Source organism: Bacillus sp. FSL K6-3149 (assembly GCF_038630515.1).
GTDB classification, from domain to species: domain Bacteria; phylum Bacillota; class Bacilli; order Bacillales; family Bacillaceae; genus Bacillus; species Bacillus pumilus.
Genome location: NZ_CP152034.1, coordinates 1,498,813 through 1,729,498, shown reverse-complemented (window position 1 = coordinate 1,729,498; position 230,686 = coordinate 1,498,813). Strand labels below are relative to the sequence as shown.

At 41.7% G+C, this 230,686-nt stretch carries 199 protein-coding genes, 4 tRNA genes, 3 rRNA genes, 2 pseudogenes, 2 riboswitches and 1 other annotated feature (1 of these 211 cut by a window edge); of the genes and pseudogenes, 67 read left to right on the top strand and 141 right to left on the bottom strand.

Annotated features, from left to right (window positions below; translation table 11 throughout):
- Window positions 1-540: 540 nt before the first annotated feature.
- Window positions 541-888 carry a general stress protein gene (locus MHB83_RS08650; RefSeq protein WP_003214326.1) on the bottom strand — a complete coding sequence of 116 codons (348 nt, stop codon included), beginning with the start codon at window positions 886-888 and terminating at the stop codon, window positions 541-543.
- A 221-nt stretch (window positions 889-1,109) separates the two neighbouring features.
- Between MHB83_RS08650 and MHB83_RS08645 the strand changes: the two genes are divergently transcribed.
- The gene (locus tag MHB83_RS08645; RefSeq protein WP_003214189.1) at window positions 1,110-1,499 is read left to right on the top strand and encodes a YfmB family protein; all 390 of its coding nucleotides are present in this window, start codon (window positions 1,110-1,112) and stop codon (window positions 1,497-1,499) included.
- Window positions 1,500-1,607: 108 nt separating this feature from the next.
- Complete coding sequence (locus tag MHB83_RS08640; protein ID WP_003214060.1) at window positions 1,608-2,612, top strand: NADP-dependent oxidoreductase; 1,005 nt, start codon at window positions 1,608-1,610, stop codon at window positions 2,610-2,612.
- 35 nt (window positions 2,613-2,647) lie between these two features.
- Here the strand turns inward: MHB83_RS08640 and MHB83_RS08635 are convergent, their stop codons facing one another.
- Window positions 2,648-3,790: a DEAD/DEAH box helicase gene (locus MHB83_RS08635; RefSeq protein ID WP_003214170.1), complete on the bottom strand. Its 1,143-nt coding sequence runs from the start codon at window positions 3,788-3,790 to the stop codon at window positions 2,648-2,650.
- 152 nt (window positions 3,791-3,942) lie between these two features.
- Between MHB83_RS08635 and MHB83_RS08630 the strand changes: the two genes are divergently transcribed.
- The gene (locus MHB83_RS08630; RefSeq protein ID WP_044141251.1) at window positions 3,943-5,496 is read left to right on the top strand and encodes an ABC-F family ATP-binding cassette domain-containing protein; all 1,554 of its coding nucleotides are present in this window, start codon (window positions 3,943-3,945) and stop codon (window positions 5,494-5,496) included.
- Between the two features lie 216 nt (window positions 5,497-5,712).
- Here the strand turns inward: MHB83_RS08630 and MHB83_RS08625 are convergent, their stop codons facing one another.
- From MHB83_RS08625 to MHB83_RS08615, 3 genes are all read right to left on the bottom strand, one after another.
- Entirely contained in the window at window positions 5,713-6,903 is a 1,191-nt protein-coding gene (locus MHB83_RS08625) for an MFS transporter (protein ID WP_342496818.1), read from the bottom strand.
- A 56-nt stretch (window positions 6,904-6,959) separates the two neighbouring features.
- Complete coding sequence (locus tag MHB83_RS08620) at window positions 6,960-7,385, bottom strand: MerR family transcriptional regulator (protein ID WP_003213966.1); 426 nt, start codon at window positions 7,383-7,385, stop codon at window positions 6,960-6,962.
- Window positions 7,386-7,532: 147 nt separating this feature from the next.
- Window positions 7,533-9,416: an ABC-F family ATP-binding cassette domain-containing protein gene (locus tag MHB83_RS08615; RefSeq protein WP_342496817.1), complete on the bottom strand. Its 1,884-nt coding sequence runs from the start codon at window positions 9,414-9,416 to the stop codon at window positions 7,533-7,535.
- A gap of 133 nt (window positions 9,417-9,549) precedes the next feature.
- Between MHB83_RS08615 and MHB83_RS08610 the strand changes: the two genes are divergently transcribed.
- A complete protein-coding gene (locus MHB83_RS08610) occupies window positions 9,550-10,617 on the top strand; it encodes a glycosyltransferase family 2 protein (RefSeq protein ID WP_003214241.1) in 1,068 nt (355 codons plus the stop codon).
- 186 nt (window positions 10,618-10,803) lie between these two features.
- Window positions 10,804-12,195: an amino acid permease gene (locus MHB83_RS08605; protein ID WP_050945768.1), complete on the top strand. Its 1,392-nt coding sequence runs from the start codon at window positions 10,804-10,806 to the stop codon at window positions 12,193-12,195.
- 36 nt (window positions 12,196-12,231) lie between these two features.
- Here the strand turns inward: MHB83_RS08605 and MHB83_RS08600 are convergent, their stop codons facing one another.
- Both MHB83_RS08600 and MHB83_RS08595 read right to left on the bottom strand, forming a co-directional pair.
- On the bottom strand, window positions 12,232-12,465 hold the full coding sequence (locus MHB83_RS08600; RefSeq protein WP_024424583.1) for a hypothetical protein: 234 nt from the start codon (window positions 12,463-12,465) through the stop codon (window positions 12,232-12,234).
- Window positions 12,466-12,471: 6 nt separating this feature from the next.
- The gene (locus tag MHB83_RS08595; protein WP_003213975.1) at window positions 12,472-12,729 is read right to left on the bottom strand and encodes a hypothetical protein; all 258 of its coding nucleotides are present in this window, start codon (window positions 12,727-12,729) and stop codon (window positions 12,472-12,474) included.
- Between the two features lie 65 nt (window positions 12,730-12,794).
- Here MHB83_RS08595 and MHB83_RS08590 point away from each other — a divergent pair, with 65 nt between their 5' ends.
- A complete protein-coding gene (locus MHB83_RS08590) occupies window positions 12,795-13,274 on the top strand; it encodes an Hsp20/alpha crystallin family protein (RefSeq protein WP_284907810.1) in 480 nt (159 codons plus the stop codon).
- On the opposite strand, the gene MHB83_RS08585 is transcribed toward MHB83_RS08590, so the two are convergent.
- A complete protein-coding gene (locus MHB83_RS08585; protein ID WP_226804756.1) occupies window positions 13,255-13,482 on the bottom strand; it encodes a hypothetical protein in 228 nt (75 codons plus the stop codon). The genes MHB83_RS08590 and MHB83_RS08585 overlap by 20 nt on opposite strands.
- An 83-nt stretch (window positions 13,483-13,565) precedes the next feature.
- On the opposite strand from MHB83_RS08585, the gene MHB83_RS08580 reads away from it, so the two are divergent.
- Window positions 13,566-13,919: a hypothetical protein gene (locus MHB83_RS08580; RefSeq protein ID WP_137055410.1), complete on the top strand. Its 354-nt coding sequence runs from the start codon at window positions 13,566-13,568 to the stop codon at window positions 13,917-13,919.
- Window positions 13,920-13,924: 5 nt separating this feature from the next.
- Here the strand turns inward: MHB83_RS08580 and MHB83_RS08575 are convergent, their stop codons facing one another.
- A complete protein-coding gene (locus MHB83_RS08575) occupies window positions 13,925-15,340 on the bottom strand; it encodes a DASS family sodium-coupled anion symporter (protein WP_106030044.1) in 1,416 nt (471 codons plus the stop codon).
- A gap of 260 nt (window positions 15,341-15,600) precedes the next feature.
- Here MHB83_RS08575 and MHB83_RS08570 point away from each other — a divergent pair, with 260 nt between their 5' ends.
- Window positions 15,601-17,640: a penicillin-binding transpeptidase domain-containing protein gene (locus tag MHB83_RS08570; protein ID WP_212046302.1), complete on the top strand. Its 2,040-nt coding sequence runs from the start codon at window positions 15,601-15,603 to the stop codon at window positions 17,638-17,640.
- A 134-nt stretch (window positions 17,641-17,774) separates the two neighbouring features.
- Complete coding sequence (locus MHB83_RS08565) at window positions 17,775-19,013, top strand: MFS transporter (RefSeq protein WP_342496816.1); 1,239 nt, start codon at window positions 17,775-17,777, stop codon at window positions 19,011-19,013.
- 35 nt (window positions 19,014-19,048) lie between these two features.
- On the opposite strand, the gene MHB83_RS08560 is transcribed toward MHB83_RS08565, so the two are convergent.
- Genes MHB83_RS08560 through rfbF form a run of 5 tightly spaced genes read right to left on the bottom strand, consistent with a single transcriptional unit; the run spans window position 19,049 to window position 23,830 of the window.
- Window positions 19,049-19,978, bottom strand: coding sequence for a putative nucleotide-diphospho-sugar transferase (locus MHB83_RS08560; RefSeq protein ID WP_342496815.1), 930 nt, complete (start codon window positions 19,976-19,978; stop codon window positions 19,049-19,051).
- Window positions 19,979-21,169 carry a glycosyltransferase family 2 protein gene (locus MHB83_RS08555; RefSeq protein WP_342496814.1) on the bottom strand — a complete coding sequence of 397 codons (1,191 nt, stop codon included), beginning with the start codon at window positions 21,167-21,169 and terminating at the stop codon, window positions 19,979-19,981.
- Window positions 21,166-22,077, bottom strand: coding sequence for a putative nucleotide-diphospho-sugar transferase (locus MHB83_RS08550; RefSeq protein WP_003214380.1), 912 nt, complete (start codon window positions 22,075-22,077; stop codon window positions 21,166-21,168). Before MHB83_RS08550 ends, MHB83_RS08555 begins: the two co-directional genes overlap by 4 nt.
- 12 nt (window positions 22,078-22,089) lie before the next feature.
- Complete coding sequence (locus tag MHB83_RS08545; RefSeq protein WP_041816148.1) at window positions 22,090-23,061, bottom strand: GDP-mannose 4,6-dehydratase; 972 nt, start codon at window positions 23,059-23,061, stop codon at window positions 22,090-22,092.
- Between the two features lie 4 nt (window positions 23,062-23,065).
- Entirely contained in the window at window positions 23,066-23,830 is a 765-nt protein-coding gene (rfbF, locus tag MHB83_RS08540; protein WP_050945759.1) for a glucose-1-phosphate cytidylyltransferase, read from the bottom strand.
- A gap of 356 nt (window positions 23,831-24,186) precedes the next feature.
- Between rfbF and MHB83_RS08535 the strand changes: the two genes are divergently transcribed.
- Window positions 24,187-24,336, top strand: a complete 150-nt coding sequence (locus tag MHB83_RS08535; RefSeq protein ID WP_003213883.1) for a DUF1540 domain-containing protein — start codon at window positions 24,187-24,189, stop codon at window positions 24,334-24,336.
- Between the two features lie 198 nt (window positions 24,337-24,534).
- Entirely contained in the window at window positions 24,535-25,614 is a 1,080-nt protein-coding gene (locus MHB83_RS08530) for a DUF3900 domain-containing protein (RefSeq protein WP_342496813.1), read from the top strand.
- Between the two features lie 64 nt (window positions 25,615-25,678).
- On the opposite strand, the gene MHB83_RS08525 is transcribed toward MHB83_RS08530, so the two are convergent.
- On the bottom strand, window positions 25,679-26,878 hold the full coding sequence (locus MHB83_RS08525) for an MFS transporter (RefSeq protein WP_003214222.1): 1,200 nt from the start codon (window positions 26,876-26,878) through the stop codon (window positions 25,679-25,681).
- A gap of 103 nt (window positions 26,879-26,981) precedes the next feature.
- Here MHB83_RS08525 and MHB83_RS08520 point away from each other — a divergent pair, with 103 nt between their 5' ends.
- The gene (locus tag MHB83_RS08520) at window positions 26,982-27,890 is read left to right on the top strand and encodes a LysR family transcriptional regulator (protein ID WP_212046308.1); all 909 of its coding nucleotides are present in this window, start codon (window positions 26,982-26,984) and stop codon (window positions 27,888-27,890) included.
- 33 nt (window positions 27,891-27,923) lie between these two features.
- Here MHB83_RS08520 and MHB83_RS08515 read toward each other — a convergent pair whose 3' ends face one another.
- On the bottom strand, window positions 27,924-28,403 hold the full coding sequence (locus tag MHB83_RS08515; RefSeq protein ID WP_106032782.1) for a YbaK/EbsC family protein: 480 nt from the start codon (window positions 28,401-28,403) through the stop codon (window positions 27,924-27,926).
- A 149-nt stretch (window positions 28,404-28,552) separates the two neighbouring features.
- On the opposite strand from MHB83_RS08515, the gene MHB83_RS08510 reads away from it, so the two are divergent.
- The gene (locus MHB83_RS08510) at window positions 28,553-29,752 is read left to right on the top strand and encodes an MFS transporter (RefSeq protein ID WP_342496812.1); all 1,200 of its coding nucleotides are present in this window, start codon (window positions 28,553-28,555) and stop codon (window positions 29,750-29,752) included.
- Window positions 29,753-29,769: 17 nt separating this feature from the next.
- Here the strand turns inward: MHB83_RS08510 and MHB83_RS08505 are convergent, their stop codons facing one another.
- Window positions 29,770-30,501, bottom strand: coding sequence for a MurR/RpiR family transcriptional regulator (locus MHB83_RS08505; RefSeq protein WP_137055419.1), 732 nt, complete (start codon window positions 30,499-30,501; stop codon window positions 29,770-29,772).
- 199 nt (window positions 30,502-30,700) lie between these two features.
- Here MHB83_RS08505 and MHB83_RS08500 point away from each other — a divergent pair, with 199 nt between their 5' ends.
- Window positions 30,701-32,029, top strand: a complete 1,329-nt coding sequence (locus tag MHB83_RS08500) for a 6-phospho-beta-glucosidase (protein ID WP_342496811.1) — start codon at window positions 30,701-30,703, stop codon at window positions 32,027-32,029.
- Between the two features lie 34 nt (window positions 32,030-32,063).
- Here the strand turns inward: MHB83_RS08500 and MHB83_RS08495 are convergent, their stop codons facing one another.
- On the bottom strand, window positions 32,064-32,312 hold the full coding sequence (locus tag MHB83_RS08495; protein ID WP_335365534.1) for a hypothetical protein: 249 nt from the start codon (window positions 32,310-32,312) through the stop codon (window positions 32,064-32,066).
- Between the two features lie 113 nt (window positions 32,313-32,425).
- Between MHB83_RS08495 and MHB83_RS08490 the strand changes: the two genes are divergently transcribed.
- Complete coding sequence (locus MHB83_RS08490; protein WP_137055420.1) at window positions 32,426-32,626, top strand: hypothetical protein; 201 nt, start codon at window positions 32,426-32,428, stop codon at window positions 32,624-32,626.
- Between the two features lie 10 nt (window positions 32,627-32,636).
- Here the strand turns inward: MHB83_RS08490 and MHB83_RS08485 are convergent, their stop codons facing one another.
- Window positions 32,637-33,551: an NAD(P)/FAD-dependent oxidoreductase gene (locus MHB83_RS08485; protein WP_226804749.1), complete on the bottom strand. Its 915-nt coding sequence runs from the start codon at window positions 33,549-33,551 to the stop codon at window positions 32,637-32,639.
- Between the two features lie 64 nt (window positions 33,552-33,615).
- The gene (locus MHB83_RS08480) at window positions 33,616-34,053 is read right to left on the bottom strand and encodes an Rrf2 family transcriptional regulator (protein ID WP_212046310.1); all 438 of its coding nucleotides are present in this window, start codon (window positions 34,051-34,053) and stop codon (window positions 33,616-33,618) included.
- Between the two features lie 172 nt (window positions 34,054-34,225).
- On the opposite strand from MHB83_RS08480, the gene MHB83_RS08475 reads away from it, so the two are divergent.
- Window positions 34,226-34,597, top strand: a complete 372-nt coding sequence (locus MHB83_RS08475; protein WP_003214092.1) for a hypothetical protein — start codon at window positions 34,226-34,228, stop codon at window positions 34,595-34,597.
- 54 nt (window positions 34,598-34,651) lie between these two features.
- Here MHB83_RS08475 and MHB83_RS08470 read toward each other — a convergent pair whose 3' ends face one another.
- Window positions 34,652-35,506: an SMI1/KNR4 family protein gene (locus MHB83_RS08470; RefSeq protein WP_322000409.1), complete on the bottom strand. Its 855-nt coding sequence runs from the start codon at window positions 35,504-35,506 to the stop codon at window positions 34,652-34,654.
- A 107-nt stretch (window positions 35,507-35,613) separates the two neighbouring features.
- Window positions 35,614-36,588, bottom strand: a complete 975-nt coding sequence (locus tag MHB83_RS08465) for a tRNA-dihydrouridine synthase (RefSeq protein WP_106032789.1) — start codon at window positions 36,586-36,588, stop codon at window positions 35,614-35,616.
- 744 nt (window positions 36,589-37,332) lie between these two features.
- Here MHB83_RS08465 and MHB83_RS08460 point away from each other — a divergent pair.
- Window positions 37,333-37,905, top strand: coding sequence for a hypothetical protein (locus tag MHB83_RS08460; protein WP_342496810.1), 573 nt, complete (start codon window positions 37,333-37,335; stop codon window positions 37,903-37,905).
- Window positions 37,906-38,069: 164 nt separating this feature from the next.
- On the opposite strand, the gene rlmD is transcribed toward MHB83_RS08460, so the two are convergent.
- Together rlmD and MHB83_RS08450 are read right to left on the bottom strand one after the other, a co-directional pair.
- The gene (rlmD, locus tag MHB83_RS08455) at window positions 38,070-39,449 is read right to left on the bottom strand and encodes a 23S rRNA (uracil(1939)-C(5))-methyltransferase RlmD (RefSeq protein WP_342496809.1); all 1,380 of its coding nucleotides are present in this window, start codon (window positions 39,447-39,449) and stop codon (window positions 38,070-38,072) included.
- 60 nt (window positions 39,450-39,509) lie between these two features.
- Entirely contained in the window at window positions 39,510-40,418 is a 909-nt protein-coding gene (locus MHB83_RS08450) for a diacylglycerol kinase (protein WP_003214384.1), read from the bottom strand.
- A gap of 181 nt (window positions 40,419-40,599) precedes the next feature.
- On the opposite strand from MHB83_RS08450, the gene MHB83_RS08445 reads away from it, so the two are divergent.
- The gene (locus MHB83_RS08445; protein WP_342496808.1) at window positions 40,600-41,553 is read left to right on the top strand and encodes a nucleoside hydrolase; all 954 of its coding nucleotides are present in this window, start codon (window positions 40,600-40,602) and stop codon (window positions 41,551-41,553) included.
- Window positions 41,554-41,584: 31 nt separating this feature from the next.
- Here MHB83_RS08445 and MHB83_RS08440 read toward each other — a convergent pair whose 3' ends face one another.
- Window positions 41,585-44,794: an efflux RND transporter permease subunit gene (locus tag MHB83_RS08440; protein WP_335343248.1), complete on the bottom strand. Its 3,210-nt coding sequence runs from the start codon at window positions 44,792-44,794 to the stop codon at window positions 41,585-41,587.
- 131 nt (window positions 44,795-44,925) lie between these two features.
- Here MHB83_RS08440 and MHB83_RS08435 point away from each other — a divergent pair, with 131 nt between their 5' ends.
- A complete protein-coding gene (locus MHB83_RS08435; RefSeq protein ID WP_340989017.1) occupies window positions 44,926-45,771 on the top strand; it encodes a TetR/AcrR family transcriptional regulator in 846 nt (281 codons plus the stop codon).
- 183 nt (window positions 45,772-45,954) lie between these two features.
- Here MHB83_RS08435 and gatB read toward each other — a convergent pair whose 3' ends face one another.
- Genes gatB through gatC form a run of 3 tightly spaced genes read right to left on the bottom strand, consistent with a single transcriptional unit; the run spans window position 45,955 to window position 49,161 of the window.
- Window positions 45,955-47,385, bottom strand: a complete 1,431-nt coding sequence (gatB, locus tag MHB83_RS08430) for an Asp-tRNA(Asn)/Glu-tRNA(Gln) amidotransferase subunit GatB (RefSeq protein WP_003214292.1) — start codon at window positions 47,383-47,385, stop codon at window positions 45,955-45,957.
- A 13-nt stretch (window positions 47,386-47,398) separates the two neighbouring features.
- Window positions 47,399-48,856 carry an Asp-tRNA(Asn)/Glu-tRNA(Gln) amidotransferase subunit GatA gene (gatA, locus tag MHB83_RS08425; RefSeq protein WP_342496807.1) on the bottom strand — a complete coding sequence of 486 codons (1,458 nt, stop codon included), beginning with the start codon at window positions 48,854-48,856 and terminating at the stop codon, window positions 47,399-47,401.
- Window positions 48,857-48,870: 14 nt separating this feature from the next.
- The gene (gene gatC / locus MHB83_RS08420; RefSeq protein ID WP_003213898.1) at window positions 48,871-49,161 is read right to left on the bottom strand and encodes an Asp-tRNA(Asn)/Glu-tRNA(Gln) amidotransferase subunit GatC; all 291 of its coding nucleotides are present in this window, start codon (window positions 49,159-49,161) and stop codon (window positions 48,871-48,873) included.
- A gap of 423 nt (window positions 49,162-49,584) precedes the next feature.
- On the opposite strand from gatC, the gene putP reads away from it, so the two are divergent.
- The 3 genes from putP to MHB83_RS08405 all read left to right on the top strand — a co-directional run bounded on the left by putP (window position 49,585) and on the right by MHB83_RS08405 (window position 53,445).
- On the top strand, window positions 49,585-51,066 hold the full coding sequence (gene putP, locus MHB83_RS08415; protein WP_126741168.1) for a sodium/proline symporter PutP: 1,482 nt from the start codon (window positions 49,585-49,587) through the stop codon (window positions 51,064-51,066).
- A gap of 161 nt (window positions 51,067-51,227) precedes the next feature.
- A complete protein-coding gene (locus tag MHB83_RS08410; protein WP_170966033.1) occupies window positions 51,228-51,926 on the top strand; it encodes an MgtC/SapB family protein in 699 nt (232 codons plus the stop codon).
- Window positions 51,927-52,038: 112 nt separating this feature from the next.
- The gene (locus MHB83_RS08405) at window positions 52,039-53,445 is read left to right on the top strand and encodes an alkaline phosphatase (RefSeq protein ID WP_339161428.1); all 1,407 of its coding nucleotides are present in this window, start codon (window positions 52,039-52,041) and stop codon (window positions 53,443-53,445) included.
- A gap of 42 nt (window positions 53,446-53,487) precedes the next feature.
- On the opposite strand, the gene MHB83_RS08400 is transcribed toward MHB83_RS08405, so the two are convergent.
- From MHB83_RS08400 to MHB83_RS08310, 19 genes are all read right to left on the bottom strand, one after another.
- Complete coding sequence (locus tag MHB83_RS08400; protein ID WP_342496806.1) at window positions 53,488-54,495, bottom strand: phosphotransferase enzyme family protein; 1,008 nt, start codon at window positions 54,493-54,495, stop codon at window positions 53,488-53,490.
- Entirely contained in the window at window positions 54,488-60,898 is a 6,411-nt protein-coding gene (locus MHB83_RS08395; RefSeq protein ID WP_342496805.1) for an HAD-IIIC family phosphatase, read from the bottom strand. Before MHB83_RS08395 ends, MHB83_RS08400 begins: the two co-directional genes overlap by 8 nt.
- Window positions 60,891-68,123 (bottom strand): SDR family NAD(P)-dependent oxidoreductase, encoded by a 7,233-nt coding sequence (locus MHB83_RS08390; RefSeq protein ID WP_342496804.1) that lies wholly within the window; start codon window positions 68,121-68,123, stop codon window positions 60,891-60,893. Before MHB83_RS08390 ends, MHB83_RS08395 begins: the two co-directional genes overlap by 8 nt.
- An 18-nt stretch (window positions 68,124-68,141) precedes the next feature.
- Window positions 68,142-72,647, bottom strand: coding sequence for a type I polyketide synthase (locus MHB83_RS08385; RefSeq protein ID WP_342496803.1), 4,506 nt, complete (start codon window positions 72,645-72,647; stop codon window positions 68,142-68,144).
- Window positions 72,640-75,309 carry a non-ribosomal peptide synthetase gene (locus MHB83_RS08380; RefSeq protein ID WP_322000428.1) on the bottom strand — a complete coding sequence of 890 codons (2,670 nt, stop codon included), beginning with the start codon at window positions 75,307-75,309 and terminating at the stop codon, window positions 72,640-72,642. Before MHB83_RS08380 ends, MHB83_RS08385 begins: the two co-directional genes overlap by 8 nt.
- 20 nt (window positions 75,310-75,329) lie before the next feature.
- Window positions 75,330-84,419, bottom strand: a complete 9,090-nt coding sequence (locus tag MHB83_RS08375) for an amino acid adenylation domain-containing protein (RefSeq protein ID WP_342496802.1) — start codon at window positions 84,417-84,419, stop codon at window positions 75,330-75,332.
- Between the two features lie 19 nt (window positions 84,420-84,438).
- Window positions 84,439-85,581 (bottom strand): acyl-CoA dehydrogenase family protein, encoded by a 1,143-nt coding sequence (locus MHB83_RS08370; protein WP_212046320.1) that lies wholly within the window; start codon window positions 85,579-85,581, stop codon window positions 84,439-84,441.
- Window positions 85,568-85,837 (bottom strand): acyl carrier protein, encoded by a 270-nt coding sequence (locus MHB83_RS08365; RefSeq protein ID WP_050945733.1) that lies wholly within the window; start codon window positions 85,835-85,837, stop codon window positions 85,568-85,570. The genes MHB83_RS08370 and MHB83_RS08365 overlap by 14 nt, the downstream gene beginning before the upstream one ends.
- A 27-nt stretch (window positions 85,838-85,864) precedes the next feature.
- Window positions 85,865-86,920: an HAD-IIIC family phosphatase gene (locus MHB83_RS08360; RefSeq protein ID WP_212046321.1), complete on the bottom strand. Its 1,056-nt coding sequence runs from the start codon at window positions 86,918-86,920 to the stop codon at window positions 85,865-85,867.
- Window positions 86,921-86,934: 14 nt separating this feature from the next.
- Window positions 86,935-87,792 (bottom strand): 3-hydroxyacyl-CoA dehydrogenase family protein, encoded by an 858-nt coding sequence (locus MHB83_RS08355; RefSeq protein ID WP_137055436.1) that lies wholly within the window; start codon window positions 87,790-87,792, stop codon window positions 86,935-86,937.
- A complete protein-coding gene (locus MHB83_RS08350; protein ID WP_050945731.1) occupies window positions 87,789-88,499 on the bottom strand; it encodes an alpha/beta fold hydrolase in 711 nt (236 codons plus the stop codon). Before MHB83_RS08350 ends, MHB83_RS08355 begins: the two co-directional genes overlap by 4 nt.
- Window positions 88,496-89,476: a C39 family peptidase gene (locus tag MHB83_RS08345; RefSeq protein ID WP_310026694.1), complete on the bottom strand. Its 981-nt coding sequence runs from the start codon at window positions 89,474-89,476 to the stop codon at window positions 88,496-88,498. The genes MHB83_RS08350 and MHB83_RS08345 overlap by 4 nt, the downstream gene beginning before the upstream one ends.
- Window positions 89,439-90,980, bottom strand: coding sequence for a serine hydrolase domain-containing protein (locus MHB83_RS08340; RefSeq protein ID WP_342496801.1), 1,542 nt, complete (start codon window positions 90,978-90,980; stop codon window positions 89,439-89,441). Before MHB83_RS08340 ends, MHB83_RS08345 begins: the two co-directional genes overlap by 38 nt.
- Window positions 90,977-95,449 (bottom strand): amino acid adenylation domain-containing protein, encoded by a 4,473-nt coding sequence (locus MHB83_RS08335; RefSeq protein ID WP_342496800.1) that lies wholly within the window; start codon window positions 95,447-95,449, stop codon window positions 90,977-90,979. The genes MHB83_RS08340 and MHB83_RS08335 overlap by 4 nt, the downstream gene beginning before the upstream one ends.
- A 91-nt stretch (window positions 95,450-95,540) precedes the next feature.
- The gene (locus MHB83_RS08330; protein WP_340900820.1) at window positions 95,541-96,740 is read right to left on the bottom strand and encodes an MFS transporter; all 1,200 of its coding nucleotides are present in this window, start codon (window positions 96,738-96,740) and stop codon (window positions 95,541-95,543) included.
- Between the two features lie 133 nt (window positions 96,741-96,873).
- A complete protein-coding gene (locus tag MHB83_RS08325; RefSeq protein ID WP_223251227.1) occupies window positions 96,874-98,034 on the bottom strand; it encodes a CamS family sex pheromone protein in 1,161 nt (386 codons plus the stop codon).
- Window positions 98,035-98,076: 42 nt separating this feature from the next.
- Window positions 98,077-100,083, bottom strand: coding sequence for an NAD-dependent DNA ligase LigA (gene ligA / locus MHB83_RS08320; RefSeq protein ID WP_340900823.1), 2,007 nt, complete (start codon window positions 100,081-100,083; stop codon window positions 98,077-98,079).
- 44 nt (window positions 100,084-100,127) lie between these two features.
- Entirely contained in the window at window positions 100,128-102,350 is a 2,223-nt protein-coding gene (gene pcrA / locus MHB83_RS08315; RefSeq protein WP_050945726.1) for a DNA helicase PcrA, read from the bottom strand.
- Between the two features lie 57 nt (window positions 102,351-102,407).
- Window positions 102,408-103,100, bottom strand: a complete 693-nt coding sequence (locus MHB83_RS08310) for a heptaprenylglyceryl phosphate synthase (RefSeq protein WP_041816135.1) — start codon at window positions 103,098-103,100, stop codon at window positions 102,408-102,410.
- Between the two features lie 272 nt (window positions 103,101-103,372).
- On the opposite strand from MHB83_RS08310, the gene MHB83_RS08305 reads away from it, so the two are divergent.
- A complete protein-coding gene (locus MHB83_RS08305; RefSeq protein WP_335356186.1) occupies window positions 103,373-103,786 on the top strand; it encodes a DUF2283 domain-containing protein in 414 nt (137 codons plus the stop codon).
- On the opposite strand, the gene MHB83_RS08300 is transcribed toward MHB83_RS08305, so the two are convergent.
- Entirely contained in the window at window positions 103,767-103,997 is a 231-nt protein-coding gene (locus MHB83_RS08300; protein WP_003214314.1) for a hypothetical protein, read from the bottom strand. The genes MHB83_RS08305 and MHB83_RS08300 overlap by 20 nt on opposite strands.
- 139 nt (window positions 103,998-104,136) lie before the next feature.
- On the opposite strand from MHB83_RS08300, the gene MHB83_RS08295 reads away from it, so the two are divergent.
- Window positions 104,137-105,720, top strand: a complete 1,584-nt coding sequence (locus tag MHB83_RS08295; protein WP_050945723.1) for an FMN-binding glutamate synthase family protein — start codon at window positions 104,137-104,139, stop codon at window positions 105,718-105,720.
- A gap of 102 nt (window positions 105,721-105,822) precedes the next feature.
- A complete protein-coding gene (locus MHB83_RS08290) occupies window positions 105,823-106,101 on the top strand; it encodes a DUF3916 domain-containing protein (protein ID WP_342496799.1) in 279 nt (92 codons plus the stop codon).
- 262 nt (window positions 106,102-106,363) lie between these two features.
- Here the strand turns inward: MHB83_RS08290 and MHB83_RS08285 are convergent, their stop codons facing one another.
- From MHB83_RS08285 to MHB83_RS08275, 3 genes are all read right to left on the bottom strand, one after another.
- Complete coding sequence (locus MHB83_RS08285) at window positions 106,364-106,768, bottom strand: VOC family protein (protein WP_309217375.1); 405 nt, start codon at window positions 106,766-106,768, stop codon at window positions 106,364-106,366.
- Between the two features lie 159 nt (window positions 106,769-106,927).
- A complete protein-coding gene (locus MHB83_RS08280; RefSeq protein WP_003214053.1) occupies window positions 106,928-107,242 on the bottom strand; it encodes a YerC/YecD family TrpR-related protein in 315 nt (104 codons plus the stop codon).
- A 549-nt stretch (window positions 107,243-107,791) separates the two neighbouring features.
- Window positions 107,792-109,534, bottom strand: a complete 1,743-nt coding sequence (locus MHB83_RS08275; protein ID WP_003214450.1) for an adenine deaminase C-terminal domain-containing protein — start codon at window positions 109,532-109,534, stop codon at window positions 107,792-107,794.
- A gap of 124 nt (window positions 109,535-109,658) precedes the next feature.
- On the opposite strand from MHB83_RS08275, the gene MHB83_RS08270 reads away from it, so the two are divergent.
- Window positions 109,659-109,880, top strand: coding sequence for a DUF2892 domain-containing protein (locus tag MHB83_RS08270; RefSeq protein ID WP_034320223.1), 222 nt, complete (start codon window positions 109,659-109,661; stop codon window positions 109,878-109,880).
- Window positions 109,881-109,912: 32 nt separating this feature from the next.
- Here MHB83_RS08270 and MHB83_RS08265 read toward each other — a convergent pair whose 3' ends face one another.
- Genes MHB83_RS08265 through MHB83_RS08250 form a run of 4 tightly spaced genes read right to left on the bottom strand, consistent with a single transcriptional unit; the run spans window position 109,913 to window position 113,897 of the window.
- Window positions 109,913-111,178 (bottom strand): peptidase, encoded by a 1,266-nt coding sequence (locus tag MHB83_RS08265; protein WP_342496798.1) that lies wholly within the window; start codon window positions 111,176-111,178, stop codon window positions 109,913-109,915.
- Between the two features lie 14 nt (window positions 111,179-111,192).
- On the bottom strand, window positions 111,193-111,858 hold the full coding sequence (locus MHB83_RS08260) for a 3-oxoacid CoA-transferase subunit B (RefSeq protein WP_342496797.1): 666 nt from the start codon (window positions 111,856-111,858) through the stop codon (window positions 111,193-111,195).
- Window positions 111,834-112,520: a CoA transferase subunit A gene (locus tag MHB83_RS08255; RefSeq protein ID WP_050945719.1), complete on the bottom strand. Its 687-nt coding sequence runs from the start codon at window positions 112,518-112,520 to the stop codon at window positions 111,834-111,836. The genes MHB83_RS08260 and MHB83_RS08255 overlap by 25 nt, the downstream gene beginning before the upstream one ends.
- A 12-nt stretch (window positions 112,521-112,532) precedes the next feature.
- A complete protein-coding gene (locus MHB83_RS08250; protein WP_212046328.1) occupies window positions 112,533-113,897 on the bottom strand; it encodes an aspartate aminotransferase family protein in 1,365 nt (454 codons plus the stop codon).
- 190 nt (window positions 113,898-114,087) lie between these two features.
- Between MHB83_RS08250 and MHB83_RS08245 the strand changes: the two genes are divergently transcribed.
- The gene (locus MHB83_RS08245; RefSeq protein ID WP_335350027.1) at window positions 114,088-115,746 is read left to right on the top strand and encodes a PucR family transcriptional regulator ligand-binding domain-containing protein; all 1,659 of its coding nucleotides are present in this window, start codon (window positions 114,088-114,090) and stop codon (window positions 115,744-115,746) included.
- Here MHB83_RS08245 and ablB read toward each other — a convergent pair.
- The 20 genes from ablB to MHB83_RS08145 form a co-directional block, all read right to left on the bottom strand.
- The gene (gene ablB / locus MHB83_RS08240) at window positions 115,741-116,586 is read right to left on the bottom strand and encodes a putative beta-lysine N-acetyltransferase (protein WP_342496796.1); all 846 of its coding nucleotides are present in this window, start codon (window positions 116,584-116,586) and stop codon (window positions 115,741-115,743) included. The genes MHB83_RS08245 and ablB overlap by 6 nt on opposite strands.
- Window positions 116,587-116,608: 22 nt before the next feature.
- A complete protein-coding gene (locus MHB83_RS08235; protein ID WP_253622892.1) occupies window positions 116,609-116,803 on the bottom strand; it encodes a hypothetical protein in 195 nt (64 codons plus the stop codon).
- A 113-nt stretch (window positions 116,804-116,916) separates the two neighbouring features.
- Window positions 116,917-118,191, bottom strand: coding sequence for a phosphoribosylamine--glycine ligase (gene purD / locus MHB83_RS08230; protein ID WP_342496795.1), 1,275 nt, complete (start codon window positions 118,189-118,191; stop codon window positions 116,917-116,919).
- A 12-nt stretch (window positions 118,192-118,203) separates the two neighbouring features.
- The gene (gene purH / locus MHB83_RS08225) at window positions 118,204-119,742 is read right to left on the bottom strand and encodes a bifunctional phosphoribosylaminoimidazolecarboxamide formyltransferase/IMP cyclohydrolase (RefSeq protein WP_251191438.1); all 1,539 of its coding nucleotides are present in this window, start codon (window positions 119,740-119,742) and stop codon (window positions 118,204-118,206) included.
- Between the two features lie 15 nt (window positions 119,743-119,757).
- Window positions 119,758-120,327 carry a phosphoribosylglycinamide formyltransferase gene (purN, locus tag MHB83_RS08220; RefSeq protein ID WP_050945713.1) on the bottom strand — a complete coding sequence of 190 codons (570 nt, stop codon included), beginning with the start codon at window positions 120,325-120,327 and terminating at the stop codon, window positions 119,758-119,760.
- The gene (purM, locus tag MHB83_RS08215; protein ID WP_050945712.1) at window positions 120,324-121,364 is read right to left on the bottom strand and encodes a phosphoribosylformylglycinamidine cyclo-ligase; all 1,041 of its coding nucleotides are present in this window, start codon (window positions 121,362-121,364) and stop codon (window positions 120,324-120,326) included. Before purM ends, purN begins: the two co-directional genes overlap by 4 nt.
- A gap of 95 nt (window positions 121,365-121,459) precedes the next feature.
- The gene (purF, locus tag MHB83_RS08210) at window positions 121,460-122,890 is read right to left on the bottom strand and encodes an amidophosphoribosyltransferase (RefSeq protein ID WP_003213939.1); all 1,431 of its coding nucleotides are present in this window, start codon (window positions 122,888-122,890) and stop codon (window positions 121,460-121,462) included.
- Entirely contained in the window at window positions 122,866-125,097 is a 2,232-nt protein-coding gene (gene purL / locus MHB83_RS08205) for a phosphoribosylformylglycinamidine synthase subunit PurL (protein WP_050945711.1), read from the bottom strand. Before purL ends, purF begins: the two co-directional genes overlap by 25 nt.
- A complete protein-coding gene (gene purQ, locus MHB83_RS08200; RefSeq protein ID WP_335356180.1) occupies window positions 125,081-125,764 on the bottom strand; it encodes a phosphoribosylformylglycinamidine synthase subunit PurQ in 684 nt (227 codons plus the stop codon). Before purQ ends, purL begins: the two co-directional genes overlap by 17 nt.
- Window positions 125,761-126,015 (bottom strand): phosphoribosylformylglycinamidine synthase subunit PurS, encoded by a 255-nt coding sequence (gene purS / locus MHB83_RS08195; RefSeq protein WP_003214349.1) that lies wholly within the window; start codon window positions 126,013-126,015, stop codon window positions 125,761-125,763. The genes purQ and purS overlap by 4 nt, the downstream gene beginning before the upstream one ends.
- Entirely contained in the window at window positions 126,008-126,730 is a 723-nt protein-coding gene (gene purC / locus MHB83_RS08190) for a phosphoribosylaminoimidazolesuccinocarboxamide synthase (protein WP_113386794.1), read from the bottom strand. The genes purS and purC overlap by 8 nt, the downstream gene beginning before the upstream one ends.
- A 72-nt stretch (window positions 126,731-126,802) precedes the next feature.
- A complete protein-coding gene (gene purB / locus MHB83_RS08185; protein ID WP_003213884.1) occupies window positions 126,803-128,098 on the bottom strand; it encodes an adenylosuccinate lyase in 1,296 nt (431 codons plus the stop codon).
- Entirely contained in the window at window positions 128,095-129,237 is a 1,143-nt protein-coding gene (gene purK, locus MHB83_RS08180; protein ID WP_113386793.1) for a 5-(carboxyamino)imidazole ribonucleotide synthase, read from the bottom strand. The genes purB and purK overlap by 4 nt, the downstream gene beginning before the upstream one ends.
- On the bottom strand, window positions 129,230-129,718 hold the full coding sequence (gene purE / locus MHB83_RS08175; RefSeq protein WP_230031543.1) for a 5-(carboxyamino)imidazole ribonucleotide mutase: 489 nt from the start codon (window positions 129,716-129,718) through the stop codon (window positions 129,230-129,232). Before purE ends, purK begins: the two co-directional genes overlap by 8 nt.
- Window positions 129,719-129,887: 169 nt before the next feature.
- Window positions 129,888-129,989: riboswitch (purine riboswitch) on the bottom strand.
- 79 nt (window positions 129,990-130,068) lie between these two features.
- A complete protein-coding gene (locus tag MHB83_RS08170; RefSeq protein ID WP_050945708.1) occupies window positions 130,069-130,269 on the bottom strand; it encodes an NETI motif-containing protein in 201 nt (66 codons plus the stop codon).
- Entirely contained in the window at window positions 130,266-130,820 is a 555-nt protein-coding gene (locus tag MHB83_RS08165; protein WP_024424505.1) for a DUF2179 domain-containing protein, read from the bottom strand. The genes MHB83_RS08170 and MHB83_RS08165 overlap by 4 nt, the downstream gene beginning before the upstream one ends.
- A 206-nt stretch (window positions 130,821-131,026) precedes the next feature.
- Window positions 131,027-131,827, bottom strand: a complete 801-nt coding sequence (locus MHB83_RS08160) for a hypothetical protein (RefSeq protein WP_268458142.1) — start codon at window positions 131,825-131,827, stop codon at window positions 131,027-131,029.
- 219 nt (window positions 131,828-132,046) lie between these two features.
- Window positions 132,047-133,372, bottom strand: coding sequence for an NCS2 family permease (locus tag MHB83_RS08155; protein WP_050945706.1), 1,326 nt, complete (start codon window positions 133,370-133,372; stop codon window positions 132,047-132,049).
- A 144-nt stretch (window positions 133,373-133,516) separates the two neighbouring features.
- A riboswitch (purine riboswitch) is annotated at window positions 133,517-133,618 on the bottom strand.
- A gap of 228 nt (window positions 133,619-133,846) precedes the next feature.
- Window positions 133,847-134,389, bottom strand: a complete 543-nt coding sequence (locus tag MHB83_RS08150) for a hypothetical protein (protein WP_111912132.1) — start codon at window positions 134,387-134,389, stop codon at window positions 133,847-133,849.
- A 597-nt stretch (window positions 134,390-134,986) separates the two neighbouring features.
- Window positions 134,987-135,883: a LysR family transcriptional regulator gene (locus MHB83_RS08145; RefSeq protein ID WP_226804736.1), complete on the bottom strand. Its 897-nt coding sequence runs from the start codon at window positions 135,881-135,883 to the stop codon at window positions 134,987-134,989.
- 101 nt (window positions 135,884-135,984) lie between these two features.
- Between MHB83_RS08145 and MHB83_RS08140 the strand changes: the two genes are divergently transcribed.
- Window positions 135,985-137,172 carry an MFS transporter gene (locus MHB83_RS08140; RefSeq protein WP_226804735.1) on the top strand — a complete coding sequence of 396 codons (1,188 nt, stop codon included), beginning with the start codon at window positions 135,985-135,987 and terminating at the stop codon, window positions 137,170-137,172.
- A gap of 18 nt (window positions 137,173-137,190) precedes the next feature.
- Here MHB83_RS08140 and MHB83_RS08135 read toward each other — a convergent pair whose 3' ends face one another.
- Together MHB83_RS08135 and MHB83_RS08130 are read right to left on the bottom strand one after the other, a co-directional pair.
- Complete coding sequence (locus MHB83_RS08135; protein ID WP_226804734.1) at window positions 137,191-138,636, bottom strand: DUF4179 domain-containing protein; 1,446 nt, start codon at window positions 138,634-138,636, stop codon at window positions 137,191-137,193.
- Window positions 138,605-139,150, bottom strand: a complete 546-nt coding sequence (locus tag MHB83_RS08130; protein WP_342496794.1) for a sigma-70 family RNA polymerase sigma factor — start codon at window positions 139,148-139,150, stop codon at window positions 138,605-138,607. Before MHB83_RS08130 ends, MHB83_RS08135 begins: the two co-directional genes overlap by 32 nt.
- 179 nt (window positions 139,151-139,329) lie before the next feature.
- On the opposite strand from MHB83_RS08130, the gene MHB83_RS08125 reads away from it, so the two are divergent.
- From MHB83_RS08125 to MHB83_RS08100, 6 genes are all read left to right on the top strand, one after another.
- Window positions 139,330-139,515: a Fe3+ hydroxamate ABC transporter substrate-binding protein gene (locus MHB83_RS08125; protein ID WP_335356310.1), complete on the top strand. Its 186-nt coding sequence runs from the start codon at window positions 139,330-139,332 to the stop codon at window positions 139,513-139,515.
- 4 nt (window positions 139,516-139,519) lie between these two features.
- Complete coding sequence (locus MHB83_RS08120; RefSeq protein ID WP_342496793.1) at window positions 139,520-140,086, top strand: GNAT family N-acetyltransferase; 567 nt, start codon at window positions 139,520-139,522, stop codon at window positions 140,084-140,086.
- A gap of 18 nt (window positions 140,087-140,104) precedes the next feature.
- Complete coding sequence (locus MHB83_RS08115) at window positions 140,105-140,557, top strand: LytTR family DNA-binding domain-containing protein (RefSeq protein ID WP_335356308.1); 453 nt, start codon at window positions 140,105-140,107, stop codon at window positions 140,555-140,557.
- Window positions 140,558-140,562: 5 nt separating this feature from the next.
- Window positions 140,563-140,973 (top strand): hypothetical protein, encoded by a 411-nt coding sequence (locus tag MHB83_RS08110; RefSeq protein ID WP_310427687.1) that lies wholly within the window; start codon window positions 140,563-140,565, stop codon window positions 140,971-140,973.
- 95 nt (window positions 140,974-141,068) lie between these two features.
- Complete coding sequence (locus tag MHB83_RS08105) at window positions 141,069-141,785, top strand: CPBP family intramembrane glutamic endopeptidase (protein ID WP_335356307.1); 717 nt, start codon at window positions 141,069-141,071, stop codon at window positions 141,783-141,785.
- A 45-nt stretch (window positions 141,786-141,830) separates the two neighbouring features.
- Window positions 141,831-142,658: a hypothetical protein gene (locus MHB83_RS08100; protein ID WP_335356306.1), complete on the top strand. Its 828-nt coding sequence runs from the start codon at window positions 141,831-141,833 to the stop codon at window positions 142,656-142,658.
- A 124-nt stretch (window positions 142,659-142,782) separates the two neighbouring features.
- On the opposite strand, the gene MHB83_RS08095 is transcribed toward MHB83_RS08100, so the two are convergent.
- Together MHB83_RS08095 and MHB83_RS08090 are read right to left on the bottom strand one after the other, a co-directional pair.
- A complete protein-coding gene (locus MHB83_RS08095; protein WP_335356305.1) occupies window positions 142,783-143,358 on the bottom strand; it encodes a GNAT family protein in 576 nt (191 codons plus the stop codon).
- 13 nt (window positions 143,359-143,371) lie between these two features.
- Window positions 143,372-143,599, bottom strand: a pseudogene (locus tag MHB83_RS08090) (effector binding domain-containing protein); the annotation flags it as partial.
- A 225-nt stretch (window positions 143,600-143,824) separates the two neighbouring features.
- Here MHB83_RS08090 and MHB83_RS08085 point away from each other — a divergent pair.
- From MHB83_RS08085 to MHB83_RS08070, 4 genes are all read left to right on the top strand, one after another.
- Complete coding sequence (locus MHB83_RS08085) at window positions 143,825-144,712, top strand: AraC family transcriptional regulator (RefSeq protein ID WP_335356304.1); 888 nt, start codon at window positions 143,825-143,827, stop codon at window positions 144,710-144,712.
- A gap of 259 nt (window positions 144,713-144,971) precedes the next feature.
- Window positions 144,972-145,236: a binding site (T-box leader), on the top strand.
- Window positions 145,237-145,292: 56 nt separating this feature from the next.
- Entirely contained in the window at window positions 145,293-146,954 is a 1,662-nt protein-coding gene (locus MHB83_RS08080) for a 2-isopropylmalate synthase (RefSeq protein ID WP_335356303.1), read from the top strand.
- Entirely contained in the window at window positions 146,955-148,034 is a 1,080-nt protein-coding gene (locus tag MHB83_RS08075; protein ID WP_339206742.1) for an AraC family transcriptional regulator, read from the top strand.
- A gap of 18 nt (window positions 148,035-148,052) precedes the next feature.
- On the top strand, window positions 148,053-148,538 hold the full coding sequence (locus MHB83_RS08070; RefSeq protein WP_310026611.1) for a YbaK/EbsC family protein: 486 nt from the start codon (window positions 148,053-148,055) through the stop codon (window positions 148,536-148,538).
- Between the two features lie 79 nt (window positions 148,539-148,617).
- On the opposite strand, the gene guaA is transcribed toward MHB83_RS08070, so the two are convergent.
- From guaA to MHB83_RS08045, 5 genes are all read right to left on the bottom strand, one after another.
- Window positions 148,618-150,159, bottom strand: coding sequence for a glutamine-hydrolyzing GMP synthase (gene guaA, locus MHB83_RS08065; protein ID WP_113386774.1), 1,542 nt, complete (start codon window positions 150,157-150,159; stop codon window positions 148,618-148,620).
- A 185-nt stretch (window positions 150,160-150,344) separates the two neighbouring features.
- Complete coding sequence (locus MHB83_RS08060; protein ID WP_342496792.1) at window positions 150,345-152,549, bottom strand: transglutaminaseTgpA domain-containing protein; 2,205 nt, start codon at window positions 152,547-152,549, stop codon at window positions 150,345-150,347.
- A 9-nt stretch (window positions 152,550-152,558) separates the two neighbouring features.
- On the bottom strand, window positions 152,559-153,644 hold the full coding sequence (locus tag MHB83_RS08055) for a DUF58 domain-containing protein (protein ID WP_327839992.1): 1,086 nt from the start codon (window positions 153,642-153,644) through the stop codon (window positions 152,559-152,561).
- Window positions 153,645-153,745: 101 nt separating this feature from the next.
- Window positions 153,746-154,708, bottom strand: a complete 963-nt coding sequence (locus MHB83_RS08050; protein ID WP_106029983.1) for a MoxR family ATPase — start codon at window positions 154,706-154,708, stop codon at window positions 153,746-153,748.
- 103 nt (window positions 154,709-154,811) lie between these two features.
- The gene (locus MHB83_RS08045) at window positions 154,812-155,711 is read right to left on the bottom strand and encodes a cation diffusion facilitator family transporter (protein ID WP_226804720.1); all 900 of its coding nucleotides are present in this window, start codon (window positions 155,709-155,711) and stop codon (window positions 154,812-154,814) included.
- A gap of 482 nt (window positions 155,712-156,193) precedes the next feature.
- Between MHB83_RS08045 and gabP the strand changes: the two genes are divergently transcribed.
- The 3 genes from gabP (at window position 156,194) to MHB83_RS08030 (ending at window position 159,872) form a co-directional block, all read left to right on the top strand.
- Window positions 156,194-157,582: a GABA permease gene (gabP, locus tag MHB83_RS08040; protein ID WP_310026589.1), complete on the top strand. Its 1,389-nt coding sequence runs from the start codon at window positions 156,194-156,196 to the stop codon at window positions 157,580-157,582.
- Between the two features lie 97 nt (window positions 157,583-157,679).
- A complete protein-coding gene (locus MHB83_RS08035; RefSeq protein WP_050945680.1) occupies window positions 157,680-159,212 on the top strand; it encodes a multicopper oxidase domain-containing protein in 1,533 nt (510 codons plus the stop codon).
- A 285-nt stretch (window positions 159,213-159,497) separates the two neighbouring features.
- Window positions 159,498-159,872 carry a carboxymuconolactone decarboxylase family protein gene (locus MHB83_RS08030; RefSeq protein WP_342496791.1) on the top strand — a complete coding sequence of 125 codons (375 nt, stop codon included), beginning with the start codon at window positions 159,498-159,500 and terminating at the stop codon, window positions 159,870-159,872.
- A 216-nt stretch (window positions 159,873-160,088) separates the two neighbouring features.
- Here MHB83_RS08030 and MHB83_RS08025 read toward each other — a convergent pair whose 3' ends face one another.
- Complete coding sequence (locus tag MHB83_RS08025; RefSeq protein WP_268458116.1) at window positions 160,089-161,138, bottom strand: hypothetical protein; 1,050 nt, start codon at window positions 161,136-161,138, stop codon at window positions 160,089-160,091.
- Window positions 161,139-161,211: 73 nt separating this feature from the next.
- Complete coding sequence (locus tag MHB83_RS08020; RefSeq protein WP_044141453.1) at window positions 161,212-161,580, bottom strand: septal ring lytic transglycosylase RlpA family protein; 369 nt, start codon at window positions 161,578-161,580, stop codon at window positions 161,212-161,214.
- Between the two features lie 209 nt (window positions 161,581-161,789).
- Here MHB83_RS08020 and MHB83_RS08015 point away from each other — a divergent pair, with 209 nt between their 5' ends.
- Both MHB83_RS08015 and MHB83_RS08010 read left to right on the top strand, forming a co-directional pair.
- The gene (locus MHB83_RS08015; RefSeq protein ID WP_339206736.1) at window positions 161,790-162,464 is read left to right on the top strand and encodes a hypothetical protein; all 675 of its coding nucleotides are present in this window, start codon (window positions 161,790-161,792) and stop codon (window positions 162,462-162,464) included.
- Window positions 162,465-162,783: 319 nt separating this feature from the next.
- Window positions 162,784-163,251 (top strand): hypothetical protein, encoded by a 468-nt coding sequence (locus MHB83_RS08010; RefSeq protein ID WP_050945677.1) that lies wholly within the window; start codon window positions 162,784-162,786, stop codon window positions 163,249-163,251.
- A gap of 45 nt (window positions 163,252-163,296) precedes the next feature.
- Here MHB83_RS08010 and MHB83_RS08005 read toward each other — a convergent pair whose 3' ends face one another.
- The 5 genes from MHB83_RS08005 to groES form a co-directional block, all read right to left on the bottom strand.
- Window positions 163,297-163,713 (bottom strand): hypothetical protein, encoded by a 417-nt coding sequence (locus MHB83_RS08005; RefSeq protein ID WP_050945676.1) that lies wholly within the window; start codon window positions 163,711-163,713, stop codon window positions 163,297-163,299.
- 183 nt (window positions 163,714-163,896) lie between these two features.
- Window positions 163,897-164,955: a DNA sulfur modification protein DndB gene (locus MHB83_RS08000; RefSeq protein ID WP_342496790.1), complete on the bottom strand. Its 1,059-nt coding sequence runs from the start codon at window positions 164,953-164,955 to the stop codon at window positions 163,897-163,899.
- A gap of 1 nt (window position 164,956) precedes the next feature.
- Window positions 164,957-166,027: a DNA sulfur modification protein DndB gene (locus MHB83_RS07995; RefSeq protein ID WP_342496789.1), complete on the bottom strand. Its 1,071-nt coding sequence runs from the start codon at window positions 166,025-166,027 to the stop codon at window positions 164,957-164,959.
- Between the two features lie 391 nt (window positions 166,028-166,418).
- On the bottom strand, window positions 166,419-168,053 hold the full coding sequence (groL, locus tag MHB83_RS07990; protein WP_003213977.1) for a chaperonin GroEL: 1,635 nt from the start codon (window positions 168,051-168,053) through the stop codon (window positions 166,419-166,421).
- Between the two features lie 55 nt (window positions 168,054-168,108).
- Window positions 168,109-168,393 (bottom strand): co-chaperone GroES, encoded by a 285-nt coding sequence (gene groES, locus MHB83_RS07985; RefSeq protein ID WP_003214120.1) that lies wholly within the window; start codon window positions 168,391-168,393, stop codon window positions 168,109-168,111.
- 230 nt (window positions 168,394-168,623) lie between these two features.
- On the opposite strand from groES, the gene MHB83_RS07980 reads away from it, so the two are divergent.
- From MHB83_RS07980 to MHB83_RS07970, 3 genes are all read left to right on the top strand, one after another.
- Window positions 168,624-169,358 (top strand): CPBP family intramembrane glutamic endopeptidase, encoded by a 735-nt coding sequence (locus MHB83_RS07980; protein WP_050945674.1) that lies wholly within the window; start codon window positions 168,624-168,626, stop codon window positions 169,356-169,358.
- The gene (locus tag MHB83_RS07975; RefSeq protein ID WP_003213897.1) at window positions 169,355-169,549 is read left to right on the top strand and encodes a YdiK family protein; all 195 of its coding nucleotides are present in this window, start codon (window positions 169,355-169,357) and stop codon (window positions 169,547-169,549) included. Before MHB83_RS07980 ends, MHB83_RS07975 begins: the two co-directional genes overlap by 4 nt.
- A gap of 125 nt (window positions 169,550-169,674) precedes the next feature.
- The gene (locus MHB83_RS07970; protein WP_342496838.1) at window positions 169,675-170,229 is read left to right on the top strand and encodes an NUDIX domain-containing protein; all 555 of its coding nucleotides are present in this window, start codon (window positions 169,675-169,677) and stop codon (window positions 170,227-170,229) included.
- A gap of 42 nt (window positions 170,230-170,271) precedes the next feature.
- Here the strand turns inward: MHB83_RS07970 and tatC are convergent, their stop codons facing one another.
- From tatC to moaC, 4 genes are read right to left on the bottom strand one after another with little or no spacing between them, the layout of a single operon-like run.
- Window positions 170,272-171,030, bottom strand: coding sequence for a twin-arginine translocase subunit TatC (gene tatC / locus MHB83_RS07965; RefSeq protein ID WP_095117754.1), 759 nt, complete (start codon window positions 171,028-171,030; stop codon window positions 170,272-170,274).
- A gap of 6 nt (window positions 171,031-171,036) precedes the next feature.
- Window positions 171,037-171,216: a twin-arginine translocase TatA/TatE family subunit gene (locus MHB83_RS07960; RefSeq protein WP_003214302.1), complete on the bottom strand. Its 180-nt coding sequence runs from the start codon at window positions 171,214-171,216 to the stop codon at window positions 171,037-171,039.
- Window positions 171,217-171,243: 27 nt separating this feature from the next.
- Window positions 171,244-171,897, bottom strand: a complete 654-nt coding sequence (locus MHB83_RS07955; RefSeq protein ID WP_003214118.1) for a redox-sensing transcriptional repressor Rex — start codon at window positions 171,895-171,897, stop codon at window positions 171,244-171,246.
- 15 nt (window positions 171,898-171,912) lie between these two features.
- On the bottom strand, window positions 171,913-172,404 hold the full coding sequence (gene moaC, locus MHB83_RS07950; protein ID WP_003214058.1) for a cyclic pyranopterin monophosphate synthase MoaC: 492 nt from the start codon (window positions 172,402-172,404) through the stop codon (window positions 171,913-171,915).
- A gap of 139 nt (window positions 172,405-172,543) precedes the next feature.
- Here moaC and abc-f point away from each other — a divergent pair, with 139 nt between their 5' ends.
- On the top strand, window positions 172,544-174,466 hold the full coding sequence (gene abc-f, locus MHB83_RS07945) for an ABC-F type ribosomal protection protein (RefSeq protein WP_335356069.1): 1,923 nt from the start codon (window positions 172,544-172,546) through the stop codon (window positions 174,464-174,466).
- A 271-nt stretch (window positions 174,467-174,737) separates the two neighbouring features.
- Here abc-f and tsaD read toward each other — a convergent pair whose 3' ends face one another.
- From tsaD to MHB83_RS07885, 12 genes are all read right to left on the bottom strand, one after another.
- Complete coding sequence (gene tsaD / locus MHB83_RS07940) at window positions 174,738-175,766, bottom strand: tRNA (adenosine(37)-N6)-threonylcarbamoyltransferase complex transferase subunit TsaD (RefSeq protein ID WP_050945670.1); 1,029 nt, start codon at window positions 175,764-175,766, stop codon at window positions 174,738-174,740.
- Window positions 175,759-176,187, bottom strand: a complete 429-nt coding sequence (rimI, locus tag MHB83_RS07935) for a ribosomal protein S18-alanine N-acetyltransferase (RefSeq protein ID WP_003214231.1) — start codon at window positions 176,185-176,187, stop codon at window positions 175,759-175,761. Before rimI ends, tsaD begins: the two co-directional genes overlap by 8 nt.
- A 25-nt stretch (window positions 176,188-176,212) precedes the next feature.
- Window positions 176,213-176,902 (bottom strand): tRNA (adenosine(37)-N6)-threonylcarbamoyltransferase complex dimerization subunit type 1 TsaB, encoded by a 690-nt coding sequence (tsaB, locus tag MHB83_RS07930; RefSeq protein ID WP_050945669.1) that lies wholly within the window; start codon window positions 176,900-176,902, stop codon window positions 176,213-176,215.
- Window positions 176,883-177,314, bottom strand: a complete 432-nt coding sequence (gene tsaE, locus MHB83_RS07925; RefSeq protein ID WP_231953228.1) for a tRNA (adenosine(37)-N6)-threonylcarbamoyltransferase complex ATPase subunit type 1 TsaE — start codon at window positions 177,312-177,314, stop codon at window positions 176,883-176,885. Before tsaE ends, tsaB begins: the two co-directional genes overlap by 20 nt.
- Before the next feature lie 58 nt (window positions 177,315-177,372).
- On the bottom strand, window positions 177,373-178,350 hold the full coding sequence (gene thiL, locus MHB83_RS07920) for a thiamine-phosphate kinase (protein WP_310026565.1): 978 nt from the start codon (window positions 178,348-178,350) through the stop codon (window positions 177,373-177,375).
- Between the two features lie 277 nt (window positions 178,351-178,627).
- Window positions 178,628-178,704: transfer RNA gene (locus tag MHB83_RS07915), tRNA-Asp, on the bottom strand.
- 4 nt (window positions 178,705-178,708) lie between these two features.
- A tRNA-Met gene (locus tag MHB83_RS07910) sits at window positions 178,709-178,785 on the bottom strand.
- 18 nt (window positions 178,786-178,803) lie between these two features.
- Window positions 178,804-178,919: ribosomal RNA gene (gene rrf, locus MHB83_RS07905) — 5S ribosomal RNA — on the bottom strand.
- Between the two features lie 61 nt (window positions 178,920-178,980).
- Window positions 178,981-181,911: ribosomal RNA gene (locus tag MHB83_RS07900) — 23S ribosomal RNA — on the bottom strand.
- A 182-nt stretch (window positions 181,912-182,093) separates the two neighbouring features.
- Window positions 182,094-183,642 (bottom strand): 16S ribosomal RNA (locus MHB83_RS07895).
- Together the 16S, 23S and 5S rRNA genes with 4 tRNA genes alongside form the textbook arrangement of a ribosomal RNA operon.
- 181 nt (window positions 183,643-183,823) lie before the next feature.
- Window positions 183,824-183,897: transfer RNA gene (locus MHB83_RS07890), tRNA-Gly, on the bottom strand.
- 11 nt (window positions 183,898-183,908) lie between these two features.
- Window positions 183,909-183,985 (bottom strand) — tRNA-Arg (locus MHB83_RS07885).
- A gap of 369 nt (window positions 183,986-184,354) precedes the next feature.
- Here MHB83_RS07885 and gltP point away from each other — a divergent pair.
- Entirely contained in the window at window positions 184,355-185,605 is a 1,251-nt protein-coding gene (gene gltP, locus MHB83_RS07880; protein ID WP_034620243.1) for a glutamate-aspartate/proton symporter GltP, read from the top strand.
- 192 nt (window positions 185,606-185,797) lie between these two features.
- Here gltP and MHB83_RS07875 read toward each other — a convergent pair whose 3' ends face one another.
- Entirely contained in the window at window positions 185,798-186,817 is a 1,020-nt protein-coding gene (locus MHB83_RS07875) for a S66 peptidase family protein (protein ID WP_226804703.1), read from the bottom strand.
- A 72-nt stretch (window positions 186,818-186,889) separates the two neighbouring features.
- Window positions 186,890-187,765 (bottom strand): DMT family transporter, encoded by an 876-nt coding sequence (locus tag MHB83_RS07870; protein WP_034620208.1) that lies wholly within the window; start codon window positions 187,763-187,765, stop codon window positions 186,890-186,892.
- Window positions 187,766-188,058: 293 nt separating this feature from the next.
- Here MHB83_RS07870 and MHB83_RS07865 point away from each other — a divergent pair, with 293 nt between their 5' ends.
- Window positions 188,059-188,784, top strand: a complete 726-nt coding sequence (locus MHB83_RS07865) for an AzlC family ABC transporter permease (protein ID WP_003214127.1) — start codon at window positions 188,059-188,061, stop codon at window positions 188,782-188,784.
- The gene (locus tag MHB83_RS07860) at window positions 188,781-189,101 is read left to right on the top strand and encodes an AzlD domain-containing protein (protein WP_106030211.1); all 321 of its coding nucleotides are present in this window, start codon (window positions 188,781-188,783) and stop codon (window positions 189,099-189,101) included. Before MHB83_RS07865 ends, MHB83_RS07860 begins: the two co-directional genes overlap by 4 nt.
- Window positions 189,102-189,137: 36 nt before the next feature.
- Here MHB83_RS07860 and MHB83_RS07855 read toward each other — a convergent pair whose 3' ends face one another.
- From MHB83_RS07855 to MHB83_RS07845, 3 genes are all read right to left on the bottom strand, one after another.
- Entirely contained in the window at window positions 189,138-189,800 is a 663-nt protein-coding gene (locus MHB83_RS07855) for an O-methyltransferase (RefSeq protein WP_106066398.1), read from the bottom strand.
- 148 nt (window positions 189,801-189,948) lie between these two features.
- On the bottom strand, window positions 189,949-190,134 hold the full coding sequence (locus tag MHB83_RS07850; protein ID WP_003213978.1) for a CsbD family protein: 186 nt from the start codon (window positions 190,132-190,134) through the stop codon (window positions 189,949-189,951).
- 152 nt (window positions 190,135-190,286) lie between these two features.
- On the bottom strand, window positions 190,287-191,276 hold the full coding sequence (locus MHB83_RS07845; RefSeq protein WP_050945658.1) for an aldo/keto reductase family protein: 990 nt from the start codon (window positions 191,274-191,276) through the stop codon (window positions 190,287-190,289).
- Between the two features lie 162 nt (window positions 191,277-191,438).
- Here MHB83_RS07845 and MHB83_RS07840 point away from each other — a divergent pair, with 162 nt between their 5' ends.
- Both MHB83_RS07840 and MHB83_RS07835 read left to right on the top strand, forming a co-directional pair.
- Window positions 191,439-192,332, top strand: coding sequence for a LysR substrate-binding domain-containing protein (locus tag MHB83_RS07840; protein WP_137055591.1), 894 nt, complete (start codon window positions 191,439-191,441; stop codon window positions 192,330-192,332).
- 122 nt (window positions 192,333-192,454) lie between these two features.
- Window positions 192,455-193,006 carry a GNAT family N-acetyltransferase gene (locus MHB83_RS07835; RefSeq protein WP_137055590.1) on the top strand — a complete coding sequence of 184 codons (552 nt, stop codon included), beginning with the start codon at window positions 192,455-192,457 and terminating at the stop codon, window positions 193,004-193,006.
- 4 nt (window positions 193,007-193,010) lie between these two features.
- Here MHB83_RS07835 and MHB83_RS07830 read toward each other — a convergent pair whose 3' ends face one another.
- Window positions 193,011-193,598: a LysE family transporter gene (locus tag MHB83_RS07830; RefSeq protein ID WP_003214091.1), complete on the bottom strand. Its 588-nt coding sequence runs from the start codon at window positions 193,596-193,598 to the stop codon at window positions 193,011-193,013.
- 111 nt (window positions 193,599-193,709) lie between these two features.
- On the opposite strand from MHB83_RS07830, the gene MHB83_RS07825 reads away from it, so the two are divergent.
- Window positions 193,710-194,273 (top strand): XRE family transcriptional regulator, encoded by a 564-nt coding sequence (locus MHB83_RS07825; protein WP_050945656.1) that lies wholly within the window; start codon window positions 193,710-193,712, stop codon window positions 194,271-194,273.
- 33 nt (window positions 194,274-194,306) lie between these two features.
- Here the strand turns inward: MHB83_RS07825 and MHB83_RS07820 are convergent, their stop codons facing one another.
- From MHB83_RS07820 to MHB83_RS07800, 5 genes are all read right to left on the bottom strand, one after another.
- On the bottom strand, window positions 194,307-194,600 hold the full coding sequence (locus tag MHB83_RS07820; protein WP_003214005.1) for a hypothetical protein: 294 nt from the start codon (window positions 194,598-194,600) through the stop codon (window positions 194,307-194,309).
- Window positions 194,601-194,948: 348 nt separating this feature from the next.
- A complete protein-coding gene (locus tag MHB83_RS07815) occupies window positions 194,949-196,001 on the bottom strand; it encodes an LLM class flavin-dependent oxidoreductase (protein ID WP_050945655.1) in 1,053 nt (350 codons plus the stop codon).
- A gap of 17 nt (window positions 196,002-196,018) precedes the next feature.
- On the bottom strand, window positions 196,019-196,642 hold the full coding sequence (locus tag MHB83_RS07810; protein WP_340988906.1) for a nitroreductase family protein: 624 nt from the start codon (window positions 196,640-196,642) through the stop codon (window positions 196,019-196,021).
- A complete protein-coding gene (locus tag MHB83_RS07805) occupies window positions 196,626-197,099 on the bottom strand; it encodes a MarR family transcriptional regulator (protein ID WP_003213943.1) in 474 nt (157 codons plus the stop codon). Before MHB83_RS07805 ends, MHB83_RS07810 begins: the two co-directional genes overlap by 17 nt.
- A gap of 108 nt (window positions 197,100-197,207) precedes the next feature.
- Complete coding sequence (locus tag MHB83_RS07800; RefSeq protein ID WP_003214351.1) at window positions 197,208-197,750, bottom strand: dihydrofolate reductase family protein; 543 nt, start codon at window positions 197,748-197,750, stop codon at window positions 197,208-197,210.
- Window positions 197,751-197,943: 193 nt separating this feature from the next.
- Here MHB83_RS07800 and MHB83_RS07795 point away from each other — a divergent pair, with 193 nt between their 5' ends.
- On the top strand, window positions 197,944-198,339 hold the full coding sequence (locus MHB83_RS07795; protein ID WP_003214262.1) for a VOC family protein: 396 nt from the start codon (window positions 197,944-197,946) through the stop codon (window positions 198,337-198,339).
- Window positions 198,336-198,875, top strand: coding sequence for a GNAT family protein (locus MHB83_RS07790; RefSeq protein WP_106030203.1), 540 nt, complete (start codon window positions 198,336-198,338; stop codon window positions 198,873-198,875). Before MHB83_RS07795 ends, MHB83_RS07790 begins: the two co-directional genes overlap by 4 nt.
- Here the strand turns inward: MHB83_RS07790 and MHB83_RS07785 are convergent.
- Window positions 198,872-199,141, bottom strand: a complete 270-nt coding sequence (locus MHB83_RS07785; protein ID WP_342496788.1) for a YesK-like family protein — start codon at window positions 199,139-199,141, stop codon at window positions 198,872-198,874. The genes MHB83_RS07790 and MHB83_RS07785 overlap by 4 nt on opposite strands.
- Before the next feature lie 54 nt (window positions 199,142-199,195).
- Between MHB83_RS07785 and MHB83_RS07780 the strand changes: the two genes are divergently transcribed.
- The gene (locus MHB83_RS07780) at window positions 199,196-199,669 is read left to right on the top strand and encodes a GNAT family N-acetyltransferase (RefSeq protein ID WP_137055586.1); all 474 of its coding nucleotides are present in this window, start codon (window positions 199,196-199,198) and stop codon (window positions 199,667-199,669) included.
- On the opposite strand, the gene MHB83_RS07775 is transcribed toward MHB83_RS07780, so the two are convergent.
- From MHB83_RS07775 to MHB83_RS07745, 7 genes are all read right to left on the bottom strand, one after another.
- A complete protein-coding gene (locus MHB83_RS07775) occupies window positions 199,664-200,449 on the bottom strand; it encodes a GNAT family N-acetyltransferase (protein ID WP_342496787.1) in 786 nt (261 codons plus the stop codon). The two genes, MHB83_RS07780 and MHB83_RS07775, sit on opposite strands and share 6 nt — an antisense overlap.
- A 553-nt stretch (window positions 200,450-201,002) precedes the next feature.
- Entirely contained in the window at window positions 201,003-201,653 is a 651-nt protein-coding gene (locus MHB83_RS07770; RefSeq protein WP_342496786.1) for a response regulator transcription factor, read from the bottom strand.
- 5 nt (window positions 201,654-201,658) lie between these two features.
- Window positions 201,659-202,843 (bottom strand): sensor histidine kinase, encoded by a 1,185-nt coding sequence (locus MHB83_RS07765; protein ID WP_050945649.1) that lies wholly within the window; start codon window positions 202,841-202,843, stop codon window positions 201,659-201,661.
- A gap of 103 nt (window positions 202,844-202,946) precedes the next feature.
- Entirely contained in the window at window positions 202,947-205,133 is a 2,187-nt protein-coding gene (locus MHB83_RS07760) for an MMPL family transporter (RefSeq protein ID WP_212046664.1), read from the bottom strand.
- Between the two features lie 149 nt (window positions 205,134-205,282).
- Window positions 205,283-206,314 carry an acyltransferase family protein gene (locus tag MHB83_RS07755; RefSeq protein ID WP_340900882.1) on the bottom strand — a complete coding sequence of 344 codons (1,032 nt, stop codon included), beginning with the start codon at window positions 206,312-206,314 and terminating at the stop codon, window positions 205,283-205,285.
- Between the two features lie 132 nt (window positions 206,315-206,446).
- Window positions 206,447-207,643, bottom strand: coding sequence for an MFS transporter (locus MHB83_RS07750; RefSeq protein ID WP_137055580.1), 1,197 nt, complete (start codon window positions 207,641-207,643; stop codon window positions 206,447-206,449).
- A 31-nt stretch (window positions 207,644-207,674) separates the two neighbouring features.
- A complete protein-coding gene (locus tag MHB83_RS07745) occupies window positions 207,675-208,280 on the bottom strand; it encodes a TetR/AcrR family transcriptional regulator (RefSeq protein WP_340900883.1) in 606 nt (201 codons plus the stop codon).
- 205 nt (window positions 208,281-208,485) lie between these two features.
- Between MHB83_RS07745 and MHB83_RS07740 the strand changes: the two genes are divergently transcribed.
- On the top strand, window positions 208,486-208,938 hold the full coding sequence (locus tag MHB83_RS07740) for a MarR family transcriptional regulator (RefSeq protein ID WP_050945644.1): 453 nt from the start codon (window positions 208,486-208,488) through the stop codon (window positions 208,936-208,938).
- A gap of 56 nt (window positions 208,939-208,994) precedes the next feature.
- The gene (locus tag MHB83_RS07735) at window positions 208,995-209,894 is read left to right on the top strand and encodes an alpha/beta hydrolase (RefSeq protein WP_340900884.1); all 900 of its coding nucleotides are present in this window, start codon (window positions 208,995-208,997) and stop codon (window positions 209,892-209,894) included.
- A gap of 32 nt (window positions 209,895-209,926) precedes the next feature.
- On the opposite strand, the gene MHB83_RS07730 is transcribed toward MHB83_RS07735, so the two are convergent.
- Complete coding sequence (locus MHB83_RS07730) at window positions 209,927-211,075, bottom strand: type II asparaginase (RefSeq protein WP_268459887.1); 1,149 nt, start codon at window positions 211,073-211,075, stop codon at window positions 209,927-209,929.
- A 272-nt stretch (window positions 211,076-211,347) separates the two neighbouring features.
- On the opposite strand from MHB83_RS07730, the gene MHB83_RS07725 reads away from it, so the two are divergent.
- Window positions 211,348-211,716, top strand: a complete 369-nt coding sequence (locus MHB83_RS07725) for a UPF0715 family protein (RefSeq protein ID WP_050945641.1) — start codon at window positions 211,348-211,350, stop codon at window positions 211,714-211,716.
- On the opposite strand, the gene MHB83_RS07720 is transcribed toward MHB83_RS07725, so the two are convergent.
- The 7 genes from MHB83_RS07720 to MHB83_RS07690 all read right to left on the bottom strand — a co-directional run bounded on the left by MHB83_RS07720 (window position 211,713) and on the right by MHB83_RS07690 (window position 218,130).
- Window positions 211,713-212,723, bottom strand: a complete 1,011-nt coding sequence (locus tag MHB83_RS07720) for an alpha/beta fold hydrolase (protein WP_342496785.1) — start codon at window positions 212,721-212,723, stop codon at window positions 211,713-211,715. The two genes, MHB83_RS07725 and MHB83_RS07720, sit on opposite strands and share 4 nt — an antisense overlap.
- The gene (locus MHB83_RS07715; RefSeq protein ID WP_342496784.1) at window positions 212,720-213,472 is read right to left on the bottom strand and encodes a MerR family transcriptional regulator; all 753 of its coding nucleotides are present in this window, start codon (window positions 213,470-213,472) and stop codon (window positions 212,720-212,722) included. The genes MHB83_RS07720 and MHB83_RS07715 overlap by 4 nt, the downstream gene beginning before the upstream one ends.
- Before the next feature lie 105 nt (window positions 213,473-213,577).
- Window positions 213,578-214,339 carry an SDR family NAD(P)-dependent oxidoreductase gene (locus MHB83_RS07710; RefSeq protein WP_050945638.1) on the bottom strand — a complete coding sequence of 254 codons (762 nt, stop codon included), beginning with the start codon at window positions 214,337-214,339 and terminating at the stop codon, window positions 213,578-213,580.
- Window positions 214,340-214,444: 105 nt separating this feature from the next.
- Window positions 214,445-214,810 (bottom strand): MmcQ/YjbR family DNA-binding protein, encoded by a 366-nt coding sequence (locus MHB83_RS07705; RefSeq protein ID WP_003213869.1) that lies wholly within the window; start codon window positions 214,808-214,810, stop codon window positions 214,445-214,447.
- Between the two features lie 140 nt (window positions 214,811-214,950).
- Window positions 214,951-215,844, bottom strand: coding sequence for an alpha/beta hydrolase (locus tag MHB83_RS07700; RefSeq protein ID WP_342496783.1), 894 nt, complete (start codon window positions 215,842-215,844; stop codon window positions 214,951-214,953).
- Window positions 215,845-216,039: 195 nt separating this feature from the next.
- On the bottom strand, window positions 216,040-217,479 hold the full coding sequence (locus MHB83_RS07695; protein ID WP_050945631.1) for a DHA2 family efflux MFS transporter permease subunit: 1,440 nt from the start codon (window positions 217,477-217,479) through the stop codon (window positions 216,040-216,042).
- Window positions 217,480-217,551: 72 nt separating this feature from the next.
- Window positions 217,552-218,130: a TetR/AcrR family transcriptional regulator gene (locus tag MHB83_RS07690; protein WP_050945624.1), complete on the bottom strand. Its 579-nt coding sequence runs from the start codon at window positions 218,128-218,130 to the stop codon at window positions 217,552-217,554.
- A gap of 305 nt (window positions 218,131-218,435) precedes the next feature.
- Here MHB83_RS07690 and MHB83_RS07685 point away from each other — a divergent pair, with 305 nt between their 5' ends.
- A complete protein-coding gene (locus MHB83_RS07685) occupies window positions 218,436-219,167 on the top strand; it encodes a glycoside hydrolase family 16 protein (protein ID WP_003214284.1) in 732 nt (243 codons plus the stop codon).
- Window positions 219,168-219,208: 41 nt separating this feature from the next.
- Here the strand turns inward: MHB83_RS07685 and MHB83_RS07680 are convergent, their stop codons facing one another.
- Window positions 219,209-219,610, bottom strand: coding sequence for a MerR family transcriptional regulator (locus MHB83_RS07680; RefSeq protein ID WP_137055575.1), 402 nt, complete (start codon window positions 219,608-219,610; stop codon window positions 219,209-219,211).
- A 217-nt stretch (window positions 219,611-219,827) separates the two neighbouring features.
- Between MHB83_RS07680 and MHB83_RS07675 the strand changes: the two genes are divergently transcribed.
- Window positions 219,828-220,877 (top strand): NAD(P)-dependent alcohol dehydrogenase, encoded by a 1,050-nt coding sequence (locus MHB83_RS07675; protein WP_253621820.1) that lies wholly within the window; start codon window positions 219,828-219,830, stop codon window positions 220,875-220,877.
- A gap of 248 nt (window positions 220,878-221,125) precedes the next feature.
- Window positions 221,126-221,587, top strand: coding sequence for a CarD family transcriptional regulator (locus MHB83_RS07670; RefSeq protein ID WP_003214090.1), 462 nt, complete (start codon window positions 221,126-221,128; stop codon window positions 221,585-221,587).
- Window positions 221,588-221,866: 279 nt separating this feature from the next.
- Here the strand turns inward: MHB83_RS07670 and MHB83_RS07665 are convergent, their stop codons facing one another.
- The 4 genes from MHB83_RS07665 to MHB83_RS07650 form a co-directional block, all read right to left on the bottom strand.
- On the bottom strand, window positions 221,867-222,070 hold the full coding sequence (locus MHB83_RS07665) for a cold-shock protein (protein ID WP_003214229.1): 204 nt from the start codon (window positions 222,068-222,070) through the stop codon (window positions 221,867-221,869).
- A 359-nt stretch (window positions 222,071-222,429) separates the two neighbouring features.
- On the bottom strand, window positions 222,430-222,807 hold the full coding sequence (locus tag MHB83_RS07660; RefSeq protein ID WP_113386744.1) for a hypothetical protein: 378 nt from the start codon (window positions 222,805-222,807) through the stop codon (window positions 222,430-222,432).
- Between the two features lie 369 nt (window positions 222,808-223,176).
- Window positions 223,177-223,977: an alpha/beta hydrolase gene (locus MHB83_RS07655; protein ID WP_050945601.1), complete on the bottom strand. Its 801-nt coding sequence runs from the start codon at window positions 223,975-223,977 to the stop codon at window positions 223,177-223,179.
- A gap of 145 nt (window positions 223,978-224,122) precedes the next feature.
- Window positions 224,123-224,458 (bottom strand): helix-turn-helix domain-containing protein, encoded by a 336-nt coding sequence (locus MHB83_RS07650; RefSeq protein ID WP_034620215.1) that lies wholly within the window; start codon window positions 224,456-224,458, stop codon window positions 224,123-224,125.
- 177 nt (window positions 224,459-224,635) lie between these two features.
- Between MHB83_RS07650 and MHB83_RS07645 the strand changes: the two genes are divergently transcribed.
- Window positions 224,636-225,628, top strand: coding sequence for an NAD(P)-dependent alcohol dehydrogenase (locus MHB83_RS07645; protein ID WP_050945598.1), 993 nt, complete (start codon window positions 224,636-224,638; stop codon window positions 225,626-225,628).
- Between the two features lie 130 nt (window positions 225,629-225,758).
- Here MHB83_RS07645 and MHB83_RS07640 read toward each other — a convergent pair whose 3' ends face one another.
- The gene (locus MHB83_RS07640) at window positions 225,759-226,100 is read right to left on the bottom strand and encodes a hypothetical protein (RefSeq protein WP_050945593.1); all 342 of its coding nucleotides are present in this window, start codon (window positions 226,098-226,100) and stop codon (window positions 225,759-225,761) included.
- A gap of 235 nt (window positions 226,101-226,335) precedes the next feature.
- Here MHB83_RS07640 and MHB83_RS07635 point away from each other — a divergent pair.
- A pseudogene (locus MHB83_RS07635) lies at window positions 226,336-226,479 on the top strand (site-specific integrase); the annotation flags it as partial.
- A 498-nt stretch (window positions 226,480-226,977) separates the two neighbouring features.
- The gene (locus tag MHB83_RS07630) at window positions 226,978-228,825 is read left to right on the top strand and encodes a DUF4365 domain-containing protein (RefSeq protein WP_050945585.1); all 1,848 of its coding nucleotides are present in this window, start codon (window positions 226,978-226,980) and stop codon (window positions 228,823-228,825) included.
- Window positions 228,826-229,070: 245 nt separating this feature from the next.
- Here the strand turns inward: MHB83_RS07630 and MHB83_RS07625 are convergent, their stop codons facing one another.
- The gene (locus MHB83_RS07625) at window positions 229,071-229,268 is read right to left on the bottom strand and encodes a hypothetical protein (RefSeq protein WP_199852795.1); all 198 of its coding nucleotides are present in this window, start codon (window positions 229,266-229,268) and stop codon (window positions 229,071-229,073) included.
- Between the two features lie 169 nt (window positions 229,269-229,437).
- Here MHB83_RS07625 and MHB83_RS07620 point away from each other — a divergent pair, with 169 nt between their 5' ends.
- Entirely contained in the window at window positions 229,438-229,782 is a 345-nt protein-coding gene (locus tag MHB83_RS07620; RefSeq protein WP_034620217.1) for a hypothetical protein, read from the top strand.
- 458 nt (window positions 229,783-230,240) lie between these two features.
- Window positions 230,241-230,686, top strand: the 5' portion of a protein-coding gene (locus MHB83_RS07615) for a YdeI/OmpD-associated family protein (protein ID WP_310427616.1). Its footprint extends 58 nt past the window's final position; only the first 446 of its 504 coding nucleotides appear in the window; it begins with the start codon at window positions 230,241-230,243; its stop codon lies off the right edge, out of view.

Genomic DNA, 230,686 nt, shown 5'->3' with positions numbered 1-230,686 from the left:
CCGAGTGCTTTTACCTTGGTTTTATGCCACCACCTATCACTAGAGTGTGCCTAGAATAAACCCATCAGAAATTTAACAACTACTTCCATAACAACTGGAATAAGCCAAATATATTGTTTTTAGATTATTTTGTCAACAAATTATTTCCTAAACATTAAAATGAATTTTCTAATTGAAAATACAGGTATTTTTCGTGGTTTTTTGACCTCAAAACACTTATTTCTACATAAAAACACAACATAAACCAATAGAACTAAGAAATTTATCTACTAAATTACACAAGATTCCCATTACATTTTGAAACAAAATTGAAAGATACAATAATTATTTCCCGAATAGATTTTTGTGATATTTTGACTATTCCTTTCTCATTTCCTATCATTTTCTTTGGTATATCTGCATTTTCAATTAGATGATTTACTGTTTATTCCAATCTGCTGTTTTTTCTTAATATAGGAAAAAAGATGCATCCTCTCCTTCAGAGATGAAGGCATGAAAAAAAGCCCCTTACGAAAGTAAGAGACTTTTTTCAGTTGGCGATTATGCCCAAGTTTTCACTTTTTCATGGTCTGTCACAAAGAGAAGGACTTTCCCTTCGTCTAAATGTTCTTCAAATGTTTCAGCTTCTTCTTTAGAGAAACCAATTTCATGGATTTTATTTCGGAGCTCATCGCCCTTTTTACTAAAGATGTTCCCAACAGCATGTTTCAGTCCAACTTCTCTTGGACCTATCGTATTGGCATCTGCGTTTCCAGCAATACGCTCTGTACGATCATCGTCATGGGACAGAACATAAATGTCCTCTCTTGCAACACCGAGTGATTTTAATTGCTCTACATCTCTTTGAAGTGTTTCATCATTTGAATACTCTCTTACAACAGGTTTCATTTTATATTCCTCCTTTAGCGTCTTACGAATCTTTTACCCGTCACTTTTATCATTAAACCTTCCTTGAGCACATCCATTTTACATTGTGTACTAGCCATGCCTATTGACTTATTTTTGACAAAAACCCTGTAAAAATGACTAAATTTTCAGAAATATTATGTTCATCCCTGCTATTTTGGTGTACAATTCTTGTACTGGAGGCTAGAAATGAGGTAGAGCTGATGTATTACTTTTCAGCGGAGCAGCAGTTTAATGCTTGGGTTGTCAGTGATTTGGTGAAACAGCTTTTTCAAAAGTGGAATCCTGAAGAAGCAAAAGCAAAGCCGCTTACATTGTTTGCTGAACAGCACTTTCGCATCTCCATTGATTATCTCTTTTCCATCATTATTAACATTGGAGATATCGAGTCAATTGAACAAGATCCACAAGACCTGTTGTCCTCATACTTGAATATCCTTTTTCCTTTTGTGACGCGCGATATGATGAAAGCCTCCATGCAAAATGCGAACGAATATTTATTAAAAGAACGTGATGCGGACGTGTATCAGCTGTTTGGCTGTCTGCCACCGCTCCTCTCTGTTGACTTCCAAAAAAGTAGTCCTCATCTCTGAGATGGCGGCTGCTTTTTTGTATGTGCTTGAAATAGACCGTATGTTTTGAATGAAAAGAAGCATCATGTTAATGTAAATCTAGGTTGCAAGTGAAAGGGAGGATTTGACATGAGTCAACAAAAGCAAATTCAATTAGCCAAACGTCCACAAGGATTACCTACAAAAGATGTTTTTCATTTTGAAACAGTCGATATACCTGTGCCGCAAGATGGTGAAGTCTTGATTCAAACGAAATATGTTTCTGTAGATCCTTATATGAGAGGACGAATGCAGGATACAAAATCCTATACACCTCCATTCAAGCTAAATGAAGTGATTCAGGGCGGTGTTGTCGGAGAAGTTGTCGAGTCTAAATCGTCTCAATTTGAAAAAGGTGATTTTGTTCTTGGATTCCTTGGCTGGCAAGAATATTCTACAGCCAAAGCTGAATCTCTGACTAAAATTGATCCATCCATTGCGCCATTGTCCTATTATTTAGGCATTTTAGGCATGCCAGGACAAACCGCTTATTTCGGTCTTCTTGCGATTGGTCAGCCAAAAGAAGGCGAGACCGTTGTCATTTCTGGGGCCGCAGGTGCTGTTGGTTCCGTTGTTGGGCAAATTGCTAAGATCAAAGGCGCTCACGTCGTTGGGATTGCGGGATCTGATGATAAGCTGGCTTATTTAAAAGAACTGGGTTTTGATGAAACGATTAATTATAAAACAACAAATGACTTAGATGATGCTATTGCAAAGGCATGCCCTAACGGCGTCGATGTGTATTTTGACAATGTAGGCGGCGAAATATCTGATGCTGTGATGAATCATTTGAACCGCTTCGCACGTATTCCAGTGTGCGGCGCGATTTCGTCTTATAATATTAGCGCAAGCGAGGACATCGGACCGCGTGTGCAAACAAAACTCATTAAAACAAGCGCATTGATGCAAGGCTTCATTGTTGCCAACTATTCAGATCGTTTTGAAGAAGCAGCAAGAGATCTCGCACAATGGGTAAAAGAAGACAAACTGACTTACAAAGAAACAATCATTGAAGGCTTTGACAACATTCCTGATGCATTCCTCGGACTATTCAAAGGGGAAAATGTCGGAAAACAGCTTGTCAAAATTTCATAAAAAGAAAGGACCCTCCATGTGGAAGGGTCCTTTTTCTATGCTTGCTTTGGCGCAAGATGCAGCTGGCCTTGCTTATAAACAATTTCCTGAAGCGAAAGATTCAGCTTTTTCGCCATTTTTTTCAGCATTGATTGCTCTTGAGGTGTGACAAGACTGATGACAGCCCCTTCTTTTCCTGCGCGACCGGTTCTGCCTGAACGGTGGATATAGCCTTCTTCGTTTGGCAGGTCGGCATGGATCACATACGGCAGATCGTCAATATCGATGCCTCTTGCTGCGATATCCGTTGCAAGAAGAAGCGGGAATTCACGCTGTTCAAATTCCTTTAAGATGATAGCACGCTCTGCTTTTTTCGCTTCACTATGAAGGACACCGAGGTCGACATGGTGATATGCTAATTTCTCTGCATAAATGCTTAAATTCGTAATATCACGCACAAAAACGAGCGCCTGCATGTCCTCAAGCCGTGATAGCTTTTGCAGTAGTTTCACTTTGTCACGCTGGTCACATAACAGATAATAGTGTCCTACTTTCTGCGCTTCTTCCTCGCTTCTGGCAATTTTCAATACTTCTGGTTCAGTTGTCATTTCTTTAATCAGTTGAACCGTTTCGTCTTTCAGGGTTGCAGAAAAACAAAGAATTTGTCTTTCTTTTAATGTGGATTTAATAATCGCTTGGATCGTTTTCATATGCTCTGGCACAAGAAGCTGATCTGCTTCATCTAGCACGATCGTTTTGACTTCGTGCATTTTCAGTTTCTTGATTTTGATTAATTCTTGTACACGGCCAGGTGTTGCGACAACGATGTTCGGGTGTTTCTTTAGTTTTTCCTGCTGCTTTTTAATGTTCGCTCCACCAATCAAGGAGATCGCTTTGATGTCTGATCCTTGTTTGAACTCTTGCACGACATCAAAAATTTGCATCACAAGCTCTCTTGAAGGTGCCAAGATTAAGACTTGCGGGTGCTTGATATTCACATCGATTTTATTTAAAAGCGGCAACACATACGCCAGTGTCTTCCCCGTTCCCGTAGGCGATTCTGCAATCACATCACGCTTCTCCGTAATCCATTCTGCTGTTTTTTCTTGTATAGCTGTTGGTTTTTCAAAGCCAGCCGCTTGGAAGTTCTCTTGTATAAATGGCTTTGCTTCTTTCAAAAATGCCCAATTTTCTATCATGTCGATCTCCTTTATCCTCATTCAATCTATCCTTTAGTATCTCAAAATCAGCTTTGAAACGCAATTTTTCTTTTGATGCTTTTATCGAGCCGGACAGTTCGATATAATCATGAGAGGCACTAGCCGTTTTGAATCTATTTGAGGTGTAAAAAATGATATTATCTGTTAAAGATTTAAGCCATGGCTTTGGCGACAGAGCCATTTTTCACGAAGTCTCCTTCCGTTTATTAAAAGGCGAGCATGTCGGCTTAATTGGCGCCAACGGTGAAGGGAAGTCAACGTTTATGAATATTATTACTGGCAAGCTGGAGCCAGATGCAGGAAAAGTCGAATGGGCAAAAAATGTCCGTGTTGGCTACCTTGATCAGCACACTGTGCTAGAAAAGGGCAGAACGATCCGCGAAGTCCTTCAGGATGCATTCCACTATTTATTTTCCATGGAAGCAGCGATGAATGACATTTACGGCAAAATGGGTGAAGCCGATCCTGATGAGCTGGAAAAGCTGTTAGAGGAAGTGGGTGTCATTCAAGATGCGCTCACAAACAATGATTTCTATATCATTGATTCCAAGGTTGAAGAAATAGCCAGAGGTCTTGGGTTAACGGATCTTGGGCTGGACCGTGATGTGACGGAGCTGAGCGGCGGGCAGCGTACAAAAGTATTGCTTGCGAAATTGCTGTTAGAGAAGCCAGAAATTCTCCTTCTCGATGAGCCGACCAACTATTTAGATGAGCAGCATATTGAGTGGCTGAAGCGCTATTTACAGGAATATGAAAATGCGTTTATCCTCATTTCACATGATATTCCGTTTTTAAACAGCGTCATTAACTTGATCTATCATGTTGAAAATCAAGAGCTCACGCGCTATGTTGGTGATTATGATCAATTTAAACAAGTGTATGAAGTCAAAAAGCAGCAGCTTGAAGCAGCTTATAAAAGGCAGCAGCAGGAAGTCGCTGAATTAAAGGACTTTGTTGCAAGAAACAAAGCACGTGTCAGCACAAGAAATATGGCCATGTCCCGTCAGAAGAAACTGGATAAAATGGATATGATTGAACTCGCAGCAGAAAAGCCAAAGCCTGAATTCCACTTTAAGACGGCACGGACTTCTGGGAAATTGATTTTTGAAACAAAAGATTTGGTCATTGGTTATGATGAACCGCTCTCTCGTCCATTAAATCTGAAAATGGAACGCGGGCAAAAAATTGCGTTATACGGCGCTAACGGGATCGGAAAAACGACATTGCTGCGAAGTCTCCTTGGAGAAATCTCGCCAATTTCGGGTGAGGTGGAACGCGGAGAATTCCTTCATATTGGCTACTTTGAGCAAGAAGTAAAAGAGCAAAACAGCAACACCTGTATTGAAGAGGTATGGGGCACCTTCCCTTCTTACACGCAATATGAAGTGAGAGCCGCTCTTGCAAAATGCGGATTAACGACAAAACATATTGAAAGCCGCGTGTCTGTATTAAGCGGAGGAGAAAAAGCAAAAGTCCGTCTTTGCAAGCTGATCAACGAAGAAACCAACTTACTTGTTCTCGATGAGCCGACCAATCACTTGGATGTGGATGCGAAAGAAGAACTAAAACGTGCATTAAAAGAATACAAAGGGAGCGTCTTATTGATCTCTCACGAACCTGAATTTTATCAAGATGTAGCCACTGAAACTTGGAATTGCGAATCTTGGACGACCAAAGTATTATAGGCTTCAGATTGTTGACAAAGGGCTAAAATGATCTTTATTTTAGCCCTTTGTCTTCTTTTCAGCATGATAGAAAACCTTTGAAGTCTAGGAAGGACGAGTACCGGAGTGGAGCGAATTGAACATTCGTGAGCACCGGAACGCAGTCCTGACAAAGAATGCGAGGGTTTGTCTACACGCTGAGCCATATATGTGATGCAGATATATGGCTTTTTCTATTTAATGACCTGCTTGAATATTGATGAGATGCTTACGACCAATAAGCAGGATGATCATGGCTAACAGAACGACAGCCGCCCCAACATAGTAAGGGGTGCTTGCTGTATAAGATTCAGCAAGTACGCCGGCAATCCAAGGAGCAATCGCGCCCCCAATAAACCGTACAGCACTGTAAGAGGATGAAGCAATGGAACGCTCAACCGGTGCTGATCCCATCACAGCGGTCGTGAGCACAGTATTGATCATGCCAAGAATACCCCCAGCAATGACAATTCCGCAGATGACGACGACTACATGTGAAGTCCAGATCCCAATACCGAATAAAATCACAGCAAACGAAGCAAACAGAACCACAAGAGAAGTCAATGTCCCAAGCTTGCGATGAATGACCGGCGCTGAGAAGACGGATGTCACAGCTAAAAATAGTCCCCATCCAAAAAAGACATAACCAAGACCATGCTCATCCAGATGAAGCACAAATGGCGAATACGCTAAAAGCACAAAGAAACCAAAATTGTATAAGAAAGCGGCAGATGCCATCGTTAAAAGCCCTTTATATTTTAACGCCCCGACAGCCTCGAATAATTTCACCTTTTTCTGAGGTTTTTGCATCGGTGGAAGCATAAACGTAATGGCTAAAAGAGCAACAAGCATTAATACCGCAACGCCAAAGAATGGTCCGCGCCAAGAGATCGTCCCAAGCTCTCCCCCAAGCAGTGGTCCAACCGAAATCCCAAGACCTAGTGCAGCCTCGTATAAAATAATGGCCTTCGCACTTCCTCCAACAGACACGCCAACAATGACAGAGAGAGCCGTTGAAATGAATAAGGCATTCCCGATGCCCCATCCGCCTCTAAAGCCGATTAATTCGTTAATCGTTGAAGAGGTACCGCCTAAAGCAGAAAAGACAATAATAAAAATAAGTCCGATTAATAACGTCCATTTCGCACCAATCCGGCTAGAGAGAAAGCCGGTAAAAAACATCACAAAGCCGGTCACAAGTAAGTAGCTCGTAAATAAAAGAGAGACCTGACTTGGAGATGCATCTAATTGTGATGCAATGGCCGGCAAAATCGGGTCCACAAGTCCTATCCCCATAAATGAAATCACACATGCAAAGGCAACAGCCCAGACGGCCTTCGGCTGTCTAAGCAGACTTGTACGCTGTTTTAACACTTCTTCTTCCTTCATTCCATCAGAACCTTTCCTTCAAATGTTGACAAAATAAAATAAACACACAGAGGTGTTTATTTTTGTAATTGCTCAATTGCATGAGCCGCTTTATCTTTCATCGTTTCAAGATCCTTTTTAAAGGATTGAATCGTTTCAAGCTTTTTTGTAATCAATTGATGCTGCACAGTCAGCTGCGCATCCATATCTAACAGCTTCTCTAATCGTTCCTTCGGATCAAGCGACAGCAAATAGCCTTCTTTATTTAGCTCTAGCTGTTTTCCTATTTCCATAAACGATTGAAGCTCTTGTAAAGAAAAGCCGAGTACCTCTTTTGCCTGCATTACTTTCTCTAGTTCTTCCATGTCGTCCTCTGAGTACAGTCTGACACCGCCCTCTGTCCGCTTTGGTGCTGATAATAAACCAATCTCTTCATAGAAACGAATCGTCCGTTTCGTCAGCCCGCTTCTTTTCGCCACTTGATCAATTTTCATCCATTCCATTGCCAGTGCCTCCTGCTCATCAATTCATGATTTATTATACACCTTTATAACCTTAACGTAAACGTAAATGTTTGAGTTCTTGATTCTCTCATGTTTTGATGTAAAGCAAAAAAACCTGTAGAATGTTCTACAGGTTTCATATTAGGATTAACCCTCTAATTCCTCAATCATGATCGACAGTTCTGTCCAGCGGTCCATTGCTTGTTCTAGTTCTTCAGCAACGGCTTTTTGTTCGTCCATCAGCTCTTGAATTTTCCCAAAATCACTGCCTGCTTCTGCAATGCTGGCTTCAAGCTGCTGATGTTTTTCCTCTAATGCCTGAATCCGGTCTTCAATTCCGTCCCATTCAAGCTGATCTTTATAAGAAAGTTTTTTTCTCTTTTTAGGCGCCGCTTCTACTTGTTTCTCAGCAGGCTTTGTCTCTGTCCGCTTCGCCTCTTTTTCTTGCTCCAGGTAATCGCTGTAAGCACCTTGGTAGTGTGAAATGCGGCCATTTCCTTCAAAGACAAGCAGACGGTGAACCACTCGGTCTAAGAAATAACGATCATGCGATACGGTCATGACAACGCCAGGGAACTGTTCTAAATAATCCTCTAAAATGCTAAGTGTCTCCGTATCAAGATCGTTCGTCGGCTCATCTAGAAAGAGAACATTCGGTTCTTCCATTAAGACTTTCAGTAAATACAGTCTGCGGCGTTCTCCCCCTGACAGTTTGCGAATAAACGTCCGCTGCATGGATCTTGGGAATAGGAACCGTTCCAGCATTTGCTCTGCTGTCACTATGGCGCCATCAGATGTCTTAACGATTTCAGCTGTTTCCTTGATGTATTCAATGATCGTCAGCTCTTCATCCATTTCCTTGTGATCCTGCGTGTAATAGCCAATACGAACGGTTTGTCCAATCGTCAATTGTCCTGAAGTCGGTTCAATTTTACCCGCTAGACAGTTGAGAAGCGTCGTTTTTCCGACTCCATTCGGTCCGATAAACCCAATCCGGTCGCCCGGTACGACTAAGTCTGTAAACCGCTCCACAAGGATCTGGCCAGCAAATGAAATCGATAAGTCTTCTGCCTCTATGACTTGTTTTCCTAGGCGATGGGAACCGATGGCGAAATCCAGCTCTCCCTTCGCATCAGGCCCTTTTTGATCCATCAGCTCTTCGGCTCTGCCGATGCGTGCTTTCTGCTTCGTCGTTCTTGCTTTTGCCCCTCTTCTCAGCCATGCAAGCTCGCGTCTGAGTAAGTTTTGACGCTTCGTTTCTTTTACCTGAGCCTCTGCTTCTCGTTCCGCTCTTTTTTCTAAAAAGACTTCATAATTTCCTTTATACGTATAAAGCTGTCCTTGATTCAATTCGTAAATCCGATTGGCCACCCGGTTGAGGAAATAACGATCATGCGTCACCAGAATGACAGCACCGCTGTATTGACTCAAATATCCTTCGAGCCATTCAATCGTTGCATTATCGAGATGGTTGGTTGGCTCATCTAAAATCAGCAATCCCGCAGGCTGAATTAAATTTTTAGCAATCGCGACACGCTTTTTCTGTCCGCCTGATAAGGCATGAACAGAACGGCTCACATCTTTGACGCCAAGCTTTGTCAAAATCGTTTTGGCTGACAGGTTCGCATCCCATGCGTCTTCCTGATCCATTCGATTTTGCATGCGCATGAGCGCCTCTTGTTTTGCTTCATTTTGCGGATCATGCTCTAAATCAGCGAGTGCCTGTTCATATGCCTTCATCGTTTGAATCATGGGTGCTGTTCCAGAAAAAATGTAATCGAGAATCGTTTCATCCCCGTTCATTTCAGGGTCCTGCTCAAGAAATTCGATATCAAGTGTCCCTGCCTTCGTGATGTCACCCTCCTCAAACGATTCAAGTCCTGCAATGACCTTTAGGAGCGTTGACTTTCCTGTTCCGTTTGGTCCAATCAATCCGATGCGTTCCTTTGGTTCTATATGAAAAGAAATATGATCAAACAGCGTTTTCTCGCCATAGGTTTTATATAATCCTTCAACATTCAATAAACTCATTTTTATCAGCCCTTACATAGATTCTTCCTTTATTCTAAATCAGCCAGTAGCAGAAAACTAGTTTTAAAAAACCTGCTGCTGAAAAGAATGTTTCCTTTTGCTGCTCGATACACTATGAAGAGGTGATCTAAAGATGGTAACCATTAGCTTATGTATGATCGTGAAAAATGAAGAGGAGGTGTTAGCGGACTGCCTCTCCTCTGTTCAAGACATTGTCGATGAGATGATCATCGTTGATACAGGTTCAACAGATCGTACGAAGGAGATTGCTCACTCCTTTTCAGCACAGGTACTTGATTTCGAATGGGTTCAGCATTTTGCCAAAGCCCGCAATTTCGCTTTCTCACGTGCAACGAAAGAGTATATTTTATGGCTTGATGCAGACGATGTTCTGCTAGAAGAAGACCGTCAAAAATTTCTTCAGCTCAAAGAGACACTCGATCCTTCGGTAGATGCCGTCTCGATGTTTTATCATGTGGGATTTGATGAAGACGGTCGGGTGAATTTTAAATATAGAAGAAATCGCCTAGTGAAGCGTGCCTTAAACTTTCAATGGTACGGAGCCGTTCATGAGTATCTTCAAGTGTATGGCAACATCTTTCCAGCCGATATCGCCGTCACACACCAAAAGCGTAAGAAAACAACCGCTGGTGAGCCTGGGCGCAACTTGCGAATTTATGAAGATATGCTGGCAAAGGGAGAGAACATGACACCCCGTGATCTCTTTTACTTTGCCAATGAATTAAGAGATAACAAGCAGCATGTCAGAGCGATTCGTTTTTATCATGAATTTTTAGCGACAAAACAGTGCTGGATTGAGGATGAAATTCGCGCATGCCAATATTTAGCCGACTGCTATTATGCGGTAGGTTTCGAGGAAGCGGCTTTATCCTCATTATTACGTTCTTTCTTATATGATCAGCCTCGGCCAGAATTTTGCTGCCGGATCGGGGATCATCTAAAAATTCAAAATAAACATCAGGCAGCGATCTTTTGGTATGAGCAGGCGCTGAAGGCTCCTGAAAACGAAGCAGCCTTCACACTCACACAGTATAAAACGTGGTATCCTCACCTTCAGCTTTGCTATTGTTATTATCAGCTCGGCAATTTGGAGAAAGCCAAAACACATCACCTTGCCTCCGCCGCCCATAACCCCACTCATCCAAGTGTGCTGTATAATGAAAAAATATTTACTAAATAGACATAGACTATCTATCGCCACATCCGCCTTCCATCTCTTGGCGGATGTCTCTTTTTAAGCACAAATTCGATTGTGGCGTTTAATACTTTAGTGATTTAAAGCGTTCTCCAACCAATTGACTAAATTATCATTTAAGCATATACTAACACTCGTCTTACGAAAAGATTTATCCATTAGGAGGTCAACATGAGTTCTTTATTTCGAAAAAAGTCTCTCGACCAGCTCATGCTTGAAAGTCAAACGAAGCGGCTCAGCCGATCGTTAAATACGTTTGATTTAATCTTGCTTGGCATTGGCTGCGTGGTCGGGACTGGTATCTTTGTGATTACGGGGGTTGCTGCTGCGAAAGATGCGGGACCTGCGATTATTATATCTTTTATTTTAGCTGCGATCGCATGCGCCCTTGCTGCTTTTTGCTACGCTGAATTCTCCTCGTCCATTCCTGTGTCAGGAAGCGTCTATACGTATTCCTACGCAACACTTGGGGAATTTCTCGCCTTCTTAATGGGCTGGGATCTCATGCTTGAATATGTCATTGCGCTCTCTGCTGTAGCAAGCGGATGGTCGTCCTATTTTCAATCACTGCTCAGTGGATTCGGTCTGCACATACCGAAGGCATTATCAGCTGCACCTGGAGCCGCTGATGGAGCCGTCTTTAACCTTCCAGGCGCACTCATTATTTTGCTCATCACCTTTATCGTCTCAAGAGGCGTCAAAGAAAGCACGAAGCTGAATAACATCATTGTGCTGATTAAAATTGCCATCGTCCTTCTCTTTATCATTTCTGGCTTTGCTTACGTCAAACCTGAAAACTGGACACCTTTTATGCCGATGGGCTTTCACGGCGTGATTGCTGGAGCGGCGACTGTCTTTTTTGCTTACCTTGGATTTGATGCAATCGCTAATGCGTCTGAAGAAGTCAAAAATCCTCAAAAGGCGATGCCAATCGGAATCATCGGTGCGCTCGGTGTTTGTACGATTTTATACATTGGTGTTTCATTCGTCTTAACAGGCATGGTTCACTATACGAAGCTGAATGTCAGTGACCCTGTCGCATTTGCTCTTCAAGTTGTTGGCCTGAATAGTGTGGCGGGCATTATATCCGCAGGTGCTATTATCGGGATTACGACAGTGTTAATTGCACTTGTTTATGCTCAAGTTCGCTTAACCTTTGCCATGAGCCGAGATGGACTCATGCCGAAAATCTTTTCAAACGTTCATCCAAAATCGAAAACACCGGTTGCCAACACTTGGCTCACAGGTGCTGTTGCGGCATGTATCGTTGGATTCGTTAACTTATCTACGCTAGCGAATTTAGTCAGCATCGGTACACTTGCAGCCTTTACGGTGATCTCTATCGCTGTGATCGTACTACGGAAAAAACATCCGAATATGAAGACAGCTTTTAAAGTACCTTTTGTACCTTACCTTCCCATTATTAGTGCGGTCATTTGTATGATATTGGCTGCTACACTGAAATGGGAGACATGGAGAGCCTTCCTGATCTGGGTGGCCATTGGTGTCGTTGTCTATTTCACCTATGCAAGACGAAAAAGCCATCTGAATGAAACAAATTAGAAAAGAGACACGGGATTCCCGGTCTCTTTTTTTTGCTTAAACCACGCTGTTTTTGACTGAATTTGAGTCCACCATATCTGGATCTAACACGCTTGAAATCGGTATGACAAGCGGTGAACAATCTCCATTGTCCTCTCCAAATCCTTGGTTCAATTTCATTGAGAGAAAATAATCGATCTGCTGATAAGGACCTAGCGTCAGTGATGCACCCCGATCCATTGCATTGATTTTAAAAGCACCGACATTGACGACTGAGGGTGAGAATAACATCACACGTCACTTCCTTTGAATGGGTTTAGCTGCTGGTGAAAAAGAGGCAGGTGAGTCCACTTGATCTCGATCATCTACATGGCTTTTTGTCCCGACAAAACCACTGGCATCTCCAAAATTTTGTCCGTACCCCTGATTTTTTTTATCTGAGTTTTGCCACTCTGCTAACAAATTTTGTCCGACATTCACCGCCGATGCATTTTCAAAGGAATTAATTTTTAACATGAAAATATTAATATTGATATACGGAGTTGGTTGAACCACAGATAAACCTCCTTTTTATAGGTATATGCAAGCACCCATCAAGTATGTTAACAGGAGGTCTTCACATGGACTTCGAAAAAATGAAGCAGTGGATGGATATTGCCCAGCAAATGCATGGGGATGATTTTTGGAAAATGATCTTCGATGATGAGCAAAGATCTCCCTTTATGGCAAATGGTCCATCTCCCTTTACATTCACTCAGCAGGATCAGCGCGGCCCAGACGCGTCGTTTCCACCAATCGACATGGTGGAAACCGCGACAGAAATTCAGTACTTATTTTATTTACCTGGCTACCGAAAGGAAGATGTACAAGTGTTATCATATGGTGAATATTTGGTTGTGAAAGGACAGCGTCTTTCCTTTTTTAATGAGCAGGATTTTCGCCAAAAGCAGGGGAAGTATGGTCCGTTTGAAAAGAAAATCCGGCTTCCAGAAATGATTCTTGGACAAATGAATGCGGCCTTTAAAGACGGTGTACTTTATATCAGGCTGCAAAAGGATGAAGGAAAAGCGACTGCTATTATCATAGATGACGAATATTGATACTCACGGCGTCGATTTGATCACGATCATCAATCGCTTCAATCGGAAGGATCGTGATCACGCCATCAGCATTCTGTTCCCCAAAGCCATTGTTCCTTTTGATCGTACTGCAATGATTGCGAACAAACGTCGAGCCAAACGTCATAGATGATCCTGTGCCAATCGAATTCGTTTTCATATGAGCAATGTGAATCTGAGTAGGCAGCATGTGCGTCTCCCCTTTCTTGTCATCTCTATAAGTATATATCTCACAGCTTTTCCATAGACTAGATCAAGGCAGAAGAAAAGGTTGTGGTCTACTTGAAACATTTCATTCTATCACTCTTTAAAAAAACTGAATCCAGTCCATCCCCCTCTGTCACCGAGCTGGAGAAAAGGCTCACCGCTCTCGAGCAAAAAATGTCCGCACCAGCTTCTCCTGTCTCAGAGGATACACACATTCATATCGAATCCCTGCATGTGGACAAAATTGATTACCATTTAGAGTTTGGGGAGCTTTCCATTGATCAGCTTCAAGGCAGGCTCAATATTGGGGCAACCTATTATACGCCAAAGGACACGCACATCAAAAAATCAGCACCTCCACCGAAGCCAAAAGAAACAAAAACACCGACAGTCTCGATTCGATCAAAGCCATCATCTTAACCCGCTCAGCTTTTAAGCACAATCGGGAGCCAGAAATACACCGCAAGGACAATCACCACAATACTCATGATATTTAACCAAAAGCCTGCCCTGACCATATCAGATATTTTCAGCACGTCCGCACTAAAGACAGCAGCATTTGGCGGTGTGGAAATCGGCAGCATAAACGCACATGAGGAAGCCAAAGCAGCCGCAGCCATTAACCCATAGGGCTCGATGCCAATCGCAAGCCCAAGCCCTACCGTAATCGGAATAATCATATTGGCAACAGCTGTATTTGACATAATTTCAGTCATAAACAAAATCGCTCCCGTTAAAATGATCAATAGCATGATATACGAAAGCCCATTTAAATGCTGTAGATTTTCCCCGATCCATCCTGTTAGATTGGTTTCTGCAAAGCCCGTAGCGAGTGAAAGCCCACCTCCAAACAAAAGCAACAGCCCCCATGGTAGCTGTTTCATATCCTGCCATTCTAATATTCTCTCTCCGTTTGTTGCTGGAATGAGAAATAACAGCATGGCACCGAAAATGGCGATAGATGTATCAGATACGGTGATCCCTCCAAACAAAAAGAGCTTAAAAATCCACAAAAACGCCGTCATAAGAAAAACACCAAACACCCATTTCTCCTCTTGTTTCATTTTCCCTAAATTCTCTAATCCTTTTCGAATGAACGTTACACTCATTTCACCTGTGTGCTCTACTTTGAACTGTACCTTGGTCAAATACAGAAATAAAAGAATGAGCAGAATCATCGCAACAGGAAAACCAAACAAAAACCACTCAAAAAACATAATTTCCCGATCTAATAGCTTTTTTGACATTGCAGCAAACACAGCATTTGGCACAGACCCAACAAGTGTTGCCAAACCACCAATTGACGCTGAATACGCAACCGACAATAAAATACTTTTACTGAATCGTTCAAGAGATGGACCAGCTAAGATGTCATTAGCCTTGACCTCTTTAATCACAGCCAGTGCCACCGGGAGCATCATCAGGGCTGTCGCTGCATTTGAAATCCACATAGATAAAAAAGCAGTCGCGATCATGACACCTAATACAATGCGGTCACTTCGTGTGCCAATCACCCTTAAAATGTGTAAGGCCATTCTTCTATGCAAATTCCATTTTTCAATGGCAATTGCAATCATAAATCCTCCCATGTACATAAAAACGATCGGATCTCCATAAGCTCTTGATGTCTGTTCCATAGAAAGCCCGCCAAGTGTCGGCAGTAGGATGATGGGCAATAAAGATGTTGCAGGTATGGGCAGTGCTTCTGTCACCCACCATGTAGCCGTCCAAGCGGTAATGCCCAAGACTACCCTCGCAGCATAGGTCAATTCATTTTCAGGTATGAGAAAAAGAATGAGCAAGAAGAGTGCCGGTCCAAGAACAAGTCCAATCACATTCACCTTTTTATAAACGATAACAATTCCCCCTATTGAAAGCGTTTGTATATTTTTCTATTTTTTCACATTCGATGATCTCTTAAGAAATCCTTTAAATCATAAGAAAAAATGAAGATATCTTTCATAGAAACAAGCTATCATTTTCGTCCCTTTCCCAAAACCATGACATCGTGCCTTGGTCTATTTTCATAGGAGAAACTATACAAATCACGACCAATCACTGTAAAATATAGAGGATCTAATCAAAAATTGAGGTGTTTTCATTGTATACGGATCAACGAAAATCATTTTGGAAACAGAAAAAAGTCATGATCCCCATTCTTAGTATCATCGTAGTTGCTGCTGCTTTCTTTTTCTTAAAAGATTCTCTTTTTTCAAAAGAAAAAGAAGCTTTAAAAGCGGCTCAATCCTTTACGAAACAAATGGAGAAGAAAGACTTTACAAGGCTGGCTGATGAGGTAACAAGTGCGTCTTTGAAAGCCAATGACTTCTCAAAAAAACAACTAGCCGAAAAATACGACAATATCTTTAACGGAATTGGTGCTTATGATCTGAACATATCAAAGCTCAATGTTGAAAAACAGGACAAAGGAAATGGGTATCAATTTTCCTATGATGTGACAATGAAAACGTCATTGGGCAAGCTGCACAAGCTTTCTTACAAGGGCGTTCTCTCAGAAGAAGATGACAAATGGAAAGTCGACTGGAAGCCAAATCTCATCTTCCCGCAAATGGAGAAGGGAGATACCATCAAGGTCAAATCAGACCCTGCTGTCCGTGGAAACATCGTCGATCGAAAAGGGCGTACCCTAGCAGAAACAACTGGTGGAAGCGCACTTGGCATCATCCCAGGAAAGCTTGGCACAGGGGAAGAAAAAGAACGCAATATCAAAAAAATCAGCAAGGCGTTTGATTTAGATGAAGAACTAATCGACAATCAGCTGAAACAAGCATGGGTCACAGACGACACGTTTGTCCCGCTCAAATCAATGTTAGAACAGAAGCCGATTCCAAAGGATATAAAAGGCGTCACCTATCAATCGAAGGAAATGCGTTACTATCCTTATAACGAAGCCGCCGCCCATCTCACCGGCTATGTCGGGAAAGCAAATGCAGATGATATCAAAAGAAATCCGGCATTAAAAGCAGATCAAATCATTGGCAAAACCGGTCTTGAATTCACATTTGACAAAAACTTGCGCGGACAAGATGGCGGAAGCATTTTGATCGTCCATGATGAAACAGGCATTGAAGAAACATTGCAAAAGTCAGATCGACAAGATGGAAAAACAGTGAAGCTGACCATTGATGCCTCTTTACAGAAAAAAGCCTATGAACAGCTGAAAGGTGAAAAAGGAGCCGTCACGATCATGAATCCATCATCGGGGGATCTATTAGCGCTTGTCAGCGCCCCTTCCTATGATGTCAATCTCATGACAAACGGGATCACACCTAAGCAATATCAGGCATACAGTGAAAACCCAGATCTCCCATTCCAAGCCCGGTATGCGAGCCGGTATGCACCAGGGTCTACATTCAAAACCATTACAGCAGCCATCGGGCTGGAAACAGGTGTCACAAAGCCTAATAAAGTACGCACCATCCATGGACTGAAATGGCAAAAGGATCAATCTTGGGGCAATTATCGAATTACACGGGTTCACGATAAAGAAAACGTAAATATGGTTGATGCCCTCGTGTACTCAGATAATATTTACTTCGGACAGGAAGCACTGGAAATTGGCAAAGACACCTATGAGAAAAAAGTGAAAGCATTTGGGTTTGGCGAAGATTTGCACATGCCATTTACAATGAAACCAGCACAAGTATCAAACGACGGCATTCAATCGGACATCTTACTTGCTGACTCAGCATATGGTCAAGGCGAATTACTCATGTCACCGATTGAACAAGTACATGCCTATTCTCCATTTGCAACAGGAGGCAAGCTTGTCTATCCTCGAGTCGTTCAAGATGAGAAAACAGCATCACCAAAACAAATCATCAAAGAAGACTCGGCAAATACAGTGAAAGACGCGCTCACTCAGGTCGTGACGAGTCCAAACGGTACAGCTCACTCCTTACAAATTGAAGGAGCTGACATTGCCGCTAAAACAGGAACAGCAGAGCTGAAAAGCAAACAAGGAGCGACAGACGGTTCTGAAAATGGATTTTTACTTGCATTTAATCCTAAAAAAGAAGATTACGTCCTCGTCGGCATGATTGAAGGTGTAAAAAATCGCGGTGGTAGTGGACTCGTCATTCAAAAAATGAAGCCTGTCATCGCAACTTTTTATAAGTAACCATTTAGAGACACAAGCGCTTGTGTCTCTTTTTTCTAAATCATGACAATTTGCTATTGTTTTATAGTTCACCTTATGAATAAAATGAGAAGAATGCAAAATAGAAAACAGTTGAATGAAAGGAGGAAGTCTCATTGGCTATTGCTGCTCGTACAAAGGATACACCTCAAAATTCTGTCACTGGATCAACGGTTTATCCCATTTTATTGATTATTGGCATTTGCCATATGCTCAATGACACTTTGCAAGCCGTTATTCCTGCCATGTTCCCTATTTTAGAACGCTCAATGGGGCTGACCTTTACACAATTAGGGCTGATTGCCTTTACATTAAATATGGTCTCCTCCGTGATGCAGCCCGCTATTGGGTGGTACACAGATAAAAGGCCGTTGCCTTATGCACTCCCGGTTGCTTTATTTTCTAGTGCTATCGGTATATTCGGGCTTGCGTTTGCGCCTTCCTTTGCCACCATTTTGCTTTGCGTTGTCTTTATCGGACTCGGCTCTGCCATTTTTCATCCAGAGGGCTCCCGCGTTGCCAATATGGCAGCTGGTCCAAGACGAGGACTTGCACAATCTATCTATCAAGTAGGCGGAAATACAGGTCAAGCCTTTGCTCCGCTAATCGCTGCATTCATGCTCGTCCCTCTCGGTCAGCCAGGCGTGGCTTGGTTTACGATTGTTGGAATGATGGCTGTCGTTTTCCTTCTTTATATTTCAAGATGGTACGCAGGAAGACTTCAAACCATTCGAGCTCAAGCGAAAAAAGCTCCACCAAAAGCTGCAAGATCTGAACTTCACCGTAAGTCAGCACTCACAGCACTTGGCATTATCGTCTTTCTCATCTTTGCCCGCTCTTGGTATGGAAATGCGATATCAAATTTCTATGCGTTTTATGCGATTGAACAATATGGATTGACGATTAAAGAATCACAGACTTATATTTTCTTATTTCTCATTCTAGGTGCAATAGGGACATTTTTAGGCGGGCCGCTTGCAGACCGCTTCGGCAAGAAAACCGTGATTTTAATTTCCTTATTGGCATCCTTTCCACTTGCCTTGCTGCTGCCATTTGCCGGACCTGTTTTTGCCTATGTTTTACTTGGACTGATTGGAGTCATTCTGACGTCAAGCTTCTCTGTCACAGTCGTTTATGCTCAAGAACTATTTCCCGGGAAAATTGGCACAATGTCTGGTTTAACGGTTGGACTTGCGTTTGGTATGGGTGCCATCGGATCGGTCGCTTTAGGCTCATTCATTGATGCCTTCGGTTTAACGCCTACCATGATCGGAGTCGCCTTTTTACCGATATTAGGGATCCTAGCCTTCTTACTACCTAGCGATCAAACCATCTCCAAATGGAATGAATCATAAAAAGGAGAAAACCGCTCAGTGATTGAGCGGTTTTTTCACATTTCATAAAAATGCGTATCAGGTACATGCTTCTTTGCAATAAACCCTTGCTGGAATTCTGGAAAGACCTTTTGCACCTGTTTGATTTTTTGATGAACCAAATCGGCATACGGAATATATAAATGATCCACAAGCTTTTGTTCTGTCATATAGTAATACCAATTCAGATTAAAGGTATTCTCATCAATGATCGTAAAGGCAGAAAAATGATAGAACAAGAGTGGACATTCGTCGAGATACATTTCCCCTTTCACAACTGAAAGCTTGTAGTTTTCAATATTCCAAATCGCGGCATTGGCTCCTTTAGATGTCACCACATGGACCTCTTCAAAATCATCGATCCATCTTTCAACATACCGCTGATCTCCATACGTCTTATTTTTTGTATCCATTTCGACTGTACAGTGTGCAAGACAGTTTTCCTTCCATTGTGTGACCGCCCGTTTGGCAACGTCTGTGTTGCGGCAGCCGACAAATCCAGTATTGAAGCGGCCAGATAACTCATAAAAGTGATAGAACCGCTTGGAATTCATATGATCCGTCAAAAATAAATGAGCGAGTGGATTCTCTGCAAATATCGCCTCTGGATCATGATAAAAATACAAATCCGTATCCAAATGGGCGAGATAATCCGCTTCTGAGGACTCAAGGATTTTGAGCAAAAAAACGGGCTTTAACGTCCAGCAATACTCATGGAACGTCCGATCATCCTTTGCCTTTCGCAGCGTCTCATCTTCAATATCTTCAAGCTGTTCATATTGAACGTGCGGATGAGGAAATTCACTTAACACCTTGTAAGCCAAAGGGTCTGCACATAGAACAGACAGCTTGAATGAATGAGCGGTTTGTTCAAGAGAATGAATCAGCGCCAAAAGCTTAAAAACATGTGTATTCGACACAATGGTTGTAAAATGATAAGATGCCATCTACAACACATCCACTTGAAACAAATCAACGCGTAATAGCTCTTTTGTCAGCCCTTGAATGGCTTCTACAAGCACTGTGCAGCCATATTCCTGCCGTGCAAGCTGCGCTGCCTCTGACAGCTTTTTCAAAGGGACATGTCTAGCGGTCAGCTGATCTTTATTATCGCGTTTGACGCCTACGTTCCGCTCTGTGATCAAATGAAGCAGCTCTAAAAAATAAGAGAGCAGACCATCGAATACCGGATTTTCACGCAGCTGCCGGACTTCTTTCACAATGTCATTTGTGACGGTGTGAGAAAATGGACCAGAGAAAGCCAAATGGACATCAATGGCATCAATATTGTTGTACTTCTCGCACATATACAAAATGTTATATTTGATGTCATCAAATGACGTTAAATTACTTGGATGCTCCTGATGCACGCTCATGATATCCTCTCGCAATTCAAAAGAGAGACCAAGCTGATGCAGACGAATTCCTAAATCATAATCCTCAAACCCGTACCGAACGATCTGTTCATCAAACATCCCGAGCGCGATGACATGCTTGCGTTTGACAGAGGAGTTATTCGTAATAAAAAATCGCCACGGCAGCTCATAAGAGCCTAAATCATAGTTGTACGTGCGCAAAATGTCTTTGAGGATATCAATAAACTCAGACTGCAAATCGAAGCTTTTCTCTAGAAATGCACCATTTTCAACTTCCTTCATTGATAAAAGAGGCGTTTTATCATTCATTTTCCGCTTATACAGGCCTTGCTTTTTCAACCGATTGATATGATCCTGATCAAATGCTTCGTAAAAATAACGATAAATCCGCTTCCAGCATACACCACAAATGACAAGGTCCTCATGATCAGCATGTGCCTCCGCATGCTTTTGAATAAATTGCGGCTCTGCCAGCATATCGCTGTCATGGAATATCAGCAAGTCTCCCTCCGCCTCGCGAATGGCATGATTGCGCCCCTTGGCTATCCCTTGATTGACAGGAATACGCACCTTTTTAAACGGGAAATTCACCTCAATGTTCTCGAGCATTTCCATCGTGCCGTCCGTTGACCCATTATCGGCGACAATGACCTCAAACGGAATATTCGTATCCTGAAGCGTTAAGGAAAAAAGACTCCCTTCTAAACGCTCCTTGGCATTATAGCTCGGAATAATGACGCTTACCTTTGGCTTCTCATTCATGCGTCATCCTCCTCCAATTTGGCATAGCCGTTAAACAGCGGATCGACCTGCTCAACAGATTCAATCACATGGCGCAGCACGTTTCGATAGGCTTCTTGGAAAAACGGCAGATCATCTCTCCCCTTTTCATGAATTTGCTGCATCTCATCCTTGCTCACGATGCGAAAGCCGCTGAAATGATAGCAAATGAGCGGATGCCCATCCTCCAGCAAAATCCGTCCATTTTCTTCCCGATAGGAATGCTGCCCATAGTTCCAATGACCAATATTCACGCCTTTTGTTTGGATATCCTCCACTTTTTCAAACAGCTTCGGCATATGATCGAGATATCCTTGATCTCCAAACTTGCCTTCGCCCGGTGCATTTTTGCATTCCTTCAAGCATTCTTCCTTCCACCAGCTGAGGCATTTTCGTCCGGCTTTATCTCCTTTAAAATGCAGGAAGCCAGAATTATAGCGACCTAAAAGCTTCTGAAGCATCTTCACTTCCTCAGGATCAAAGCTCGGAATCACAATATCCCCTCTCGAGAGTAAAACAGAGGCATCCGGCTGATGTTGAAAAATCACTTGCGGGCTCTCATAAAAAAATAAATCCGCATCAAGATAGGTTACTCCTTCTGCCTGCTCCTGTTCAAATAACCACTCAATCCACATCGGTTTTAATGTCCAGCAATATTCCGAGGCATCCCGTTCCTCTTTTTTCTCCAGCAGCTCCGGCGTTTCGAGCTCCCGTACATGAACAAGATCAACATGAGGAAAATTCATTTGATGAAGCAGATCAAATGCAGCATCATCCATACATAACGTCTTGATGACAGCATCATCTTCTACTTGCTTCAATGACAAGAAAAACGCAATGGCTTGATAAAGTCTTCCACTTGATAGAACCGTACAATATATGCTGTTCATCTACTTACACCTCTATTTTTGAAAGAATTCGCGGTACCATTCAATCGTCTTCTCTAAACCTTCATCAATCGAGTAGTCTGGCTTCCAATCAAGCAGCTTTCTCGCCTTTTCTGCCGACAAATATTGATGCTTTATCTCATGCGTTCCTTGGTTTAAAATACGAGGCTTCAGTTCACTGCCCATTGCCTTTAAAATCTTATCCACGAGCTCAAGAACCGTCAGCTGAATTTCATTACTAAAGTTAAAGGCTTCTCCAGCGAGCCCTTTTTCCTCCATCTTCTCAGCTAGCAACAAATAAGCCTTAACCGCATCTTCAATGTAGAAATAATCACGAATAAATGTCCCGTCACTTCTAATTTCCGGCGCTTCTCCTTCTAGCACAAGCTGGATGGTTTGCGGAATGATTCTGTTGAAATTTAAATCCCCGCCCCCGTATAAATTGCCGCAGCGCGTAATACAAACTGGAAGACCATATGTGTTGTAATACGTGTGAGAAATTAAATCTGCACAGCTCTTTGATACATCATACGGATGTTTCCCATTTAGCGGCATGTCTTCATCGTATGGAAGCTGCTCCTGATCGCCGTATGCTTTGTCACTTGATGCCACGATGACTCGTTTGATCAGCGGCTGTCTTCTGCACGCCTCGAGTACATTCCATGTCCCTAAAATATTGGCTTCAAATGTAGAAACAGGGTGTCTATTTGCGACCCCAACAATGGCCTGCGCCGCCAAATGGAAGACAGTATCAATTTCGTATTCTCCTAACGCACGTTCAATCGTTTGCATATCCTCCAATGCACCTTGCACCACATTCATCTTTTCAAATTGACTGCCTTGATATAAATTCGACCTTGGCACCTGATCACGCACAAGTCCCGTCACGTTTGCCCCTTGATCAATCAATTCCTTGACGAGATAGCTTCCCAATAGTCCTGTACATCCAGTCACAAATACGTTTTTCCCATTCCAAAATCCGCTCATGCCGTCACCAAACCTTCCATGGTTGTTTTCCATTTGTCCACATGCCATTGATTTCCTTCAGGTTCTTATACGTATCGATCGCTGTCCAAAATCCGTGGTGCTCATAAACCGCTAGCTCTCCATCATTCGCCAGATTTTGAAGAGGCTCCGCTTCAAACACGCATTGATCATCGTCTGTCAAATAGTCAAATACCTTTGGAGACAACACAAAAAATCCTCCATTGATCATCCCGATACTGTCTGTCTTCTCAGAGAAGGATTGTGCCATCCCGTTATATACCTTCAACGTCCCGTACTGTGACTTCTTTTCAATTCCTGTGACAGTCGCAGCTGCCCCAAGATCCTGATGACGCTTCAGCAAATGAAACATATTGACATTGGCAAGTCCATCACCATACGTCATCATGAATGTCTCATCCCCAATGTAGTCCTGTGCCTGCTTTAACCGTCCGCCTGTCATCGTATTCTCGCCTGTATCTAAAAAGGTGATTTTCCAGTTCTCTGACTTTCCTAAAAGCTTCATCTCCCCTGTCGCCATATCTAGCTTCATGCTATGATGCCGCCAGTCGTAGTTCAGGAAATACTCTTTGATCTTCTCTCCTTTATATCCAAGCAATAAGATAAACTCATCTACTCCGTAATACTGATAGATTTTCATAATATGCCATAGAATAGGCCGATCTCCGATCATAGCAAGTGGTTTAGGAAGCGCTTGTGTGACCTCACTCATTCTCGTTCCCTTTCCTCCGCAGAGAATGACTGCTTTCATCTTCTCCCCTCATCTCTCTATGAAAAATTTTTGATTGAAAACCTTATCTTTATGCGGAAAATCAGTACATGTACCCTCATACTTTGTCCGACATCAGGTTTTGAATCTACTCTATTCATATGTCGAAATGAGAGAGGGTGCCACCTAGCATTTAACTATTTTTACAAATAAAAAAAGAGCGAGATTTGTATTCTCGCTCTTTCAAAGTTTAAATTGTATATTATCAGGGTAGATGGTATGATAAACATGTGCATCAACAGCACAAACAGCCTCTTTTTATCAAGAGACTACTAGATGGAATGAATTCAAGTGGCAGCTTGCTTCATTCTCAATATGAATCACGGAGGTGAATTCCCATGGCACAAAACGTACTTTGTGAAGTGAACTCTTGCCGTTTTTGGGCGGATAACAGCTGTACAGCTTCTACCATTAAAATTGGTAAAAACACAATGACTGATGTGACTCGCAATGCTGAAACTGATTGCGAAACATTTGAAACAAAATAAGTGATTTTTCTGAGATGAAGGAACTAGCAGGTTCCTTCTTTTCTTTTATCATTCTATCAAGAATGATAATTATTATCAAGTGTTTTTCATTAAACATTTCTCGGGAAATAATGACACGATATTTCTCCATTCGTTGACGATTTTCACTCCTTTTTCTATACTCAACATATCCGAAGAAGAAAAAGTGGTGACCAATCAATGGATTTTACGATACGTTTTCTATCATTCTTTGTCGTAGAAATCGAAGGCAAAGATGAACAAGCAAATAAACGGTTCAAGCATTATCAAACATTAGATCAAGAGGAATTTGAACAAAGTGAGCTGAAGGACTTTTTAGATGGTGAGCTAAAAAAAATCGTCAAACGAAAAGTGGACAGACACCCTAAATCTGAACAAGTACCAACCAAAATTGGCCGGTTCATTGTCGAACCCGGTCATGAACTCGATTCAAATCCAAACTACAATTTATTTCATCAGACGAGGTTTGCCGATACAAAAGAAGTATTTAATGAATGCAGTGAACAGTTTGTTCGCACGTATTTAGATACAAGTGCTGTCAGAGGCGGCGTTTTTTTAGTTGCGTCTGCCGTTCCTAAAAAGTACTTCGATGACTCCTTTGTCTTTATTATGAAATGCGATTTTGAACAGAAAGTCGCTTCTATCGCTGATACATCTACCTTGATCAAAAAAGTAGAAATGGCGATTACGACAAAAAATATGAAATCGATTCAATACCCGTTTATGCCAGAAGAGGGCATGACAGAGGAAGCTGAAGTGAAAATTCACCAATCCTCACATGCTCGTTATTTTGAGGACTTTCTGAAATTCGTCGAATACGGAGAATCTATGCCTGAAATCATGAAATCACAGGTCATGAACATGGTGCAGGAACAAGTATTTGAAACATTACAGGATGAAAGTGAAGAATTAAAGCAGTTCGAAGAGGATCTTGAAGTATGGGAAGCGAGTGAAAAACGAGAAATTAGAGAAACACTCAATACAGAACAGGTCACACTAGCAGCTTCTCACATTGTGGAACAAACCCCTGATATCACAATGAAAATGCGTCTAGGTGAAACAGAAATCAAAGGGCTTCTAGCGGACTTTGGCCACTCGATCCATATTGCGAAGGTCAACAATCGATATGTCGTGCTCGTCGAAGCAGACCAAATTGTCTTCGAAAAAGGAAGCACACCTGTAGAATTCCATAAACCAAATGGATTAAAAGAGGTTGTCAGCCAGCTCACGCAAAAAGCCTACGATTCAGACTTAGAATAAGAGAATATGACTGCCTCCTGCGATCAGCTGCATGAGGCAGTTTTTTTATATGACGCTTTATTTTTTACACTGCACTAGAAGAAACATGCTGCCCGCCTCTTATCCACATGCTGACAAGCATTAAGCTTATGATGAGCATCAACCAAAAGACGCTGTTTGTTCCGAAAAACTGAATCAACGTATACCCGCACAAAGGCCCTAAAGCAGCCCCCATATCTTGAACAAAAGAATAGCTGGCGAGAAAGCGGTTCTTATCTGTTTGAGCAGAGGCTTTTTGAAAGGCAAGTGTATCGGTGAACGTTGTGACAATCGTTGCCAGCAGCTGAATCAAAAGCAGCATCAATAGGAACCAGCCGCTTACCTTCAGCATGACCCCAAGAAAACTGAGCCCTCCAAATGAAAGAAACATCCAGCATAGCATTCGTTCCTTCATCACAAGCCGATCAAACCATTTGCCCGTTCTCGGTGCTACAAATGGTTCCCATCCCCACCTAATTGCTTGAATCACACCGCTTAAAGCCGAAGCTCCGATGACAAAGCCAAACAGAGTCAATTGATCCTGGTCAATCTTTGCTTCAATGACATGACTCAGCGTGGATGCGAATAAACCTTGAATGATCAGTGCGATCAGCATGCCTGTTATCAGTACTTTTACAACATCTCGTGTAAACCACTTTTGTTTGATGCCATGATACACCTGCGTGCCTTCTCTCTTTTCAATTTCATCCAACGATACATAAAAAATGCATCCCATCAATGTAAGTAAACCAAAGACTAGCGTCATGGACTGGAAGCCGATCAAGCTAGCAAAGATTCCGCCAAATAACATGCCAAATAAACTACCAAGCCGGTAAAGCCCATTATAAAGCCCCGTCAAATGTCCTTGTGAGCCTTCGTCCATTTCAGCCAAAACCCTCATCCCGCTCATTCGGAGTAATGTCCAAGCGAGACCCCATGCGCAGCGGCAGATAAGCAGCAGCCAAAAGCCGCTCATCCCATATAATATCGTGGTCACTGACGCGATCAAAATCGCGATCAATACACCCGTCTTCATTGGGATATAGCGATAGAGCCACCATACGACAGGTGCTAGCGGGATACGAATGAATCGGTTGATGGACAGCAGTAACCCGACCTCCCAAATAGATGATAAACCAATCTCTTTCCAATAGACCGGGAGAACAATATAGAGCATTGAATCCCCAATAAGTGCAAATGCTGTGATAAGCGATATTGACACAACTTGCTTTTGACGACGATCCATTTTTTCTTCCCCCTTCGCTACCTTTACGATAAGGGATGCCTTATAATAAATCTAATGAATGTTTTTGATTGTTTTATCAAAATAATTGATAGGTGGTGCGAAGTTGAATTTACATGCCCTTCGGATTTTTGCAAAGGTCGCAGAGACAAAAAGCGTCACACAAACTGCCGACGCACTATCTTTGACACAGCCAGCTGTGACGGCTCAGCTTAGAAGCATTGAACGAGAGATCGGGTTTCGCCTTTTTAAACGAAACGGTCGGGGCATTGCGCTCACAGAAATGGGAAAGATGCTGTATCCTTATGCCCGGCAAGTGTTTGAGGCTGAAAAGGAAGTAGAATATCAGATCACGCTATTACAAAACGGGAAGAAGGGGCGCCTCCGCATCGGTTCTACCTATGTACCACTCAACTTTTTACTGCCTGATTGGCTGGCTGCTTTTAAAACGTCATCACCACAGACAGAAATCGAATTAAAAAGCGGAAATTCCGCTCAAGTGATAGAGAGCCTGCTTCAATATGAATCAGATGTCGCCATCGCTGTAATTGAAGATTTGCATCATGAGGAGATCGTTACCTCTCATTTGACGAATTTAAGCTATGATTTTATTGTGCCAGCAGACCATCTGTTGAACGGAAAAACCGTTCCGCTAGAGCACCTGAGTCAGGAGCCCTTTTTAATGCGTGAAGAAGGCAGCTCCACTAGAGATAAGCTCTTTTCCCTGTTCACCTCGAAAGGAATTAAAAAACCGACTGTTGATTTACAATTCAGCGGTGTTCATGAAGCGATTCAAATGATTAAAGCTGGCTATGGGATCACACTTGTTCCCCGTGATGCGGTTCAAGGCAGTCTCACGCGGAAAGAGATTGGACGTGTATATATCGAAGGCATAGAAATCGTCAGACCTGTTGTGATCTGCAAACGGGCGAATGACCTTGAAGAAAATAGAACCGTGGATGCCTTCCTGCAAATGAAAGATATCGGTCCATTTAAGGAGCCGGCTGCAAATTAAAAAGGTGCCTGCATGAGAAACAGGCACTTTTTTCTATTCTGCTGGCTGCACGATGTCATACGGTACAGCCTTTGAGGCTTTCACTAATTGTTCTGGTGTGATCAGTATTTCATTTCCCCATTCACCTGCTCCAACGCCTAATATTTCCTCCTCTAATAGCGAAGCTTCGATGATGGTGCGGAAGCCTTCTGGCTGCCAGCAAAACGGCGGTATTGAGCCAATTCGGTAGCCTGTCACTTCTAGAACCTTCTCTGGTGATGCCATTTTAATATTACGAGAGCCGGCCGCTTTCTTTAGTTTCCCTGACTTAATATGCTGGTCTGCGCCAACCATCACAAGCAGCTGCTCCCCTTCCCCTGTTTCAAAAATCAATGTTTTGATCATTTGTCTTTCGCGAAAACCAAGGGCTGCTGCTACATTTGCGGCTCCCTTCTCTGTTTCGGAAGAAAATGTTTTGATTTCATATGGGATGCTGTGCTGATTCAAGAATTCATGTGCTGGCAGTACTTTCATTGATTTGAACCCCTTTCCTTACGATGTCTTTCATTTAGCTTATCACAATCCTCTCATCCTTAAGATGTATTTTTCAATGAAAAGCCACTGTGTCCTTCTTCACCATGCTATACTGAACTTGTTTTTGGAAAAGAAGGAGTCGATTGGATATGGGAAACAAGTTTTGGTGTTATACAGGCAGTAAAAGCCTTCTCATGCTAAGTGATATTCTATTTGTCATGACGATCACATTTGTGATCTATCAAGATACACAATCTGTTGCGTATGCAGCTTTATTTCCGTTAATAAGAACGCTATGCCAGCTATTAGCTGGGCTCATCTCTCCTGTTTTGGCAGATCACTATCAAGCGGGCCGGCTGTTGAAATGGGTCCCGCTTTTACGTCTTGGGATGCTCATCGTGTTTACAGCTCAATTTCATTTCTTTCAGCAGCATATGATTTGGCTGTTTGGTGCGCTCATTCTCATTTCCATCACAGGCGGGTTCATTAGCCCTTTATTGCAGGCCATCATGCCGATGCTTGTGCCAGAAAATCAGCTTGTGAAAGCGAACAGTACAGCCTCCATTTTTCAACAAACGGTTCAAATTGCCGGCTATTCGTTTACTGGAATGCTCGTTCTGTTCATTGGTCCCTTTTATTTAATGTGGATCACTTGTTTGATGATTGTGTTGTCTTATTTATTTTTCATCCCTTTATTTCCTCTTCTTAAGCAAGAAGACACCGTTCGAAAAGCAAATAAGATGAACAGTTTCAAGGATGGCTGGACGATCATTTGGACAAATAAAACAATTCGCACCCTGACCTTTATGGATGTGTGTGAAAATATAGCAGGCGCTGTGTGGATTGGGGCAATTACGCTTGCCTTTGTCACACAAGATTTAAACGAAAGTGAGGATTGGTGGGGATTTATCAATGCCGCTTATTATACCGGCGCCATTCTAGGCGGGCTCTTGGCTGCGTGGATAAGCCGGTTCATTCAAAAGCAGCTTCTTCTCTTTATGGCAGCTGGTTCATTCATTTATGCAGTGCTGACCATTGTCTATTCACTGAACAGCCTGCCGTGGCTTGCTTTGCTGCTTTGTATTTTGATGGGGCCTGCCTATCAAATTCGTGATGTTTCACAGCAAACCATTCTTCAAACGGAAACGCCCGTCCGAGATTTATCTAAGGTGTACTCGGCTCATTACGTCCTTTCCTCTGTATCTGTCGGTTTATCTATTTTCTTTGTTGGATTGATTGCAGATGCATTTGGAGCGAGGACTGTGTATTTGCTGGGCGGCTTGTTTGTGCTCATCTGTTCCGGGATTGCCATCCTCGCTTTTATGAGGCAGAAAAAAAAGAGCGGCTGATTCATGCAGCGGCTCTTTTACTTTTCCTTTAACATCGCGAACATATCACGAGCCATCGCTTCTAAAATATACACAACGGGCGTCTGTGTCGTAATATTAGCTCTGTGAACCCGTTCGTCTGTCACGTAATAAGCAATATTTAAATCAGAAATGCGCGAAACCGTACAGTGCTGATTGTTTGTAATGCTAATGATTTTGCTGCCTTCTCTTTTTAACTTCGAAATATGGTCGATTGTAATACTGTTCTCCCCTGATACTGACAGCACAATGGTGACACTATTGTCTAAATACTGCATATTCATCGGGAAAAACGGATCATTGATGTAAAATGAAAATTTCTCAAGACTTGAAAAGTACCTTGCCCCATACTGCGCCAAAATACCAGAGCTGCCAGTGCCAATAAACAGCACATTTTTTGCATCGGCAATGAGTCTTGCTGCCTCTTTAATTTTCCCCTCAAAGTCCCCTTTTAGTGTTCGTTCAATAAATTCATACAGAAAGTGCTGGGTGCTTTTTAAAGTAGGTGTCTGCTCTGCTTCTAAATACATTTTAAGCTTCACTTTAAACTCTGAAAAGCCTTCACAATTTACTTTTCGGCAAAAGCGAAGGACAGACGAGGTGGATATATGGGCAGCATCTGCTAAGTCCCGAATTCTCATATACACGACCTTTTCACTGTTTTCCATGATGTATCGGTATAAAGCGCTTTCTAGTTCATTAAAGCTGGAAATAACCTCACTTGAAAACATCTGACTTCCCCTTTCTCCAACAGCATGTCACAATGTGTTTCTTTTATGTAACAAATCTCTAAATAGGGCACCCTTGCCTAAAGACGCTGAAGTCATTTACGCACGAGCTGCTCTCACGATAAGCTATAGATGTACAAACAAAAGAATTGGCTTTTCTCTATTATAACATTGCGCGTTACATTATTCGGAGGTGCAGAACATGGCAAAAGGATTAAAGGTTGTCACAATTGGCGGAGGATCAAGCTATACACCAGAGCTTGTAGAAGGATTTATTAAACGATACGATGAATTCCCGATTAGCGAACTTTGGCTTGTCGATATTGAAGCGGGAAAAGAAAAGCTTGAAATCGTCGGAGATCTTGCAAAACGAATGGTGAAAAAGGCAGGACTTCCAATCGAGGTCCATTTAACATTAGATCGCCGGAAAGCGCTTGTGGACGCTGATTTCGTCACAACACAATTCCGTGTCGGACTTCTTGAAGCACGTATGAAGGATGAACGCATTCCTTTAAAATATGATGTCATTGGTCAAGAAACGAATGGTCCAGGAGGTCTATTCAAAGGGCTTCGCACCATTCCAGTCATTCTTGATATTGTGAAAGATATTGAAGAACTGTGCCCAAACGCATGGCTTGTGAACTTCACAAATCCAGCGGGTATGGTTACAGAAGCCGTACTTCGCTATTCAAACCATCGCAAAGTCGTTGGACTATGCAACGTGCCAATCGGCATTCGCATGGGAATTGCCAAAGGGCTTGATGTCGACGCAAGCAGAGTCGAGGTCAGCTTTGCTGGATTGAACCATATGGTCTTTGGACTCAATGTATTCTTAGATGGCAAAAGTATCATGGATCAAGTCATCGAAGACATGGCAGATCCAAACTCCACGATGTCGATGAACAACATTCATGCCATTCCGTGGGATGCTGATTTCTTAAAAGGGCTTGGCGTGATTCCATGTCCATATCACCGCTACTACTACAAAACAAGTGATATGCTGGCTGAAGAAAAGAAAGCAGCAGAGAATGAGGGCACTCGTGCAGAAGTCGTTCGTGCACTAGAAAATGACCTGTTCGAGCTGTACAAAGACCCTGATCTTGATATCAAGCCACTACAGCTTGAAAAACGAGGCGGTGCCTACTACAGTGATGCGGCTTGTAACTTGATTGCATCCATTTATAACGACAAGCATGACATTCAGCCTGTGAACACGATCAACAATGGTGCCATCAGTGACATTCCAAATGATTCTGCTGTTGAACTGAACTGTGTCATCACAAAAGACGGCCCTAAACCAATCGCTGTTGGCGAAATGCCAGTCGCAGTCAAAGGACTTATTTCTCAAATTAAATCCTTTGAACGTGTTGCCGCTGAAGCAGCCGTGACAGGCGATTACAACACAGCACTTGTCGCAATGACGATCAACCCGCTCGTCCCATCAGATGCCATTGCAAAAAGCATCCTAGATGAAATGCTAGAAGCACACAAAGAATATTTACCACAGTTCTTCAATAAAGTAGAAGCATAAAACAGAACCGCACTTGTCGACAAGTGCGGTTTTCTTATTTCTCTGTAAACAACTGATCCATCTGAGAGCGGTCATAGTCTAATAGCCAGTACTGTAGATCAAAAGCATATCTGACAACTTTCAAAGCACGATCCCCTGCTTTTTCTAATACAACTGATTCTTCTCCTAATGACCAATCTGCCACTTCAAAGCGAAGCCCAAAAGGCCACCCATAAAAAAGAGGCGGCGTGAGGACAAGATCAGGAAAATGACTTTTTAAAAAACTATCGGTTTGATCGCTCATGTCATATCCTTCCATTGGTTTTATTTCTTATTTTACCGTTGAAACTGATGGAAACATAATTGGAAATAAACTGTCATTTCTTATATGATAGAAAGAGATGGAGGTGTGACCAATTGAAAAAATGGTTTTTACAGGTGTTCCTCACAGCATTGATCACCATGTGGATACAGGCTGGACTTGATCAGGCGAACATCATTCATATCACCAATGTATGGGTCGATGTCAGCAGCTGGATTCTGATCTTCTTTGTCATCTACGCACTTTTTGAATGGACAGCTCACGTCTTAGCAAAAAGGAAAACCGTTCATCGCTAAACATCTCTTTTCATAGAGATGTTTTTTGTTGAAATTCTTCCTGCACAAGTTCATGGATAACGCCCATTCCTGCCTGGCTTCCAGCTGCTGCTGCAAGGACAAGCTGAGCAGGGCCGCCTAAATTGTCACCGCATGCAAAGACACCGCTGACTGTTGTACGACCAAGAATATCTGTTTCGATACCGCCATTTTTCGTCATTTGACAGCCTAGTGTTTCAGCAAATGGAGCTGACTGCTTGAAGTCACTTGCGACAAATCCGCCTTCTCTATTCACCGTTTCCCCATTCGCAAGGTGAATAGAGTGCATTTGCCCATTCTCATGATGAATGGACATAATCGGTACATCAATGACTTGGATAGAATGTGCTGATAGCAATGCCTTCTCCTCTTCAGCAAACACTTGCTGCCCATTCGTAAACACAATCAAATCCTTTGTCCAATTGGAAAGAAGTTTAGCCATATGCAAGGCGCGTGGATTCTCAGCAATGAGAGCAAGTGGCTTATCCTTTAGCTCCCAGCCATCGCAGAAAGGACAGCTAAACAACGTCTTTCCATACACTTCATGCATCCCCTTGATCTCTGGCAGTATATCCTCTAGTCCTGTTGCCAATATGATTTTCTTCGCTTCGAATCTTTCTCCCTCTTGTGTCAGTAACGCAAAGTTGACCTCATTGTTTTGTATCTCAACAATTCTAGTTCGTTTGATTTGGATATTGGAGTAGTTTTGAAGATCTGCTTCACCCGCTTGTCTGATCTCAAACGGTGTCATCCCATCGTTTGTAATAAACCCATGTGATTCCTGGGTCACTCGATTTCTTGGCATCTTGTCATCGAATACAATGACCTGTTTTCTGCCTCGCCCCACAACAAGTGCTGCACTTAATCCGGCTGGCCCGCCTCCAATAATGGCACAATCTAATAACATGTCAATCTCTCCTTTTTATTCAAGACTTTAAAGACTCTTAATATCTATAATTGGTTCAAAAAAATCACATGTTGAAAAATGGATTTTTTTCTGTCTGCTCTATTTGACTTGCGATATCAACTAACCGCTTTTGACTTAGCGTTTCCTGCATTTTCGTTTCAACATCCTGCATGACCTGTTCAATCAAACAGCCATCATGAGGCATGAAAGAATCATGTTCTAAGGAACAACGAAATAAATTGGTTTGTCCTTCTACCGACTGAATCACATCTAAAAACGAAATGTCCTCCTTCTTTTTCAGAATGGTGTAACCACCTTTTGCGCCAGGTGTTGATTCAATCAATCCTGCCTTCACAAGCTTTGTTAAGATTTTGGATAAATAAGTGGGTGAAAGGTCTTGCATCTTGGCGAGAGCCTCAACGCCTATTGCTTTCCCCTTTGGTGCAAGAGTTAAAAACACCATCGTATGCAGCGCATAGTTGGTCGCTTTAGAATATTTCATAGGAACATCCCTTTCTATCTATTACAGACCTTTTATATCTGTAATTGATCATAAAAGATTCAAGAAGAAAAAGCAAGTGTCGTGCATCTCCTTCCTGAATTCATTCCACATTTCGCATTTTCTTCCGATAATAGAAGTGTAGCAATGATGAATAGTAGAAGGAGTGAAGAAAATGTCAGATCAACAGCACAATGCAGCACACGAAGAAGAAGAGGAATTTAACGTATACGACATGCTTCCGCCCGCAGGAACAATCATTGGAGAAGCAACAGAAGAAGAAATGGAAGCTGCGGCAGCATTAGAAGTGAGACATGTCGCGTTCATGCGCCTTCAAGATATGTTCATTCAATTTGATGGCTCGTCTTACAAAGACTTATTAAAAGACTTCCAAGAATTCGAATTGGATTCAACAAAATTCTGGAGAGCCATTGCTAGACGCCTGCAAGTTCCATACGAATGGCCAATCCGACTCGACCACGCAAACGGCCCTATTTATATAGGTGAAACAGAGGATAGCCGTGAGGTTGAGGAGAGTGCGGAGTAAGGAAATGGTGACCCCCTTTTTGGTGAGGGGGTCTATTTTAAAAATGATAAATACTTATTCCTCTAAATCAAATTCAAATGCGATTGATATATTAATGGCAATGTTATGCATCTCATCTATTTCTGATTGACTCAATTGTTTCGCAAAACGACGTGCATGCTCGACAACATCAGCATGCTGCTTAATCATTTCATCATTCATTATAAAGATCGTATTGATTGCCCAGCCAGCAGTCGTTAACATTTCTTCGTTCTGAAGGGTGTCCATATATGTTTCTACTTCAGAAAAAATCCACTTGATATCATCAATTTGTTCTACTTGGAAATTCGCGATTTTTGAAAGCTGCTCAGGGTCTTTGGTTAAGAAGATATCTTTCACTTCTTCTTTTGATAATGGTTTATTCTGCTTTTCATATTCAGCCAGCCACTCTTCATCTGACATTTCATCTTCTTCGCTATCTTCTGCGGTATAATGCCCCACAATCAATTCATCAAACGAATTCGCTAATTTAAAATCCGTCTCATATTCTAGATCAAAGTAATGAATTGGCGGATGTTCCTTTGTTTCTCTATAGTCCAATGCAATCCACGTATGACCATCCCCACAAATGAGCACAAGTCCCTCAGGCAATTCCCATTCTTCTATTAAATAATCACTATCCATGATGCCTTCATTTTTGGCAATTCCTCTTAAATGATCAAATGACACATGATCCTCTGCCCATCCATTCGGCTGGTCCGTTGGGAAAGCGTTATGCAGGGTATACCCGCCATTTTGTTCGAGGATAAGTTTCTTATATGTATCAGGCAGGATGACGCCTAGCTTCTTTTCCGCTTTTGCGATGCCTTTTTCATTGATTTTCTTAAATGTCTCTTCACTTTCTCTGTCTGTATCCCAAAATGGTTTCAAATAAAATACCTCCAATTGTTATTTCTATCTCATTTTACCATTTAAGCGAACTAGTTTAATAGTCCTATTTAATAAAAAAAGAGAAGGGTTCCCCCTCCTCTTGTTGGTCATGATTGTTCTTGATTTCTCGCTTCAAATTCATCCAGCATTGCACGCACTTCATCTGTTGATGATGTATTCATTAATTGATTTCTTAGGAAACTCGCTCCTCTGAACCCTTTTACATAAATCTTAAAGAAACGGTGCAGTGCCTTGAATGGACGCAAGCCTAGTGATGAGTATTGATCATGAAGATCAAGATGTAATCTTAAAAGACCAAGCAGTTCATCACTCGTATGCTCCTTCGGCTCTTTTTCAAAAGCAAATGGGTTATGGAAAATCCCGCGCCCAATCATCACACCGTCCACTCCATACTGCTCAGCGAGCTTCAAGCCCGTTTGACGATCAGGAATATCACCATTGATCGTCAAAAGCGTATCAGGTGCTACTTCATCACGAAGTTTTACAATCTCAGGAATGAGCTCCCAATGCGCATCCACCTGGCTCATTTCCTTTCTAGTACGAAGGTGGATCGATAAGTTCACAATGTCTTGCTCCAAAATGTGTCTGAGCCAATCGCGCCATTCATCGACCTCTGTAAAACCAAGTCTTGTTTTTACACTGACAGGCAGTCCCCCAGCTTTTGCAGCTTGAATCAGTTCTGCGGCAACGTCTGGACGAAGAATCAATCCACTGCCCTTCCCGTTTTGCGTGACATTCGGAACAGGACAGCCCATATTAATATCAAGCCCCTGAAACCCTAATTCCGCCATTCCAATGCTCATTTGTCTAAAGTTCTCAGGTTTGTCTCCCCAAATATGAGCAACAATTGGCTGCTCATCCTCTGTGAAAGTTAAACGCCCCTTCACACTTTGAATCCCATCAGGATGGCAATAGCTCTCACTGTTCGTAAACTCTGTGAAAAACACATCCGGTCTCGCCGCCTCACTCACAACATGACGAAACACAACATCTGTCACTTCTTCCATTGGTGCTAATATAAAAAATGGCCGCGGTAAATCACGCCAGAAATTTTTACTCATCTTTCATCCAATTCCTCTCATGACATAGCGCCTAAAGGGCATGTCCTTCTATAAAGTCTTTCAGCAATTTTTATCATTATATACTTTTGTAAGGATTCAACGCAAAAGGAGTATAAAATGAACAAAATACTATCAGCACTTTATAAAATATCAAAAATTTGAGGAGACGTAAACGCCGTTCAAAAGCTACTTCTGGGAAACGTGTCACGCGACGGGCAGCAGGTACAGCATCCGGCAAACTAATGAAAAGATATTCAAATAAAAAAGCCCTATGCAGGGACTTTTTAAATTGTAATTGCCTTTTCTGTTACATGATAAGTGTTAGAAGTAATAATTTTATCAAGTGACCAACCGGCAGCGAATAACACAGAAAAAATTGTTAAATTGATAAATAACTTCATCATCTTTAGATATTCTTTATTCAAAATATATCAGGTTATATAAAATACAGTACTAAGATACAATTTATTCTTAATATGGTTTTTGTTACAATTTTTGTGTATCGCATAGATAAAAGTGCTTTTCTTAAAAGCTGCCGCTTGGATCAGAAAACATTCTGCCAAAATCGCAAAAGTAATGGATAAAGGGGAAAAATGGACAGAAAAACAGTTCACAAATGCTTTTATTAAGATGGGTGCCCCTCGAGATGTTGCTAAAACATTGGCAAAATTCATCATTACTCTTATCTAAATATAAAAATAAGGGCTATTAGTTTCTAATAGTGCTTTTTTATGGAGGGTCTTCATGTCTTTTTCTTACGTGATTTCATTGACTTTTTTAATACTCCTTTTAGTGTCTATCATACTCTATACTTTTTTAAGAAAGAAAAACGTTGTAGATGAAGCCCCTGGCGCTATTGCTGCCGTTCTTCTTATTTTGCTTATATTTTTTTCCCTAAGTTTAGTTATTGCCCTTCCAACTGTCATGCTTTATCTAGTATCATTGGGAGTAAATTTTCTTTTCGGTGAATACATCACTTATGATTCATTTTTTTCTATGATTACCTTCTCGTTGTTAGTTAGCATCATTGTGATTTTTTGGTCATTTATCGTTTTATTTATAGGGAAAGGAATCACTTTTTTGTTGAAGGTCCCAAATTGGATAACTTATATTTTAGAATTTTTTGCTTCGTGGGCTCTTATTTACTTCACGATTAAATATGTACTAAATTTGAAGATAATTGAAGTTTCTATATGGGGAAATGGGGTATTGATTTTATCTTTCTTTGTTAGCTTTTTATACATCGGACTTGATATCATATCCTCTGCGCTTGATCAAAAGAATCAAAATATAGAAGAAGAACCCCCTATCCAATAATGGAGAAGGGGTTTATTCATTTCATAGCTTTTTCTATCTATATTCATATGTCTATAGAGTTTTATTTTAATAGCATTTCAAGCGAATTTTTCATTCTAACGGAGGGGAAGCAAAAATAAGAATATCCCGATATCGATATTTTTCACGAAATCGGGATATCTCAATTAATGATTGATTACAAGACTTGCCACGCACTCCACATGACTCGTATGCGGAAACATATCCACAGGCTGCACTTCCTCTGTCACATACCCACCATCTTCAAGAATGCGCAAATCACGAGCAAGCGTCCCTGGATTACAGGAAACATAAACAACTCGGTTTGGTTTCATCTTTAAAATGGTGTCAAGCAGTGCTTCGTCGCAGCCTTTTCTTGGTGGATCGACGACGAGGGTATCTGCTTTGATGCCTTCTTTGTACCAGTTTGGGATGACGGTTTCTGCTTCGCCGACTGCGAATTCGACGTTGTTGATCTCGTTTAAGGCAGCGTTGCGTTTTGCGTCTTCAATTGCTTCTGGCACAATTTCTACGCCATATACTCTGCCTGCTTTTTGTGCGAGAAATAAAGAGATCGTCCCGATTCCGCAATACGCATCAATAACAGTTTCTTCTCCTTGTAGCTCGGCATATTCAAGCGCTTTGTCGTAAAGCACTTTTGTTTGAGCTGGATTCACTTGGTAAAACGAGCGGGCTGAAATGGCAAATTTGATGTCGCCAATCGTGTCATAAATGTATTCTTCTCCCCATAAAACAGTCGTCTCGTCTCCGAAAATAACATTTGTTTTCTTTGAATTCACGTTTTGCACAATTGACCGAACGTGTGGGAAGCGTGCTATAATCTGCTCAATCACCTGCTGCTTTTGCGGAAAGTCAGCCGTTCTAGTAACAAACACAACCATCATTTCACCTGTTGCAATGCCGTAGCGAACCATCACATGACGCAGCCAGCCTTTGTGCCGCTCTTCGTTATATGCTTTGATGCCAAACGCATTACATATGTCTTTTACTGTCTGTACCACTTCGTCATTTTCTGACTGCTGGATCAAACATTTTTCCATATCGATGATTTCATGGGTACGCTGCTGATAAAATCCTGCAACTAGTCCGCCTTCGCGTTCGCCAATTGGAACTTGTGCTTTGTTTCTGTAATTCCAAGGGTCTTCCATGCCGAGTACAGGATGAACTTTTACACGGCTCATATCAAGCTTGCCGATCCGCTCTAAAACGTCCTTTACTTGTTTCTGTTTAAATAGCAGCTGGCCTTCATAGCTCATATGCTGAATTTGACAGCCGCCGCACTGCTTATAGATAGGACATGGCGCATCTTGCCTATGCTGACTTTCCTTTGTCAGCTCCATGAGTCGCCCAAAAGCAAATCCTTTTTTGACACGTGTGACTTTGATTTTCCCTTGTTCGTCAGGCAGTGCATTCGGTACAAAGACAGGGAATCCTTCAATTTTCGCTACACCTGCACCTTCGTGCGTTAAGTCTTCGAAGGTTACATTGTAGTATTCATTCTTTTCAACAGGCGGTTTCATTTTCACCAATTTTATCACCTCATTTGCAAAGAAAAACTTGGTGCCATAAGGAACCAAGTTCAATCTCTACCCTATTTTTTCAGCTGTTGCTTTTGGCACTATAAATTCAATATGACGATACAGGTTTTCAAATTCACCTGGCAGCATGCCGCCGAATTCGCCATCTAAATTTAATTGCATTTTATCTTTTACATCTACCTTCACGCGATTCGCTTTTGTGTAGATGACATTGTTATCATGAATATGCTCGCCTCGCAGTGCAAGGCTGACTACTCGAATGGCTTCTGCTAAATTGACCTTCTTTAAAATAATCAGGTCAAACATGCCATCATCCAAAACAGAATCTGGCGCTAGCTTTTCAAAGCCGCCTACTGAGTTTGTGAGTGAAACAAGAAACAGCATGATTTCTCCATGAAACAATTTGCCGTCATATTCAATTTCGACTTCTGTCGGGCGGATAGAAGGAAGCATCTCCATGCCTTTTAAATAATAAGCAAGCTGTCCAAGCATTGTCTTCAGCTTACTAGGCACTTCATAGGTGAGCTCTGTTAACCGGCCGCCGCCTGCAATATTAATAAAATAATGGCCATTGACTTTACCGATATCAAGCGGCTTCGCTACACCATCTATAATGGCATCTGTTGCTTTTAAAACACCTTCTCGTGGAATTCCAAGTGCTCTTGCGAAGTCATTTGTTGTTCCAACCGGAATAATTCCTAGTTTTGGTCTTTTTTCAAGCGGTGCTAGTCCATTGACGACTTCATTGATCGTGCCGTCTCCACCTGCTGCTACAATTAAATCAAAGTCTCTCTGTGCGGCATTCTCAGCTGCTTGTGTCGCATCTCCTGCACATGTCGTTGCATGACAAGATGTTTCATAGCCAGCTTGTTCAAATTTTTGCAAAACCTGCGGCAAATTCTTCTTGAAGAGTTCACGCCCAGATGTCGGATTGTATATAATTCGAGCACGTTTCATTCATCATCATCCTATATTCATTATGCAATCTATTTTCACCACTAACAACCTTTAATTATACTATGAGATTTGAAAATGGCAACAGAACAACACCCTAATATGACAAATCTCCTGCCACATTTCCCTCAGCAAGAAAGCATTCTGATAAGATAAAAGAAAACGCTGTAAAGGATGGTTTGCGATGAAAAAGCCTGTCTATTTTAATCATGATGGCGGTGTTGATGACCTCGTCTCGTTATTTCTTCTCCTTCAAATGGAACATCTGAAAGTGATTGGGACGTCTGTGATTCCTGCTGATTGTTATTTAGAGCCTGCTCTCAGTGCGTCTCAAAAAATCATTGATCGATTTAGCCCATATGAAATTGAAGTCGCTACTTCAAATTCTAGAGGCGTCAATCCCTTTCCAAAAGAGTGGCGCATGCATGCTTTTTATGTAGACGCCTTACCTATTTTAAACGAGAAAGGCACTGTTGATACAAAAGTGTCCAAGCTTCCAGCACATCTTCATTTAATCGAAACTGTTAAAAAGTCTGCAGAACCTGTCACGCTGCTCTTTACAGGTCCGCTCACAGACCTTGCACGCGCCTTAGAAGAAGATCCTTCAATCTCTAATAAAATTGAACAATTGGTATGGATGGGCGGTACGTTTCTTGAAAAAGGCAATGTTGAGGAACCCGAGCATGATGGGACAGCAGAATGGAATGCATTTTGGGACCCTTATGCTGTCAGCACTGTCTTCAAGGAACGCTTTCCTATTGAAATGGTCGCACTTGAGAGCACAAATCAAGTTCCGCTTACACCTGATATTCGTCAGCGGTGGGCTTCCCTTCGTTCTCATATCGGGATTGATTTTATTGGGCAGTGTTACGCCTTTTGCCCGCCTCTCATTCATCACGAAACCAACTCGACTTACTACTTATGGGACGTGCTGACAACGATCACTCTTGCTTCCTCATCATTTACTCGTTCAAAGGAAATGAATGCGATCGTTTACACCGAAACGCCAAAGCAAGGACGTACCGAAGAGCAAACAGATGGAAAATCAATTCAAGTGATTGACCATGTCGATCGTGACGCATTTTTCCAAGCATTTGAAGAGCTTATGAAAAGAGCTGTTTGTCAGATTTCAACATAAAAAAGCCCCGCCATCAAAGCGGGGCCCCATCTCAATCTTCTTCTACGTATTTCTTTTTGCGTTTAAATTTGCTTAACACTTCGTATACGATTGGTACGATAACCAGTGTTAACAATGTTGAACTTGCGAGACCACCAATGACTGTGACGCCAAGTCCTTTTGAAACAATTTGGCTTCCGCCTTCAAATCCTAATGCTAATGGAAGAAGTGCCCCAATTGTCGCAAGTGCCGTCATTAAGATTGGACGTACTCTTATTGTACCAGCTTCCAGTAATGCCTCTCTTGTTGAGAGTCCTTCTTTCTCTTTATGAATGACTCGGTCAATTAAGACGATCGCGTTTGTCACAACAATTCCGATCAGCATGAGCAATCCAATCATGGCGTTTAAGCTGATGGTTTCTTTTGCTAAAAATAATCCAACGAGCGCGCCAATAATTGTAAATGGAAGCGAGAAGAGAATTGCAAATGGTGCAAGACCTCCGCCAAATGTGATGACGAGAACGAGATACACAATGGCAATCGCTGCGAGCATTGCGAGCCCAAGCTGTGTAAAGGATTCCTCAATATCCGCACTTACGCCGCCTGTGTCAATCGTTACGCCAGATTTCAGATCAAGCTTGTCGACTTTTTTCTGAACATCCTGTGTCACACTTGAGACATCATCTGTTGTCATGTCTCCAGACACTTCTGCGTAGATTTTTCCATCACGTTTTGTCACCGTATTCGCTGTCGTACCATTTCTTACTTTTACGACATCACCAATTCGGACTTCTTGCCCTGTTGGTGTTGTGATCTTTTTATTTTCTAAATCTTTTTTGCTCTTATATTCATCTTTTTCCGTTTGAAGATTCACATCAAGTTCTTTGCCGTCCTCAGTTACTTTCGTCAGTGTTGTTTCACTATTTTGAGGAGCAATCGCTTGAGCGATTTGTGAAGCAGTTAGACCCAGTTTCGCCAGTTTTTCTTGATCTGCATTAAACGTATATTCGTCGTATTTCTCAGATAAGCTTGTGCTGACATTTTTCAGGTTTTTCTCATCTTTTAAGATGTTCTCGACATCTTTTACTGTGCCTTCAATATCGCTTACTTTGTCACCGTAGACATAGTACGTTACTGTATTGCTTGCGCCAGCAGATGAGAAGTCTTGTGATTTCCATTCCCCTTTAGACGTTTTGTCTTGCAGAGCTTTGACCACTTTATCTTTTTCTTTATCAAAGTTTGGTGTGTCTTCATCATATTGTACGAAGAATAACGCACCGTTAGAATTGCCGCCTACACTTGCTGTCAGGGCATTTGAAGAGCCTAGTGAATATTGAACAGTATTGACATGGTCACGTTTGATCAAATATTCTTCTGCTTTTTTCGTTTCATCGATAGCTTGTTCTCTCGTTTGTCCAGGTTCAGGTGTATAAGTCACCATCGCCGTCTTCTCTGCTTCCTGTGGTAAGAAGCTGACACCGACAAGTGGTGCTAAGAATAAGCTTCCGACAAGCATAAGAATGGCAATTCCTGATGTGATCCATTTGTGGTTCAATGTCCAATTGAGTACACGTCTATAACCGCCAGCAAGCTTGCTTGGTTTATGTTCTTTTACCTTTTTCGCTGTGCCGTACAGGTTCTTTTTAAATAGACTGTGTGCCATCATTGGAACAATCGTAATGGCGACAAGGAGTGAAGCCATTAAAGCAAACACAATCGTTAATGCAAATGGGATGAATAGTTCACCAATCATTCCACCCACAAGTGCTAGCGGTAAGAAGACCGCAATTGTGACGATCGTCGAAGACATGATTGGAATAAACATTTCTTTTGTGGCTTCTTTAACGAGTTCTTTTCCTTTTAATGGCTCATCCTTTAATGCCATTCGTCGATATATGTTTTCTATGACAACAATGGAGTCATCAACAACACGCCCAATGGCGACGGTCATGGCACCAAGTGTCATGATATTTAGTGTGATATCCAGCTGATTTAATATTAAAACAGCAATCAACAGAGATAACGGAATGGAGATGACCGAAATTAAGGTTGATTTGATATCTCGAAGGAACAACATAATGATAATGATCGCAAAAATCGCTCCGATGATAGCCTTATTCAGCATTGTGCTAACGGACTCTTTAATCGGTTCTGCTTGATCATATGTGGTACTTACTTTGATTCCTTTGTTATCTTTCTTAAACTTCTCAAGTTCTTTTGTGACTGCTTCTGCTACACTTACTGTGTTGGCATCAGAGCCTTTGACAATTTGCAGACCGATACTGTCTTTTCCATTTGTTCTAGAGATCGATTCTGCATTCTTGACGACTTTAATATCCGCAATCTCAGAAAGCTTAATTGTCGGCAGCTCTACAGATTGACCGCTCGCTGCACTTCCACTAGGTTGCTGCTGGGCTGCTGCTTGCTGCTGACTTGCATTTCCAGCCTGCTGCTCCGCACCTTGCGCACCTGGGTTTTCAGCGCCGCTAGATGGTGCTCCAGCTCCACTGCTTGCACTTGGTGTGACAGGAATTCGCATGTTTTTCAAATCTTTGACGCTTAAAATATTGCCGTCCACGACAACTGATTTTTGTTTGTTGCCAAATGTGTATAAACCTAATGGCACATTCACATCAGAGCCTTTGATCATGTTTTGGACGGTTTCTTCATCTAAACCGTATTCTTTCAATTTTTTTTGTTTAAACGAAAATTCTACTTCTTTGATTTGCTGTCCAGAAGCTTCGACGGAAGATACACCGTCTAATCCTTCAAGTGAAGGGACAAGGTCATCTTCCACTTTTTTCGTCAGGTTTTCTAATGATTCTTTATCACCAGATACACTGAGTGCTAATATTGGGACCGCATTGATACTAAAGCGTGCGATTTTTGGTTTTTCTGCATTTTCCGGAAAATTGATATTGTTAACCGCATCTTCAATTTCCTTTTTTGCTTCATCCATGTCTTTGTTGTAATCGTACTCGACTTGAATCGATGAAGCATTTTCAAAAGAATTGGATGTGACTACATTGACTCCGTTTAGGTTTTGAATAGACTTCTCAATTGGATCGGTCACCTTATCTGATACTTCGTCCGGCGTTGCGCCAGGATACGTTGTAGAAACCGTAATGACTGGAGTGTTGATATTCGGGATTGATTCTTGTTTCATATTCAATCCAGCATATAGACCAGCAACTGTTACGATAATTGTCATGAGCCATACAGCGAACTTATTCTTTAATACAAAATTGATAATCGAATTCATTATGTCCTCCATTTTCCTTTATGTATTGACTGACTGGTCATTCTATATCATAATAAACGGTGATATACAATGCCGTCAACCATTTCTCTTGCGTTTGACGTAACATTCTAAAGCTGAAGGGGCCTTATTTGATGAACGAAAAAAAAGAAAAAATCATTAAAGCAAGCATCCAGTTGTTTGCGAAAAAGGGTTTTTCTTCTACGACCATTCAGGAAATAGCAGATGAGTGCGGAATATCGAAAGGCGCGTTTTATTTGCATTTCAAATCAAAAGAACAGCTTTTCAACCGAGCGTTCGAATATTATATCGACACTTCTATGCAAAGTATTGAAACGATTCGAAAAGAGAATCAGCATCTCGCACCGAGAGAGATCTTCCAGAAGCAAATCGCTGAACAGTTTCAGCATTTTGCTGAGAACAAGGATTTTATCATTTTGATCCTCAGCGAGAACATTATTCCAGAAAACCAGCAAATTAAAAAGTATTCAAAAACTGTGAAAAAGCAAATGAATGATGAAATTCAAATTTCCATCTTGACCACTTATGGACAGGAGATCGAACCATTTATAACTGACCTGTCAGTCATGATTCAAGGAATCATCCAATCGTATGTGCAGGTGCTGCTTTTACAAGATCAGATGCAATTATCATTTGATGAGCTCTCTTCCTTTATACTCGAACGATTAGATGATTTGGTTCAAGGTATGCTTCGTTCTCAGACAAAACCAATCTTAAAGCCAACCATTTGGGACGATGAAGCGCCGAGTGCTGCATCCCTAGAAGAGGAGCTTCGTTTGTTAAAGCTTGAGCATTTACTTTCTGATGATACCCTTGTATCCATTGAAGTCATTGAGGAAGAACTGGCGAAAGCTGAGCCTCGTAAGCCAGTCATTCAAGGAATGCTGACGAATTTAGAAAAGTGTGAGGACCCTGCTGTCATAAGAGTAGTCGAACAATTGAAGCTGTTTCTTTCATAACTTTACGCGCTGTTTTTCCGATTCGTTCACCTTTATCCCCCTTCGAATGTGCACTTTCGCTTACGCTTCATTATAAGAAAAGAATCCCCGAATTGATATACGGCGGTGGTCTGAATCTATGATAAGACCCTGTCAGTTCAAATAAAAAAAACCGCCTCTTCTCATGAGGCGGTTTTTTGCTATTTAGCGTTTTTTGATTTCTTCTAGGAGAATCTTGTTGACCATCGGCGGGTTTGCTTGTCCCTTCGATGCTTTCATGATTTGTCCGACTAAGAAACCAATCGCGCGGTCTTTTCCGTTTTTAAAGTCTTCGATGGATTGCGGGTTGTTATCAAGTGCTTCTGTGACAAGTTTGAGCAGGGCACCTTCGTCAGAAATTTGGACAAGTCCTTTTTCTTTGACGATTGTTTCTGCGTCTCCCCCATTTTCAATCAGCTCTTTGAATACCTTTTTGGCAATCTTAGAAGAAATCGTTCCTTTTTCGATGAGATTGATCATGCCAGCCAGGCCTTGCGGCGTTAGCTTTGTATCTTCCAGCTCTTTTTGAGCTGAATTTAAGTAGGCAGATACTTCACCCATCAGCCAGTTTGAAGCTTGCTTTGCTTCTGCACCTTCTGAAATGGTTGCTTCAAAGAAATCAGACATTTCTTTTGTCAGCGTCAGCACCATCGCATCATATGCAGGAAGGCCAAGCTCATCGATGTAGCGTTTGCGGCGCTCGTCTGGAAGCTCTGGAATCGATGCTCTTACGCGTTCTTTCCACTCGTCATCAATGTACAGCTCCACCAAATCTGGTTCTGGGAAGTAGCGGTAATCATCTGAGCCCTCTTTGACACGCATGAGGATCGTCTTTTTAGACGCTTCGTCATAGCGGCGAGTTTCTTGTTCGATCAAGCCGCCAGAAAGCAATACTTGCTCTTGGCGTTTCTCTTCGAATTCAAGACCTTTTTGTACGAAAGCAAATGAGTTCAAGTTCTTGAGCTCTGTTTTCGTTCCAAACTCTTCACGGCCAATCGGACGAAGTGAAATATTGGCATCACAGCGAAGTGAGCCTTCTTCCATCTTACAGTCAGATACGCCTGTATATTGAATAATAGATTTTAGTTTTTCTAAGTACGCATACGCTTCTTCTGGTGTGCGAATGTCTGGCTCAGATACGATTTCAACAAGCGGTGTGCCTTGACGGTTGAAGTCAACAAGTGAATATCCGTCGCCTGTGTGTGTCAGTTTACCTGCATCCTCTTCCAAATGGAGACGCGTAATACCGATTCGTTTCGTTTTGCCTTCTACTTCAATTTCAATCCAGCCGTTTTCACCGATCGGTTTATCAAATTGAGAAATTTGATACGCCTTTGGGTTATCAGGATAGAAGTAGTTTTTACGGTCAAATTTTGTATCTGTTGCGATCTCGCAGTTTAGCGCCATTGCTGCTTTCATTGCAAAGTTCACCGCTTCTTTGTTCAATACAGGCAGTACGCCAGGATATCCAAGGTCGATGACACTTGTTTGCGTGTTGGCAGCTGCACCAAAAGGTGTCGGCGAGCTGGAGAAAATTTTTGATTGTGTTTTTAGCTCAACGTGGACTTCAAGTCCAATTACCGTTTCAAAGTTCATTCTGATTCACCCCTTACAGTTCAGGTTTTGCTTTATGATGATCTGTTGCTTGCTCGAAAGCGTGAGCCACGCGGTAAACCGTTCCTTCATCAAAGTGCTTACCAATGATTTGCAGTCCTAACGGAAGACCGTTTGCAAATCCACAAGGCACACTGATTCCTGGAACGCCTGCAAGGTTCACAGGGATCGTTAAAATATCGTTCGCATACATCGTCAGTGGATCGCTTGTCTTTTCACCAATCTTAAATGCAGGAGTTGGTGTGGTTGGTCCTACAATGACATCATACTTTTCAAAAACATCTTCGAAGTCTTTTTTGATCAATGTACGGACTTTTTGCGCCTTTTTATAGTATGCATCATAATATCCTGAGCTAAGAGCGAATGTGCCAAGCATGATGCGGCGTTTCACTTCGTTTCCAAAGCCTTCAGAACGAGTATTTTTATATAAGTCAATCAGGTTGTCGGCATTATCTGTACGGTAGCCATAACGGATGCCGTCAAAACGCGCAAGGTTTGCAGATGCCTCTGAAGAAGACAGTAAGTAGTAAGTCGCAAGCGCATATTTAGAATGCGGAAGAGACACTTCTTCCCATGTTGCACCAAGCCCTTCTAATACTTTTAATGCTTGAAGAACAGACTCTTTTGCTTCCTCGCCAACACCTTCTCCAAGGTATTCTTTTGGCACAGCAATTTTCATGCCTTTGATGTCTCCAGTTAATGAAGAAAGAAAATCTGGGACGTCGACATTTGCACTCGTTGCGTCCATTTGATCGACCCCAGCAATCGCTTGAAGAACATATGCGTTGTCCTCTACTTTACGCGTTATCGGTCCGATTTGATCTAATGAAGAAGCAAATGCGATTAAGCCGTATCTAGATACACGGCCATACGTCGGCTTCAGACCCACAACGCCGCAGAATGATGCCGGCTGGCGAATCGAACCGCCCGTATCTGATCCAAGTGAAAATGGTACTTCACCTGCTGCAACAGAAGCTGCTGAGCCACCACTTGATCCACCTGGAACAGTGTTTAAATTCCAAGGGTTTTTCGTTGCTTTGTAGCCTGAGTTCTCTGTAGAAGATCCCATTGCAAATTCGTCCATATTTAATTTACCGATTGTGACTGCTTCCGCATCTCTTAGACGATTGACAACCGTTGCATCATAAATAGGATCAAAGTTTTGCAGGATTTTACTAGATGCTGTTGTACGTAAATCCTTTGTGACGATGTTATCTTTCACACCGATTGGCATACCGAACAATAAACCAAGCTCGTCCTTTTCACCAACTGCCTCGTCCAATTCCTTTGCATACGCACGAGCTTTCTCTTCGTCCAGTGCAAGGAATGCTTGTACTTTCCCGTCTACTTCATTGATTCGTTTATAAGACTCGTCCACTAAATCAGAAACAGACAGTTCCTTTTTATGTAAAAGCTCTTTTAATTCAGAAATTTTGTGATCAAACAGTGACATGCCTCAGGCCTCCTTTAGTCCAAAATTGATGGCACACGAATATAGCCGTCTTTATGATCAGGCGCGTTTTTGATGACTGCCTCAATGGAAAGACCTTTATTCGGAACATCTTCTCTCATGACGTTTTTCATTTTTAATACGTGTGTTGTTGGTTCAACGTTTTCCGTATCTACCTCGTTTAACTGCTCTGCAAATGAAATGATGCTATCAAGCTGTTCAGTAAACATTTCAGCTTCTTCTTCTGTAATTGCAAGCCGTGCCAAATGCGCCACGTGCTTTACTTCTTCTATTGAAATTCTAGACATGCAGGTTCACCTCCAAAAATGATACGTGTTCGTGGTCATGATCATAAGTCATATACACTTTATCATATCAAATTTTACTGTTCTAAAGCAACTTTACACAGGCGCAGCAAGAGCCCTTTTCTCTCGAAGCATCATAGTGATCCAACAGATAAAGAAAATAGTCATGCAGACCACCTTTTATTTTCAGAAAATTTTTACTTTTATTTACTTTTGTAAGCGTATACAAACTGATTCGTATCACCGATCTGTCCATTTTTTCTTCAAAATGAGGAGGTTTAAGAAGGTTGATCACTTGGGAATACTCTGTTAGGTTAAGTAACCATAGCAGTGAGAAGGGCATTCAATCAAAAAACTAGCCCTGACACTTCTGGATATTTTGATTGAGGTGATGTCAAATTTATACGAAAAAGGTGAGAACACAAAATGAGTATTGAAGTTACAATTTCCTTATCTATTTATTTTATCGGGATGCTTGCCATCGGTTGGTATGCATTCAGGAAAACACATGATTTAAATGATTATATGCTTGGTGGACGCGGACTTGGTCCATTCGTTACAGCTCTTTCAGCAGGTGCTGCGGATATGAGCGGCTGGATGCTGATGGGTGTACCAGGTGAAATGTATAAAACAGGTTTATCGACTACCTGGCTTGCGATTGGTCTCATCGTCGGTGCTTACTTAAACTATCTCATTCTTGCACCCCGTTTACGTTCTTATACAGAAATTGCTGATGATGCCATTACAATTCCTGATTTCTTTGATAAACGATTCAAAGGATCATCTTCTTTATTAAAAGCTGTATCAGCTGTCATCATTTTAATTTTCTTTACGCTGTATACATCGTCTGGGATGGTATCAGGCGGACGTTTATTTGAGTCAGCATTTGGTGCACACTACATGTTTGGACTGATTTTGACGTCAAGTATTGTTATTTTGTATACATTGTTTGGTGGATTCCTGGCAGTGAGCTTAACGGACTTTGTCCAAGGAGCTATCATGTTTTTAGCATTAGTGCTCGTGCCGATCGTTGCCTTTACACAATTAGGTGGACCTGTTGCCACATTCCAAGATATTCAACAGATTGATCCTAAATTGCTTGATATTTTTAGAGGAACGAGCGTCATTGGCATTATATCCTTCCTCGCTTGGGGACTAGGTTACTTTGGACAGCCGCATATTATCGTGCGCTTTATGGCGATTACGTCCGTCAAAGACTTAAAACCAGCACGCCGCATCGGAATGAGCTGGATGATTATTTCAGTAATTGGTTCACTATCTGTCGGTTTAGTCGGTGTTGCCTATGTTCATGAAACGGGTATGAACCTTGCTGACCCTGAAACGATCTTTATCGTCTTTTCTAAGGTGCTGTTCCATCCATATATCACTGGATTTTTACTTTCTGCCATTTTAGCGGCGATTATGAGTTCAATTTCGTCTCAGCTGCTTGTCACAGCAAGTGCGATGACAGAGGATTTATACAGAACGTTCTTTAGAAAAAAAGCATCTGATAAAGAGCTCGTGATGATTGGCCGTATGTCTGTACTCGTTGTCGCTGTAATTGCCCTTTGCCTTTCACTTAATCCAAGTGATACCATTCTTGACCTTGTCGGTTATGCGTGGGCTGGATTTGGTTCTTCATTCGGTCCAGTCATCTTACTTTGCCTATACTGGAAGCGAATGAATCATCATGGTGCCCTTGTCGGGATGATTGTTGGGGCGATAGTCGTTCTCACATGGATCACGACAGGCCTTAACCATGCAACAGGTATTTATGAAATGATTCCTGGCTTTACGTTAAGTGGATTAGCTGCCATTATTGTGAGCTTATTGACAAGTAAGCCGTCAAAAGCATCAAAACAGCTATTTAACAAAATGGAAAATCATCTTGAAGAAGAAACAAAATAAAGAACATGAAGGGTCGTCTGCCTTATGCGGATGACTCTCTTTTTAAATTAAATAAAAAGCTTTTCTTTCTTCCGATTCTGAATAAAATAAGAGTTGTGCAGCCATATGGGCTGTGAGAAGATCATATACATGATGTGAAACGTACATGAAGTGAAGGAGCGATACGCATGTTTTGGACAATTGAATGGGATACAGTCTTAAAATTAGCCGTGGCCACCTTAATCGGTTTGATTATTGGGCTTGAACGCGAGCTGAAGAAAAAGCCACTCGGCTTAAAAACGTGTATTGTCATTGCTGTCAGCTCCTGCGTGTTAACCATCATCAGCATTGATGCAGCCTACAATTTCCCTCGAGTCTCTAGGCTTCAAATGGACCCACTCAGGTTACCGGCGCAAATTATATCTGGTGTTGGTTTTATTGGAGCAGGTGTGATTCTGCGAAAAAGCAATGATGTCATCTCAGGTCTTACGACTTCTGCGATGATCTGGGGAGCAGCAGGACTTGGGGTTGCAACAGGTGCAGGATTTTATAAAGAAGCCTTCCTCAGTCTTTTCTTTATTCTGGTTAGTGTCGAATTTCTACCATGGCTCTTCCAGCGGATCGGACCGATTCGCTTACAGGAAAAAGAAATCCGCATCAGAATGTCTCTTTCTGATCGAAACCGTATGACGGATATTTTAAAAGAAATGAAAGCCCTCAACATTCGCATTCATTCTGTTCGTATTGATGATTTAACAGAAAAGAACTATCCGATTATGGAAGTACGTGTACGCGTGCATAAAGATCGCTATACAACCGATGTGTATTTTGATATTAAAGATCTAGAAGGCGTCGTTGGCGTCAAGTGTGATACGGTATAAAAGGTGATGAGGCAAAAGTCTCATCCCTTTTTTTATGGGAAAAGGGGTTGAACCATTGCCCTCATTCAAATAAAATACAAATTATGAAATAAATGATAAAAGGGGATTTTTCATGGGCTCTATGGATCGTAAAAAACGTATTTTTCTTATGAGTGGGATTCTAGCGGTACTCGTATTCGCTGCTTTATTGACCTCACATTATGTCACTCCCGTCTCAACAAATGCAGCAGACAAGAAACAAACGAAAACACCAAAAAATGTTATTTTTATCGTTGGCGATGGAATGGGGATGCCCGTGATCAAAGCCTACCGCACATTCAAGCAGGAAAAGCTTGGTTCTCCAAAAGCACAAACCGTCTGGGACCCGTATTTAGTCGGGATGCAGACCACACACCCAGATGATCCTCGAGATAATATTACCGACTCAGCTGCCGCAGCCACGGCCATGGCGACTGGAAAAAAGACATACAATGATGCCATCGCCGTCAACCAAGAAAAAGAACCTCTTAGAAGTGTCGTTGAAGCAGCAAAGGAAGCACAAATGAAAACAGCCTTTGTTGTCTCATCTGACATCACCGATGCTACACCTGCCGCTTTTGGCACACATAACGTCTCCCGAAAAAACAAAGAACAAATTGCAGACCACTTTTATGATGAGAAAATAGGCGGAGAGCACAAAGTTGATATCCTTCTAGGTGGCGGCATGCAATATTTTGACCGAAAAGACCGTGATCTTGTGAAAGAATTTGAGAAGAGCGGTTATTCCATACTAAGGTCAAAAGATGATTTAACCTCCCAATCATCTTCGAAAATGCTCGGCTTATTCCAGGAGGACGAGCTGGATCGAGCCATCGATCGTCCAAAGCATGTGCCTACTTTAAAAGCCATGACGCAGTCAGCATTAGCCCAATTAAATCAAGACAATTCGCATGGGTTTTTCATGCTGCTTGAAGGTAGTACCATTGATTCTGCTGGACATGAAAATGATGTGGTCGGCGCAATGAGTGAGATGGAGGATTTTGAGGAAGCAGTCCAAGCGGCTCTTCAATTCGCTAAAAAGGATCAAGAAACACTCGTTGTCATCACAGCAGATCATGCGACTGGCGGCTTTTCGTTTGGTGCAGACGGCATGACAAGTGAAACTGGCTATAAATGGGACCCAGCACCTATTTTAGCTGCTAAGAAAACACCTGTGTATATGGCAAAGAAAATCGCAGGCGGACAATCGGTACGTGATGTCCTTCACACCCATATTGATTTCTCGCTCACAAATGAGGAAATCTCACAGGTGGAGAAAGCGGCACAATCAGGGAAGGCCAGTACAATTCAACTCAGCATTCAACACATCTTTGATCAGCGTTCTTTCTCAGGCTGGACAACCTTTGCTCATACAGGTGAGGATGTCCCTGTCTATGCATATGGACCTGGTAAAGCAGCATTTCAAGGCTGGATCGATAATACAAAGCAAGGAAAGAACCTGTTTCATATCATTGAATCACCGTCCACCTATCGCCCATAAAAAAACAATCCCCGCCTCATCACATAGGCGGGGATTTTGATTTTAAGATTGACTTAGCTTTGTAAAGTCAAACGTCGTAATCGGTGCTGCTTGCTCAATGTCGGAGCGGAAGCTAGCGAGCATGGCCTTCTCTTCTTCTCCGATGGTAGCCAAATCAAATGCTTGATGCAGCAAGCCATAGATTAGCACGTGACGTAAGCGAAGGAAGTCAGGAATGTGGGCAAGCCACTCATCCCCAAGCTCATTCTCTTCACGATAGCCTTTAAGGAACTGCTTCATAAAGTTTCCTGCAAAAGCTGCTTTGTCTTCGTATGGAATGACTGGGTACCACAACACATTGTATAGCAAAATGCTAATGTCATTCATAAACCAGTTGTACCCGATATCATCGAAATCAAAGGTCATAATTTTGCCTTGATCCCAGTGGAAGTTTCCGTGATGAAGATCCGCATGAACCAATCCGTACGTATCCTGATTTTTCGGAAGCTTTGCCAGCTTTTCCATCAACCGATCCGCTTGTTCGAATACAAGCGTCTGATCGGCTGGGACATACTTACGTAATTTAAGCTGCTCCTCTTCATCCCACTCTTGTCTTTTATATCGCGGATCTGACAGCTGATAGCTTTTTGTCAGTTTATGCATGCGGCCTGTGTACTGTCCAAGGGCATAAAATAATTCATCATTCCAGTCTGCCTCTTCGACTTTATGACCCGGTGCTTTTTCATAGACCCGCAGTAAAAATGAACCGCCTTGCCCATCGTCTACTTGCTCGATATCACGGCCATTTAATGAAGCAATTGGTTTTGCAACCGAAAGTCCGCCCTTCGCTAAGTGATGGAGCCATTCCATTTCACCTAAAATATAATCAGGTGATCTGCGGATGGTATGGGTAATTTTTAAAATGAAAAACTCTCCGTCTTTTTTAAGTTCATACACATAGTTTTCTGCATCTGCGATAAAGTGGATGTCACTTCGCTGGACTCCGTATAAATGAGTGGCCTCATCTAAAATTTTTGATTCTTCATATATGGCTTTTACATCTTTATGCATGCTGATTCTCCCTCTTCATATATTTTGCTAATTCTCGAATGGTGTGTTTTTCAGCAAAATTCAAATCATCAACATACCAACCCTTCTTTTCAATCTCTACTTCCATTTTGACAGCAAGTAAAGAATTTCCTCCTAAATCGAAAAAGTCGTTGTCAATTCCTACTTTTTCCACATGAAGAATGTCACACCAAATCTCAAGAAGCAATGCCTCGCGTTCATTGGTTGGCTGTGCGTAAAGTCCCTGATCCTGCGTTAGTTCCGTCTTTAATAATGAACGAAGACCTTCTTGATCATGTACCTTAAGGGCTTTTACATACCCGCTGTGCAGCGTTTGATCTGTTTGAACCGTTTCCCATGTGTAACCTTCAGAAGCTGAATGACTTGCTGTCTCCACCCTTTGACCCTCTATTTCTTCAGCCGGGTGCTGACGAGGTGACAGGTGGTCGACGATCTGAATGTGATCGCTCAGTGAACCGATTTCTTCCACTTGTATCCGGTATGTTTGCTGCTCCCCCATCTCCTGCATCTTGTTTTCTTTCATAAATGACTTGAATAGCTCATTACGTCCAGTCGATGCAAATGTGAATTCAATAGAAGAAAGCTGGTGCTGACGGCTATATTCAGCGAGCCATGTCAGACATTTTTGCTCAATCCCTTTCCCTAGAGCACGGCAGCTTAGCATCCATGCATCAATGATCAAGGTGTCGCCTGCATGATGAGCCAAGATCGCCCCTACAATTCCTTCATGACTGAAGCGATCCGCTGCCTCGATAATCCAGCCCTGAACATGCTCATTTTCCATCCGCTCTCTCAGCTGCTGTTCATCAAAGCGCTGATCATTTAAGCGGAATTGGTTAATGCGACTGCTCATTTGCGCCACGCGGGCAAGGTGCTTTTCTCCCCACTTTGTTACACTCATGTTCAAATTCAAATCTTGTAAAAATTGCTCCATTGACGGCGATTCTGCTTTCTCTTTTTGACGAGCTTTTTCAGCCTTGTAGCTCGTTGTTCGTCCTCTATCTTCATCTGTGACATCATAGCGGTCAAATGCCCAAGCATGCTGAGCGAATAATGGGATCGCTTTTTCATTGGCAGGTAGTAGCAGTGTCATCACTTCAGGTAGCTCTTCATTCATACGCAAGCACTGAGCAGGATCATCGTCTAAGAAAATAAACTGAGATAATGAAAGATTCAGTGAATCTGCCATCTCTTTGAGATGTGCCGGTTTACTTTCCCAATTGATCCGCCAGTCGACAATATCATCTTTTTGCAGGATCATATCTGGGTGGTTTTCAAACACGCGCCACACATCTTCTTCATTATTCCTGCTGCTTAAGACAAGCAGGAGACCTTCTTTTTGCTTTTGTTTTAAAAAGCGCTGAAGCATTTGATGTTCTGGCGTAATATCGATGCCTTCTATACCGTCTTCTGAAACGACACCTCTCCAAAGCGTGTGATCACAATCAATGGCCGCCACCTTAAATGGTGCACCTTGCCATGCAATGAACTCGCGTGCGACTTTTGTACCGATGGCTCCACAAAAGACTTCAGTGAATGGGAGATGTGCGGCTTGCTCTCCTTTTGCATCAAAGATGTCATCTATCTGATAGTGCTTCGCAAGCTGACGGCAGTCGATTAATTGAACACCGTCTATCTCAGATAATTGAGCAATCCACTCTCGTTCCACATCTTGCAGCGTGTCTTTAAGAGCAGCACTTATCGGCAGAATCCCAACAAAATATAGGTTATGTTTCGTTTTTGATTTCAGAACGTTTGCAAGTTCTTCAGCATGCTCTGCAGCCAGTTTTTTCTTTTCTTCCAGTGAAAGATGAGCTGGACCCGTGATATCCTCTAATCGAATGAGCAGAAGGTTCGCACCGTTTTTCTTCTGTGAGATAAGGCTGCGCTCATTTAGTAATTCCTGATATACCTGCCCATACGGTGCAAATTGAACATCAAGCTGCACATCAAACTGCTTGGTCCAGTACTGAATGTAAGGTGCGATTGGATCTGCTGTAAATGTCGAGCTAACTGTAAGTACGAGCGGTGCTTTTTCCTCTGCACGCTCCCTTTTCTCCTTTGCTGCCTGTTCTTCTTCCTCTGTAAGCACATCGAAATCCTTGAGCAGTTGATCAGGTGTTTGAACAGCCTGTTCGACCAAGTGCTCGAAGTGCTTGACGAACGCTTGCATTGTCTCATGTTTAAACAGCGCAAGATTGTATTGAAGGACGCACTTTAACTCCCCCGTTACTTCTCTGACAACATCCATTTTCATATCGAGTTTGGATATTCCCTTTGCAAACTCATGTGTTTCGAAGGTTAGTCCATCGGCTTCGATTTTAATATTCGGATCGTACTCATTATGGTAGATGAGCATTGTATCAAAGAATGGATTGCGATGCGGTCTTGTTTTTGGATTCAGATGCTCAACCATTTGGTCAAATGGGTACTCTTGATGGTCATACGCATCCAGCAATACTTGCTTTGTCTGCGCCAGTTGCTCTGTAAAGGTTGATTCTTGTACCATGTCTAGTTTAATTGGCAGGAAGTTTGTAAACATGCCAATTGTATGCTCGATATCTGCATGACGCCGTCCAGCCACAAGTGAACCGACAATCAGCTCCTCTTGATCTGCATAACGTGAGAGCAGTAGCCCATAGAGCTGGAACAAGATAACGTTATTTGTCAGCTGATACTGTTCAGCAAGCTGTTCAATTTTCTCAACGATGTGCGGTTCAATATTGAATTTGATCGCTCTTCCTAAGAAGGATTGTTCCTTCCGTTCAAAATCATATGGCATTGTCAAAGTTGGCACATTTGAGCCAATTTGCTGCTTCCAATAATCCTGCTGCTTTTGAAACATCTCGCTACGGAAATATTTTTCTTGCCATTCTGCATAATCTTTATATTGAACAGTGAGTTCCGGCAAAGTTTCCCCTCGATAGAGCTCAGTAAATTCTTTAATAAAGATGTTCATGCTCGCTCCATCCGCCACAATATTATGCATATCGACTAATAAGAGGTGATCGTTAGCTGCGATTTTCACAAAACGCACACGGATCAATGGTGCAGCCTTTAAATCAAATGGACGAATGAATTCATCGATTTGTGCTTCTAATCCTTCTTCATCAGCCTCTGTCAATTCAACAGCAAATTGGAAGTCATCATGGACACGCTGAACTGGTTCACCATCTTTTAATTCAAAGGTCGTTCGCAAGGTTTCATGACGATCAATTAATTGCTTGAAGGTCTGCTCAAAGCGCTCGACGACAATTTCCCCTTTACATCTCAGTGCCATCGGCATGTTGTAAGAGGTCACTTGACCAATACGCTGATGAATGAGGAATGTCCGTCTTTGAGCAGCAGATAATGGATATGTGTCTTTCTTTTCGACTGGTTCAATCTTGAAATATTGATGCTTCTCTGCCTTTTCGATGAATGCTTGGAGCTTTTCAATTGTCGGATTGTTAAACATGTCTGTGAGCGTTAGCTCTACACCAAACTCTTTGTGAATTTGAGAAATCAGACCGGTGGCATTTAACGAATGTCCGCCAAGCTCAAAGAAATGGTCGTCTCTTTCCACTTTTTCAATTCCTAAAATGTCTTTCCACATCCGCTGTAACGTTGCCTCAATGTCATTCGATGCGGCGGCATGGACTTGATTGTTTTCTTCTATTTCCTGCCCTTTGTTATCCTTTGGCACCACCATTTGCACACCTGAGGATGAAGATAATGCAGATGTATCTACCTTTTCAATCCAATATCGTTGTCGTTCAAACGGATAGGTCGGCAAGGATACTTTTTGATTTAATGTCTGATTTCGCAATTTTGTCCAGTCAACCGGCACCCCTTGAAGCCAGATGTCACCCAATCTTCCCAGCAGGTAGCGGTCGTCGGCTGCCTCTTCTTTTGGATGACGCATCAATGGAATCGGCTGCTGATGATGTTCCTTTGAAGCTTGGCGAATAAAGGCACTTAACGTATTCCCCGGCCCGACTTCAACGAAAATAGGATCAAGCTCCGTTAATAACATCTCTGCTCCATCACGGAAACGAACCGCTTGCCGCAAATGATTAGCCCAATATGCCGGGTCTTGCACTGCTTCATGGTCAATCCACGTACCTGTGACGTTAGAAATATACGGGATAGACGGCGCATTCAATTGATACTCGGCGACCTTTTCTTTAAATGATGGCAGGATGTCATCCATCATTTTAGAATGGAAGGCATGAGAGGTGTGAAGCTTCCTGCACCCATGTCCAGCAGCCTCCAGCTTCTCAGCAAGTGCATCAATGGCTACGGTCTCACCTGACACTACGCACAATTCAGGACCATTTACTGCTGCAAGTGAAAGATCATCTGTTAAATATGGCAGCACGTTCTGTTCACTCAAAGGAACACTCAGCATAGAGCCTTTTGGAAGCTGGCTAATGAGCTGTCCGCGATAAGCCACAAGATCTACAGCATCTTCAACAGATAGTAAACCAGATACCGCAGCAGCCGTATATTCTCCAATACTGTGACCGATCAGTGCCTGCGGTTTGACGCCAAAATGAATCAGCAATTTAGCCAAAGCATATTCCACACTAAACAGAAGCGGCTGCGTATATTCTGTTTGATTGATCAGCTGACGATCATCACTTGCTTCTGTTGAGAATAAAATACGAAATGGGTCAACTGAGACATGCTGTTTGAATTGATTCAAGCATTGATCCAGCGCTTCTTTAAAGACTGGATATTTGTCATAAAGCTGACGCCCCATGTCTACATACTGAGATCCTTGGCCTGGGAAAAGAAAGACGACTGGACGGCTCGATGTTTGGGAGCTGGCCGTCTTGACCACCTCTTTTGACCTTTGATTCAGCGCCTGTAACATATCCGCCGTGTTACTTCCAAGAATGACACGTTTATGCGGGAAATGATGGCGCCCTGTTTGCAGCGTATAGGCAACGTCACTTAGACGAACATGCTGCTGATGCTGAAGTAAGTAGTCCGCAAGGCGATCCGTCATTTTTTCAAGAGCTGCTGGTGTTTTGGCAGATAATAAAAGAAGTTCACTATCCTCAGGGCTATCAGCGGCAACACGTGTAGCAGGTGCTTCTTCTAAAATGACATGAGCATTTGTTCCACCTATCCCAAATGAGCTTACACCTGCTCGGCGAGGAGATTCCTGCGTGCTCCATGGCGTCAAGTCTGTGTTTACAACGAAAGGCGAATTGGCAAATTCAATTTTTTCATTTGGCGTTTCAAAATGAATGGTCGGCGGAATCACTTGATGCTTTAAGCTTAAAACGGTTTTAATAAAGCCCGCGACACCTGATGCATCATTCAGATGACCAACATTTGATTTGACAGAGCCAATGCGGCAAAAGCCTTTTTTATCTGTATCAAATGCTTGCTTGAGCGCTTCAATTTCGATCGGATCTCCGAGGGTTGTCCCAGTTCCATGTGCTTCAATGTACGAAATGGTTTCAGGTTCCACCTCAGCCATTCGAAGTGCTGTCTTAATCGCTGAAACTTGACCTTTCGTACTCGGCGCTGTATATCCTACTTTTCTATTTCCATCATTATTAATAGATGACCCTTTGATGACAGCATAAATGTGATCGCCGTCTTCAATGGCATCCTCTAAATTTTTTAAAATAACGGCTCCTGCACCATCACCAAAAACGGTTCCATCGGCTTTGTTATCAAAGACGCGGCAATGCCCGTCAGATGAATGGATCATGCCTTCTTGATACAGATAGCCCGATTTTTGCGGCAGACGAATGGACACGCCACCTGCAACAGCCATATGACAGTCGCCGCTTAATAAAGCCTGAACGGCTAAATGAATCGACACCATCGAGGTCGAGCAGGCGGTTTGCACCACCATACTCGGTCCCTTCAGATTTAATTTATATGAAATCATTGTCGCTAAATAATCACGCATATTCAGAACAGCAGCTTCCAGTGTTTTCGAATCCTCACCTTGAGCCGCCCCTTGAAGTGCTCTCATAACCCATTCTGTATTGATCCCTGCACCTGTATAAAGACCGATTTGCCCTTTATATTCAAACGGATCGTACCCAGCGTCTTCAAGCGCTGTCCACACACATTCATGAAACAGTCTAAACTGCGGGTCCATCATGGCCGCTTCCTTTGGTGTATAGTCAAAGAAATCTGCATCAAATAAATCAACATCATCTAGCATCCCTTTTGCTTTAACAAAACGGGGATTTTTTAATAAAGCTTCATCTGTACCTTCACGCCGTAATTCTTCTTCTGTAAAAAAGGAGATTGTTTCTTTTCCCTTTTTCAGATTCTCCCAGTACTCATCTACATTTTTGGCCCCTGGAAAACGACCTGCAAGACCGATAACAGCAATTTCTGCGCCATGATAGTGATTCGTTGTATCATTCATTCTCGATTCCGCCTCTCAATCTTTTATTCCGTTGCTGTTTAAAACGAGCTCTTCGATCACCTGAAGTGACGACGGCTAGTTCTTCTTCCATCGCTTCTTCCTTCGAGTCCTCAGAAGGCTGGATATATTTCGCAAGCTCTGCAACAGAAGGGTACGTAAACAACGTCACAACCGCTTCATTTGTTTGAAGTGCTTGATTTAACCGATTGGTGACTTGGACAATATCCAGTGAGCTTGCGCCGAGATCGAAGAAATTGTCGTGAATGCCCACTTGTTCCATGCCCATAAAATCCTGCCATACTTGGCAGATCGCTTTTTCAGTTTCATTTCGAGGCGCCACATATGGATTGCCCAGCTCTGGTCTTTCGTGCTTAGACACTTCATACGAATCCTCATCCGCTGCGCCCTTAGGCTCTAGTGACAGCCATTGATCTATCCGTTCATCAAGATTTCCTGTAGACACGAGCATGTGTCGATTCTGCCGGCTAGACAGAACATACTGGAACAGCTCAGCACCCTCTTCTGGTAAAATCGCAAGCTCATTGATCGATTCACCTATTGTGGATTCTAGCTCACCCCAGAAATTCCACGCATCCCAGTTCACACACATCCACGGGGTTTGACTATGTTGATTAAGTCTAGCTGCAAATGCATCCATATATAAGTTAGCCGCTGAGTAAGCAGAGAATCCTAAGCCCCCAAGCAATGCACTAATGGAAGAAAAGAGAAGACAAAAGTCTGCTTGTTCTTGTTCCAGCAGCTGCTCTAGCACATCGAGCCCTTTCACCTTTGATTGGAATTGATCCTCTCCCTGCGCCAGTGTAGAAGGGATATCTTTGATTGCACGGAAGGATGTACTTCCTGGTAATCCTGCTGCATGGAATACACCATGAACGCCGCCATGCTTTTTGCGAATGGCATCAAATACATGTTTCATCTGATCCAGATCTCCTGCATTCGCCTGCACCGCTTCTACTGTTGCACCTAATCGTTCGAGCTCAAGCACCTTCTCAATTCTCGTGCGCTGCGCTTCATCGGCATTTGCTTGTTGAACATATGACGCCCATTCATTTCTTGGCGGCAATGCCGTTCTGCCAGTTAAATAAAGATGTACATTTCCTTCCTTTGCCAGCATCTTTGATAGAACAAATCCAATACCGCCTAAACCTCCTGTGATCAAATAAACACCATTTGGCCTGATCATCTTCGGAAGTCCATCTTCTTTTTGCAGCGGCAAATGCTTGTAGCTTTGCACCCAGCGCTTTCGATGACGATACGCCACAAGCTGGTCCTTTCCAGGCTGCATGATTTCCTGCAAAATAAGATCGACAAGGACTTGTTCCTTCCAAGACATGACTTCTGGCACGTCTTCCACATCGATATTCCAGCACTTAATATGATGGTATTCCTGTGAAATGACTTTACATGGTCCAAGCATTGCACTTTTCTCTGCACATATCGTCTCATTGCCTGTAACTGGCTGAATTCCGCTAGTGATCGTAAACAGACGGCATTCTCGAATATTTTTTTGGGCAGCAATCGCTTGAGATAAGAAAATTAAGCTGTAATAGCCTTTTTCAATGTGCGCCTGAAAAGCGGCTTGACGATTCGAGTTGTCATTTTCTTTCGCAGCTTCCCATAAATGCAGAATCCGCTGAATATTGATGCCCCTATTAGACAATGAATCTAGCATGTTTCGGTAGTGCTGGCCTTCTGCCGGATTGATCGTAAACGACTGATCTTGCTCTTGATAAGCTTCACCCTTTGTGACAGAAATGACCTTGATACCTTGTTGCGTAAATGAATGGGTAAACAGTTCATGAAAAGCATCCTGTTCCTTGAAAATGAGCCACGTTTGTTCTTCTGTTTCTTTTTTGAAAACTGGTTTTAGCGGCTGCTGCTCCCATGAAGGCAGGTAGAACCATTCTTCCATCTCTTTTTTCTTCGTTTCCTTAGGCGCGGATAGCTGCGGAGACGCGGGCTTTCCTGCTTCAATCCAATATCGTTTCCGCTCAAATGGATAGGTCGGTAGCGATACGAGCTGACGTTCCTCTTGAGTTGGATGTTGCTGCGCTTTGACCTCGTAGCCCCCTGCCCATAGCTCTCCTATTCTCTTTAAGAAATATGCATGGTCATCCGCTTGTTCTCTCGTATGCCTCACCATATTCAGGACATCATGATGAGACTCTTTGTTTTCATGACGTTTCGCTAATGCCGTCAAGCTGTTTCCAGGTCCAACTTCAATGAGTGCTCGTACTTCATCGGTTAACAGCTGAGATAGACCTTCATGAAAACGAACGGTTCCACGCAGGTGGTTCGTCCAATAAGATGCTGTCATCACCTCTTCGCTTGTCGCCCAGGTGCCTGTCACATTCGATATAAACGGAATTGCCGGCTCGTGCAATTCTACTTTCTCTACGAATTGTTGAAACGCCTCAAGCATCGGCTCCATCATGTAGGAATGAAAGGCATGAGAAGTATGGAGCTGTCTTGTGATAATTCCTTTGTCTTGCAGTTTCTTTTCAAATGCAGCGATATGCTCTTCTCTTCCAGAAACGACACAAAGGTCTTTTGCATTGACAGCAGCAACAGAAAGCGATTCATCGATCATTGAGATGAGCTCCGCCTCGGGTAATTGCACACTAAGCATCGTGCCTTTTTCCATGTCTTGCATCAATCTTCCTCTTGCCATCACGAGTGTTAATGCAGACTCGAGAGAAAAGACCCCTGACAAACAAGCGGCAACGTATTCGCCGATACTGTGTCCAATCATTGATTCTGGCTCAACACCGCTATGCTGAAGCAATTTGGCTAATGCATACTCAAATATAAATAGAAGCGGCTGGGCATTTGACGTTTTTGTGATGTCTTCGTTCGTTTCATTCTCGGAAAAAACAATGCTCTTTAAATCCACTTGCTCCGTTTCCATTACATATTTAAAGCATCTATCTACTTCCCATTTGAACACTGGCTCTGCATCATATAATCCGCGCATCATACCAGCATACTGAGCGCCTTGACCCGAAAACATAAAGGTCGCTTTACGCCATTTTTTGCTTCGGAACACACTCGTTTCAAGCTGTTTCTGCTGCATCCATTCATCAGCAGACGCGAGTACGATCGCTTTTCGGTATGGAAATTGCTTTCTGCCATACCGTAATGTATAAGCAATATCTTCAAGCGGGACTTGAGGATGCTGGATCACATACTGCTTTAATCGCTCTGTCATTTCCGCCAAAGCAGTATCTGTTTTTGCAGATAAGACGAGCAGCTGCTTTTGGTTAGAAGCTGGCTTCTGCTTCGCCTGTATGCCCTCTTCTATGATCATATGGGCATTCGTTCCGCCGATACCGAAAGAGCTAACTCCCGCTCTTCTCGGACCATCTGCTTCCTTCCAATACAACGCCTTTTGATTCACATAAAACGGTGTATCTTTGAAAGGAATCTCCTGATTGGGTGATTCATAATGAATGGTTGGCGGAATCGTTTTATGCTGGAGAGCCAAAATGGCTTTAAACAGACCTGCAATCCCTGCCGCACTATTTAAGTGTCCGACATTACTTTTCACAGAACCGATCGGAATCGTCAGCGGATCTGTCCCTTTGAACACTTGACTAAGAGCAGATACCTCAATTGGATCTCCCATGTTTGTCCCCGTACCATGAGCTTCTACATAACCAATGGACGCGGGGTCGATACCTGATTTTTCATACGTTTCTTTTAAAACCTCTGCCTGTCCTTCCACACTCGGAGCGGTAAAACCAGCTTTTCGGCTGCCATCATTGTTCACACCAACCCCTTTGATGACCGCATGAATCGGGTTACCGTCTCTCATCGCATCTTCATAACGTTTTAGCAGAACAATCCCCGCTCCATCTCCGAAAATGGTTCCGCTCGCCTCTTGGTCAAACGGTCGGCAATGTCCATCCTTTGATTGAATCATCCCATCTTGATAGATGTAGCCGATATTTTCTGGAGAACTAACTGTCACACCGCCTGCCAGTGCTGCATCACATTCTTGATTCAATAATGCTTGACAGGCCATGCCAATATTGACAAGTGAGGTCGAACAAGCTGTTTGCATGGTCACACTAGGCCCGTGTAAATTCAATTTATAAGAAAGCTGTGTACTAAAGAACTCACGATCATTTAACAGCATGGCGCTGAATTGCTCAGTTGCTTCCATTTGATGGGCAAAGCGCGTCAGCCACTCATGATTTGGACTCGTTCCTGTATAAACGCCAATTTTCCCTGCCATTCGATCAGGGTCACAGCCAGCATCCTCCAGCGCTTCCCAAGCACATTCATGTAAGAGCCTGAACTGCGGATCCATTAGCTCTGCCTCTCTAGCAGAATAGTTGAAGAAGTCTGCATCAAAGCCTTCGATTTCTTGTAAACGACCTTTTGCTCCAATGAAATTCGGATGCTGGTAGACAGACGCATCCAGCCCTGCTTTCTTGAGCTCTTCTTCTGTGAAAAAGTGAATCATTTCCTCGCCATTCACAAGACGCTGCCAAAAGTCTTCTAGCGATGAAGCTCCCGGGAATCTTCCAGCCATTCCGACAATCGCAATATCCGTTTGCTCCTGGGACGTGTTTTTTACTTGGCGAGAAGCAGGCGTTTGAATCTGTTCTGACTGTTCTTCAAACAAATATTCAGCAAGACTTGCCACTGTCGCAAACCGATACAATTGCACAGTGTCAATTTGCTTGTCCACATGCTCAGATATTTTCGCTGCAAGCTGAGAAATATCAAGGGATGTCGCACCAAATTCAAAAAATGGCGATTCATCATCTATTTGATCAAACCCAAAATGAGTTTGCACAATGTCATGAATGTCTTTTTGTAAAGAAGCGAGTGAAGCAAAGACACGCTGTTCATTCTGCGGCTTTTGCGGTTCAATGGCTGCCATCGTATTTGTTTGTGCAGAGAAATCAGTTTTATGAAATGGGTACCCAGGTAGCGGAATACGCTGTCTGTTCTTCTCATCTGTTATTGGGAAAGCTAAGCCGACCCCCATTTCCCAAAGAACACCTGCGATTTGAAGCATGTCTCCATCAAGTGGTTCGGTTGTTTTTTCTGCTCCCTTTTCAACTACAATCCCTTGTTTCGTTGAAAGGTCAATGATCAAAGCTGGTGATTCTTGCTCAACTATTGGTGATTTTACAGGCTGATCCATAGTAAGAAGACCCTTTACAGACGATGGATCGAAAGTGGTTAGTTCCTCCCCAGTTTGCTGCAAGTAAACAGGCTCTTGGAGTGTCCTCTGAGGCAGGGAAGCCAGCCTTTGATTAACCGTCTCGGTATCATGAAGATGGTACACAATAGATGCCGCATCGTTTAGCTCAAGGCCGCCTGCTGCATATAAAGCTGTCCAGACGCCGCTACCTTCTCCACCCCATCCATCTAGTTCAATTCCGAGTGATCTTACCATGTTGGCAAAAGCCGATGTCATGATCAGCATCGCCACTTCTGATTGACTGCTTTGTTTAGGATGGAACAGCTCATCTTTTTTGATAGGTACCGCGGATTGGACGAGGCTTATGATTCGATCCACTTCTATTTTGAAAGAAGAATCTTTCTCATACAGCTCGATGTAATCACGTAAACCTGACTCATGATACCCCGTCAGCTTCATGCTGATCCGTTTATAAAAATGACTTTCTCTGCCTGCTGTCTCTTCATTCAGCAATTGCAGCTGCTCTAATAATTCATCCCGCGTGGAACAGACAAACGCCTTTCGATATTTGAAAGCCTTTCTTCCACTTTGTAAGGTATAAGCTGCTTCACCAAGTGAGAGATCAGGATGTGAGGAGACATATTCCTTTAAGTTTTTTGTCACGTTCTTCATGTCATGCGTTGATCTAGCTGACAGCACGATTAATTCTTTGGACGAGGCGTTGCTGTTTGCTTTTCTCGGCTTTGCCTCTTCTAAGATGACATGAGCATTTGCTCCCCCTATACCAAAGGCACTGACACCCGCTCTCCTTGGCAATTGAGATGTCTTCCACTCCTCTTTGTCTGTCCCAACATAAAATGGGGTTTGATCAAAAGAAATGCGGTGATTCGGTTTCTCAAAGTGCGGCATCGGGGCAAATTGACGATGATGTAGCATCATGACTGTTTTGATAAAACCAGCTACACCGCTTGCGGCATCTAAATGCCCAATATTGGCTTTGACTGATCCAATTCGGCAATAGCCTTGTTGATCTGTTTGAAAAGCACGGGTAAGCGCCTCAATCTCAATCGGATCTCCAACAGGCGTCCCCGTTCCATGCGCTTCGATATAAGAAATCGTCTCTGGTTCTGTCTCAGCCATTTCTAACGCAGATTCAATGACACTTGCCTGTCCACTCACACTTGGGGCTGTATAACCGACTTTATTGCTCCCATCATTGTTCGTTGCAGATCCTTTTACGACAGCATAAATAAAATCTCCATCTTCTATCGCATCTTTTAATCGTTTTAGCGCAACAACGCCTGCACCTTCACCAAAAATGGTTCCTTTTGCTTTTTCATCAAACGGACGGCAATGACCATCAGGAGAATAAATCATTCCTTCTTGGTATTGATAGCCTGTGATTTGCGGCTGATGGAGTGTGACACCTCCTGCTAACGCAAGGTCACATTCACCGCCGATTAATCCTTGGCAGGCCATATGGATAGCAACAAGCGATGTGGAGCAAGCCGTTTGCACCGATACGCTTGGACCTTTTAGATTTAATTTATAGGCAATCCGAGAAGCAAAGGATGGGTCATTGAGATGCATGATTTGAAACACATCTTCGTTCTTTGCAAGTGACGACATATGCTGCCCCATCCACGATAGATTGCTAGATGCGCCGGCATAAAGTCCAATTAATCCTTCGTATTGCTCGGGCTCATAGCCTGCATCCTCTAGCGCATGCCATGTGCATTCATGCATCAATCGAATTTGCGGGTCCATAATAGATGCCTCTCGCGGAGAGTAGCCAAAAAAGTCTGCATCAAATGATGATGCATGCTGTAAATATGGCTTTGCCTTGACATAATCAGAACGTTTTAGCAGCGTTTCATCTACACCCGCTGCCTTTAATTCTTCATCAGTGAAAAACGTAACGGATTCTTTCCCTTGCGATACATTTTCCCAAAACGCTTGCACATTCGGTGCCTCGGGAAACGTACCTGCTAATCCTACAACTGCAATTTCAAGTCCAGATTCGCTCCATTGCTCTTGATCAGACATACGCTGCATTTCTCCCATCTATTTTCGTTTTAATCTCTGTTTACGGCGGTTCTTCCCATCTGCCATCGCCTGTTTGCGGAGATTAGATGACTCAGTGACAGCTTGCTTTTCTTCCTTCACTCCATGTATCTTCTTCAGTTCTGCAGCCAATGACGCAATCGTTGGATGACTATACATCATGACCACTGGAACCTCTATACCATAAATTGATTTAATATGACCGCTCATCTGCAGTAAATCAAGGGATGTCGCACCCATTTCAAAGAAGTTCTCATTCACATCCGGTTCATGAGGAAAAAAGGAGCTGAGTACATCACACAATGATGCTTCTAGACGATCATCTATGACCTGCGATATTTGTTGAGTCGACTCTTCTTCCTGCTGCATAGGTGTTAATCGGTGTTTCATTCTCTCACCCATGTCTCGAACAGAAACAAGAATTTGCGGATAATCTAAACGCAGCACTTCCTGAAAGGCCTTGATTCCTTCATCTGGTGAAATTCCCGCCTGCTCCTCGAGCGTCATCATGTCATTGACTTTGGCCGCTAATGCTGAGTTGTGTGCCATACCGACTTTTTCCCATCGATCCCAGTTTAAAGAAATCACTGGCTTTCCTTCCTGCCTCTTCTCATGAGCAAAGCTGTCCATAAAAGCATTGGAAGCGGCATAAGCCACTTGTCCAGCCGCTCCAAGAAAGGACACTAGGGATGAACAAAGTAAAAAGAAGTCGAGCGTTTCATCCTGGAGTGCTTCATCCAGCACATAGGTCCCGTTGATTTTTGGCAGACACATGCGAATTTCATCGTCTGCTGTTCTTGCTTGGATGATCTTCCCATCTGCCTCTCCTGCCGCATGGATGACACCATGTAAATCACCAAATGATGTATGAGCCAGCTGGATCGCTTTCTGCACGGCGTCTTTATCTGACACATCACCGTGTACAGTTAGTACATCAGCTCCTAACTCTTCAAGAGTCATCAGCTTTTTCACGGTTTCAGCTTCTTTCCCATCCGCATCACGCAGTTCATGCCATGCAGAGCGTTCACGTATTTGTGATCGGCTGAGGAACACAAGTTTTGCTTGATACGTTTCTGCTAAATGTTGAGCTAGTGTGAAACCAATGCCTCCCATACCGCCGGTCAGGAGGTAAACACCATGAGTCCTGATAGGCTGTGTGGACGATTCCTCTTTGCTTAAAGGTGTACTTGAAGCTTTTCGAACCCACCTACTGTTCCCCCGATACGCCACGACTGCCTCTTGATCGTGCATTGCAACCTCATATGAAAGAAATAGCGGCCAGTCCGCCTTTGTTTCCTGACATAAATCAATGTGCTGACACGCAATATGCTGATATTCTTGAGGAATGGTCAGAGCTAATCCAGTACATGTTGCTTGAAGAGGATTGACCTTCTCCATCCCGATAACATCATGCGCTTGATTTGTCACAAGATGAAGACGGATGGTTGTGTTATGATGCTGACTGATCAGCCTGACGAGATCAAGTACAGATAAGTAGTTCGGCTGATCACCTGTATCTTCTGTTAGTTCATCATGCATCCAGATGATCTCTTCCGGTATAAATCCAGATTGCTGCAGTTCAGCCATCACCCACTCTAAGTGTGACAGCATATGAACGTCAGCCTTCATCACCTGGTCATTTTCTTTGATCGTATGATCACTTTGACAGACGCTGACAACCTCTGCATGCCGCTCTTTCAAATAAGCGGCAATATGACCATTTTTCTCAAAAATCAAGATACGCTTCCCTTGATGATGCTGCTCTTTTAGTACAGGTGCAGAGCGCTCCCATACCGGAATGTAAAACCAGTCTTGAAAATCAGCGGAGAGTGTCTCCCCCATTTCTGATGGTGCTAAATTGCTCATCAGCTGATCCGCTTTAAACTGCGGAGAGGGGAATATTTGATGCTCAAATGGATATGTTGGCAGTGACACTCGATATGGGGTCTTTTCTTTTCTGACAGCGCTCCAGTTCGGTTCCACTCCAAAACTCCACAGCTTCCCTATAGCCTTTTTCATATATTCATCATCAGCACCTTGTTCTTTTGGATGTCTCACCAATGAACAAGCCGCTGCTTTGTTCACATCATAGTCATCATGTCGTCTCACAAATTGAGTCAACGTATGACCTGGTCCCACTTCAATGAAAACCACTTCACCAAGTCCAAGTAACGTCTCTAATCCTTGACTAAATAAAACAGGCTGCCTGATATGAGATGCCCAGTAATCAGGCGATGAGGCTTGCTCATTTGTTAACCAGCTTCCTGTCACATTCGAAAGGATCGGAACCTCGCCCTGCTGATAGGTGATCTCTGAGAGAGCGTTCTTAAACTGTACGGACGCTTCAGCCATCATACTCGTATGAAAGGCGTGAGAGGTTTTCAATGTTTGGACAGAAGCTCCTCTTTTTTCAGCTTGTTCGAGATAGATCTGTAACCGTTCTGGAGGACCGGAAACAACAGATAATTGTGAGCTATTCACCGCAGAAAGCTCGACACCCTCAGGAAGATCATGTTCAATCTCTTCGGCAGAGAGTGACACTCCGGCCATTTCACCCCGAGGCATTTTTTGCATCAAACTGCCTCTTTTTAAAACGATACGGATTGCATCTTCAAGGTGAATAATACCGGCCACGCAGGCAGCTGTTATTTCTCCAATACTATGACCAATGAAATAATGCGGACGTATGCCTAGTCCCATCAGCTTCGATGCGAGCGCATACTCAAAACTAAACAAGATGATTTGTGTATATGATGTTTGCTGCATGAGCTGTTCTGCTTTTATGAACTCTTCTTCGGTTGTTGGGTATAACACGTTCTCGATCTCAACACCTGATAAAGATAAAATGATGGCAAAACATTTCTGAAGCGTTTGTTTAAATTCAGGATCTTTCTCATATAAATCCTTGCCCATATTCACATACTGAGCACCTTGTCCAGAAAACATCCAGACAACTGCCGGCTGTTGAAAGGCCTTTTGCGGCTGTCCGGCTGACTGGAATGTGCGGTCAGGCCCTGCAAGAAAAGCTTGTCGATAAGGAAAATGCTTTCTTCCCTCTTGCAGGGTAAAGGCAGCCTCGGATAATGTGACACGCTTTTGTTCTTTTAAATAAGATGTCATTTGTTCAGCAGATTTTTGAACCGCCTGCTTCGATCTTGCAGAAATCACCATTAGTTCATGATCTCTTTCTACTGACGGTTTGTCGGCGGCGGGTGCCTCTTCCATGATCAGGTGTACATTCGTTCCACCGACTCCAAACGAACTAACTCCGGCACGCAGCGGCTGCTCTGTTTTCATCCATGGTACGGGTGTTGTATTGACATAAAATGGACTTGATTCAAAATCAATTTTCGGATTCGGTTTTTTATAATGAAGGCTAGGCGGCAGCGTCTGATGGTACAGACTAAGCGTTGTCTTGATAAAACCTGCAATCCCTGCGGCTGAGTCAAGATGACCAATATTTGTTTTCACAGACCCAATCGCACAAAACTGCTTTTTATCCGTTTGAAAGGCTTTCTTTAGTGACTCAATTTCAACCGGATCCCCAAGAGTTGTACCGGTGCCGTGTGCTTCAATATAAGAAATACTCTCAGCTTCTACACGACTGATGTTGAGTGCCTTTTTAATCACTTCGCTTTGTCCTTCTATGCTTGGTGCTGTGTAGCCAACCTTCCGCCCGCCGTCATTGTTATAGGCTGACCCTTTAATCACGCCATAGATATGGTCCTTATCTTTTAGTGCCTGCTTTAATGATTTGAGCACAACAACACCGCAGCCCTCACCGCCAACAGTGCCTTCTGCCTGTTCATCAAAAGCCCGGCAGTGCCCATCTGGCGACATGATCATGCCTTCTTGATACATGTATCCTTTTTTGTGAGGGGTCGTAATGGTGACGCCGCCGGCGAGTGCCATTTTACATTCTCCAGTAATCAGGGCACGCGCCGCCATATGAATGGCAGTCAAAGAGGAAGAACAAGCTGTATCAACAGCTACGCTCGGCCCCTTCAAATTCAATTTATAAGATACCTTTGTGTTCATGAAATCTTTATCTGTTAACTGAACAGCCGCAAATTGTTCGGATGAGTGATTCGTTCTCATCAGCATGGAAGCAGCTTGCCAATATAAATTAGCAGAAGCGGCTCCAAATAAACCAATCGGTTCCTGATAGGTTTCAGGGTTATAGCCTGCATCTTCAAGAGATTCCCACGCCACCTCATGAAACATGCGGATTTGCGGATCCATTACTTCTGCTTCACGCTGTGAATAACCAAAGAAATCTGCATCAAAATGATCATGCTGATCAACTGCTCCTTTGGCACGTACATATTGCTCATGATCCAATGCTTCTTTCTCAACCCCTGCCTCAAGCAGCTCTTCCTTCGAAAAGAACGTAATGGACTCTCTTCCATTTGCAAGGTTGTCCCAAAAGTGATGAATATTCTTTGCTCCGGGAAAACGGCAGGCCATCCCAACCACTGCAACCTCTAATCCTGTGAACTTACTCATCTATCATCCCGCCTAACAGTTGAGCGGCACTTTCTAAGTCATCCGCTTCATTTTCTCCATCATCTTCGATCTGTTTCTCTTGCCCTGATGCTTTGTTTTTTAATTGCGTAGCTATTTGCGAAACAGTTGTATATTGGAACAGCTCCATCACTGTCAGTTCCTGCTGAAATTCCTCTTTCACTTTATTGGACAACTCAACGATATTAAAAGAGTTCCCGCCTAAGTCAAAAAACGGTTCATCTATACGAATCTGCGAAGCAGGGACTTGTAAAATAGAGGCGAAAATGCGAACAAGCTTCTGCTCTGTTTCATTATGTGCTTGAATGGTCACAGGCTCTTGATTGTTTGACAGCTGATCTTCTGGATTCGGTAGTGCTTGGATATCCAATTTCCCTGATAGATTCAAAGGAAATTGCTCTATTTGGATGACATGTCTCGGCACCATATAACCTGGTAATCTTTCACTTAAAGACTGACGAAGCGCACGCTGATCTATCACTTGTTTTGCCATCATGTATGCGCAAATGTATTGGTCCTGATCCTGCGTTTCCTTAGGAATGACAATGACATCTTGAATCAGTCCTTGCATATGCGGGTCATCAAGAATCGCTCTACGGATTTCCTCTAGCTCAATTCGATATCCCCTAATTTTCACTTGACCGTCGTTTCTCTTGGCAAATTCTAATAAACCATCAAACCGCCATCTTGCAAGATCTCCCGTACCGTATAACATCCCGCTGCTCAGCTCTGGTTTTTTGATAAATTTCTCCTTGCTCAGATCAGGGTGATTGATGTACCCACGACCTACACCATCGCCTGCTATATATAACTCTCCAAAGACGCCAATCGGAACTGGCTCTCCTTGCGCGTCACATATGAAAATATGCTCATTCGGCATCGGCTGCCCAATAGGAATGACTTGCTCATCCCAGTCTTGGGGAATCAAAAAGGATGATGACTGAACCGTACATTCAGTCGGCCCATACGCATTTATCATGATTGGTTTTTCACCTGATATATGCTGTAAAAATTGATCCATCAGCTCTTTTGTGAACACCTCTCCGCCCACCAGCATCATCTTCAACGCTGGCAAGTCTTGTTTTGATTGCGCTGCTGCCTTGTTCATCAGCTTTAAATGAGAGGGGGTCACATCAGACAGCTGGATGTGATGTTCTTGGTAAAACGACCATAACGCATGCCCATCCATACGGACTTCATCTTTGGCAATATGCAGCGTATGTCCGAGGAGCAATGCCGGAAACAATGTTTGAACAGACGCATCAAAAATGTGAGAAGCCAGCATCCCTACTTGCAAAGGATCAGGGAGCAGATCAAAAAAGCGCGTTTTCATTCCATATACCAAATTAATGACATGACGATGTTCGATAACGACACCTTTCGGATGCCCTGTCGTACCTGATGTATACAGGACATACGCCATATCCGAAGGCGAGATAGACCAAGTCATATTCTCTTTTATTGATGGTTCTTGAAGCATGTCTTGAATCACATGGACCTCGACATCCAATCCTTCGTGTCCTTCTGCATCCGAGACAATAGCTGTAGCGCCGCTGTTTTTGAGCATATACCGAATTCTTTCAATCGGCAGATGAACATCAATCGGTAAATAAGCATAGCCAGCCTTTAAGATGCCAAGAATGGCAATGACAAGTTCAGCAGATCGATACATTCTGAGTCCAACAGGAGCCTCACGTGTTATCTGACTTTGAGATAGTCTAAGCGCAATGCGATCTGATAAATGATCAACCTCTTCATATGTATAGGAGGTGGTGCCAAACACAACAGCCGTTCGCGCTGGATGCAATTGGACTTGTTGTTGAAATAACGACACAATATCACGATCCACTGGATAAGCGAGCGACTCCCCTTGAAACGAATCAAACAGCTGATTTTTCTCTATATCAGATAAAAATGAGTGTGTGCTCATCGTTTGCTCAGACGTTTCGAGACATTGCTCTGTGAATCCCATGAAATGATTGGAGAACTGCTCCATCATGTTGTCATCATAAATGGAAGCATCCCAGTGAACTTCAGCATGAAGGTGATCTTGTTCTTTCTTCCAAACAATAAGCACATCCGCATGCAGCTGCTCTCTGTCAACTTGCCCATGCAATGTCTCAAATGCACATGCCAGATTGACACGCTTCTTGTCTTCTCCTGCTGAATGCCAAAGCTCATCCATTAAAATATAAACAGGATAGTTTTGATGACGCACTGCCTCCTGAAACGATTGTTTCACTGCCTCTAGCCCTGCGCTAAAGCTCATATGAGGCTCAATCTCTGCCTTCAGCGGCAGCATATGATTGATGGCGGATTGATTAGCAGACTGTTCCATTGTAGGAACAGTCACCATCAACTCAGTTTTTCCGCTATAACGTTGAAGCAAGCCAAAAGCTGCTGTGGTTAGCACGATAAACAGGCGCAAATCAGAATCTCCACATAATTGCTTTAACGAATGATTCATAGCCACAGGGAAGGACGAATGAAGCGATCGGTTCATTGCAGCAGGCTTGGCATGTGAAACCGTATGAGGAATGCGGCCATCAAGCTGGACACCTGATAAGATCGATGTCCAGTAGGCTCTTTCTAACACCCTTTCCTTCGCCGCTGCTTTCAGTTGAAAATCATCATGTTCAATCACTCTTCCATTCACCTCTTTACTTATATTTTCAAGTCATCTAATTCGAAAAGAGATACGTCATCTAATTGCTTGAATGAAGAAGTCAGTTCGATCTCCTCTATTCTTACAGCATCTACTGAAACAGCCCTCATGATGTCTTTCAGCAAGCCCGCAATCTGCTCGATGGTTTCCTCTGTGAAAAGCTCAGTATTATATTCAATCGTTGAAGAAAGACCGTCTTCCTGCTCATACGCAATCCAGAGTAAATCAAAGCGTGACGTTCCTGTCTCATACGGATAATCACTAAAGGTTAAACCGCCTACCTTCAGTTCTGGCTGATTCATATTTTGCAAGGCGAACACAGCATCAAACAATAGATTCCGGCTGACACTCCGGCTTAACTGGAGGTCTTGAACCATTTGTTCATATTGATAGTCTTGATGTCCGAAATCATCGATGACATGTGCTTTCACATCCTGCAGGAATTGCTGGTACGTCAGCTCTGCTGTAGGATACAAACGAAGTGGCAGCATATTGACAAAAATACCGATCACTTGCTGCAGCTCTTCTTGTTTTCTCCCTGCTACCGGAACCCCGACCGTGATATCTGATTGTCCGCTTAATTTATGAAGTAAAATCTGATATACACTTAACAAGCCCATAAACAGTGTGGCGTCTTCCTGTAAAATCACCTGCTTAAACGCGTTCAGCTCCGCTTCTTCTATACGGAACGTATAATGTCCGCCGCGGAATTGTCTCACTTCTGGCCGATCGAAATCTGTTGGCAGATCAAGTAGCGGGGCACTTTCTAACCGGTTTTTCCAGTAATCACTCGATTCTTTCAGTGCTTCTGATGCAAGCAGGTCATTTTGCCATTCTGAAAAATCTTTATATTGCAGAGCAAGAGGCTCGAGCGTCCTGCCGTCATATAACTGCATAAAGTCATTGACCAAAATATCTTGAGAAAGACCGTCTGAGATAATGTGGTGCATGTCCAGCATGAGTACGAATTCCTCATCTGCCAGCTTCATCACACCGACTCTCATCAATGGAGCCTCACTTAACGTAAAGGCAGTCAAAAATTGTTCAATCACTTGTTTTTGATCTTCCTCAGATCCTTGTGTCGATCCGTTAGTGAGGTCAAATAATGTGACTGCAAATGGTACCTCTTCTTCAATCTTTTGATAAGGGACGCCATTCTCTAGTACAAACGCTGTCCGCAAACTTTCGTGTCTCTTAATGAGCTGCTGAAATGCCCATTCCAACCTGCTAATATCGAGTTTCCCTTTGATTCGTCCCGCTTTAAACTCGTTGTATCCTGTGCTGTTTACATCCATTTGCTGCATGAGATACAACCGTTTTTGCGCAGACGACAGAGGATAATGCTCCTTCACTTCGGCTTTTTCAATCGCATGATAAGCAGCAGTATCTGCTTGATCGATATATGCTGCCATTAATCGTATCGTAGGGATTTGGAAAAATTGTGGCAGCGTCAACTCTACACTAAATGCACGATGAATGATGCCAATGAAGGTGATCGCCTTTAGAGAATCTCCACCCATTTCAAAGAAATGATCATCTATGCCAATTTCATCAATCTTAAAGAATGCTTGCCAATGTTGACTTAATGCCTTCTCCAGCTCCGTTTCTGGTGCCGCATAATTCGTGGAAAGCGCTGGTCGAGAATACAGGTTGCCATCTTGTTCATGCTCTCCGCCGCTCTCTTCCTCAAGGGATAAACGGTCTACATATCGGTGAATACGATCATGTAAAGATGTTGTCGAAATAACCATTTGTTCCACTTGATCCAGCGAAAGCAATCGTTCAAAGATCATTCTTCCTTCTTTTTCTGTAATTAACGTTTCGGTGACATCATCTCCGATTGGAAGATCAAGCTGCTTCCCCTGCTCAAATTCCCAGCCGTCAAAGCTAATGACAGACCACTGTGTTTCTGAACGTAGATTGCGTTCATACACGTACGCATCGATGAAATGATTCACAGCTGTATAGGCTGTAAAACCGAGTCCGCCCAAGATCGGTGACAAAGATGACAGGACAAAACAGAAATCAAGGGATCGATCACTTAAGGCAGCATCAAGATGAAGCACACCATTCATCTTCGCTTCAAAATGCGGCTCCGAAAAAGTGACATCTGTTTGCTCCATCACCTGGAAAGATTGGTCGCCTGTCACTCCAGCTGCATAGATCACGCCATCGATCTGCCCATATGATGCATCCACTGTGTTGAACAATTGCTGGATATCTTCCTTGTGACGAACGTCTACTTTCTGAATGAGAACATCTGCACCTGTCTCTTCCAGCGCCATTACCCTTTGGATTTTTTTCTTTGTTGGATCCTGTTCATCATGCGCAGACAGCCATTCTTGCCACTTGCTTCTATCAGGGAGTCCAGATCTGCTCGTTAAGATCAATGTTCCCTTCGTTTGCTTGGCCAAAGTCTGGGCGATATTCAATCCAATAAACCCAAGTCCGCCAATTAAAATGTATACACCATCTTTTTTAGCCAAATGAGCCTGTCCTGTTTCAGGAACTGAACTATTCGCATACTTTTTCACATATCGCTTATTTCGTCGATAGACCGTGAGAAGCTGTCCATACGCTCGATCTAGCTCATCGCTTATTTGCTTTAGCAATCTCTTTTCTTGAACCCCATTTTCCACTGGGCGATCAATATCAAGAATGCGGTAACGTAAGTTCGGTGTTTCCTGTGAAATCACCATCGCAGGCCCTAGATGGATCGCTTTTTCAGGATAAAGTACAGGCTCACCGCCAACGGCATACGTCAATGAGGAAAGAACTGTAATCGATACCTTTTGGTCCAACACATATTTTTTCAGTGCCTGGCCGATATAAAGCAAGGAGTAATAAGCATCTTGCTGCGTTTGCTTCACCCATTCTTCTTCCGTGTGAGATAGCTGTCGTTCTGAAAGCCCCCATAGATGACAAACTTTCGACACGTTGATTTCATCATCTGCCAGATTTGACATGAGCCTTTCATAATCAGATGGCTCATGTGACCGAATGGTATAGCTTTTTTTGTCATGCTTCGTAAATTCATTTCCTTTACGAACCACTACGGACTCGTTCCGTTTCGTCAGGAGCTCAGCCGCAATCTTCTCTCCAAAAGCAGATGGATCTGCAAACAAAAGCAAGGCTCCGCCAGACGTATCTTCTGATGGCACGCAAGGTAAAAGATCCGCTTCCCAATGAGGGGTATAGAACCATTCATCCATTTGCTGCTTTCGTCCAGACTGCTTTGGTTTTTCTTGTTTCACACGATCTGCTGCATCATACCAATAGGAAGTTTGATCAAATGCATACGTTGGCAGCGGCATTTTCCGCGGCTGACGGTTTAGATGGAACCTGTCCCAATCAATGGATAATCCGTTTGTCCATAAACGTCCGATTTGACCAAGTAAAAATTCAGTATCCGTCACATCTTGTTTTGCATGTCTTAACACATGACATACATGCTGGTTCAGGCCGTTCAGCGACCGGTTGACCATCACGCTTAAATCTTGTCCTGGACCAATCTCAATTAATTGAATATTGTCCTCTTGTAAAATATTTGTGATGCCTTCAGCAAAGCGAACTGTATCGGTCATATGCCTTTTCCAATAAGACATATCCTTCGCACTCGTATCTGTCATCCAATCTCCTGACAGATTCGAAATGAATGGAATACGAAGCGACTTGGCGTTAATATGCGTTAATTTTTCTCCGAATTGCTCCGCTGCCTCCTTCATGACATGTGAGTGGGCGGCAATGGTTCCACCTAATCGCATACACATCAATCTGTTGCTTTTTAGCTCTTGTTCAAATTCACTTATCGCCTCTTCTAGACCTGACACGATACATGATGAATCATTGACAACCGCGAGAGAAATATCGTTTGGAAGCATCGGTTTTAGCTCTGCCTCAGGTAATGGAACACTCATCATGACGCCAGCTGGTGACGACTGCATCGCATTCGCACGATAGGCGACCATGGACATTGCGTCCTTTAAGCTGAATAGCCCTGATATGGCGGCTGCCGTTAATTCGCCAAAGCTATAGCCGATCATTGCATCAGGACGAACGCCCCATTCAATGAAAAGCATGGATAAGGCATATTCAATGGCAAAAATGGCTGGCTGTGCATATTGAGTACTTGCCAATTGTTCACGTGCCTTTTCTGTTTCAGCTGCTAATGGGTACAGAATACGGGCAAGACTTCGTCCCGTTGCTTCTTCATATGCTTGAAAACAAGCATCCATTTGCTTCTTAAAGTAAGGCTCTTCCCGGTACAAATCTAATCCCATATTGAGATATTGATTGCCTTGTCCAGAAAACATAAAAATAATCTTTTGCTTTTCCACATGCGAATGCATGAGCTTTCCAATGCCCTTGCCTTGCTTTTCTGTTAATACTCTTAGAGCATCTTCTCTGTTTGCCGCAACAAATGCCTGACGAAAACCAAAGGATTGTCTTCCTGTTTGCAGCGTATAAGCTGCGTCTGCCAAATTGATAGAAGGTGTGTTTTGTATTTGGCTTGCGAGTTTGTCTTTCATTCGTTCCAAGCTCGTTTTGCTCTTGGCTGAAAGAACAAGCAGCTCAGCAGAACGAGGCATTTGCTGACGATCTCTTTGTGGTGCTTCTTCTAAGATGACATGTGCATTCGTTCCACCCATTCCAAATGAGCTCACCCCCGCCCGCCGCAAATGGGAAACTGGCTGCTTCCAGTCGGTCAACTCAGTGTTTACAAAGAAAGGACTGTGCTCAAATGCAATGTTTTCATTGGCTTTTTTGAAGTGAAGACTAGGTACAAATGTGTGATGCTGAAGCGAAAGCACAGCTTTGATCAAGCCAGCTGCTCCTGCCGCTGCATCTAAATGTCCAATATTTGTTTTCACAGACCCAATGCGGCAAAATTGTTTTTTCTCTGTGTCGAAAGCCTTTGTGAGCGCCTCTATTTCAATCGGATCACCAAGTGATGTGCCAGTTCCATGTGTTTCCACATATTCAATCGTATCTGGTGAAACATCTGCTTGATGCAGGGCATCCTGAATGACACGTGTCTGTCCTTCGACGCTCGGAGCATTGAAACCAACTTTTTGATCACCATCATTGTTGATGGCAGAGCCCTTAATAACCGCATAAATATGGTCACCATCTTCTATGGCTTCACTAAGTGCTTTTAAAGCAACAAGACCAACACCATCTCCGCCAACAGTTCCATCTGCTTGATCATCAAAGGCGCGGCAGTGGCCATCGCTTGATTTCACCATATTCTGCTGATAAACGTAGCCTGATTTCACTGGGTGCAGGATCGACACACCTCCCGCAAGAGCTACATCTGAATCACCATTTGCAATGGATTGACAGGCCAAATGCAAGGCGACCAAGGAAGTTGAACAAGCGGTTTGCAGCGTAAGCGCCGGTCCTTTCAAATTCAATTTATGGGCAATTCTTGTACTTACGGTATACGTATCATTGAGTGAACCCACTTCAAACAGCTCTGACATGCTGCTATCAAGGGAAGCGGCAAAACGCTGAATCCATTGGAAGTTCGAAGTGGACCCAGTAAACAACCCGACCTTCCCCGTATAATCTTCTTGTACATACCCCGCATCTTCCAGCGCCTTATAGGCGTATTCATGCAGGAGACGTATTTGAGGATCCATCATTTCTGCCTGACCTGGCGAATAGCCGAAGAAGGATGCATCAAATAAATCAGGTCCATCAATGACACCCTTTGCCCTCACATAATCGGATCGCTCGAAGGTTTGGCGGTCAATACCAGCTTCAAGCAGTTCTTCATCGGAAAAGAAGGAAATTGATTCTTCTCCATTCTTCAAATTTCGCCAAAATGCCTCAACATTTTTCGCACCTGGGAATTTACCAGCCATTCCAATAATGGCAATCGGCTCATTGGCTTTTCTTATCTTTTGTTTTACAGGCTGCGTGTCTGCCGCTGTCTGCTCTGAATCGCCGCTTAAATATGCGGCAAGCTCTCTAATCGTTGGGCGGCGGAACATTTCGACCATTGGAATGCTTTGATTCAATTGCTTAGCGAGCTGTTGATTGACGTGGATCAAATTGAGTGAATGCCCGCCAATGTCAAAGAATTTGTCATGAACACTTACCTCATCTAAGCCGAGGACCTTTTTCCAAATGGCTTGAATGACTTTCTCCGTATCAGAAAGATAGTCAGAGCCCGCCTGTTTTTTCGTTTGCTGCGCTTGTTTTAAAGCAGGTAAAGCTCGTTTATCTAGTTTGCCATTGGCAGTCAGCGGCATATCGTCTAATTGAACAAAGTGAGTTGGGATCATATAATCCGGCAGTTGATCAGCCAACGCTTGTTTTATTGCCGCTTGATCAAGTATGGCTGTCGTGACAACATATGCGGCCAAACATGGTGTACCAGAAGCATCTGGCTTTACAACAACAGCTGCTGCTTTTATTCCTGGCTGTTCATTCAACCAAAATTCAATTTCACCAGTTTCAATCCGGTAGCCTCTCAGCTTCACTTGATCATCATTTCGACCTAAAAATTGAATGAGCCCATTAGGGAGAATGCGCGCTGCATCACCTGTTTTATAAATTTTTTCTCCTGGCTGGAAAGGGTGATCGACAAATCTTTCTTCGGTTAGTTCTGGGCGATTCAAATAGCCTTTTGCGACACCTTTTCCGCCAATATATAATTCACCGACGGCCCCTTCCGGCATGAGATTCATATGTCTGTCAAACAGAAGAATATCTGTATGCTGTGCTGGCTTTCCAATCGGTACATACACGTCTTGATCAAGATCCTGATCATATCGATGAATCATGCAGCCAACGACCGTTTCAGTTGGTCCATATTCATTCACAATTTCAATTGGCTGCGGAAAGGACTGCTGAATGGATTTCGCTAAAGATGTTTCCAGTTGCTCTCCGCCTAAAATGAAACATTTCATTTGGCTGTCTGGGAAAGACAAATGCTTAATAAACTGTAAATGAGATGGTGTCAGTTTCATTACATGTACACGGTTGTCTTTTATGATGTCTTCGACAAGTAGCTGCCGGTTTTCATGGTGATAAATCATGATGGTATTTCCTGAAATGAGCGGCGTGAAAATAGAAGTAACCGTCAAGTCAAAGGACAGTGAGGTATACAAAGCAAAATGCCTTGTTTCTCCTCGAACATATACTTGCTTCGCCCAATCAATATAGTTGGCTAAGCCAAGATGATGAATGAGTACTCCTTTTGGTCTTCCGGTCGTCCCTGATGTATAAATGCAGTAGGCTGTTTGGTCTGAGGTGATGGCTTGTGCCAAGTTGTCTGATGGTCCGGTGTATAGATCCGGCTGCGTGATATCAATTTTTTCTCCATGATAGGCATAGGTGAGCCCTTTCATTGGATGAGTTAAGAGCCATTCTACTCCGCTGTCTTCTAATAGATATTCTATTCGTTCCTGCGGATATTCAGGATCAATCGGCACGTATGCACCGCCAGCTTTTAAGATCGCTAAGCATGCTATCACCATTTCAATGGAATGCTCTGCTAAAATGCCGACACGCTGCTCCTGTTTGACCCCTTTGTTTTGTAAATAATGTGCGAGCTGGTTCACTCTCTTATTGAGTTGTTCATATGTAACCGTCGTATCGCCAAACTCAACTGCGACTGCCGCTGGCGTTCGCTCCACTTGTGCTTCAAATAGATCAATCACCGTTGGCTCATGGCTAGGTGTTGCTCCGCCGTATTGCTGAAAGACCGCTAACTGCTTTTCTTTCTCTTCTTCTGATAGCAGCTGTAGTTGAGCAGCAGATTTGTGCGGATGTGCACAGGCATCAGACAGGAGATGAAGAAAATGCTGACACCACTTTTCGATTTGCTCAGCTGAAAAGCTGACAGGGTTATACACCAATGAAAAGTGCAGCTGATCATCAAACGCCTGAACACTAAGCGTGAGATCGAATTCTGTCTGCTCAGTCATCTCAAATCCACGAATACGAATTGGCTGATCGTTTTTCGTGAGCATTTGATCTAGTGGATAGTTTTCAATGACGACGATTGAATCGAATAATGATTGCTCTGCAGTCATTCCTGCATATTTTTTTAAGTCAGATAGTGGGGTATGTTCATATTCATTTCTTACAGCGATCTCACGGCTCACCTCCTGCATCTGTTCAAGAATTGGCCGCTCCTGTTCGAATGAGACTCGCAGCGGTAAAGTGTTAATGAACAGCCCAGTCATCTTTTCAATATGAGGGACATCCGCATTTCTCCCTGATACTGTTGTCCCAAAGACAATATCATCTTGGTTCGCATACTTAGATAGTAAAACTCCCCACAGCGTATACATCACAGATGCCAGCGTCACGTCATATTGATTTGTGAATTTGCTCAAGCTCTCCGCAATGGAAGTATCCACTTGATGTTCATATTGATGAAACACTTCTGAAGGTTCATATGCGCCGCTTGACTTCGGAAGCAGTTCTGCATAACTCCATCCGTTGAAAACATTTTTCCAATAGGCGGCTTGTGCTTCTGTCTGTTGAAGGTTTTTCTGCTGCCATTTGACAAAGGATTGGTAGGACGGTCTTTGTTCCAGAAGAGGTTTGTCCCCATTCGATAAGCGCTCATATGCACTCATCCAATCGCTTAATACAATCCCAAGGCTCCATCCGTCCAATAAAATGTGATGGAAGCTAATGAGAACCCAGCTGACTTCATCATTCACTTCACATAACGTCAGGCGGAATGGGACTTCATGCAGATCAAAGCGTTCTTCTCGGTTCTGTGCCGTCACCTCTTCTTTCAGCACATGAAGAGGCTCCTTCGCTTGCGTGAAATCACGATATCGAATGTCTGGCTGATGCTCCTTCAGCACAATTTGTACTGACTTTGCCAGTTCCTGCCATCTGAACAATGTTCTAAGCATTTCATGCTGTTTGGTGACATTCGTCCATGATTGTTCAAAAATGTCTCGATCTATTGGTCCGTCTATTTCGATCAGCAGTTGTTCAAAATAAGCTGTTCCGTTCGGTTCCATTAAATGATGAAACAGCAGTCCTTCTTGGATCGTAGTGACACCTAACATATTTTCAATGTTCTGTTTATCCAGCTTCTGCGGCTGTAAAGCCATGGGATCATCTCCTTTCTCTCTAAGAATGTTTCACAAAATAATGGCGTAAACCATAGTTAGCAATAACCTGCTGCTGAATTTGCGAAGTTCCTTCAATAATTTCAAGCACCTTTGCTTCACGATATAGTCTTGAAGCTGAGTTTTCCCGGCTAAATCCACTTCCGCCATGAATTTGGACATTTGTATTTGTAATGTCAACGGCAATTTTAGAGGTGAAATATTTTGCAATGGATGTTTCTGTGATCGCATCAGGATGATTCGCTTCTCTCATTTCCCCAGCCTTTAGGCATAAGGCTCTCGCTGCATGGAGCTGGGTCACCGCATCTCCAATCATGCCTTTGATCATTTGATGCTTGTACAATTTTTCATTAAACTGTGTTCTTTTACGCGAATACGTGACAAGAGAATCAACGGCTTCTTGTGCGATGGCAAGTCCTGCCCAAGCGACACTGTATCTTCCATGGTCTAATGCGAGTGACACCACATGGTTAAACCCACCTCCAACTGGTCCTAAGACACAGTCTTCATGAACCTGAACATGATCGAGGGTGATTTCCGCTAAATATGACGCTCGGTTGGCCATCATTCCTGTAATCCTCTCAATCTCTACACCCGGCTGATTTCGATCGACAAGGAATGCCGTGACTTGTTCACCGTCTCTTGCAATCACAATAAAGAAATCGGCAATCGCTCCAAAGGAAATCCACTTTTTCTTCCCATTTAATACATAGGATTGCCCTTCCTTTTGATAGCTTGTTTCAACATGATTGGCATCTGAACCAATATTCGGCTCTGACAAAGCAAAGGCTCCGATTTTTTCTCCCTTGGCTAATTCAACGAGCCAGCCTTGTTTTTGGTCTTCTGTTCCATAACGAAGAATGGCTTCTCCTACAAGTGAATTCACTGTCAATAATGTGCGTACATTACAGCAAGCTTTTCCCACTTGTTCCGTGAACTGTCCATATGCGATTGGATCAAGCCCTAGCCCTTGATAGGAAGATGGGATACCTGCTGCCAAGTAGCCTCTTTTTGCCATATCTCGAATCAGTGACTCTGGCAAATGTTCCGTCTCATCGAATTCATTGGCAAACGGACGGATATGTTCATCGCAATACTGGCGAATTTCTTCAACGGCATTGATCGTTTGTTCAGCTGTTTTCATGAAGAGCCGCCCCCTGTTGTTTTCTCTCAATTAAGGCGACAATGCGATTGACCGTACTAAAATGAGCAATGTCGAGGTCTTCGTTATCTAATTGGAATTGAAAGTCTTGCTCGATATAGTTCACTAGTTTCATCGCAAATAGAGAATTCACAAAGCCTTGTTCAAAAATATGATCATCATTTCCAAGTTCAATTTCCTCATCAAATACCACTAGGTTTTGCTCGATATAGGCTCTTACTTGTTCGTGTAGGTTCATGATTTAATCTCCTCGCTTTTCGCTTTTTTATTGTTTGGCTGGGTCTTTCTGATTTAATTCAATATTGACATCTACGTATTCTGGGAAAGGCTGAATCATGCTTAAATCATTTTCAAACAAGATATAGCCGTCCTCCCCTTTCTCAATTTCTTTGAAATTCGCAAACTTATATGTGATGTACATCATGCGGTTTCGGTCGGTTTGTTTAAAGTCAGCGACAAGCCGCTTTCCTCGCTTTTTCGCTTCTTGCAAAATCGTTGTGAGTAAGATGGTCCCGACACCACGAGACATGACGCGGCAAGACATAAGCAGCAGTTTGACATGCCATGTGTCACCTGTTTCTTCTATTAATGAGAGTCCAATTTTTCCATAGGAACCGAATTTATCTTCAAGTTCACAGACAAGCAGGAAGTGAGAATCTGATTGACGGAAGAAATCAAGCTCTTCATAATCGTAGGTTTTCCCGCTCGCATTTAATTGATTGGTACGGACAGTCAATTCTTCAGCGCGCTGGAGGTCTTGTTCTCCTGCTTCTGATATCACGAATTTCATATGTAAAGACGCCAAGAATTTCTCAGGCGGCCCTTCATATTTCTCTTCTTCCTGCTGCCTTTTGTCCGCTTCTAAGTACATTCTTCTGCGTCGTCTAGCATCTTCTGTGATAAAGACTGGACGCAGCCGATCATCAGTGAGTAATGACAGATAATCCACTGCATCCCAGCACGTAATCTCTGGATGAACAGCCTTCACTTCTTCTCGTTCAAATGGCTGATCATCAATAAAGAGAATGGTATCTTTATGAATATTTAGGCGCTCACTAATTCTCTTTAATGAACTAGATTTGGCATTCCAATGAATCTCTGGATAGAGAAAGAAATGTTCGATTCCGAAGGCAGAAAGCTTTTCCTTCACGGCTGCTTCATCGTTCCGGCTTGCTATAGAAAGAAGGATGCCGCGCTCATCTAACTCTGTTAGTACTTCCTTCATCGATGGTTTTAACGTCACTTCATCTGACTCAAGTAAAATTCCATCCCATAATGTATGATCTAAATCCCAGACAACACACTTAATTTGCTTAGCCATTGGTTATTCTCCTCTCACATGTCATATTGGAAAAAGCCCTTGCCTGATTTTTTGCCGTACTCGCCTGCATCAACCATTTTGACAAGCAGAGGACATGGACGGAACTTCGGATCTTTGTAGCTCTCGTATAAAACAAGCAATGAATTCAAAATCGTATCAAGCCCAATTAAGTCTCCTGTCGCAAGTGGTCCCATTTTATGACCGAAACCTCCGCGGAAAATTTTATCGACATCCGCTGGCGTAGCGACTTGATCTTGCACCGCCCAAATCGCTTCGTTGATTGTCAGCATCAGCACACGATTGGAAACAAATCCCGGAAAATCATGCACCACAACTGGTGTTTTATCAAACGATTTCAAGAAATCTTTTGCCGTTTCCACTGTGTCATCAGAAGTTGCTTTACCTCTAATGACTTCAACTAGCGCTTTAAGAGGAACAGGGTTCATAAAGTGCGCCCCAATGACATTCTCAGGGTGATGCATAAGAGACCCTACCTTTGTGATGGAGATACAGCTTGTGTTTACAAAATAGATGGTTTCTTTCGCACAAATATCTCGTAGCTCTTCATAAATAGGTTTTTTAATCTCCCAATCTTCCGTCACATTTTCGATGACGATATGCGTGTCATGTAGTCCTTCAAGTGAAGTTGACAGCTGGATTTGAGACAATACATCTTCTAAAGACAATGAGATTTTCTTCTTTCTCACAAATTGAACCAATTGATAGGTCTTCTTAATTTTTTCTAGCGCTTCGTTTAACTTTTCTTCTGTGACATCAACTAATGTGACTTGATAGCCATTTGCTGAAAGGTCTAATGCCATATCAGCCCCCATGACACCTGCTCCAATCACGCCTACGTGCTTCGTGTTCATTTCTCCAACACTCCAATTCGCTTTAAAATGACATTGATTTTTTCAACGACTTCATTTGTGAATGAATGAATAAAAAAGTGATCTCCATCGAATTCGAAAAACGCACAATCTTCACTTGTATATTGATCCCAATCGTCTAAATCAAACAGCACAGAAGGCAAATCACGTGTACCATAAAAAATAGAAATTGGACAAGCAGCTGGAACGACTTCATCACATAAATAGGTCTCCAAAAGCTGAAAGTCTGCTCTTAAAATCGGCAGAAAGAAATCAAGCACTGCATGGTTATCAGCAAGTTCCTCAGGAACGCCTCCCATCGCAATGATCGCTTCTTTTAATTTGGAATCTGACAGCTGATGATAGACTTTCTTTTCTGGAATATGTGGCGGGAAGCGCCCAGAATAAAAGACATGAACAGGCTCTCTGTTTAACCTTGTTTTCATTCTTTTTTGTAATTCATATGCAAGGACGGCTCCCATACTATGACCGAAAATGGCATAGGGCTCTCCTTCTTTTAAGGAGGAGGACGCCTGTACATAAAGATCATCTGCGACCTGCTGTAAATCGGTTAGTACAGGCTCTGTCATTCTTGTCCCGTGCCCAGGGAGTTCAAGGGCATGAATTTCTATCGACCGGTCTATATAAGATTTCCACGTACTGAATACGGTACTGGCTCCACCTGCATACGGTAAGCAAAATAACTTCACGACACGCCACACTCCCTTTTGCATTTGATTGCCAACGCTTCCAGCCAGTGTTTTTCATCCTGGATGATCTGTTCTAAAGAAGCTTTGATATTGGCTTGGTACCTACTAGACATCTCACCTGAAAAAAGGAGTTTTGCTGCCTGATGCCTTGCTTTCTCCCATTCTGCTAAAATACGTTCCATCCATCCCACCAGCTCAGGTAGATCGCCTTTGATGAGATTCAGCCGATACAGCTCTACTTTCTTCGTATTGATGATCTGATTGAACGACGCCACGAGCTTCTCGATATCATCCCATTGCGGAAGCTGCTCATAAAATGTTTCAAGAGCTGCGATTCCTTTTTCTATTACGTCTATCTGACCATGCATATTTCTCAGGAAATAAGTCGTTTTTTGATCAAATAACTCAGTCGAGAGCTTGTTCGGATCAAAGTAGAAGGCCGCATAGGAATGAAATTGATCATTCGGCTGAAAATGATCATGAAAGGTGTCATACCCTTTCTGTACATCTTTAAATGACAGCACTTGATGCTCATAAGACAAATTATCTAAATGCCGATTCTCTAATACGTGAAAGATTTGCTGATTTTCATCGAATCCCGTAATTAAAATGGAATGACGGCTATGGGTTGTCAAATACTCTTTTCTACCTCGCTGAACGTAAGGGTCTACCCATACAATTACCGGGCGGTCACACGTCACATCTTGCTTGACCTTTTCAATGAGGTTGGGACAATACGTCATTTTTTCTACTTGAATGCCTTGTAAATTCATAATCTTTTCTGGATCGTGTGCCGACATCCAGTCAATCTGCAGCAAGCCTTGCTCTGTAAGCCCGTAGGCAAATTGATCATTTAATAAGTATGGAGAAACTTCTTGATCATGCAGCTTCACAATTGGAAAAAAACAATTGAAAAAACAGCTGCGATAAAACAAATCATTATAAGGATGAATGCCCGAAATCTGTTTGACGGTCATCTTTTTTTCCTCTCTTTCCAGCAGGAGATGTCACCATAAATCCTTTGATGAAACCAATCGTACAAAACCAAATGAAAAACAAATAATAAGAAATCGCTAATTCAATGAGAGAGGAAGGTCCCCATACAAAAGTCATTTTCCAAGGCAGCCCATTAAAGGCTAGCTGCGCAACAATGATTGGCAGGATCAATATCCCAATTAGCAGTAGCACCCAGCCGCTACTTTTCAGCCAGACGCGAAGTGACATGTCCCTGCGAACGAAAGCGCCGTTTCTTACACGCTTTTTCCACTTGATAAAACGAACGATAGACACTATTTGCAGCAAAATAAAAAGACATGTGGCACCAAGACTCAACTGATCAATGAGCTGAAAAGGGTCCATTGATGACTCTACTTCCTCATTTGTACCCGTGATCGTTTTGGCAATAAGACGTGCTGTTTGCTCTGTGTAGCTGCTATTCATATTTGCTAACACTCCGATCGCAACCTCTTCTTTTGGCTGGATCAGAAAAAATGATGAATAGTTAGGGTTAGAGCCCGCATGAAAAAGCGAGTCTACCTGCTCATGTGCCTTTTCTATATACCAGCCGGCATTGTAATAGACATGCTTCCCTTCTTCTGGGACATTCACAGTTAAGTGATCAGGATTTTTTACAAAGCGAGACCAAGTTGAATCGGTCAATTGATATTGCAGCCAAGTCCCCACATCCTGACTATTCATCACAATATAGCCTGCCGGAGTGTTGCCTCGATATTCTGGTGCTTTATAAGCATGCGGAGCAAGGAATTGCAATTTAAACCCTTCTGAGATAGCGCCGGATTTCATCCGTTTTAGCCCAGCCTCCGTTTGGTCAAGATGATGCCTTTTAAACAGTCCTTTCATATAAGCCTCATACGATGTTCCTGTTACATTTTCAATGATGAGACCAAGGACATCATAGTTTATGGTCGCATATTCAAAGGAACTGCCTGGCTTACGATTAAGCTCGATTGATTTCAGCTGATCAACTGTTTTTTTCAACGCATCCTTTGTAGTATCTGGCTGGATAAGCGCAATGGATTGAAAGGGAATGCCGCTTGTGTGATGCATTAATTGCTCCACCGTTAAACGCTGAGGCTTTCCATTGTATGTTGGAAAAAAACCTGGAATATAGCTACTCACCGGATCTTTTAAATGAAGTTTCCCTTGCTTCTCTAACTCCACAATCGCAAGAGCGGTAAACGCCTTTGATGTAGATCCAATTTCAAAGAAAGTGCTGGCTGTCACTTGCTTCTTTTTCTTTCGATCCGCATAACCAAAGCCTTTTTGGTACACCACTTCGTCCTTTTTCACAACCACAACGGACATGCCTGGAATGCGTCCAAGCTCCATCTGTTCCTCTATCACTTGATCAACGGCTTTAGATGAAATCACTGCTTTTGCATGTGTCCCCCCGGCAAAGCTGCTTATCCATAAGACCGCTAATAAAAATGAAATGTAGATAACATGCTGATTTTTCCTCATGTAAATAATGAATCCATTTCTTCAAGAGACATATCCACTGTTTCAAAATCAGACGGTGTAAATTCGATTCCTTCTTTCTCTAAGCAATGCTGTACAAGACGCTCAATTTGCTGCTCTACCGCTTGCAATAGCTGCATCATGTCTGTTTCACACAGCTGTTTTTCGCTGAAAGAAAGATGAAAAATCAGCTGACCGCCCTTGATGGTAGCGACCATATCGATGACGGTTGTTAATGAATTATCCAATGACGAATCCATCCCCGATGTAAAGTAAGACATCTCATAATCAGATGATTGTTTCAGCACTTGATCAATTTCACCTAGATAGTTAAAGCGTAATTGCGGCGCTGAATGAGGAGAAAGCTGCTTATTGATGAGTGACAACAGCCCATAGTCTGCACCTTTATTTGGCACTTCACGTATCGTTTCTTTGACAGTTCGTATGTGATCCGAGAGAGATTCAGACACATGAACATTCACAGGATACATGGTGGTGAACCAGCCAAACGTTCTAGATACATCGATCTCATCCTCTACTGCATCCCTGCCATGACCTTCTAATTCCAAAGAAATCTGCTCTTGATTCGTTTGCTGATAACAGGCTTGCGTCAAGGCTGAAATTAACAGTTCATGCGGCTGCGTTTGATACGCTTGATTCGCTTGATTGAGCAATTGATTCGTGAGTTCCACTGATAATGCGTTGGTTAATTTGATTTCGTCTCTGACATATCCCTCATTTGAGGAAACTGGATACAGAGGCTGTATATTTTGCACCGCTTTTTGCCAATAGCTGACCGACTCTTTTACACTCTCTGATACTGCATACTGATTCACCCGCTCGGCAAATGTTTGATAGGAATGGGTTTTAGACGGAAGTACTTCTGCTGTAACCTTCTCTGCATGCAATAATTGAATCAAGTCCTCCACAAAAATTTGCCAAGACATACCATCAGCTAATAGATGATGGGCGGCAAAGATGAGATGTGATTGAGAATCAGTTTGACAAAGCGCAGCCTGAATCAATGGTCCTTGATAAAGATGAGTCCTTTGCTTGATCTGATATCCTACTTCTTGTAACGCTTCTTCCACATTCTCTTCTGACAATGCCGTGAAATCGTGTATCATCAGCGGAATATCTTGAATGTCTTCATCATAATAGAGTGTGTTTGTTGCCTCATGTACTTTTAACCTTAGTCCATCATGGTGAATGACGAGCTCTTTGAGAACATCCTGCACGATGGTTTCATCCATCTTTTTCTTTGAATGAACAATGATGGATTGATGCCAGAAATGTTCATCTTTTAACCGCTGGGACCAGAACCATTCGATAATTGGAATCGATTTCACATCACCCACAGCTTGCTCTTGTGAGATATGTATGACAGGTTCCTGCTGAACGACTTGTGCCATTTCTCTAAAAATGGGGTAAGTAAAAAGATCCTTGGTTTTTAAATAGAGTCCTTTGTCTTTTAATTTCGCAATAAATTGAATCGCCTTAATGGAATCTCCGCCAAGCTGATAAAAATGATCAGCCGGTTCGATTGTTTCATGCCCTAAGATGCCTTTTGCTGTATCTACGATGATCTCTTCAATGTCCGCTGTTTCCTTGGACCACTCAACAGCTGTTTCTTGAGACAGCAATGGATCAGGCAGTGCCGTCCGATTGATTTTTCCGTTTTGAGTGAGCGGGAGCTCGTCTAGTACAACAAAATAGGCAGGTACCATGTAAGCTGGAAGCTGATCTGATAATTTCTTTCTAAGTAAAAAGGACGTCATCTGTTTTTCTTTCAATTCAATATAGGCAGCCAGCTGTTTTTCTCCAGATTCATCGGTTAGATCAATAACCGCTGCTTTATCTACTTCTTCAAGTGCCATCAGTGCAAGTTCAATTTCACCGAGCTCAATCCGGTAGCCTCGCAGCTTGATTTGATGATCAATTCTGCCAATGTAATCAATCTTTCCATCATTTGCTCGTTTGGCGATATCACCTGTTCGATACATGCGGCGACCATTTACAAATGGATTGGGCAGAAAGCGTGATTCCTGCAAATCAGGTCTTTGCCAATACCCTCTGCCAACACCTGCACCTGAAATATAGATTTCTCCTACTGTCCCAGGCAGCACGGCTTGCTGATGCTCATCTAAAAGGTAAATCTCTGTATTGGGCATTGGCACACCAATTGACACAGATGCCCCTTCCCCTTCATCATCTTGATGGAATTGATGAATCATACAGCCAACGGTTGCTTCAGTTGGTCCATATTCATTAAAGATAGATATCCTTCCATCACTTGCCTCTGTGATTCTTTTAGCCAAAGCGGTCGATAATTGTTCTCCGCCCACAATCATCCGTTTCACAACTGATTGAGAAAGTGCAGCATCTGTTAGCAGTGCCATATGAGCTGGTGTCAGCTTGATGACTTTCGCTTTTTGATCAAACAAAATATGTTCTAATAAAAAGCCTGGCTGATCCTCTTGACGATAGATCATCACGGTACTGCCAATGACCAATGGCGTATAAATGGATGTCACGGTTAAATCAAACGCAATGGATGAATACAAGGCAAAATGATCATCTGATGAATCAGTATAGTGTGTTTTGGCAGACATGATATAGTTCACTAAGCTTCGGTGCTCAATCATGACTCCCTTTGGCTGTCCTGTAGAGCCAGACGTATAAATCATATATGCGACATCTTCAGCATCTCCAATGAATGGATGTTCCGCATTATACTGAGCCAACTGATCCCACACGTTGTAGATATTGTACGTATCGCCATTAAAATGGTATGCAGATGCGTCATCTGTGAAAAACAGCTTTGCCTGGCTGTCATCCAAAATAAACTGAATACGTTCCTCTGGATACTCAGGATCAATCGGCACATATGCGCCTCCAGCCTTTAAAATCCCCAGCAGCAGCACAATAAGTTCTGGTGAATGATTCATACATACGGCAACAAAGTCATGTCTTTGTAAGCCATGTGTTTGTAGAAAATGCGCCATTTGATTGGTTTTTCTCTCAAGTTCACCGTATGTCATGCTATGAGATCCGTCCTGAAGTGCAATTCGATCAGGAGAAGACGTTGACATGTCTGTGATCAATTCATGGATTTTTTGTTTCTGTGGAAACAGCATGCCTGTGTCGTTCCAGTGATATAGCTCTCGATGTGTCTCGACTTCTGTCATGAGAAGTACGTCTTTTAACAGCTGCTTTGGCTGAGCGAGTATCGTTTCGACAAAGAGAATCATTCTTTCGTGTAGAAAGTCGATATCTTCATTGCTGTAATCTGAGATCTTGTAATCATATTGAAGCTCGATTTGCCCTTTTTCATCCCATTCTTTCACAGCAACTTGTAAGCCATATGGCTGGAAGCCATTGTAAAGCTCTATGTATTCAACCTTGTATCCTTCCATCTCCTGCACCATATTTGTGCTGTAGGAGTTGATATAGATTTGAAAAAGCTGATCATACCCTGCTTTTGCAAGCTCTAAATCTTTGACAAGTGCATCATAGGGATAACGCTGATGCAGGAAGTAAGCCTTATAGCTTTTTTGAACGTCTGTTAAGCTTTCTAACAAAGAGAGATGAGGATCGATCTTCATTCGATATGGCATTGTACTTACGGTCATACCGGACGTGGCTTTTTCCTTTTGTCCGGAACGATTGAGAACTGGCGTCCCAATAATAAAATCTTTTTGCTGGTATCTTTTATGCAAGTAGACGAAGAGTCCTAAAGTAAATAAAGAGTTGATTGAACAATGATGGACATCTATAAATTCATAGATTCGTTCTGAGAGTTGTCGATCAAGATAATGGCTTTGCCGATGGCCTTTGATTTGGTCAGTTCCCTGTACCAAATAACTATCAGACACATCAGATAATGCTTCTTTCCAAAATTGCTGATCTTTTTTAAATCTTGGGGAGTTCATATATTTTGATTCTTTATCAATAAATACAGAGTGATTGTCTGCTTCTTGTTCGATAGAGGAGCTGTGGGTAAGAGCAGTGTAAAGCTGGCTAATTTTATCGATGATTACTTTCATCGACCATCCATCTGCTACTGTATGATGGCATTTGATGAAATAACCGGATTGTTGTTCACTGATTTTTAGTACCGCAAATTCGGCGAGAGAGGTTTCTGTTAATTGAAATGGTGTTTTGAAGGCTTTTTCGGCCCATTCTAGCATGTCTTCATGTGTGGAAAACTCATAGGTAGGAATAGGGCTATCGGCGTTTGGATCAACGTATTGAAGCGTTTCACCATCTTTCTCTACTAGCTTGAGACGAAGAGATTCTGTCATCATGATACAAGATGCAATGGCCTGCTTCAGTTTATCGAGATGCAATGGCCCATTGACGAAAATGATACCGCCAATATGATTGATCGGTGTTCCTGGATAAAATGTTTCCATGTTCATCACGCGCCGCTGCGGATGTGTTAATGGCCAATATACTAAACTATTAGTCAATTACGCCACCTCTACTTTTCATATAGTTAACATTTCTACCAACATATTAAATCACATAATGGTATTTTTGTAAATAATTGAGATAAAATGTCTAAATTTGTTCATTTTTTAATCTAGACGCTAGGAAAGCCGACACAGTAAACAGGGCAACGTTTATAAAAAAGACGACTCTTGCCCCAAAGAGATCGGTCATGGTGCTCATAACGAGGATGGACATTCCGTATATAAAAGTTGATAGTGTATGTTGAGCTGATAGTATTTTGGGCAATTCAATTTCACTCAGTGTATCTTGTACATAGGTTCGAATGGAAATACTGCGAAGCTGAAAGGCTGGTCCTAATAAAAAGACAAACACCAAACTCATCCATGCAGAATGATTCAATCCTAAGCAAAGGGTTAGCACAGCTACGATCACCGAACTGTAAAAAATGTGATCAAACAAACGCTGTTCCACATGCTTTGCGAACCGCAACACAAGCAGGCCGCCTAGAATGGTTCCGCCAAAATAGCTTGCGTTAATAAAGCCCCACCATGTTTCAGGCTGATGTAAAACTTCTGTGACATACACAAGGATAATGGCACCAGTCCAAATACTTCTACCGCTCATGGATAGCATTTCTAAAATCGTTAATGTTCGAATAGTTGGTTTTTCATACATGAGCTTCCACCCTGAAAAGACCCTTGTAGCAAATGATTCAGACTGTTGCTCTTGTTTAGCTGCAGCCCCAGTATCAATGATAAAGAGCATAGATATGAGTGACAAACTGTATAAAACAAGTGTCGTCAATAGGAGAAACTGTGGTCCAAGAATGCCAATAAACAGCCCTCCTAAAAGCCAGCCTAGTAAAAGGACCATTTGATCAGAAGTTAAGATATAGCTATTTGCTTTTAGTAAAAAGTTCTTTTCTACTAGACGTGGGATCATCGAATTTCGAACTGGAATGGTTCCTCCATCTATCAAAGAAAGGAAAAATACAATGATAAAAAAGAGAGGAATAGTAAAAGTTGATAGTTGTAGAATATAAATGAAAATTAAGCAACCGAAGAAAGCAATTTGACACATTTGTAAATAGATAATGAGTCTTTTTAGCTTAAATTGATACATAAAGAAAGGAATGAGTACCGCTCCAAGTGCTTGTCCAACAAACTGTGAGACAGCCACCATTGAAGCGATCAGTGTAGAATTTGTTAATTGATATGTCAGGATGGTCAATACGAGGACATATAGCGAATCCCCAAAATTAGCTAGGGATTGTCCCCCTAATAAAAAGTAAAATGATTTATTTTTCATAGTGATCTCCATTTTCTCTTCATTATCACCCATAATAATACATTATTTTCTACACTTCTACTTTTTATAACAATATTTTCATAATTTGATACATTATGACTAATTTAAAAAACCGCCAAAAGGCGGTTTTTATTTAGTCATATATATGGACGGTTGGTTCTTTGTCTTCAGCATTTTTCGTGATCAAGGCTTCTTGTTGATCTGAAGATGTGATGTTAATTTCGATATTCGTACTCTTATAGTAATCCATGACTTCACCTGTTAAATATTGCGTGAAGGCTACGACTTCCGTTTTTCCGTAGAACTGCATTGGAATTTCGACTTTCATTTTTTGCAGGTTGCCGTCTTTGTAAAACCCTTTTCCTACGACACCAGTATAATTCGGAAAGTAGTCTTCGACTTTTGTTTTGAAGCGGTCAAATCGCTCGGAATCATCTTTGTAGTTGCCTTTCGCATTATCTGAAGGGAAGAAGACATTCTCCTCTTTGATCGTATCCCAATTGCCGATATCAGCTGAGCCCGCTTTCACATCCGTTTTGGCGATAAAGTTTCCTGGAACGATAGATGATTTTGGTGCTTGCTTATAAAGGGCAATCATGACAGGCACTTTTTGCAGCCCATCCATTTGACGAATTCGTTTGATCACTTGTTCAGCAATTTTTTCGCCTTCTGCCAAAAGTTTCTTTGAATTTTTCGAAGAATCGATCGTCACTTCTTGCTGCGGGTCACCGATATTTTCACGGTAATAATAAACAGAGTTCAGCGCAAGCCCAATGACAACTCCGCCAAGCTGTAAGCTGTTTTTATCTTTTCGAATTAAGTAATTATGCTCTAGCATCGAAGCTAAGTAAATTGGACTACTTTCATTTTTAGACTTTGTTGAACCTGAGTTCGGAAGAGCAGGGTTTAAGCCTAGATTCTTAAAGTCTTTATCTTCTTTTTCTGCCTTTTTCAGATCACTGCCTGTTTTTTTGCGCGCCAGCCAGCCTAGAACGGTGTCCTCATCAAAATGCTGTCCTTCTTGGAAAAGGTAGTCGTTTGTATTAAATGACTCTGTTGCAAGGCGCATGAGTCCTGTTTCAAATTCATCGATGTCCAAGCGTGTGTTGAGACGCTCTGCTGTTAATCCTCTCGCAGCCCCTTGTTTAAACGGCAGCACCATTTTGTAATAGGAGTCAGAGATATTGTACATCGGGATGATGGCTGTTTCCTTCGTTTCATCCGTTTTTTGTGTGACCTCTTCCTCTTCCTTTCCCCCAAAAGGTGCACACGCTGACAATATCAGTGTGAGCATTGTCAGCAGCAATAACAACTTTTTCAATAGAAAACACTCCTCTTATTTCTTTAGCTCCTCGAGCATTTTAGCTTCGTCCCAAATTTCTATATTGAGTTCTTCTGCCTTTGTCAGCTTACTTCCCGCTGCTTCTCCGGCTATGACTAAATCTGTTTTCTTACTCACACTACCTGCCAGTTTACCGCCTAGTGCTTCGATCGCTGCTTTTGCATCGTTTCGAGCCATTTCTTCTAATTTCCCTGTCAGCACAATGGTTTTGCCTGCAAAATAGGAATCACTTTCTTCAACCTTCACCGGTTTTGGTCCTGTGTAGGTCATATTAACCCCAAGCTCTTTTAGTTCATTTAGCAGATTGAGTATTTCTTCTTTCTCAAAGTACGTGACGACAGCATCAGCCATTTTTTCACCGATTTCATCGACTTCGAGTAATTGTTCTTTCGTCGCTTGCTTTAATTGATCGATATCACCGAAATGCATCGCCAAGGTCTTCGCCGCTTTAGAGCCAATAAATCGTATACCGAGTCCAAATAGTAAACGCTCTAGAGAGTTTTCTTTCGATTGCTCAATCGAACGCAGTAAATTGTCGACAGATTTTTCGCCCATTCGCTCAAGCTGAATGAGCTCTTCTTTCGTTAATCGGTAAAGATCAGACACACGAGAGACAAGCTGTTCTTGGAAAAACTGTGTAATGACCCGCTCGCCAAGCCCATCAATGTTCATTGCATTGCGGGAAACAAAGTGAATGAGTCCCTCACGTATTTGGGCAGGGCATTCTGGATTGATGCAACGCAAAGCCACTTCGCCTTCAATTCTCACCAGCTCACTATGACACTCTGGGCATTCAGTCGGCATGTGAAACGGCTTTTCTTCTCCTGTACGCTGATCGATCAGTACACCTGCGACTTCCGGAATAATATCGCCCGCTTTTTTCACAATCACTTGATCAAAAAGGCGAATATCCTTTTCTTTGATCAAATCTTCATTATGAAGGGAAGCTCGCTGCACTGTCGTTCCTGCTACTTTGACAGGCTCAAGGATCGCCGTTGGTGTGATGACACCTGTACGCCCGACACTTAGTTCAATATCAAGCAGCTTTGTCACCACCTCTTCAGCTGGAAACTTGTACGCAACAGCCCAGCGGGGACTTTTTGCTGTAAAGCCGAGCTCTTCTTGCTGAGCTAACGAATCGACTTTGATCACAATTCCATCGATTTCATATGAAAAGTCGGCACGCTTCGTTTTTAGTGTTTCAATGAGCTCGATCACTTCCTCAATCGTTTGGCACATCCGTCTTTCTTTGTTTGTTTTAAAGCCAAGTTCGTCGAGAAGATCAAGTCCTTCGCTTTGCGATTCAACACCAATTTCATCAAGCTCCGCTATACTGTAGACGAAGATATCAAGGTTTCGTTTCGCCGCAATTTTCGTATCAAGCTGACGAAGCGAGCCTGCCGCCGCATTACGCGGGTTCGCAAACGGCTCTTCTTCGTTTTGTAATCTTTTTTCGTTTAATGCTTCAAAAGAAGGTTTTGGCATAAATGCCTCGCCTCTCACTTCAATTGACAAAGGACGTTTGATTTTGAGCGGGATGGATCGAATGGTTTTGAGGTTTTCTGTAATATCCTCACCCGTTGTCCCATCTCCACGTGTGGCACCTCGGACAAACAGGCCATTTTCATAACGGAGAGAAACAGCGAGTCCGTCAATTTTCAGCTCGACATTGTATGCAATATCGTCACCGACTGCTTGACGAACCCTGCGGTCAAAATCAAGAAGGTCATGTTCATTAAACGCATTCCCGAGGCTGAGCATCGGTGTGCCGTGGCGCACTTTTTGGAAGGCGTCTAACACAGCGCCTCCGACTCTTTGTGAGGGAGAATCCGCTGCTTTTAAATCAGGGTGCTCTTCCTCTAAAGAGATCAGCTCACGCATCCGCGCATCATATTCAGCATCAGGAACACTTGGACGATCCAGTGTATGATATTCGTAGTTGTATTGGTTCAAAATCTGGTGCAGTTCCTCGATCCGGCGTTTCGCTGCTTCTTTATCCATCTGCTTCTTCCTTTCAATTCATCCGTTTTATATGTCCTATCGGTTTATTGCTTCTCAATTGGCGCAAATGCTGCGAGAAGACGCTTAATGCCTGTAGGGCTTGGGAAAGCAATATCAAGCTCCGTGCTGTCTCCACTGCCTTTTACGCTCACAACCGTTCCAACGCCCCATTTTTTATGAGCCGCTTTATCGCCCACAGCCCAGCCAATACTTCCGCCGCCTGTGTTTTGAATGGTTTGAGTTTGCGGACGTGAGACAGGTCCCCGTCTTTGTGGTCTTTCTCTAGTTTGGCCAAATGGTGTTTTCGTTTCTTTTTTCTCATTTAGGTTGTCCAATAAATCGGCTGGTATTTCTCGAATGAATCTTGATTCAAGGTTCATGTTTGTCCGGCCGAAGAGTGTTCTCATCTTGGCACTTGATAAATAAAGCTCTTCTTCCGCCCGTGTGATGCCTACATAAGCAAGGCGGCGCTCTTCTTCCATCTCTGCATCTTCCATTAATGAGCGGCTGTGCGGGAAGACACCTTCCTCCATGCCCATTAAGAAGACAACCGGGAATTCTAGACCTTTTGCGGCGTGAAGCGTCATTAAAATGACCGCATCTTGATCTTCTTCCTCATTCTCATCCAGCTTATCAATGTCTGCGACAAGAGCGAGATCTGTCAGGAAGGTCACAAGGGACTTGTCTTCATTTTGTTCTTCAAAGTTCTTAGTCACAGAGAGAAACTCGTCAATATTTTCTAGACGGCTCTGTGCCTCAATCGTTTTTTCAACCTTTAGTGCTTCACGATAGCCTGTTTTCTCTAAAATTTCTTCTGTTAGTTCTGTGACAGATAAATAATCCTGCATATTTGTCATTTGATCAATGAGCTGTTTGAATTCATCAAGTGCATTGGCTGCCCTTGCACTGAGTCCAATGAAATCTACCTGACCAAGCGCTTCAAACATAGACAGGTCATTCATCTCCGCGTATGCTGCGATTTTATCAACAGATGTCGCACCGATTCCGCGCTTTGGTACGTTCACAATTCGTGCAAAGCTAATGTCGTCATCTGGGTTAGCTACTAGGCGTAAGTACGCCAAAATGTCCTTGATCTCTTTTCTGTCATAGAACTTTGTGCCGCCGACAATGTTGTATTGAATGTTTGACTTCAATAATGTTTCCTCTATGACACGAGACTGGGCATTGGTCCGATAAAGAATCGCAAAATCGGATAATTTACGCTTACCGCTCTGATGAAGCTGATGAATCTTTCCAGCAACAAATTGACCCTCGCCGAATTCATTATCTGCACGGTAATAGGCAATCTTCGCCCCTTCATCATTTTCTGTCCAAAGGTTTTTCGGCTTACGGTTTGAATTGTTTTGAATCACCGTGTTTGCGGCATTCAGTATACGTTTCGTCGATCTGTAATTTTGCTCAAGCAGAATCACTTCACTGGATGGATAATCTTTTTCAAAGGAGAGAATGTTTGTAATATCCGCTCCGCGCCAGCGGTAGATGGACTGATCCGAGTCACCGACCACACATATATTTTGAAAACGCTGAGCAAGCAGTTTCACAAGCATGTACTGCGCTCTGTTCGTATCTTGATACTCATCGACATGAATGTATTGAAATTTTCGCTGATAGTGTTCTAATACTTCAGGGATGCGCTCAAACAGACGAATCGTCATCATAATAAGATCATCAAAATCGAGTGATTGGTTCTTAAGTAATCGCTTTTGGTAATCTGTGTAGACGTCGCTAACCACTTGATCATAGAAATCACTGGCTGTTTTGGCGTATTCCTCTGCGTCAATGAGTTCATTTTTTGCACTGCTGATTGATCCTAAAATGCTGCGAGGATCGAACTTTTTAGGATCGATATTTCGTTCTTTTAAAATGTTTTTAATGACTGAAAGCTGATCAGATGTGTCTAATATAGAGAAGTTGCGATTTACACCAATACGGTCAATATCGCGTCGTAAAATACGCACACACATGCTGTGGAACGTAGAGATCCAAATGTCATCCGCACCAGGTCCTAAAATGGCTTGGACACGCTCACGCATTTCACGTGCTGCTTTATTTGTAAACGTAATCGCTAAAATGTTCCACGGAGCCACATGCTTTTCTGCCATTAAGTAGGCAATTCGGTGTGTGAGCACCCGCGTTTTCCCGCTTCCTGCTCCTGCCATCAAGAGTAGCGGACCGTCTGTTGCTTTGACCGCTTCTTTTTGCGCGTCATTTAGCCCTTCTAATAGATGATTCGATATTTCATTCATTTCATTCACCGCCAATTCGAACTTATGTTCTATTTTAACCCTTTTCGTCTTGTTTGACTATGATGACTTTTTGACTGCGCTCACTGTCTTTAATGCTTCTTTGAAATTGTCATAAATGACGTTTCCTACAACAACCACGTCCGCATGCTGCGCAAAATCTTCCGCCTGCTTTGCGTTTTCAATGCCCCCGCCATAAAAAAGAACCGTATCAGAAAGCACTGCTTTCGTTTCTTTCACAAGCTCTATATCTCCAAGCGTTCCGCTGTATTCTAGATAAAAAATGGGCAGCTTCATCAAATGCTCTGCCACTCTTGCATATGCTCTTACGTCATCGATGTCCAGTGCTGTATTTGCCTCTGTGAGCTTGGCCGCTTTACACTCTTCATTTAAAATAACATAGCCTTCAGGCACGATCTCTTCCATCGACATCAAATCACCGAATTCCTTCATCGCATCCTTGTGAAGCCCAACAATCCAATCAGGATGAGAACTGTTTAAGACAGTCGGGATGAAATACAGATCGAAGCCCGGCACAATCATTTCATGTGTTGAGATTTCGAGTACACATGGCACAAGAAACCGGCGGACCTTTGACATCAATTGAAGCACGTTGTCCTCTGTCACATTGTCACTGCCGCCAATCAATATAGCATCCGTACCAGATTCGCAAATTGCCTCTAGCTGTTCATCGGATATTTCTTTATTTGGATCGAGTTTAAAGACATGCTTCCACTCGGTAACATCATACATGAAAAACGTTCCTCCATTCGTTTCATTCCATTTAAATATTATAACAAAATCAGTGACCGCAAAAAATGGGTAACCTCCTTCAGCTAAAAGTTTCATTCTTTTGAAAATGGGGTGCGTGACTTTCGGTTAGAATGCTGAAAACATCTAGGAGCTGAGAGGGATGATCTTTGACCGTTCACTGATAGAAGAGCTTTGTATCACCACATGTTATTATACAATAAAGGCACATTTTACTATTGATCAAAAAACCATACATAAAGTAGGTGACCCACATGAAAAGAACCATCACATATGATCAAACGATCAACATCGGATACATCTATCTCCTGCCTGTGGGAATCGGGACAATCAAAGAAACCATTGAATTAAATGTGAATGAATGTATGAACGCAGATATCGACAAAGAGGGACGAGTAGCTGGTCTGGAGTTATTTGCAGAAGAAGCCGAAGTTTTAAAGCATGCACCCGTGTATGAGGACGAGCTTTCTTTACGTTTTACAGATCAGGACGTTCTCTCAACCTATCATTTATCAGGCATTGAATTTCATTTCTCGACGCCTGATCACAAAGGGCTAATCGGTTTTACGATTGTCGATCCTCATCGATATAACGTCAAAAGAAAGACAAGAAAAAACCGTTTTGAATGGTCAAAACGGTTTTTCCAAGCTATTGTCTCACTTCATTGAAATAATGGACGGATGTCATGGCCCCTTCATCGACCATCTTGTTGTCTTGAATATCTAATGGATCAGGGTGTCCGGCTTTTTCAGGAATCTTTTCATCTGAGCGGAACATGCTTGCCCATTTTTTGAGATGCTGTTTATTTTTCACTGCTAATAACACTGCACCACCAACCCCTAATCCTGCAAGTACATACGCATTCGGACGCTTATTCATGTATGTTCCCTCCCCTTATGATCTTATTTGTAAGTTACCCCGCCTTTTTATTTCTAAACGTCACAATATGTTGAAGTGGTTTCTCTTTCAATGAAAAGTGGAATAACAACAACAATGATAGAGAAAAGAGGGGATCTTCGTGACAACAACTTTCATTGTCATTGTTGGCGCACTATTAGTGATTTGTTTCATCATACCAATCATTTTATTCATCTGGATTTGGATGAGAGATGAAAAACAGGAAGAGCATTCTGTCCTGCGAAATTATCCGGTCATTGGAAAGCTGCGGTTTATTTTTGAAAAAATAGGACCTGAGCTTCGTCAATATCTGTTTCTGAATGATCGCGAGGAGCTTCCTTTCTCAAGAAGAGAATACGAGCAAGCTGTCATGTCTGGAAAGTACAAAAGCCGGACGATGGGCTTTGGATCAAAACGTGATTTTGACAAGCCTGGTTACTACATTCGCAATGTTCTATTTCCAAAGCAGCGAGATGAGTTACGCATCGATCAATCTGAAAAAATCCAAACAAAAGTGTATCAGATTGATCAAGACAATTTACTACGAAGAAGTGAACATACCAAAGAGGTCGAAGCAAAACCTTACTATCTCCATCAAGACGATGTACAAGTGATTGGCGAGCACACATGTCAAAAGCCATTCCGTGTAAAAGGCCTGATTGGGCAGTCTGCCATGAGCTACGGCTCTTTAGGCGACAGGGCCATTACAGCACTATCCTCGGGATTAAAAATGGCTGGCGGTACGTGGATGAACACAGGTGAAGGCGGGCTTTCTCCCTATCATCTCAAAGGCGGAGCCGATATCATATGCCAGATTGGGCCCGGTCTATTCGGCGTGAGAACAGAAGATGGCGCTTTTTCCTTTGAAGAATTTAAGAAAAAAAGCGAGCATGAGGAAGTCAAAGCCTTTGAGCTGAAGCTGGCTCAAGGAGCTAAAACACGCGGCGGTCATATTGACGGCGAAAAGGTCACCGAAGAAATTGCGAACATCCGTAAATTGCCGCCCCATCAATCCATTGACAGCCCAAACCGATTTGAGATGTTCCACTCCATTCCGGATATGTTTGATTTCATTGAACAGCTGCGAAGTATAGGCGGAAAGCCTGTCGGCATCAAGCTTGTGGTCGGACATAAAGAAAACATTGAAGAGCTTGCAACGTACATGAAAAAAAGCGGAAAGCACCCTGATTTCATTACAGTGGATGGCGGAGAAGGCGGCACTGGCGCATCTTTTCATGAATTGGCAGATTCCGCAGGGCTGCCGATTTTCACGGCACTCCCAATGGTTCATCAAATATTGAAGGAATACGGTGTCAGAGATCAGGTCAAACTCTTTGCTTCTGGCAAACTTCTCTCACCAGATAAAATTGCAATTGCCCTTTCCATGGGTGCTGACTTTGTCAATATCGCACGGGGACTCATGTTTTCAGTCGGATGCATTCGCGCCCAAGTGTGCCACACGAATAAATGCCCAGTCGGGGTCGCCACAACTGATCCAAAACTGCAAAAGGGTTTATCAATTGAAGAAAAGAAATACCGAGTCTGCAATTATATCCTTTCTCTAAGAGAAGGCTTGTTTAACTTATCCGCAGCCGCTGGTATTGAATCTCCCATTCATTTTAATGAGAAACATATTGTCTATAGACAAGAAAATGGTCAGACAAGTGAAGTGCCTATTTTTACAGGGACACAGCCATCCGTCTAGTTTGAGAAAGGTGCGTTTTTGCACCTTTTTTTCAATTGCCATTTTGGCTCAATCGCGTATAAAGAACTTAGGGCAAATGACCAGGAAGTGGAGAGATGGAGGATGCGTGAGAAAAAGGTTCGCGGGATGAAACGGAAGACGAATGAGATGGTGACAAGAATTGAGGAAAGTACACGAGAGTTCCCGGCAGATATTGAACAAGGGTATTGGCATCTTCCTCTACCAGTTGCTTATGATTTTATTTGTACAAACAAAACACCTCAAAAAATCAAGCAATTGTCCATCCAGACACTGATAAATAGAGCTGAACATCTCATTGATTTGAAGCCAATTGATGGAGAAGTATATCGTGTCGTGGTTGTAGTAGATGCCACTGAATGATGGGGATCACAAAGGAGATTCCTATGTTAAAGACTTTTTCAATAGACATGATGATGATCAGAGTTGGCTGCCTCTTTCCGATGCGAGAAACATTCAAAGGGAATGGCAGTAACACAAATTTAAAAATAACCGTTGTCCTTTTCGGCAATAGTCAATTTTTTGTATCTGTACTCATGTATCTCAAAATAAAAAAGAGTAGCCGCAGCCACTCTTAATTTTACTTATTCAACAATAGCGCCCTATTCTGGAAGAGACTTTCATGTTAACCTGCCATTTCTTGCGAGAACCTAAGTAAATATCCATCAGGATCTTGAACAAGAAATTCCTTTTGTATAAACGTAGTATCATTACTTTTATATTTGCTAACAGTTGGCTCTCTGAATAGTGGAATGTTTTGCTTTCTTAAACGGTCAATGACAGGCTGTACGTCTTCAATGTCTATTTGAAAATTGATTCCCCGTCCAAATGGGTATTTTAACTCCCCAGTGTCCCAATGGCCATTGATTTCTTCTAACATCATTTGTGTTTCCTCTTCCAACGAAACAAATATAAATTTATCGTCTTCACGCTCATATTCCAATTTAAAACCAAGCAATTCTATATAGAACCATTTAGACTTTTCGATGTCTATTACAGATAACTCTGGTATCAAAGCATTGAATCTCATTTTTTCTTCTCCACAACCTTCTGATAAAGTTATTCGGTTAAATGACCCGTTTGTTGCTTCTTTCAAGCCAGTCCTTGCTTGTCTTTTCAGCGCTCTTCATAAAAAAACTGTAAACAACGCCATTCTTGTTGAATAGGATTGTTTACAGTGAAGTCTGCTTTATTTTGTTTCGTCATTTGCCTGCTGTTCTGCTACGCGGTCAAGTGCCATTGTGTAGGCATCATTTCCGTAGTTCAAGCAGCGTTTGACACGTGAGATGGTTGCAGTGCTCGCACCTGTTTCCGTCTCAATTTTATGATACGTGTTCCCCTCGCGAAGCATACGTGCTACTTCAAGACGCTGTGATAAAGATTGGATTTCATTGATGGTACACAAATCATCAAAGAATCGATAGCATTCTTCCAGGTCTTTAAGGGATAAGATGGAGTTGAATAACTGATCTAAGCTTTTGCCCCTTAATTTATCAATTTGCATCTTTATACATCTTCTCCTTTACTATTGGCACCGCTTCGCACGATATTCTGCGGAGAAAGCGGTATCTTTCCTGACTATTTTTTTTCAACCTCAGCAATGAGCTTTGAACGAATCATGACAGGTTTGGTTATACGCTGGAAATGCCGTCAGTTCTTTCGTAAGCCGAAGCTTCTTTATCGTATACAAAATCGACAAGTTCTGTCATTTTCCTTGTTCGACAATCTGACAAACTTGTTTGCTTCCGATATCAAGAACACTTCTGCTTGATTAGGTCTGCCCTAAAAATACAGGTTGTGCGGAAAGCTCGGCGAGACCACAAACATGCGCCCCGCCTCGCTCAATTATTCAAAATATGTTGGTCGGTCAGCGTAACCGACAGATTCATTTTTCAATCAGGCCATTTCACTCGTCATGTCAAAGCCCTCTGCTTCAACAACTCCACATAAGTATTTTCACTTACATGGCAGTGAAGAGATCCATTGCTCACGTCTGCCCTATAACAGTTGTCAGAAATGTGGCAAAGATGATACAGCTCCACTCTGTTATATTTTAACGCATTATAGACGGAAAGAGTACAGTTTTTTTCATGACATCAAATATTCCTCTTGGTGTCACTCGAATATACGGCAAATGGGTACTTTGGAAAAAGACAAGTGTATCAATTGGGCAATCAAATGGATAGCCTCGCTCAATGAGCAGCTCACGCAAGGTTTGTATTTGCTGAAGAACTGTCTCAAACGGTTCAGCAGAGGCACAGCCTGATAATTGCAGCGGGATTTCGTGCAAAATTTTCCCGTTCTCTGTGAGGACGATCCCCCCGCCGATTTCTTTCATTCGCTTATGTGCCAGCATCATATCTTCTTTATTTTTCCCGATCACTAAAATGTCACCCGTGAGCGAAAATGAGCTGACAAACCCTTGCACTTTGTTTGCAAAGCCTTTGAGCATCGTATTCACACGCCACTCGCCTTTTCGGTCAATCAGGCTAAAGAAACTTTGATCATGATCACATGACAGCTGGTTCACAGAGTTATCAATCTCCACTGTATAAGGCTCCATGATGACAGCATTTCTCATTTTGACACCTAGCGGCATGGAAAATTGCAAATCACTCGTCGTCAGATCATAGCCTAAATCTAATGGAACAAGCCCGCCATTTTCCCATTTAGTTTCTTGAAATTGATGCTGGTTCTCTCCATCTAATTTGAGGATAACCCCTTTAGATATCACCGTTTCCGGATTTGGATTCATTGGATCATCTAACACATTCAATGAAGCCAGACGTCCTGGACCGACAACACCTAATAGGTCATCAATTTGATAGTATTTCGCAATGTTAAAGGTCGCCATATTGTATGCATCGATGATAGGCACGCCTTCTTCAAGGGCAATTGAAATCAAACGATTAATCATACCCTCCTCATAAAAATGAGGCGCTGCTCCATCTGTTGTATAGAAGAAGTGATCATAGTGTCTAAAATCACGCTCGTGCAGCTCTCTTAAAATGTTCACTAAATCTGGGCGGATGGAAGAATGACGAAGTGAGACATGGTAGCCAAGGGACAAGCGTTTGAGCACATCGTCTGCATTCATCGCTTCATGATCGCTGTCCGCGCCAAACAGCTTCATTTTTGTTAGCGTTTTCTCAGAAGCTCCGGGGAAATGCCCTTCAATTCGTTTCCGCTGCTTCTTCGTTTCTTGCATGCAATATAAAATGAGATCATCACCGTCCATCAATCTTGGCCAGCTTGTTAATTCGCCGCCTTGAAGGACATCAGGATGATCAATCCATTCCTTCCGGTAGTTGATAGGAAGCATCTCATCTTCATATCTGACTTCAGTTTGAAGATCATATCTAGACCACCAGAAATACTGAAATGGCTGCTGTTTTAATTCACACAGAGTGGAAAGCGCTTTCTTTTCATTGCTCTGCAAAAGAAGAAATAAGTTATCACTGACCATCGTTGTTGTGCCAAATTGAGACACATATTCTGCAAGTGATTGGGGATTATAAATATGGAACGGGTGCGCGTGAGGCTCTATATACCCAGGCACAATGTATTTCCCTTCACAATCAATCACACGTTTAGCTGATTTATTTTGAGGAAGCTCTGCTCCGACATAAACAATTCGATCATCATGTATCCAAATATTTGCCTTCACCCATTGTTTTAAAAACGGGTTTAGCACGAGTCCATTCGTTAAAAGGAGTGTTGGAACTATTTTTGAGTCGACTACATCGATTTGTGTGCGGATGTCATTGTTTCTCCAATTAAAAGTACGTTCGGACATTCACATACTCTCCTTCATTTGTATTAGCCCTATCGTAACATAACGAACCACGTTACGCATTAATGAAACGTTACAATTTCTTGAAATCACACTTAAAATATTTTAAAAAGGAGATTTACCTTCAATGAAACCTAATCTCGGCTTAATGGAAGCGCTCATTCGAATTGCCTGTGGAATGACAATATGTACTGTAGCTGGTTCTTTATATGCTAGAAAACCATGGAGTAAAATGCTGCTTTTCAGCATCATGTTCGGCGGAATGAAACTGGCATCTGGCATTCTTCGTTTTTGTCCAGTGACGTATATGTGTGAGCAGCAAGACACACATAAAGAGAAGGCTGAGTGAGACAGCCTTCTTTTTTTGTGATCGTTTTCATATCACTCCGCTGCTTCACACCATTCCACCATCGTACCTGCGATAATTTCCGCTGCTTCAATCACATGCTCAATGTCGATGGATTCATTCGGGAAATGGGCAAGCTCCGTTGTTCCAGGTCCGAAGACGATGATCGGGATACCTGCCGCCTGTGACAGTAATCCGCCGTCTGTTCCCCAAGGAGCGGCTTCGATCTTTGGCGGCTCCTTCTTGACCGCTTCATATTGTTCCTTCAATAGACCTAAAAGTAGATGGTCCGTATCAATTGAGCCTGGAAGCCATCTTGCACCAAACCATTCGACCTCAACAGGATGCTCTTTGAACCATTCATCCTTTTCCCCAAGTCCCATCATCCAATTTTCTAGTTCCTTCTCTGCCTGCTCAACCGTCTCAACTGGCATCACACCAAGTCTTCCCTCCATTGTGACCAGATCTGCTACAGAGGACGGCCAATCACCGCCTTGAATTTTCCCTATGTTGATGGGGATTGGAATCGGGATATGCTGAAATAACGGCTCGGTGATGCGCTGATTTCGTTCTTCTTCAAGTGCTGCTATATGTGAAAGAACGATCATACCTTTTTCAATAGCGGAAACGCCGTGATATCTTGTTCCGCCATGAGCTGCCCTTCCTTTAATATGCAGTCTGAACCACTTAGATCCCTGCTGAATCGGAAAGATTTTCATATGACTTGGTTCTGGAATGATGGCCGCATCTGCTGTATACCCTCTCAGTATGGCTGCAAGGGTGCCGGCACCGCCGCTCTCTTCTTCGACGACACTATGAAACACGACATCTCCTTTCAGCGGAATCTGTAGTGCATGCAGTGCCTCTAGTGCAAAGAGTAAAGAAACGTTTCCGCCTTTCATATCTGTTGCCCCGCGTCCATAAAGTCTCCCGTTTATGATATGCCCGCTGTAGGGCGGATATGTCCATTGTTTCGTATCTCCTGCTGGCACAACATCGACGTGCCCATTTAATAAAATGGATTTGCCGCCCCCTTTTCCCTTCAATCGTCCGGCGACATTGGGACTTCCTTTAAAGGAACGTCTCGGGGAATAGAAATACGGGTGTTGTAGCAAGTCTTCTCCGCCAATGTCCCATACATCTACATCAAAACCAATGGCAGACAGCTTATTTGCTACGATTTGCTGCACACCTTGTTCATTCCCTTGGGTGCTCTCACATTGCACCATTTGCTGAAGAAGCGCAATCGCTTCATCTTGGTGCTCTCTCATCCAGCTTCTGATACGTGTGATTGGCTGCAAGTCATTCATCCTTTCTACACAACAGATTTGACATCAGGCGCTAAAATTAAAGGTGCCTCTGTCGCCCTTATGACATCTTCCGGCTGATACGGCGGCATGACTTCACGTAAAATGAGCAGCTGCGATTTTACCTCAATGACTGCCATATCCGTTATAATCAGATCCACACAAGACTTAGCAGTTAAGGGCAGTGTGCAGGCAGATTTCACCTTTGATTCACCGTGTTTATCGAGGTGGCTCATCACCACCACAACCTTTTTCGCCTTTTGCGCAAGCTCAATCGCTCCGCCCATCCCGGGTACTCGTTTGCCTGGCACAATCCAATTCGCAAGATCACCCTGACTGCTTACTTCAAGTGCACCTAAAATGGTCATATCCAGCATGCCTTTTCGAATGATGCCAAAAGCAGTCGTGCTGTCCATGTATGAGCCGCCTTTTGTTAACGTAATAGGAAAACCACCGGCATTGCACAAGTTCGAATCTTCTTCTCCTTGTGCTGGTGAGGCGCCTGCCCCCATAATGCCGTTTTCTGCATGAAGCCATACGTTGTAATGCGCTGGAATGTAATCAGCCGCAAGGGTTGGGATGCCGATCCCAAGATTGACGATCATGCCATCTTCAATTTCCTCCGCCGCCCGTTTGGCTATGCGGTGTCTTATATCGTTGTCTCCCATGCCCATGTCCAGTTCACTCCTTTTGATTGCACGATCTGGTTCACAAATACGCCTGGTGTCACGATTTCTTCTGGATGAAGACTACCTACAGGCACAATCTCTTCCACTTCCGCAATGGTCCAGTCTCCTGCCATCGCCACAATCGGGTTTGTATTCCGTGCACTTTTATCAAATATCAGATTTCCTGCTTCATCTGCTTTGAAGGCATTCACAATGGCAATATCCGCTGTCAGCGCAGGTTCAAGGATATATGTCTTTCCGTTTAGTGGCACGAGCTGCTTCTCATCAAGATTGAGGCTATCCATGCCGACATCTGTTACAATGCCTGCCAAGCCCATCCCGCCTGCTCGTATTTTTTCTGCTAGAATGCCCTGCGGGTAAAAATGAACATCTAGTGTACCTGATTGCATTTTCTGTCCGGCTATTGGATTTGAGCCAATATGAGAAGCAATGATCTTCTTGACTCTTCCTTCTGTGATCAGCCGGCCAACACCTATTTGCGGGAAGCCTGCATCGTTTCCGATCAATGTCAGATCTTTGATATTGGCTTCTAGGATGGCATCGATCAATGATGGCGGGGACCCTACGCCGCCAAATCCGCCAAACATGATGGTCATGCCGTCCCTAAAATGCGTGATCACTTCATCTACATTCACTGTTTTGTTCATCATCTTTCCTCCCTACATCGCAGATGGGAAAAACCCTCGGTTGATGACTTCTTGTTCGACCTGCGTGATTGTCTGCTCAAATAATTGAATGAGTTCATCCATCTCCTGCTGCGTGATAGAAAGCGGCGGAGCGATCATGACCGCTGCACCTCCCACTCCATCCTCTCCAGCGCTTGCTGGGTAAACGAGCAAGCCATTTTGCTTCGCTGTCTCAACGACTAAATGCGTCATTTGAGCATGGGCAGGAAATGGTGTTTTCGATAAACGGTCTGCGACAAACTCAATGCCGATGAGCAGTCCCTTTCCTCTCACATCTCCTATGATGAAATGGTTTGTTTGCACATCCTTTAAAGCATTCATTAAATAGCGGCCAGACAGATCCGCTCGTTCAGGAAGCTGATGTTTTTTCATATATCGAATGACAGCCAGTGAGACGGCTGCTGAAAGCGGGTTGCCGCTATAGGTGTGACCTGCCATCACAGAGCCGGAACCGCTCAGAATTGGTGCGATGACATGATCCGCTGAGACGGCTGCCGCAATCGGTGAATAGCCAGCACTCATCCCTTTGCCGAGAACCATAATATCTGGTACAACGCCCCAATGCTCCATCGCAAACATTTTCCCAGTTCGTCCAAAGCCTGTCATGACTTCGTCTGCAATCATTAAAATATCGTTTTCCTCACAGACACGCTTCATTGCATCAAAATATCCATCTGGCGGTACAAGCGCCGCTCCCGATGCTCCAACAATCGGCTCTGCAATAAAAGCGGCAATCCTCTCTTTTCCTATACGCTGAATGACGGTTTTAAATTCCTGGACATACCATTCGACTTGCTTGCCCTCTTCCTTCGGCAGCCATGAACGATAGCTATATGGCGGAGACAGCACTGGGTTCTTTTCGAGCAATGGTTCAAAGCGCTCTCTCCTTGCAATATGTCCGGACATCGACAGTGCACCGAGGGTGATGCCGTGATAACTCATCCATCGTGAGATAATGTGATTCTTCTCAGCCTTTCCTTGCTCCTGCCAATGCTGAATTGCAATTTTCATAGCCGTTTCCGTTGCCTCTGATCCGCTTCCGACAAAAAAAGACCAGTTCAGGTTACCTGGACAAAGCGTACTCAATTCATAAGCAAGTTCTTCTGCTGGTTCATTTGTGAATTGTGATCTGTACGTAAAGCTCACTTTTTCCGCTTGCTCGGTCATGGCATCAACGATTTCACGTATGCCATGTCCAATACTTGCCGTGACAGCCCCCGATGAGCCGTCTATATATTTTTTTCCGTCCCGATCATATAAATAAATTCCCTCTCCTTTCACAGCCACAGGATAATGCTGATTCAACATCGGTTTGATTAAGTAATCCCGGGTCTCCACTTTGCCATTCCTCCCTCTCTCGTCAGCAGCTGCCTCTTTCTTTTTCATGAATCGCAAGAAAATTTTGTATACTTGTTATAAGATTAGCTTAATCAAGAGGGCAGTCATCCTCCATTCGCCACATGCCCGAATTTCAGACGCATTTTTTATACATCGTGTATAAGAGTGTTCAAAAGGAGGTCATGAGTCTATGGCGATTCTCGTCAAAGATGCACTTTCGCTCGATATCATGAAGGGAACAAAGCTGCTCGCTGGAGAAAATGGACTGGACCGACTCATTCAATGGGTGACCATCGTGGAAATCATCGAAGACACGTCGAGGCTTTCCGAAGGAGAATTGCTCGTCACAACCGGATTTGGACTCGCAGACAATCAAGAAAGACGCGACCGGCTTGAAGAATTGATTCAATCTAAAAGGCTATCAGCCATCGCTATTTATAAAGGTGTATACTTAAGCGACATTCCAGCATCACTCATTCAAGCGGCGAAAAATAGCGGCATTCCGCTCATCGAGATTCCCCCGCACATCAATTTCTCGGACATTACAAAAGCCGTCTTAGAACAAATCGTGAGCAGCCAGCTTCATCAGCTTAAATATTCATCCGCGATTCATCAAAGACTGACCCAATTAAATGTAAGGAATAAAAATGTGACGCAAATTACAGAGGAACTGGCACATCTCACTGCAGCGAACATTGTCGTTCTTGATGTCTTTTTACATCAAACAGCGGCTCATCTCATAAAAGATGAAGTGACGTACTCTCCTGCTTTTGGCTTTCTGACAGATCATGAACCAATTGAAACCATGCCCCTTCTCAAGCAGGCAGAAGAAAAAGGGCGGCTCGTTTATGACACGTGCGGAGCATTTGTCCTCGCCGCATGTCCGGTGATTGCGATGGGTGATATTTTTGGATTTATTGTGTCTTTAAAGAAAAAGGATACGTGGCATCATCTCGACGCGATTGCGATCGAGCATGCCGGGGCCGTGTATGCGATTGAATGGCTGAAGCAAAAAGCCATTCAAGATACAGAAAACCAAATGCAGGGACATTTGTTAGATGATATTTTGCAGCAGCAATATACAGAAGAAAGCTACGTGGTCGAACAAGCAACAAAGCTGCAATATGATATGAGCGAGGAGCAGGTGGTGATCTACTTTCAATTTCAGCATCAGCACACACAGCTCGATCACCAAATGATGCAGCGTCTATCGCAATTACTCACCTCGATCTTTGAACGCAGACATATTCCTTTTTTACTAAAGACAAGGCTCGATTCCATTTTTGTCCTAACACCAGCAGGAAAAAAAGCGTTTCAAGAAGCGGAGTGGTATCGCGCAGCAGAGGAATGCCGGAGCACTTGGTCTTATTTTTTCCCCGTCCACCCGATTGTCATTGGTATCGGGAGAGCCTATGACCAAATCAGTCTCTTTGCAAAAAGCGCGAAGGAAGCGCAGTATGCAGCAAGGCTTCTTCCGCTTTTAAAAACAGACGAAAGCATCATTCATTATCAAAAGCTCGGCTTATATGGGATGCTTCTTGAAATGAATGAAGCCGGTATGAATTTGCATGATTTTTACGTGGAGCTGTTAAGTCCTTTGCTTTATACGAAAAAACAAGGGGCTGACCTGATCCATACACTCGAAGTGTATTTGGCGCACAATGAAAATATTCAAAAATCTGCGGGAGAATTATTTATTCACAGACATACGTTAAGCTACCGGCTGAAACAAATTGAAACGAGAACAGGCTGCAGCCTCAAATCCACTGATGATCGGATGAAGCTGCAGCTCAGTATCATGGCGTACCGCCTATCTGGTCTGCTTGATCAGATGAGAACCATTTCATGATTCATTTGGCGTTTTGACCCATAGATTCATATCTTCAATTTTGTCAAAAATATAGCAGTTGTTTTGAAAGCGACCGGTATACGTATAGCCAAGCTGATAAAACACTTGATTCATTCCATAGGACAAAGCACGGGCAAGAGAATAAAAGACATAGATATGCATCGACTGGAGTTCCTTTTCAAGGGCTAGAATCAAATGATGCATGAATCCTAGTTTTCTATATGAAGGAAGGGTCGCACAGTCTGTTAATTCTGCATGACCATACGGCGCATTGATCTCAGCGGATGCTGCACTCACAATGTGTCCGTCATGTTCAACAGCATAAAAAATTGTCCCTTCCTCCATTACCTTTTTGATATAATCAGCCTCGTTCATTGGCGTAGGGTACGTTTCAAAGACGGTATCATAGAGCTTTGCCAGCTTGTGAATATCCTTTGGATCGGCTTTTCTCATCACATACTCATCCTGCCATGTGCCCTGGTCTTTTTTGATTTCTTTTGCTTGAATGGATGCGACGATCTCATCTTCCTCCAGCCAATACGAACTGTTCATTCGATCCGCAGTGAGAAAAAGCGACATACCGTAAGCGTCACTTCCAAGAAAATAATGAGAAAACACCCCTTCAAGCCGAAAGCCTTTTTCTAAAAAAAGCGGCACATGCTCACGTCTTACTTTCACAATGATCTTAGAAGCCTTACAGTCCGCCGCTTCCTGAAGAACGGATGGAATGACATCCCGCACCCTCCCACTATAATCATCTAAACGGATTCGCTCATTAAATGAATCAATACAGATCAAGGCAGAAAAACGCTCGTTTGCAAGTTTCTTCAATTGCACCATACACTCATTCCTCTCTAATGAATCAGTTAATAAAGAATGTCCAAATAGAAAACGAAACAATGACAATGCCAGAAAAAATGGAAATGACCATATAACGAAGGGCTGAACCTTTTTTGACTTTGTTTTGCTTGATTGCTACCCGCATGATGTGATTTGAAGCGACTAAAAATAAAATGAGCATGACGATTGCAAAGATAATAAATGCTTTGATTTCCATGTTTCCTCCCTATATCTATTCGTGATCCCATACTACTTCTTCATTTTCAATCGGCATCCCTTCTCATGAACAAAAAACACCTTTCCATCTCATCAGATAGAAAGGTGTTTTGATTAAACGGATTTCCCCGCAGCCTTCAGCGCACGGGCACCGATGTCACGGCGATAAAATAGACCTGGCTGAATGATTTCTTCAACCGCTTCATACACTCTTGATCTTGCCGCTTCAAATGTGTCGTCAAATGCCGTCACATTTGCTACACGGCCACCATTTGTGACGAATTGGTCGTTTTCTTTTTTTGTTCCTGCGTGGAAGGTCACTACATCAGAGACCGTTGTTTGCAAAGCGCCGATTGGCGTGCCTTTTGCGTAGTCCTCCGGGTATCCTTCAGAAGCAAGAACGACACTGACAGCGGCAGTGTCTTTCCACTGCAAGTCCACATCTTTTCCATCTAGAATGTCGAGGAAGACTTGAACTAGATCTGATTCAAGACGAGGAAGAACCACCTGCGTTTCAGGATCGCCAAAGCGTGCATTGAACTCAATGACCTTTGAGCCTTCTGGTGTCAGCATTAAGCCAGCATATAAAATGCCTGTAAACGGACGCTCCTCCTGCACCATTGCGCGAGCCGCTGGTTTGACGACATCTTCCACCGCTTTTTGGACGACTTCATCTGAAATTTGCGGAACTGGTGAATAAGCGCCCATCCCGCCGGTGTTCGGTCCTTTGTCATCTTCAAATGCCCGTTTGTGATCTTGCGCGATCACCATTGGGTACACCTTTTCTCCATTGACAAAGGCCATCAATGAAAATTCCTCACCTGTTAAAAATTCCTCGATGACGACCGATGCACTTGCATCGCCAAACTTTTCATCCTCTAAAAAGTCGTGCAGACAGTTGATCGCCTCTTCAAGTGTCATCGCAACTGTCACGCCTTTTCCTGCTGCGAGACCATCTGCTTTAATGACAATCGGCGCACCCTTTTCTTCCACATATGCCTTCGCTTCTTCAAACGATGTAAAAGTGGCATAAGCGGCGGTCGGGATCTCATAATTTTTCATTAAGTCTTTTGCAAATTCCTTTGAGCCTTCAATGACTGCGGCTTTTGCATTTGGTCCAAATACCTTTAGACCTGCCTCTTCAAATGCATCGACGACACCTGCAATTAAAGGAACCTCTGGACCGACAATCGTTAAGCCGATTTCATTGTCTTTTGCAAAACGAATTAATGCCTCATGATCACCTTCGTCGATCGGTACAAGCTTCGCAGCGTCTGCCATTCCATCATTGCCAGGTGCGACAAATACTTGGCTGACAAGTTCACTTTGGTTCACTTTCCATGCGATGGTATGCTCTCTTCCGCCTCTGCCGATAATTAATACGTTCACACTGTCATCCCCTTAATGTTTGAAATGTCTAACGCCAGTGAAGACCATGGCGATGCCGTATTCATCTGCTTTTTGGATTGATTCTTCATCACGAATGGAACCACCTGGCTGGATGATTGCTGTGACGCCTGCCTTTGCAGCAGCTTCCACTGTATCGCCCATCGGGAAGAATGCATCAGAGCCTAGTGCGCTTCCTTTCGCTTTTTCACCTGCTTGCTCAATCGCAATATTTGCTGAGCCCACGCGGTTCATCTGACCAGCGCCGATCCCTGCTGTCATTTGATCTTTTGCAAGGACAATCGCATTTGATTTCACATGCTTGACGACTTTCCAAGCAAGCTTTAAGTCTTTCCATTCGTCTTCTGTTGGTTCTCTTTTCGTTGGAATAGAAATCGTTGCTTCCTCTAAGCCGTACGTATCAATATCCTGCACAAGCAGTCCACCATGAACACTTGTCAGCTGCTTTTCTTTTTTCTCAAGATCTACTTCTACATCTAATGTTAATAGACGAAGGTTCTTTTTCGCTGTTAACACGTCAAGCGCTTCTTGGCTAAACGATGGAGCGATGACGATTTCTAAGAAAATCGTATGCAGTACCTCAGCCGTTTGCTTGTCTACTTCACGGTTCAGCGCCACAATGCCGCCAAAAATAGAGGTTTCATCTGCTTTGAAGGCACGATCAAACGCTTCTGCAATCGTTTCTCCTGTACCAACGCCGCATGGGTTCATATGTTTTACAGCCACAGCCGCTGGCTCCGTAAATTCACGTACGATTTGAAGAGCTGCATCTGCATCTTTAATATTGTTGTAGGAAAGCTCTTTTCCATGTAACTGTGTAGCTGTTGCCAAAGAGCCTTTGCTTGGAAGAGCATTTTCATAGAAAGTCGCCGCTTGGTGCGGGTTTTCTCCATAACGAAGGGATTGTTTTTTCTCAAACGTGACGGTGAACTGCTCTGGCTCTGTTTCGCCAACAAAGTTCGTTAAATAATCTGCAATGAGGGCATCGTAAGCAGCTGTATGACGGAATACCTTCGCCGCAAGCTCACGTTTTTTCTCAAGTGACACGCCGCCTTCTTTGATTTGCTGAACGACTGTATCATAGTCACGAGGATCGACAATCACTGTGACGTCTTGGTGGTTTTTCGATGCCGCACGAAGCATTCCCGGTCCGCCAATATCAATGTTTTCAATTGCTTCTTCATACGTTACATCGTCTTTTGAGATCGTCTCTTTGAAAGGATAGAGATTCACGACAACAAGATCAATCGGCTGAATGCCATGCTTTTCAATCTGTGCCATATGCTCATCGTTTTCTCTCACTGCCAATAATCCACCATGAATGTTCGGGTGAAGCGTTTTGAGTCGTCCGTCCATGATTTCAGGGAATCCAGTGACTTCAGAAATCCCAATGACATCAATGCCATTTTCTTGAAGAAGCTTATGAGTACCTCCAGTTGAAATGACTTCAACACCAAGTTCTGTTAATTCTTTCACAAAAGGTACAAGATTCGTTTTATCAGAAACACTGATTAATGCGCGTTTGATCGTCATGCCTTCGTCACCTCATTAAGATAATTCTAAAAGTGATTTGATCACTTTTGGATATAGTGTGTGTTCTAGTTCATGCATTCTTTTTTCAATTGATTCAAGCTCTTCGCCTTGTTCAATATAGATCGCGGCTTGGTCAATAATCGGACCTGTATCCATCCCTTCATCAACAAAATGGACGGTGATGCCTGCCACTTTGACGCCTGCTTGATGCGCCTGTCCGATGGCATCAAGACCAGGGAAAGCTGGCAGCAAGGATGGGTGGATATTCACGATTTTCCCTTTGTATGCTTCAAGTAATGTCGGGCCGATTAGTCTCATATACCCCGCAAGGAAAACCCATTCTACTTCATGAAGCCTCAGTTGTTCGATGATTGTTTGTTCAAAAGCGGCTTTATTCGGAAAAGCCTTCGGGGTAAAAGCAAAGGAGGGAATGCCCTCTTTCTCAGCACGCTCCAGCACCTTTGCACCCGGTTTATCACAAATCACAATGGCGGCCTCTGCCTGCCACTTTTCTTCTTTTAACGTATCTATAATGGCTTGAAAGTTCGTCCCGCTTCCAGAGGCGAAGATCGCAAACTTCTTCATGAGAGGCTTCCACCGCCGAATGTGACACCTTCTCCTTTTTGAACACGTCCGATGAGAAATGCTTTCTCTCCATCCTGTTCAAGCTCGCTAATCACATCCACAAGATCGTCCTCTTTGACAGCTAGGACAAAGCCAATGCCCATATTAAACACGTTGAACATCTCTTCTGCCTTCAACTGACCCTTTTCTTGAATAAAGGAGAAAATAGGGGGAACTGGCCATGAGCCGTTATCTACCTCAACACCAAGACCTTCAGGCAGCATACGTGGTAAATTCTCAATAAAACCGCCGCCTGTCACATGTGCCATGCCGTCAACCTTGCCGGCTTTCACTTGTTTGAGTACGGGCTTCACATAAATTTTTGTCGGTTCAAGAAGCTCTTCTCCGAGCGGTCTTGTAAAAGGTTCATACGTTTGATGCAGGTCAAGACCAGCGTCTTCCAGCAAGACTTTACGAACGAGAGAGTATCCATTGCTATGAATTCCGCTTGAGCTGAGTCCAATAAGCAAATGCCCTTCCTTGATGCCCTCTCCCGTTACGATTTCATCCTTTTCAACTACACCTACTGAAAAACCAGCAATATCATATTCTTCTTCTGTGTAAAGACCTGGCATTTCGGCTGTCTCACCGCCGACAAGTGCTGAACCAGACTGCTCACATCCGTCAGCCACACCTTTGACAATGGATTCAATTTTTACCGGATCTGCTTTTCCAACGGCTAAGTAATCTAAGAAAAAGAGCGGTTCTGCCCCTTGTGCAAGCACATCGTTGACACACATGGCCACGGCATCGACGCCGATCGTATCGTGTTTATCCATTAAAAAGGCAAGCTTTAATTTCGTTCCGACACCATCTGTTCCTGAAACAAGAACGGGCTTTTTGTATGGCAGCTCAGATAGATCAAACATACCGCCAAATCCACCTAGAGCGCCCATGACACCTGCTCGTTTTGTACGTTCTACGTGTGTTTTCATTCGTTTGACGGCTTCGTACCCTGCTTCGATGTCGACACCGGCGTTTTTATATGCTTCTGACATCCCATTCACTCCTTTTAGCTGCTGCTTTCCATGTATTTTCGGCAGAATGAAAGAGCAGCATATCAACTCATCTTGACTGCTGCTCCTTTATTCGATTATTTCGTCAAGACCGTTTCCTTCACATGCGGAAGAACCGTATCTTCATATATTTCAGTCGGGTATTTCCCAGTAAAGCATGCTAAACACTGACCGCGCTGCGGATCATCATACTTCCTGCCAATCCCGTCCATTAAACCGTCTACAGATAAAAATGCAATGGTGTCCGCACCGATTTCCTGTCTAATTTCTTCCACTGAATGAGAAGAAGCAATCAGCTCTTCGTGTGTGGATGTATCAATTCCATAAAAACATGGGTGTGCGATTGGCGGTGAACTAATGCGTACATGGACTTCCGTCGCACCCGCTTCTCTTAGCATCGTGACAATTCTGCGGCTCGTTGTCCCGCGTACGATGGAATCATCCACCATCACAACACGCTTTCCTTCGACTACACCGCGCACAGCAGACAGCTTCATCCGTACGCCCTGCTCACGCAATGCTTGAGACGGCTGGATAAACGTCCGGCCAACATAACGGTTTTTAATCAAACCGAGCTCATACGGAATACCTGTTGCTTCGGCATATCCAATCGCTGCAGAAATACTGGAATCTGGTACACCTGTCACAACATCTGCTTCGACATGCGCTTCCTCAGCAAGCTTTTTGCCAAGACTCTTTCTCGCACTATGCACATTGATGCCGTTGATATTGCTGTCAGGTCTTGAGAAATAAATGTATTCCATGCTGCACATGCTGCGGTTAATATTCATCGAGAAGCGCTCAGATTTTAAGCCTTCATCATTAATGATCAGCATTTCGCCAGGCTCCACATCACGTAAATACGTGGCACCGACGACATCAAATGCACATGTTTCAGAAGCGACAACATAAGCATCCCCAAGCATACCAAGTGAAAGCGGGCGTAAGCCGTTTGGATCAAGCGCCACGATCATTTCTGTTTCCGTCATGATTAAGAAAGCATAGGCTCCCTTAAGCATGGACAGCGCATTTTTGATCTGTTCCTTCAATTCCATATGCCCGCTGCGCTTAATTAAATGTGCCAGCACTTCGGTATCAGAAGAGGTCTGGAAAATGCTCCCTTGGTTCTCTAGCTGCTGCTTTAACTGCGTTGCATTCACTAAGTTTCCATTATGAGCAAGGGCAAGACTGCCATTGTTTTGCGAACGGAAGAAGAGGGGCTGCACATTTTCAAAGCCGCCTCCGCCTGCTGTCGCATATCGAACGTGTCCGATCGCACCTTTTCCTTTCAAATCCTTTAGCTCACCGTTTTGAAAGACTTCCGTAATCAGTCCAAGGCCTTTGTGTGATGTGAGGTTCTCACCATCTGTTGCAATGATTCCCGCACCTTCTTGTCCTCGGTGCTGAAGGCTATGCAATCCGTAATATGTGATTTGCGGGGCTTCTTCGTGTCCCCAAACCCCAAAGACACCACACTCTTCATTTAAGCCTCTGATTTCAGCAAGCATGGGATCGCTCCTTTCCATGCACGTTCAAGCTCGTTGACCGCTGCATGAATCCATTGTTGTCCTTCTTGATTTTTGACAGTAAACACACCATCATTTGTAACCGTTCCGACTTCTTTCGCATCTTTGACAGCCGCAGCAAACGCTTCGCGGTGCTCCAGTTTAACTGTGACGACAAAACGTGACTGTGTTTCACTGAATAATGAAGCTTCGCTGTTTAAATCGATTTGGATATCTGCACCAAGCCCGTCAGTTCCAAATGTACTTTCAGCAAGTGCTACACCAAGTCCGCCTTCAGACACATCGTGTGCTGATTGAACGAGACCGTTTTGAATCGCGGCTAGCAGGGCTTCTTGACGCGAAAGCTCTACGTTCAAATCAATTTCCGGTGCTTTTCCGTAAATACGACCTTCTGTCATCTTTTGAAGCTCACTGCCTGCAAATTCTTCCTTCGTCTCACCAATGACGAAAATGACATCGCCAGCCTGCTGGAACGATTGAGTCGTAATATGAGCAGTATCTTCGACCAAACCAACCATCCCAATGACTGGTGTTGGGTAAATCGCTGTTCCATTTGATTCGTTATATAAAGAGACGTTCCCACCGATAACTGGTGTGCTTAGCGTGCGGCATGCTTCGCTAATCCCGTCAGCAGACTTTTCAATTTGCCAGAAAATTTCTGGTTTCTCTGGGTTACCGAAGTTCAGGTTATCTGTCACTGCAAGTGGACGAGCGCCTGAGCAGACAATGTTACGTGCTGCTTCTGCGACGGCGATTTTCCCGCCGACCTCTGGATCAAGGTAGAGATAACGTGCGTTACAATCTGTTGTCATCGCTAGGGCTTTTTTCGTTCCGCGGATTCTTAGTACACCTGCATCAGAGCCAGGTGCAACGACGGTATTTGTCCGAACCATGTAGTCATACTGATCATAGACCCATTCTTTACTTGCAATCGTTGGCTGCTGAAGGAGCTGCTTTAATGTCTCTGCTGCATCTGTGATCGCTGGAGCTTCCACTTTCGTTTCTAAAAACTCACGATAGTATGCAGGCTCGCTTGACGGCTTATGATAAACCGGTGCTTCTTCTGCAAGAGCATCAACAGGAAGCTCACACACCACTTCACCTTGATGGAGTAAACGAAGCATTTTATCGTCTGTCACATGACCGACTGATACCGCTTCAAGATCGTATTTTTCGAAAATATCAATGATTTCTTGCTCACGGCCTTTTTCAATGACTAGAAGCATTCTCTCTTGTGATTCAGACAGCATCATTTCGTATGCGGACATGCCTGTTTCACGCTGCGGAATGAGGTCTAAATTCATCTCAATCCCAGAACCTGCTTTACTCGCCATTTCCGCACTTGAGCTTGTTAAGCCAGCCGCTCCCATATCTTGAATTCCAACGAGCGCATCGTTTTTGATGACTTCAAGGCACGCTTCAAGCAAAAGTTTTTCCATGAATGGATCACCGACTTGAACCGCTGAACGTTTTTCTTCTGATTCATCAGAAAATTCTTCAGACGCAAATGTTGCACCGTGAATACCGTCACGTCCGGTTTTAGCACCAACATACATTACCGTGTTGCCAACACCTTTTGCCTGCCCTTTTTTGATGTCCTCATGATTGATTAATCCAACACACATCGCATTCACGAGCGGATTGCCTTCATAGCTTTGATCAAAATGAACTTCTCCGCCGACTGTAGGAATTCCGATACAGTTTCCATAGCCTGCGATCCCTGCCACTACTTCTTCAAACAAGTACTTCACGCGCGGTGAAGTCAGTTCACCAAAACGAAGAGAGTTTAGTACAGCAATTGGACGCGCACCCATGGAGAATACATCACGGATAATTCCGCCGACACCAGTAGCTGCTCCTTGATACGGTTCAATCGCAGATGGATGGTTATGTGATTCGATTTTAAATACAACCGCTTGGTTGTCTCCAATATCAACGATTCCAGCGCCTTCCCCAGGACCTTGAAGAACATGCTCTCCTTTTGTCGGGAATTTGCTTAAGACAGGCTTTGAGTTTTTATAACTGCAATGCTCTGACCACATGACAGAAAAAATGCCTATTTCTGTGTAGTTTGGCAGCCTGCCAATAATGGATTCGATTAAAGCGAATTCTTCATCACTCAATCCCATTTGCTGATACAATTTCTCTTCTTTAATTTGCTTGTGACTTGGTTCAAGCAGTAGTGACATGAGTGTCCCTCCAATTTTTCACGATAGATTGAAACAATTTAAGTCCGTCTGCGCTGCCTAGTAAACTATCAACCGCGCGCTCAGGGTGCGGCATCATGCCGAGTACATTGCCCTCTTCATTCGTTATACCTGCAATTCGATTGACACTGCCGTTAATATCGTCTCCGTAAGTGAAAGCGATTTGGTTATTTTCAATCAGTTTCGCTAAAGTGTCTTCATCACAGTAGAAGTTGCCTTCACCGTGCGCTACAGGAACCGAAATGGATTCGCCTTTTTGATAGCCGCTTGTAAATTGCGTTTCGTTGTTCTCTACAATGAGTTCAACTGGACGACAGATAAATTTTAAGTCTTTATTTCGTCTCATCGCACCTGGAAGAATACCAAGCTCCTGAAGAATTTGAAACCCGTTACAAACACCGAGAACAGGTTTTCCATCCGCAGCTGCTTTTTTCACCGCCGGCATGATGTTTGAAAAGCGAGCAATCGCACCGCATCTTAAGTAATCCCCATAAGAGAAACCGCCTGGTACGAGTACACCGTCAAATCGGTCTAGACTCGTTTCGTCGTGCCATACATATTCAACTTGTTCACCTAACTCATCTTGAATCGCATGGTACATATCGATATCACAGTTAGAGCCAGGCAAGACGATCACTGCAAACTTCACTGTGCGACAACCTCCTCCACCTCATAGCGGTAATCTTCAATCACCGTGTTGGCCAGTAATTTTTCACACATTTCTTTGACGACTGTATCTAAATCACGATCTGATTTTTCAATGACAAGCTCCATGTATTTCCCGATACGGACATCCTTTACTTCCTGATAAGACATGCTGTGCAAGGCGTGCTGCACGGCACTTCCTTGCGGATCAAGAACGCTCTCTTTTAAGCTGACAAAAATTTTCACTTTATACATGTTTATGGCCTCCAAGTCTTTTGAAAATTTCTTCGTATGCATTTGTTAAGCCGCCCAGGTTTCGTCTGAACACGTCTTTATCAAGCTTTTCGTTTGTATCTTTGTCCCAAAGCCTGCACGTATCAGGTGAAATCTCATCAGCTAGCAAAATACGATTCTCGTGATCTATTCCGAATTCAAGCTTGAAATCAATTAAATTCACGTGGCAGTCTGAGAAGATTTGCTTTAACTCTTCATTTACTTGTCTTGTGATCTGCTTCATTTCCTCGACCTGCTCTGGTGTCGCTGCATCTAAAATGCGAATATGATCTTCTGTAATGAGCGGATCGCCGAGTGCATCATCTTTGTAGTAAAACTCGATCAATGGTGTATCCAGTTTTGTTCCCTCTGGAATGCCAAGGCGCTTTGACATACTGCCAGCCACCACATTTCGTACAACGACTTCAAGCGGCACAATCTGCACCTTTTGAATGAGCTGCTTTGTTTCAGAAAGTCGTTTCACAAAGTGATTGTTGATTCCTTTCTCATGTAGCATTTGAAAGATTAAGCTTGAAATTTCGTTATTCAGTCTGCCCTTGCCTTCGATTTCAGCTTTCTTTTCGCCGTTAAATGCTGTCGCTGAGTCTTTATATTCGACATATAAAATTTGCTCGTCATCGGTCTGATAGATTTTTTTCGCTTTGCCTTCGTAGAGAAGTTCTTGTTTCACAGTCATTCAGGTTGGCCTCCTAATTTGAATGTTGGCAATTTTCAGGATTGGGCACCTGACGAGCAGGTGGCCCTTTTCTTACGCAAGACCTAGACGTTCGAAAATCATATCGACATTTTTCAAGTGATAGTTGTAATCGAAGCAGTCAGCGATTTGTTCAGGTGTTAAGCGTGATGTGATTTTTTCTTCCGCTTCTACTAATGAACGGAAATGCACTTGCTTTTCCCACGCTTCCATTGCCTTCGGCTGAACCGTATCATATGCCTCTTCACGTGCCATGCCTGTATCGATTAATGCAAGAAGTACGCGCTGTGAGTAAATCAAGCCAAGTGTGCGGTCCATGTTGCGTTTCATGTTCTCAGGGAAGACCGTCAAGTTTTTCACAATGTTTGAGAAACGGTTTAGCATATAGTTCAGTGCAATCGTTGCGTCTGGTAAAATGATGCGCTCAGCAGACGAATGAGAAATATCACGCTCATGCCAAAGTGGTACATTCTCATAAGCTGTCAGCATATATCCACGGATGACGCGGGCAATTCCCGTCATATTTTCAGAGCCGATTGGGTTGCGTTTATGCGGCATTGCTGATGATCCTTTTTGTCCTTTTGCAAAGAACTCTTCTACTTCACGTGTTTCACTCTTTTGAAGTCCACGAATTTCAACAGCAAATTTCTCAATGCTTGTTGCGACGAGTGCAAGAGTTGCCATGTAATCTGCATGACGATCACGCTGCAAGGTTTGGGTTGAGATTGGTGCAGCTTTGATACCAAGCTTCTCACATACATATTGCTCAACAAACGGGTCGATGTTCGCATATGTGCCAACAGCTCCAGAAATTTTACCGTATTCGATGCCAGCTTTTGCTTGTTTAAAACGTTCTAGGTTACGCTTCATTTCTTCGTACCAAAGACCAAGCTTCAGGCCAAATGTTGTCGGTTCAGCGTGTACACCGTGTGTACGGCCCATCATGACGGTATATTTGTGCTCTTTTGCTTTTTCTTTTAGGATGTCAACAAATCTCTCAATGTCCTTGAGCAAGATATCGTTCGCCTGCTTTAATAGATATGAAAGCGCCGTATCCACTACGTCTGTAGAGGTTAACCCGTAATGAACCCACTTTCTTTCTTCTCCTAGAGATTCAGATACAGCACGCGTAAAGGCAACCACGTCATGGCGCGTGTCTTGTTCAATCTCTAGAATACGATCAATATCAAAGCTTGCATTCTTGCGCATGGTCACAACGTCTTCTTTTGGAATAACGCCGAGCTCTGCCCAAGCTTCACAAGCGAGAATTTCTACTTCAAGCCATGCATTAAATTTGTTTTCCTCTGTCCAGATTGCTGACATTTCTGGTCGTGCGTAACGTTCGATCATTTCCCGTTTCCTCCATCTCTTTCAGTCCATATCTTTGTGATGTTTGTCATCCATTCATCATCAAGCTGTTTCATAAAAGTCATATGACCCATTTTGCGGCCGGTTTTTACTTCATGCTTTCCATATAGATAAAGCTTCGCTTCTTTGAGAAGCTCAGGATGCTCTTTTGGGATGTCTACTTCATCGCCTAATAAGTTCACCATCATGCCCTCTGATAAAAGGGCTGTACCGCCAAGCGGCAAACCGCATATCGCGCGAATATGCTGTTCAAACTGACTCGTCTCACATAAATCGAGCGTATAATGACCAGAATTATGCGGGCGAGGCGCCAGTTCATTGACGAGTAGCTCTCCTTCGTTTGTCAGGAACAGTTCTACAGCAAGTGTACCAACTAGCGCTAGCTTTTCAGCCAGTGTCGTTGCCAGCACTTTTGCCTTCTCCTGAATGCTTTCACCTACTCTTGCAGGCACAATGCTCTGGAACAAAATGTTGTGCTTATGAATGTTCTCAGCGACTGGAAATACCGCAATCTCCCCGTGAATAGAACGAGTGACGATCACCGAGAGCTCCATTTGAAATGGGACCCAGCTTTCTAAAATACATGCTCCATGTGTGAGCAATTCAGCTGCTTCGTGAAGCTGTCCCTTTTCCTTGATCACATACTGCCCTTTTCCGTCGTAGCCGCCTCTGCATGTTTTCAGCACGGCTGGCAAACCAAGTACGGTTACTGCGTCTTCCAGCTCTTTTTCATCATGAATGATGCGGTAAGGTGCGACTTCACAGCCTGCATCTACAATCCCTTTTTTCTCCGTTTCACGATTTTGAGTTAAAAGAAGAAGTTCACTTCCTTGCGGTAAATTGGCTTCTTCCTTCAATTGATTAAGTGCATCATAATCAATATTTTCAAATTCATATGTCACGACATCGCTGATTTCTGCCAGCTGTCGAATCCCATCGAGGTCACTATAAGCAGCTGTGATTTCTATATCAGCAACCTGTCCACAAGGAGATTGTGCGACTGGGTCTAAGACAGCTGCCCGGTATCCCATTTGCTTTGCGCTGACGGCCATATATCTGCCAAGCTGTCCTCCGCCGATAATACCGATGGTTGCGTTTGGAAAAATGGTCTGCTTAGCCAAGCTGATCACTGCTTTCTAGTACAGTCTGTTTTGTTTGCTCTCTTCTTTCCTCAAGGCGAGAAGCGATTGTTTCATCAAATGCTGAAATCATTTGTGCAGCTAGAAGCCCTGCATTTGTTGCACCGGCTTTGCCAATCGCCACTGTCGCAACTGGTACACCGCCTGGCATTTGAACGATGGATAATAAGGAATCCAGTCCATTTAGTGCTTTTGATTGTACGGGCACACCAATGACCGGCAGTGTCGTTTTCGCTGCGACCATCCCCGGTAAATGTGCTGCGCCTCCAGCACCGGCAATGATGACTTTTAGTCCTTTACCTCTTGCTTCTGTCGCATATTCAAACATCAAGTCAGGTGTCCGGTGTGCGGATACGACCTGTTTTTCATACGGAATGTCTAATTCCTCTAAGATATCGCACGCATTCTTCATTGTTTCCCAATCAGATGTACTTCCCATGATGACACCTACAAGCGGCTTCATTTTGTCCCCACCTTTAAGCTGATATTCGATTTTGTATCGTTTGACACGCTTCCCAAACCTAAGCAGCTTGTCAAACGCCGAACAAAAAGGCCCGATTTGCATTGCATTGTTAGGAAGCAACACAAACCGGGCCATGGTAAGCGCTGTTCGCTTTTGAAACGCCATGTCAGTTTTGTTCACTATCCTGCATAGTCCAGTCATTTACGGTAACTGGGTAGAAACTTATGGGCCATATTCCCAAGATTATATGAGGTTCGTGTTTTGAATTCATGTTTATCTTAACAACGGATGTTCATGATGTCAACGGATTTATCGAACAATCTATGAAGTCGTCGTTTTAATGTTCGGATTTAGACTGTTTTTCCTTCAAATACGATTTTTTTCCCAATCGGAATGATCTGAATCGACCCATTTTCCTTCTTTTCCTGAAAAATGGGCTCCTCCATTCGTCGGACAGGCGCGTAGCCTTCCGCTGCCATCTGGGACAACACTTGATCGATCGTCATGTCGTCTTCCACATAGAATTTCTTCTTCTTTGGTTTTGCGGTCATTCTTTAATTCTCCTTTTCTTCACAGCCTTCACCCAGAAGCCGCCGTGAATCGATTTGGGCTCATATGAAATGATAAATGCCTTTGAATCCAGCGTTTTAATCGTTTCATATAATTGCAGTTCATATTTTCTCGGTGTTAAAATTTGCAATGCTGTCCGGTCTCCTTCAAGACCGCCTGCTACCCAGCTGGTGACACCATATCCTTTTTCTCTCAATTGCCTTGGGAGATCGACATCTAATTCTTTTGTGATCACGTTAACAGTTGTGTAGCCAAGTGCCAGCTTCTCTTCAATTTTCATCCCGACAATGATCCCCATCCCATAGCCTAACGCATACGCAATGACATTTTGGATTTGATCTAAGTTATCAAGTACGATACTTAATCCAATCACATAAATCAGCATTTCAATCGTACCAGCAAAAGCTGCTGCGTACCGTCTGCCTTTCATTGTTAAAATCAAACGCATGGTGGAAAATGAAACATAGACAATATTAATCACTAAAATGATCAAAACCATGGTGAACGCATTGGATAAAAGTTGTTGAAGCACGATTCGAACCCCCTGCACTAAAAAATCAAATAAAGCACCCCATATTCTACTAGAGAACATACCTTGATACAATCAAATTTGCGCGAGAAAAACACATATATCTTTCGACAAGAACGGTGGTCTTTGTTACCAAGAGTTTACCCGTTTTTTCCTCTTCTCAACATGAAAACCTCCTTTTTTGAAAAAGGAGGTTTTCAGTGTGTGTATTATCCAAATCGAACAGGCACAAGTGAAGGAATCAAATACTCTCCGACAATGCCCCAGAGCAGTGCAATGATGACAAGCTCCACCAATAAAAAGATCCAGCCAGCATACATCAAATCACCGCGCACCGCTTCATGCTCCGATTGAATCGAGCGAAACAGCACGACCGCAATCAACTGGAGACCAAAAAACATCATCACAGATAAAATGACCGTCACATATGGAATATTCAGCATGGCAAATACAAGCCAAAGGATGGATAAAACCAAAACCGGTACAAGTGCGGCACCAAACTTCATGATCACTTCTTTCAGTGATATGTTTCCTTTTAGCATGTACTTACCGAGTAACCAGACGGTCAGCATCATCAATGTGAGCAGAATGAGTGTAAAGACCGCTACCCTCAAAAAGGCGTCACCAAAAGAGTAATGAATGCCAAAGCCTAATAAACGAGTCTTTGACGCCTTTAATTGAACATAGTTGCCTAAAGCAAAAAACACGCTGAATAACACAATCGAGATCCAGGCGTACTTCATCCGTAATGTTTCCGCTTGATTGATGGCCCGGCTCGGTGATTTTAACATCGCAAGTCCATATGAGCCATAGCGCTTAAACGCGCCTCCTACACCTTGCAGCATACGCTGAATGGCAGAACGCTCATCATCGGCTGCCACTTTGACTTTCGACGTTCTTCCACGTTTTGCAGCGCTTCTGCTAAGACGGGATTGTCTCGTTTCTTGATCTATTGATGGCTCTTCATTTTTTACGTCTGATGTACTTTGCTCTTCATCTTTTTCTAACATCTCATATCAACTCCTATCCAGCACAATCCTTACAGGCTCATACGAATGACCTGTAAGGATGACTCCTCTTAAAGTAGCGGAGTCTCTCTGTTCAGTCAAGATTCCTTGACGTTCATACGAATAGACGGATAAAAGACAGCAGAGGTTTTAAAATGGCAAGAAAATTAGGGCAAAACAAAAAAACAGCAGCTTCCATGAGCTGCTGTTTCAGGTGAACTATTAATGATTTAAGAAAGCAAAGTAGAGAATAAAGATCACAAACAATCCGTACATAATTGGATGTACTTCTTTGGCTTTCCCTTTAAAGATCATCGTAATCGGGTAGAAAATAAAGCCAACCGCAATCCCTGTTGCAATACTGTATGTGAGTGGCATCATAATCATCGTTAAGAACGCTGGTACGGCAATTTCAAAACGATCCCATGCAATCTTCGCAAGCGGAGCGACCATCAGTGCACCAACAATGATTAAAGCAGGTGCTGTCACATTCGAAGTAACGATGGATAAAAGCGGCGAGAAGAACATCGCAAGCAAGAAGAAAATACCTGTCACGACAGCTGCAAATCCAGAACGTGCACCAGCAGCAACACCTGAGCTAGATTCAACATAAGATGTTGTCGTCGATGTTCCAAGAATAGAACCTACAACGATTGAAGATGAATCCGCTAGAAGTGCTCTTCCTGCACGCGGCAGCTCATTATTTTTCATTAAACCAGCTTGGGTTGCAACAGCCACAAGCGTTCCTGCTGTATCAAAGAACCCAACGAATAAGAACGTTAAAATCACGACAAGCATTTGAATCGAGAAAATGTCTGGCAAGTGAATCAAGGCTTGTCCAAAGGTTGGAGATAAGCTTGGAATACTTCCCACAATTTGCGTCGGTACTGGGACAAGACCAACAATCATTCCAGCAATAGCTGTCACAAGCATCCCAATGAAGACACCTGCATTCACTCGAAGAACCATTAAAATGACAGTCACCACGATACCAAACACCGTTAATAAGACAGGACCACTATGAATGTTTCCAATCGAAACGAGCGTATTATCATTATTAGCGATAATGCCAGATCCTTGCAGACCGACAAATGTAATGAATAGACCAATACCTGCACCAACCGCAAGCTTTAGCTCAGCCGGAATGGCATTGATGATTTTTTCACGGAAACCTGTTAAAGAAAGGGCAACGAAAATCAATCCTGAAACAAATACACCAGAAAGTGCTGCTTCCCATGTGATGCCCATGCCAAGAACAACCGAGAAGGCGAAAAAGGCATTCAAGCCCATACCTGGAGCAATCGCAATCGGATACCTAGCAATCAGCCCCATCAGAATACACCCTGCGGCAGAGGCTAACGCCGTCGCAGTAAAGACAGCGCCCTGATCAATTCGTAATTTATCTGGAAAATCCGGTACCGACACTAAAGCAAGTGTGATCGGATTGACAAACAAAATGTAAGCCATCGACAAAAATGTGGTTAAACCACCGATGATTTCTCTGCGGTAATTCGTTCCTAACTCATCAAACTGAAAAAACTGTTTCAAGCCAACTGACTCCCTTCATGTCCTTTTGCTTTAGTCTGCCCCATTCACAAGTCAAATAAAAAACGCCCCAACAATTTTGGGACGCTTGACTACATATGTGAATTCAGACGGTGACATAAAACAAGAACAATGCATGATTTATATCAAACGAGTGTGAATTGACGTAGTCAAGCTATTTACGGTAGCTTGGTAGAAACTTGCGGGCCATATCCCCGCTATTATACGACTTCTATCTATTTGATTTCTGTGTCTATTGTACCAACTTCATTTTTAAAACACAATACGAAAAGCGAACATTTTTCAAAGAAATGTCCGCTTCATTCGTCTTATTACACGAATTTGGAAAATCACATCTAGTTCTTGTTACTTCTTATCTAAATATTCGAAATTGCTAAGAAACATAGAGAAAGCAAGAAAATATAAACTTTCTAACAGGAAAAAAATCAAGCTATACTATTTCAAAAATTTAGCGCATCACTTTTTAATTAATTCAATACGGTACAATTTATCTTCATTAAAGAAAAATTCTAGGAGAAGCTGTTCATCTTTATCTTGATACTGAATACCTGTTTCATACCCTTCTACAAACCAAAGATTTTTGTATTCTTTCCCATACGCCTTTACTACATCTTGAAACGTATCGTTAACCTTAATACCTTTTGATGTCTTAATATTTCCATTTTGTGATTCATTAATAATAGAGATAATTTGTTGCTTATTATTAGATGTTACTAAAAAATCTTCATTTCCTTTTTTGGAATATACCACTTCATTTTCAAACGAAAACTGATCATTTTTTTCGAGTTCATTGTTATCTATCTCTTCACCAATTTTAAAACTGCCTAAAGATTCATTTTCAAGTGAAACTGAATGGAAATTCACAAAAATTAATATAGAAAAAACAATTATTATTATTAAAAAAGGAATACCTATTATAATGATTAATTTCAAATCTATAATCTTCTTTAAAAGCAAAAAAATTAAAAAAAACATTGATAATATTAATAATACACCCATAATTAGCGTAACTCCCAAAATTCTAATACCCCCCCTTCTTTACTTACTAGGTGAGAACCATCCTGTATGTTTATGATAGAGCCTTGAATGCTTAGCAATGTTAGGAGAACATTTGCCGGCTGTACTTTTATTTTTAGTTGAGCAGTAACGGTTATTGGTATAATCTTTTAAACATTTAAAACTTCTAGCTAATGCTACATCACAATCACTTTGAAAAAAATTAATACCTGGTTGTACAAGGAATTCGTTAATTACGACTTTCAATGATTCTAAAATACTAACCTCTGATATTCACATCAACCATTTTGAAAAATTAGCTAATATTGGGAATTTCATCGTATTACCACATTAGTTGAATTCGGGCCGTTATTTATTTTCTCAAAGTTTATTGGGATGTTACGACTTGAATTCTTTCAATCATTAGGCTGCTGGAAACAGTTCGTTGAACAATATTTCCTTCATCTTTTTGATTCCTTTGTCTATTGTACCAAATACCAACTTCATTTTTAAAACACAATACGAAAAGCGAACATTTTTCAAAGAAATGTCCGCTTCATTCGTCTTATTACACGAATTTGGAAAATCACATCTAGTTCTTTATACACCCTTCTCCAAATCCTTCTCTTTTGCAAAAACTGCCTCGGCTACATGAAAAAACTCTTTCACTGCCGGAGAAGCTTGGGAGAGAGACGGACAGGCGAGCGCAACCTCACGATGATGAGAGACATTCAACTGACGAATGTGCACAAGCTGCTGCGTTTTTAAAAACAGCTCAGGACCTATCGTGACACCAAGCCCTTCCCCAACCATACGAGCAATGGTCGTACAATCGTGTACTTCAAATAAAGTAGCTGGCTTCAATTGAGCGTCAGAAAAAATATCCTCTACATGTGATTGATACATGCCAGTCGGCATAATAAATGGTTCATCCGCCAAATCTGTGATGTCTACAATGGACTGCTGGTGAAAACGATGATTTGGATGATAGGCGACCACCATCTCATCTTTGATCAGCGGCAGCAAGTCAAAAGCTTCATCTGCATGGCCTTTCACAACAAAACCAACATCAATGATGCCAGAGTCCAGCCACTCCAATATTTCTTCATACGTTCCCTCATAAAATTTAAATTCGATTTTCGGATGCTTTTTCTGATAGCTCACAAGCAGCTTAGGTAATAAACAAGCTGATGCACTGGCAAAAGTTCCGATACGAATCAAGCCCGTTTCGATATTTTTCGTTAACGCAATTTCCTGCTGGATCTTCTCGACCCTATTTAACACTTCTCTAATATGCGGGAGAAGCGTTTGACCGATATCTGTCAGCATGATGCCCTTTTTTCGATCACGAATGAATAAGGACACCCCCCACTCCGTTTCTAAACTCGCCACCGCATGACTCACCGCGGACTGCGTCATATTTAATGCTTCAGCTGCTGCGGTAAAACTGCCAAGCTCGACCACTTTTGCAATAATATCAAAGCGAACAAAGCTCATGAGTATTCACTCATCTCCTTCATGAAAAACATCAATTTTACTTATGTTAGCACGGAATTTAAACTAAAAACAACGTATCAAATTGAAGGAAGGGTTCAAAAATGAAAAACACATCACATCAGCTATTGATTATTCTTTTAGCTGTCGGTTCATTCGTCACAGGCACGTCAGAATTCGTCGTGTCAGGCATTCTAGATATGATTGCTGTTGATTTAAATATCTCTATTCCTGCTGCCGGACAGCTTATCACCGTGTACTCTCTCTTTTATGCAGTAGGTGCTCTCTTTTTAGTCATGGCAACATCGAGATTGAACCGAAAAAAGGTTCTGTTAGCTGGTATTTTTGTGTTTATTTTAGGCAATGTGGTCGCCTTTTTTAGCCATCACTTTGTGCTGCTCCTGCTATCCCGAGTCATCATGGCGATGAGTGGCGGCTTATATATTGTCGTCGCCACGAATTATGCAGCGCAGATCGCCCCTCCAGAAAAAAAGGGAAGTGCGATGGCAACGGTCATTACTGGTTTTACCGTTTCACTCGTACTTGGTGTCCCTATTGGCACATTTCTATCAGGTCATGTGGATTGGCACTATATTTTTCTCATCATTGCACTAGGTACTGCTTGTCTTTTACTACTGCTTTATCAATTACTTCCACGCATGGAAGGACATTCACATCTGCCATTGAAGCAGCAATTACATCTCCTTCAAGATCGCAGGGTGATCAGCGGATTAGCCACGACCGTCTTTTGGATCTTAGGCTACACAATGGTATTCGCCTATATCTCGCCTTTATTACGACAGACCGCTGGCTTTTCTCTTGAAATGACAAGTATCGCCTTACTCATTTTAGGAATCGCTGCTTTTATAGGCTCACGATTTGGCGGCTTCGCCGTTGATCAATGGGGACCAAACCGAACCATCTCGATCAGCATCATGATCCAGATGCTAGCTCTCTTTGCTTTATTTTTTACGCAATTCTCTACAATAAGTATCTTGATTACGCTTGCCATATGGGGCATCGCTACATGGACGACAACTCCGGCGAAGCAGTTTTACCTCATCTCTCTAAAACCCCAAGCATCAGAAACCGTGCTGAGCTTTAATACAGCGATAATGAACATCGGCATGATGCTCGGATCGTCAATGGGCGGTGTGATTATACAATATACAAATGTCACGAACTTAAGCTGGATTGGCGGTTTAGCCAGTTTTGTCGCATTCATGTTGATTCGGTACTCGTTCCATCGTAATCGGCTGGTCCAAAAGCAGACAAAAAGCGAACATGTGTAATCATGTTCGCTCTCTTATTTATCGACTAGCTTTTGATGTTTCTTTTTTGACTGGAATGGTTACAAGTATATCTTTGTGTGGTGCCAACGTATTCAGAACTGACAAATCAAGATAAAGCCCATAATCCTTAAATGAAAAATGGTTTAATGATAATGTGTCTAACTCCTTCACATCTAAATCAAAGGTGGATTGCATAGAAGCTGTCTTTAAATTCGTCATCTTCGCATGGTTCCCCTTCAAGTAATATCCGCTTTCATAGTCTGCTTGTGGATCGGGCCATGATTTCATCTTTTCAACATCGCCTAATCCAATGAATTCACCTATATTCTCCATCACATCCTGATCTAATTCTTTTTGATCTACTCCAGTAAATTGATAATCAACAATCACAGAACGGTCTTTTTGCTCTATCTTATTGATTTTGATTCCGATGCCATGGTGTTTTGTTTTGAACTGAACAGGCAGCTTTGTCTGAAGAGGAATAATGTGGCTGTATTCTCGTTCGTTTCTCACATCCGTGTAAAATGTCAATTCAGTCGCCTTTGGATTAATCGGTTGATTCAAAATCGTCAAATGATCTTTTCTAGTTTTGTCAGAAGTCAGTTGTTTTTTTCTTAAAACGGTTCCAATCTCAAGCTCATACTCATTCCCTAAATTATCCTTCATTCCATCAATACTAACTCTATCATCTTTGGCAAAACCATTGTAATCAATGGCATATTGAATAGCAGAGCCCTTCACTCCATTTTCTACCTTTACGTTTCTTATTTGATAACGTCCATTTAAAATAGACACGTCTTTTTGCCCCGCTAATAAAGTGGTTTTTTGCTTGACCACAGGTAACTTGAAGCGCCAATTTCCTACAATATCCCCAATCTTCGAAATAACAAGCGGTACTTGCTGACCTTGTTTGATCGTTTGTCCATTTGTATAGACTTCCGTCTGCCCAACATAGCGGCCATCTTTTAATTTTTTCAACTCTGTTTTATCAAAATTCAGTTGAAAGTTTCCATCGATTTTTTCTGGATTCACTCTAAACGATACAACATCTTCTTTTGTATAGAAATTCTCCACAGTAAACGTATAAACAAGCCGCCCGGCATCATAGTACACACTGTTTACTTTCACAGTAACCCCTCTTGATTCAGCCCCCTCATTGACATGCTTCACCAAATCACTCTGAAAAAGAGACATTCCTACTTTATCGTGAAACATCATATAAAACTGTCCAATAATCGGGACACGTGCCATCGCTGTATTAAGAGAAGGAAAAAGGAAGCCTGATGACAAATAAAGGACGATCAGTACGATGACAGAGTATATTGGTGTTCTCCAATTCCATGTGAACCAACGTCTTTTCTTTTCCGCTTTCACATCTCCTATTGCTTGGCAAATTGCAGAGGTTACTTCAACCTTTGGTACTTCAATCTCATCATAAAGCTTTTTCATTTCTTTTCGTTCCATCGACACTCTCCTCCTTTTCCAACGTTTGCTTTAATAACTTTCTTGCTCGATACAAATGAGTTTTGACCGTTCCTTCAGGCATGCCCATCTGCTGAGAAATCATTGAAATCGAATAATCTTGAAAATAAAATAGCTGAATCACAATCTGGTATTGCTCGTCTAACACATCAAGTGCATGTTTTAAATCTAACTTGTCTTCCAAAAAATCATTCCGCTGAACGCTTTCGTGCTGCTGTTCAAACGGCACAACATCTTGCTGCTTTTTCTTCATCGCAAAAATCGTATTGATCAAAATCCGAGTCAGCCAGCTAGAAAAATAAGCTGGTTCTTTCAAGCCAGATAGATGCTTAAACGCTTTAAATACCGTCTCCTGAACAGCATCTAACGAATCCTCTTTATTTCTTGTGTAGAGAAAAGCCGTTTTATATAAACGCTCCTGATACATCAGCATTAATTTCTCAAATGCCGGGACATTCCCTTTTTGTGCTTTTTTAATTAGACGCACTTGCTTCATCTCACTCACACCTCCTACACCTGTTAGAGCACGCTTTCTCTCAAACGGTTTCAACAAACGGAAATTTCTTTTACTTAGCATATGTCGGATAAAAATAGAGAAAGTGAAGACTAGAGTCGAAAGAACAAGTTGGATATTTGATATAATGGAAGAAATATCTACAAAAAGGAGGATATTGATTGTTTCAATTCGAAGAACCCACTTGTGCTAGCTGTCAGAAAAAAATAGAAGGAAACGAAGAAGTGTACGTCAAGCTGATCTACCCAAAAAGACGAGGAATGACAGAAGTGAAGGCTTGGCTAAGGAATGAAGGGGTTTTTTATTGTCAGGCATGTACAGAACAAAAGTCATCGCATGGAGGATAATCAAATGAAAAAAATCAACTTTCCACAATCATTTCCAACTATACATACCGAAAGACTAATCTTAAAACAAGCAACGATCGAAGTCGCTGAGGATATGCATATCTATTTATCCAATGAAACCGTGTGCCGCTATATGAGCATTGATGCTCATGAATCCATCGAAGACACAAAAGGAGAAATCAAGTGGTATGACAATATCTTCAAAGAACAAACAGGCATCCGGTGGGGCATTTCTTTAAAAGAAGATCCTGCGATCATCGGCAGCTGCGGCTTTCTCAATCTAGAAAAACAGCACTACCGTACCGAAATTGGCTATGAATTACACCACGATCATTGGAGAAAAGGCATCATGAGCGAAGCGATTGCTGCGGTGTTACGGTATGGATTTCAGGAGATGAATCTGAATCGAATTGAAGCAATTATTGATCCTAAAAATACGTCGTCTGTTCAATTATTGGAGAAGGTTGATTTTGTGAGAGAGGGATTATTGAGAGAGTATGAATTGGGACAAAAGGGGTTTGATGATGTGTATATGTATTCGATTTTAAAGAGAGATTACGAAAAATCCTAATAGACAGAGGAGAAACAAATGAAAACGGATATTCATTTCATCCAAAAGCCGCAATCAGAGTATGTTTCTTTTCACATTTATGAACTAAATCCTACTATTGAAAAGCTAGTTCAACAAGTGGAGCAATCATCACCCTATTTCCTAGCGCAAGAGCCCACGAAAGAAAGAGTGAAGAAGGTCTATTATCACGAGGTTTTATATATAGAAAGCGTCGATAAAAGATCGTTTTTGTATACGACAGATGGGGTGTTTCTCATAAAAGAAAAGTTATTTGAACTCGAAGAGCAACTTGAGGCGCATGATTATTTGAGGGTATCTAAATCGATGATTCTTAATATTGATCAGATCGCCGCTATTTCTCCTAAAACGAGTGGCCGTTTTGAAGCAAGCCTTATGAATGGAGAAAAGGTAATGATTTCACGCTTTTATATTCAAAAATTAAAAGAGAAGCTTGGATTACGGAGGAAGTGAACAGGATGAGACGTTACATCATAAACCTTTTGATCACATTTTGTATGATCTTTACTGCCCTCGTGTTGATTTACTGTTTCACTTTTGGATCGATGCCCATCTACATTTTACAAGCGATCATTGGCAGTTCCTTTATTTCAAGCGCACTTACCTTTTTGTTGTACCCAAAACAAACGTACAGCCACAAACGGATTCTTTTTCAACAAATCTTATATATCGTCCTTGTGATGTGTATGATTATGACAACCATCATCATCGTCAGCGGTGAAATCAGTCTCCTTTCGTTCATCGTGAATTTCCTTGTGGTCATGGCTTTATTCTTTTTGATCAAGTATCTATTGTATAAAAAAGATCAAGCTACCGCTGCGGAAATTAATGAGATGTTACATCAAAGAAAGAACCCAACATCATCATAATGTGCATCTTAGGGTCGAAAATCTACATGTTAGGGAGATTTATTTGAAGCTCCTCATTGATTCCACTACTCTGACGTTAGAGGAGGAATCAATCAATGAAACCTATTACAATCATTCGAAACGTCATTTTTTTACTGCTGTTTTCTTTAATCATCCCAACGAGTGCAGGTGTTTATATATCCATCAAAGAAGTAACTGATCCAACGAGCATTTATATCATCAATGGCTGTGCCATGCTAGCTGGCTGTCTTTTTCTTCTATTGATCATTCAAAAAAGCCGCTTTCACTTCAAAGAGATCGGGTTTCGAAAAGGGACTCTTGGCTTGTGGATATTTCCACTTCTTTTCATAGAAGCTGTCCCATTTATCGCAGGACTAAACAAGGACATCTCCCTGTCATCCTTTATGGCACTTTGTTTCTTCATGGTGTGTGTCGGTATTTTTGAAGAAGGTATTTTTCGCGGCATTCTGTTCCAATATTTAAAACGGATCAACTTGAGCACCGCCATTTGGGGCTCCGCCATATTATTCGGTCTCGGTCATTCTGCTAATCTATTAAGCGGAAAAAGCATGACCTTAACAGTGGCACAAATCCTATTCGCCTTTTTATTTGGATTTGTTGCGGCTGAAATCGTGGCGCTCACTGGCAGCCTGCAATGGGTGATCATATGGCATGCGGTGCATAATATCGTGGATCAAATGACAAGTGGGCAAACGCCTGTGGCAATGCAAATGCTTTTACTTTCGATTCAATGTATCATCTTGCTTGTTATTTCGGTGGTGTTGTGGAGAAAATTAAGAATGCTAAATTGAATTTTCAATCATGGTAGATGGGTAGAACAGGAGGAAAGAAAAGAAATGAAGGAGCACACTTGGATAATAGAATGGTTTCAAAAGTGCGAAGGACTTGAAATAAAGCCTTGGGAATGGGATTTTAAACAAAGTTATATCAAAGAACCGATACCAAAAGATAAATCATCTATTGAGTTAATATTAGATTATAAAAGTCGTAAACTCAAAGAAATTGGAATTTGTAATGTCACCAAAAAAGCTGGTCGCAAAGCTGACTGTGATAAAGAACCTTTTTATATTTATCAATTACTTTGGAGTACTGATTATGAGCCAAAGCCTAAATCACAGCTTTCTTTAGATCGTCACAATTTGCTCCGTGGAGAAACAATGAATTCGTTCATTACGACTTTCAATCATTCTAAAAAACTAACTTCTGATAATCATCTCAACCATGATTTTGAAAAATTCGCTACTGCCACCCACTACATTGGAAATTTCACCGTATTACCACATTGGATGAATTCGGGCCGTTATTTATTTTCTCAAGATTATTGGGATGTGACGATGTATTCACTTTTTGAATTCTTTCAACCATTAGGATGTTGGAAACAGTTCGTCGAACGATATTTTCTTCAACCTTATGTGAATAATGATGAAGAATGGACAGTGAGTGAATTTTGGAAAGGTCATTTTGATAGCATAGGAAATTACAATCATTTAAAACCTCAAAATGAACAAGAATTAAGTGAGTACCTACATAAAGTAAATCTTAGGATTGAAGAACGAGGCAAATGGATCATCAAAAAAGTCTGTGAAGAATTAGAGTTACAACACTTCACATTTTATGATGAACTAAAAGATAGACAAATTCGATTTTCAAACGAAATGAAATAAACCTTAAGGAGCGAGCTCAGTGTTCGCTTTTTTATTTTCTAAAAGGAATTCCGAAATACAGAAAAATGAGATCGTAACAAAAAGCCGATATCCTAAACGCCATATCAGCATCATGTGATCTAGCTTATTCATCATGCATATAATCCTCTTTCAGCATGCTGTATATTTCTAAATCAACAACTCCTTTGCCTGACCATAAAACAGCTTGTCTAAGCAGTCCTTCTTTGATAAAACCATTTTTCAAAAGGACTTTTTTTGATACCTCATTTGCCGGCATCACCTCCGCTTGAATTCTATTGGCATCAATCTCTTCAAACAGAAATTTCAATAGTGTAGAGACAGCTTCTGTTGCGATGCCTTTGCCCCAATGTTCCTCCGCAAAGAAATAGCCAATCGTCACCGCATTCACTTTTTGATTGAGGTCCATTGTTTCGATGATACCAACTAGCGTATGAGGATTATCCTTTTGAAAGATTCCCCATTTCACTCTGCTTTTCTTCGTATAATCCCGTTCGAAATGTCCAATCATTTTTTTTACCGTTTGGAGATTATGTTTGGGAATGATCCCACAATACTGAAAGACTGTGTCATTGTCGTAAATTGAAAATAACTCTGGCAAATGACGCTCTTCCACCTTTTTTAACAATACATTCTTTGACGCAACTACAGGAAAAGTGCCAAAAAGACTTTCTATTATCATCTCTTAATCCCCCTTATTCCTCGATAGGAATATAGATTTTCATTTTGATATCGTTCGGGCCATTCGAATGTAAGACATCTGTTATTTCAAAATCTGGTCCACTCGTTCTTTCATAATTAGAATTTGGAAGCCAGCTACCATAGATATATCTTCTAGTGTTTTGCGCCATTTCATGAGAGCCACTCACTTTAAATTCTGCATATTTCCCTTCAGGAATCACTATTTTTACAAACCCTTCATTTTATTTTATTACTTCCCTTACCTTTTTTTGATCATTTATGCTAATTGTTTATTTATTAATAGCCTTCCACAAATAATCATTAAATTTCTCTAACAGAAAGTTTCCTTATTTATTTCTTAAAATGCTTGTCCCTCTGTTCTTTGATATTGCAACATAGCACAAAAAGTCAAGTTTCTAAAAGATGATTTCCGCTATACTAAACTCGTAAGGCAAGGAGGTGCTCGGTTGTCCTATCAAGAACATGAAAAAACGATTCAAGAAACATTACATTATATTGAACAACATCTGAAAGACGATTTACCGCTTCAAACTCTAGCGAAACACGCTGGTTATTCTAGGTTTCACTTTCACCGTATGTTCAAAAAAGTGATTAAGAAGTCAGTGGTTGATTATATAAGGGAACGACGGATGACCCAAGCGGCGAAGGATTTAATTCATACAGACCAAAGGGCGATTGACATCGCATTGCAGTATCGATTTAGTTCACAGGAATCCTTCACTAGAGCCTTTAAAAAGACATATGACATGTCACCCGCACGTTATCGGAAATTATTAAGGAATGTGATTAATGAGGAGGAAACAAATATGGCTAAGAATCAGAACACACCTACTGGCTGGATTATGACGGGGGATACCCCATCTGACTATGAAACAGGTTTGGATAACAGAATTGTACACAGTGGGACTAACTCCGCTTATTTGAAATCAAAAGATGAAAAAGCTGGAGGTTTCGCAACATTGATGCAGCAAATTAAATCTGAGCGTTACAGAGGGGAACGTCTTCAATTTTCTGCTTTTGTTAAAAGCGAAGATGTGAAAGGCTCCGCTGGTTTATGGATGAGGATAGACCATTCTTCAGGTGAAATTCTTGCGTTTGACAATATGATGAACCGTCCTATTACAGGAACAAATGGATGGAATCATTTTAGTGTCGTACTAGATGTTCCAGTAAAAAGTGAAGTCATTGCGTTTGGCATATTACTACAAGGTCCAGGTCAAATTTGGATGGACGAACTTAGTTTTAAAATTGCAGATGAAAGTGTGCCAGTGACAGAACAAAATACTGTGGATCATTTAGAGGATGAACCAGTGAATTTAAATTTCGAAGGCTAGCAGACTGAATTTAAGAGGAGGTTGATTGCCATGAAAAAAATTGGTACGATTTTATTGTTCGCTATTAATTCACTCACCTTTATTTGTGGCCTCGGATTTTTATTTGTTGAAGAGGCTACCACATTAAAACAGAAGTAAAATAAATAAAATTGAAAATGAAGATAAGACACCAATAGGACAAAAAAAATCAATTGAAAAAGATATCCCTACCACTATCTCTTTTTTGTCATCTTGGTATAATAGAAAAAATCAAAAAAATTAGAATGCGATGATAAGGAATAGTACTTGCCGAAATGTTTTCAGAAAGTTGCTGGTTGATGAGAAGCAATAACAAGAAGGCAGGGAACTCGCCTTAGAGTAGCCTTAGTGAAGTGAAAAGGATTGATGTAGTTAAGGTCGGCACCCCACCGTTATATGGGAAGGATATAAGATATAACAATCTGTATCCGAATAAGGGCATGATAATGTATGGTTATCATGAAACAGGGGTGGTACCGCGTAAGATGAAGTCTTTCGTCTCCAAGTTAAATCTTGGAGATGATAGGCTTTTTTTATATTCCAATTACAGGAGGAACCGATGATGTTTAACCACAAAAAATACGAAAAGAAATACTTTTTGCCACCGAACCTTACTTATGATTGGGTGAAGAAAGAAACATTAGAAAGTGCTCCGATATGGTGCAGTGTGGATTTACGGGATGGAAATCAAGCATTACCTATTCCTATGAACTTAGAAGAAAAATTGGAAATGTTTCAGTTACTAGTAGAGATAGGTTTTAAAGAAATTGAAATCGCATTTCCAGCTGCTTCCGATACGGAGTTTAGGCTATTACGGACACTGATTGATCATCATATGATTCCAGACGATGTAACGATTATGGTGATCACGCAAGCGAGAGAGCATATTATCCGCCGAACCTTCGAAGCCATTAAGGGGGTACCGAAAGCGATTGTTCATTTATATAATTCGACTTCAGAAGCGCAGCGCAGACAGGTATTTAAGAAAACAAAAGATGAAATTAAACAAATTGCCATTGATGGAGCTATTTTAGTAAAAGAACTTGCCGAAAAAACAAATAGTGATATTTATTTTCAATATAGTCCAGAAAGCTTTCCAGGAACTGAAGTTGATTATGCGTTAGATATTTGTAATAGTGTTTTAGATATTTGGAAACCGACACCAACTCATAAAGCAATCATCAATATTCCGACAACAGTTGAATATTCAATGCCTCATATCTTTGCAAGTCAGATTGAGTATATACACAAAAATCTGTCTTACCGAGACAGTGTGACATTATCTGTTCATCCTCATAATGACCGCGGCTCTGGGGTGAGTGATGCAGAATTTGGTGTTCTGGCTGGCGCAGAAAGAGTCGAAGGTACATTATTTGGTATCGGTGAACGTACAGGGAACGTAGACTTGATTACCTTGGCAATGAATATGTATTCACAAGGTTATAATCCAAAATTGAATTTCAATAACCTAGAAGCGATTCGGAAAAAATATGAAAAACTAACCAAAATTACTGTTCATGAGAGACAGCCATATTCTGGCGAGATGGTTTTCACCGCATTCTCTGGGTCACATCAAGATGCTATATCTAAAGGTATGAAATATAGAAAGGAAAATCATGTTGATAAATGGGACGTTCCGTATATCCCAGTAGATCCAGTTGACTTGGGGAGGAATTATCAAACGGATGTGATTCGAATCAATAGCCAGTCTGGAAAAGGCGGCATAGGCTATATACTAGAAACAAATTATGGCATTCAACTTCCTTATCAAATGAATGAAGCCATGGGATATGAAGCGAAGAAAGTATCTGATCAGACAAATAGGGAATTGTCTGTCGAAGAAATATATCATGTATTTGAAGAACAGTATGTTGATTTTCACCCTCATTTCCAGGTGCTTGATTATCAATTTCATAAAGGAGAGAAGCAGGAAGTCACCTTAACTTTGCTGAGAGATCATCAACAAATTGAAATACAAGGAACTGGCACTGGAAGTTTAGATGCAATCAGTCATGCGTTAAAAGCTTACTTTAATCTCGAGTATGTTTTGGAAGTCTATGAGCAGAATTCTTTGGGCAAGGATTCTCAAGCAAAAGCCTGTGCACAGATTGGTATTTCATATCAAGGAAAAATGCATTGGGGTGCTGGAATTGATCAAGATATTATTGAAGCAACAGTGAAAGCCCTGGTGGTTGCAGTAAATAGACTAGAGGTTTGGATGTAGATGGAAAAAGATAAACTTGAAAAACATGAAGCGATGCAATATTTAAGAGAATATAACGAGCAAGAAATCTTTTATCAACAATACCAACAGAAAAAGCATGACAATCAATCATTGCAATTATTTTTGAAGGATTATGATCAAAACACTTTCATGCATAAGCAAATATATATAGAAGAATTTTTGCTTAAAGGGCAGAACGAATTTGAAAAAGAGGATACCATGTGGTTAGGTCAGGAGAAAGATATCGAAGTGAGAAAGTATAGCCGTTTTATGCCTCCATTGTCGGCTATCCATGATTTCTTTGAGATGATCTATGTTCTGGAAAATGAGATGTATTTAGAAGTGGAAGATAAAAAAATGACTTTAAAATCAGGAGATATTGCCTTTATTCCACCTGATACAATACACAAGCCAATTGTCATGGAGAATACAATCGCAATCCAAATCATGATCCGTAAAAGTACTTTTCAAAAAGTGTTTTTTAAAATGTTAAAAGGCAATCATGTCATTTCAGAGTTCTTTTTGAATGCATTGTATATAAAAGAAAATAAAAATATTCTTATTTTCCATAGTCGCTTGGATAAAAATTTGCTAGACTGCTCTCTTCAACTATTTACAGAAAATTATAATCGGTTTCCTAGTTACCAATTGATTATGAATAATTTGTTTGAGATATTATTATGCCTCTTATTAAGATTCAAACCAAGTCATATGAACGTAAATCAGGTCAAACAATATAGTGATATACGTATTATTCAAATGCTCCAATATATTCAGCAATGTTGTGAGCATATAACAATCCAGGAGATGGCAGAGGAATTTAACCTTTCACAATCTTATCTGTCTAAATATATAGCTCATAAACTTGGCAAATCATTTAGTGAAATTCGACAAGAAATAAGATTGGAAAAAGCCTGCGAAATGATCACTGGTAGTGATTTAAAAATAGATGATATTGCGACAGCTGTTGGTTATCAAAATGTAGAGCATTTCATTCGTTTATTTAAGAGAAAGTTTCACCTAACACCACATCAATATCGTTTAAATAATAAAGTCGAGCAAACTTCAAATCAATACTAATAAAAAGGAGAAATCATCATGTCGATCAAGAAAGTAAAAGATTATTTTAAACAATATGATATGGATACTCGAATTCAGGAATTTTCAGTATCTAGTGCAACCGTAGACTTGGCTGCTTCTGCATTAGGCTGCGAACCTGAAAGAATCGCAAAAACACTCTCCTTTCTAGTAAATGGACAAGCTATTTTAGTTGTGACCTCTGGCGATGCAAAAGTTGATAACAAAAAATTCAAGGAATATTTTAAAACAAAAGCTAAAATGCTGCCTCCTCATGAGGTCGTTGACTTGGTCGGTCATGAAATTGGCGGAGTATGTCCTTTTGCTATAAAGAATGGCGTTTCTGTTTATTTAGATATTTCACTAAAACGTTTTGAGACAGTTTATCCAGCCTGCGGGAGCAGTAACAGTGCGATTGAACTAACAATAAAACAATTAGAAAAATACTCCGGTTATTCACAATGGATTGATGTGTGTAAGGGATGGAATGATTCATTAACACATTAAAAAGGAAGGAAAAAGTGCAATTAAAAATAAAGAAGAGCTAAAAACCCTTGATACACAAAGGTTTCTAGCTCTTTTATAACTATTCCCACTCAATCGTAGCAGGCGGCTTACTCGTAATATCATACACCACGCGGTTAACATGCTTCACTTCATTCACGATACGAGTAGAGATCTTTTCAAGGACATCCCAAGGGATTCTTGCCCAGTCACTCGTCATCCCATCAATCGAAGTAACAGCACGGATACCGATTGTGTAGTCGTATGTTCTTGCGTCACCCATAACACCTACACTGCGGATGTCTGGGAGTACCGTGAAGTATTGCCAGATGTCGCGATCAAGGCCGAAGTTGGCAATTTCTTCGCGTAGAATCGCATCCGATTCGCGGACAATTTCTAGTTTTTCTTCAGAAATTTCACCTAGTACACGGATACCTAGTCCTGGACCTGGGAATGGCTGTCTCCAGACGATGTCGTCAGGAATACCCAGCTCTGAACCTAGGGCACGGACTTCATCCTTGAATAGCGTATTGAGTGGCTCAATCAATTCGAACTGCATGTCTTCTGGAAGACCACCTACGTTGTGGTGAGATTTGATTGTTTGTGCCGTTGCTGTTCCGCTCTCAATGATATCTGTGTAAAGTGTTCCTTGTGCTAAGTAGTCGATTCCTTTTAGCTTGTCCGATTCATCATCGAATACATAGATGAATTCGTTACCGATGATTTTACGTTTTTGCTCAGGATCAGACACACCTTTTAGCTTGTTTAAGAAACGATCTTTCGCATCTACTTTAATCACGTTCATGTTGAAACCTTCGCTAAATGTCTTCATAACCCCTTCTGCTTCGCCTTTGCGAAGAAGACCGTGGTCAACGAAAATACATGTCAGCTGATCGCCGATTGCTTTGTGGATCAATACCGCCACAACAGATGAATCTACACCGCCGCTTAGTGCGCACAATACTTGTTTGTCGCCTACTGTTTCACGGATTTTCTGCATTTCGATTTCAATGAAGTTCTCCATTGACCATTTGCCATCGCAGTCACACACGCCGAAGACAAAGTTTTTCAATAGGTCATTTCCGTACTCAGAGTGACGAACCTCTGGGTGGAACTGAACGCCATAGAAATTCTTCTCAGCTAAGCTCATCGCTGAGTTTGGACAATGTGCACTTGTTGCATCAACAGTAAAGCCTTCTGGTACTTCAACAACAAGGTCACCATGGCTCATCCATACGACTTGATCAGTCGGAAGGTCTTTGAATAAAGCAGGCGTTCCATTAATGTGGATATCTGCTTTTCCGTATTCACGCTGGCTTGCCGCTTCTACTTTCCCGCCTAAATAGTGAGTCATGAGCTGCATGCCGTAGCAAATGCCTAGAACCGGAATGTCTAGATCAAAAATCTTTTCATCACAGCGGAAAGATCCTTCATCATAAACACTGTTTGGTCCGCCAGAAAGGATGATTCCTTTAGGCGCCATTTCTTTAATTTCTTCAGCAGTTAAAGTGTGCGGATGAAGCTCACTGTACACACCAAATTCACGAATACGGCGTGTGATCAGCTGATTGTACTGACTGCCGAAATCTAGAACCAAAATCATTTCATTTACTAAATTTGTCATGGTGTCACCTCTATGTCCAATATAGTTTTTATAAACGCACAGAAAAAATGAGAGGAGAAAACCTGCTCTCAGTGTGAATCACGCTTTTGAAGCGCCCAGACTCACATCCGAACGCTTCAATTTCATGTATTTTAGAAGGTTTTAATATTCACCTATTCTAACAACAGGAAGGTACGCGGTCAAGACTATCTCCTGTTTATTAAATTTTCCCATAACTTCGCCGACTGCCGCCAAAGCGCCGATGCATCTTCTCGTCGATAGAGCGCCCGCTCATAGAGCTGCGTCAGCTCTGACATGCGATGATCTCCATCCTTGTCATCGATTAAAGAAGCAAATTCTCTTAGCGTCATGCCAGGTTTTTTCTCAATTCCCCTGCGCTTCAGCTGCTTTAATAGAGCAGCATACGCATAAAAGAATGCTTCCTCCTCTGGCAGACGTTTCACCTTTCTCACAATAAAGAATGGCAGCCATCTTGCTCTGAATCGATAAAGCAGCCAGCTTATCAAGCCTAGAAGGATCATAGCTCCTGCCGCGAAACCCAAGATTGAACCAACATGTACCATATTAGGCTTCGCTTGCGCTGTTTGTTTCTTTGGTTCTACCGGTCGCTCTGTCTCCTGCTGCTGTGGCTGTTCTGCCTGCTGATCTTCGTTTGTATTAGAGCTAGGCTGATCTTCTTCCTTTTGATTATCATCTGTCTGATCGCTAGAAACCGATTCATTTGTAAAGGTCTCTGGGTTCGTAAACCCTTTTGTCGGTTCGAAGGTCACCCAGCCTCTATTTGGAAAATACACCTCTACCCATGAATGCGCATTGTTATTGGTTACTTCATACACATTGTTTCCATCCATCTGTGTTTCATATAATTGACCTGACGTGTACCCTTTCACCCATCTCGCCGGAATCCCGATCGAACGGAGCATCACAATCATAGAGGATGAAAAATTATCACAGTAGCCGATCATCGTATCAAATAAAAATTGATCCACATAATCTTCATTACGACTAGGCACAGCGACATTTTGCGTTTCATATGAAAATTTCGCTGACCCTAAGTAGTCCTCAATCGCTTTGGTCTTATCGTACATATTATCCTTCGTTTCCGTTAAGCTGTTTGCCAATGTTTTCACTCGCTCTGGCAATGAGGAAGGAAGCTGCAAGTATTCACGGCCAACCTCCTGATTGACCTTCTGCTTCGTCGGTACTTTGATGCTCTGCAAATCCTCAAGGATAAATGTAGGCGATAAGAAGCTGACTTGGTAGTTCCCTAAATTTTTCGGCGGATTTTGAATGGATGGGACAATTTTCTCCGTTTTCCCCATCATTTGCAGCGGAATGTTTTCCATTGGCATCAGCATGATCGTCCCAATCGGATAGACGGCATGATTAAATCGATAGTTTGATTCCATATCGACTCTCGTTTCGTGCACCTCTGTTTTTACACGCTCGGTAAACCAACGATTCCGCACACTGTTCTCTTTTAGCCGCGTAGGCTTCGTATCATTTGAGGCATCCTCCCAGCCCTTTCCGGTATAGATACTTTTTGTTTCAACACGAAAGTAAGACGGCTCTTTTCCGCTCCATTTAAAGACCGGTGTGCGGTCCTCACTAAACGGTCCGCCAAGCGACGAATCATCTGTACTATATCCCACCTTATTCTGTCCGGCAGAGCTATCTTGATTCGTCACCGCCTTAAAAAATGGGACAGGATCAGGCCATTTCGGATCAGACTTTGGTAAAGAAGCACCAAGTGTCGCTGACAGAAGAACGAGCGCCAGCATGGGCAAAAACCACTTTAGGCGCGCCTTCTGCGTCACCCGAATGCCTTCAGCCGAACGCAGTCGATCGAAATACAGCAACCCAAGCAGACAAAAACCAAATACCATAATACGAACGATCGCAAAGGTTGCATCATATGGCGTAAACGTATCCAGAATCGTGACATACACAATCGTCATGAGTAAAAAGAAAAAGATACGCTGCTGATAGACCACCCAATAATGAAGCAAGTAGACAAGCAGCCATAACAAAATATAAAACAATAATGTGCGGAAGGAGGGGTACATGTCACTCCACATGCCTGTGCTCATCAAGGTGATATTATCTTTAATATCACCTAATAATGCAGCCGGATAGCTTGGCTCTGCTTGATAAAAGATCAAATATAAAGCGAGCAAAATCAAGCCAGTACAAATAGGAAACGTCACATACCATTTCAAACGAAAGAATGTAAACAAACATGTAAGCCCTATAAAAATGATGAAATAAGACGTATGACTCGTCTCTGTAAAATCTTGAAGCGGTCGAAGCCACTCCCAAAGCAGCAGAAATGCTACAGCATAATAGATGAACAACTCAAAACGGCTTTGCCGCTGATGCGTATGCAGCATAAATGTTTGTCACCTCACAGTTCTTTCGTACAGCCGGTCTTCAAATAAAACGGTCATGCGTATTCCAGATGCCCTAAGCCGGTCTACAAGCTGTTTTTCTTTTGTCGTGAATCGATCCACGGCTCTCTTCACTAAAAGAACAGTGATGTTCTTTCTGTTTCGATTTCCAAAGAGGCTCGCAGCAAGCTCCTCCTGCAGCTGACCCGTGATGACATATTTTCCAGAATGCTGATACTCACTCGCTGCTAACGCCTTATACTCTTGTACGCGAGAAGGGTGATGCTGCACTCTTGTTAAATAATAAAGCATGTCCTGCAAATGAAGTTCTCCTTGATCCACTCGAAAGGCATGCTGATCTCCTAGAGGTACAAGACCTGACGGCACCCCTTTTTTCACTGCCGATTGTAGGACAGATGCTACAATAGACACGACGGTCTCAAAAACTGCTTCATCGGTAAAATCAGCAAACACGACAAGATCCTTTGTTTGATTCTGTTCAAATTCCTTCGTCATCAGCTGACCCCTTCTAGCCGTCGTCTTCCAGTCCACCCAAGCAAAACGATCTCCTTGCTGATATTCCCTTACGCCTGTTGTCACATGGGTCGGTTCATTTAACCACGAGTGAACCGCTTTGCCTCCATTTTCATTCAATGACTCAGCAGACTCCACCTGAAGATCGAGCATTTTCGGATAAACAAGCAGCTTTTTTTCTAACGGAATGATGACTTCTTTCTCCACAAAACCAAACATATCACCCGTTTTGATTCGAACTGCTGACAAATGATGTTCTCCGCGCATGACATCATTCAATTGATAGGAAAAACGCCACGTTTTCCGAAACCAAGGAAACAGCATTTGCTTCATTTCAATTTGTTCCTGTAAACGAAAGGTGTCCGGCGGATCATCCTCAATCAAGACGTAAACGTATGGAAATAGATTTGTCCGCTTAATTTCAAGATCAACAGGCAGCACGTCTCCCGCCTTCAAGCGGGTTTGTTGTAAAGTCCTTTTCGCTGTCACTCTCAGCGGAACGAGCGCAAACAGCAAAGCATACAAAGTATATGGTAAAAATGCATAAAAAAGGAACCAGCTCACAAACCCTCCCTGAAACATGGCATAACAAAAGACTGCCGCAGTGAGGATGATGAGCATCATCACCCGTAACCATAATGAAAAAGCGAAACGATGACCTAATTTCATTGAGTCATCGACTTTTGAACTGGCACGCCAATTTGCTCAAGCATTTGTCGCAGCAGTGTCTCCGCCTTCTTCCCTTCATACGTCGCTTCTGAAGTCAAAATCATACGATGCGGTAATGTATATGGCGCTAAATACTGTACATCATCAGGAATCACATAATCGCGCCGATTCAACAGGGCATACGCCTGAGCCGCTTTCATGAGGGCGATCGATCCCCTTGGACTCACACCTAAATAAACAGATGGATGCTGCCGCGTCGCTTGTGCAATTTCAACAATATATTCTTTAATGGATACATCCACATGAATAGTCTGAACCGCTTGCTGCAACGCATGGATATGATCCTTTGTCATGACTGCTTGGAGCGTATCAATCGGGGACTGCTTTTCCTGCAAGTTGAGTACCTCCAGCTCCTCCAGCATGGTCGGATACCCCATTTGCAGCTTGAATAAAAACCGGTCCATTTGTGCTTCTGGCAGTGGATAGGTCCCTTCATATTCAACTGGATTCTGCGTAGCCATGACGAAAAAAGGATCAGCAAGCAGCATTGTTTCTCCGTCCACTGTAACACTGCCTTCCTCCATCGCTTCGAGCAATGCCGACTGTGTTTTGGGAGAGGTCCGGTTGATCTCATCAGCCAAAATAATCTGCCCCATAATCGGTCCTTGCCTAAATTCAAATTCATTTGTCTTTTTATTATAAATCGACACGCCTGTTACATCTGAAGGCAAAAGGTCAGGAGTAAATTGGATTCGCTTAAACTCACAGCCAATGGATTTTGCCAAAGCACGAACCATCATCGTCTTCCCAACACCAGGCACATCCTCTAGCAGCACATGCCCCTTCGCCAAAATCGCAACAAGGCTTAATATCGCAATGTCTTTCTTCCCAACCATGACTTTATTGATGTTATCTACGATTTTTTGTAAATCTGAATGCATCGGTTCATCAAATGCCATCCTGATCCTCCTATCACGTTTCCGTTAAATTTCATATAGTCTAACTTTACCATACAACGTGCAATAGCATAAAACATCAACACGTAGAAAAAAAGAAGCCTTCTCACGATGGATAAGACTTCTTCTCTTCTTTTGGCTCACCTGCTGGCTCCATATGAACATGAGAGTGTAAAATATCATGTTCCTTCTTCATTCTACGTTCGATCTCATCTGCAATATCATGGCTTTCTGCAATGTTCAAGTGCGGCTCGACCTCCACTACTACATCCACATGGACCGTACTTCCGAGATACCGTGCCTTAATATCTTTCAAATCGCCCACCCCAGGTGTTGCTTCAATGGTCTCTTTATATTTGGACATATCTTTTATATGAAAACCGTCCGTTAACGAATGAGAGGCATCTCTGAAAATCTCCCACGCCGTTTTACAAATAATGAGGCCAATCACAAACGCTGCAAGCGTATCAATCCATGCCAGTTGAAATTGAGAGGCGATAATCCCTACAAATGTTCCGATACTCACATACGCATCTGATTTATTATCAGCTGCTGCTGCATGAAGAGCTTGGCTATTGATCCGTTTGGACAGATTGCGGTTGTAAATATACACACCATACATCACCGCAGCACTTCCTGCTGCCGTCCAAGCTGCGATCATATCGGGCGTTTGATGCTTAGATGAGAAGAGCGACTGGCCTGCACTCAGCAGAACCTGAAGTCCAACAAGCATCATAATAAAGGACGCCACAAGTGACGCAATATTCTCTGCTCTAAAATGACCGTATGGATGATCTTCATCAGGCGGCTTTTGAGAAATACGCAATCCAATCAACACTGCAAGGGATGCAATAATATCCGTCGTATTATTCAATCCATCTGCCGAAAGAGCCTCTGAATGAAACGTATACCCAATCAGAAGTTTCACCGCAGATAAGATCACATAGGCAATGATGCTGACCCAAGCACCTGTTTCACCTTGTCTTAATTCGTTATAGCGCTCCATGTCGAACCGCGCCTCCTCACACATCACTTTTCTATTATTTATCTTACAAAGCAAAGCCCGTGTGGGTCTACAGCAACATGATTCGCTTGTGTCAGCAAAATAGGATACATAGAAATGTGTTGACCTAAGTAAACTTATTTTTATAAGGTCAATTGACCTCAAGACCTACTCCCATCAACCTTTTTCCAATTCACTCTGTGATGATCATATTGGCAATATCACTCTTTCTGAGAAATTATCAGAATAATTTTATTTTGAGACACAACTTCTCCCCATCCGATCTTATGCTATTTTTAAGAATGAACAGAGGAAAAAGAGGGAACATAATCTCTCAAATCCTTTATACTTTTTAACATCATGTTAAGAGGTTTGAAATGTCAGTTTGATAACCTGTCCAATGCTGAATGACAATTCAGTATGATAAAATTTAAAATATTCTAAAAACAAATTCTCTATAAGGAGAAATGTTTGGAGGTAAAGACATGTCCAACATGACAAACGGTCTTCAAAAAAATCTGAAAACAAGACATATTTCAATGATCTCCATTGCTGGGGTTATTGGCGCAGGGCTATTTGTTGGTAGCGGCGCTGTCATTCATTCTGCAGGGCCTGGGTCCATTCTTTCCTATTCTTTTGCAGGACTTCTCGTGATCTTTATTATGAGAATGCTTGGAGAAATGGCATGCGCCTATCCGACAAGCGGATCCTTCTCACAATATGCGAGCGATGCCATCGGTCCATGGGCCGGTTTTACAATTGGCTGGCTTTATTGGTTCTTCTGGGTGATTGTCATCGCGATCGAAGCCATTGCCGGTGCTGCCATTATTCAGTATTGGTATGGAGATGCACCTGTTTGGCTCACAAGTCTTATCCTCACTATCCTCTTAACATTAACAAATATCTTTTCTGTTAAATCTTTTGGCGAATTTGAATATTGGTTCTCATTAATAAAAGTCGTCAGCATTATTCTCTTTCTACTCATCGGTTTTGCATTTATCTTTGGTTTTGGTGGTCATCATACTGTAGGTCTTGCCAATTTAACGGGGAACGGCGGTTTCCTTCCAAATGGATTCAGCTCTGTTTTACTCGGAATTGTCGTCGTCATCTTTTCCTTCATGGGAACCGAGATTGTGGCAATAGCTGCCGGAGAATCAGCAGACCCCGTCAAGTCTGTGACAACAGCTACCCGCTCTGTTGTATGGCGTATCATCGTGTTCTACGTCGGTTCCATCGCTGTCGTTGTGACCTTGCTTCCATGGAATTCAGCGAGTATTTTAACAAGCCCGTTCGTTGCGGTATTAGAATACATCGGTGTCCCATCGGCTGCTCAAGTGATGAACGTCATTGTTTTAACAGCTGTTCTATCTTGCTTAAACTCTGGGTTGTACACAACGTCCAGAATGCTTTATTCATTGGCAGAAAGAGGCGAAGCACCGAAACGCTTTATGAAAATCAGCAAACGTGGTGTTCCTGTAGCGGCTACAGTCGCAGGCACCTTCTTTTCCTACATTGCCGTCATGATGAACTACTTTTATCCTGAAACCATCTTTTTGTTCTTAGTCAACGCATCCGGCGCGATTGCCCTTCTTGTCTACTTGGTCATTGCTGTTTCACAATTAAGAATGCGCCGTAAAATCGAAAAAGACAATCCAGAACAGCTCAAAATCAAAATGTGGCTGTTCCCATACCTCACGTATTTTACCATTTTGGTCATTTGCGCCATCTTGGCATCAATGCTGTTTATCGAATCAATGAGACCGCAGCTCATTTTGACGAGTATCATTACCTTCGGTGTGCTTGCCGCTTATTTCTTCTTTAAACCGAATAAAAAAGTGCCTGCAAATGCAGCGCTTGAAAATAAACATCCGTAATGCTCCCGCTGAAAAGCGGGTTTTTTATTTTATTCACCTATTTTGATGTCCGCACTTATACTGTATCAAATTGGATTTTAAGTGAGGATTAGATAACATGAACCTAGAAAAATTTGTTGACGAGCTGCCAATTCCAGAAGTTGCGAAGCCCGTCAAAAAGAACCCAAGACAAACGTATTATGAAATCGCTATGGAGGAGGTATTTCTAAAAGTTCATAGAGACCTGCCCCCAACCAAGCTATGGACCTATAATGGCAGTTTGCCTGGTCCAACCATTCATGCGAATCGAAATGAAAAAGTCAAAGTGAAATGGATGAACAAATTGCCACTTAAGCATTTTCTACCGGTCGATCATACCATTCACGAAGGCCATCATGATGAACCAGAAGTCAAAACCGTCGTTCATTTACATGGCGGCGTCACACCAGCAAGCAGTGACGGCTATCCAGAGGCTTGGTTTTCACGAGACTTTGAAGCAACCGGCCCCTTCTTTGAACGAGAGGTGTACGAATACCCAAATCATCAGCAAGCCTGCACATTGTGGTATCACGATCATGCGATGGCATTGACACGATTAAATGTGTACGCCGGATTAGCTGGATTTTATTTGATTTCAGATGCGTTTGAAAAATCGCTAGAATTACCGAAGGGTGAGTATGATATTCCGCTAATGATCATGGACCGTACGTTTCAGGAGGATGGCGCGCTGTTTTATCCAAGCAGACCAAACAACACGCCAGAAGACAGTGACATACCAGATCCGTCTATCGTGCCCTTCTTTTGCGGAGAAACCATTTTGGTCAATGGAAAAGTATGGCCGTATTTAGAAGTAGAGCCGCGAAAATACCGTTTTCGTATTTTAAATGCGTCCAATACAAGAACTTACGAGCTGCATCTAGACAACGATGCGACGATTTTGCAAATTGGATCTGATGGCGGCTTTTTACCAAGACCTGTTCACCATCAATCCTTTAGCATTGCTCCTGCTGAGCGATTTGATGTCATCATCGATTTTTCAGCTTATGAAAACAAAACGATCATCCTTAAAAATAAAGCCGGCTGCGGACAGGAAGTGAATCCTGAAACAGATGCGAACATCATGCAATTTAAAGTCACACGTCCGCTAAAAGGGAGAGCACCTAAAACATTACGGCCTATTTTCAAACCGCTTCCACCGCTTCGTCCTAGTCGAGCTGATAAAGAACGTACGCTCACACTTAGCGGCACACAGGATAAATACGGCCGCCCCATTTTATTGCTAGATAACCAATTTTGGAATGACCCTGTCACGGAAAATCCTCGTCTTGGCAGTGTGGAGGTTTGGTCTATCGTCAATCCAACAAGAGTCACACATCCTATTCATTTACACCTTGTTCAATTCAGAGTGATAGACAGAAGACCATTTGATACTGAGGTCTATCAATCGACAGGGGACATTGTATATACAGGACCAAACGAAGCACCTCCCTTACATGAACAAGGCTACAAGGACACCATTCAAGCGCATGCCGGTGAAGTCATTCGGATCATCGCTCGCTTTGTTCCATACAGCGGCAGGTATGTGTGGCATTGTCATATATTAGAGCACGAGGATTATGACATGATGCGGCCGATGGATATTATTAAGTAACATGAAACCGATCTCCCGTCACATGCGTAAACACATATATTGACTACATCATTGCGAAGGGCTAACAGACAGCGTTATATTAGCCCTTTCCTTTCTTTTCATTGAATCATTCTAAAATAAAACAATGCATGACTTGAAATGGCATTTATTTGTACATTCAACACTTAAAAAATTGACGCAGCAAACCGATAATACTACTATATACCCATTGCATCTATCAAAAGGCACATTTGCCACACTGAACGAACAAATGGAAAATTGCGATAAAAAACGGAGGAGTTCAATTTGAATGAAGAAAAAGAGACTTGCCAGATCACACAAAAAACAACGGCAGGTAACATAGAGAAGCTTTCAATTCAGAAAAACGAGAGCATTCGGTCAAATATTGAACAGCTAACAATTGAACTCGGTGAACAAAAAGAATTCAACCACTTCATTTTAGATGAAAAACAAAAGGCCATCAGTACATTATCTGCCCTCATTACAAAAGGCGATTGTGATGAAGAATTAAAGACTCATTTTGAACAAGCATTACATATCGGACTTTCTGTCATAGAGATTATGGAGATTATTAAGCACTGTACAAAAGTTGCTGGATTCCCTCACTCCATTAATGCCCTGTTTATCTTTCAAAACTTATTAGACAATAACACCAAATAAATCAGAGAAAACGAGAAGCATCTGTCCTCTCGTTTTTTTATGTCCACTCATATTACTCTCTTTCCTTTCCTCTGTCACTTAAGCAAAATATGAAAATACCACACGTTTCCCACCTTAAAAACTGATTTTCCTTACATAAATTCCTTAATTTCTGTAACATGTCAAATAGCAAAATAAAAAAACGTCCAGTTATATAAAAATAACTGAACGTACCTTTTATCGATTGACAGTGAAATTGTTAACAATCCCGCCATCCTTCTCCCAAACGGCTTCCACTGTTTTCTTCTTGATATTGTATTCAAATATCGTTCTTACCTTTGCTTTTCGTCCGGTGTCATCCTTTAATTCCTTTGCGCTTTTAGCAACACCTAAGAAATAAACAGAAGACCCATCCGTAGAAAATTGCGGCTGTGCTGCACTTAAAATATGCACATCCTTACTGTTCTTAACGAGTGTCGCCTGTTTTCCTGTTTCTACATCAAGCATTTTAATAGAGGCTACTTCTTTTTCGTTTCGCACCTTCACTTCTGTATAAATCAATGTCTTATGATCTGGTGAAAATGAAATATCATTGATCGTTTGCGAGATACGTGCAATTCGCTTCCCCTTCACGCCTGTTTGAAGGGTGATCTTCATGGTCGTTGGTTCAGGGTCTCTTCCCTTTTCATTCGCTTCATCGGTTTTCTTGTAATCTTCTTTTAAGGAATAATGCTGGATTGCCAGAAGGTTTGACGCAGGATCATATGCAAAAGAACTTACCGTGTCATCCTTGCTTTTTTCTGGATATAATACCTTCACTTTGTGTGTGTTTACATCAAACATAGCGACATAAAATTGTTCCCCAGAATCCTTATTATACCTAAGATATAACTGTTTCCCGTCTCCAGACAGCCTCATACTGTCGATGGAATCTTCACTCGTAAATAGCGTTTTTTCTTCATCCGTTTTTACATTCAGTTCTCGAATACTCACTTTTTGCGTGTCTTCATCCGTATACGTGTAATATAAAAGCTGTTTCGTAGAATCATAAGCAATCGAAGGATAGGCTGTCAGTTTCTCCGTATGAAGCGCCCGGTCATGCAAGTAATACGTATTGTTTAACTGTTGATCTGTAAATGAAACGAGTAATTCGTCTTTTGCATCCTGATTTGTTTTCACTTTTACCGCATGCTTCGGCTCTTGCCCCGGCTTCATCATAAAGAAAATGATGGCCGCAATCACTGCGACTCCGATGACCGTGATGATCCACCATGTTGATTTTTTCATTGCCTTTCAGACCCTCTCTACAAGAAAAGAAGCCAGAAAATGAACTTTTCCCGCTTCTTTGCAAGCCTATGTATTAATAAGTGTAATGTCCTTTTACGACACCTTTACTTGTTTTAAACCCTAGTGCTTTGAATGCTTTTGGGCTGACGTCTAATACAGCGTTTGGCATTCTACCTACATCATATTTATATACTGTAATCACTTTATGTGGTTTCGCTTTTGTTGTCACTCTTAGTTTTGTACCTTTTTTTGGCACGTCAAATCCCATTTTAGTTGCTGCATCCCAATGACCGAGTTTTTTTCCATCTGCGCCTTTTTTACCGACACCATTATACCAAGTAATATTGCCGCTTACTTTTTTTGCACTTGCTCCATGTGAGAAACTAAACGCCAAAAATAAACTAGCTACTGTTACGATTGTCGCGATAAGCTTTTTATTCATTAAAAAATCCTCCGTATTTGGTTTCTGCACTTATTATACATGAAGATGCCCCCAGTTATTTTACAGTCACATTACAATTCGAATACAAATTGACCACTTTAAGACCGATTTTGTTCATAAAAATTACCAAAATCAGCCAGAACAATGTAAGCAACTCCTCTCTTTCATTTTATATAATAAAAATGAATCAAATATAAGGAGGGATTTTTATGAAAAAGTGGTTCATCGTTTTAAGTGTGAGTTTAGCGTTGGTTTTGATGCTTTCAAGTCTACCTGCCTCAGCAGCTAGTCCTCGTCACGGTGCGATTGTGACACAAACGGATGAGGCCAAATGGTCAGGTATCTCGGCTGATATTGTGCTGCCGAAAACAGCTACCATTAAAAATGGCTATGCGGACTGGTACCTCGGTCTCGGCTCTGCCGTTATAGAGAGCGGTATTTCAAAAACGTCTTCTGGCTATAAGGTCTTTCTTGGCAGCGGCTCACAAGGTGGCAGTCAATATTGGAACAGCGAATATGATAAGAGCATTAAGGATGGTGCACGTGTCAATTTAAAGCTCATCAACAATGGTGATGGCACAGTCTCACTATACGTCAATGGGAAATTGCGCTATAAACAGCCTGTTTACAAACCTAGCCGTCTGAAAAACCTCGATGTCGTCAAAATGGTACACGGTGTTCAGGATAATGGGGCAAACAGCTACACACAAGCAAGCTTCTCGAATGTACAGCTTCGTGCAGATACATCAGGAAGCGTCTATAAAAAATGGGATGGGTCCATCAAATCATCGCTTTTACGTAAAAATTTAGAATCAGGTGCTGCAGCTCCTAAATTCACCGTCATTTCTTCTGTTCCATTAAGTACAAGCCTTTCCGCACAATAAGAAAAAAGCGCCCTTTTTGGGTGCTTCAGATTGTTGACAAAGGGCTAAAATGATCTTTATTTTAGCCCTTTGTCTTCTTTTCAGCGTGATAGAAAACCTTTGAAGTCTAGGAAGGACGAGCATCGGAGCGGAGCGAATTTGACATTCGTGAGCACCGGAGCGCAGACCTGACAACGAATGCGAAGGTTTGTCTACACGCTGAAGCGCCCTTTTTGGGTGCTTTTTATTGTTCACAGCTTATCAACACTTCTCTTTTAATCAAAACAAGGATTCGTGGTAACATAAACATACATACTTCGAAGAAAAAAGGAGAACGAACGTGAAAAAAAGTCTACTTGTTTTCATGAGCCTAGTAGCAAGTCTCTTCATGCTAGCAGCTTGCTCAAATACAACAAACGAACAAAAAACAGAAACGAAGGCACTTCCAACGATCAATGAACGCATTCAAAAAGAAACGAAAGAAGTCATGGAACAGTCTAAACTCATAAAAGACACAGCGATTACCGTTGATCAAAAGAAAAAAGTCATTTCATTAAACGTGATCGCTTCCTCTGACACCAATAGTGATTACGCTGAAGTCATCGGTTTAAACTTTGCCAAGACACTGGCCATTGGAGCTTCAACTGAAAAAGAAAACAACCTGCACAAACCGGAAAATGACAGCCTTGGTGCTCTCTATTCCTTTTACGACCTAAACATCACCGTGAAACAAGAAAACGGCAAAGTGCTGGCAAAGGGAAAGAAAAAAACAAATGAAACAAAGATCACTTGGGAAAGAGCCCAATAATTTAGAAAAGCTTGTAGAGGATCGCTCTACAAGCTTTTTTCAAGTTTATACAAACAAATCGTCTCTCATCGCATCGACCAGTGTGTGAATATCTGAGTGAGTCCATGATGCTAATCGTACCAACAAATCATCTATACACTCATACAAATGATGTTCCCTCAAAATATACTCCTTATAAAATGGAATGACAAAGAAATAGAGCAAATCAACCAATTCAAGCGCAACGATATCGTTATCCTCAACTTCTAACGCCTGTCCAACACGTTGAATCAGCCAATGCAAATCTGCTTTCTTTTCAATCGGAACATACATCAGTTGATGAATATGATCCGTATCCTTCATTTGTAAAATCCGCTCAGCCGCTTCCTTTGACAGCGCCCCAATTTCTGTAGAAGATATATTCACAACCGCTAATTCATCCTCTGATCTCACTTGATTCATTTGCAGCAAGTTTTGGTCCATCTCGACTCACTCCCCATTTCTCAGATACTTTTATTATAAGGAATGAATCTGATTTTTTATGGGAAAAGTGGATTTTTTTATGTAATTTTAAACAAACGAAAAATCGAATTGAGAATATAAGATTTTAATGACAATAGAATCTTTATATAAGGTTTCTAGGTCAATTAAATGATTATTAAAAAATTAAGAATCAATTTCTTTTTTTAATATATTAAATAAATGATTAGATTGATATTCTTCAATTGTTAAATATTCAAGTGAAGTATTTTTTCTGGTTGTAACAAGGAACTTTCTCCACAATGGATTCGTTATTTCCCAACTAATAAGAGAAAGGAATTCAATTTCCTCTTCCCAATTAGTTATCCATTCGATCTTTATCCCCTCAATAATTATTTTATCATGTATATAATAACCAATAGCCTGTTGTGTTGCATAGTGACCTAGGATACTTTTTAAAACATTTCCTGGATTAGATGGTAAATTAATAAAAAGTTCCGAGAATAATTTATCTAAAAAAACAATAATATCATCATATTGCTGTGTTAAAGTTATTGTTTCTTTCTTATTAGGAGATTTTTTACCAAATAAAATTAAACTAATAAATTCTTTGAGTCGAGAACTGGTTGAAAAATAATCGTTTACTGGTCGAGCCAATCTATTTTTATTAAATTCTATTTTTGCAGTTTGAAGGGCATCACAAACTTGAAAAAGCTCAGTTACTAACACATTCAAAACATCTCTTGTATCAAATTTTGTAATTAAAGACATTGAAACTTTTTTTACATTTGAATTAATATCAGCAAACAAATTTTTTTCGTCGATAGTTTGCAAACCAAAATATATTTGAACTGTAAGTAAAGAATTTAATATTTTTTCCTTCTGATTTAAATCTTTTATTTCTTCTAAGAATCGCTCTACTGCTTTTATTCGATGTTGACCATCAATTACAATCAACTTTTTATCACACGGTAATTTCAACTCAAAATCTTTACTGTAATAATTAACTGGATTTCCCCTAAATGAAAAAACTAATGCAGGAAAATATATACCTAGCTCGTTATCCTGATTCTCAAGATATTTAACAATTTTAGGGATTCTACCATAAGAAATATCCCTATTAATTTCTTTATCAATTTTATATAGCTTTAAAACATCTTTTAATTTCATTTGAGAAGATAGTATTCCTTTTTCTTTGTTACTATTTATAATATCTATAGTTCCATATATACTAACTGTTGACATTTTATCGTCCCCTTGAATTTCGGTATAGATTTAATAAATACTCAGAAATATTAATTGTTGACTTTCCTCTTGAACCAAATTTATATTTTTTAGTTTGTGTAATGTAATGAGAAGCTAATTGATCAAACTCCCTATTTTTGTGAGACCAGTTAATCTTCCCTACTACATTTTCAAAAAGACTCTCCATAGTTTCATCAGGATATTCTTTAAATGCTGTATTAACAAATTTAGCTATTCCCAATATTACATTAGGATAATAAATCACATATTTATCTCTATCTAAAGCATCAATTGGAGCGTGTTTTCTCATAAGAGTAAGAAACTTTTCAGTTTTTAATTTATATTGCTTAAAATTCTTATCATTTATAGTTTTACGCGAATTTTGTTTGAAACCACCATCATTTAAGGCTACAGAAACTACATATAATGTTGCTGCCGTTAATAGTTTAGATCGTGTGGCTTTTAATCTGATTTCAAAGAGATTCTCTGGTATAGTTGGATGATTATAAACAATTTCTTTTACTAATTGACCATAAAGATCATTTTCTTTATACATAATTAATAAGGTATTGTTAACAGGCGATGAGTTAGAATTTATATCTGTAAAAAGTTGACGTTCTTGTTGTATAGATAAATTAACAAAAACTTGAATAGTAAGCGGAAATTCATTAACTTTTTCCAAATTCAATAGATCTTTTTGTGATTGAAGCTGCCTTATTAAAATTTCAAAAGCCTTTATACGATGTTGTCCATCTAAGATTACTAATTTCTCTCCAAAAGGTAATTTATATTGAAAGTGCTCTTGATCAAAAAACCCTTGTCCTCTAGCAGAAAATATAAGAGGTGGAAAATATATGTTATTGCCTTCTAATCCATACTGAATATATTTTTTTATGCTTGAAATTTTTCTTTCGTCTGCCTCTCTTTGAACACTTCTATCTATGTCTAGGAATTTCAGAACCTCATTTGCAGTGCATTGAATAGAGATAACCTCGTTGTTAAATTGTTTTCCACTTACACCTTTTAAAGTTATAAAGTTACCACTTTTTCTTGAAATTTCCGTTAAATCCAACTCAAACGCCTCCTTCTCTCTAGGTCTATAATAATAATATAATATATTTATCTAAATTTGTATACTTATTCATATTTTTCCATCATTGTACTGAAATAATGTTCTAATTAACCCTTTAAATTTTCTAATTCACAAAATGAATTTAAACTCTATTAGACAATCCCATCAAATTCTAAGAAGCTTTTTGCTAACTTTATGCATATTTTCAAAAGTTCACTTTAATAGCATGTTAATTATTTTCCATTTTACCCTCATATCATAATAGAATTTAAAAAAAGAAGCTTCTCAAAAGTTCAATGAACTAATGAAAAGCTCCTATTATTTTTAATTAGCATCAAAATCAATGTGACTTACGGTTAAACCCTTATTAATCAAGGGTTTAAAACCGTTTTTACATCATTCCACCCATACCGCCCATGCCGCCCATATCTGGCATTCCGCCGCCTGAGCCGCCTTCTTCTGGTTTGTCAGCAACGACTGCTTCAGTTGTTAGAAGCATTGCTGCAACAGAAGCTGCGTTTTGAAGTGCAGAGCGAGTTACTTTTGTTGGGTCGACGATTCCTTTTTCGATCATGTTTACCCATTCGTTTGTTGCTGCGTTGAAGCCTACGCCAATTTCTTCGTTTTTCAAGCGCTCAACGATGACTGATCCTTCAAGACCTGCGTTGTGAGCGATTTGGCGGATTGGCTCTTCAAGAGAACGTAGAACGATGTTTACACCTGTTTGAACGTCACCATCAGCTTCGATTGAAGCGACTTTTTTGTATACATTCACAAGTGCTGTACCACCACCGGATACGATACCTTCTTCAACTGCTGCACGAGTTGAGTTGAGTGCATCCTCGATGCGTAGTTTACGCTCTTTTAGTTCTGTTTCAGTTGCAGCACCAACTTTGATGACAGCGACGCCACCAGCTAGTTTTGCAAGACGTTCTTGTAATTTTTCTTTATCGAATTCAGAAGTTGTTTCTTCTACTTGTGCACGGATTTGGTTCACACGTGCTGAGATTTGAGCAGAATCTCCTGAACCTTCTACGATGGTTGTGTTTTCTTTTGTCACAACGACTTTAGAAGCGCGGCCAAGCTGACCGATTTCAGTTGATTTTAGGTCAAGTCCTAGATCTTCTGTGATTAACTCTCCGCCAGTTAGAACAGAGATATCTTCAAGCATTGCTTTACGACGATCACCGAATCCAGGTGCTTTTACTGCCACTGCGTTGAATGTTCCACGAAGTTTGTTCACAACAAGTGTTGCAAGTGCTTCGCCTTCTACATCTTCAGCAATGAGCAATAATGGTTTTCCTTGTTGTACAACTTGCTCAAGTACAGGAAGGATTTCTTGAATGTTTGTGATTTTTTTATCAGTGATTAAGATGTAAGGATTTTCAAGAACCGCTTCCATCTTATCAGAATCCGTCACCATGTATGGTGAAGCATATCCGCGGTCAAACTGCATTCCTTCAACCACTTCAAGCTCAGTTGTGAACCCTTTAGATTCTTCGATTGTGATCACGCCGTCGTTACCTACACGCTCCATTGCTTCAGCGATCAGGCTTCCAACTTCTTCATCTGCTGCAGAAATAGACGCAACTTGAGCAATTGATTCTTTGCCTTCGATTGGTTTAGAAATCTCGTGCAAGCCTTCAAGTGCTACTTTCACTGCTTCTTCGATCCCTTTACGAACGCCAACAGGGTTTGCACCAGCTGTTACGTTTTTAAGACCTTCACGGATCATCGCTTGAGCTAGAACTGTTGCAGTCGTTGTACCGTCACCAGCTACGTCGTTTGTTTTGCTTGCAACTTCAGCCACAAGTTTTGCACCCATGTTTTCAAATGCATCTTCTAATTCGATTTCTTTTGCGATCGTTACACCATCATTTGTGATAAGTGGAGAACCGAATTTTTTCTCAAGAACCACGTTACGTCCTTTAGGTCCTAAAGTTACTTTTACAGCATCTGCAAGTGCATCTACACCACGTAGCATCGCGCGACGTGCTTCTTCACTGAACTTAATATCTTTTGCCATAATAACGAAACCTCCTCAGTCTTTTTAAAAATGTATCTCAATGTTTTTTATGTGATTAACCAATAACAGCTAAAATGTCGCTCTCACGAAGAATTAAATATTCTTTGCCTTCATATTTCACTTCAGTGCCTGCATATTTTGAGAAGATAATGCGGTCGCCTGTGTTTACTTCTAACGCAACGCGCTCACCACTTTCAAGTACACGACCTGAACCTGCTGCAACAATTTTACCTTCTTGCGGTTTTTCTTTTGCAGAATCCGGTAACACAATACCGCTAGCGGTTTTTTCCTCAGATTCAACGAGTTCAATGATTACGCGATCGCCTAATGGCTTTAACATAAGAAACAACCTCCTCAAGTTTTATATGTAGTCTTTTTTTAGCACTCATCACCAGTGAGTGCTAACACATTTATTATAATAAAGAATGTCTTCTGCAATTTCAAGTAAAAACCTTTAAAAATTTTTACGCTTTCATGATCTTTTTTCATCTCAGATTCTTTCCTTTTCATCGAAAAAGAAGACTTGTGTTACAATAAATCTAGTTCTTTTAGTAAAGGGGTTTTCGTTACTTGAAAAAACAATATTGGTACATCATCTTAACGTATATATTGGTGCAGTTTTCTGCGTTTCCGTATGTATTCATCATGAAGTGGTTAGGTTACATTCAGACACCGATGACACAAGCAGAGCTCTCTAAATTGTCAGGTACATGGACAATTATCAGCTTCTGTGTCGGATTAATCATTATTCTGCTCATTCTTCGGACTGTGCCAAAAGCTTCACTTCGAAATGAGGCACCGGCTTCAGTCGGCGCGGCAATCGCTTGGATCATTGGTGGTTTCTTTCTTTCCCTCTTTGCACAATCGATTGCAGGAGCGATTGAACAATATGCATTTGGCATTGGCCGTGAATCCGAAAATACTCAAAACATTTTAGCCATAATGGATGCAGTTCCATGGCTTGTGATCGTCATCGCCCTGATTGGACCGATATTAGAGGAAATCATTTTTCGAAAAATCATTTTTGGTGTGATTTATGAAAAAACAAATTTCTTCATTGGAGCGCTTGTCAGTTCAGTCGTATTCGCAGCTGTACACAACGATTTTGCTCATATCTTACTTTATACCGCAATGGGCTTTACCTTTGCCTTTTTATATGCGAAAACAAAACGAATCATTGTTCCAATCGTTGCTCATATGCTGATGAACTCACTCGTTATTCTTGTGCAGATTGAGCCAGTAAGAAAAATGATTGAAGAACAATCTCAAACAATGCAAATGATTATTGGAGGCTTTTTCTCATGAGAAACCCTGTTGTATGGGGCATCATTTATTTTGCCGTAGGTGTGGCTTTCACCTATATGGCCATTCAAAATCCAGGTGACATGTGGTCATTTTACAGCATTTTGCTGATGGTGTTTGCGGCCTATAATATTAATATCGCGCTTAAAATGTTTGCCTTCTCAGTCAAACTCAAAAAACAGCAGCAAAAATAAATCAAAAACCATTTTCCGTACTTGGAAAATGGTTTTTTTATGGAGGACAAGTTTTCATGGAACAAGAAAAACTGAACATCTTAAATGAGCAGCATGAAACGATTGGAGTCGCTGCCTGATCAGATATCCACGCCCAAGGCCTTTGGCATGAAACCTTTCATTTTTGGCTTCTCAAAAAGGAACATGACACCATCTATCTCTATTTTCAGCTAAGAAGTCCCGCAAAAAAGGATTTCCCTTCTCTTTTTGATATCACCGCAGCAGGTCATCTTCTTGCAAATGAACAGCCTTCTGACGGTGTGAGAGAGGTAGAAGAAGAGCTTGGTCTCACTGTCCCTTTTGAAGATCTAGCCTTTGCAGGTGTTATACAGGATGAAATCCATCTACCCGGTTTTACTGATCGTGAATGTTGCCATGTCTATCTTTACGTCCATCAAGAAGAGCAGATGAACATTCAATTACAAAAGGAAGAAGTCGCTGGACTTTACAGAGCAAAGCTAATGGATGCACAGCAGCTTTTCACAAGAAAATGTGAAAACATGCAGCTTGATGGCTTTGAAGTTGATGAATTCGGAGAACGACGTGAGAAAAGCCGAGTAGTCTGTATACAAGATTTTGTCCCGCATGAGACTGCCTATTATCAGCATCTATTTCAAGCGATCAATCAATTCCTTTCATAATAGAAAAAGCATCGTGACCCTTATTTGGATCACGATGCTTTTTTATGTGACATCATAACTTTCTTTCTCCTCTGTTTGCTGCATTTTGCGATAGGTCACTCTCGAAATGACGATACTCACTTCGTATAAAACGAGCATCGGCAAGGTAACCATGAGGTGAGAAACAAGCTCTGGTGGTGTAATGAGTGCGGCAATGACAAGGAGGACAAAATAGGCATACTTCCGTATTTTTGATAAAAACATCGGTGTGATGATGCCAAGTCTTGTGAGAAACATCAACACAACGGGCATCTGAAACAAAAAGCCAAATGGAAGTGTTAACTGCATCAGAAATGTAAAATACTCATGAATCCCAATGACTTGCTCTACATTTAAATCATTCGACATTCGCATCATAAAATCAACGACAAACGGAAACAAAATAAAATAAGAGAAAGCCACACCGCTCAAAAATAAAAGCAGTGCAATCGGAATATAAGCAAGTGTCACCTTTCTTTCTTTTTCATATAAGCCCGGGCTCACAAACGCCCAAAGCTGATATAAAATCACGGGACACGTCAAAACCAAAGCGATGACAAATGCGAACTGCATAAACACGTACAGCGGATCTGTGAGCTTAAATGCATTCAGTGTCAGTGTGGCCGCTTCATCGGTATTTTGTAAATACACAATGACCGGCTTAGCAAGAAAAAAACCAGCCACCATAAAGGCGACAAAAAACATCGCAATGATCACTAAACGTTTTCGCAGTTCCACAATATGCTCCATAAGCGGCATATCTTTGACATTCATGAAGCTCATCCTATTCTACTGATCTTCTTTTTTCTTTTTTTCTTCCTGATCATCAGCTAAACCTTTTGTGGCATTTTTGAATTCACGTAATGTATCTCCTGCTGCTCTTCCTAATTCAGGAAGCTTTTTCGGCCCAAAAATAATGAGCGCAACAATCGCAATCAGAACCAAACTTCCAGGACCGATCGGACCCATTTGCTCCACCCCCTTTACCCCTTTTCGTCAATCCTCCTGTGTAACAGAGTAATGCTTTAAGAAATACACAAGTGACTGAAGTTCAACCGCCAAATCTATATGATGAATTCGAATGTGTTCCGGCACATTCAATCGAGCCGGCGTAAAATTAAGGATTCCTTTGATGCCAAGGGCAATCAAACGATCTGTAATGGGTTGAGCTGCTACGGCAGGTACTGTCAAAATGGCAACAGGAATATCTCCTACCTCTTGAACATGCTCTTCAAGCTTATCCAAATCATAGACAGGCACGCCGCCTATCTCACTTCCTATTTTACTCTCATTGACGTCAAAAGCCATTGAAATTTTTGTATTATTGTTTTTGATGAAATTATAGTGTAAAAAAGCAGTCCCTAAATTCCCGACACCGATGAGCATGACATTGGTCATTTCATCTTGGTCAAGGGTCTTTCTGAAGAAGGTCAAAAGGTAATCGACATTATAGCCATAGCCCTTCTTCCCAAGTGCACCAAAGTACGAAAAATCTCGGCGAATGGTAGCAGAATCCACTTTGACTGCATCACTAAGCTCTGCTGATGACACCCTTTGTTTTCCTGATGCATGCAGATTTTTTAAAAAACGGTAATATAGCGGCAAACGTTTGGCTGTCGCTTGTGGAATTTTTGACTGATCTATATTCATATAAGGTCCTCCAACTTAAATATCAGATGCTCTGTGAAAATCACCGTTTTTCCCGCCTGTCTTTTCAATTAAATAGGTAGGACCGATGATCATGCCTTTATCAATCGCTTTGCACATGTCGTAAACAGTCAGTGCACATACTGAAGCAGAAGTGAGCGCTTCCATCTCCACACCCGTACTTCCTTTTGTTTTCACTTGTACTTGTATGTTCAGAATGTGCGCATTTCCGTCTTCCTCCCAATCAAAGGAGATATCCACACCTTTTAGTGCAAGCGGATGACACATTGGAATGATGGTAGATGTTTGCTTTGCTGCCATAATGCCAGCAACCTGTGCAACAGACAGGACATCCCCTTTTCCAATTTCACGCTGCTCTATTTTATGAAACACTTCTTTTATCATACGAACGCTAGAAGCAGCAACGGCGGTTCTCACGGTAGACGATTTGTCACTAATGTCGACCATCTTTGCTCTTCCCTGTTCGTTAAAGTGGCTAAATTGACTCATCTTTTCAACGCTCCCTCACTCAAATGATACACTATTTTTTCCTATCTGTCTTTCATTTGAATATGGCGATTGTATGTAACATTTGCTGGTTTACTGCTGATAAGCTACACTTAACATATTATAGCAGAGGTGAAGTTACATGATGATTCTACAAGTGAATCAGCTGTCCAAATCGTTTGGTGCTGATACCGTTTTAACGAATATAAAATTGGAAGTCAAAGCAAGGGATCGGATTGCCATTGTAGGTCGTAACGGCGCAGGCAAATCCACCCTTTTGAAAATCATTGCCGGTCAATTGTCTTACGAGCAAGGTGAGATCATCAAACCGAAAGACCTATCGATCGGCTATTTAGCACAGCATACCGATGTGACGTCTACACGTACGTTAAAAGACGAATTATTATCGGTTTTTGATCATTTGAAAAAGATGGAACAAGAGATGAGAACCATCGAGGAGAAAATGGCTTCCTCTACAGGTTCTGAGCTAGATTCCCTCATGAAAACCTATGACAGGCTACAGCAGGAATTTAAAGACCAAGGCGGCTATCAATACGAAGCAGACGTCCGCTCCATTCTTCATGGACTCGGCTTTAGTCACTTTGAAGATGAGACAACCGTTCAATCCTTAAGCGGCGGCCAGAAAACCCGTCTAGCGCTTGGAAAGCTCTTATTAATGAAACCAGAACTCTTAATTCTGGACGAGCCGACCAACCATTTAGATATTGATACCTTATCATGGCTGGAGCAGTATTTGCAAAATTATACAGGCGCCATTCTGATCGTGTCCCATGACCGCTACTTCTTAGACAAAGTGGTGAACCATGTTTATGAAGTCTCAAGAACTGCCATGAAAAAGTTTGCAGGCAACTATAGTAAGTATCTTGATCTGAAAGCTGAGCAGCTAGAGCGCGATATGAAGCTTTACGAAAAGCAGCAAGAAGAAATCTCAAAGCTTCAGGATTTCGTAGATCGCAACCTAGCAAGAGCCTCAACTACAAAGCGCGCTCAGAGCAGACGCAAGCAGCTGGAACGGATGGATCGTATAGATAAGCCATTAGGTGATGAAAAATCTGCAAACTTTCATTTTGATATTACGAGACAAAGCGGCAATGATGTGCTGAAGGTACATGATCTCGACATTCGTTATGATGAAAAAACACCGCTCCTATCCTCTCTTTCTTTTCAGATCAAACGAGAGGATAGCGTGGCACTCATTGGTCCTAATGGGATCGGGAAATCAACCCTTTTAAAAACGTTAACGAACACAATAAAGCCTGTAAAAGGCGACATCACCTTTGGATCTCATGTCACAATCGGCTACTATGACCAAGAACAAGCCAAACTGACATCCTCCAAAAAAGTGCTGAATGAGCTTTGGGATGACTATCCTCATATGAATGAAAAAGAAATTCGAACATGTTTAGGGAACTTCCTCTTTTCCGGTGACGACGTCTTAAAGCCCGTTCATGCATTAAGCGGTGGAGAAAAAGCGCGCCTTGCCCTGGCAAAGCTGATGCTCCAAAAAGCCAATTTCCTGATACTTGATGAGCCTACGAACCATTTAGACTTAGATAGTAAGGAAATTTTAGAAAATGCACTGATTGATTACCCAGGAACCATCTTATTTGTGTCTCATGACCGTTATTTTATCAACCGTCTGGCAACGAAAGTATTCGAACTGTCGCCTACAGAAACAAAAGAGTATCTCGGTGATTATGACTACTACCTTGAAAAGAAAAATGAACAATTAGAGCTTGAAGCGATTCAAGAAAATGAAGCGCTGAAAAAACAAGCAGCCAAGCCAGTTGAAACGGCAAAGCTTTCTTATGCGGAAGAAAAAGAACTGAAAAAGAAAGAGAGACAAAAGCAGCGCAGAATCGAGGAAATTGAAGAACGGATTGCTGTCATTGAAGCGAAGCTTGGTGAAAATGAAGAGCTTCTATGTGATCCTGCTATTTTTCAAGATCACGAGAAGGTCCAAAACATTCAAACAGAAAACGATACACTTCATCAAGAGCTGGAATCCCTTTTCGCAGAGTGGGAAGAGCTATCCGAATCGTAAAGAGTGCCCTAATGGGTGCTCTTTTTTCTTTTAGTGAAAATTTCTTATCCACATTAATATCCACAATAACTTCTTTATTATTCTTTTAAAAATCGGACTTATCCACTTTATCCACAGAGATTTAATCACATATCCACATAAAAGAACGTATTTGTGCACATCCACTTCATTTTAAAACGAAATTTTCTAACAATTGTGGATATATCACGTTTACTTGTGAATAAATCGCTTTCATTAAAAATGAAAAAAACCTGTGTATCCACAGGAGTTTTCATTCATATGAGACAAGCGGTAAGCCCGGCTGGCCATTCATCGCCATATCGCCTCTTATACCTTTTTCAAACGCAATGGTTCCAGCAGCAGCGATCATGGCTGCATTGTCTGTACAAAGAGATAATGGTGGAATAATGACCTTCACGTCAGGAAGCTTCGTGAATGCTATCGTTAAGGCTTCTCTCAGTCCTTTATTGGCAGCGACTCCACCAGCTAGGACAACCTGCTTGACGCCATAGGCCTCAGCCGCTTTTAATGTTTTCCCAACAAGCACCTCAATGACACTTGCTTGAAAACTTGCTGCCAAATTCTCTGGAGCAATTGTTTCTCCCTTTTGAGATGCATTGTGTAGTGTGTTAATAACAGCTGATTTTAATCCACTAAAGCTAAAGTGATAAGAACCTTCTTCAAGCCATGCACGTGGAAGCTTAATCGTTGGCTCTCCTTCATGTGCTAACCGATCAATATGAGGTCCGCCTGGATACGGGAGCCCCATCGTCCGGGCCACTTTATCGTATGCTTCTCCAGCCGCATCATCTAATGTTTCTCCGATAACCTCAAAAGACCCGTGCTCTTTCATTAGTACAAGCTCAGTATGTCCACCAGAGACGACAAGAGCCAAACATGGAAACTGCAATTCATCTACAAGTTGGTTTGCATAAATATGCCCCGCGATATGATGTACACCAACAAGAGGAATTTGATGAGCAAAGCTCAGTGCCTTGGCTGCATTGACACCGATCAGAAGAGCACCAACTAAGCCCGGTCCTTCTGTGACAGCAATGGCATCTAAATCCTGAAAGCTCATATTGGCCTGTGCCATCACTTCTTCTAACACGATGGTGACTTGCTCCACGTGATGCCTTGAAGCAATTTCTGGGACAACTCCGCCAAATCGTTTATGGCTTTCTATTTGCGATGCGACAACATTCGCTACAATTTCTTTCCCATTTTTCACAATAGATGCAGCTGTTTCATCACAGCTTGTCTCTATACCTAATATAAATCGATCTGTTTGTTCACTCATTTATATTCACCCACATGACCAATGCATCTTCCCCATTATCCGTATAATAATTCTTTCGAATAGAAGCTGGTCTGAAACCAAGCTTTTCATAAAGGGATTGTGCAGGTGTATTCGACACCCGCACCTCTAAAGAAAGATGATCTGTCTTTTTTTCTTTACAAAATTCCATGACATATCGCAGCAACGCTTCCCCGTAACCCTTTCCTCTATGCTCAGGGAGAATCGCAATGTTCGTAATTTGTGCATCGTCCATGACGATCCAGACCCCGCAATAGCCAACAGGCTGCTCATCTTCTTCAATGAGGAAATAATGGCTGTACTGGTTATGGAGAATCTCATAGACAAATGATTCTTTTTTCCAAGGCGCAGTAAACGAATGCACTTCAATCGTATATACCTCTGGAATGTCCGCTACCGTCATTTTTCGAATCTCGGTTATGTTGAGATTATTTTTGTCCTTCAAGCCATTTCACTTCCGCTTCTGCCAAACGAATATAGTTAGGAACAAGCTGATGGACATCTTCAGCAGGACGATCTGCCCCTAAAAACGCAAGCATTGAAGGTCTTGGGTTATGAAAAGCTCCCTCCGCTATCACAGCCGTTTCTCCTAAAATGGAGCCAATGCTTTCTTCATGAAGATGCACATCCTGTCCAAGGAATAGGACAGGCTTTCCTGTCTGCTTCAGCTCATGAAGCCAATCCGTGAGCAAGATATTTTGGTCTGGTTTGATCTCTTTGATTTTTCCTTCTTTAAACGTATATAGCCCAGTATATACTTGTCCTCTTCTCGCATCGAATAGTGGCGAGATCCATCCATCAAAGTATTGACCATTTGCCGCAAGTGTTTCTAAACTCGAAACAGCCGATATCGGGATAGACAGCGTCCATGCGAGTGTTTTGGCAATGGTCACACCAATTCGGACGCCAGTGTAGGAACCAGGTCCTTTTGCTACAACAATTTTACTTAGTTCACTCGGGGCTACACCACATTCTTTCATCAATGCCTCAACAGTCGGCATCGCTCGGACGGAATGGTTCTTTTTTAAATACGTAATGCTCTCACCAATCACTGTGGAATCTTTGACAAGGGCAATTCCTAGTGTATGGTTTGACGTATCAATTGCCAGTATGGTCAAATTCTTTCATCTCCTTACAAAGGGTCTCATAGCGTTCCCCTTTTGCACTAAACGTGAGATGACGTTCTTCTTCACGTTCTGTTCTTAGCATTTCTATTTTCAAGTAGGAGGAAGGCAATTGAGGTCCAATGAGATGTGCCCACTCAACCAAGCATACACCTTCGCCCTCAAAATATTCTTCGAGCCCGATATCTTCTTCCGCATCTTCCATGCGGTACACATCCATATGATAAAGTGGCAGTCTGCCATCGGTATATTCTTTAATAATCGTAAAGGTAGGGCTGTTGACGATACGGGTAATCCCTAAGCCTCCTGCAAAACCTTTTGAAAAAGTCGTTTTGCCTGCGCCTAAATCTCCTTCTAATGTCAAAACATCGCCTGGCATCACAAGTTTGGCCAATGCAGCGGCAATTCGTTTCGTCTCATCCGCACCTTTTGTCGTCCACGTTAATTTCACAGTGGATGTCACCTCATTTCTTAAAATGATTATATCCTTTTTTCATTAACATTGTTTGCTGTTCATTGTCTTTTAATAGTACGCTTGCTGCTTGATCACCTTTGACTTGTCCAATGCGTTTGACTTGAATGTCTTTTTTTCTACATTGCATTTCAAAGCTATCCCAATCAGCCTCTGAAATTGTACCAGTTAATACAAAGTCTTCCCCGCCAAATAACACCCATTCCAGCCAGTCTTTACGCAGCACTGGTAAATTTGGATGTACTGGGAGCTTGTTTGCTTCTATCTCTATCGTCACACGACTCGCTTCAGCTATCTCATTCAGCTCACTCGCTAATCCATCACTCACATCATTCAAGGTGACCCGCGGGAAGCTTGAGCAAATGAGGCCAGCAGCAATGTGGGGCTGAGGCTTTTTATGACGCTCAAGAAAAAAGGCTGTGTCGACTGCCTTGGGAGGGGCTACTTCGTTCATTAAAAGTGATAAGCCAGCAGCTGATGAACCAAGCTCACCTGTGACAAAGACGACGTCTCCTGTCTGAGCACTGTGACGATAACAAGCTTTTCCATTTGGTACCTCGCCAATGACCGTCACTGTAATGACAAAGTCACTGCGAGTGGCAACCGTATCTCCACCAATCAAATCCATATGATAATTATCAGCCAATGCTCTCATTCCCTCGTAAAGAGCTGAAACGATCGTCTCATCACCATGAGGCGGGATCGCAATTGATACAAGATAATACTTTGGGGTTCCTCCCATTGCGGCGATATCACTGACATTGACCGCTAGTGCTTTAAAGCCAATCTCAAACGGTGTGGAAAAATCAAAGCGAAAATGAACATGCTCCACCATTGTATCAACACAAACGACCTCTTCACAATGTGAATGAGGTTGATAAACACTTGCATCATCTCCGATACCCATAACCAAAGAACGCTGATGTGTTTCTTTTGGTGTAATTCGGCGAATAAGATCAAATTCATCCATAAAAAGACAGCCCCTTCATGCAATCAATTGATTGAATAGACACGATGTCAGACATAATTAGTATTAGTGTAAGCCAATATGAGTTTCAGTTTCAATTAAAAATGATATAAAGAAAGCCTGGTATGAAAAAACCAGGCTGGGTTGAAGTGATCTATCTTTTCTTTTTACATAACGTGTAACCAAACACAAAGCCATTCAATGTATATTGGATACGTATGAAAAGAAAAAGACATAAAAAAAAACGAAACTATACGTTTTCGTTTACAAGTCATAAAAATGGCGGTCCGGACGGGACTCGAACCCGCGACCTCCTGCGTGACAGGCAGGCATTCTAACCAACTGAACTACCGGACCATTTTGGTTGCGGGGGCAGGATTTGAACCTGCGACCTTCGGGTTATGAGCCCGACGAGCTACCGAACTGCTCCACCCCGCGACGATATAAATATAACAAGCTTGGCGGCGTCCTACTCTCACAGGGGGAGACCCCCAACTACCATCGGCGCTGAAGAGCTTAACTTCCGTGTTCGGTATGGGAACGGGTGTGACCTCTTCGCTATCGCCACCAAACCTGATGGAGAGAATGTTCTCTCAAAACTAGATAACAATGTTCAAACTTCACATTAGAATATAGGTTAAGTCCTCGATCTATTAGTATCTGTCAGCTCCACGTGTCACCACGCTTCCACCTCAGACCTATCAACCTGATCATCTTTCAGGGATCTTACTTCCTTGCGGAATGGGAAATCTCATCTTGAGGGGGGCTTCATGCTTAGATGCTTTCAGCACTTATCCCGTCCGCACATAGCTACCCAGCGATGCCCTTGGCAGAACAACTGGTACACCAGCGGTGCGTCCATCCCGGTCCTCTCGTACTAAGGACAGCTCCTCTCAAATTTCCTGCGCCCGCGACGGATAGGGACCGAACTGTCTCACGACGTTCTGAACCCAGCTCGCGTACCGCTTTAATGGGCGAACAGCCCAACCCTTGGGACCGACTACAGCCCCAGGATGCGATGAGCCGACATCGAGGTGCCAAACCTCCCCGTCGATGTGGACTCTTGGGGGAGATAAGCCTGTTATCCCCGGGGTAGCTTTTATCCGTTGAGCGATGGCCCTTCCATGCGGAACCACCGGATCACTAAGCCCGACTTTCGTCCCTGCTCGACTTGTAGGTCTCGCAGTCAAGCTCCCTTGTGCCTTTACACTCTGCGAATGATTTCCAACCATTCTGAGGGAACCTTTGGGCGCCTCCGTTACATTTTAGGAGGCGACCGCCCCAGTCAAACTGCCCACCTGACACTGTCTCCCTGCCCGATAAGGGCAGCGGGTTAGAAGGTCAATACAGCCAGGGTAGTATCCCACCGATGCCTCCACCGAAGCTAGCGCTCCGGTTTCCAAGGCTCCTACCTATCCTGTACAAGCTGTACCAACATTCAATATCAGGCTGCAGTAAAGCTCCACGGGGTCTTTCCGTCCTGTCGCGGGTAACCTGCATCTTCACAGGTACTATAATTTCACCGAGTCTCTCGTTGAGACAGTGCCCAGATCGTTGCGCCTTTCGTGCGGGTCGGAACTTACCCGACAAGGAATTTCGCTACCTTAGGACCGTTATAGTTACGGCCGCCGTTTACTGGGGCTTCAATTCGCACCTTCGCTTACGCTAAGCGCTCCTCTTAACCTTCCAGCACCGGGCAGGCGTCAGCCCCTATACTTCGCCTTACGGCTTCGCAGAGACCTGTGTTTTTGCTAAACAGTCGCCTGGGCCTATTCACTGCGGCTTCTCGGGGCTTTAACACCCTAAGAAGCACCCCTTCTCCCGAAGTTACGGGGTCATTTTGCCGAGTTCCTTAACGAGAGTTCTCTCGATCACCTTAGGATTCTCTCCTCGCCTACCTGTGTCGGTTTGCGGTACGGGCACCTCTCACCTCGCTAGAGGCTTTTCTTGGCAGTGTGGAATCAGGAACTTCGCTACTAAATTTCGCTCGCCATCACAGCTCAGCCTTTACGGGAAACGGATTTGCCTATTTCCCAGCCTAACTGCTTGGACGCGGATATCCAATACCGCGCTTACCCTATCCTCCTGCGTCCCCCCATTGCTCAAATGGTGAGGAGGTGGTACAGGAATATCAACCTGTTGTCCATCGCCTACGCCTTTCGGCCTCGGCTTAGGTCCCGACTAACCCTGAGCGGACGAGCCTTCCTCAGGAAACCTTAGGCATTCGGTGGACGGGATTCTCACCCGTCTTTCGCTACTCATACCGGCATTCTCACTTCTAAGCGCTCCACCAGTCCTTCCGGTCTGACTTCACAGCACTTAGAACGCTCTCCTACCACTGTTCGTAAGAACAGTCCGCAGCTTCGGTGATACGTTTAGCCCCGGTACATTTTCGGCGCAGAGTCACTCGACCAGTGAGCTATTACGCACTCTTTAAATGGTGGCTGCTTCTAAGCCAACATCCTGGTTGTCTAAGCAACTCCACATCCTTTTCCACTTAACGTATACTTTGGGACCTTAGCTGGCGGTCTGGGCTGTTTCCCTTTCGACTACGGATCTTATCACTCGCAGTCTGACTCCCAAGGATAAGTCATCGGCATTCGGAGTTTGACTGAATTCGGTAACCCGGTAGGGGCCCCTAGTCCAATCAGTGCTCTACCTCCGAGACTCTTACCTTGAGGCTAGCCCTAAAGCTATTTCGGAGAGAACCAGCTATCTCCAGGTTCGATTGGCATTTCACCCCTACCCACACCTCATCCCCGCACTTTTCAACGTGCGTGGGTTCGGGCCTCCATTCAGTGTTACCTGAACTTCACCCTGGACATGGGTAGATCACCTGGTTTCGGGTCTACGACCACGTACTCATGCGCCCTATTCAGACTCGCTTTCGCTGCGGCTCCGCATCTTCTGCTTAACCTTGCACGGGATCGTAACTCGCCGGTTCATTCTACAAAAGGCACGCCATCACCCTTTAACGGGCTCTGACTACTTGTAGGCACACGGTTTCAGGATCTATTTCACTCCCCTTCCGGGGTGCTTTTCACCTTTCCCTCACGGTACTGGTTCACTATCGGTCACTAGGGAGTATTTAGCCTTGGGAGATGGTCCTCCCGGATTCCGACGGAATTTCACGTGTTCCGCCGTACTCAGGATCCACTCTGGAGAGAACAACATTTCAGTTACAGGGCTGTTACCTTCTTTGGCGGGCCTTTCCAGACCTCTTCGCTTATATCGTTCCTTTGTAACTCCGTATAGAGTGTCCTACAACCCCAAGAGGCAAGCCTCTTGGTTTGGGCTGTTCCCGTTTCGCTCGCCGCTACTCAGGGAATCGCATTTGCTTTCTCTTCCTCCGGGTACTTAGATGTTTCAGTTCCCCGGGTATGCCTTCTCATACTCTATGTATTCAAGTATGGATACTACTCCATTACGAGCAGTGGGTTTCCCCATTCGGAAATCTCCGGATCAAAGCTTGCTTACAGCTCCCCGAAGCATATCGGTGTTCGTCCCGTCCTTCATCGGCTCCTAGTGCCAAGGCATCCACCGTGCGCCCTTTCTAACTTAACCATTTCTTACTTTAGAAAGAATCACTATGTGTGATGAACTTTGCATTGCATTCAATGTGAATGTATTACTTATTGTTATCTAGTTTTCAAAGAACAATCCTGTCTCGCTAGAGACATGTCTTGAAGGAATGATCCTTCAAAACTAAACAAGACGAAAACGCACGCTGCTCCATATATCCTTAGAAAGGAGGTGATCCAGCCGCACCTTCCGATACGGCTACCTTGTTACGACTTCACCCCAATCATCTGCCCCACCTTCGGCGGCTGGCTCCATAAAGGTTACCTCACCGACTTCGGGTGTTGCAAACTCTCGTGGTGTGACGGGCGGTGTGTACAAGGCCCGGGAACGTATTCACCGCGGCATGCTGATCCGCGATTACTAGCGATTCCAGCTTCACGCAGTCGAGTTGCAGACTGCGATCCGAACTGAGAACAGATTTATGGGATTGGCTAAACCTTGCGGTCTCGCAGCCCTTTGTTCTGTCCATTGTAGCACGTGTGTAGCCCAGGTCATAAGGGGCATGATGATTTGACGTCATCCCCACCTTCCTCCGGTTTGTCACCGGCAGTCACCTTAGAGTGCCCAACTAAATGCTGGCAACTAAGATCAAGGGTTGCGCTCGTTGCGGGACTTAACCCAACATCTCACGACACGAGCTGACGACAACCATGCACCACCTGTCACTCTGTCCCCGAAGGGAAAGCCCTATCTCTAGGGTTGTCAGAGGATGTCAAGACCTGGTAAGGTTCTTCGCGTTGCTTCGAATTAAACCACATGCTCCACCGCTTGTGCGGGCCCCCGTCAATTCCTTTGAGTTTCAGTCTTGCGACCGTACTCCCCAGGCGGAGTGCTTAATGCGTTAGCTGCAGCACTAAGGGGCGGAAACCCCCTAACACTTAGCACTCATCGTTTACGGCGTGGACTACCAGGGTATCTAATCCTGTTCGCTCCCCACGCTTTCGCTCCTCAGCGTCAGTTACAGACCAGAGAGTCGCCTTCGCCACTGGTGTTCCTCCACATCTCTACGCATTTCACCGCTACACGTGGAATTCCACTCTCCTCTTCTGCACTCAAGTTTCCCAGTTTCCAATGACCCTCCCCGGTTGAGCCGGGGGCTTTCACATCAGACTTAAGAAACCGCCTGCGAGCCCTTTACGCCCAATAATTCCGGACAACGCTTGCCACCTACGTATTACCGCGGCTGCTGGCACGTAGTTAGCCGTGGCTTTCTGGTTAGGTACCGTCAAGGTGCGAGCAGTTACTCTCGCACTTGTTCTTCCCTAACAACAGAGCTTTACGATCCGAAAACCTTCATCACTCACGCGGCGTTGCTCCGTCAGACTTTCGTCCATTGCGGAAGATTCCCTACTGCTGCCTCCCGTAGGAGTCTGGGCCGTGTCTCAGTCCCAGTGTGGCCGATCACCCTCTCAGGTCGGCTACGCATCGTCGCCTTGGTGAGCCATTACCCCACCAACTAGCTAATGCGCCGCGGGTCCATCTGTAAGTGACAGCCGAAACCGTCTTTCATCCTTGAACCATGCGGTTCAAGGAACTATCCGGTATTAGCTCCGGTTTCCCGGAGTTATCCCAGTCTTACAGGCAGGTTACCCACGTGTTACTCACCCGTCCGCCGCTAACATCTGGGAGCAAGCTCCCTTCTGTTCGCTCGACTTGCATGTATTAGGCACGCCGCCAGCGTTCGTCCTGAGCCAGGATCAAACTCTCCGAGGTATGCAGGATGCATATCACACATGCGTTGCTACACGATGTAGCGAACTTAGCATGTGATCATTTCCTGCCTCGTCAGTGTTTGACTGACTACCTATGATATAACATAGGATTTTTTTATAAAAACTCGAATTAACAGGTACGTTTTGTCTTGTTTAGTTTTCAAAGATCATATTTCAAAAAATGGAGCGGGTGATGAGAATCGAACTCACGACATCAGCTTGGAAGGCTGAGGTTTTACCACTAAACTACACCCGCGTGGTTTGTATTGGCGCGCCCGAGAGGAGTCGAACCCCTAACCTTTTGATCCGTAGTCAAACGCTCTATCCAATTGAGCTACGGGCGCTTAATCAGGCGACTTAATTATCTTAACATATCGTTTTTATCAAGTCAATATCTTTTTGAGATTTATTTGTCGCATGTGTTTGAATGTCTTTGTTTCAAATACGTCATCAGCGACGAATAAAAATATACCATGGATCACATAAAAGGGTCAATACATTTTTCTAAAAAAGTTTCATGTTTTTTAAGAAGTCGTTTTTTCTTAGATAAATAGAAATGCAATAGCCCTATTTTCTTCCCTTTCTTCATAATTCCAATGATTCTTAAATAAAATCTTTCTAAATCCAAAGGAGGACAAAACATGGTCACATAGAATTTTTATTTATTGGAAAATTCTTAAAATTTTCCAAGCATTTAAAGGGGGTAGGAGATGATGAAAAAGTTCGTCGCTTTTCAAATCATGATCGCTTTGGTGATAGGAGCTCTTATCGGCCATTTCTTTCCTGACTTCGGGATGGCTCTCAGGCCAATTGGAGATGGATTCATCAGGTTGATTAAAATGATTGTTGTTCCTATCGTTTTCTCTACCATTGTTATTGGTGCAGCCGGCAGTGGTGGTATGAAGAAAATGGGAAGCCTAGGATTAAAGACGATCATTTGGTTTGAGGTCATCACAACCATCGTTCTAGGAATTGGTCTATTGCTGGCTAATGTTCTAAAGCCTGGCGTTGGCCTTGATTTCTCTAAATTAGCTAAGAAAGATATTGGTGAATTAGACGGCTATACGCAGAAAGTCGTCGACTTTAAACAAATGGTACTCGATATCATTCCAACGAATATCGTCGATGTCATGGCTCAAAATGATTTACTAGCTGTCATTTTCTTCGCCATATTATTTGGTGTAGCGGCTAGCGGTATCGGTAAGGCATCCGCTCCTGTTCTCAACTTCTTTGAATCAGTGGCACAAATTATGTTTAAGCTAACGCAGATGGTCATGGTGACAGCACCTATTGGAGTGCTTGCATTAATGGCTGCTTCCGTTGGTCAATATGGCATTGTGTTATTAATTCCAATGATGAAGCTTGTTGGGACTGTATTTTTAGGTTTATTCATTATTCTCTTTGCTTTGTTCCCTCTGGTCGCACTGATCTTCCGTTTTAACTACTTCGAAGTTTTAAAAATGATTTGGGATTTGTTCTTGGTTGCCTTCTCTACTACAAGTACAGAAACCGTCCTTCCTCAGCTTATGTCACGAATGGAGAAATACGGCTGTCCGAAAAGAATTGTCTCCTTTGTCATTCCATCTGGTCTTTCTCTCAATTGTGATGGGTCCAGTTTATATTTATCGGTTTCCTGTGTGTTTCTTGCACAAGCGTTTGGTGTCGACATGAGTTTGTCACAGCAGCTTTTGATGATGCTTGTTCTTGTGTTAACGAGTAAAGGGATTGCAGCGGTGCCATCCGGTTCACTCGTCGTCCTTTTGGCGACCGCCCATGCAGTAGGTCTTCCAGCAGAAGGCGTCGCCATTATCGCCGGTGTCGATCGAATTATGGATATGGCACGAACAGGTGTGAATGTTCCAGGTCATGCCGTTGCATGTATTGTCGTATCGAAATGGGAGAAAGTATTCCGCGAGTCTGCTTGGGAAGTTCCAAAAGCAGGTGAAGAAACAAAAGGAATGTAGTGTTATATGAAGGAAAGGGCTTCCCCTTTCCTTCAGCGTGTAGACAAACCCTCGCATTCGTTGTCAGTCCTGCGCTCCGGTGCTCACGAATGTCAAATTCGCTCCGCTCCGGTACTCGTCCTTCCTAGACTTCAAAGGTTTTCTATCACGCTGAAAAGAAAACAAAAGGAAAGGGCTTCCCCTTTCCTTTTCTTATGATAAAAATGCTTGCTTTAGGACTGCTTTGCCTTGAGGTTGCAGCTGCACTTCTGCATATGCGCCATTAATTAGCGTCATTTGCGGCGGGACATGCCCACAATCTATATCGTAAAAAATGGGGATTTGTAATTCCTTTTGTAATTCTTCATATACATCATGATACTGATACCCTTCCACAGGCACATCTACTGCACTTCGCCCAAACATAATACCTGAACAATGGTCAAACCATCCTGCTAGTTTCAATTGAACAAGCGATCTCTTCACGCTTACAGCATTTAATTCACAGTTTTCAAAGTACCAAAGAATTGGTTCATCTTTTAAGAATGTTTTTTGAAAAGCTTTGACATCTCCAAAAGGCGTCCCAGCTAAGTGGCGTATGACATCAATACAGCCGCCCATTAGCCTCCCCTTTACCATCTTTTCTTGTCGATCAACCGTATGCCATGCGGTCGGTTCTGTTAAATGAAAAACATGTTCAATCGGATTGTCATACTGCCATTCCTTTTGATACATTGATGAAGAATATTGGCTGATGTCCATTTCCCCTTTTGTTGAAAGTACTTCTTCCCACATGACAGTCGTTTGATCAAGCTCTTCTCCCTGAAGATCTACTAGGTTCGGTCCATGCGCAGTGGCAATGCCTGTTTTTAAAGTTAACGCCAGCAGAAGTGCACTCGTATCCGAGTAACCAAGAATCCACTTTTTTTGCATCGATGAGAAATCAAGGTGCTCTAACACCTCCATCAGAAGCTGCCCTCCCCATGGCGGGATGATGTGATCAATCTCATCACAGGTCATCATGTACTGAAGCTCCTTTGCTCGTTCTACGGCAGGAGCTGATTTTGCCTTTTCCTGGTGCCATACCGTATCTCCACATATGACATCATAGCCTCTTTTTTTCATTCGCTCGCATGAGAGCTGAAACATGTCATGCAAAGATGGCTGTACACCTGAGGAAGGTGCTGTGACGCCAATTGTTTGTCCTTTTTGTAATTGTGGAAATTGTATCATCCTATTTCCCTCCATCCTCTCTCAATCTCTCATTTATAAAGAAGATGCCCCTATTACAAGGGACATCTTCTTTTATTCCTTTTGACGCAGCACAGTATAGACACCTGCAAAGATACATAGAATGCCAATGAATGAGCGTAATCCCATTTCTTCTCCCAAAAGCAGCCAGCCAAGAACGGCACCTACGATCGGTTGAAAGAAAAAGAACAAACCGCCGCTTGAGGCATCCATTAATTGAAGCCCTCTATTCCATAAAAAGAATGCTAGAGCTGTTGAGATGATGCCTAGATAAAGAATACCGCCCCAAATCTCCGGCCTTGCCATCTGTTCCACATCTAGGTGAGGTAAACGAAATAATACAGGCGGTGTTAAAACAATGAATGCAATGATGATCGCATATGTGGTTGTCACCACCTGAGGATACTTTCCTGGAACACGTTTGAGCAAAACAGACATCAGCGCCCATGTTAAAGCAGCGAAGACCAATGAAAGACCACCGACAAATTCATCTGTCTGTACTGCAACTGGTCCAATCATGAGCCATACACCTGCTGTAGCAAGCAGGATGGATGCGCACTTTCGAACAGTCATGGCTTCTTTTAATAGAAAGAAAGCAAACAGCACCATAAACGCAGGAGTTGCAGATGTAATAACAGCCCCCATTTGTGCAGAGGTATACATCGTCCCAATTTCTTGGGTCACGATTGAAAGGAAATTTCCGATCAGCCCAATCAACACCATAAGGGGGATATCTTTTTTATCTAATCGAAAGGAATAGCCCAAGCGCCAAATGGTGATCACCAACACGACTCCTGCTACAGCATATCTCATCCAGACGAGCTCAAGTGGCGGGACAACCGCTACTGTTACTTTGACAACAACGTACATGCCACCCCAAATACTTGCTGCGATTGCTAGGTAAAGGGCGCCTATATATTTTTCATTCATCATTTTCCCTCCGTTATTGGATATTTTGAATACCATATCCACAAACGGAGATCACTCTCCGTTATGGACGGAGGGCATTTGGAACATCATGTTCAAACAAAGGTTTGCACAGCATTGTCGTCACTCCATTTTTTTTATTTTCTGATACTTTATAACATATTCTGGATGACTTCAATCCTTTTTACACCTTTTTTCTTTATATAATAGAAGATAAGGGGATATTGACATGCTAAATTCGTTTTCATATAGTAAGTAAAACTATAGGTCGTCACGCAGAAAAGGAGTAGAGGTCGTTGGATATTGAAGCTAGAAAACATATTCCCAGCACGGAACATGAACCATTTCTCGAGGGAATAAAAGATTGTGTGCCAACCCTGCTTGGTTATATGAGTATCGGGTTTGCCTTTGGAATTGTTGGAATTAGCGCACAGTTGAGCCTATGGGACATTGCGCTTCTAGCAATCTTTATTTACGCAGGTGCTTCACAGTTTATTATCTGTGCACTGCTTGTCACGGGAAGCCCCCTTTCCGCTATTATTCTCACTACATTTATTGTGAATCTGCGTCATTTATTACTAAGCCTGACGCTGGCTCCTCATTTTACACGCTACTCTTTAAAACAAAATATTGGATTCGGTCTATTGCTGACTGATGAATCCTTTGGCGTAGCCATGAATAAATTAGCTCAGCATGGAAAGCTGAATAACCGGTGGATGCACGGGCTGAACATAACGGCTTATTTGTGCTGGATTGCTGCCTGTATACTTGGCGGCATTTTTGGACACTGGATCTCAAATCCTGAAGCACTTGGTCTTGATTTTGCTCTTTCCGCTATGTTTGCTGCACTGCTGGTTCTTTCTTTGCAAACTGTGCCTAAAAGTAAATTAACCCATCGCCTGTCACTTGTTTTGTATATGGTCGTTGCGATGTTTGTCCTGCTTCATTTTGTTCCATCACACGTGGCTGTTCTATTAGCCACCATAATTGTCGCAACCATTGGGGTGGTGACAGATAAATGATCAGCAGTTTTATGATGTGGCTCATTCTCGGCTGTATGATTGTCACTGTGATTCCAAGGGTCGTTCCCTTTATATTTGTACGAAGTATCGAGCTTCCTGAAGTGGTGCTCAAGTGGTTATCGTTTATTCCCATTTGTATCTTTACGGCTTTGATTGCAGAGCATTTGTTTATTCATACCACAACAGGTGTCACCATTCACTGGATGTACCTTGCTGTCTTGGTTCCGACCGTCGTGATCGCTGTTTGGACAAAGAGCTTATCACTTACTGTTCTTGTAGGCGTCCTGCTGATGGGGACTGCCAGATGGTTTTTTTAAAAGAAAAAGCTTAACCGCATGCGGTTAAGCTTTGTTTCATTTTACGATTCCGTATACAAATCCATCGTAACCCTTTTCACCAACAGTTTGAATGGCTGTAGCCTCTATTCTTGACTCTTGTTTGAGTAAATTGAAAAATTCACGAGTTCCTTGCACTCGTTCATCCCCATCAGAGTCATGAAGGACTGCTCCATTTCTCACGACATTGTCTGCAATAATGACTGTTCCCTTTTTTGAGAAGTGTAACGCCCACTTTAGATATTTCGGGTTGTTCGGTTTATCTGCATCAATGAAAATCAAATCGAATGGAAGCACATCCCTCTCTTTTAACTGAGATAGCGTATCCAATGCCTTTCCTTGCAAAATGCTCACCCGTTCCGATAAGCCCGCTCTACTAATGTTTTGCTGCGCAATCTGTACATGGTGGCTGACAGCCTCTAATGTGATGAGTTCTCCATCCTCTTCAAGAGCACGCGCCAACCAAATGGTACTGTATCCACCAAGTGTCCCGATCTCTAAAATGCGCTTTGCATTCTTGGTTTTTGCTAATAAATAAAGCATTTTCCCTTGAGCTGGTGACACATCAATTTCTGGCAGGCCTGCTTGCTTATTATGAGTAAGAGCTTGCTCCAAAACATCATCTTTAGGAATCAACTTGTCTGTGATATACTCGTCAACTTTCTCCCACACTTGCTTCATCTCAACCATCTCCCTTGATCATGTCTTCTGTCTCAAGTCTACATGATGATAGCGAGCGCGTATAATCAATTCTTTTCACACATCTATTCATTTTATTGATGAAAGACATGTCATGATGGAGACATGAAGCAGTGCCATGTTTTCGGATTTACTGGTTCAGGTGATTTTTCAAATCCCCTTTTTTATCTTGAAGCTTTCCTTTGGCTTGATCCTTTTTCCCTTCTGCTTTCAGGTTTTGATGATCTGTTGCTTCGCCAAGCTTCTCTTTCAATTGACCTTTGGCTTGATTTGTTTTTCCTTTCGCTTTATCCATATGTCCTTTTTCTTCACTCATTTGTTCCACCTCCACGTTTGATACTATTCATTTAGCCTTTTTCACAGATACAAAACATCTGAGTGTGCGATCCAAGAAACTACAGCAACAAGAAAATCCAGCCAAGGTCGGCTGGATTAAAAATAATGATCTATAAGATAGACTTAAAAGCTTTAACCTGTTTTACTCTGATCGTACTCAACAAGATCACCTAGAATTTCGTCAATCTGATTCATCATCTCAGTTTCAATTTTCACCTCAGATGCTAAAGCATTCTCCCTCACCTGTTCTGGACTAGATGCACCGATAATTGCTGCAGAAACGTTCTGATTTTGCAGTACCCATGCTATTGCAAGCTGAGCGAGAGTAAGATCAACCTCTTGTGCGATGGGCTTAAGCTTTTGGATCGCCTCTAAGGTATTATTATTCATCCAGCGTTGAGCAAGGTTTTTAAAAAAGGGTTTTCCAGCAGGTGAGTTAGCACGCGAATTAGTCGGAAGTGATTTTCCTGGGAGGTACTTTCCAGTAAGGATTCCCTGGGCCAAAGGCGACCATACTACCTGGCCAAGTCCTTCGCGCTGACAGGTCGGTATTACATCACTTTCAATGATTCTCCATAACATGGAGTATTGAGGTTGGCTGGCAATTAGGGGGACTTTTAGCTCTCGTGCAAGCGCTGCCCCTCGAGTAATTTGTTCTGCTGTCCACTCACTTACACCAATATAGTTCACTTTCCCCTGTCTTACTAAATCTGCGAAAGCTAACATCGTTTCTTCCAGAGGTGTAGTTGGATCAAACCTGTGTGCATAGTAAATATCAATATAATCCGTTTGTAAACGTCGCAAAGAGGCATGACAGTTTTCCAAAATATGCTTGCGTGATAATCCTCTATCGTTTTTCCCAGTACCGGTTGGATGACATACTTTTGTACATAGTTCAATGCTCTCCCGCCGGATCCCTTTTAAAGACCTGCCTAGTATCTCTTCAGCCTTGGTGTCTGAATAAACATCAGCAGTATCAAACGTCGTAATACCAACATCAAGAGCAGCTTTCACACAATCATGGGCAGTTTCTTCATTTATCTTACCACCATGATTAATCCAGTTTCCGTATGCAAGTTTACTAATTGTTAATCCACTATTTCCAAGTTTACTATACTCCATAATAATGCCCTCCTTTTGAAAGAATACTTTCATTATAAAAAGAGGCCGTTAATATGTATAATATATATATTAAGATAAATATATATATATATTATATAACTAAAAATATTTCCATTAAAAAAACACAATAAGCAATGTTGAAATTTATAGGGGGCATAAAAAATGGATCTGAGACAAATACGTTATTTTATCATGGTTGCTGAAGAACTAAATTTTAGCCGGGCAGCTGAACGTCTTAAAATGGCACAGCCTCCATTAAGTCAGGAAATTCGCAAATTAGAAGAAGAGTTAGGTGTTACGCTTTTTCATAGAACGAGAAGACAGGTTGAACTTTCAGATTCGGGGAGAGTATTTTTAGAAGAAGCCCGCCGTACGCTTCTTCAAGTAGATAGAACGATTAAAGCAACACAGCTTGCAGATGACGGAAGAATAGGTCATTTGACGATCGGCTTCGTTGATTCTACTGATATTGTGATTGATATTATTAAAAGGTTTCGAGAAAGTTTCCCTAACATCCAACTTGTCTTATGTGAAATGGCTACAGAACAGCAGTTAAAAGCACTATATAAGAAAGAAATTCAAATAGGATTTATTCGTTCTAACCAAAATAATAAGATACTTACCTCAGAAATTTGTTGTGAGGAATCATTAAGCTTGGTTTTGCCAGAAAATCATCCTTTAGCTTCATTTCCCAAAGTTCCAATTCATTTATTAGCCAATGAACCATTTATCATGTTCCCACGTCATCTAGGTGCAGCATTTTATGATTTAATTATCAGCTACTTTTGGGAAAATAGCATAAGTTTAAACGTAGTTCAGGAAGCTATTCAAATGCATACGATTGTGAATTTAGTTGCTGCAGGAATGGGAATCTCTGTGGTTCCATCCTCAGTAGAAAGCGTAAAACGTTCAGGGGTTGTTTATAGAAAAATCCAAGAAACTACACCAAAAGTAAATTTATATGTTTCATGGAGACAAGATGAAACATCAACCGTCGCTGACCACTTTTTAACAGTTGTGAGAGAAGCCTATTTAAGTTCTCAGTCTAAATCATGAAAATCCAGCCAGGGTCAGCTGGATTAAAAAATAATGATCTATAAGACAGACTTAAAAGCTTTCACCTGCTATGTACACGTTTCAGGTATGATAGACATAATGGAAAGAAAGGTTGGTGTTCTATGATTATCTCTGAAAACATATTCACCGTTCGTGACTTGACCTATCGTATTCGGTCTGCTGCAATTGGCGATGCCAAGCAGTTATCAGCGCTCAGACTGAAAATTGATGGTGAAACAGAATATTTAGACCGTGAACCAGGCGAAGCCTTTCTTCATGAAAAAGATTTTGAGGTGTTGATTCAAGATGATACCAAAAAAAGCAGGCATTTATTTTTGGTCGCTGATATTGAAGGAGAAATTGTTGGTTTCTCCAGATGTGAGGGACATTCACTCAAGCGCTCTGCTCACAAAGTGACTTTTGGGGTCGCCATTCAAAAGGATGTTTGGGGCTATCACATTGGCAAAGAGCTTTTAGCCGCTTCTATTGACTGGGCTGATCAGCAAGGCATCCAGAAGATGTCACTTCAAGTGCTAGAAACGAACCAAAAAGCCATTCGGTTATATGAGCACCATGGCTTTCTGATTGAAGGGGTATTAAAAAAGGATAAACGTCTGGCAGATGGACTTTATTACAATACTGTTGTGATGGGCAGGCAGCGGCCAAGCTTCTGACTACTTACATCACATAACCCCATACCATTGAAATCGCACTGTATATTAGAAGCAGCCCCATGACATACTGGAACGGTCTTTCATAAGCAGTCAAAAAGCGCTTATACAAAGAGCCAAATAGGCTCCAGCTAAATGTACCGAGAAATCCAATAAGTGCGAGAATCAGCGTCCATATGACATACTGCATATTCGATTGTCCATATGGCAAAACAAATGTTGAAATCACAGTCAATCCATACAAGATCGCTTTTGGGTTGATAAATTGCAGCATCATACCTGGGACAAAATGATTGTAACGATCAAGTGTTTCGTCATCCCCGCCTTTACTTTTCATGATTTTGACCGCTAAATAAATCATGTATGCAGCTCCGATGAACGCCATGACCCAGCCTATTTTCGGCATCACTTGATAAAGAATGATATTAAAGAAGCAACTCAAACACAAAATAACGAGAAATCCGATACCCACACCTAAACAAAATCGAAATGTTTGCTTGACCCCATATTTATTCGTAAAGACCATGGCCATGATGTTGTTTGGCCCTGGGGTAAAGCTGCTCACAAAAGCATAGATCAACATAGAAAGAATCATAGTTGCCGCCTCCCTTGTACGTTATTAAGACTTTAATTACTTTATTACGTATGTTACGTTTTATTGTAACGTTCGGTCTTTATAAAGTAAATAGAGAAAGGAGTTTTTTTCATGGAAGATGTACAATCGATTATTTCTAAAAATGTGAGGCTTCTTAGAGACCAAAAGAAATTAAGCCTCGAAAAGATGGCAGAATTAACAGGTGTCAGCAAAACCATGATTGGACAAATTGAAAGAGGAGAATCAACCCCTACCATCACGACTTTATGGAAAATCGCCAACGGATTAAAGGTATCTTTTAGTGAGCTCATTCACGCACCACAGCCTGAAATCAAAGTAGTTCGCAATGAAGATGCACAGATTTTAACGGAAGATGATGGGCGATATCGCGTATATACGACTTTTCCTTTTGATGACCGGGGGAAATTTGAAGTGTACCGAGTAGAAATTGATCCTGGCGGGTCGCTGCATGCAAATGAACACATTGGCGGGACAGAGGAATTGATTACCGTTTTTGAGGGAGCGCTTGATATATCCATTGGAGATGAGCAATACAGCTTAAACGCCGGCGACTCCATTCGTTTTAAAGCGGACCGTACGCATGCATATAAACAAACCGGAGAACAAATGGTCCGGCTGCAAATGATTCTTTATTATCCTCATGAAAAAAGCTGACAGGCTTGTCCACCTGTCAGCTTTGCATTTTATTTAATTAAATCCTGGATCGCGTACCACTGTTCCAGTAAATGTGACACTATATTTTCCTAATCCCAATTCTTTAATAGAGGTTTGTTTTAAAATACCGACCCAGCCATCCTCTGCATATACAATACTTTCTGGGATGTTTGATGTCGTATATGTTCTTGTTACTGAAACAGTTCGACTGGCCTGAGCCGTTATTTCACTGTTTGTTTGCTCCTTTGCTTCCACTGGAGCAGTTGTGACCCCAGCACCCGTTAAGACAATTGCTCCAACTAAAACAGAAGACATGACCTTTTTCATAAAAAAATCCCTCCCTTTTTTTGTAGAACATAATAACCATACCATAATTCAGTACTTATATAAGATATTTTTTCATTTTTTTGAAAATTATGATATGATTGTCTTATGTTGGATAGAGAGTGTTTTATACTTCTGTGCTTTTATCCTCATCTCATTCCGTCAAACAATTGTGAACGGAGGTGATTTCATGAAAAAATGGCTCATCTGTTTTCAACTTGTTTTTCTCTTCACCTTGACGACCACACCACTTGCTTCTGCTGCTTCATGCCCTACAGTGAAACCTTGTGTCATTGATCCTTAAGCATCAAAAAGGTCGATCAAGCCTATTCACTTGATCGACCTTTTTCGTTATGCTTGCTCTGCTTCCCAGCGGGCAACCTCTTCTCTTACTTTAGGAGCGACTTCTTTTCCAAATAACTCAATGGCTTTTAATACTTGATCATGCGGCATTGAACCAACTGGTACATGAAGCATAAAACGCGTGATTCCTACATTTTTTCTTAGGTGAATCACTTTCTCTGCCACTGCATCTGAATCTCCTACATACAGCGCGCCTTCTAACGTTCTCGCTGCATCAAATGTAGAACGAGTATATGGTCCCCAGCCTCGCTCTCTTGCTAACGTATTCATCACATGCTGTGTGGAAGGGAAGAATTGGTCTGCTGCCAGTTCTGTTTCTTCCGCAACAAATCCATGCGAATGTGACGCCACGGTTAATTTCTCAGGGTCATGTCCAGCGTGCACTGCCGCTTGCTTGTACAGCTGAACGAGCGGTGCGAACTGTCTAGGACTTCCGCCAATGATGGCAAGTACTAAAGGCAGTCCCAATAATCCAGCACGTACGACAGATTCACGGTTTCCTCCACTGCCGATCCAGATTGGAAGCGGATCTTGAACAGGTCTTGGGTACACCCCAACATCCTGAATAGCTGGGCGATGCTTTCCGCTCCATGTGACACGCTCAGACTGCTGTAATTTGAGCAACAAATCAAGCTTTTCTTCAAATAATTCTTCATAGTCATCAAGGTCATAGCCAAAGAGCGGGAATGATTCAATAAATGAACCACGGCCTGCCATAATTTCTGCACGCCCGTTTGATAGTCCATCTAGCGTTGCAAAATCCTGAAAGACACGAACAGGATCTGCTGATGAAAGGACTGTCACTGCACTTGTCAGGCGGATATTCTTTGTTTGTGTTGCCGCAGCCGCTAAGACAACAGCGGGATTCGATGCTGCGAAATCCTCACGGTGATGCTCACCTACGCCAAATACATCAAGGCCAACTTGATCTGCTAAAATAATTTCTTCGACTACTTCTCGAATACGCTGTGCGTGACTGACTGTTTTTCCTGTTTGAAAATCAGGTGTTGTTTCTACAAATGTACTAATTCCTAGTTCCATGAGTGGAACCCCCTATCTTATAAGTATGTTACGAATTCAGAGACTGGCTTTCGGTAGCCTCTCGGTTGTCTGCTCTCTACTTTTTCTTTTCCTAGTGTGATCATTAACACGGGAACCAAATCCGACTCGATGTTGAGCACCTTTTTCATGACATCAGGGTCAAAGCCGATCATTGGGCACGTGTCCCAGCCCTTGTTTTTGGCGGCGAGCATAAACAGCATCGCAGATAATGAAGCATTGCGGATTGCCTCTTCTTTCTGAAAATCCGATCCTCTCTGTTCATAAAAGCTCATCGTCTCTCTGACCATTTCTTCGTATTGCTGCGTGTTTAAAATGCCAAGCATTTTCAGACCTTCATAAATGTTCGCCGCTTGCTGATAAGCCTTTGTGTCTCCCAGTACAATGATCGCTGCTGAGGCGGAATGCACTTTATATTGTCCAAATGCAGCTTCTCTTACTTGTTCTTTAAGACCTTCTGTTTGGACGACGACATATTGTGTGTGCTGTAAGTTAAAAGCAGATGGTGCCATTTTGACCTCTTCAAAAATGCTGTTAAGCTCTTCTCTCGAAATCGAGATATTTGGCAAAAAATTTGATGCGGATCGTCTTTCACGTACCAATGTATCAAAGCTGAGAGTCATCTTGTTTCCCCTTTTCGTGAAGTTGTTTTGCACCTAAACCGACTTTTTTTAATAATTCAATGAGCTGTTCTTTTTCTTCTTTTTCAATAAAGGATAGGTTTTGTGAAATGACATCTGTGTGTTTAGGAAAAATGTCGTCAAACAATTGCTTTCCTTTTTCCGTCAGTAATACATGAAATACACGTTTATCAGAGGGCGCACATTGCCTTTTCACGAGCTCTTGTTTTTCTAGTTTGTTCACGACATATGTCATACTTCCACTTGGGATTGACAGGATGTCGCTGATTTTTTGGACGGGATGTGGCCCCTTACTATAAAGCAATTCAAGGATCTGAAAGTTTTCAAATCCGATATCATAACGTTCAATGTCTGTTTGAATATTTGTAAAAAGAGCTTGATAGGCTTTCATCCACACGCGGAATAGCCTTAAGTCTAATTCATGTTCATGCTGCACCATGGCAACTACTCCCTTTTTAAGAAATCCTAAAACTAGGATAAATTTATCCTAACACTAGGATATATGATTGTCAACGAGTTTGTTTCATAAAAAAAAGACCACCTCAAATCAGTGATCTTCTTCTTTTAAGACAAAATGCAATTCAGCTATCTGCTTGTATTGTTTGACTTCTTTTAAAGAAAACCTGGATTCTATATCCGCTGGGGAAAACAGGGGAATGCCTCTCCCAATCATGACAGGAGCAATTTGAAGATAAAGCTCATCAACCAATCCTGCTTTTATGAAAAACTGAAGCAGTTCCCCGCCGCCGACAATCCAGATATGCTGACCTTCTTCATGTTTTAATTTTTTCATAAAAGATAAGATATCTTCACGAATGATATGGGTTCCTTTCAAACTGTCTTGTAAAGTACGTGACATGATATAACATGTCTTTCCTTCATAAGGAAACTCATCTGGTGACAGCTGTAGAACCTGCTCATATGTATTTCGCCCCATGATCAGCGTATCAACTGACGCATAAAAGTCATCATACCTCGTTTCTTCTTCGCCCTCTGTTCCTATTAACCAATCGAGCCTGTGATCCTCTCTCGCTAAATAGCCATCGATACTCATTGCCCCATAAAAAAGCAGCTTCCTTTTCTGACTCAATTCCATCACTCCCTTATCTTAAATGGGAACATACATTCTATTTCGATTGTATCAGAAAGAAAAGACAAAGTATATATGGATTTTTCATCATCCGTTTTCATGCCTTCAACACCGTGATTCACTAAGGTATCCTCTTCAAGTAATGATATAATAAAATCAGTTCAATCAATGATCATACTTGGAGGAGAAACTGATGATACGACGACTTGATCATATCGTGTTGACTGTACAACATATGGAGGACACCATTCGCTTTTATACAAACGTATTAGGAATGAAGGAAGAAACCTTTGGAGAAGGCCGTAAAGCGCTTCGTTTTGGTTTACAGAAGATCAATCTTCATGAAGCTGGTCATGAATATGAGCCGGCAGCGGCTCACCCACTTCCAGGCTCTAGTGATTTGTGCTTTATCACCGATTTAGATATGGACAGTTTGCTGCTGCACCTTCGCAAGCAAGTAGTTCCTATTGAAGAGGGACCCGTCAGGCGCACAGGTACATTAGGTCCGGTTGAATCTGTTTATATCCGTGATCCTGATCTGAATTTAATTGAAATATCTCGATATATAGAGGAGGGTGATCCGTCATGACCCGCTTATTTTTGAGACCGATTGAAGAACAGGATTATCCGGGTATTCAAAGAGGATGCCAGCATGAAGAAACACTTTACATGACTGGCACACGAAAAACGTTCACACTAGAAGAAATTCGTTCAGCCTACACCCGATTTTTACAAGATGACAGCAGACGAGATTTCGCCATTTGTCTGTTAGACACGAAAGAAATGATTGGGGATGCGGCGATTGTGGATATTGATCCAATCAATCATACGGCAAGCTTCCGCATTGCGCTTCATGGACCAGAACATTTCCAAAAGGGCTATGGCACTGAAGCTGTCCGAATGGTTCAAGCATTCGCCTTTGAGACATTAGAACTCAATCGCCTTGAGCTCGAAGTCTTTTCCCACAATCCGAGAGCCTTCAGAAGCTATGAGAAAGCCGGATTTCAATATGAAGGAAAAAGGCGCCAAGCGCTTTATTTCAATGGTACCTACTCAGATGTGATCATCATGGGCATCCTTCGTGAAGAATACAATCAGATGAACAGTGGAGATGCCCCTGCTTAAGAAGGGACATCTTTTTTTAAAATTTGAATCGCTGTGACGATGATCAAACAAATCATGGAAGAGAGAACGATAGAGACGCTTGATATACTAAGCGCCATGCCTTCCCATCTGCCAATGAAGAAACTGGCTAGCAATAAAACCAATCCAAATAGAATAAAGCATATAGGGAGGATCAGACCCGCATGACGGTTTCTGCCTTTTTTCCCTGCCCACCATGAGAGACACAATACAACGATTGTAAAAATAGCGGTTTGCAGCCAAAACATGTTGTTTCAACTCACTTTCTCTTTTTTTATTTTATGACGATGGAGGTACTTCCAATGAACATGAGACCCATTGAGCAAAAAGACAACCCGTATATCGCAGCGATTATCCGCCAGTCACTAGAATCGGCGAATCTGGCGATTGAAGGAACCGCCTACACTGATCCCCACCTTGACCAGCTGTTCGAATACTATCAATCATTGACTCATGCAGCCTATTGGATTGCTGAAGAGAATGGCGATATTCTGGGCGGCGTAGGCATTGCTCCATTTACTAACGGAATATGTGAATTACAAAAGCTTTATCTGAGTCCAAATGCTCAAGGAAAAGGTGCTGGCAAAAAACTGATGGATACAGCGCTGCAATATGCCTCTACATACTATGAAGCATGTTATTTAGAAACCCGCCAGGAATTAACTGCAGCCACCGGCCTTTATCAGCGATATGGCTTTTCTCTTCTTTCAGAGCCGATTGAAGGCTCTGAGCATTCTGCAATGGATGCTTGGTATCTCAAAACCTTCTCATCATGAGCTGTAAAACAATCGATAGGTTTTTGTCCGCTGAAAGCCTAGCTTTTCTGCCAGTTTGATCGAAGTTAGGTGATGGACATCGCAATCCCAATGCGGTGTCCTCTTATTTTCAAGACAACTCTTGATCATATGCTGACCCGCCAGCTGCGCTAAACCTTTCCCCCGGCAGGCTTCTTCTGTCCAAATATCTATCTCTACACGATCTTCACTTAAAAAAATGGAGACACATTCACTCACCACGTTCTCACCATCTAAGATGGCAACTCCGATTCCTTTTGATAGAAAGCGCGCCGCTCTCCCCCAATAGGCTTCGTAATAGCTAGGCGTGAAAGCCCTGCTTGCATTGATCACCTGTTCTTTTGTCCGCTCTACTCTGTAGCCTGGATGAGACGCAGAAACATAAGATTGTGCTTGCGAAAAAACGTACGCATGTCTTTCCATCTCTTTCAGATGTGATCCAAGACAATTTTTCATCATCACATCTGTCGATTGATTCGCTGAAAATATGGTAAATCGGCCGTTTTGTCTTTTCTGCCTTTCGTAAATATCCACAATAAACGCCGAGAAGTGTGACAGCTCTTCTTCTCTCTTGCCTGCAACATAATAAATGCCGCATGCTGTTTCGAGAAAATAAATACGAGGGTGCACTGCATCATCTACATAAAGATTCCCTTGTATGAAACCATCCATGACCGCATCTACAAACACTGGATATGCCGGATCGATCTGGCGAATCCCTTCTTTTATCGATGCTGTCCTTTGCTTTTCCAAAAGATGCATGGCGCTCCCCTTTTCCAAACATGTTCTTACCTTCCATTATATATAAAAAAATGCGCGCATGCAGTGACTCTTTGCAACTAATAAAATTCTTTCTCATTTGCTTTCCTCTATTGCTATGCTCATTGTGAAAGGAGGTTTATGAATGAGGGTTTGGTTTTATTTAGAAACAAGAAAAGGTTATGACATAAGTAAACGTCATCAACCATCCACATGGCACAGGCATTAAAACACCTGAAGCCGCAGTCTTAAAAAAAGAGACCTCGTTTAAAAGGTCTCTTACTTCTTCATTCATTATTCTGCTGCTGTCTCTTCTGTCGCCTTCACCTTCCAAATAAGGGGTAAGCCTACCTGCGAATAAAAATGGGACATGAATATTTTGATCGGATAATATGCCGCCAAGTGCCGGGTCAAAGATCGTACCATTACTTATGTAGGCAGAGTTCATTTTCCTACACATACTGAAACCGCAGTGGAAGAGATAATAAATCACTTGACGCTGAAACTTAACAGAGCAATGTTTCTTGTCATCTTCTCATATGATCATTCTCTCTCTCTAAAAATGAATCACCCCTAATTCTAATGCTGTTTTAATTGCTTCCGCTCTTGAAGTGACCTCCAGCTTTTGATAAATATTTGTTAAATGAGCTTTGACAGTTCTCTCGGAAATCCCCATATCAAATGCAATTTCCTTACTTCGTAATCCTCTAGCCACTGCTTGCAAGACAAGCATCTCTTTTTCAGTCAGCATGTTTATTTCTTTTTTCAAATGGTTCGGAGTCACTTGATGCTCTGTTGATTCAAATACCTTAGCAGCGACGTTTGCTTGAAGAAGAATATCTCCTCTGATAGCTGCTTCAATTGTATAAAATAAATTTTCCCTGCTGGCATCCTTTAAAAGATAGCCCTTTGCTCCAAGTTGCAGCCCTTCAATCATTAATTTCTCTTCGTTATAGGTAGTGAGAATCAGGACCGGTACTTTTAATTGAAGAGACTGCATCTCTTTTAGCATCTCAAGCCCACTCATGTTAGGCATGTTGAGGTCAAGTAATACAAGGTCTGGAGCCTTCTCTTTCAAGACATCTAACCCCTTTGCCCCATCCTCAGCTTCACCAACAACATCAAATCGTTGATCTGTCTCAAGAATTAATTTTAATCCTTCCCTAACAACAAAATGATCATCGACAATCACAATTTGATAAGACATTGTTTTTACTCCTTTTTCAAAGGTATGGTTACCGTCACTTGTGTACCTTCATTTTTTTCACTTTTTAAGTGTAGCTGTGCATCAAGCAGTCGGGCACGTTCTGACATACCAATTAGACCGTAATGCCCGGAAGTGGATTCTTGTTTTTTCTCATTAAAACCCACTCCATTGTCTGTGATTTGCAAGGAGATGTGATCACCTTTTTGCTCCATCATCAATTCGACTTTACTTGCTTTGGCATGCTTGGCAATATTCGTCAAACATTCACTGACAATGTATACGGTATGTTCGATGAGAAAAGGTGACACTTGATAGGAGACAGCCACTTTTGTATGAACTGGAATATTCGTCGCCGTCATAAACCGATTCACTTCATCTTTCACAGAATCAGCTAAGTCATATTGATCCTGGCTATATGTTCGAAGGTCGTCAATGACCAATCTCGCCTCACCTAATGTCGTCCGCGCATGGCTCATTGAACCTTTAATAATGCTTTGAGCACGCTCAACATTCTGATTCTCTAAATGTGCATGGGCCGCTTCTAGCTGCATAATAATACCTGCCAGTCCTTGTGCAAGGGTATCATGTAAATCTCTCGCCATTCTTTGACGCTCATTTGCAAGTGTCAGCTCTTCCACTTGTTGATGTGCCAATTCAAGTTCCTTTAAAAATGTTTGTGTACGAATTCTAGCTTTGACTTGTCTAAAAAATAAAATGGAGTATGCGATGACTACAATCAGAATCAAAAACAAAATAGGAATGTATACCGTCAAATCATCTGTATCATTGACCAAAATAAGGGCAAGAAAAAAAAGGACATAAAAACTAAGCCCTGTCAAAATCACCTTCAATGTATGATAATATACCCCAATACTTTGCGCAATTAGTACCGGTAACAGACCAATTAAGATCACAGGGGAAGCCGCCTGCATGACTGAAACACAAAGTAGAATCACAATTCCTTGAATCAGAAAATATACCCATGGATTCTGCTGAAACCAGTAAAATGCCCACCAATGCAGAATCAGATGTATGGCAATAAGTGCAGAAAAAAACAGGCCGGAAATTGCTATTGGGGTGGTTATAAACTGAAATATCATTGCTGCAATATAAACAAGAATGACCCATAATAATGTTGGAATCCGCGAATAGATCATTTCATTAAAAGGGTCTACCCGTCGTTTCGCCATAAATAATCACCATCCGAGCCTCATATTCACTCAAAAAATACCGCCCACCCTTTATCGAGGTAATGGCGGTATCATCAATCATACCATGTAAGACTATCAGTGACTAAATCACCTTCTCTTCTTTCTCTGCTTTCTCTTCTTTCTGAGAAATAGACTCACCTTCAATGTCTATACGTGGAAGCCAGCTTTCGAGCCATTTGGGTAAGTACCAAGCAGCTCGTCCGATCAGCATCATACAAGCTGGGATAAAAGTCATTCTTATGACAAATGCATCAAACAGAACGCCGAATGCCAACGTTAATCCCATTGTTTTAATGATCAAGTCATCTGCAAAGATAAAACTAGCAAAGACGAGGATCATGATTAAGCCTGCGGCAGTCACTACTCTTCCACTGTGCTTCAAACCTGATACAACGGACTTTTTCGCATCACCTGATAGAAGGAAATCTTCTCTCATTCGACTGACTAAAAAGACTTCATAATCCATTGCAAGACCAAATAATATTCCTGTCACTAGTACAGGCATAAAGTTTAACAATGGGCCATTTGCTGGTATTCCAAACAATGGCGCAAGGTGTCCATCCTGTAAAACAAAGACTGAAAAACCTAGTGTAGCGGTCAATGTCATAAGGAATCCTAAAACCGCTTTTAATGGAACAAGGAAGGATCTAAACACAAGAATCATCAAAATCAAAGCAAATCCAATAATGACTCCTGCAAATTTCGGTAACGCTTCACTGAGTCTATCTGAAATATCTATATTAACTGCCGTAGAACCAGTAACAAGTAATTTCGTATCATACTTTGCAGCAGTCTGACTAGATTCATTTCGTATATCTTTGACTAATTGCTTTGTCGCCTTATCTTCTGGACCGCTTTTCGGTAAGATGGTCAGCATGGCGTACTTACCCGATGGATTAGGAACAGCCGGTGCCACTTGTTTGATGCCATCCATCTTCTCTAATACTTTTGTTGTTTTCTCAATAGATTTCATTGCGTTATTTGCATGGGAGGCATCAATGATAACAGCCAGTGGTCCATTAAACCCTTTGCCAAACCCTTCTGCTAACAGGTCATAGCCCTTGCGTTCAGTTGTTTCCTTCCCCTTCATACCGTTATCAGGAAGACCCAACTCCATATGAAGTGCTGGCCAACTAAATAGACCAGTCAATACAATGACACCTAGGATGATTTTACCTGGATACTTTTTGATAAACCTTCCCCAAGCTGTTGTTTCTTCTTTTTGTTGAGATTGTAATTTAGAGAACCATTTATTCTTTCTTGAAGGGCTTACTTTATCACCAAGAATCCCTAGTATCGCAGGAACAATTGTCAGAGACACAAGCATAACTGATAGTACCATGAATGCAGCTACAAGACCCATCACGCCTAAAAATGGTATACCGACTAATACAAGTCCGCATAGTGCAATCACGACGGTGACACCTGCAAACAATACAGCACTGCCTGCTGTAGCAACAGCTCTAGCAGCTGCTTCTTTCAATTCGTAACCCTCTGCTAATAACTGTCGATATCGAGAAATGATAAATAATGCATAATCAATTCCTACGGCAAGTCCAATCATCACAGCTAATGTAAGACTAAATGCAGACATATCAACAAAGTTTGAGGTAATTAATATGACCATCACGCCGATTATTAAACCAATGACAGCCGTCAAGATCGGTAGTCCTGCAATCAATAATGAAGCGAAGGTAAAGGCTAAAATAAAGAAGGCCATGACAATACCTATGACTTCCGAAATCCCGCCTACCTCAATTTCTGAGAATGTGACGGAGCCTCCTAATTCTGTTTGGATGCCAGCCTTTCTTGAAATCTTAATACTATCTAATACTTTCTCTTTTGAGGATGCTTTTACCTCACCCGCCTTCACCCGGTATGTAATATCCGCATACCCTATTTTCTTATCTTTACTAATAGCAAATGTCTGATATAAATCCGTCACTTGCTTGACTGCTTTATCCTTTTTGACTTCTTTGATCGTTTCGTTCAATTTATTTTTTACTTTTTTTGTTTCTAATGTTTCGCCCTTAGGTGCTTTAAAGATCAGACGAATGGTCCCGCCATCATCACCTGCTGGGAACTTTTTCTCCAAGAGATCCATTGCCTTTTCTGACTTTGTTCCTGGAATCGACATATCTCCATTAAATGAAACACCTGTCCCTATTGTTGCCGCCACAACAGCTACTAAAACAAGTAACCAACCGATAATCATCCGTTTCGGCTTAGAAAAAGCACTTTTTCCTAAATGATATAAAAATTTTGCCATTCACTTACTCCTTTTTCTTCAACTTCATGAACTTCATCTTTTTATTCTAAGCAATGAGATGATCGATTAAAATTGTACTTTTGGGCAAAAAGCACTGTACTTTTAGGCAACAAAAAAAGGGCATCTTCTTAAGATCCCCTTTAAATCGTTTATGAGGCGACTGTTTTTCGTCTCGTTCTGTTGATTTTACCGACAAACATATAGCCATATTTATAATGATTTGCTAACCGAGACAATAGGATAGGTCCAGCAATTGCAAGTGCTGATATTATGAATGTCCCCACAAAGAATGGATAATCTTTTAATTGTCCCCATAGTAACACAGAGATACCTAGAAAATACCCGTGAAGCAAATAGATGGTGAATGAATATTGACTAATGACAGCTACGAAAGGTGGAACGCTTTTTACTTTAGAAAACAAGAGAAAGCATAAGAAGACAATACTGATTGTATAAAGAACAACATCTGGCCTCTTAGAAGAAGGCTCGAAAAAGCCTACATATGTATTGCTTAGAAGGGTCACTGCTGAAATCAGAACAAGTCCATACACAGCATACTTAAAATGATGAATTCTTGTGATAAACTGCTGATAATTCACTCCACAATAATAGGCTAAACAAAAATAGAATAACCAACCTGGAAATGGAATCCATTCTAAGCCGAACATTGGATTAGGTAATTGAGGTTGTGGGATTTTGACGAGGTTCATGACACTTAAATAACCAACTGTGATGATAAAGGAGATCGGCAATACCCATTTGGCTGAGGTACGCTTAGCCATTTTGTGAAAAAACATATGCAAAAAGTAAAATTGAAAAATAATCAGAACAAAATAACCAATATAATTTCCCAATAAGACATTTGCTGAAGCTCTTTTAAAGAAGTCAGCTGCCCCTCCATTTAACGATGCAGAATACAAAAACCCATCGACAATCCCAATAAATGCAAATGGGAAAAAGATGGCTTTCACTCTCTTCCACATAAATCCTTTAGGTGTACCATTTGGATAAGAATGCGCCAATAAAAACTCAGAAATGAAAACAAAACTCGGTGTACTGAACATGAGTAGTGCTACAAGAATAGATGATGATTGTGGGCTAGATAAAATGGCTATTGCATGAATGAGCACAACACTCAAACACGAGATACACCGAATATAAAAAATCTCTTTAATTTGCATTAAAAATCCTCCTTTAGCATTTTGGAAAAATATGTATCATGTTAACATGAATAACACCTCATCAACAGGGACTTTGTGATTATTTCAATACTCTATCCACAGGAACAAAAAAAAGAGCCCTAGTTAGAGCCCTTAATTAGATACAACCGTCGCCTTCCCCTTCCAAATAAGGGTTAAGCCTAATCCGAGAAATAAGACAACACCTGCGAATAGAAATGGGAAATGTATATTTTGATCGAATAAAATCCCGCCAAGGGCTGGGCCGAAAATCGTACCTAGGCTTGTGTAGGTAGAGTTCATCCCTGCGACAAATCCTTGCTGATTGCCAGCGATTTTTGATAAGAAGGTCGTTAATGCTGGACGCAATAAATCAAATGCTAAGAAAATTACACATGTGACAATGAGCACCACCATAAAACCTGACACGACAGTTGAAACAAAAGCGAGCACCGCTCCAACAATCAAGCAGAGCTGAATGACTCTTTTTTCCCCAAGGGTATTAACGAGTTTCCCAAACACCAGCACTTGGATGATAACCGCCACAATCGAGCTGACCGTAATAATCACCGCAATATCTTTTGGACCAAATCCAAACTTATGATTTGTAAACAGGCTGAAGACCGTTTCATACGCAGACAGTCCAAACGCGAGGACAAACACAATGATAAAAGCGATGAGATAGCTTGGATGGATCGATTTTTTCAAATCCTTAAAGAAGGTCGATTCCTTCACTTGATCCATCTGCTTCGCTCGCTCTTCTTTTGTTAATGGCTCCTTCAGCAAAAGCATAGACGAAATGACGGCTATAAAGGCAATCCCTGCTGCAAAGAAGAATGGCAGGCGTACACCGTATTCTGCAATAAATCCGCCAATCCCAGGTCCGATAATAAAGCCGGTACTAATGGCCGCTGATACATATCCCATTGCCTTTGATCTTTCTTGAACGGTCGTGATATCTGCGACATAAGCAGTCACAGCTGGCATAATAAATGCCGCACTAATACCGCCTAGCAGCCTTGCAAAATACAGCACATACACGTGTGTCCCAAGACCGAAGACGAGTTCTGATAACGCAAATAGAAATAGTCCTGACACAATCATAATCTTTCTTCCATAGCGGTCTACCCATCTCCCTGCAATAGGTGATGCAATGAGCTGAGCCACAGCAAACGCCGCCACAAGGTATCCCATCGTACTCCCTGTTAGATGCATCACATTCATGAATAGCGGCATGACAGGAATAATAAGACCAATGCCTAAAAACGCAATAAATATGTTACTTAATAAAATAACGAGTACAGCTTTTTGCTCACGAATCGGTTTTTGCATGATGTTTGTTTCCCCTTTATTGATTCAATTGTTACTCATGATGGTTGATTCCGTGAATAATCAATGAGATCGCTTGTTTTTGTAATTCTTTTTTCTCTTCGATTGGATCATTTTTATACAACACGTCTAATCCGTAAAAAACGGATAATAATATTTTCACCGTTGACTCGACATGCTGGATCGACCAGCTGCCATCTTTGTTACCTTCAAGTATGATGTCTCTCATCACATCATCAAAGTCGGCGTCAATCTTGTTTAGCCGTTCCATGACCTCGTCTGATGTAAAGGCACTTGCACAAAATTCCTCACTTGCTCTCATTAATGGGTAGTTAATGCCCATTTGACTGAGCAGCTCTGCAAATCCTGCGAGCTGATCAATGGCCTGTTGCATCGTTTGTTTTTCCTGATGCCACGTCTCCATCATCAAGAGGTGATCCTCTTCCATGATATGAAGGAACAAAAACTCTTTTCCTTTAAAATGGTGATAAAGGTTGCCTTTACTCACCTCAGCCGCCTCTAGAATATCTCGCACAGATGTTTCTGAGTACCCCTTTTTTGCAAATAAATCACGTGAAGCGATGACGATTTTTCGCTTCGTCTTCTCGCTCTTTTCAGCCCCGCTTTGTGTACTTGTCATCTTTCACAATCCCTTCTATCTTGCTTTTCTTCATCAGGACAATTCAAAACCGACCAGTTGGTTTATTTTTTTATTATAAATGGATCTTTTTCAAAATACAATGAAAAAGTCGTCGAAACAATCACTCATGCCATCTCCTCATTTAAATTCCCTTAATATTTAACTTCACTTAACTATAAACATTGCCTATAATGGAGTAGAGGTGATGTCATTGGATGCAGAAATCATTCATTACAGTAAAAAAATCATTGAATACTCGAATGCACTAGGCTCCATCTACGTAGAAGAGTATCAACGATTTTTAAAACATGAATATGCAGATTTATCAGCCAAACAAGAGCTGACACTTGAATTATTACGGACAAAAACAAGAACAATCAACGAACTAGCTGATTACTTTTCCATTTCGGCAAGTGCCGCCAGCCAGCTTGTATCAAAGCTTGAACAACTTGGCTATGTCAAACGAGAAATTAATCCACATAACCGGCGGGAAATCATTGTTGATTTTGCTGAAAAGGGTCATGACTTTCACAAGAATACAGAAGAAATTCAATTGCACCTCATTCAAAAATACTATGCAAAGCTTCCAAAAGAAGATTTAAAAACATTATTGTCTCTATACGAAAAAATCTATCAGATTGCCAAAGAAACGCCTTAATCCGGTGTTTCTTTCTCCGACATTTAAGTTAGATAAACTATTAAGGGGATGAAAGTATGGATAGTATTCATTTACAAGATGGACGTCATATTGGTTTGTGTGAATACGGGGATCTTGAAGGGTTTCCAGTATTCTTTTTTCATGGAACTCCTGGATCAAGAGTGATGTTTTTAGATGATGACCCCATTTCTAAAGAGCTCGGTGTTCGTCTCATCTGTTTAGACAGACCAGGATTTGGTTTATCTACCCCTCAACCTGAACGTACGATTTTAGATTGGGCAAAAGATGTGTTGGAAGTCGCAGATCATCTTGGCGTTCACCATTTTTCAGTGATGGGTGTATCTGGAGGGGGCGCATTCGCTGCTGGCTGTGCTTATCAATTGCCGAACCGAGTCCTTTCAGCCGCTCTGATTTCAAGTACAACGCCATTTCAGGACGGAAAACCGCCTAAAAGTATGCTCAAAGAAAACAAATTGGCTTTTTTCCTCAGTAAGAAGTTCCCTTGGCTATTGAAAGCAAGCTACCGTTCTCAGAAAAAAATGATTGAGAACAAACCAGAGAAATTTAAGAAGCTGGCCAAAAACGGGAACAAGCATTTACATCCATGGGACCGTCAATTTCTTCAAACCGAAGAGCAATTAGAGATGATGATGACACATTTACACGAAGCCACTCGTCAATCGGTGGATGAATGTATTCATGAACCAGATTTGCTCTCGCGTCCGTGGGCATTTGATATGAAGGATATACAAATCCCTGTTGATGTATGGCATGGAAAAGAAGATGCGATGGCTCCTTTTGCCGAAATAGAAAAAATGGCGCCTAGCATTCCAAACGTCAAAACCTATTATATCGATGAAGCGGGACATTTTCTTACAGATGTAGACGATATTTGGCGAGATATTTTACTCTCTTTAAAAACACGTGCAAAAGAGCATCATCAGGAGCACGCATAAAAAAGCCCCGAAGCTTCGGGTCCCTTTCTTCATTAATATTTTTCATAATATGTCTGCACTTTACTTGGATCTTTTGTCTTCGTTAGAGCGAGCATAAGCAGAATGCGAGCTTTTTGTGGATTCAATGAATCTGATGAGACAAAGTGATGTTCATCATCCATTTTTTCATGGGTCACAATCCCATTTCCTGCACGGCTTGACCTCACGACGACTACATCTTTCTTTACGGCATCTGTTGCCCCTTTGATGGCTTCTGTTGACATCGTTCCATTGCCTGCTGCGGCAACGACTATCCCTTTCGCCCCCGATTTTACTGCTGCATCATACATGTATTTTTGATCATTTTGATAGCCGTATAAAATATCGACTTGTGGTAATTCTTTTATTTTTGATACATCAAATTCACTTTCAGACGTATGTTTTCTTGTTGGTTCGTTATAAAAGGAAACCACTTCACCAGCAATTTCTCCAATATAGCCTTGCTCAAGAGACTTGAAGGAATCGGTTGTCGTCGTGTTTGTCTTTGTAATAAAACGAGCTGATGCAATTCGGTCATTTAATGTGACCATGACCCCTTTGCCCTTTGCTTCTTTTGTAGAGGCAATTTTGACAGCATGATACAAGTTTAGCGGGCCATCCGCACTGATAGCAGATGCTGGACGCATTGAGCCAACGACTACAACTGGTTTATCACTTTTGACAACCAAATGTAAAAAGTAAGCGGTCTCTTCTAGTGTATCTGTTCCATGTGTGATGACAATCCCATCGACTTGATCATCGTTTAAGAGTTTATTCACTCGTTTAGCTAATTTTAAAAGAAGAGCATCATCCACATTTTCACTACCTACGTTCGCCACCTGCTCACCTGTTACGTTTGCAATATCCTTGAGCTGAGGAACTGAAGCAATGACTTTATCGATGCCAAGTGAACCAGATTTATATCCTGTCGTATCTGTATCACTGTCTGAACTGCCAGCAATCGTCCCGCCTGTCGCTAATACCTTAATATTAGACAAGGACTTATTCCCTGTTTCTACGGCTGTCGTTTTGTCCTTTGATTCCTTAGATGCGGTTTCGTTTTCGCTTTGATTTTTCTCTTGGGTACTTGTATTGGCACAAGCTGCTGTCGACATTAATAAAACTGAAAGAAGGACAGCACCTAACCATTTTGTTACGTTCATTCGATCATCTCTTTTCTTAAATATGATGGATTCAAAGCTAGATCTCTTTCTATAGGGTTTACTTTATAACATTCCTTCATTCATCAGCATGAGGCGAAAGTTACAGAACCAAATAAAGGAAAAAAGGTCATTATCACAATCATTTCTTTACATCTAAATACCTATTTTTTTAAAAAGGTAATATTGAGGTTGTTCAATTATTAACAGTAAACGATGCTAGATCATCAATTTATGATAAAATATAGTAAATTTTACAAAAAGGAGTTTACATATTGCAAAAGCTTCAATCATTTCACAAAATCCTAATAACACTATTCCTTAGTTCGATTTTACTCAGTCTGTTCGTATGCTTCTATCCACCGATTCAGGGAGAGCCTGCGTTCATGGTATTTTACGTTCCCATCTTTTTTGTTTGTTATTTCGTCTTTGCGGTTCCTTTGCAGTTGTTGTTTTCTTTGCAGCCAAAGGCTTTCCATCCACTTTATCTTGCTGCTTATTTACTGATCGCAATGGTTGTCATGCTTTTTGTGATCGATGGTATTGGGAGTTCAGTATCTATACCTATCGTTATCATGAGCAGTCTCATCTACTGGATCTTTGATTCTTTGCTTTATCAAAGAACGCATAAAAAAAACACCTAATGTGAAGGTGTTTTTAGCTGCTCGAGTATATGCTCACAATGATCCAAGTACGCTTGGCTAAGCAGGAAGTCTTTCGGTGCGGCGATCGCTGCTAATGTGATCAGGGCATTGGAATGATGAATGAGCGGATTCAGCATTGAATGCTCTACGTCTCTTATTGTTTGAATATGCAACCATTGAGGTGCTACTTCTTCCTCGTAGATCCTTTTTGTTTCTGCGGAATCTACGTTTCGGTCATTTTGTGCCAAAACCAAATAGATCGGTGATTGGATGCGCTTGATATCTGAAGTGGCATCGGCTTTCATGTTCTTTTGAATGAATTCATAACGATCTTTTGTCATCTCTTGATCGTCCGTTTTCTTTTGATATGTGCGAAATGCCGCGCCTTCTTCTAATAATTTGTTTTGCTCATCTTCTTTTTTGAGTGTTTTTTGAATTTGTTCTTGAGATGCACCCGCTTCTTTTAATGTTTGAAGTGTATTGTACCTTCCCTGTCTCATCCAATTGACAGCAGGCCCGACAAGGATGGAGGCTGTGATATCGGTTCGATCTGTCATTACTTTTGGGATCACCCAGCCCGCTTGGCTTGCTCCCCATAAGATGATTTGTTTTGATTGAAGATTGGGCTCTTTCTTCGCCCATTTGATCACATTCTCTACTTCCTTTGCACGATCATCCATGGATTGATGCAGCCAGTTTCCTTCTGATTGACCCACCCCGGGCTTATCCCATGATATAGACGCATAGCCTTGCTTTGCAAAGCGTTCCATTAAAGGTCTGTATCCTCCGTCATATGTGGCATTTTGTGGACCATCTCCGTGTACAAAAAGGACAATTCCTTTTATTGACTCCTTCTTAGGTGTTGTGACGATACCTGATAATGTCCCATCCGCAGTCTCCATGACGACTTCCTTTTCATTCATAGCGAAGCTGTTTTCATAAAATACAAATGCTGTGATACAAATGAAGGCCGCCACTGCGATGATCAGCCAAATCCTTTTTTTCAATTTCTATTCCCCGCTCTCTGTTCAACTGTGTACACCATGGAATCTTGGTACGTGACAGAGACTGGTACATTCTCATATAAGATCATATAAGAAGGCTGGTCAAACGGAGCTTCGTGTAGAAAAGCCTCAATTTCTTCAATGACTTTCTTTTCATCCCCGGCTAAAAAACTTTTGACCGCGTAAGAACCAGCATCCAGTCTCACATCGTAATCCTGTTCATTTGATACATAATAAGAAATGGTTGAGTCATCTTGCAGATTGATCACATAATATCTCTCCTCAAAAAGAGACAGATCCAGCTCCTTTTGGTGAACGATTTGTTTAAAGTCGAGCTCTGTTTCACTCTTTAGAAGATGATCTGGGATCTGTTTTAAATAACGAATTGGCCGATCTTGAGTCGTTGTTTGATTAAGCTGAAGGCTGTTTTGAATCGACAGCATATGCTCCAGACGCTGTTTCACTTCGCTCAATTCCTGTAGTTGCTTCTCGACCTGATCCAGCATACCTTGATAGGACAGAGTCATACCGGGTTCTTTCGAAAAGCTCTCGCTGATATCTTTTAAAGAAAACCCCGCCTTTTTTAAGAAGAGGATTTGATAAAGGGTGTAAATTTCTTTTTCATCAAATAATTGGTATCCATTTTGAGCGACCTTCGCAGGGCGGACGAGATCCTGTTCTATATAATGACGAAGCGTATACTTTGTGATGTTTAATAGCTTACATACTTCTCCACTTGTTACATACGTCACTAGATTCCCTCCTTGTGTACATAGTCTAAACCATGTGGTTACCACACAGTCAATCATGCCATAAAAAAATCACCGAGGACATCTTCCCTCAGTGATGTGTCATTTCTATTTCATACTTGGACCAGCATGTGAAAAAATCGGATCTTTCAATTCAAAATCAAATGTCTTGCCGTCAACAATACCGACTGTTTTCTCATGATCATACAGCTCGAGCAGACAAGCTGCCATTTCTTTTGATGTATGATATTTCTTGATATTGCCTTCATATTCGAATTGATCTACATCTAATGAACGCTTTGCAAATTCCGATTCTGTTGCAGAAGGTGCTAATATTTTTGCCTGTAACTTAGCTCCCTTTTCTTTCAACTCTAGTGCCAGTCCTTCTGTAAAGGCACTCACGTAAAACTTTGTGGCCGAATAGGTGACGGCATTGCCGACGACTGTATAGCCCGCTCTTGAAGAAATGTTGATCAGCTGAGCCCCTTCTACTTGCTCATAATCACGAACAAATAAAGTGGATAAAATCGTTAAGGCTTCGATATTCAGATGAAGCATATCTCCAATTTTACTTACATCCTGTTCTCCTATCGAGCCGAAATGGCCGAATCCTGCATTATTAATGAAGGTGTCGAGCTCATATTCAGCCAATGATTCATAAAATGAATACACTTGCTCCATGTCGGTTAAATCGACAGACTGTATATTTACTTCGATATCGGGATATTGATCAAGAATTTCCTTCTTCAGTTCTTGGAGTTTCTCGAGCCGGCGTGCAGCTAAAATAAGATTTTTGCCTCGTGCTGCAAAGGCCAGTGCCGCCTCATATCCAATACCTGAACTTGCTCCTGTAATGACTGTATAGCTCATTTTATATCCCCCTATGAACGTCTTCTAACTAGTTAAATTATAACGACAGCACTTCGCTCTAGTCAATTTTGAAGAGAATCACAGGGGTGATTAGCTTGTCTATCTTCATTCATCATGTTGGAGGATGTCATGTTGAGATTTTTTTGTTAATTTGTGAAAAACCAATTGGTAGGAATGTTCGATTAACTCCTCTACAAATGAAGCTGGAATGTCTGCATCAAGGTAGATGGAATTCCAATGAGTCTTATTCATATAATAGCCAGGAATAATCCCCTCATGCATCTCTCTTAGTTCTTCAGCACGTTGAGGGTCACATTTTAAAGTGATCACAGGCTTTCGATTCGCATCTCCGCCCATCATAGCAAACATCTTTCCACCAATATGATATCGATCTGCCTGCCATTCTGGCTGATAATCATGGGTGACTCCTTTTAAAGAAAGGCAAAATGCCTGTAGATTCTCTTTTTCCATTAGATTCGCTCCTTTTTAAGTCGTCTTCTATCTTTCTATTATATCGACAATGAAGGCATATATCTGATTTTTTTCATTCACTTCACAACAATAAAGCACAGACCCGCTGGGTTCTGTGCTTTTCTATCAATGCTTCTTTCTTATTCAAACGCCTTCTTCAATTGATCACTCATGAGATGCCAAGCCTCTTCAGCTATTTCTAAATCTCCGGCATGCGTGAAGGCGTGGGGAACTCCTTTAAACTGTCTGTACGTGACGTCTATCCCTGCTTCTTTTAACTTCTCCGCATATTGTTCGGCTTCTTGAGCTAGCGAATCTCTTTCAGCTGTGATAACGAGAGCTGGTGGCATTTGTGCCAAGGCTGAACGATCGGCAAAGATTGGAGAAACGAGCGGATTGCGCGGATCTTGGCCTTGCAGATAGAAGGCATTAAAGAGCCTCGCCATTTCAACTGGGATCGCTTCTTCAAATGCTGGCTTTTGTGCTGGATCAGTGGCTAAATCAAGTGGCGGATAATCAAGCACTTGATAGACAATCGGGAGTTGGTTCCCTTTTTGAATATTTAAGAGACAAGCAGCCGTTGCCAAGTTTCCTCCTGCGCTATGTCCGCCAATGGCTATTGCTTTGGGATCTATTTGAAGCTCATCAGGGTGTTCATACAGCCACTTCAGCACATCGTAGCATTCATGAAGAGCGGCTGGGAAAGGGTGCTCTGGAGCAAGCTGATACTCGACATTGACGACGATACATTGGGCTCGGTCTGCAATGACCGGACACCAGTGGTTATCCATTTCAGCACTGCCTAGAATAAATCCTCCGCCATGTAAATTCACAAAAACAGGAAGCGGCTGCTTTGATGTGTTGACTGGCTTAAATACCCATACCTTTGTTTCGCCAGCACTTGTTGGAATGTCATATTCCATTTTGTTCACTTCAGGTGGATGGACTGGTTTTAGTTCCGATTGACTCGGTAATGAACCTTCAGATGGTTGACGTAATGACTCAGCGATTTTGATTTGTTCTTCTAAGTTCATGATCTCAGTCTCCTGTCTTATTTATTTCTTCTTAACTCATTCGTTTCTTTTTCCTCTTTTCCTTCTACTGAATCAGCAGCACATTCACATTGGTTCACTTTTTATCTATCTCCCCATTTTCGCCCTCTTTGAAACAAGTATTGAGAAAATAAAAAAAGCACTGCGGCGCTAAGTCCTCAGTGCTTTTCATCTGTTTTATGAAACTTGCTGTTCTACCTTCACTCGTTTAATGAAGAAAGCGATGATCAAACCAATGACTGTCATGATCACAGCAAAGATAAATGCATGCTGGACGCCATTTGTAAAGGCGAGCAGCTTGTTCATCGGATTTGCAGGATCAGCCACATTTTCCATAAAGCTGCGGGTTCCTGATGAAAGGATTGAAATACCGACCGCAGTACCAATGGCTCCTGACACCTGCTGCAATGTATTCATAATCGCTGTACCATGCGGATATAGCTCTGGCGGCAACTGATTTAATCCATTTGTTTGTGCAGGCATCATGATCATCGCGATGCCGACCATTAATGTAATATGAAGAGTCACAATGTATCCAATTGATGTATTCACACTTAGATTGGTGAAACCTAACATCGTCGCTGCGACGATCGCAAGCCCTGGAATCACAAGCCATTTCGGTCCAAACTTATCAAATAAACCACCCATGATAGGAGATAGCAGACCGTTGATAATTCCACCTGGCAATAGCATTAAACCTGCTGTAAAGGTCGTTAGTGCCAAGGATGTTTGCAAATACAATGGCAAAATCATCATGGCAGACAGCATCACCATCATACACACTAAGATCAGCAGTAACCCAATGACAAACATCGGATATTTAAACGGGCTTAAGTTCAGCATCGGTTCCTTCATATTCAACTGTCTGAGAGAGAATACAAGAATCCCAATGACACCTACTACAATTGCCACGATCACATGCATACTGCTCCAGCCGCCGCCTTCACCGGCGCTACTAAAGCCATACACAATTCCTCCGAAACCAATGGTTGAAAGCACAATCGATAAGATATCAATTTTCGGTCTTGTTGGTTCTGTAATATTTTGCATGAAGATAAAACCAAAGACGAGTGCAGCTATTAATAGCGGAAGTGAAATCCAGAAAATCCAATGCCAAGTCAGCGATTTCAAAATAAGGCCAGAGACTGTTGGACCAACAGCTGGTGCAAACATGATCACAAGACCTATAATCCCCATAGATCTACCTCGTTTATGAGGCGGGATGATTACCAAAATCGTATTGAACATCAATGGAAGAAGCAATGCTGTTCCGACTGCCTGTACGACACGTGCCACCATTAAAATACTAAAGACTGGCGCAACTGCTGCGATAAAAGTTCCAATGATCGAAAAGACGAGCGATGTCATGAAAAGCTGTCTTGTTGTAAACCATTGAAGAATGAGTCCTGAAATTGGTACGAGAATACCAAGTGTTAATAAATATCCTGTTGTCAGCCACTGAGCTGTCGTCGCTTCAATTCCAAAGTCTAACGTTAAGCTTCTCAGCGCCATATTTAGTGCCGTTTCACTGAACAGGCCAATAAAACCGGCTGTGATAAATGAGATAATAATGGGCAGCGTTCGAATATGAGAAGCTGCTGCTTGCTGTTTGTTCATAGTAGGTTGGCTCCTTTTCTTTTTCAATTTAAATCAATCATAGGAAGTAAGGACGGTCAGAAATGAGCCACTTCAATGTCTATTGAAAACAGATAAAATCTGTTTTTCTGCAGCGAATTGAGCGATTTTTTCGATTGAATAACCAGATTCATGAATATAAAACATCAGTTCAGGCGTCATCGGAGAGGACATACAAAGTGTCGTCAGTTCAATATCCTGTATGTTCGCTTCCCCTTTTTCATCTGCTTCTTCTAGCAAATCACGAATCATTTGCCTAAGCGATTGACTGTAATGACAGTCATACACTTTGCTTGTCTGCTCTAAATTCCCAGATATCGTAAGCATCCGAATCCAGTCTAAATGATGACCGACAATGAGATGAATTTCTTCGAGCACATAACGCAAACGTTCACGAACTGGCTGGTCACTGATTTTGCTCAAGTAAAGATGCAAAGCAGGGATCAGCTGTTCAAATCTTTCTCCAAGGATCGAAAGGCACAAATCACTTTTATTGGCATAACGGCGATAAAGAGTACCCTGCCCAACACCAGCTGTTTTGGCAATTTTATGCATGCTGACATTTTCCACGCCAAATTCCTGAAACAAAGTAAAAGCGACTTCTTCAATTTCCTTCCCAATATCCTTTTCCATGATGCTTCACCTTCTTTACCTTCATCCATATTGCACTTCTCTCTATGTGTTCAATCAAAACTTTTTGATTTTCATTAGGACAATTGTACCGGTATTATCTTACGGACAACTGTCCGCTTTGTCAATCATTCTTTAGTAAATCGCCTGAAAAAGATCATTTTCTTTCATAACTTCCTATAAAAAAATAGAAGAGTCTAGTAAAATATCCTCTTTAATATCATATATTAGACCGATTTTCCATTTCGAGAGAATCATGTATGATCAATTAAGAAAACGCTTTCAAAACAAGAGAGGGGAATGCCTACATGTCTTACCGTGTGAAACGAATGTTAATGCTGCTTGTCACTGGAATCGTCTTGAGTTTGTCCACATTTACTGCGGGTGCCTCGGCTCAAACAGGCGGGTCGTTTTATGAGCCTTTTAACAACTATAATACGGGGTTATGGCAAAAAGCCGATGGGTACTCGAATGGAAACATGTTTAACTGTACGTGGCGTGCAAACAATGTCTCCATGACGTCGTTAGGGGAAATGCGGTTATCGCTTACAAGTCCTTCCTATAATAAGTTTGACTGCGGAGAAAATCGTTCCACTCAAACATATGGCTACGGGCTTTATGAAGTCAGCATGAAACCAGCCAAAAATGTTGGGATCGTGTCTTCGTTCTTTACTTATACAGGACCGACTGATGGTACGCCTTGGGATGAAATTGACATCGAATTTCTAGGAAAAGATACGACAAAGGTTCAGTTTAACTACTATACCAATGGTGTAGGGAATCATGAAAAGATCGTCAACCTTGGTTTTGATGCAGCAAACTCTTATCACACGTATGCATTTGACTGGCAGCCTAACTCGATTAAATGGTATGTAGACGGACAATTAAAACATACTGCCACTACTCAAATCCCTCAAACCCCAGGAAAAATTATGATGAACCTGTGGAATGGTGCAGGTGTCGATGAATGGCTCGGCTCCTATAACGGTGTTACACCACTCCATGCGCATTATAACTGGGTGCGTTACACAAAAAGATAACCACATTACAAAACCTGTGACTTGTCACAGGTTTTCTTCATTCAAATGGAATTGGTTTTTAGTTGATGAACGAGCTTTTGTTCATAACTGTGGATAACATCTTCATAACTTTCTATCTTGTAATCTAACCGCTTAATCGTCTCTTCGATTTCCTTTTGCTTTTCTACAAGTCTTTCTCTCTCATTGACCAAAATACTTTTCCGCGAGGACAGGGTATGATCCTCGCCCTCGATAAATAAAGCCGTATATTCTCGAAGTGCATCAATTGAGAGACCCGCATTTCTCATGCATTTTATAAATTCAATCCACTGAATATCCTCTTCTGCATAATCACGAACACCGTTTTCATCCCGCCGGATCGGTCGAATTAACCCAATATTCTCGTAGTATCTGAGCGTAGCAGTAGATAAATCAAGCTGCTTGGCGGCTTGTGCTATTTTCATTGTTTTCACCCTTCTCTTCTTCTCTCACCTTATGAAAAATGAAATTCCTTATTTTTATCATCTCCAATTTGATAGAGAACGCAAGATCCTTTTGGCTCAATTCTTTATTTAAGGATGTTGAAAAGCCTGAAGAGGGTTCTCTATTGACTTAGAGTTTACTTTAAGACGTACAGTATAGAAGTAGAACAGAATCTTACTTTTGAAAGGATGATCCAGAATGTGTCAGACGCACCAATCAAACGTTTTAAGTGTTTCACATGCAAAAGCGAATTTTGAACGGACAACCATTGAACGAAGAGCGCTTCGTCCACATGATATTTTAATTGATATTCAATTTAGCGGGATCTGTCATTCAGATATCCACAGCGCCTTTGATGAATGGGGCGGCGGTATTTTCCCAATGGTTCCGGGTCATGAGATTACTGGAGTTGTTGCGGCTGTCGGTGATGCTGTGACGAAATTTCAGATTGGAGACCGTGTAGGCGTTGGCTGCTTTGTTGATTCCTGCGGCACCTGTGAATATTGCCAAAACGGAGACGAGCAATATTGCACGAAAGGAGTCGTCCAAACCTATAGTAGCATTGATTATGACGGAGAACCAACTTATGGCGGCTATAGTCAGAAGATTGTCGTGACAGAGCGCTTTGTCGTCAGCATTCCAGATCAATTATCCCTTGATGCCGCAAGTCCTCTTCTCTGCGCTGGCATTACCACTTATTCTCCGTTAAAGCACTGGAAGGCAGGCCCGGGTAAAAAAGTGGCCATCGTCGGGATGGGTGGACTCGGTCATGTCGCCATTCAATTCGCACGTGCACTTGGCGCTGAAGTCACGGTATTGAGCCGCTCTATGAATAAAAAAGAAGAGGCACTGTCATTTGGTGCAAAAGACTATTTTGCCACAAGTGATCCCGATACATTTAAAACATTAGCCGGTCAATATGACCTCATTCTCAATACAGTCTCTGCCAATATCAATGTAGACGCCTATTTATCCTTACTTCGCGTGGATGGAACCTTAGTGAATGTCGGTGCACCGCCTAATCCAGATCAATTCCATGTCTTTTCATTAATTTCCGGCCGCCGTAGCATTGCTGGTTCACTCGTTGGCGGCATCCAAGAAACACAAGAAATGCTCGATTTCGCAGCTGCTCACCATATCGCACCACAAATTGAAGTGATTAACGCAAGTCAAGTTGATGAAGCGTATGAACGTGTGCTGAAAAGTGATGTGCGTTATCGGTTTGTCATTGATATTTCGACATTATGATCGGATTCTATCTGGAAAGACCAGCTCAATGGCTGGTCTTTTTTAATGGTGGATATCCTGTTTTTCTTGTAGTGAGATTTTAGAGGATATGTTCAAAAATCATCCAACATTTTCATGAAATCATCTCTTTTTTTTAGAACTAAATTTATTGACAAAAAATAAATAAACATGTTATTATTAAAAATTTGATTATTTTATCTCTAAGTGTGGTACCCTTAAAGTAGATACATGATATGGAGGCGGATGATATGTTTCAAATTGGTGATAACATTGTTTATCCAATGCACGGAGCAGGTATAATTGAAGCCATAGAAGAAAAAGAATTTTCTGATGAAAAACAACAGTATTATGTGATTAATATGTCAATCAGTCATATGAAAGTGATGATTCCAACACGGAAAATATCGGGTTCACGCATTAGACCTGTTACAGATATACTGGCATTAAACAATGTGATGGACATTTTCCAGCATGGCGAATCAGATCAAATACCGACATGGAAAGAACGGCATACAATTAATACAAACAAAATAAAAACGGGTAGCATCCAAGACGGTGCTGAAGTTGTACGTGACCTGATGCGTATGAAAAAAGAGAAAGCACTAAATGCAAGTGAAAAGAAAATGCTAGATGATGCCCATGAATTTTTGCTAAGTGAATTAGAGGTCATCAAAGGGATTACAGAAAAACAAATCAAAAGTTTCTGTTAAGAACTCTGCCGTCTTTTGGGCATCCCTCACCATTTTTGAATTCAAGTTCTCTGACCCACCCTTCAATTAATGAAAGAAAAAAGAATTTATTTAGGCAAATTCCGCATATTGTAAATCCAATATGCTATACTGTTGATAAACCTTTGAAGCATGAATTTTTTTACGATTACCTTGTAACATCTCCCTACTTGTACGCTGAGTAGGGTTTTTTATTGAAGAAATAAATGAAAACACAAAAAAACAGGCTCTCTACAGAGAACCTGTTTTAAAAAATGAAGATTAAGCAGTTTTTTGAACGTTAGCAGCTTGAGCTCCACGAGAACCTTGCTCTACGTCAAATGTTACTTTTTGACCTTCGTCTAAAGATTTGAATCCGTCACCTTGGATAGCTGAGAAATGTACGAATACATCGTCGCCTTCTTCACGTTCGATAAATCCAAAACCTTTTTCTGCGTTAAACCATTTTACTGTACCTTGTTCCATGTTTGTTGCCTCCTAGTGCGTTATCACACAATGTATTATACTATCCTTGCCCAAAGTATCCTCAAGACGAAAAGTCTTTCTTCATGCTATCCTTTACGCCGAACAAAAATAATTAATCTTATTGTAACATGATTCGGAAATAATTGCAATTTAGGATTTAAAAGAGCAAAATCAACGATCATACTCAATTTTGTTCTTCTCTGACTTTAAACTATTTTTTTGCAAAAAGGGTGTTCAATCCGAAAGGAATAAACAAGTTTATAACGTCAATCCATTTTTCAGACATCTTTCAGCTTTATTTAAAAGTAAGGAATAACGAAACATTACTGTACTCTTAGAAATTTGATGTCATTTTTATTTTAGTTAAGGTTAGCATCTTTATTTCTATCAATTCTTAAAGTTACTATAAGACTAGCTACGCTGGCTAAAGTTCCTACAACAGAAACAACAATTGTTAAAAAATCTGGAATAAGAAATCCTATTGGAATGAGCCCCAGAAAAGATAGAACAATAAAACATTGGTATACACTAGATATAGTTCTCACAATCAAGTGACTGAAAAAGGACATCACTAACGGAGGAATGAATAAACATACCATTATTACAATTGATATTATTAAAATGTGAGGCTGATCAAATGAAATGACATGATCCCCAGGGGAATTTTTGGCAGCCACTAGCAAAACAACTATAGACATCATGAGAGTAAGTAAAACTAGAGAAAACCTTTTTATCATGTTATAACTCCTTTGGTTGATCTTATGCGACTTAATTTCTTTTTATCAAATTATCTCATTATAACCTTTATTTAACAATATGAAAGATGCAAGGAAACTAAAAGCTGAATAAAAGAGCTTATTCAGTTCTTTTATGGACAACAATCACATCATGACTGACAACTATTCTTTAGAGGATAGTAATTAAGATTTCACAGCTAGCATACAATCGATGTATCTTGTGATCTCTTTCTAATAAAAGAGCACACAAAAAAAATACCAATGGTACACGACCCTTGGTATTTTTTAGAGATGCCCGAGAGGACTTGAACCTCCACGGGGTTATTCACCCCTGACTCCGATTTGCACATATTTTGCACAAAACCTAATCTATTTCTTTACATTTTCCGACTCAAGTCTGATTAACCAGTTATGAACTAATGAGTTAAATACATCGGGTTGTTCGATTTGCAGGTTGTGGCCAGCCATATCAAGCACTGCAAAGGTTGCCCTTGGATAGTCTTCGATCAGCCGCCACGCATCGTGATATCCAACTACATTGTCTTGACGCCCTGTGATAATGAGCGTGGGATACTGAAATTCAGATGAAATGTCGAAGGTATAGCCATATCCATTTTGAAGAATGTTATTGATGAATTCATGATTTGTTTGTTTAGAAGGAAGGTAAATTTCATCTCGAAACCTCTCCCATTCCGGTTTTCCTTGCACAACTGCCATGGAGGAAAATTCATCCGTCTCCTCTGGAGAGAGTTGTGATATCAAGCTGCTGTCACTTTTTAGAACGGTCTTCTCTGGCACGACTCTTTTATCGAATACAGGTATAGTCATTGGGGCCACAAGCAGTAATCCACGAACGGTTTCCCGGCGTGAATGAACAATACCTCTAGCTATGTACCCTCCATACGAATAACCACAAACAATAAACTGTTCATCAGGAATAATCTCGTCCAAAAGACGCAATACCGCTTCTAACATATCATCTGAGTTCTGAATAGATGGATGCGGCTCGGAACGTCCCATCCCCGGTAAGTCTATGTATATTCTTTTCCAACCGCTTTGTTTTTCAAATACCGGTTCCAATGCATGTAACATCACTTGATGGTCAAGTGTCCAACCATGTAATATTACAATTGGAAATCCTTCTCCAATGACTTTATGGTAAATTGACATGTATTTGCATCCCCTTTTCTAGCGCTTTCCTAGTAATCTCAAGCTTTTTTGTTGTTTTTCTTCATCATAGCTTAAAGTGAATAAAATCTTTGTTAGGAAGCTATGCTATGATTCCCTAACGAACTTCTCACGTAGATGGATTTTATTATGACTTTGATTTTTTTAATTGGTTTTCGCCCCATAAAAGAAGTTGTTCAAATATAGGGATCAGCTCTAGTCCTGCCCCAGTCAATGAATATTCTACTCTTGATGGAACTTCATTATACTGAACTCGTTGAACAATTCCATTTTCAATCAGGTCCTTTAATGATTGATTGAGCATTGTTCCTGTAATTCCATACACTTTACGCTTTAACTCATTATATCGAATCTCCTTGTAACTACATAGTACAGCTAAGATTTTCAAATTCCATTTTCCCGCTAATATATTTAATGCATAACTCGCTGGAGCTATCGCTTTATTCAGCTCACTTTCAGTCATATTTTATCCACCCCTTAGTCAGTTTTTCCTTCCTTAAGCAGTTTATATTGCGTACTTGTTAAATCAATTCCATTTATTATAATCAAATATGTAAACCGTGTCATCCATGTAATAGAGAGCAAAATTGATTATAAAACCCTTCAAGTTAATACTTTTTCAAGGAGATGGAGTGAGTAAATGAAAAATGAAAAGATGCGTGCTGCACAATATTCTAAATATGGATCACCGAATGTTCTTTTTGAAGATTCTATATCAAAACCTGTTATAGAATCTGGAGAAGTACTCATTCGTGTACATGGGTCGAGTGTAAACTCTATGGATACACTGTTTCGATCAGGTAAGTTAAAACTATTAACGGGTAATCAATTCCCTAAAGGGACAGGAGCAGATTTTTCTGGAGAGGTTGTTGAAGTAGGATCGAACGTAAAAAGTTATCAATTAGGTGATAAAGTGTGGGGGGTTCTTCCTATGAATCTCAGGAGCCAAATTGGTAGTGCCGCTGAATATGTAGCTATATCACCTGAGAAAATATCTAAAACTCCTACAAAGATTGATCTCATACAAGCCGCGGCATTGCCTGGCGTAGGTGCTACTGCAATTATTGCCTTAAAATATCAAGCTAAACTTAGAAGAGGCGAAAATTTACTTGTACGTGGTGCAAGTGGAGGAGTCGGAAGCATTGCGATTCAAATTGGAAAAATGTTAGGTGCTCATGTAACTGCTCTTGCAAACGAAAAACATCTCACTTTTCTTCAAGAGCTAGGTGCAGACGAAGTACTTGATTATAAAAAGACGTATCCTACTGATCTTAAAAAGTTTGATGTAGTCATGGACACAGTTGGAACTGACCTCAAACATTATAGGCGCCTGCTTACAAAGAACGGAAGAATGGTTACTATTGGATTTCCTAGTTTTTCGTCTTTCATATATATATTAGCTTCAACTACTTTCGGTTCTCGTAGAGTTCGCACATTCAGCGCAAACCCCAAAAATGAACTTTTAAAAGAATTAGCATCTTATGTAGATTCCAACAAGGTCAGACCAGTTGTTGATAGCATTTATGTTTTATCTGATGTTGCCAAAGCTCATCATTCCTTAGAAACTGGAGGTGGACGAGGAAAACGTATCATAAATTTACTTGATAAAAAACAAACCATCATTTCAGGATAAAATGGACGCTAGTTTCTTGTAAAAGGCGTTATCAAGCGGGGCTTTAGATGGATTGAGATCAAATTCTAAAAATCGATGAAATTAAAGAAAAGTTTAAAAGGAGTGAATAAACACTCCTTCTAAACAAAAATTATGAACGGTGTACTGTAATCTTATAAATGAGACGCTTATCGTTTTTATCATAGGCATAAACCAATGCTACGCCAGTTGAAGAATGAGAAGATACAACTCCAGTAGAACTAATGCTAATAATATTACTGCCGTGGATGATTTCCCATCTTGTAAAGCCGCTTAGCAATGTAATACTTCGATTCAATCGCATGTGGTAATCCATATCGATTTTATTGGCAGGTTGTACATTATGCTGTACATTCGCAGGTTCTTGGGCAGATGCTTGGTTTGTTAAAGCTGGAAAAGCTAATGAAGAAATAGATAATACTGAAACAATTAATCCCTTGTTAAGTTTATTCATAATATCCTCCCTAAAATTTGGTTTTTGATCAAAATATATTATAACATGTAAATAATTTGTATAATAGGTTATTTTCCCTAAAATATATTAACGCTTTTCAACTTACAAAACTTATTAGAAAATATCATGCGTGTGTTTTTTCCTATAATAAATCTTTTTGTAAGCATGATGAAAAATAAAATACCACACTAAAAACTTGTAATGATTAATGGAACATTAAAAGCGAAGTTTTGAAATATTAATTGATCAAGAAGAAGAATATCATACAATCAAAGAAAGACTAGGACATGCATCTATTCGGACAAAAATAAACGTATATGGTCACTTATTCCCTAACAAACAAAAGGCTATGGCTGAAAAATCGGACGACATTATATAAAAATATCGATCTCAAACAAAAAAGTCCACTTACTTAAGGTGAGTGGACAGATTTATTTAGAAGTTAAAAACCAAAGGTCTATAACCTTTGGTTTCTTAGATGCGGCCGAGAGGACTTGAACCTCCACGGGTTATTCACCCACTAGGCCCTCAACCTAGAAAAAATTTTATTCCTCTTACGAAAAGTTGATTTCACTACAATTACAACAATAGGCTTTTTATGTTCAATATCATTAATTCCAAAAAAAGTTGGGCAAAACAAGGACATATTCAGTACAAATAAATATCTATTGTAATATATTAATCCATTCTCTTCAATGGCTTATTTGCCTTGATTTCAATAAAATAAAAATCCCAAATGAAAGAAATAATTGTTATTATAAGTATTATGAAGAAAAATTTATAGGGGAAAGCTCAAATTCTCCCGCCTATATAAATAAGGTCATAAACGTAAATGTTGATGTACTTGGAAATTACGCTAAGGTAAGGAGATATTTAAATGGTTTCAAAAATAATAGATGAAGAAATTCCTCATAGAGATGAAGAATCAATGGATAGACTAATTATTGAAAATTTGGCTTGTTTGGAAATTAATGAATTAATACTTCAACCACCCTTCCATTTAGTAGGTAATATTGCTCTAAATGATAAAGGAATCTCTTATGACGGTGAAATACTTGTTTATAACAGTAATCATTTAACCAAAGAAAATGCTGTTGGCGAAGTTAAAATTCAAATTAAAGGAACGACAACTTATAAAAAAGTCCATAAAAAAAGTAACATAAAACATCAAGTCGAGAAATCAGATTTAGAAAATTATTATAAGTTTGGGGGAGGAGTCTTATACTTCGTCGTAACAATAAATAAAAGAACAAATAAAAGACAGGCATACTATAAGATTTTAGCTCCATTGGATCTAAAAGCCCTCTTACTGAAACTTGATAATAATAAAAAAAATTCCATTTCAGTAGAGTTTAAAAAATTAGAAAAGGGTTCTTTAGAATCTTTATGCAAATTATTTATAAAACTCGTAAGGAAACAACCTACCCACTTCATTGAGTTTAGTGAGCATAGGAATTTCACAAATTATAAAATAGACATCAGTGATATCAACAGCGATTCTTCTGATTTATTTGACAGCACTGCCTATGTTTATGGATTTACAACAGACAATTTAGAGATTCCTATCAGCGTGGTCCAATTAGACAAAATTAAAAGAGGATACAGAGAAAATATTGCATTAAATAATGAAGAAATTAATATTTACTATGAAATAGTCGAAACGGAACGCTCTTATGAAATATTAGTAGAAAACACTTTAAGTATTAATTTAAAAAAAGGGAAAAAGGGCGGATCTTTTAAATTAGGAAGATTGCAAACTCTTGGTTCATATATGAAGTCTTTAAAGATTATAAATTATTTTATTTTACATGGAAAACTTCCATTCCATTCGTTCGATCTAGAAATGAGTTTAGACAATCCAAAAAAATTCAAGAATATTGAGGAACACATAAAAAATCATCAAGAGTTAATAACCGTTTGCAAACAAATAGGATTAAACGAAAATTATGTATTTAATAAAGAAGAAAATTTATCATCTCTATTTAACGGTATCCTTGATATATTTAAGAATAAAAAATATAACTTGTTAAAAATTAAAAACGAACAAAAATTGCTAGACATGAGAGTATATGCAATTGATCTTTCTGATTACGTAAGAGTCAGATTATTGTTTTCTGAAAATAAATTCTATAATTTTTATAATAATGAAATACTCTCTAAAGTAGGAGGCTTAATACCGAAAGGAAAGCTACCTAAAGAAGGTAAGTTTCCATTACATGAAAATTGGGAGAACTATTATCAGAAAGTAAGTTTTTTCTCAATACTAGATGTAGAGGATATAGAAAAAGATGCAAACTTTAATTTTGAAGTTGTAAAATCGTCTTTTTCTGATACTTATCATGACTTCAAGACTCATCAAACAATAGTTATTTCATTAGTTTATATAAATTACTATATTAAATATCATAATGAAGAATTTTTAGATTTCGCTCTTGATCTAAATAATCGACATCTCTTGCATTATCCAGAAAATCATATTCCCAAAATTAATACTTATCTAATAAAAATTTTAAGAGGAGATTCACTTTCAGCAGAAGAACAAACTGACATCATAGATATAGGAGAAAGAGCCGAGAGTGCTGAGGATACAACTTTGATGTTTGCCTGTGAAGTCTTATTAGGATCTAAGGAGAAGGCTAGAAGAAAATTAAACAATATTGGAGAAGAAGAAAGAAAAGAATTGATGAAATACCCTATTTATCACCAATATCAAAATTTAAATTAGCATACTTTTATTTTAAAGAAGAGGAATGGAATTTTTCCTTTCCTCTTTATACTTGCAGAACAGCAATTTCTGTTTAATTGTAAGTGTTTTTTCACATTGTTTTTTACTAGAACCACACACCAAAACCTTCATCATATAACTATCCATATCCCACAGAGTTTTCTTAACTCCCTACACGTTCAGCTAGTATTTGCATTTCTTCTCTAAATGAGCTGTCAGAATTAGCTTTTTCATTTTTGTTTAGCTCACCCGATATAGCTACACTCCCGACTATCATCAATGCCAAGATAATCATTTTTATTTTCATATATGATTTCTCCTTTTTTAATTTCTGTTCTAGCTAGGTTGACAATATGATAATAATCACTAGCCATTTCAAATCTTCCAGCTCTTCTAAAGTATTCAGCTGCTTCTAATGCAAAGTCTTCAATATCACTATACATTTTCCTACTTTTTAAGAACCCAAAACATCGGTCTAACAAATGCTTATCTTCTTTTAAATACAGACCTTGAAGAATGTTAAATTTCGAAATATACTTGACATCCATACAATTCAAATATTTTACATGTTATGATGAATTTGTAATAAAACCAAACTGAGGGGGAAGTATTATGAATAAACTTTACAAGGGATTAATTGTTTCAGTATTATCAATTTCTTCATTAGCTCTTCCAGCTTTAACAAATCAAGCTTCTGCGCAAGAACCTGCAAAAATTCACAATATAGCAAAGCCTACAAATGAAATTGGAACGGTCGATTTCCATATGCTAAGAAACTCAAACGTTGGATTGCTGTATGGCTATACAAGATGGGAAATCATCTCTGGCAGTCACCTTATTAGCATTAGTTCTAGTGGTGTCGTATCTTCTTACTCATCACTTGGCACGGCGTTGGTTTATGCCTATGATATAAACGATAATTACGTCATTTTTAAGATTACAGTTGAACCTCGATAATTAAAAAAGTCCACTTACTTAAGGTAAATGGACAGATTCATTTAAAAGTGATAAAAAATTAAAAAACCAAAGGTTTACCACCTTTGGTTTCTTAGATGCGGCTGAGAGGACTTGAACCTCCACGGGTTATTCACCCACTAGGCCCTCAATGCCGTGGAAACGGGTTGTCTCCTGCAAACAATCACATCACTTGCACTCATTTGCGCCACATTCACATAAAATCGTCTATTTTCAAATATCGTGGTGAAAATTTGGTGAACCTATATTCTCCCTTATATTACGCTAGTTAAAACCTATATGCGAATATTACCTAAATGAACATAAATACGTATTATTCTATTAAACGTTCGTAATAATTTCATTGGTATCCTAATAAATTTTATATACTTGGGTTAATATATTATATAGTCTTAAATGATAATGCTGTAAGTTAAGAGTTTGAAAGGAGTTAAACTAACATGGAAATCAATAATTTGCTTACTTTACATAACAGACAAGACTTAAGAGATTGGCTTGAGAAACATTCAACTACGGATGAATATTGTTGGGTTATTGTTAGTATGACGGAACAACCAAATACCCTCCTATATTTAGATGCCGTAGAAGAAGCTTTATGTTTTGGTTGGATCGATGGCATTAAGAAAAAAATCTCAGACACCGAATTGGCTCAAAGGCTTTCTCCACGAAAGAAAAAAAGAGGACTGCTTGTTCTTCCTGACATGAGCCCCGAATCTTTCATTATAGATGAAGAAATTAACACCTTTATAAAAATAGACAAAGAAGTATACAAAAATTTCATTCAACTTCCTGAACTCTATAGACGAATTAGAATTGATACGATACAAAGTTATAAAGATACCCCTGTTATTTACTATAAAAGATTAGATAAGTTTATAAAAAATAC

Coding starts and splice junctions, on each gene's coding strand:
- MHB83_RS08465 (WP_106032789.1), bottom strand. CDS start 36,588: ATGAGTAAAAATTTCTGGCGTGATTTACCGCGGCCATTTTTTATATTA.
- MHB83_RS07680 (WP_137055575.1), bottom strand. CDS start 219,610: ATGAAAATAGCACAAGCCGCCAAGCAGCTTGATTTATCTACTGCTACG.
- MHB83_RS08145 (WP_226804736.1), bottom strand. CDS start 135,883: ATGAGCTTTGTTCGCTTTGATATTATTGCAAAAGTGGTCGAGCTTGGC.
- MHB83_RS08645 (WP_003214189.1), top strand. CDS start 1,110: ATGTATTACTTTTCAGCGGAGCAGCAGTTTAATGCTTGGGTTGTCAGT.
- tatC (WP_095117754.1), bottom strand. CDS start 171,030: ATGAGCTTCATGAATGTCAAAGATATGCCGCTTATGGAGCATATTGTG.
- MHB83_RS07625 (WP_199852795.1), bottom strand. CDS start 229,268: ATGTATAGTGATATTGAAGACTTTGCATTAGAAGCAGCTGAATACTTT.
- MHB83_RS08395 (WP_342496805.1), bottom strand. CDS start 60,898: ATGAATGATACAACGAATCACTATCATGGCGCAGAAATTGCTGTTATC.
- gatA (WP_342496807.1), bottom strand. CDS start 48,856: ATGTCACTGTTTGATCACAAAATTTCTGAATTAAAAGAGCTTTTACAT.
- MHB83_RS08405 (WP_339161428.1), top strand. CDS start 52,039: ATGGGCTCTATGGATCGTAAAAAACGTATTTTTCTTATGAGTGGGATT.
- MHB83_RS07650 (WP_034620215.1), bottom strand. CDS start 224,458: ATGACTGAAAGTGAGCTGAATAAAGCGATAGCTCCAGCGAGTTATGCA.
- MHB83_RS08340 (WP_342496801.1), bottom strand. CDS start 90,980: ATGAGGAAAAATCAGCATGTTATCTACATTTCATTTTTATTAGCGGTC.
- MHB83_RS08495 (WP_335365534.1), bottom strand. CDS start 32,312: ATGAGCGATCAAACCGATAGTTTTTTAAAAAGTCATTTTCCTGATCTT.
- rfbF (WP_050945759.1), bottom strand. CDS start 23,830: ATGAAAGCAGTCATTCTCTGCGGAGGAAAGGGAACGAGAATGAGTGAG.
- MHB83_RS07810 (WP_340988906.1), bottom strand. CDS start 196,642: ATGACTCTCAGCTTTGATACATTGGTACGTGAAAGACGATCCGCATCA.
- MHB83_RS08550 (WP_003214380.1), bottom strand. CDS start 22,077: ATGAACAGCATATATTGTACGGTTCTATCAAGTGGAAGACTTTATCAA.
- MHB83_RS07820 (WP_003214005.1), bottom strand. CDS start 194,600: ATGAAAAAGGTCATGTCTTCTGTTTTAGTTGGAGCAATTGTCTTAACG.
- MHB83_RS07775 (WP_342496787.1), bottom strand. CDS start 200,449: ATGCATCTTTTGGAAAAGCAAAGGACAGCATCGATAAAAGAAGGGATT.
- MHB83_RS08385 (WP_342496803.1), bottom strand. CDS start 72,647: ATGAGTAAGTTCACAGGATTAGAGGTTGCAGTGGTTGGGATGGCCTGC.
- MHB83_RS08600 (WP_024424583.1), bottom strand. CDS start 12,465: ATGTTATTCTCACCCTCAGTCGTCAATGTCGGTGCTTTTAAAATCAAT.
- MHB83_RS07620 (WP_034620217.1), top strand. CDS start 229,438: ATGAATAAACTTTACAAGGGATTAATTGTTTCAGTATTATCAATTTCT.
- MHB83_RS08100 (WP_335356306.1), top strand. CDS start 141,831: ATGAAGGAGCACACTTGGATAATAGAATGGTTTCAAAAGTGCGAAGGA.
- MHB83_RS08000 (WP_342496790.1), bottom strand. CDS start 164,955: ATGTCAACAGTTAGTATATATGGAACTATAGATATTATAAATAGTAAC.
- MHB83_RS08610 (WP_003214241.1), top strand. CDS start 9,550: ATGGTAACCATTAGCTTATGTATGATCGTGAAAAATGAAGAGGAGGTG.
- purC (WP_113386794.1), bottom strand. CDS start 126,730: ATGACTGTGAAACAAGAACTTCTCTACGAAGGCAAAGCGAAAAAAATC.
- MHB83_RS07645 (WP_050945598.1), top strand. CDS start 224,636: ATGAAAAATGAAAAGATGCGTGCTGCACAATATTCTAAATATGGATCA.
- MHB83_RS07675 (WP_253621820.1), top strand. CDS start 219,828: ATGTGTCAGACGCACCAATCAAACGTTTTAAGTGTTTCACATGCAAAA.
- MHB83_RS07845 (WP_050945658.1), bottom strand. CDS start 191,276: ATGGAGTATAGTAAACTTGGAAATAGTGGATTAACAATTAGTAAACTT.
- MHB83_RS08515 (WP_106032782.1), bottom strand. CDS start 28,403: ATGAAAGTACTGCCAGCACATGAATTCTTGAATCAGCACAGCATCCCA.
- MHB83_RS08150 (WP_111912132.1), bottom strand. CDS start 134,389: ATGGGTGTATTATTAATATTATCAATGTTTTTTTTAATTTTTTTGCTT.
- gltP (WP_034620243.1), top strand. CDS start 184,355: ATGAAAAAGTTCGTCGCTTTTCAAATCATGATCGCTTTGGTGATAGGA.
- purE (WP_230031543.1), bottom strand. CDS start 129,718: ATGAAGCCGCTTGTAGGTGTCATCATGGGAAGTACATCTGATTGGGAA.
- gatC (WP_003213898.1), bottom strand. CDS start 49,161: ATGTCTAGAATTTCAATAGAAGAAGTAAAGCACGTGGCGCATTTGGCA.
- MHB83_RS07765 (WP_050945649.1), bottom strand. CDS start 202,843: ATGGCGAAACGACGGGTAGACCCTTTTAATGAAATGATCTATTCGCGG.
- MHB83_RS08460 (WP_342496810.1), top strand. CDS start 37,333: ATGTCTTTTTCTTACGTGATTTCATTGACTTTTTTAATACTCCTTTTA.
- MHB83_RS08270 (WP_034320223.1), top strand. CDS start 109,659: ATGAAACCTAATCTCGGCTTAATGGAAGCGCTCATTCGAATTGCCTGT.
- MHB83_RS07740 (WP_050945644.1), top strand. CDS start 208,486: ATGTCATTGGATGCAGAAATCATTCATTACAGTAAAAAAATCATTGAA.
- MHB83_RS07735 (WP_340900884.1), top strand. CDS start 208,995: ATGGATAGTATTCATTTACAAGATGGACGTCATATTGGTTTGTGTGAA.
- MHB83_RS08110 (WP_310427687.1), top strand. CDS start 140,563: ATGAGACGTTACATCATAAACCTTTTGATCACATTTTGTATGATCTTT.
- MHB83_RS07690 (WP_050945624.1), bottom strand. CDS start 218,130: ATGGAAAAGGATATTGGGAAGGAAATTGAAGAAGTCGCTTTTACTTTG.
- MHB83_RS08365 (WP_050945733.1), bottom strand. CDS start 85,837: ATGAACCTACACGAACAAGTAAGAGCCTATATCGAGCAAAACCTAGTG.
- MHB83_RS07710 (WP_050945638.1), bottom strand. CDS start 214,339: ATGAGCTATACAGTCATTACAGGAGCAAGTTCAGGTATTGGATATGAG.
- purM (WP_050945712.1), bottom strand. CDS start 121,364: ATGTCAGAAGCATATAAAAACGCCGGTGTCGACATCGAAGCAGGGTAC.
- MHB83_RS08640 (WP_003214060.1), top strand. CDS start 1,608: ATGAGTCAACAAAAGCAAATTCAATTAGCCAAACGTCCACAAGGATTA.
- purB (WP_003213884.1), bottom strand. CDS start 128,098: ATGATCGAACGTTACGCACGACCAGAAATGTCAGCAATCTGGACAGAG.
- MHB83_RS08375 (WP_342496802.1), bottom strand. CDS start 84,419: ATGGCTTTACAGCCGCAGAAGCTGGATAAACAGAACATTGAAAATATG.
- purL (WP_050945711.1), bottom strand. CDS start 125,097: ATGTCACTACTGCTTGAACCAAGTCACAAGCAAATTAAAGAAGAGAAA.
- MHB83_RS08585 (WP_226804756.1), bottom strand. CDS start 13,482: ATGCTGCCTACTCAGATTCACATTGCTCATATGAAAACGAATTCGATT.
- abc-f (WP_335356069.1), top strand. CDS start 172,544: ATGATGATTCTACAAGTGAATCAGCTGTCCAAATCGTTTGGTGCTGAT.
- guaA (WP_113386774.1), bottom strand. CDS start 150,159: ATGACAAATTTAGTAAATGAAATGATTTTGGTTCTAGATTTCGGCAGT.
- MHB83_RS08530 (WP_342496813.1), top strand. CDS start 24,535: ATGGATTTTACGATACGTTTTCTATCATTCTTTGTCGTAGAAATCGAA.
- MHB83_RS08615 (WP_342496817.1), bottom strand. CDS start 9,416: ATGAGTTTATTGAATGTTGAAGGATTATATAAAACCTATGGCGAGAAA.
- MHB83_RS08160 (WP_268458142.1), bottom strand. CDS start 131,827: ATGTTAGAAAAAGATGAAGAGCAAAGTACATCAGACGTAAAAAATGAA.
- MHB83_RS07870 (WP_034620208.1), bottom strand. CDS start 187,765: ATGAATGAAAAATATATAGGCGCCCTTTACCTAGCAATCGCAGCAAGT.
- MHB83_RS08290 (WP_342496799.1), top strand. CDS start 105,823: ATGCGTGAGAAAAAGGTTCGCGGGATGAAACGGAAGACGAATGAGATG.
- MHB83_RS08480 (WP_212046310.1), bottom strand. CDS start 34,053: ATGAAATATTCTAAAGCGACCAACTATGCGCTGCATACGATGGTGTTT.
- MHB83_RS08235 (WP_253622892.1), bottom strand. CDS start 116,803: ATGGAAATCAAAGCATTTATTATCTTTGCAATCGTCATGCTCATTTTA.
- MHB83_RS08170 (WP_050945708.1), bottom strand. CDS start 130,269: ATGACCGCAAAACCAAAGAAGAAGAAATTCTATGTGGAAGACGACATG.
- MHB83_RS07850 (WP_003213978.1), bottom strand. CDS start 190,134: ATGAGTGAAGAAAAAGGACATATGGATAAAGCGAAAGGAAAAACAAAT.
- MHB83_RS08255 (WP_050945719.1), bottom strand. CDS start 112,520: ATGAACAAAACAGTGAATGTAGATGAAGTGATCACGCATTTTAGGGAC.
- MHB83_RS08025 (WP_268458116.1), bottom strand. CDS start 161,138: ATGAAAAAATCAACATGGTGGATCATCACGGTCATCGGAGTCGCAGTG.
- MHB83_RS08260 (WP_342496797.1), bottom strand. CDS start 111,858: ATGGGCATGGGAGACAACGATATAAGACACCGCATAGCCAAACGGGCG.
- purN (WP_050945713.1), bottom strand. CDS start 120,327: ATGAAGAAGTTTGCGATCTTCGCCTCTGGAAGCGGGACGAACTTTCAA.
- MHB83_RS08630 (WP_044141251.1), top strand. CDS start 3,943: ATGATATTATCTGTTAAAGATTTAAGCCATGGCTTTGGCGACAGAGCC.
- MHB83_RS08325 (WP_223251227.1), bottom strand. CDS start 98,034: ATGCTCACACTGATATTGTCAGCGTGTGCACCTTTTGGGGGAAAGGAA.
- MHB83_RS08035 (WP_050945680.1), top strand. CDS start 157,680: ATGAACCTAGAAAAATTTGTTGACGAGCTGCCAATTCCAGAAGTTGCG.
- MHB83_RS07785 (WP_342496788.1), bottom strand. CDS start 199,141: ATGTTTTGGCTGCAAACCGCTATTTTTACAATCGTTGTATTGTGTCTC.
- MHB83_RS08080 (WP_335356303.1), top strand. CDS start 145,293: ATGTTTAACCACAAAAAATACGAAAAGAAATACTTTTTGCCACCGAAC.
- MHB83_RS08370 (WP_212046320.1), bottom strand. CDS start 85,581: ATGAAAACAGCTGAACAAACGATCAATGCCGTTGAAGAAATTCGCCAG.
- purS (WP_003214349.1), bottom strand. CDS start 126,015: ATGTATAAAGTGAAAATTTTTGTCAGCTTAAAAGAGAGCGTTCTTGAT.
- MHB83_RS08275 (WP_003214450.1), bottom strand. CDS start 109,534: ATGTCCGAACGTACTTTTAATTGGAGAAACAATGACATCCGCACACAA.
- MHB83_RS08280 (WP_003214053.1), bottom strand. CDS start 107,242: ATGCAAATTGATAAATTAAGGGGCAAAAGCTTAGATCAGTTATTCAAC.
- MHB83_RS08555 (WP_342496814.1), bottom strand. CDS start 21,169: ATGAATGAGAAGCCAAAGGTAAGCGTCATTATTCCGAGCTATAATGCC.
- MHB83_RS08605 (WP_050945768.1), top strand. CDS start 10,804: ATGAGTTCTTTATTTCGAAAAAAGTCTCTCGACCAGCTCATGCTTGAA.
- MHB83_RS08120 (WP_342496793.1), top strand. CDS start 139,520: ATGAAAAAAATCAACTTTCCACAATCATTTCCAACTATACATACCGAA.
- MHB83_RS07695 (WP_050945631.1), bottom strand. CDS start 217,479: ATGAACAAACAGCAAGCAGCAGCTTCTCATATTCGAACGCTGCCCATT.
- MHB83_RS07975 (WP_003213897.1), top strand. CDS start 169,355: ATGAGAAACCCTGTTGTATGGGGCATCATTTATTTTGCCGTAGGTGTG.
- MHB83_RS08560 (WP_342496815.1), bottom strand. CDS start 19,978: ATGGCATCTTATCATTTTACAACCATTGTGTCGAATACACATGTTTTT.
- MHB83_RS08105 (WP_335356307.1), top strand. CDS start 141,069: ATGAAACCTATTACAATCATTCGAAACGTCATTTTTTTACTGCTGTTT.
- MHB83_RS08360 (WP_212046321.1), bottom strand. CDS start 86,920: ATGGCTAAGCAAATTAAGTGTGTTGTCTGGGATTTAGATCATACATTA.
- MHB83_RS08075 (WP_339206742.1), top strand. CDS start 146,955: ATGGAAAAAGATAAACTTGAAAAACATGAAGCGATGCAATATTTAAGA.
- MHB83_RS07825 (WP_050945656.1), top strand. CDS start 193,710: ATGGAAGATGTACAATCGATTATTTCTAAAAATGTGAGGCTTCTTAGA.
- MHB83_RS07815 (WP_050945655.1), bottom strand. CDS start 196,001: ATGGAACTAGGAATTAGTACATTTGTAGAAACAACACCTGATTTTCAA.
- MHB83_RS08135 (WP_226804734.1), bottom strand. CDS start 138,636: ATGGAACGAAAAGAAATGAAAAAGCTTTATGATGAGATTGAAGTACCA.
- ablB (WP_342496796.1), bottom strand. CDS start 116,586: ATGGTGCAATTGAAGAAACTTGCAAACGAGCGTTTTTCTGCCTTGATC.
- MHB83_RS08435 (WP_340989017.1), top strand. CDS start 44,926: ATGAACGAAAAAAAAGAAAAAATCATTAAAGCAAGCATCCAGTTGTTT.
- MHB83_RS07770 (WP_342496786.1), bottom strand. CDS start 201,653: ATGTCTTATCAAATTGTGATTGTCGATGATCATTTTGTTGTTAGGGAA.
- MHB83_RS07855 (WP_106066398.1), bottom strand. CDS start 189,800: ATGAAGCAAGTGTGGGAGAAAGTTGACGAGTATATCACAGACAAGTTG.
- thiL (WP_310026565.1), bottom strand. CDS start 178,350: ATGGATGAATTTGATCTTATTCGCCGAATTACACCAAAAGAAACACAT.
- MHB83_RS07670 (WP_003214090.1), top strand. CDS start 221,126: ATGTTTCAAATTGGTGATAACATTGTTTATCCAATGCACGGAGCAGGT.
- MHB83_RS08070 (WP_310026611.1), top strand. CDS start 148,053: ATGTCGATCAAGAAAGTAAAAGATTATTTTAAACAATATGATATGGAT.
- rimI (WP_003214231.1), bottom strand. CDS start 176,187: ATGACGGTAGCGGACATTCCAGAGGTATATACGATTGAAGTGCATTCG.
- MHB83_RS07960 (WP_003214302.1), bottom strand. CDS start 171,216: ATGGGTCCGATCGGTCCTGGAAGTTTGGTTCTGATTGCGATTGTTGCG.
- MHB83_RS08635 (WP_003214170.1), bottom strand. CDS start 3,790: ATGATAGAAAATTGGGCATTTTTGAAAGAAGCAAAGCCATTTATACAA.
- MHB83_RS08475 (WP_003214092.1), top strand. CDS start 34,226: ATGTCAGATCAACAGCACAATGCAGCACACGAAGAAGAAGAGGAATTT.
- MHB83_RS08355 (WP_137055436.1), bottom strand. CDS start 87,792: ATGAACACGAAGCACGTAGGCGTGATTGGAGCAGGTGTCATGGGGGCT.
- ligA (WP_340900823.1), bottom strand. CDS start 100,083: ATGGATAAAGAAGCAGCGAAACGCCGGATCGAGGAACTGCACCAGATT.
- MHB83_RS07840 (WP_137055591.1), top strand. CDS start 191,439: ATGGATCTGAGACAAATACGTTATTTTATCATGGTTGCTGAAGAACTA.
- MHB83_RS07745 (WP_340900883.1), bottom strand. CDS start 208,280: ATGACAAGTACACAAAGCGGGGCTGAAAAGAGCGAGAAGACGAAGCGA.
- MHB83_RS08285 (WP_309217375.1), bottom strand. CDS start 106,768: ATGAGATTCAATGCTTTGATACCAGAGTTATCTGTAATAGACATCGAA.
- MHB83_RS08400 (WP_342496806.1), bottom strand. CDS start 54,495: ATGCATAAAGATGTAAAAGCCATATATGAAGAATCAAAAATTTTAGAT.
- MHB83_RS08045 (WP_226804720.1), bottom strand. CDS start 155,711: ATGGAGCGCTATAACGAATTAAGACAAGGTGAAACAGGTGCTTGGGTC.
- tsaD (WP_050945670.1), bottom strand. CDS start 175,766: ATGAGTGAACAAACAGATCGATTTATATTAGGTATAGAGACAAGCTGT.
- MHB83_RS08020 (WP_044141453.1), bottom strand. CDS start 161,580: ATGAATAAAAAGCTTATCGCGACAATCGTAACAGTAGCTAGTTTATTT.
- gatB (WP_003214292.1), bottom strand. CDS start 47,385: ATGAACTTTGAAACGGTAATTGGACTTGAAGTCCACGTTGAGCTAAAA.
- MHB83_RS07630 (WP_050945585.1), top strand. CDS start 226,978: ATGGTTTCAAAAATAATAGATGAAGAAATTCCTCATAGAGATGAAGAA.
- MHB83_RS08095 (WP_335356305.1), bottom strand. CDS start 143,358: ATGATAATAGAAAGTCTTTTTGGCACTTTTCCTGTAGTTGCGTCAAAG.
- MHB83_RS07830 (WP_003214091.1), bottom strand. CDS start 193,598: ATGATTCTTTCTATGTTGATCTATGCTTTTGTGAGCAGCTTTACCCCA.
- groL (WP_003213977.1), bottom strand. CDS start 168,053: ATGGCAAAAGATATTAAGTTCAGTGAAGAAGCACGTCGCGCGATGCTA.
- MHB83_RS08500 (WP_342496811.1), top strand. CDS start 30,701: ATGGCAAAAGGATTAAAGGTTGTCACAATTGGCGGAGGATCAAGCTAT.
- groES (WP_003214120.1), bottom strand. CDS start 168,393: ATGTTAAAGCCATTAGGCGATCGCGTAATCATTGAACTCGTTGAATCT.
- MHB83_RS08440 (WP_335343248.1), bottom strand. CDS start 44,794: ATGAATTCGATTATCAATTTTGTATTAAAGAATAAGTTCGCTGTATGG.
- MHB83_RS08310 (WP_041816135.1), bottom strand. CDS start 103,100: ATGTATGATGTTACCGAGTGGAAGCATGTCTTTAAACTCGATCCAAAT.
- MHB83_RS08590 (WP_284907810.1), top strand. CDS start 12,795: ATGGACTTCGAAAAAATGAAGCAGTGGATGGATATTGCCCAGCAAATG.
- MHB83_RS08535 (WP_003213883.1), top strand. CDS start 24,187: ATGGCACAAAACGTACTTTGTGAAGTGAACTCTTGCCGTTTTTGGGCG.
- MHB83_RS07705 (WP_003213869.1), bottom strand. CDS start 214,810: ATGGAAAAAGAGAATCTACAGGCATTTTGCCTTTCTTTAAAAGGAGTC.
- MHB83_RS07700 (WP_342496783.1), bottom strand. CDS start 215,844: ATGAACTTAGAAGAACAAATCAAAATCGCTGAGTCATTACGTCAACCA.
- MHB83_RS08015 (WP_339206736.1), top strand. CDS start 161,790: ATGAAAAAGTGGTTCATCGTTTTAAGTGTGAGTTTAGCGTTGGTTTTG.
- MHB83_RS07790 (WP_106030203.1), top strand. CDS start 198,336: ATGACCCGCTTATTTTTGAGACCGATTGAAGAACAGGATTATCCGGGT.
- MHB83_RS07685 (WP_003214284.1), top strand. CDS start 218,436: ATGTCTTACCGTGTGAAACGAATGTTAATGCTGCTTGTCACTGGAATC.
- MHB83_RS08050 (WP_106029983.1), bottom strand. CDS start 154,708: ATGGCATTTGATGAACCGATGCATTCAGATTTACAAAAAATCGTAGAT.
- MHB83_RS07750 (WP_137055580.1), bottom strand. CDS start 207,643: ATGCAAAAACCGATTCGTGAGCAAAAAGCTGTACTCGTTATTTTATTA.
- MHB83_RS07795 (WP_003214262.1), top strand. CDS start 197,944: ATGATACGACGACTTGATCATATCGTGTTGACTGTACAACATATGGAG.
- MHB83_RS08620 (WP_003213966.1), bottom strand. CDS start 7,385: ATGGAATGGATGAAAATTGATCAAGTGGCGAAAAGAAGCGGGCTGACG.
- MHB83_RS08450 (WP_003214384.1), bottom strand. CDS start 40,418: ATGAAACGTGCTCGAATTATATACAATCCGACATCTGGGCGTGAACTC.
- MHB83_RS07640 (WP_050945593.1), bottom strand. CDS start 226,100: ATGAATAAACTTAACAAGGGATTAATTGTTTCAGTATTATCTATTTCT.
- MHB83_RS07805 (WP_003213943.1), bottom strand. CDS start 197,099: ATGGTGCAGCATGAACATGAATTAGACTTAAGGCTATTCCGCGTGTGG.
- MHB83_RS07860 (WP_106030211.1), top strand. CDS start 188,781: ATGATCAGCAGTTTTATGATGTGGCTCATTCTCGGCTGTATGATTGTC.
- MHB83_RS07665 (WP_003214229.1), bottom strand. CDS start 222,070: ATGGAACAAGGTACAGTAAAATGGTTTAACGCAGAAAAAGGTTTTGGA.
- MHB83_RS08390 (WP_342496804.1), bottom strand. CDS start 68,123: ATGTCTGATCAAGAGCAATGGAGCGAATCTGGACTTGAAATTGCAGTT.
- gabP (WP_310026589.1), top strand. CDS start 156,194: ATGTCCAACATGACAAACGGTCTTCAAAAAAATCTGAAAACAAGACAT.
- MHB83_RS08545 (WP_041816148.1), bottom strand. CDS start 23,061: ATGAGCGGATTTTGGAATGGGAAAAACGTATTTGTGACTGGATGTACA.
- MHB83_RS08005 (WP_050945676.1), bottom strand. CDS start 163,713: ATGGACCAAAACTTGCTGCAAATGAATCAAGTGAGATCAGAGGATGAA.
- MHB83_RS08525 (WP_003214222.1), bottom strand. CDS start 26,878: ATGGATCGTCGTCAAAAGCAAGTTGTGTCAATATCGCTTATCACAGCA.
- MHB83_RS08650 (WP_003214326.1), bottom strand. CDS start 888: ATGAAACCTGTTGTAAGAGAGTATTCAAATGATGAAACACTTCAAAGA.
- pcrA (WP_050945726.1), bottom strand. CDS start 102,350: ATGAATGAAATATCGAATCATCTATTAGAAGGGCTAAATGACGCGCAA.
- MHB83_RS07955 (WP_003214118.1), bottom strand. CDS start 171,897: ATGAATATAGATCAGTCAAAAATTCCACAAGCGACAGCCAAACGTTTG.
- MHB83_RS08345 (WP_310026694.1), bottom strand. CDS start 89,476: ATGACCGTCAAACAGATTTCGGGCATTCATCCTTATAATGATTTGTTT.
- MHB83_RS08300 (WP_003214314.1), bottom strand. CDS start 103,997: ATGAATAAGCGTCCGAATGCGTATGTACTTGCAGGATTAGGGGTTGGT.
- putP (WP_126741168.1), top strand. CDS start 49,585: ATGAGTATTGAAGTTACAATTTCCTTATCTATTTATTTTATCGGGATG.
- moaC (WP_003214058.1), bottom strand. CDS start 172,404: ATGAGTCAATTTAGCCACTTTAACGAACAGGGAAGAGCAAAGATGGTC.
- MHB83_RS07660 (WP_113386744.1), bottom strand. CDS start 222,807: ATGATAAAAAGGTTTTCTCTAGTTTTACTTACTCTCATGATGTCTATA.
- MHB83_RS08510 (WP_342496812.1), top strand. CDS start 28,553: ATGGGAAACAAGTTTTGGTGTTATACAGGCAGTAAAAGCCTTCTCATG.
- MHB83_RS08305 (WP_335356186.1), top strand. CDS start 103,373: ATGAAAAGAACCATCACATATGATCAAACGATCAACATCGGATACATC.
- MHB83_RS08140 (WP_226804735.1), top strand. CDS start 135,985: ATGAAAAACACATCACATCAGCTATTGATTATTCTTTTAGCTGTCGGT.
- MHB83_RS08115 (WP_335356308.1), top strand. CDS start 140,105: ATGAAAACGGATATTCATTTCATCCAAAAGCCGCAATCAGAGTATGTT.
- MHB83_RS07760 (WP_212046664.1), bottom strand. CDS start 205,133: ATGGCAAAATTTTTATATCATTTAGGAAAAAGTGCTTTTTCTAAGCCG.
- purH (WP_251191438.1), bottom strand. CDS start 119,742: ATGACGATCAAACGCGCATTAATCAGTGTTTCTGATAAAACGAATCTT.
- MHB83_RS08505 (WP_137055419.1), bottom strand. CDS start 30,501: ATGTTTTCAAGTGAGGTTATTTCCAGCTTTAATGAACTAGAAAGCGCT.
- MHB83_RS07655 (WP_050945601.1), bottom strand. CDS start 223,977: ATGTCAATTTACCATAAAGTCATTGGAGAAGGATTTCCAATTGTAATA.
- MHB83_RS07780 (WP_137055586.1), top strand. CDS start 199,196: ATGAACATGAGACCCATTGAGCAAAAAGACAACCCGTATATCGCAGCG.
- MHB83_RS07755 (WP_340900882.1), bottom strand. CDS start 206,314: ATGCAAATTAAAGAGATTTTTTATATTCGGTGTATCTCGTGTTTGAGT.
- MHB83_RS08060 (WP_342496792.1), bottom strand. CDS start 152,549: ATGCTGCATACGCATCAGCGGCAAAGCCGTTTTGAGTTGTTCATCTAT.
- MHB83_RS08445 (WP_342496808.1), top strand. CDS start 40,600: ATGAAAAAGCCTGTCTATTTTAATCATGATGGCGGTGTTGATGACCTC.
- MHB83_RS07835 (WP_137055590.1), top strand. CDS start 192,455: ATGATTATCTCTGAAAACATATTCACCGTTCGTGACTTGACCTATCGT.
- MHB83_RS08245 (WP_335350027.1), top strand. CDS start 114,088: ATGGCGATTCTCGTCAAAGATGCACTTTCGCTCGATATCATGAAGGGA.
- purF (WP_003213939.1), bottom strand. CDS start 122,890: ATGCTTGCTGAAATCAGAGGCTTAAATGAAGAGTGTGGTGTCTTTGGG.
- MHB83_RS08485 (WP_226804749.1), bottom strand. CDS start 33,551: ATGTTATTAGATTGTGCCATTATTGGAGGCGGGCCAGCCGGATTAAGT.
- MHB83_RS08130 (WP_342496794.1), bottom strand. CDS start 139,150: ATGAAGCAAGTGCGTCTAATTAAAAAAGCACAAAAAGGGAATGTCCCG.
- MHB83_RS08625 (WP_342496818.1), bottom strand. CDS start 6,903: ATGAAGGAAGAAGAAGTGTTAAAACAGCGTACAAGTCTGCTTAGACAG.
- MHB83_RS07730 (WP_268459887.1), bottom strand. CDS start 211,075: ATGAACGTAACAAAATGGTTAGGTGCTGTCCTTCTTTCAGTTTTATTA.
- MHB83_RS08330 (WP_340900820.1), bottom strand. CDS start 96,740: ATGAAAAATAAATCATTTTACTTTTTATTAGGGGGACAATCCCTAGCT.
- MHB83_RS07875 (WP_226804703.1), bottom strand. CDS start 186,817: ATGATACAATTTCCACAATTACAAAAAGGACAAACAATTGGCGTCACA.